This is a genomic window from Mycolicibacterium grossiae (genome assembly GCF_008329645.1).
Taxonomy (GTDB): Bacteria; Actinomycetota; Actinomycetes; order Mycobacteriales; family Mycobacteriaceae; genus Mycobacterium; species Mycobacterium grossiae.
Window position 1 is genome coordinate 2,461,595 of record NZ_CP043474.1, and the last position, 225,206, is coordinate 2,686,800.

Annotated in this window: 221 protein-coding genes, 4 pseudogenes and 1 riboswitch (2 of these 226 running past the window's edge); of the genes and pseudogenes, 134 read left to right on the forward strand and 91 right to left on the reverse strand. The window is 70.4% G+C overall.

The annotated features are described in order from the left end of the window. The 9 genes from FZ046_RS11745 to FZ046_RS11785 form a co-directional block, all read left to right on the forward strand. Positions 1-117, forward strand: partial view of a WXG100 family type VII secretion target gene (locus tag FZ046_RS11745; RefSeq protein WP_070355990.1) — the 3' end only. It extends 180 nt beyond the left edge of the window; the window shows 117 of its 297 coding nt (coding positions 181-297); the start codon falls outside the window, past its left edge; it ends in the stop codon at positions 115-117. Positions 118-296: 179 nt separating this feature from the next. After that, on the forward strand, positions 297-1,820 hold the full coding sequence (gene adh / locus FZ046_RS11750) for an aldehyde dehydrogenase (RefSeq protein WP_070355989.1): 1,524 nt from the start codon (positions 297-299) through the stop codon (positions 1,818-1,820). 170 nt (positions 1,821-1,990) lie between these two features. Further along, positions 1,991-3,406 carry an ethanolamine ammonia-lyase subunit EutB gene (locus FZ046_RS11755; protein ID WP_070355988.1) on the forward strand — a complete coding sequence of 472 codons (1,416 nt, stop codon included), beginning with the start codon at positions 1,991-1,993 and terminating at the stop codon, positions 3,404-3,406. Further along, positions 3,403-4,173 carry an ethanolamine ammonia-lyase subunit EutC gene (gene eutC / locus FZ046_RS11760; protein ID WP_070355987.1) on the forward strand — a complete coding sequence of 257 codons (771 nt, stop codon included), beginning with the start codon at positions 3,403-3,405 and terminating at the stop codon, positions 4,171-4,173. Before FZ046_RS11755 ends, eutC begins: the two co-directional genes overlap by 4 nt. A gap of 154 nt (positions 4,174-4,327) precedes the next feature. Then, the gene (rplM, locus tag FZ046_RS11765) at positions 4,328-4,771 is read left to right on the forward strand and encodes a 50S ribosomal protein L13 (protein WP_070355986.1); all 444 of its coding nucleotides are present in this window, start codon (positions 4,328-4,330) and stop codon (positions 4,769-4,771) included. Positions 4,772-4,806: 35 nt separating this feature from the next. Then, positions 4,807-5,268: a 30S ribosomal protein S9 gene (gene rpsI, locus FZ046_RS11770; protein ID WP_456093939.1), complete on the forward strand. Its 462-nt coding sequence runs from the start codon at positions 4,807-4,809 to the stop codon at positions 5,266-5,268. A gap of 84 nt (positions 5,269-5,352) precedes the next feature. Continuing rightward, on the forward strand, positions 5,353-6,684 hold the full coding sequence (gene glmM / locus FZ046_RS11775) for a phosphoglucosamine mutase (protein ID WP_070355993.1): 1,332 nt from the start codon (positions 5,353-5,355) through the stop codon (positions 6,682-6,684). Between the two features lie 43 nt (positions 6,685-6,727). Next, on the forward strand, positions 6,728-7,036 hold the full coding sequence (locus tag FZ046_RS11780; protein WP_070355984.1) for a type VII secretion target: 309 nt from the start codon (positions 6,728-6,730) through the stop codon (positions 7,034-7,036). A 3-nt stretch (positions 7,037-7,039) separates the two neighbouring features. Then, on the forward strand, positions 7,040-8,230 hold the full coding sequence (locus tag FZ046_RS11785) for a hypothetical protein (protein ID WP_070355983.1): 1,191 nt from the start codon (positions 7,040-7,042) through the stop codon (positions 8,228-8,230). A 1-nt stretch (position 8,231) separates the two neighbouring features. On the opposite strand, the gene FZ046_RS11790 is transcribed toward FZ046_RS11785, so the two are convergent. Then, on the reverse strand, positions 8,232-9,107 hold the full coding sequence (locus tag FZ046_RS11790; protein WP_070355982.1) for a LysR family transcriptional regulator: 876 nt from the start codon (positions 9,105-9,107) through the stop codon (positions 8,232-8,234). Positions 9,108-9,178: 71 nt separating this feature from the next. On the opposite strand from FZ046_RS11790, the gene FZ046_RS11795 reads away from it, so the two are divergent. Then, positions 9,179-9,895 carry an SDR family oxidoreductase gene (locus FZ046_RS11795; RefSeq protein WP_070355981.1) on the forward strand — a complete coding sequence of 239 codons (717 nt, stop codon included), beginning with the start codon at positions 9,179-9,181 and terminating at the stop codon, positions 9,893-9,895. Here the strand turns inward: FZ046_RS11795 and FZ046_RS11800 are convergent. From FZ046_RS11800 to FZ046_RS11810, 3 genes and pseudogenes are all read right to left on the reverse strand, one after another. Then, complete coding sequence (locus FZ046_RS11800; RefSeq protein ID WP_070355980.1) at positions 9,892-11,262, reverse strand: DEAD/DEAH box helicase; 1,371 nt, start codon at positions 11,260-11,262, stop codon at positions 9,892-9,894. The two genes, FZ046_RS11795 and FZ046_RS11800, sit on opposite strands and share 4 nt — an antisense overlap. 179 nt (positions 11,263-11,441) lie before the next feature. After that, positions 11,442-12,481, reverse strand: a pseudogene (locus FZ046_RS11805) (LLM class F420-dependent oxidoreductase). A gap of 53 nt (positions 12,482-12,534) precedes the next feature. Beyond that, positions 12,535-13,380 (reverse strand): dienelactone hydrolase family protein, encoded by an 846-nt coding sequence (locus FZ046_RS11810; RefSeq protein WP_070355979.1) that lies wholly within the window; start codon positions 13,378-13,380, stop codon positions 12,535-12,537. 96 nt (positions 13,381-13,476) lie between these two features. On the opposite strand from FZ046_RS11810, the gene glmS reads away from it, so the two are divergent. Beyond that, a complete protein-coding gene (gene glmS / locus FZ046_RS11815) occupies positions 13,477-15,345 on the forward strand; it encodes a glutamine--fructose-6-phosphate transaminase (isomerizing) (protein WP_149484249.1) in 1,869 nt (622 codons plus the stop codon). 4 nt (positions 15,346-15,349) lie between these two features. Here the strand turns inward: glmS and FZ046_RS11820 are convergent, their stop codons facing one another. Then, a complete protein-coding gene (locus tag FZ046_RS11820; protein WP_070356482.1) occupies positions 15,350-15,796 on the reverse strand; it encodes a MarR family transcriptional regulator in 447 nt (148 codons plus the stop codon). Positions 15,797-15,873: 77 nt separating this feature from the next. Between FZ046_RS11820 and FZ046_RS11825 the strand changes: the two genes are divergently transcribed. After that, positions 15,874-16,284 carry a VOC family protein gene (locus FZ046_RS11825; protein ID WP_070356481.1) on the forward strand — a complete coding sequence of 137 codons (411 nt, stop codon included), beginning with the start codon at positions 15,874-15,876 and terminating at the stop codon, positions 16,282-16,284. Between the two features lie 5 nt (positions 16,285-16,289). Here the strand turns inward: FZ046_RS11825 and FZ046_RS11830 are convergent, their stop codons facing one another. Further along, positions 16,290-17,156, reverse strand: a complete 867-nt coding sequence (locus FZ046_RS11830) for an alpha/beta fold hydrolase (RefSeq protein WP_070356480.1) — start codon at positions 17,154-17,156, stop codon at positions 16,290-16,292. Between the two features lie 85 nt (positions 17,157-17,241). Here FZ046_RS11830 and FZ046_RS11835 point away from each other — a divergent pair, with 85 nt between their 5' ends. The 11 genes from FZ046_RS11835 (at position 17,242) to FZ046_RS11885 (ending at position 26,353) form a co-directional block, all read left to right on the forward strand. Next, a complete protein-coding gene (locus FZ046_RS11835; protein WP_070356479.1) occupies positions 17,242-17,721 on the forward strand; it encodes a CGNR zinc finger domain-containing protein in 480 nt (159 codons plus the stop codon). A 67-nt stretch (positions 17,722-17,788) separates the two neighbouring features. Further along, the gene (locus tag FZ046_RS11840) at positions 17,789-18,112 is read left to right on the forward strand and encodes a DUF2795 domain-containing protein (RefSeq protein WP_070356478.1); all 324 of its coding nucleotides are present in this window, start codon (positions 17,789-17,791) and stop codon (positions 18,110-18,112) included. Between the two features lie 58 nt (positions 18,113-18,170). Beyond that, positions 18,171-19,592, forward strand: a complete 1,422-nt coding sequence (locus FZ046_RS11845; RefSeq protein ID WP_070356477.1) for an NAD(P)H-hydrate dehydratase — start codon at positions 18,171-18,173, stop codon at positions 19,590-19,592. Further along, the gene (locus FZ046_RS11850; RefSeq protein WP_070356476.1) at positions 19,593-20,999 is read left to right on the forward strand and encodes a glutamate decarboxylase; all 1,407 of its coding nucleotides are present in this window, start codon (positions 19,593-19,595) and stop codon (positions 20,997-20,999) included. It begins immediately after the preceding gene. Between the two features lie 45 nt (positions 21,000-21,044). Then, on the forward strand, positions 21,045-22,211 hold the full coding sequence (alr, locus tag FZ046_RS11855) for an alanine racemase (RefSeq protein ID WP_070356475.1): 1,167 nt from the start codon (positions 21,045-21,047) through the stop codon (positions 22,209-22,211). Further along, on the forward strand, positions 22,208-23,323 hold the full coding sequence (locus tag FZ046_RS11860; RefSeq protein ID WP_070356474.1) for an alpha/beta fold hydrolase: 1,116 nt from the start codon (positions 22,208-22,210) through the stop codon (positions 23,321-23,323). Before alr ends, FZ046_RS11860 begins: the two co-directional genes overlap by 4 nt. Beyond that, positions 23,316-23,792 (forward strand): tRNA (adenosine(37)-N6)-threonylcarbamoyltransferase complex ATPase subunit type 1 TsaE, encoded by a 477-nt coding sequence (gene tsaE, locus FZ046_RS11865; RefSeq protein ID WP_070356473.1) that lies wholly within the window; start codon positions 23,316-23,318, stop codon positions 23,790-23,792. The genes FZ046_RS11860 and tsaE overlap by 8 nt, the downstream gene beginning before the upstream one ends. Beyond that, entirely contained in the window at positions 23,792-24,415 is a 624-nt protein-coding gene (gene tsaB / locus FZ046_RS11870) for a tRNA (adenosine(37)-N6)-threonylcarbamoyltransferase complex dimerization subunit type 1 TsaB (protein WP_176749697.1), read from the forward strand. Before tsaE ends, tsaB begins: the two co-directional genes overlap by 1 nt. Next, positions 24,412-24,885: a ribosomal protein S18-alanine N-acetyltransferase gene (rimI, locus tag FZ046_RS11875; RefSeq protein ID WP_070356472.1), complete on the forward strand. Its 474-nt coding sequence runs from the start codon at positions 24,412-24,414 to the stop codon at positions 24,883-24,885. Before tsaB ends, rimI begins: the two co-directional genes overlap by 4 nt. Then, on the forward strand, positions 24,882-25,907 hold the full coding sequence (tsaD, locus tag FZ046_RS11880; protein WP_070356471.1) for a tRNA (adenosine(37)-N6)-threonylcarbamoyltransferase complex transferase subunit TsaD: 1,026 nt from the start codon (positions 24,882-24,884) through the stop codon (positions 25,905-25,907). The genes rimI and tsaD overlap by 4 nt, the downstream gene beginning before the upstream one ends. Then, positions 25,904-26,353: a nuclear transport factor 2 family protein gene (locus FZ046_RS11885; protein WP_070356470.1), complete on the forward strand. Its 450-nt coding sequence runs from the start codon at positions 25,904-25,906 to the stop codon at positions 26,351-26,353. The genes tsaD and FZ046_RS11885 overlap by 4 nt, the downstream gene beginning before the upstream one ends. 5 nt (positions 26,354-26,358) lie before the next feature. Here the strand turns inward: FZ046_RS11885 and FZ046_RS11890 are convergent, their stop codons facing one another. After that, positions 26,359-27,837: an HNH endonuclease signature motif containing protein gene (locus tag FZ046_RS11890; RefSeq protein ID WP_070356469.1), complete on the reverse strand. Its 1,479-nt coding sequence runs from the start codon at positions 27,835-27,837 to the stop codon at positions 26,359-26,361. Between the two features lie 234 nt (positions 27,838-28,071). Here FZ046_RS11890 and groES point away from each other — a divergent pair, with 234 nt between their 5' ends. From groES to FZ046_RS11905, 3 genes are all read left to right on the forward strand, one after another. After that, entirely contained in the window at positions 28,072-28,374 is a 303-nt protein-coding gene (gene groES, locus FZ046_RS11895; RefSeq protein ID WP_070356489.1) for a co-chaperone GroES, read from the forward strand. A gap of 85 nt (positions 28,375-28,459) precedes the next feature. Beyond that, positions 28,460-30,085: a chaperonin GroEL gene (groL, locus tag FZ046_RS11900; protein WP_070356468.1), complete on the forward strand. Its 1,626-nt coding sequence runs from the start codon at positions 28,460-28,462 to the stop codon at positions 30,083-30,085. Between the two features lie 258 nt (positions 30,086-30,343). After that, a complete protein-coding gene (locus FZ046_RS11905; RefSeq protein WP_070356467.1) occupies positions 30,344-31,408 on the forward strand; it encodes a 3-deoxy-7-phosphoheptulonate synthase in 1,065 nt (354 codons plus the stop codon). Here the strand turns inward: FZ046_RS11905 and FZ046_RS11910 are convergent. Both FZ046_RS11910 and FZ046_RS27400 read right to left on the reverse strand, forming a co-directional pair. Continuing rightward, entirely contained in the window at positions 31,389-31,799 is a 411-nt protein-coding gene (locus FZ046_RS11910; RefSeq protein WP_070356466.1) for a VOC family protein, read from the reverse strand. The two genes, FZ046_RS11905 and FZ046_RS11910, sit on opposite strands and share 20 nt — an antisense overlap. Before the next feature lie 140 nt (positions 31,800-31,939). Beyond that, complete coding sequence (locus FZ046_RS27400) at positions 31,940-32,113, reverse strand: hypothetical protein (RefSeq protein ID WP_170292429.1); 174 nt, start codon at positions 32,111-32,113, stop codon at positions 31,940-31,942. Between the two features lie 133 nt (positions 32,114-32,246). Between FZ046_RS27400 and FZ046_RS11915 the strand changes: the two genes are divergently transcribed. Beyond that, a complete protein-coding gene (locus FZ046_RS11915) occupies positions 32,247-33,164 on the forward strand; it encodes a DUF4349 domain-containing protein (protein ID WP_083298657.1) in 918 nt (305 codons plus the stop codon). Here FZ046_RS11915 and FZ046_RS11920 read toward each other — a convergent pair. Continuing rightward, on the reverse strand, positions 33,161-33,451 hold the full coding sequence (locus FZ046_RS11920; RefSeq protein ID WP_070356464.1) for a WhiB family transcriptional regulator: 291 nt from the start codon (positions 33,449-33,451) through the stop codon (positions 33,161-33,163). The two genes, FZ046_RS11915 and FZ046_RS11920, sit on opposite strands and share 4 nt — an antisense overlap. Before the next feature lie 410 nt (positions 33,452-33,861). Between FZ046_RS11920 and FZ046_RS11925 the strand changes: the two genes are divergently transcribed. The 3 genes from FZ046_RS11925 to FZ046_RS11935 all read left to right on the forward strand — a co-directional run bounded on the left by FZ046_RS11925 (position 33,862) and on the right by FZ046_RS11935 (position 36,534). Then, entirely contained in the window at positions 33,862-34,647 is a 786-nt protein-coding gene (locus FZ046_RS11925) for a hypothetical protein (RefSeq protein ID WP_070356463.1), read from the forward strand. Positions 34,648-34,727: 80 nt separating this feature from the next. Beyond that, the gene (locus FZ046_RS11930; protein WP_070356462.1) at positions 34,728-35,306 is read left to right on the forward strand and encodes a sigma-70 family RNA polymerase sigma factor; all 579 of its coding nucleotides are present in this window, start codon (positions 34,728-34,730) and stop codon (positions 35,304-35,306) included. Then, complete coding sequence (locus FZ046_RS11935; protein WP_070356461.1) at positions 35,299-36,534, forward strand: anti-sigma-D factor RsdA; 1,236 nt, start codon at positions 35,299-35,301, stop codon at positions 36,532-36,534. Before FZ046_RS11930 ends, FZ046_RS11935 begins: the two co-directional genes overlap by 8 nt. 18 nt (positions 36,535-36,552) lie before the next feature. On the opposite strand, the gene FZ046_RS11940 is transcribed toward FZ046_RS11935, so the two are convergent. Further along, positions 36,553-36,960, reverse strand: coding sequence for a DUF5319 domain-containing protein (locus FZ046_RS11940; RefSeq protein ID WP_070356487.1), 408 nt, complete (start codon positions 36,958-36,960; stop codon positions 36,553-36,555). 177 nt (positions 36,961-37,137) lie between these two features. On the opposite strand from FZ046_RS11940, the gene guaB reads away from it, so the two are divergent. From guaB to guaA, 4 genes are all read left to right on the forward strand, one after another. Further along, positions 37,138-38,679, forward strand: a complete 1,542-nt coding sequence (guaB, locus tag FZ046_RS11945) for an IMP dehydrogenase (protein WP_070356460.1) — start codon at positions 37,138-37,140, stop codon at positions 38,677-38,679. A 13-nt stretch (positions 38,680-38,692) separates the two neighbouring features. Beyond that, a complete protein-coding gene (locus FZ046_RS11950) occupies positions 38,693-39,838 on the forward strand; it encodes a GuaB3 family IMP dehydrogenase-related protein (RefSeq protein WP_070356459.1) in 1,146 nt (381 codons plus the stop codon). An 82-nt stretch (positions 39,839-39,920) separates the two neighbouring features. Further along, positions 39,921-41,654: a GMC oxidoreductase gene (locus tag FZ046_RS11955; RefSeq protein ID WP_070356486.1), complete on the forward strand. Its 1,734-nt coding sequence runs from the start codon at positions 39,921-39,923 to the stop codon at positions 41,652-41,654. A gap of 51 nt (positions 41,655-41,705) precedes the next feature. Further along, positions 41,706-43,298 (forward strand): glutamine-hydrolyzing GMP synthase, encoded by a 1,593-nt coding sequence (gene guaA, locus FZ046_RS11960; protein ID WP_070356458.1) that lies wholly within the window; start codon positions 41,706-41,708, stop codon positions 43,296-43,298. Between the two features lies 1 nt (position 43,299). Here the strand turns inward: guaA and FZ046_RS11965 are convergent, their stop codons facing one another. Continuing rightward, positions 43,300-44,220: a MerR family transcriptional regulator gene (locus tag FZ046_RS11965; protein WP_176749696.1), complete on the reverse strand. Its 921-nt coding sequence runs from the start codon at positions 44,218-44,220 to the stop codon at positions 43,300-43,302. Positions 44,221-44,319: 99 nt separating this feature from the next. Continuing rightward, positions 44,320-45,330 carry an alpha/beta hydrolase gene (locus tag FZ046_RS11970; protein WP_083298656.1) on the reverse strand — a complete coding sequence of 337 codons (1,011 nt, stop codon included), beginning with the start codon at positions 45,328-45,330 and terminating at the stop codon, positions 44,320-44,322. 187 nt (positions 45,331-45,517) lie between these two features. Between FZ046_RS11970 and FZ046_RS11975 the strand changes: the two genes are divergently transcribed. Further along, a complete protein-coding gene (locus FZ046_RS11975) occupies positions 45,518-46,279 on the forward strand; it encodes a superoxide dismutase family protein (protein ID WP_083298655.1) in 762 nt (253 codons plus the stop codon). A gap of 9 nt (positions 46,280-46,288) precedes the next feature. Here FZ046_RS11975 and FZ046_RS11980 read toward each other — a convergent pair whose 3' ends face one another. From FZ046_RS11980 to FZ046_RS11995, 4 genes are all read right to left on the reverse strand, one after another. Continuing rightward, the gene (locus FZ046_RS11980; protein WP_211372276.1) at positions 46,289-47,008 is read right to left on the reverse strand and encodes a hypothetical protein; all 720 of its coding nucleotides are present in this window, start codon (positions 47,006-47,008) and stop codon (positions 46,289-46,291) included. Continuing rightward, a complete protein-coding gene (locus FZ046_RS11985) occupies positions 47,005-48,210 on the reverse strand; it encodes a zinc ribbon domain-containing protein (RefSeq protein ID WP_070352475.1) in 1,206 nt (401 codons plus the stop codon). Before FZ046_RS11985 ends, FZ046_RS11980 begins: the two co-directional genes overlap by 4 nt. After that, positions 48,207-49,820, reverse strand: a complete 1,614-nt coding sequence (locus FZ046_RS11990; protein ID WP_070352474.1) for a S53 family peptidase — start codon at positions 49,818-49,820, stop codon at positions 48,207-48,209. Before FZ046_RS11990 ends, FZ046_RS11985 begins: the two co-directional genes overlap by 4 nt. A 62-nt stretch (positions 49,821-49,882) precedes the next feature. Beyond that, on the reverse strand, positions 49,883-50,131 hold the full coding sequence (locus FZ046_RS11995; protein WP_246182971.1) for a hypothetical protein: 249 nt from the start codon (positions 50,129-50,131) through the stop codon (positions 49,883-49,885). Between the two features lie 321 nt (positions 50,132-50,452). Here FZ046_RS11995 and FZ046_RS12000 point away from each other — a divergent pair, with 321 nt between their 5' ends. The 4 genes from FZ046_RS12000 to FZ046_RS12015 are packed head-to-tail and all read left to right on the forward strand — an operon-like array spanning position 50,453 to position 53,721. Next, complete coding sequence (locus tag FZ046_RS12000; protein ID WP_070352472.1) at positions 50,453-51,160, forward strand: DnaE2-dependent mutagenesis accessory factor ImuA'; 708 nt, start codon at positions 50,453-50,455, stop codon at positions 51,158-51,160. Then, positions 51,157-52,803, forward strand: coding sequence for a DNA polymerase Y family protein (locus FZ046_RS12005; RefSeq protein WP_083298132.1), 1,647 nt, complete (start codon positions 51,157-51,159; stop codon positions 52,801-52,803). The genes FZ046_RS12000 and FZ046_RS12005 overlap by 4 nt, the downstream gene beginning before the upstream one ends. A 52-nt stretch (positions 52,804-52,855) precedes the next feature. Further along, on the forward strand, positions 52,856-53,302 hold the full coding sequence (locus tag FZ046_RS12010) for a MarR family winged helix-turn-helix transcriptional regulator (protein ID WP_149484250.1): 447 nt from the start codon (positions 52,856-52,858) through the stop codon (positions 53,300-53,302). Next, positions 53,299-53,721, forward strand: a complete 423-nt coding sequence (locus tag FZ046_RS12015; protein WP_070352470.1) for an organic hydroperoxide resistance protein — start codon at positions 53,299-53,301, stop codon at positions 53,719-53,721. The genes FZ046_RS12010 and FZ046_RS12015 overlap by 4 nt, the downstream gene beginning before the upstream one ends. A 4-nt stretch (positions 53,722-53,725) precedes the next feature. Here the strand turns inward: FZ046_RS12015 and FZ046_RS12020 are convergent, their stop codons facing one another. After that, positions 53,726-54,715 (reverse strand): nucleoside hydrolase, encoded by a 990-nt coding sequence (locus tag FZ046_RS12020; protein ID WP_070352491.1) that lies wholly within the window; start codon positions 54,713-54,715, stop codon positions 53,726-53,728. 89 nt (positions 54,716-54,804) lie between these two features. After that, positions 54,805-56,820, reverse strand: coding sequence for an SDR family oxidoreductase (locus tag FZ046_RS12025; protein ID WP_070352489.1), 2,016 nt, complete (start codon positions 56,818-56,820; stop codon positions 54,805-54,807). Positions 56,821-56,902: 82 nt separating this feature from the next. Between FZ046_RS12025 and FZ046_RS12030 the strand changes: the two genes are divergently transcribed. After that, a complete protein-coding gene (locus tag FZ046_RS12030) occupies positions 56,903-57,772 on the forward strand; it encodes a MaoC family dehydratase (protein ID WP_070352469.1) in 870 nt (289 codons plus the stop codon). 3 nt (positions 57,773-57,775) lie between these two features. Here FZ046_RS12030 and FZ046_RS12035 read toward each other — a convergent pair whose 3' ends face one another. Both FZ046_RS12035 and FZ046_RS12040 read right to left on the reverse strand, forming a co-directional pair. After that, complete coding sequence (locus tag FZ046_RS12035) at positions 57,776-58,456, reverse strand: DUF899 domain-containing protein (protein WP_070352488.1); 681 nt, start codon at positions 58,454-58,456, stop codon at positions 57,776-57,778. Between the two features lie 144 nt (positions 58,457-58,600). After that, positions 58,601-58,897 carry a hypothetical protein gene (locus FZ046_RS12040; protein WP_125939692.1) on the reverse strand — a complete coding sequence of 99 codons (297 nt, stop codon included), beginning with the start codon at positions 58,895-58,897 and terminating at the stop codon, positions 58,601-58,603. A gap of 313 nt (positions 58,898-59,210) precedes the next feature. Here FZ046_RS12040 and FZ046_RS12045 point away from each other — a divergent pair, with 313 nt between their 5' ends. The 3 genes from FZ046_RS12045 to FZ046_RS12055 all read left to right on the forward strand — a co-directional run bounded on the left by FZ046_RS12045 (position 59,211) and on the right by FZ046_RS12055 (position 63,884). Continuing rightward, positions 59,211-62,504: an error-prone DNA polymerase gene (locus FZ046_RS12045; protein ID WP_070352467.1), complete on the forward strand. Its 3,294-nt coding sequence runs from the start codon at positions 59,211-59,213 to the stop codon at positions 62,502-62,504. A gap of 86 nt (positions 62,505-62,590) precedes the next feature. Next, a complete protein-coding gene (locus FZ046_RS12050; RefSeq protein WP_070352466.1) occupies positions 62,591-63,175 on the forward strand; it encodes a TetR/AcrR family transcriptional regulator in 585 nt (194 codons plus the stop codon). A gap of 55 nt (positions 63,176-63,230) precedes the next feature. Then, positions 63,231-63,884, forward strand: a complete 654-nt coding sequence (locus tag FZ046_RS12055) for a nitroreductase family protein (RefSeq protein ID WP_070352465.1) — start codon at positions 63,231-63,233, stop codon at positions 63,882-63,884. A 10-nt stretch (positions 63,885-63,894) separates the two neighbouring features. Here FZ046_RS12055 and FZ046_RS12060 read toward each other — a convergent pair whose 3' ends face one another. Then, complete coding sequence (locus FZ046_RS12060; protein ID WP_070352464.1) at positions 63,895-64,359, reverse strand: tRNA (cytidine(34)-2'-O)-methyltransferase; 465 nt, start codon at positions 64,357-64,359, stop codon at positions 63,895-63,897. A 189-nt stretch (positions 64,360-64,548) separates the two neighbouring features. Here FZ046_RS12060 and FZ046_RS12065 point away from each other — a divergent pair. The 6 genes and pseudogenes from FZ046_RS12065 (at position 64,549) to FZ046_RS12090 (ending at position 69,600) form a co-directional block, all read left to right on the forward strand. Further along, a pseudogene (locus tag FZ046_RS12065) lies at positions 64,549-67,278 on the forward strand (HAMP domain-containing sensor histidine kinase). Continuing rightward, positions 67,275-67,682 carry a roadblock/LC7 domain-containing protein gene (locus tag FZ046_RS12070; protein ID WP_070352463.1) on the forward strand — a complete coding sequence of 136 codons (408 nt, stop codon included), beginning with the start codon at positions 67,275-67,277 and terminating at the stop codon, positions 67,680-67,682. Before FZ046_RS12065 ends, FZ046_RS12070 begins: the two are co-directional and overlap by 4 nt. Before the next feature lie 16 nt (positions 67,683-67,698). After that, positions 67,699-68,076, forward strand: coding sequence for a DUF742 domain-containing protein (locus tag FZ046_RS12075; protein WP_070352487.1), 378 nt, complete (start codon positions 67,699-67,701; stop codon positions 68,074-68,076). Beyond that, complete coding sequence (locus tag FZ046_RS12080) at positions 68,057-68,632, forward strand: GTP-binding protein (RefSeq protein ID WP_070352462.1); 576 nt, start codon at positions 68,057-68,059, stop codon at positions 68,630-68,632. Before FZ046_RS12075 ends, FZ046_RS12080 begins: the two co-directional genes overlap by 20 nt. Continuing rightward, positions 68,629-69,189, forward strand: a complete 561-nt coding sequence (locus FZ046_RS12085; RefSeq protein WP_070352461.1) for a pentapeptide repeat-containing protein — start codon at positions 68,629-68,631, stop codon at positions 69,187-69,189. The genes FZ046_RS12080 and FZ046_RS12085 overlap by 4 nt, the downstream gene beginning before the upstream one ends. Before the next feature lie 54 nt (positions 69,190-69,243). Continuing rightward, positions 69,244-69,600 carry a nuclear transport factor 2 family protein gene (locus FZ046_RS12090; protein WP_070352460.1) on the forward strand — a complete coding sequence of 119 codons (357 nt, stop codon included), beginning with the start codon at positions 69,244-69,246 and terminating at the stop codon, positions 69,598-69,600. A gap of 7 nt (positions 69,601-69,607) precedes the next feature. Here the strand turns inward: FZ046_RS12090 and FZ046_RS12095 are convergent, their stop codons facing one another. Next, positions 69,608-72,277, reverse strand: coding sequence for an ATP-binding cassette domain-containing protein (locus FZ046_RS12095; protein ID WP_070352459.1), 2,670 nt, complete (start codon positions 72,275-72,277; stop codon positions 69,608-69,610). A 233-nt stretch (positions 72,278-72,510) separates the two neighbouring features. On the opposite strand from FZ046_RS12095, the gene FZ046_RS12100 reads away from it, so the two are divergent. Beyond that, positions 72,511-72,999 (forward strand): hypothetical protein, encoded by a 489-nt coding sequence (locus tag FZ046_RS12100; protein ID WP_070352458.1) that lies wholly within the window; start codon positions 72,511-72,513, stop codon positions 72,997-72,999. On the opposite strand, the gene FZ046_RS12105 is transcribed toward FZ046_RS12100, so the two are convergent. Further along, the gene (locus FZ046_RS12105; protein ID WP_070352486.1) at positions 72,996-74,207 is read right to left on the reverse strand and encodes an NADH:flavin oxidoreductase; all 1,212 of its coding nucleotides are present in this window, start codon (positions 74,205-74,207) and stop codon (positions 72,996-72,998) included. The two genes, FZ046_RS12100 and FZ046_RS12105, sit on opposite strands and share 4 nt — an antisense overlap. Before the next feature lie 39 nt (positions 74,208-74,246). Between FZ046_RS12105 and FZ046_RS12110 the strand changes: the two genes are divergently transcribed. From FZ046_RS12110 to FZ046_RS12125, 4 genes are read left to right on the forward strand one after another with little or no spacing between them, the layout of a single operon-like run. Beyond that, positions 74,247-75,101, forward strand: coding sequence for a bifunctional methylenetetrahydrofolate dehydrogenase/methenyltetrahydrofolate cyclohydrolase (locus tag FZ046_RS12110; RefSeq protein WP_170292430.1), 855 nt, complete (start codon positions 74,247-74,249; stop codon positions 75,099-75,101). Then, the gene (locus FZ046_RS12115) at positions 75,102-75,395 is read left to right on the forward strand and encodes a DUF3017 domain-containing protein (RefSeq protein ID WP_070352457.1); all 294 of its coding nucleotides are present in this window, start codon (positions 75,102-75,104) and stop codon (positions 75,393-75,395) included. A gap of 57 nt (positions 75,396-75,452) precedes the next feature. After that, positions 75,453-76,076: an acyl-CoA-like ligand-binding transcription factor gene (locus tag FZ046_RS12120; protein ID WP_070352484.1), complete on the forward strand. Its 624-nt coding sequence runs from the start codon at positions 75,453-75,455 to the stop codon at positions 76,074-76,076. Further along, positions 76,073-77,635, forward strand: coding sequence for an FAD-dependent monooxygenase (locus FZ046_RS12125; protein ID WP_070352456.1), 1,563 nt, complete (start codon positions 76,073-76,075; stop codon positions 77,633-77,635). The genes FZ046_RS12120 and FZ046_RS12125 overlap by 4 nt, the downstream gene beginning before the upstream one ends. Here the strand turns inward: FZ046_RS12125 and FZ046_RS12130 are convergent. Genes FZ046_RS12130 through FZ046_RS12140 form a run of 3 tightly spaced genes read right to left on the reverse strand, consistent with a single transcriptional unit; the run spans position 77,604 to position 80,814 of the window. Beyond that, positions 77,604-78,338: a class I SAM-dependent methyltransferase gene (locus FZ046_RS12130; protein WP_070352455.1), complete on the reverse strand. Its 735-nt coding sequence runs from the start codon at positions 78,336-78,338 to the stop codon at positions 77,604-77,606. The genes FZ046_RS12125 and FZ046_RS12130 overlap by 32 nt on opposite strands. Next, complete coding sequence (gene metX, locus FZ046_RS12135) at positions 78,335-79,456, reverse strand: homoserine O-acetyltransferase MetX (RefSeq protein WP_070352454.1); 1,122 nt, start codon at positions 79,454-79,456, stop codon at positions 78,335-78,337. Before metX ends, FZ046_RS12130 begins: the two co-directional genes overlap by 4 nt. Continuing rightward, positions 79,453-80,814 (reverse strand): bifunctional o-acetylhomoserine/o-acetylserine sulfhydrylase, encoded by a 1,362-nt coding sequence (locus FZ046_RS12140; protein ID WP_328514366.1) that lies wholly within the window; start codon positions 80,812-80,814, stop codon positions 79,453-79,455. Before FZ046_RS12140 ends, metX begins: the two co-directional genes overlap by 4 nt. A 41-nt stretch (positions 80,815-80,855) precedes the next feature. Then, positions 80,856-80,977, reverse strand: a riboswitch (SAM riboswitch). Between the two features lie 166 nt (positions 80,978-81,143). On the opposite strand from FZ046_RS12140, the gene FZ046_RS12145 reads away from it, so the two are divergent. After that, the gene (locus tag FZ046_RS12145) at positions 81,144-83,399 is read left to right on the forward strand and encodes an NADP-dependent isocitrate dehydrogenase (RefSeq protein WP_070352453.1); all 2,256 of its coding nucleotides are present in this window, start codon (positions 81,144-81,146) and stop codon (positions 83,397-83,399) included. Here the strand turns inward: FZ046_RS12145 and FZ046_RS12150 are convergent. Continuing rightward, positions 83,396-84,232, reverse strand: a complete 837-nt coding sequence (locus tag FZ046_RS12150; RefSeq protein WP_070352452.1) for an epoxide hydrolase EphH — start codon at positions 84,230-84,232, stop codon at positions 83,396-83,398. The genes FZ046_RS12145 and FZ046_RS12150 overlap by 4 nt on opposite strands. 289 nt (positions 84,233-84,521) lie before the next feature. Between FZ046_RS12150 and FZ046_RS27865 the strand changes: the two genes are divergently transcribed. The 4 genes from FZ046_RS27865 (at position 84,522) to yhjD (ending at position 87,803) form a co-directional block, all read left to right on the forward strand. Further along, on the forward strand, positions 84,522-84,851 hold the full coding sequence (locus tag FZ046_RS27865) for a hypothetical protein (protein WP_246182972.1): 330 nt from the start codon (positions 84,522-84,524) through the stop codon (positions 84,849-84,851). Positions 84,852-84,882: 31 nt separating this feature from the next. Then, positions 84,883-85,686 (forward strand): exodeoxyribonuclease III, encoded by an 804-nt coding sequence (locus FZ046_RS12160; protein ID WP_070352481.1) that lies wholly within the window; start codon positions 84,883-84,885, stop codon positions 85,684-85,686. 16 nt (positions 85,687-85,702) lie between these two features. Continuing rightward, positions 85,703-86,713: a tryptophan--tRNA ligase gene (gene trpS, locus FZ046_RS12165; protein WP_070352451.1), complete on the forward strand. Its 1,011-nt coding sequence runs from the start codon at positions 85,703-85,705 to the stop codon at positions 86,711-86,713. A 67-nt stretch (positions 86,714-86,780) separates the two neighbouring features. Further along, the gene (gene yhjD, locus FZ046_RS12170; protein ID WP_070352450.1) at positions 86,781-87,803 is read left to right on the forward strand and encodes an inner membrane protein YhjD; all 1,023 of its coding nucleotides are present in this window, start codon (positions 86,781-86,783) and stop codon (positions 87,801-87,803) included. On the opposite strand, the gene FZ046_RS12175 is transcribed toward yhjD, so the two are convergent. From FZ046_RS12175 to FZ046_RS12190, 4 genes are all read right to left on the reverse strand, one after another. Beyond that, entirely contained in the window at positions 87,800-89,005 is a 1,206-nt protein-coding gene (locus FZ046_RS12175) for a D-alanyl-D-alanine carboxypeptidase family protein (RefSeq protein WP_070352449.1), read from the reverse strand. The genes yhjD and FZ046_RS12175 overlap by 4 nt on opposite strands. Before the next feature lie 113 nt (positions 89,006-89,118). Beyond that, positions 89,119-90,102 (reverse strand): SMP-30/gluconolactonase/LRE family protein, encoded by a 984-nt coding sequence (locus FZ046_RS12180; protein WP_070352448.1) that lies wholly within the window; start codon positions 90,100-90,102, stop codon positions 89,119-89,121. A gap of 23 nt (positions 90,103-90,125) precedes the next feature. Continuing rightward, the gene (locus FZ046_RS12185; RefSeq protein WP_070352447.1) at positions 90,126-91,514 is read right to left on the reverse strand and encodes an aspartate aminotransferase family protein; all 1,389 of its coding nucleotides are present in this window, start codon (positions 91,512-91,514) and stop codon (positions 90,126-90,128) included. Continuing rightward, positions 91,511-92,032 (reverse strand): Lrp/AsnC family transcriptional regulator, encoded by a 522-nt coding sequence (locus tag FZ046_RS12190; protein WP_070352446.1) that lies wholly within the window; start codon positions 92,030-92,032, stop codon positions 91,511-91,513. Before FZ046_RS12190 ends, FZ046_RS12185 begins: the two co-directional genes overlap by 4 nt. 147 nt (positions 92,033-92,179) lie before the next feature. Between FZ046_RS12190 and FZ046_RS12200 the strand changes: the two genes are divergently transcribed. From FZ046_RS12200 to FZ046_RS12235, 8 genes are all read left to right on the forward strand, one after another. Then, positions 92,180-93,661: a gamma-aminobutyraldehyde dehydrogenase gene (locus tag FZ046_RS12200; RefSeq protein ID WP_070352480.1), complete on the forward strand. Its 1,482-nt coding sequence runs from the start codon at positions 92,180-92,182 to the stop codon at positions 93,659-93,661. A 2-nt stretch (positions 93,662-93,663) separates the two neighbouring features. Then, positions 93,664-94,821 carry an FAD-dependent oxidoreductase gene (locus tag FZ046_RS12205; protein ID WP_070352479.1) on the forward strand — a complete coding sequence of 386 codons (1,158 nt, stop codon included), beginning with the start codon at positions 93,664-93,666 and terminating at the stop codon, positions 94,819-94,821. 17 nt (positions 94,822-94,838) lie between these two features. Beyond that, positions 94,839-95,516, forward strand: a complete 678-nt coding sequence (locus FZ046_RS12210) for a TetR/AcrR family transcriptional regulator (RefSeq protein ID WP_070352445.1) — start codon at positions 94,839-94,841, stop codon at positions 95,514-95,516. 148 nt (positions 95,517-95,664) lie between these two features. Next, positions 95,665-96,537, forward strand: a complete 873-nt coding sequence (locus tag FZ046_RS12215) for an ABC transporter substrate-binding protein (RefSeq protein WP_070352478.1) — start codon at positions 95,665-95,667, stop codon at positions 96,535-96,537. 12 nt (positions 96,538-96,549) lie between these two features. Beyond that, positions 96,550-97,335: an amino acid ABC transporter permease gene (locus FZ046_RS12220; RefSeq protein WP_070352444.1), complete on the forward strand. Its 786-nt coding sequence runs from the start codon at positions 96,550-96,552 to the stop codon at positions 97,333-97,335. Next, positions 97,332-98,123, forward strand: coding sequence for an amino acid ABC transporter ATP-binding protein (locus FZ046_RS12225; RefSeq protein WP_070352443.1), 792 nt, complete (start codon positions 97,332-97,334; stop codon positions 98,121-98,123). Before FZ046_RS12220 ends, FZ046_RS12225 begins: the two co-directional genes overlap by 4 nt. 46 nt (positions 98,124-98,169) lie before the next feature. Further along, entirely contained in the window at positions 98,170-99,759 is a 1,590-nt protein-coding gene (locus tag FZ046_RS12230; protein WP_246182973.1) for a gamma-glutamyltransferase, read from the forward strand. A 35-nt stretch (positions 99,760-99,794) separates the two neighbouring features. Next, positions 99,795-100,430, forward strand: coding sequence for a YoaK family protein (locus FZ046_RS12235; protein ID WP_070352442.1), 636 nt, complete (start codon positions 99,795-99,797; stop codon positions 100,428-100,430). Positions 100,431-100,525: 95 nt separating this feature from the next. Here the strand turns inward: FZ046_RS12235 and FZ046_RS12240 are convergent, their stop codons facing one another. The 7 genes from FZ046_RS12240 to sdhC all read right to left on the reverse strand — a co-directional run bounded on the left by FZ046_RS12240 (position 100,526) and on the right by sdhC (position 108,014). Continuing rightward, positions 100,526-101,869 carry an NAD-dependent succinate-semialdehyde dehydrogenase gene (locus FZ046_RS12240; protein WP_070352441.1) on the reverse strand — a complete coding sequence of 448 codons (1,344 nt, stop codon included), beginning with the start codon at positions 101,867-101,869 and terminating at the stop codon, positions 100,526-100,528. A gap of 69 nt (positions 101,870-101,938) precedes the next feature. Further along, positions 101,939-102,799, reverse strand: a complete 861-nt coding sequence (locus FZ046_RS12245; RefSeq protein WP_070352440.1) for a universal stress protein — start codon at positions 102,797-102,799, stop codon at positions 101,939-101,941. Between the two features lie 14 nt (positions 102,800-102,813). After that, positions 102,814-104,325, reverse strand: a complete 1,512-nt coding sequence (locus FZ046_RS12250) for an APC family permease (protein WP_070352439.1) — start codon at positions 104,323-104,325, stop codon at positions 102,814-102,816. Between the two features lie 240 nt (positions 104,326-104,565). After that, entirely contained in the window at positions 104,566-105,342 is a 777-nt protein-coding gene (locus tag FZ046_RS12255; RefSeq protein ID WP_070352438.1) for a succinate dehydrogenase iron-sulfur subunit, read from the reverse strand. A 2-nt stretch (positions 105,343-105,344) separates the two neighbouring features. Continuing rightward, entirely contained in the window at positions 105,345-107,099 is a 1,755-nt protein-coding gene (gene sdhA / locus FZ046_RS12260; protein ID WP_070352437.1) for a succinate dehydrogenase flavoprotein subunit, read from the reverse strand. Positions 107,100-107,109: 10 nt separating this feature from the next. Further along, the gene (locus FZ046_RS12265; protein ID WP_083298133.1) at positions 107,110-107,526 is read right to left on the reverse strand and encodes a succinate dehydrogenase hydrophobic membrane anchor subunit; all 417 of its coding nucleotides are present in this window, start codon (positions 107,524-107,526) and stop codon (positions 107,110-107,112) included. A 59-nt stretch (positions 107,527-107,585) separates the two neighbouring features. Next, on the reverse strand, positions 107,586-108,014 hold the full coding sequence (sdhC, locus tag FZ046_RS12270) for a succinate dehydrogenase, cytochrome b556 subunit (RefSeq protein WP_246182974.1): 429 nt from the start codon (positions 108,012-108,014) through the stop codon (positions 107,586-107,588). A gap of 236 nt (positions 108,015-108,250) precedes the next feature. Here sdhC and FZ046_RS12275 point away from each other — a divergent pair, with 236 nt between their 5' ends. Genes FZ046_RS12275 through FZ046_RS12285 form a run of 3 tightly spaced genes read left to right on the forward strand, consistent with a single transcriptional unit; the run spans position 108,251 to position 111,104 of the window. Next, positions 108,251-108,676, forward strand: coding sequence for a cytidine deaminase (locus FZ046_RS12275; protein ID WP_070352476.1), 426 nt, complete (start codon positions 108,251-108,253; stop codon positions 108,674-108,676). Next, positions 108,673-109,971 (forward strand): thymidine phosphorylase, encoded by a 1,299-nt coding sequence (locus FZ046_RS12280; protein ID WP_070352434.1) that lies wholly within the window; start codon positions 108,673-108,675, stop codon positions 109,969-109,971. Before FZ046_RS12275 ends, FZ046_RS12280 begins: the two co-directional genes overlap by 4 nt. A 44-nt stretch (positions 109,972-110,015) precedes the next feature. Beyond that, a complete protein-coding gene (locus tag FZ046_RS12285; protein WP_070352433.1) occupies positions 110,016-111,104 on the forward strand; it encodes an adenosine deaminase in 1,089 nt (362 codons plus the stop codon). A gap of 19 nt (positions 111,105-111,123) precedes the next feature. Here the strand turns inward: FZ046_RS12285 and FZ046_RS12290 are convergent, their stop codons facing one another. After that, positions 111,124-112,623 (reverse strand): PucR family transcriptional regulator, encoded by a 1,500-nt coding sequence (locus FZ046_RS12290; RefSeq protein WP_070352432.1) that lies wholly within the window; start codon positions 112,621-112,623, stop codon positions 111,124-111,126. Between the two features lie 281 nt (positions 112,624-112,904). Here FZ046_RS12290 and FZ046_RS12295 point away from each other — a divergent pair, with 281 nt between their 5' ends. From FZ046_RS12295 to FZ046_RS12315, 5 genes are read left to right on the forward strand one after another with little or no spacing between them, the layout of a single operon-like run. Then, positions 112,905-114,380, forward strand: coding sequence for an APC family permease (locus tag FZ046_RS12295; protein ID WP_070352431.1), 1,476 nt, complete (start codon positions 112,905-112,907; stop codon positions 114,378-114,380). Beyond that, complete coding sequence (locus FZ046_RS12300) at positions 114,380-115,063, forward strand: SDR family NAD(P)-dependent oxidoreductase (RefSeq protein ID WP_070352430.1); 684 nt, start codon at positions 114,380-114,382, stop codon at positions 115,061-115,063. The genes FZ046_RS12295 and FZ046_RS12300 overlap by 1 nt, the downstream gene beginning before the upstream one ends. Continuing rightward, positions 115,063-115,821, forward strand: a complete 759-nt coding sequence (locus tag FZ046_RS12305) for an SDR family NAD(P)-dependent oxidoreductase (protein WP_070352429.1) — start codon at positions 115,063-115,065, stop codon at positions 115,819-115,821. Before FZ046_RS12300 ends, FZ046_RS12305 begins: the two co-directional genes overlap by 1 nt. Continuing rightward, complete coding sequence (gene speB / locus FZ046_RS12310; RefSeq protein WP_070352428.1) at positions 115,818-116,768, forward strand: agmatinase; 951 nt, start codon at positions 115,818-115,820, stop codon at positions 116,766-116,768. Before FZ046_RS12305 ends, speB begins: the two co-directional genes overlap by 4 nt. After that, complete coding sequence (locus tag FZ046_RS12315; protein ID WP_070352427.1) at positions 116,765-117,643, forward strand: polysaccharide deacetylase family protein; 879 nt, start codon at positions 116,765-116,767, stop codon at positions 117,641-117,643. The genes speB and FZ046_RS12315 overlap by 4 nt, the downstream gene beginning before the upstream one ends. A gap of 18 nt (positions 117,644-117,661) precedes the next feature. Here the strand turns inward: FZ046_RS12315 and satS are convergent, their stop codons facing one another. The 3 genes from satS to FZ046_RS12330 all read right to left on the reverse strand — a co-directional run bounded on the left by satS (position 117,662) and on the right by FZ046_RS12330 (position 120,717). After that, on the reverse strand, positions 117,662-118,924 hold the full coding sequence (gene satS, locus FZ046_RS12320; RefSeq protein WP_070352426.1) for a protein export chaperone SatS: 1,263 nt from the start codon (positions 118,922-118,924) through the stop codon (positions 117,662-117,664). 435 nt (positions 118,925-119,359) lie between these two features. Next, the gene (locus FZ046_RS12325) at positions 119,360-120,421 is read right to left on the reverse strand and encodes a C40 family peptidase (RefSeq protein ID WP_149484251.1); all 1,062 of its coding nucleotides are present in this window, start codon (positions 120,419-120,421) and stop codon (positions 119,360-119,362) included. Further along, a complete protein-coding gene (locus tag FZ046_RS12330; protein WP_149484252.1) occupies positions 120,421-120,717 on the reverse strand; it encodes a hypothetical protein in 297 nt (98 codons plus the stop codon). Before FZ046_RS12330 ends, FZ046_RS12325 begins: the two co-directional genes overlap by 1 nt. 64 nt (positions 120,718-120,781) lie before the next feature. Between FZ046_RS12330 and upp the strand changes: the two genes are divergently transcribed. After that, complete coding sequence (upp, locus tag FZ046_RS12335; RefSeq protein ID WP_070352029.1) at positions 120,782-121,405, forward strand: uracil phosphoribosyltransferase; 624 nt, start codon at positions 120,782-120,784, stop codon at positions 121,403-121,405. A gap of 4 nt (positions 121,406-121,409) precedes the next feature. On the opposite strand, the gene map is transcribed toward upp, so the two are convergent. Then, positions 121,410-122,195: a type I methionyl aminopeptidase gene (gene map / locus FZ046_RS12340; RefSeq protein ID WP_070352030.1), complete on the reverse strand. Its 786-nt coding sequence runs from the start codon at positions 122,193-122,195 to the stop codon at positions 121,410-121,412. Between the two features lie 91 nt (positions 122,196-122,286). Here map and FZ046_RS12345 point away from each other — a divergent pair, with 91 nt between their 5' ends. Continuing rightward, positions 122,287-122,553, forward strand: coding sequence for a helix-turn-helix domain-containing protein (locus FZ046_RS12345; protein WP_070352031.1), 267 nt, complete (start codon positions 122,287-122,289; stop codon positions 122,551-122,553). On the opposite strand, the gene FZ046_RS12350 is transcribed toward FZ046_RS12345, so the two are convergent. Together FZ046_RS12350 and FZ046_RS12355 are read right to left on the reverse strand one after the other, a co-directional pair. Further along, entirely contained in the window at positions 122,550-124,067 is a 1,518-nt protein-coding gene (locus FZ046_RS12350) for a phospho-sugar mutase (RefSeq protein WP_083298086.1), read from the reverse strand. The genes FZ046_RS12345 and FZ046_RS12350 overlap by 4 nt on opposite strands. Positions 124,068-124,096: 29 nt before the next feature. Beyond that, positions 124,097-124,495: a MarR family winged helix-turn-helix transcriptional regulator gene (locus FZ046_RS12355; protein ID WP_407664479.1), complete on the reverse strand. Its 399-nt coding sequence runs from the start codon at positions 124,493-124,495 to the stop codon at positions 124,097-124,099. Positions 124,496-124,624: 129 nt separating this feature from the next. On the opposite strand from FZ046_RS12355, the gene FZ046_RS12360 reads away from it, so the two are divergent. Further along, entirely contained in the window at positions 124,625-125,737 is a 1,113-nt protein-coding gene (locus FZ046_RS12360; RefSeq protein ID WP_407664462.1) for an AbrB family protein, read from the forward strand. Here the strand turns inward: FZ046_RS12360 and FZ046_RS12365 are convergent. Continuing rightward, positions 125,683-126,480 carry a purine-nucleoside phosphorylase gene (locus tag FZ046_RS12365; protein ID WP_070352035.1) on the reverse strand — a complete coding sequence of 266 codons (798 nt, stop codon included), beginning with the start codon at positions 126,478-126,480 and terminating at the stop codon, positions 125,683-125,685. The two genes, FZ046_RS12360 and FZ046_RS12365, sit on opposite strands and share 55 nt — an antisense overlap. Before the next feature lie 29 nt (positions 126,481-126,509). On the opposite strand from FZ046_RS12365, the gene FZ046_RS12370 reads away from it, so the two are divergent. Both FZ046_RS12370 and FZ046_RS12375 read left to right on the forward strand, forming a co-directional pair. After that, entirely contained in the window at positions 126,510-127,694 is a 1,185-nt protein-coding gene (locus FZ046_RS12370; RefSeq protein ID WP_070352036.1) for a M20 family metallopeptidase, read from the forward strand. After that, positions 127,691-128,863, forward strand: a complete 1,173-nt coding sequence (locus tag FZ046_RS12375) for a M20 family metallopeptidase (protein ID WP_070352037.1) — start codon at positions 127,691-127,693, stop codon at positions 128,861-128,863. Before FZ046_RS12370 ends, FZ046_RS12375 begins: the two co-directional genes overlap by 4 nt. 4 nt (positions 128,864-128,867) lie before the next feature. On the opposite strand, the gene FZ046_RS12380 is transcribed toward FZ046_RS12375, so the two are convergent. Beyond that, a complete protein-coding gene (locus FZ046_RS12380) occupies positions 128,868-129,347 on the reverse strand; it encodes a gamma-glutamylcyclotransferase family protein (protein ID WP_070352038.1) in 480 nt (159 codons plus the stop codon). Positions 129,348-129,458: 111 nt separating this feature from the next. Here FZ046_RS12380 and FZ046_RS12385 point away from each other — a divergent pair, with 111 nt between their 5' ends. The 5 genes from FZ046_RS12385 (at position 129,459) to FZ046_RS12405 (ending at position 134,746) form a co-directional block, all read left to right on the forward strand. Further along, positions 129,459-130,874 carry an NAD(P)H-quinone dehydrogenase gene (locus tag FZ046_RS12385; RefSeq protein ID WP_070352116.1) on the forward strand — a complete coding sequence of 472 codons (1,416 nt, stop codon included), beginning with the start codon at positions 129,459-129,461 and terminating at the stop codon, positions 130,872-130,874. A 105-nt stretch (positions 130,875-130,979) separates the two neighbouring features. Beyond that, positions 130,980-132,728: a glycerol-3-phosphate dehydrogenase/oxidase gene (locus FZ046_RS12390; RefSeq protein WP_070352039.1), complete on the forward strand. Its 1,749-nt coding sequence runs from the start codon at positions 130,980-130,982 to the stop codon at positions 132,726-132,728. Positions 132,729-132,735: 7 nt separating this feature from the next. Continuing rightward, positions 132,736-133,599 carry a pseudouridine synthase gene (locus FZ046_RS12395; RefSeq protein WP_070352040.1) on the forward strand — a complete coding sequence of 288 codons (864 nt, stop codon included), beginning with the start codon at positions 132,736-132,738 and terminating at the stop codon, positions 133,597-133,599. Between the two features lie 51 nt (positions 133,600-133,650). Next, positions 133,651-133,950, forward strand: a complete 300-nt coding sequence (locus FZ046_RS12400) for an RNA-binding protein (protein WP_407664463.1) — start codon at positions 133,651-133,653, stop codon at positions 133,948-133,950. A gap of 25 nt (positions 133,951-133,975) precedes the next feature. Further along, entirely contained in the window at positions 133,976-134,746 is a 771-nt protein-coding gene (locus tag FZ046_RS12405; protein ID WP_070352042.1) for an SDR family NAD(P)-dependent oxidoreductase, read from the forward strand. Here the strand turns inward: FZ046_RS12405 and FZ046_RS12410 are convergent. Continuing rightward, positions 134,743-135,345, reverse strand: a pseudogene (locus FZ046_RS12410) (enoyl-CoA hydratase/isomerase family protein); the annotation flags it as partial. The gene FZ046_RS12405 and the pseudogene FZ046_RS12410 sit on opposite strands and share 4 nt — an antisense overlap. Before the next feature lie 673 nt (positions 135,346-136,018). On the opposite strand from FZ046_RS12410, the gene FZ046_RS12420 reads away from it, so the two are divergent. From FZ046_RS12420 to FZ046_RS12435, 4 genes are all read left to right on the forward strand, one after another. Continuing rightward, entirely contained in the window at positions 136,019-136,849 is an 831-nt protein-coding gene (locus FZ046_RS12420; RefSeq protein WP_070352043.1) for an RNA polymerase sigma factor, read from the forward strand. Beyond that, on the forward strand, positions 136,846-137,280 hold the full coding sequence (locus FZ046_RS27665) for a hypothetical protein (protein WP_099045841.1): 435 nt from the start codon (positions 136,846-136,848) through the stop codon (positions 137,278-137,280). The genes FZ046_RS12420 and FZ046_RS27665 overlap by 4 nt, the downstream gene beginning before the upstream one ends. An 88-nt stretch (positions 137,281-137,368) precedes the next feature. Beyond that, positions 137,369-137,602: a hypothetical protein gene (locus FZ046_RS12430; protein ID WP_070352045.1), complete on the forward strand. Its 234-nt coding sequence runs from the start codon at positions 137,369-137,371 to the stop codon at positions 137,600-137,602. Between the two features lie 20 nt (positions 137,603-137,622). Then, positions 137,623-137,898 carry a hypothetical protein gene (locus tag FZ046_RS12435; RefSeq protein ID WP_246182975.1) on the forward strand — a complete coding sequence of 92 codons (276 nt, stop codon included), beginning with the start codon at positions 137,623-137,625 and terminating at the stop codon, positions 137,896-137,898. 177 nt (positions 137,899-138,075) lie between these two features. Here the strand turns inward: FZ046_RS12435 and FZ046_RS28160 are convergent, their stop codons facing one another. Together FZ046_RS28160 and FZ046_RS12445 are read right to left on the reverse strand one after the other, a co-directional pair. Next, on the reverse strand, positions 138,076-138,255 hold the full coding sequence (locus FZ046_RS28160) for a hypothetical protein (RefSeq protein WP_070352047.1): 180 nt from the start codon (positions 138,253-138,255) through the stop codon (positions 138,076-138,078). Between the two features lie 26 nt (positions 138,256-138,281). Continuing rightward, positions 138,282-138,842: a recombinase family protein gene (locus tag FZ046_RS12445; RefSeq protein ID WP_083298068.1), complete on the reverse strand. Its 561-nt coding sequence runs from the start codon at positions 138,840-138,842 to the stop codon at positions 138,282-138,284. A gap of 491 nt (positions 138,843-139,333) precedes the next feature. Here FZ046_RS12445 and FZ046_RS12455 point away from each other — a divergent pair, with 491 nt between their 5' ends. Further along, positions 139,334-139,681, forward strand: coding sequence for an ANTAR domain-containing protein (locus FZ046_RS12455; protein ID WP_246182976.1), 348 nt, complete (start codon positions 139,334-139,336; stop codon positions 139,679-139,681). 267 nt (positions 139,682-139,948) lie between these two features. Here the strand turns inward: FZ046_RS12455 and FZ046_RS12460 are convergent, their stop codons facing one another. The 5 genes from FZ046_RS12460 to FZ046_RS12480 form a co-directional block, all read right to left on the reverse strand. After that, positions 139,949-140,353 (reverse strand): pyridoxamine 5'-phosphate oxidase family protein, encoded by a 405-nt coding sequence (locus tag FZ046_RS12460; RefSeq protein ID WP_070352049.1) that lies wholly within the window; start codon positions 140,351-140,353, stop codon positions 139,949-139,951. Positions 140,354-140,433: 80 nt separating this feature from the next. Next, complete coding sequence (locus FZ046_RS12465; RefSeq protein WP_070352050.1) at positions 140,434-141,627, reverse strand: alcohol dehydrogenase catalytic domain-containing protein; 1,194 nt, start codon at positions 141,625-141,627, stop codon at positions 140,434-140,436. Positions 141,628-141,772: 145 nt separating this feature from the next. Then, positions 141,773-144,385 carry an excinuclease ABC subunit UvrA gene (locus FZ046_RS12470; RefSeq protein ID WP_070352051.1) on the reverse strand — a complete coding sequence of 871 codons (2,613 nt, stop codon included), beginning with the start codon at positions 144,383-144,385 and terminating at the stop codon, positions 141,773-141,775. Positions 144,386-144,586: 201 nt separating this feature from the next. After that, complete coding sequence (locus tag FZ046_RS12475; RefSeq protein WP_083298070.1) at positions 144,587-145,618, reverse strand: helix-turn-helix domain-containing protein; 1,032 nt, start codon at positions 145,616-145,618, stop codon at positions 144,587-144,589. A 270-nt stretch (positions 145,619-145,888) separates the two neighbouring features. Then, positions 145,889-146,920 carry a helix-turn-helix transcriptional regulator gene (locus FZ046_RS12480; RefSeq protein WP_083298071.1) on the reverse strand — a complete coding sequence of 344 codons (1,032 nt, stop codon included), beginning with the start codon at positions 146,918-146,920 and terminating at the stop codon, positions 145,889-145,891. A gap of 9 nt (positions 146,921-146,929) precedes the next feature. Here FZ046_RS12480 and FZ046_RS12485 point away from each other — a divergent pair, with 9 nt between their 5' ends. From FZ046_RS12485 to FZ046_RS12550, 14 genes are all read left to right on the forward strand, one after another. Then, positions 146,930-148,264 (forward strand): glutathione-independent formaldehyde dehydrogenase, encoded by a 1,335-nt coding sequence (locus tag FZ046_RS12485; RefSeq protein ID WP_246182977.1) that lies wholly within the window; start codon positions 146,930-146,932, stop codon positions 148,262-148,264. 89 nt (positions 148,265-148,353) lie between these two features. Then, entirely contained in the window at positions 148,354-148,923 is a 570-nt protein-coding gene (locus tag FZ046_RS12490; RefSeq protein WP_070352053.1) for a type 1 glutamine amidotransferase domain-containing protein, read from the forward strand. Between the two features lie 3 nt (positions 148,924-148,926). Beyond that, the gene (locus tag FZ046_RS27670) at positions 148,927-149,160 is read left to right on the forward strand and encodes a hypothetical protein (protein ID WP_176749514.1); all 234 of its coding nucleotides are present in this window, start codon (positions 148,927-148,929) and stop codon (positions 149,158-149,160) included. A 242-nt stretch (positions 149,161-149,402) separates the two neighbouring features. Continuing rightward, complete coding sequence (locus FZ046_RS12500; RefSeq protein ID WP_070352055.1) at positions 149,403-149,738, forward strand: zinc-binding dehydrogenase; 336 nt, start codon at positions 149,403-149,405, stop codon at positions 149,736-149,738. 6 nt (positions 149,739-149,744) lie between these two features. Beyond that, a complete protein-coding gene (locus FZ046_RS12505) occupies positions 149,745-150,053 on the forward strand; it encodes a putative quinol monooxygenase (RefSeq protein WP_070352056.1) in 309 nt (102 codons plus the stop codon). Between the two features lie 92 nt (positions 150,054-150,145). Then, a complete protein-coding gene (locus FZ046_RS12510; RefSeq protein WP_070352057.1) occupies positions 150,146-150,559 on the forward strand; it encodes a GlcG/HbpS family heme-binding protein in 414 nt (137 codons plus the stop codon). 52 nt (positions 150,560-150,611) lie between these two features. Further along, complete coding sequence (locus FZ046_RS12515) at positions 150,612-151,901, forward strand: low temperature requirement protein A (protein ID WP_246182978.1); 1,290 nt, start codon at positions 150,612-150,614, stop codon at positions 151,899-151,901. Between the two features lie 169 nt (positions 151,902-152,070). Continuing rightward, entirely contained in the window at positions 152,071-152,841 is a 771-nt protein-coding gene (locus FZ046_RS12520) for an aldo/keto reductase (protein ID WP_246182979.1), read from the forward strand. A 429-nt stretch (positions 152,842-153,270) separates the two neighbouring features. Then, the gene (locus tag FZ046_RS12525) at positions 153,271-153,786 is read left to right on the forward strand and encodes a 2Fe-2S iron-sulfur cluster-binding protein (RefSeq protein WP_070352060.1); all 516 of its coding nucleotides are present in this window, start codon (positions 153,271-153,273) and stop codon (positions 153,784-153,786) included. After that, the gene (locus FZ046_RS12530; RefSeq protein ID WP_070352061.1) at positions 153,783-154,775 is read left to right on the forward strand and encodes an FAD binding domain-containing protein; all 993 of its coding nucleotides are present in this window, start codon (positions 153,783-153,785) and stop codon (positions 154,773-154,775) included. Before FZ046_RS12525 ends, FZ046_RS12530 begins: the two co-directional genes overlap by 4 nt. Further along, positions 154,772-156,868, forward strand: a complete 2,097-nt coding sequence (locus FZ046_RS12535; protein ID WP_070352062.1) for a xanthine dehydrogenase family protein molybdopterin-binding subunit — start codon at positions 154,772-154,774, stop codon at positions 156,866-156,868. Before FZ046_RS12530 ends, FZ046_RS12535 begins: the two co-directional genes overlap by 4 nt. Positions 156,869-157,130: 262 nt before the next feature. Further along, on the forward strand, positions 157,131-158,528 hold the full coding sequence (locus FZ046_RS12540; protein ID WP_070352063.1) for an IS110 family RNA-guided transposase: 1,398 nt from the start codon (positions 157,131-157,133) through the stop codon (positions 158,526-158,528). A gap of 431 nt (positions 158,529-158,959) precedes the next feature. Beyond that, the gene (locus FZ046_RS12545) at positions 158,960-159,553 is read left to right on the forward strand and encodes a recombinase family protein (RefSeq protein WP_070352064.1); all 594 of its coding nucleotides are present in this window, start codon (positions 158,960-158,962) and stop codon (positions 159,551-159,553) included. Next, positions 159,550-160,380: an abortive infection family protein gene (locus FZ046_RS12550; protein ID WP_083298073.1), complete on the forward strand. Its 831-nt coding sequence runs from the start codon at positions 159,550-159,552 to the stop codon at positions 160,378-160,380. Before FZ046_RS12545 ends, FZ046_RS12550 begins: the two co-directional genes overlap by 4 nt. A gap of 173 nt (positions 160,381-160,553) precedes the next feature. Here FZ046_RS12550 and FZ046_RS27875 read toward each other — a convergent pair. After that, a pseudogene (locus FZ046_RS27875) lies at positions 160,554-160,658 on the reverse strand (enoyl-CoA hydratase/isomerase family protein); the annotation flags it as partial. A 20-nt stretch (positions 160,659-160,678) separates the two neighbouring features. Continuing rightward, positions 160,679-161,344, reverse strand: coding sequence for a TetR family transcriptional regulator (locus tag FZ046_RS12555; RefSeq protein ID WP_070352065.1), 666 nt, complete (start codon positions 161,342-161,344; stop codon positions 160,679-160,681). Positions 161,345-161,415: 71 nt separating this feature from the next. Between FZ046_RS12555 and FZ046_RS12560 the strand changes: the two genes are divergently transcribed. Beyond that, positions 161,416-162,492 (forward strand): ferredoxin reductase, encoded by a 1,077-nt coding sequence (locus FZ046_RS12560; protein ID WP_070352066.1) that lies wholly within the window; start codon positions 161,416-161,418, stop codon positions 162,490-162,492. A 35-nt stretch (positions 162,493-162,527) separates the two neighbouring features. Next, a complete protein-coding gene (locus FZ046_RS12565; RefSeq protein WP_083298087.1) occupies positions 162,528-163,718 on the forward strand; it encodes a fatty acid desaturase family protein in 1,191 nt (396 codons plus the stop codon). A gap of 6 nt (positions 163,719-163,724) precedes the next feature. On the opposite strand, the gene nei2 is transcribed toward FZ046_RS12565, so the two are convergent. Continuing rightward, positions 163,725-164,495 carry an endonuclease VIII Nei2 gene (nei2, locus tag FZ046_RS12570; protein WP_070352067.1) on the reverse strand — a complete coding sequence of 257 codons (771 nt, stop codon included), beginning with the start codon at positions 164,493-164,495 and terminating at the stop codon, positions 163,725-163,727. A 152-nt stretch (positions 164,496-164,647) separates the two neighbouring features. Between nei2 and FZ046_RS12575 the strand changes: the two genes are divergently transcribed. Genes FZ046_RS12575 through FZ046_RS12615 form a run of 9 tightly spaced genes read left to right on the forward strand, consistent with a single transcriptional unit; the run spans position 164,648 to position 172,312 of the window. Beyond that, the gene (locus tag FZ046_RS12575; protein ID WP_070352068.1) at positions 164,648-165,169 is read left to right on the forward strand and encodes an MSMEG_0572/Sll0783 family nitrogen starvation response protein; all 522 of its coding nucleotides are present in this window, start codon (positions 164,648-164,650) and stop codon (positions 165,167-165,169) included. A 2-nt stretch (positions 165,170-165,171) separates the two neighbouring features. Further along, positions 165,172-166,065 (forward strand): carbon-nitrogen hydrolase family protein, encoded by an 894-nt coding sequence (locus FZ046_RS12580; protein ID WP_070352069.1) that lies wholly within the window; start codon positions 165,172-165,174, stop codon positions 166,063-166,065. Beyond that, positions 166,058-166,348 (forward strand): MSMEG_0570 family nitrogen starvation response protein, encoded by a 291-nt coding sequence (locus tag FZ046_RS12585; RefSeq protein ID WP_070352070.1) that lies wholly within the window; start codon positions 166,058-166,060, stop codon positions 166,346-166,348. Before FZ046_RS12580 ends, FZ046_RS12585 begins: the two co-directional genes overlap by 8 nt. Beyond that, entirely contained in the window at positions 166,345-167,607 is a 1,263-nt protein-coding gene (locus tag FZ046_RS12590; protein WP_070352071.1) for an MSMEG_0569 family flavin-dependent oxidoreductase, read from the forward strand. The genes FZ046_RS12585 and FZ046_RS12590 overlap by 4 nt, the downstream gene beginning before the upstream one ends. Further along, positions 167,604-168,665: an MSMEG_0568 family radical SAM protein gene (locus FZ046_RS12595; protein ID WP_070352072.1), complete on the forward strand. Its 1,062-nt coding sequence runs from the start codon at positions 167,604-167,606 to the stop codon at positions 168,663-168,665. The genes FZ046_RS12590 and FZ046_RS12595 overlap by 4 nt, the downstream gene beginning before the upstream one ends. Further along, positions 168,665-170,077: an MSMEG_0567/sll0787 family protein gene (locus tag FZ046_RS12600; protein WP_070352073.1), complete on the forward strand. Its 1,413-nt coding sequence runs from the start codon at positions 168,665-168,667 to the stop codon at positions 170,075-170,077. Before FZ046_RS12595 ends, FZ046_RS12600 begins: the two co-directional genes overlap by 1 nt. Position 170,078: 1 nt before the next feature. Continuing rightward, positions 170,079-170,912 (forward strand): carbon-nitrogen hydrolase family protein, encoded by an 834-nt coding sequence (locus FZ046_RS12605; RefSeq protein WP_070352074.1) that lies wholly within the window; start codon positions 170,079-170,081, stop codon positions 170,910-170,912. 3 nt (positions 170,913-170,915) lie between these two features. Continuing rightward, entirely contained in the window at positions 170,916-172,019 is a 1,104-nt protein-coding gene (locus FZ046_RS12610) for an MSMEG_0565 family glycosyltransferase (RefSeq protein WP_070352075.1), read from the forward strand. 35 nt (positions 172,020-172,054) lie between these two features. Further along, positions 172,055-172,312, forward strand: a complete 258-nt coding sequence (locus FZ046_RS12615; protein WP_070352121.1) for a hypothetical protein — start codon at positions 172,055-172,057, stop codon at positions 172,310-172,312. Here FZ046_RS12615 and FZ046_RS12620 read toward each other — a convergent pair. The 5 genes from FZ046_RS12620 to FZ046_RS12640 all read right to left on the reverse strand — a co-directional run bounded on the left by FZ046_RS12620 (position 172,309) and on the right by FZ046_RS12640 (position 180,336). Next, positions 172,309-173,274 (reverse strand): NAD(P)H-dependent flavin oxidoreductase, encoded by a 966-nt coding sequence (locus FZ046_RS12620; protein ID WP_070352076.1) that lies wholly within the window; start codon positions 173,272-173,274, stop codon positions 172,309-172,311. The two genes, FZ046_RS12615 and FZ046_RS12620, sit on opposite strands and share 4 nt — an antisense overlap. Positions 173,275-173,300: 26 nt before the next feature. Beyond that, complete coding sequence (locus FZ046_RS12625) at positions 173,301-173,792, reverse strand: DUF2834 domain-containing protein (RefSeq protein WP_070352077.1); 492 nt, start codon at positions 173,790-173,792, stop codon at positions 173,301-173,303. A 55-nt stretch (positions 173,793-173,847) separates the two neighbouring features. Then, positions 173,848-178,395 (reverse strand): ATP-dependent helicase, encoded by a 4,548-nt coding sequence (locus FZ046_RS12630; protein WP_070352078.1) that lies wholly within the window; start codon positions 178,393-178,395, stop codon positions 173,848-173,850. 88 nt (positions 178,396-178,483) lie between these two features. Next, the gene (locus tag FZ046_RS12635; RefSeq protein ID WP_070352079.1) at positions 178,484-179,653 is read right to left on the reverse strand and encodes an NAD(P)/FAD-dependent oxidoreductase; all 1,170 of its coding nucleotides are present in this window, start codon (positions 179,651-179,653) and stop codon (positions 178,484-178,486) included. 29 nt (positions 179,654-179,682) lie between these two features. Then, complete coding sequence (locus FZ046_RS12640) at positions 179,683-180,336, reverse strand: TetR/AcrR family transcriptional regulator (RefSeq protein WP_070352080.1); 654 nt, start codon at positions 180,334-180,336, stop codon at positions 179,683-179,685. 220 nt (positions 180,337-180,556) lie between these two features. On the opposite strand from FZ046_RS12640, the gene FZ046_RS12645 reads away from it, so the two are divergent. Further along, positions 180,557-181,555: an NAD(P)H-binding protein gene (locus FZ046_RS12645; RefSeq protein WP_246183034.1), complete on the forward strand. Its 999-nt coding sequence runs from the start codon at positions 180,557-180,559 to the stop codon at positions 181,553-181,555. 9 nt (positions 181,556-181,564) lie between these two features. On the opposite strand, the gene FZ046_RS12650 is transcribed toward FZ046_RS12645, so the two are convergent. Both FZ046_RS12650 and FZ046_RS27410 read right to left on the reverse strand, forming a co-directional pair. Continuing rightward, the gene (locus tag FZ046_RS12650) at positions 181,565-182,188 is read right to left on the reverse strand and encodes a hypothetical protein (RefSeq protein WP_070352081.1); all 624 of its coding nucleotides are present in this window, start codon (positions 182,186-182,188) and stop codon (positions 181,565-181,567) included. 67 nt (positions 182,189-182,255) lie between these two features. Next, positions 182,256-182,429, reverse strand: coding sequence for a hypothetical protein (locus tag FZ046_RS27410; RefSeq protein ID WP_170292431.1), 174 nt, complete (start codon positions 182,427-182,429; stop codon positions 182,256-182,258). Between the two features lie 389 nt (positions 182,430-182,818). On the opposite strand from FZ046_RS27410, the gene FZ046_RS27880 reads away from it, so the two are divergent. Continuing rightward, positions 182,819-183,112 carry a hypothetical protein gene (locus tag FZ046_RS27880; RefSeq protein ID WP_246182981.1) on the forward strand — a complete coding sequence of 98 codons (294 nt, stop codon included), beginning with the start codon at positions 182,819-182,821 and terminating at the stop codon, positions 183,110-183,112. A gap of 25 nt (positions 183,113-183,137) precedes the next feature. Here the strand turns inward: FZ046_RS27880 and FZ046_RS12660 are convergent, their stop codons facing one another. The 7 genes from FZ046_RS12660 to FZ046_RS12690 all read right to left on the reverse strand — a co-directional run bounded on the left by FZ046_RS12660 (position 183,138) and on the right by FZ046_RS12690 (position 192,704). Beyond that, the gene (locus tag FZ046_RS12660) at positions 183,138-183,947 is read right to left on the reverse strand and encodes a TIGR04222 domain-containing membrane protein (protein WP_070352083.1); all 810 of its coding nucleotides are present in this window, start codon (positions 183,945-183,947) and stop codon (positions 183,138-183,140) included. 142 nt (positions 183,948-184,089) lie between these two features. Further along, on the reverse strand, positions 184,090-186,321 hold the full coding sequence (locus FZ046_RS12665) for a thiamine pyrophosphate-binding protein (protein ID WP_246183035.1): 2,232 nt from the start codon (positions 186,319-186,321) through the stop codon (positions 184,090-184,092). Between the two features lie 127 nt (positions 186,322-186,448). Continuing rightward, positions 186,449-188,248 carry an FAD-dependent monooxygenase gene (locus FZ046_RS12670; protein WP_070352084.1) on the reverse strand — a complete coding sequence of 600 codons (1,800 nt, stop codon included), beginning with the start codon at positions 188,246-188,248 and terminating at the stop codon, positions 186,449-186,451. 3 nt (positions 188,249-188,251) lie between these two features. Further along, positions 188,252-188,941, reverse strand: a complete 690-nt coding sequence (locus FZ046_RS12675; protein ID WP_083298077.1) for a VOC family protein — start codon at positions 188,939-188,941, stop codon at positions 188,252-188,254. An 11-nt stretch (positions 188,942-188,952) separates the two neighbouring features. Next, the gene (locus tag FZ046_RS12680) at positions 188,953-189,912 is read right to left on the reverse strand and encodes a fumarylacetoacetate hydrolase family protein (RefSeq protein ID WP_070352125.1); all 960 of its coding nucleotides are present in this window, start codon (positions 189,910-189,912) and stop codon (positions 188,953-188,955) included. Between the two features lie 109 nt (positions 189,913-190,021). Beyond that, positions 190,022-191,320 carry a PucR family transcriptional regulator gene (locus FZ046_RS12685; RefSeq protein WP_070352085.1) on the reverse strand — a complete coding sequence of 433 codons (1,299 nt, stop codon included), beginning with the start codon at positions 191,318-191,320 and terminating at the stop codon, positions 190,022-190,024. A gap of 55 nt (positions 191,321-191,375) precedes the next feature. Next, a complete protein-coding gene (locus tag FZ046_RS12690; RefSeq protein WP_070352086.1) occupies positions 191,376-192,704 on the reverse strand; it encodes a cytochrome P450 in 1,329 nt (442 codons plus the stop codon). A gap of 99 nt (positions 192,705-192,803) precedes the next feature. Between FZ046_RS12690 and FZ046_RS12695 the strand changes: the two genes are divergently transcribed. Further along, on the forward strand, positions 192,804-193,421 hold the full coding sequence (locus FZ046_RS12695; protein ID WP_246182982.1) for a TetR/AcrR family transcriptional regulator: 618 nt from the start codon (positions 192,804-192,806) through the stop codon (positions 193,419-193,421). On the opposite strand, the gene FZ046_RS12700 is transcribed toward FZ046_RS12695, so the two are convergent. Together FZ046_RS12700 and FZ046_RS12705 are read right to left on the reverse strand one after the other, a co-directional pair. Then, positions 193,418-194,611, reverse strand: a complete 1,194-nt coding sequence (locus tag FZ046_RS12700; protein WP_070352126.1) for a cytochrome P450 — start codon at positions 194,609-194,611, stop codon at positions 193,418-193,420. The genes FZ046_RS12695 and FZ046_RS12700 overlap by 4 nt on opposite strands. Before the next feature lie 224 nt (positions 194,612-194,835). Next, positions 194,836-195,498, reverse strand: a complete 663-nt coding sequence (locus FZ046_RS12705) for a TetR/AcrR family transcriptional regulator (protein WP_070352088.1) — start codon at positions 195,496-195,498, stop codon at positions 194,836-194,838. A gap of 134 nt (positions 195,499-195,632) precedes the next feature. On the opposite strand from FZ046_RS12705, the gene FZ046_RS12710 reads away from it, so the two are divergent. The 3 genes from FZ046_RS12710 to mhpA are packed head-to-tail and all read left to right on the forward strand — an operon-like array spanning position 195,633 to position 199,304. Next, on the forward strand, positions 195,633-196,763 hold the full coding sequence (locus tag FZ046_RS12710) for a VOC family protein (RefSeq protein WP_070352089.1): 1,131 nt from the start codon (positions 195,633-195,635) through the stop codon (positions 196,761-196,763). Continuing rightward, positions 196,760-197,704: a fumarylacetoacetate hydrolase family protein gene (locus tag FZ046_RS12715; protein ID WP_070352090.1), complete on the forward strand. Its 945-nt coding sequence runs from the start codon at positions 196,760-196,762 to the stop codon at positions 197,702-197,704. Before FZ046_RS12710 ends, FZ046_RS12715 begins: the two co-directional genes overlap by 4 nt. After that, on the forward strand, positions 197,652-199,304 hold the full coding sequence (gene mhpA, locus FZ046_RS12720; RefSeq protein WP_083298078.1) for a bifunctional 3-(3-hydroxy-phenyl)propionate/3-hydroxycinnamic acid hydroxylase MhpA: 1,653 nt from the start codon (positions 197,652-197,654) through the stop codon (positions 199,302-199,304). The genes FZ046_RS12715 and mhpA overlap by 53 nt, the downstream gene beginning before the upstream one ends. Here the strand turns inward: mhpA and FZ046_RS12725 are convergent. After that, entirely contained in the window at positions 199,274-200,017 is a 744-nt protein-coding gene (locus tag FZ046_RS12725) for an SDR family NAD(P)-dependent oxidoreductase (RefSeq protein ID WP_211372278.1), read from the reverse strand. The two genes, mhpA and FZ046_RS12725, sit on opposite strands and share 31 nt — an antisense overlap. 97 nt (positions 200,018-200,114) lie before the next feature. Between FZ046_RS12725 and FZ046_RS12730 the strand changes: the two genes are divergently transcribed. After that, positions 200,115-200,777 (forward strand): TetR/AcrR family transcriptional regulator, encoded by a 663-nt coding sequence (locus tag FZ046_RS12730; protein ID WP_070352092.1) that lies wholly within the window; start codon positions 200,115-200,117, stop codon positions 200,775-200,777. Here FZ046_RS12730 and FZ046_RS12735 read toward each other — a convergent pair whose 3' ends face one another. Then, entirely contained in the window at positions 200,778-201,551 is a 774-nt protein-coding gene (locus FZ046_RS12735; RefSeq protein ID WP_070352128.1) for a MerR family transcriptional regulator, read from the reverse strand. 64 nt (positions 201,552-201,615) lie between these two features. Between FZ046_RS12735 and FZ046_RS12740 the strand changes: the two genes are divergently transcribed. Together FZ046_RS12740 and FZ046_RS12745 are read left to right on the forward strand one after the other, a co-directional pair. Then, positions 201,616-202,323, forward strand: a complete 708-nt coding sequence (locus FZ046_RS12740; RefSeq protein WP_070352129.1) for a DUF3159 domain-containing protein — start codon at positions 201,616-201,618, stop codon at positions 202,321-202,323. 16 nt (positions 202,324-202,339) lie between these two features. Continuing rightward, positions 202,340-203,461 (forward strand): SGNH/GDSL hydrolase family protein, encoded by a 1,122-nt coding sequence (locus tag FZ046_RS12745; RefSeq protein WP_070352093.1) that lies wholly within the window; start codon positions 202,340-202,342, stop codon positions 203,459-203,461. A gap of 15 nt (positions 203,462-203,476) precedes the next feature. On the opposite strand, the gene FZ046_RS12750 is transcribed toward FZ046_RS12745, so the two are convergent. Next, positions 203,477-203,776 carry a DUF732 domain-containing protein gene (locus FZ046_RS12750; RefSeq protein ID WP_149484253.1) on the reverse strand — a complete coding sequence of 100 codons (300 nt, stop codon included), beginning with the start codon at positions 203,774-203,776 and terminating at the stop codon, positions 203,477-203,479. A 113-nt stretch (positions 203,777-203,889) separates the two neighbouring features. Here FZ046_RS12750 and FZ046_RS12755 point away from each other — a divergent pair, with 113 nt between their 5' ends. Continuing rightward, the gene (locus FZ046_RS12755; protein ID WP_070352130.1) at positions 203,890-204,312 is read left to right on the forward strand and encodes a type II toxin-antitoxin system VapC family toxin; all 423 of its coding nucleotides are present in this window, start codon (positions 203,890-203,892) and stop codon (positions 204,310-204,312) included. Here FZ046_RS12755 and arr read toward each other — a convergent pair. Continuing rightward, complete coding sequence (gene arr / locus FZ046_RS12760) at positions 204,303-204,731, reverse strand: NAD(+)--rifampin ADP-ribosyltransferase (RefSeq protein WP_070352131.1); 429 nt, start codon at positions 204,729-204,731, stop codon at positions 204,303-204,305. The two genes, FZ046_RS12755 and arr, sit on opposite strands and share 10 nt — an antisense overlap. A gap of 177 nt (positions 204,732-204,908) precedes the next feature. On the opposite strand from arr, the gene FZ046_RS12765 reads away from it, so the two are divergent. The 7 genes from FZ046_RS12765 to FZ046_RS12795 all read left to right on the forward strand — a co-directional run bounded on the left by FZ046_RS12765 (position 204,909) and on the right by FZ046_RS12795 (position 211,087). Next, positions 204,909-205,634, forward strand: coding sequence for a Type 1 glutamine amidotransferase-like domain-containing protein (locus FZ046_RS12765; RefSeq protein ID WP_070352095.1), 726 nt, complete (start codon positions 204,909-204,911; stop codon positions 205,632-205,634). A gap of 125 nt (positions 205,635-205,759) precedes the next feature. Then, positions 205,760-206,758: a substrate-binding domain-containing protein gene (locus tag FZ046_RS12770; RefSeq protein ID WP_070352096.1), complete on the forward strand. Its 999-nt coding sequence runs from the start codon at positions 205,760-205,762 to the stop codon at positions 206,756-206,758. 8 nt (positions 206,759-206,766) lie between these two features. Then, positions 206,767-207,762: an ABC transporter permease gene (locus tag FZ046_RS12775; protein WP_070352097.1), complete on the forward strand. Its 996-nt coding sequence runs from the start codon at positions 206,767-206,769 to the stop codon at positions 207,760-207,762. Continuing rightward, positions 207,759-208,541, forward strand: coding sequence for an ATP-binding cassette domain-containing protein (locus FZ046_RS12780; RefSeq protein WP_070352098.1), 783 nt, complete (start codon positions 207,759-207,761; stop codon positions 208,539-208,541). The genes FZ046_RS12775 and FZ046_RS12780 overlap by 4 nt, the downstream gene beginning before the upstream one ends. Further along, positions 208,519-209,433, forward strand: a complete 915-nt coding sequence (locus FZ046_RS12785; RefSeq protein ID WP_070352099.1) for a PfkB family carbohydrate kinase — start codon at positions 208,519-208,521, stop codon at positions 209,431-209,433. The genes FZ046_RS12780 and FZ046_RS12785 overlap by 23 nt, the downstream gene beginning before the upstream one ends. Continuing rightward, positions 209,430-210,080, forward strand: a complete 651-nt coding sequence (locus tag FZ046_RS12790; RefSeq protein ID WP_083298081.1) for a nucleoside/nucleotide kinase family protein — start codon at positions 209,430-209,432, stop codon at positions 210,078-210,080. Before FZ046_RS12785 ends, FZ046_RS12790 begins: the two co-directional genes overlap by 4 nt. Further along, a complete protein-coding gene (locus tag FZ046_RS12795) occupies positions 210,077-211,087 on the forward strand; it encodes a LacI family DNA-binding transcriptional regulator (protein WP_070352100.1) in 1,011 nt (336 codons plus the stop codon). The genes FZ046_RS12790 and FZ046_RS12795 overlap by 4 nt, the downstream gene beginning before the upstream one ends. Before the next feature lie 48 nt (positions 211,088-211,135). Here FZ046_RS12795 and FZ046_RS12800 read toward each other — a convergent pair whose 3' ends face one another. From FZ046_RS12800 to FZ046_RS12810, 3 genes are all read right to left on the reverse strand, one after another. Further along, on the reverse strand, positions 211,136-212,254 hold the full coding sequence (locus FZ046_RS12800) for an epoxide hydrolase family protein (RefSeq protein WP_070352101.1): 1,119 nt from the start codon (positions 212,252-212,254) through the stop codon (positions 211,136-211,138). Positions 212,255-212,311: 57 nt separating this feature from the next. Then, positions 212,312-212,971 (reverse strand): TetR/AcrR family transcriptional regulator, encoded by a 660-nt coding sequence (locus FZ046_RS12805; protein WP_083298082.1) that lies wholly within the window; start codon positions 212,969-212,971, stop codon positions 212,312-212,314. 240 nt (positions 212,972-213,211) lie between these two features. Further along, positions 213,212-214,129 (reverse strand): SDR family NAD(P)-dependent oxidoreductase, encoded by a 918-nt coding sequence (locus tag FZ046_RS12810; protein WP_070352103.1) that lies wholly within the window; start codon positions 214,127-214,129, stop codon positions 213,212-213,214. Between the two features lie 137 nt (positions 214,130-214,266). Between FZ046_RS12810 and FZ046_RS12815 the strand changes: the two genes are divergently transcribed. Then, positions 214,267-214,572 carry a hypothetical protein gene (locus tag FZ046_RS12815; protein WP_070352104.1) on the forward strand — a complete coding sequence of 102 codons (306 nt, stop codon included), beginning with the start codon at positions 214,267-214,269 and terminating at the stop codon, positions 214,570-214,572. Positions 214,573-214,589: 17 nt separating this feature from the next. Here FZ046_RS12815 and FZ046_RS12820 read toward each other — a convergent pair whose 3' ends face one another. From FZ046_RS12820 to FZ046_RS12860, 9 genes are all read right to left on the reverse strand, one after another. Beyond that, the gene (locus FZ046_RS12820) at positions 214,590-215,111 is read right to left on the reverse strand and encodes a cytochrome b (protein ID WP_070352105.1); all 522 of its coding nucleotides are present in this window, start codon (positions 215,109-215,111) and stop codon (positions 214,590-214,592) included. Then, the gene (locus FZ046_RS12825; RefSeq protein ID WP_246182984.1) at positions 215,108-216,199 is read right to left on the reverse strand and encodes a catalase family peroxidase; all 1,092 of its coding nucleotides are present in this window, start codon (positions 216,197-216,199) and stop codon (positions 215,108-215,110) included. Before FZ046_RS12825 ends, FZ046_RS12820 begins: the two co-directional genes overlap by 4 nt. Before the next feature lie 81 nt (positions 216,200-216,280). Then, on the reverse strand, positions 216,281-217,798 hold the full coding sequence (locus FZ046_RS12830; RefSeq protein WP_149484254.1) for an HNH endonuclease signature motif containing protein: 1,518 nt from the start codon (positions 217,796-217,798) through the stop codon (positions 216,281-216,283). Positions 217,799-217,891: 93 nt separating this feature from the next. Further along, complete coding sequence (locus FZ046_RS12835) at positions 217,892-218,710, reverse strand: SDR family oxidoreductase (RefSeq protein WP_407664464.1); 819 nt, start codon at positions 218,708-218,710, stop codon at positions 217,892-217,894. 10 nt (positions 218,711-218,720) lie between these two features. Next, positions 218,721-220,199, reverse strand: coding sequence for an AMP-binding protein (locus FZ046_RS12840; RefSeq protein WP_070354377.1), 1,479 nt, complete (start codon positions 220,197-220,199; stop codon positions 218,721-218,723). After that, positions 220,196-220,981 (reverse strand): SDR family NAD(P)-dependent oxidoreductase, encoded by a 786-nt coding sequence (locus tag FZ046_RS12845; protein WP_070354376.1) that lies wholly within the window; start codon positions 220,979-220,981, stop codon positions 220,196-220,198. The genes FZ046_RS12840 and FZ046_RS12845 overlap by 4 nt, the downstream gene beginning before the upstream one ends. 24 nt (positions 220,982-221,005) lie before the next feature. Beyond that, entirely contained in the window at positions 221,006-222,586 is a 1,581-nt protein-coding gene (locus FZ046_RS12850; RefSeq protein WP_070354389.1) for an AMP-binding protein, read from the reverse strand. Between the two features lie 32 nt (positions 222,587-222,618). After that, entirely contained in the window at positions 222,619-223,377 is a 759-nt protein-coding gene (locus FZ046_RS12855) for a GntR family transcriptional regulator (protein WP_070354375.1), read from the reverse strand. Beyond that, complete coding sequence (locus FZ046_RS12860) at positions 223,374-225,005, reverse strand: SMP-30/gluconolactonase/LRE family protein (RefSeq protein ID WP_070354374.1); 1,632 nt, start codon at positions 225,003-225,005, stop codon at positions 223,374-223,376. Before FZ046_RS12860 ends, FZ046_RS12855 begins: the two co-directional genes overlap by 4 nt. 182 nt (positions 225,006-225,187) lie before the next feature. Between FZ046_RS12860 and FZ046_RS12865 the strand changes: the two genes are divergently transcribed. Beyond that, positions 225,188-225,206, forward strand: the 5' portion of a protein-coding gene (locus FZ046_RS12865; RefSeq protein ID WP_070354373.1) for a thiamine pyrophosphate-binding protein. It continues 1,685 nt past the right edge of the window; 19 of the gene's 1,704 nt are visible here — the first part of the coding sequence; the start codon lies at positions 225,188-225,190; the stop codon falls past the right edge of the window.

A 225,206-nucleotide genomic window follows, 5' to 3' on the forward strand; every position in this document is an offset into this window, starting at 1 on the left:
GATCGGTCGGCGGCCGCGCTGAACGACATCCTGCTGCGGCTCGGCAACGCGGTCCGCGACGGCGCGGACGACGTCGCGGCCACCGACCGGCGCGCCGCCGCCGCGTGGGGCGCCTGACCCCACCACGAACGCGTGCGGCCCCGCGAGGAGGAGAGGACTCGCGGGGCCGCACGGTCACCGGCACGTCGGCAGGACACTTCGTCGGTTGCAACCGTGCTGCAACGCTTGGCTCCGTACGGTGAGTGACGACGGCCACATTCTCGGCCGACCCGCAGCACCGAGGTAGGAGACCACGCATGACCACGTTCGCCCGCCCGGGAGCCGAGGGCTCCCTGATGTCGTTCAAGCCGCGCTACGACAACTTCATCGGCGGCCAGTGGGTCGCCCCCACCAAGGGCCAATACTTCGAGAACCCCACGCCGATCACCGGACAGCCGTTCTGCGAGATCGCCCGCTCCGACGAGTCGGACATCGAGAAGGCCCTGGACGCCGCCCACGCCGCCGCACCCGCCTGGGGCAAGACGCCGGTCGCCGAGCGCGCCCTGATCCTCAACCGGATCGCCGACCGCATCGAGCAGAACCTCGAGTCGATCGCCCTGGCCGAGTCGTGGGACAACGGCAAGCCGATCCGCGAGACCCTCAACGCCGACATCCCGCTGGCCATCGACCACTTCCGCTACTTCGCCGGCGCCGTCCGCGCGCAGGAGGGGTCGCTGAGCGAGATCGACGACGACACCGTCGCCTACCACTTCCACGAGCCGCTCGGCGTCGTCGGCCAGATCATCCCGTGGAACTTCCCGATCCTCATGGCGGTGTGGAAGCTGGCACCCGCGCTGGCCGCCGGCAACGCCGTGGTGCTCAAGCCCGCCGAGCAGACCCCGGCGTCGATCCTCTACCTGATGGAGCTGATCGGCGACCTGTTGCCGGCCGGCGTCGTGAACGTCGTCAACGGCTTCGGCGTCGAGGCCGGCAAGCCGCTGGCGTCGAGCAACCGCATCGCGAAGATCGCGTTCACCGGTGAGACCACCACCGGCCGGCTGATCATGCAGTACGCCAGCCAGAACCTCATCCCGGTCACCCTGGAGCTGGGCGGCAAGAGCCCGAACATCTTCTTCAACGACGTCATGGCCGCCGCCGACGACTACCAGGACAAGGCGCTCGAGGGCTTCACGATGTTCGCGCTCAACCAGGGCGAGGTGTGCACCTGCCCGTCGCGCAGCCTCATCCAGGCCGACGTCTACGACGAGTTCCTCGCCCTCGCCGCGATCCGCACGAAGGCCGTGCGCCAGGGCGACCCGCTGGACACCGAGACGATGATCGGCGCGCAGGCCTCCAACGACCAGCTGGAGAAGATCCTGTCCTACATAGAGATCGGCAAGAGCGAGGGCGCGCAGGTGGTCACCGGCGGCGAGCGCGCCGAGCTGGGCGGTGACCTCAACGGCGGCTACTACGTCGCGCCGACGATCTTCACCGGCAACAACTCCATGCGGGTGTTCCAGGAGGAGATCTTCGGCCCGGTCGTCGCGGTGACGTCGTTCACCGACTACGACGACGCCATCCGCATCGCCAACGACACCCTCTACGGCCTGGGCGCCGGCGTGTGGAGTCGCGACGGCAACACCGCCTACCGCGCCGGCCGCGACATCAAGGCCGGCCGAGTGTGGACGAACTGCTACCACCAGTACCCCGCGCACGCGGCGTTCGGCGGCTACAAGCAGTCCGGCATCGGCCGGGAGAACCACAAGATGATGCTCGATCACTACCAGCAGACCAAGAACCTGCTGGTGAGCTACAGCAACAAGGCCCAGGGCTTCTTCTGATCCGCTGACGGTTCCCGAGACGACGGGCCCCGGTGCGCAGCGCTGCGCGCCGGGGCCTTCGCCGTTCCGCTCGGGAAGCGGTCGGCCGAATTCAATGGTCTAATCATCTACCTTTGGATTCACTTTCGACAGCCGCGACGAGGCGGGCGACCAGCGCCGAGAGGAGCGTCATGAAGTTTCGCCACCGCCGTGCCGGCGTCACCCACGAGTTCGACGGTCTGGTCGACCTGATGGCCAAGGCCACCCCGCTGCGATCGGGGGACCAGCTCGCCGGCTGCGCCGCGCACAGCGACGCCGAACGCGCCGCCGCCGCCTGGGCGCTGGCCGACGTGCCGCTGCGCACCTTCCTCGAGGAACTCGTCGTGCCGTACGAGACCGACGAGGTGACCCGGCTGATCATCGATGGCCACGATCGGGAGGCGTTTACGGCCGTCGGCCACCTGACCGTCGGCGGCCTGCGCGACTGGCTGCTCGACGCGGCCGCCCGTGACGACGGCGCCCGCCGCATCGCCGCCGTCGCACCCGGCCTCACCCCCGAGATGGCCGCGGCCGTCAGCAAGATCATGCGCAATCAGGACCTCATCGCCGTCGCCGCCGCCACGTCCGTGACGGCGGCATTCCGCACGACCGTCGGCGCACCGGGCACGCTGGCGACCCGGCTGCAGCCCAATCACCCGACCGACGACCCGCGCGGCATCGCCGCCGGGGTGCTCGACGGGCTGCTGCTGGGCTGTGGGGACGCCGTCATCGGCATCAACCCGGCGACCGACTCGCCGCACGCCACGGCCGAGTTGCTGCACCTCCTCGACTCCATCCGTGCGCGCTACGACATCCCCGTGCAGTCCTGCGTGCTCTCGCACGTCACGACGACGATCGGGCTCATCGAGCAGGGTGTCCCGGTCGACCTCGTCTTCCAGTCCATCGCCGGCACCCAGGGCGCCAACGCGGCCTTCGGGGTCGACCTCGCGGTGCTGCGCGAGGCCAATGCGGCCGCTCGGTCGCTGGGCCGCGGCACCGTCGGCGACGACGTCATGTACCTGGAGACGGGGCAGGGTTCGGCGCTGAGCTCGGGCACGCACCTGGGCACCGGCGGCCGGCCCGTCGACCAGCAGACCCTGGAGACGCGCGCCTACGCGGTGGCACGCGACCTGCAGCCGCTGCTGGTCAACACCGTCGTCGGGTTCATCGGCCCGGAGTACCTGTACGACGGCAGACAGATCATCCGCGCCGGGCTCGAGGACCACTTCTGCGGCAAGCTGCTCGGCCTGCCGATGGGCGTCGACGTCTGCTACACCAACCACGCCGAGGCCGACCAGAACGACATGGACACGCTGCTGACGCTGCTCGCCGCGGCCGGGGTGTCGTTCGTGATCACGGTGCCCGGCGCCGACGACGTCATGCTCGGCTACCAGAGCCTGAGCTTCCACGACGTGCTGACCACGCGCCGCACCCTGGGGCTGCGGCCCGCGCCAGAGTTCGAGGCGTGGCTGCGGTCGGTCGGCATGATGGACGACGCCGGCCAGGTGACGCCGCTCGACGTCACCCGCTCGCCGCTGCGCGCGCTGGCCGCGGCGGAGGCGTCGTGACGTCCCGCGACGTCGAGGCACAGGCGTTCTGGAACGAGCTGCGCGCCTCGACGCAGGCCCGCATCGGGCTCGGCCGCGCCGGCAACGGGTTGCCCAGCCGGGAGGTCCTCGAGCTGTCCGCCGCGCACGCCGCGGCCCGCGATGCCGTGCACGTGCCGCTCGACGTCGCGGCGCTCGCCGACGCCGTCGCCGCGGTCGGCCTCGGCGAACCCGCCGTGGTGCGCAGCCGGGCCACCTCGCGCGGGGAGTACCTGCGGCGTCCCGACCTGGGCCGGCTGCCCGCCGATCTGTCCACGGTGCCGCACACCGGAGCCGACGTCGGCATCGTGCTGGCCGACGGGCTGTCGCCGACCGCACTCGCCGCGCACGGGCCCGGCCTGCTCGCCGCGCTCGCCGAACACCTCGGCCCCCGGTACGGGCTGGCGCCGCCGGTGATCGCGACGCAGGCCCGGGTGGCGCTCGGTGACCACGTCGCCGAGGCGATGGGCGTGCGCACGGTGCTGGTCGTCATCGGCGAGCGGCCGGGGCTCAGCGTGGTCGACAGTCTCGGCATCTACCTGACCCATCTGCCGCGGGTCGGACGCACCGACGCCGACCGCAACTGCATCTCCAACATCCACCCGCCCGGCGGGCTCGGCTACGGCGAGGCCGCACGGATCGCGGCGGGCCTGCTGGGCGGGGCGCTGCGCCTGGGCCGGTCCGGGGTCGATCTCAAGGACACCTCGCGCCTCGAGATCCCCGGCGACGCGCGTTTTGACCTGCGCTGACGACCCCGGGTAAGCTGCCACGTTGGCGTGCGCAGGCCCTCGGGTCGACGGTCGCCTCGGGTCCACGCCGGTCGCCGAGGCACACCCGAAGCGCACGTCAGACCGGCCCCCGGCTCACCCCGGGACCCAACCCGAGAGAAAGACAGGTAGCGCTGTGCCTACGTACACGCCGAAGGCGGGTGACACCACGCGGTCGTGGTACGTCATCGACGCCACGGACGTGGTGCTCGGCCGGCTCGCCGTCGAAGCAGCCAAGCTGCTCCGCGGCAAGCACAAGCCGACGTTCACGCCCAATGTCGACGGTGGCGACTTCGTCATCATCGTCAACGCCGAGAAGGTCGCCATCGGTGGCGACAAGCTCACCAAGAAGTTCGCCTACCGCCACTCGGGTTACCCCGGTGGTCTGCGTCGGCGCACGATCGGCGAGCTGCTGCTCAAGCACCCGACCCGCGTCGTCGAGAACGCCATCGTCGGGATGCTGCCGCACACCAAGCTCAGCCGGCAGGTGCAGAAGAAGCTGAAGGTCTACGCGGGCCCGACGCATCCGCACGCCGCGCAGCAGCCGATTCCGTTCGAGATCAAGCAGGTGGCGCAGTGACCGAGATCGACGTGACCGATACCCCCGAGGCCGACGTGACCGAGGCTCCGGCCGAGGTGACCGAGACCTACGCCGACGACGAAGCCGCCGTCCGCGAGCCCGTCTACATCGACCGTCCCATCCAGACCGTCGGCCGCCGCAAGGAGGCCGTGGTGCGGGTGCGCCTGGTGCCCGGCACCGGCAAGTTCGAACTCGACGGCCGTTCGCTGGAGGACTACTTCCCGAACAAGGTGCACCAGCAGCTCATCAAGGCGCCGCTGGTGACCGTCGACCGCGTCGACACGGTGGACATCTACGCCCACCTCGACGGTGGCGGCCCCTCCGGGCAGGCCGGCGCGCTGCGCCTCGCCATCGCGCGTGCACTGATCGTGCTGCAGCCCGAGGACCGTCCGGCGCTGAAGAAGGCCGGCTTCCTCACGCGTGACCCGCGTGCCATCGAGCGCAAGAAGTACGGTCTGAAGAAGGCCCGCAAGGCGCCTCAGTACAGCAAGCGCTGATCTGCACATCGCTGTTCACTCCGAGCAGTGCGCTACCGAATCGTCGGTGGCGCACTGCTCGTGGTGTTTCTAGGAGAGGCACGCATGGCTCGACTGTTCGGCACCGACGGCGTCCGCGGCGTCGCCAACCGGGACCTCACCGCGGAACTCGCGCTGGCGCTGGGATCGGCCGCCGCGCGGCTCGGCACGTCGGGGCGCCCCCGCCGGGTGGCCGTCGTCGGACGGGACCCGCGAGCCAGCGGCGAGATGCTGGAGGCCGCCGTCATCGCCGGCCTCACCAGTGAGGGCGTCGACGCCTTGCGCGTCGGCGTGCTGCCCACCCCGGCCGTCGCGTTCCTGACCCAGGCCTACGACGCCGAGTTCGGCGTGATGATCTCCGCGTCGCACAATCCCATGCCGGACAACGGCATCAAGATCTTCGGCCACGGCGGGCACAAGCTCGACGATGCCACCGAGGACCGCATCGAAGACCTCGTCCGCACCGGTCCCGCGACCCGGCCGGTCGGCGCGGGGATCGGCCGCGTGCTCGACGCGCAGGACGCGCTGGACCGCTACCTGGTCCACGCCGCGAAGGCCGTCACCCACCGTGCCGACGGACTGACCGTCGTGGTCGACTGTGCGCACGGCGCCGCGTCGCATGCCGCGCCGTCGGCCTACCGCGCTGCCGGCGCCCACGTCATCGCGATCAACGCCGAACCCAACGGGCTCAACATCAACGACGGCTGCGGCTCGACGCACATGGAGGTGCTGCAGGAGGCGGTCCGCACCCACGGCGCGGACCTCGGCCTGGCGCACGACGGCGATGCCGACCGCTGCCTGGCGGTCGACGCGGACGGCAACGCCGTCGACGGCGACGCCATCATGGTCATCCTCGCGCTCGCGATGCACGAGGCCGGCGAACTCGTCTCGGACACGCTGGTCGCGACGGTGATGAGCAACCTGGGCCTGCACCTGGCGATGCGGGACGCCGGCATCGTGGTGCGCACGACCAGCGTCGGCGATCGCTACGTGCTCGAGGAGCTGCGGGCCGGCGGATACGCCCTCGGCGGCGAGCAGTCCGGGCATGTCGTGCTGCCCGAATTCGGGACCACCGGCGACGGCATCGTCACGGGTCTGCGGCTGCTGTCCCGGATGGCGCAGACCGGCCGGTCCCTCGCCGACCTCGCCGGGCCGATGCGGACACTGCCGCAGGTGCTCATCAACGTCGCAGTGGCCGACAAGGCGACCGTCGCCGAGGCGCCGTCGGTGCGCACGGCCGTCGCCGATGCGAAGGCCAAGCTCGGTGACAGCGGCCGAATCCTGTTGCGTCCTTCGGGAACCGAGGAAGTCGTGCGGGTCATGGTGGAGGCCGCCGATGAGGACACCGCGCGCCTGGTAGCCGCCCGCGTCGCCGAATCGGTGAGCGAACAAAGCTGACCGCAGGGGAACCGAACGGGGTCGGACTGCGTCCAACCTCTACATGGGACCCTCTGCTCCGCTGCCCGCGCGCGTCGACGTCGCGGTACTGCACGACGTCGCCCACGGGTTCGACGCCGTCGCCGCGTCGGTGACCGCCGCACGGCGGCATCTGGCCGGGCTCGCCTTCGACGGGACCACCGCCGGCCGCGCGCACGCGGCGCGCGGTGACCGCTTCCGCGCGGCGACGGGGATGCTCGACGACGCGCTGCGCCGCTGGTCCGACGATGCGGCGCAGGTGGCGTCCGCGCTGCGCACCTCGGCCGGCCGTTACGCCCGCGCCGACGCCGACGCGGCGCACCGGTTGGGCTGACGGGTGGCCGACGTGACCGGCCGGCTGGCGCAGGGCCAGCCCGGCATCGACAACACCGGCAGCTACCTCGCCGCGTGCCGGAACCTCGGGCACGGCTGCCCGAGCGACGCAGCGCTCCGCGAGTGGTACGACACCGAAGCCGGCATGAATCTGAATGCATTGCAGGCGGATTCGATGGCACTGTCATCGGCCGCCGTCGAGGTGGACGATGCGGTGCGCCGGCAGGGTGTGCTGGCCGATCGGCTGCAGTCCGCGTGGTCGGGTGACGGTGCGGTGGCCGCGCACGACGCGCTGGCCGGGCAGCAGATCGCCGCCACCGCGGTGCGCGACGCCCTGCAGCAGGCCGCCGACGCCGCTGCGACGCTGCGCGAGGAACTGTGGTCGGCCGTGGACGCCAAGGTGGATGCCGTCCTCGACGTCGACGACCGCCCGGCGGGGCGGCGGCAGGAGTGGCTCGACGCGGCGCGGACCGTGACGACCGGGGCCGGCGACCTGGCCGCGGCCAGCGAGCTGGTGGACCAGCAGGTCAAGCCGTTCGTCGACAGCGACGTCGGTGCCGATCTGCTCGCCGAGATGCAGGCGTCGTTCGCGCGGATCGAATCGGCCTTCGACGCGGCGATCGCGCGGCTGGAGTCCGGGCCCGTGGGCGCTCCCGCCGGCGGCGAGACGCCGGGCTTGGGCAGCGCGGCGGGTCTCGGCGGTGGATCCGGTCTCGGTGGTGGTTCCGGTCTCGGAAGCGGGTCGGGGATGGGCGGACTCGGTGGGTTGAGCGGCATCGGGCAGCAGGTCGCCGACGTCATCGGGAGTCTGCTCGGGGCCGGCGGGCAGCCCGGCGCGGGACTCGAGTCGCCCGACCTGGAGGACGTGGAGCCGCCGGACCTGGAGGAGCCGGACCTGGAGGCAACGGTCCACGACGAAGACGACGAGCCCAGCGACGAGGAAGACGAGGACGTGCCCGACGAGGGGGAGGACGCGCCCGACGAGGGGGAGGACGCCCCCGACGAGGGGGAGGACGCGCCCCATGAGCCACCGGCGCCCGACGCCGTCGCCGACCCGCCGCCCGCTCCCGACACCGCCGAAACCCTGCCGCCCACACCGCTTCCCGCGCCGCCGCAGGCTGCCGCGGACGGCGTGCCTGCGGCGCCGACGGCGTGCGAGATCGCGGCCGAGGAGCTACCGCGGGTGGGTCAGTGAGTCAGAGGCACTGATCGCCGCAGGCGAGCGCCACCGCGATGAACGCGTCGCGGTCCGCATCGGAGGTCATGGCGTCCCAGATCAGCATCACCCGGCTGGGCTCGACGTCGTCGATCGGGATCACCCGGACGTCGGGACGGTGATAGAACCGCGTCGTCGACCGCGGCAGCACCGCGAATCCCGCACCGGCAGCGGCCAGTTCGAGCTTCTCCTCGACGGTGGACACCGACGTCGTCGCCGAGGCCCGCCGCTGCGCCGGGGTCGCCACCGCGTACCACTCCGGCACCGTGGCGGGATCCTGCAGCAGACGCCGGTCGGCGAGGTCGGCGAGCCGCAGCGACGTCCGCCCGGCCAGCGGGTCTGCGCTCGAGAGCAGTGCGTCGCGGGGTTCCTCGAGCAGTGCGGAGGCGGCGAGCCCGCGGTGGTCGAACGGCTCGCGCGCATAGACGACGTCGACGTCACCGCGGTGCACGGCCTGCACCTGGTCGCCCCACCCGACCTGCACCACCCGGGCCCGCCGACCCGGCGCGCCGGCTTCGTAGGCGCGCACCGCGGGTGTCGCGAGCAGACCCGGGAGCACACCCACGGTGATCGTGCGCAGCGGCCCGGCCAGGCGGCCGAGTCGCTGCTGCACGCCGGTGGCCTCGGCCAGCAGGAACCGCCCGTCCGCGAGCAATTGCCGGCCCTCGGCGGTCAGCGTGGTGCCGCGCGAGCCGCGGTCGAACAGCGGCACACCGAGTTCCCGCTCGAACGTCCGGATCTGCCGGGACAGGACGGGTTGTGCGATGTGCAGCCGCGCGGCGGCGCGGCCGAAGTGCAGTTCCTCGGCAACCGCGACGAAGTAGCGCAGCTTGCGCAGGTCCAGATCGGCGGCCATACCCACAGGGTATCGCCGAGAGACGGAAAGGGTCTTGGACGGAGGGACGGCCACCGGGCGACGCTGGTGTCATGAGCCTGCAGAACTCCCGCGTCCTCGTCATCGGCGGCACATCCGGCATCGGGCTGGCCGTCGCCCAACTCGCCGCTGAGCGCGGTGCCGTGCCGATCGTCGCATCGCGCAGGCAGGCCAGTGTCGACCGCGCACTCGAGACACTGCCCTCGGGCGCCGTCGGCCTCACCGTCGACCTGCTCGACGACGCGGCGCTCGCGTCGGCCGCCGAGCGCATCGGCGACGTGGACCACGTCGTTTTCACCGCGGGGGATCCGTTGCAGTTCACGCGGCTGTCCGAGCTGTCGGGCGACCGGGTGGCGGCGTTCTTCGGGACCCGCTTCGTGGGGGCCCTGAACGCGGTCCGGACGTTCGCCCCGCACGTCTCTGCTGGCGGGTCGATCACGTTGACGTCCGGAACCGCAGCGCATACACCGGGTTTCGGCGTTCTTCCGGTCAGCGTCTGCGGCGCGATGAACGCCGCGACGACGGCACTGGCCTTCGAACTCGCCCCGATACGCGTCAACGCCGTCGCGCCGGGCGTGGTCCGCACACCGCTGTGGGACGCGCTCGACGCCGACGCACGGGACGAGATGTTCGCCCGAGCGGAGCGGGAGCTGCCGTTGCGCCGCGTCGGTGACGTCACCGACGCAGCGCTGGCCTACGTGTACTGCATGGAGCAGACGTTCGGTACCGGCACCGTTCTCGTGGTCGACGGCGGCACCCTGCTCGTCTAGCGGCCGGAGGTCTGCTGCCTGCCGCGGGACTGGCGCGAGCCACTGCCGCCGCGGCGGCCCTGCGAGCCGCCACCGGCGTTGCCGCCCGGCGCATGTCCGCGACCGGAGCCGTTGCGCGGCCGACCGGAACGACGGGGCCGGTTGCCGGACGGCTGCTGGGCCTTCGGCTCGGCGGGGGTCTCCAGCGCGATGGCGCCGCTGAAGACGCGCTCACCGGGGGCGATCTCCTGCAGCACGGGGTGCGAGGCGCCGCTGAACTTGGTGATGGTCGGCTTGACGCCGGCCTTGCGGGTCAGGGCGCGCACGTCGGAGACCTGGTCGTCGAGCATCAGGGTGACGACGGTGCCGTCCGAGCCGGCACGGGCGGTGCGGCCCGAGCGGTGCAGGTAGGCCTTGTGCTCCACCGGCGGATCGGCGTGCACGACGAGGTTGACGTCGTCGACGTGGATGCCGCGCGCGGCGATGTCGGTGGCCACCAGCACCGCGGCGGTGCCGTCGGAGAAGGCGCCGAGGTTGCGCGTCCGGGCGTTCTGCGACAGGTTGCCGTGCAGCTCGACGGCGGGCACGCCGCGCGAATTGAGCTTGCGTGCAAGGCCCTTGGCGCCGTACTTGGTGCGGGCGAACACGATGGTGCGGCCCGGCGACGCGGCGAGGTCGGCGAGGACGTCGAAGCGCGCGGCACCGTCGACGTGCAGCACGTGGTGCACCATGGCGGCGACCGGCGACTGCTCGGAGTCGACGCTGTGCACGATCGGGTCGTGCAGGTACCGCTTGACGAGGACGTCGACGCCGCCGTCGAGGGTGGCGGAGAACAGCAGTCGCTGGCAGTCGCGCGGGGTGCGGTCGAGCAGACGCTTGACCGGCGGCAGGAAGCCGAGGTCGGCCATGTGGTCGGCCTCGTCGAGCACGGTGATCTCGACGGCCGAGAGGTCGGCGTGGCCGGACTGCACGTGGTCCTCGAGCCGGCCGGGGCAGGCGATCACGACGTCGACGCCCCTGCGCAGCTTGTCGATCTGCGGCTGGGCGCCCACCCCGCCGAACACCGTGACCGACGACAGGCCGGTGGCCGCAGCCAGCGGGGCGAGCGACGCCTCGATCTGGGTGGCGAGTTCACGGGTGGGGGCGAGGATCAGTGCGCGCGGCTTGCGCGACACCGGCGTGCGGCGGTTGGCGGACAGCCGCGCGACGACCGGCAGCAGGAAGGCGTAGGTCTTGCCGGAGCCGGTACGGCCGCGGCCCAGCACGTCACGGCCGGCGAGCGAGTCGGGCAGCGTGGCGGCCTGGATGGGGAACGCTTGCTCGATGCCCTTGGCAGCGAGCGCGGAAGTGACGGCCTCGGGCAGCCCGAGGTCGGCGAATGAAGGCATGAAGTGATTCGACTTTCGAAGTTCGCGTGGTCGTTCTGCCCGGCGCGGGCTTCTCCCGCGGCGCTCGGTATGAACGAGAAAGAAGCGGCAAGAGGCAGAACAGACGTTGCCGCTGTGACCACTGTAACGGAGACCCTGGCCGCGCCCCAAAGCAAGGAGACCAGCGTCACCTTCGACCGCTAGTGGGCCAGCGCAACCAGTTCCTCGACGTAGCGCCGCTGTTCGTCGGCGTCGACGCCCATCGGATGCACCAGCATCGTCGTCACGCCCGCCGCGGCGAAGGCCGCGAGGCGTTCTGCGACGAAGCCGCGCGGTCCGACCAGCGAGACGCTACGCACCAGGTCGTCCGGCACGGCGTCGATCGCCTCGGCCTTCTTGCCGGCGAGGTAGAGATCCTGGATGCGGTCGGCGACCTCGCCGTAGCCGTACCGGGTGGCCAGGCTGTGGTAGAAGTTCTTGCCGCGCGCGCCCATGCCGCCGATGTACAGCGCCAGTTGGGGTTTGGCCCACGCCAGCCGGTCGTCGACGTCGTCGCCGATGGCCAGGGTCGCCGACACGAACACCTCGAGCGGGCCCAGGGCGGGGTCGCGCTTGGCGGAGCCGGCGCGCAGCGCGTCGCCCCACACCTCGTCGGCCTTCTCCGGCAGGAAGAACACCGGCTGCCAGCCCTCGGCGATCTCCGCGGTCAGTTGCACGTTCTTGGGCCCCAGCGCGGCGATGGTGATCGGAATGCGTTCGCGCACCGGATGATTGATGAGGTGCAGCGACTTGCCGAGCCCGGTGCCGCGGTCGGCGGGCAGCGGCACCTGGTAGTGCTTGCCTGCGAAGTCGAGGTTCTCCCGCCGCCACACCCGGCGGCAGATGTCGACGACCTCGCGGGTCCGGCCCAGCGGCGCGTCGAAGGGGACACCGTGGAAACCCTCCACCACCTGCGGCCCCGACGTCCCCAGCCCGAGACGGAACCGGCCGTCGGACACGTAGTCGAGCCCGGCGGCCGTCATCGCCATCAGGGCGGGGGTCCGGGTGTAGATCGGCACGACGCCGGAGGCGAGTTCGATCGTGGAGGTCTTGGCCGCCAGGTAGCCGAGCTGGCTGACGGCGTCGTAGGAGTAGGCCTCGGCGACCAGGGCGATGCGACGCCGGCCTTCTCGAACTCGACGACCTGGTCGGCGGCCTCACGGAAACCGCCCGCGTAGCTGAGGAAGATGCCGGTGCGCATGGAAGTGTTATAGCACGGCTGATCAACCAGTTGGTTGGGCGCTGGGGCGCCCGTCACGGCTTGAGGAGCGCGACCACCTTGTTCTCCAGCGCGACGGGATCGTCGGCGAAGGGGTCGAGGATCTCGGTCCTGGGCAGCACGGCGTCGGGGTCGGCGAAGTCGCGGTAGGTCTTGTCGCCGGCCAGCTCGTGCAGCAAGTACCCCGTGAGCAGCGCGCGGACGATCCTCTGCGTCCCGCGGTGCGCGCCGGGCAATCCGACGACGCGGCCCAGCCGGCGTCCCTCGATGAGCCCGCCGGCCTTGACCTTCGTCACCGCGCGCAGCGTGGCGGGCCGCCACACCCGGGCGAGTTCGACGGCGTTGGACCGCAGCGACGCCGGGTCGCCGGGGTCGGACAGGATGAGGCCGGGCACCTGCAGGCCGGCGGCGGGCCGGATGGCCGGGGGACTGCTCACCGACGGGAACAGTGCGGCGACGGCCCGGACCCGGTCGGGCATCCCGGCCGCGGCGAAGACGGCGGCCGATCCGCCGAAGCCGTGACCAGCGACGCCGAGTTTGGTGGGGTGCACGCTGATCTTGCCGGTGCCCAGGCGCACGCCGGAGGCGACGTCGAGCGCGCTTCCCAGGTCGAACGCCAGGTTGAGCACCGAGGGCGCGACGCCCTGTTCGGTGGTTGGCGCCGCCGCGACGATGCCCCAGGACGCCAGGTGCTCCAGCAGGCCGGAATACCGGCCGCCGTGCGCCAGCCAGTCGTGCCCGAACGCGACGGCGGGCAGGTTCATGCCGCTCTCCGGGGTGTACAGCACACCGGGCAGACCCGCGAAGGCCAGGTCACCGCGCAGGACGCGGTGCGGGCCGCGCTTGGTCAAGGAAGCGAACAGCTTCTTGGTCTTGGCCACGCGATGAACCTATCCCACGGCCGGGGTCGAGAGCTGCCGAGTGCGCTCACGTGCAGGAGTCGGGCGAGACGCGGTGCCTGCACTACCCTTGAGCGCGTGTGTGGAATCGTCGGCTACGTCGGGCAGCGCCCTGCCCGCGACATCGTCGTCGACGCGCTGCGCCGGATGGAGTACCGCGGCTACGACTCGTCGGGCGTCGCCCTGCTGGACGGCCATGGCGGACTGACCGTCGAGCGGCGCGCCGGACGACTGGCCAACCTGGAGGAGACCCTCGCCGCGGCGGACGCCGACGCGCTGGTCGGCAGCACCGGCGTAGGGCACACCCGCTGGGCCACCCACGGCAGGCCGACCGACCGCAATGCGCATCCGCACCGCGACGCGGCGGGCAAGATCGCGGTGGTTCACAACGGCATCATCGAGAACTTCGCGGCGCTGCGCGCCGAGCTGGAGGCCACCGGCGTCGAGTTCGCCAGTGACACCGACACCGAGGTGGCGGTGCACTTGGTGTCCTGGCAGTACCACCACGGCCCGTGCGCGGGTGATTTCGTCGGCTCGGTGATGGCGGTGCTGCCGCGGCTGGAGGGCCACTTCACGCTGGTGTTCGCCAACGCCGAGGATCCCGGCACGATCGTCGCCGCGCGGCGCTCCACGCCGCTGGTGGTCGGTGTCGGTGACGGTGAGATGTTCATCGGCTCGGACGTCGCGGCGTTCATCGAGCACACCCGCGAGGCGGTGGAACTCGGTCAGGATCAGGCCGTGGTGATCACCGCCGAGGGCTATCGGATCACCGACTTCGCCGGCAACGACGCCTCCGATCGTGCCCGCCCGTTCCACATCGACTGGGACCTCTCGGCCGCCGAGAAGGGCGGCTTCGAGTACTTCATGCTCAAGGAGATCGCCGAGCAGCCGACGGCGGTGGCCGACACCCTGCTGGGTCACTTCGCCGACGGGCGCATCGTGCTCGACGAGCAGCGCCTCTCCGATCAGGAGCTGCGCGAGATCGACAAGGTGTTCATCGTCGCGTGCGGCACGGCGTATCACTCCGGGTTGTTGGCCAAGTACGCCATCGAGCACTGGACGCGGCTGCCGGTGGAGGTCGAGCTGGCCAGCGAGTTCCGCTACCGCGACCCGGTGCTGGACCGCAGCACGCTGGTGATCGCCATCAGCCAGTCCGGCGAGACCGCCGACACCTTGGAGGCCGTGCGGCACGCCAAGGAGCAGAAGGCCAAGGTGTTGGCGATCTGCAACACCAACGGCAGCCAGATCCCGCGCGAGGCCGACGCGGTGCTCTACACCCGCGCCGGGCCGGAGATCGGCGTGGCGTCGACCAAGACGTTCCTCGCGCAGGTCGCGGCGAACTACCTGGTGGGTTTGGCGTTGGCGCAGGCGCGGGGCACCAAGTACCCCGACGAGGTGGCCCGCGAGTACCACGAGCTGGAGTCGATGTCGGGCCGCGTCGAGCAGGTGCTGGGGTGCATGGGCCCGGTGACCGACCTGGCGCACCGCTTCGCCTCGTCGTCGACGGTGCTGTTCCTGGGCCGTCACGTCGGCTACCCGGTGGCACTGGAGGGTGCGCTCAAGCTCAAGGAGTTGGCGTACATGCACGCCGAGGGCTTCGCGGCCGGTGAACTCAAGCACGGCCCGATCGCGCTCATCGAGGACGACCTGCCGGTGATCGTCGTGATGCCCTCGCCCAAGAACGCCGCGACGCTGCACTCCAAGCTGCTGAGCAACATCCGCGAGATCCAGGCCCGCGGCGCGGTCACGATCGTCATCGCCGAGGAGGGCGACGACACCGTCGCGCCCTACGCCGATCACCTCATCGAGATCCCCGCGGTCTCCACGCTGTTCCAGCCGCTGCTGTCGACGATCCCGCTGCAGGTGTTCGCCGCCGGCGTCGCCCAAGCCCGCGGCTACGACGTCGACAAACCCCGCAACCTCGCCAAATCCGTCACCGTCGAGTAGCGCCTCACAGCGCCTGGATGTGACGTTCGGTCGCGGCCTCGGCGGCCCGGGCGAAGCCGGCCAGCGCGGCCAGTGCGTCGTCGTCGAACTCTGAGAGCAGTGCTGCGAGTTCGGCATTGAGTGGCTCGTACAGCGAGCCGATCCGGTCGATGCCGTCGCCGGCCGGAGTGATGACCACCCGGCGGCGGTCGCGCGGGTCGGGGTTGCGGGTGATGTAACCCGCGGCGAGCAACCGGTCGAGCATTCGAGAGGTCGCGCCGCTGGTCAAATTGATGCGTCGGGCCAGTTCGCTCGGTGACGAGGGGCCGAACCGGCTCAGCACGTAGAGACAGTGCGTCTCGGTCGGCGTCACGCCGAGTGACCGCGCCACCAGATCGTTGAACTGCGCCACCAGCACCTGCCAACCCGCCAACGCCTCGATCGCATCGCGCCTCGCGTCCCGTCCGCCCACCGGCCACCCTTTGACTGCTTCAGTAAGTATCTGCATGATGCAGATACTTACTCGTGCACTGATGAAGGGGAGGCTACATGCCCGACTTCACCGGTTCCCGCATCGACCACCTGAACATCGCCGTGCCGGACCTCGACCGGTCGGTCGCCTTCTACGAACCCGTGCTGGCCACCCTCGGCATCGACAGGTTGCTCGAGGTACCGGCCGACCCCCACGCCGACCAGCTGCCCATGGTGGCCTTCGGCGTCCATCCCAAGCCGTTCTTCTGGCTCGTGGCCGACGGTCGGGTCGGGAGCGGCATGCACCTGGCGTTCACAGCGCCGGATCGGGCGACGGTCCAGACGTTCTACGACGCCGCGCTGCGGCACGGTGCCCGGGGAAAGCTGGCGCCTGCCGTACATCCCGAGTATCACGACGACTACTACGGCGCCTTCGTCCTCGATCCCGACGGCGTCGACCTGGAAGCGGTGTGCCACCGCGCGGTGTGAGGCGGTCAGGACAGGTGTGCCGCCAGGAATGGGCGCATCAGGGCCACCACGGCGTCGAGCTGGCTCTCCAGCAGGAAGTGTCCGCCGTCGAGCAGGTTGATCTGGGCGTTCGGGAGGTCGCGGGCGAACGCCAGCGCGCCGTCGGGCCCGAAGATCTCATCGCCGCGGCCCCACACCGCGAGCAGTGGCACGCCGGACGTGCGGAAGTACTCGTGCACGGTGGGGTAAAGGTCGACGTTGGAGGAGTAGTCGGCGAACAGTTCGAGCTGGGCGGCGACGCGCTCCGGCGTCGACGCGACCGCGGCGTTGGCGTTGACCCACGCGTCGGGGTCAACGACCGTCGGGTCCGAAACCCCGTGCGTAAACTGCCATTTGAGCCCCTCGGGGCTGATGAGGTCGCGCAGCGCCGCGGCGTTGGCCTCGGTGCGGTCGCGGCCGTAGGCGAACAGCGGTTCCATCGCGTCGCCGACGAAGCCCTCGACGTAGGCATTGCCGTTCTGCGTGACGATGGCGGCGATGCGCTCGGGATGGCGCAGCGCCAGTCGCCAGCCCACCGGTGCGCCGTAGTCCTGCACATAGAGCGCGTAACGGTCGGCGCCGAGCTGCTCGAGTAGCGCGTCGACGTGATCGGCCAGCGTGTCGAAGGTGTAGTCGAACTCGTCGGTACCCGGCACGTCGGAGTGACCGAAGCCCGGGTAGTCCGGCGCGATGACCCGGTAGCGGTCGGCGAGCGCCGGAACGAGGTGGCGGTACATGTGCGAGCTGGCCGGAGTGCCGTGCAGGAGGACGACCGTCGGCGCCGTCGGTGAGCCGGCCTCGCGGTAGAACATCCGGCGCCCCAGCACCTCGGCGTAGCGGTGGTGAACGGTCATCTCTAACTCCTTCGAGTGGGCGATGTGGTTAGTCCAGAGTCAACGCCCATGTGCCTAACCTGTCAAGTGGTCTATGGTGGTTAGCATGACCGCAGGCATCCCGGACGACGTCGACGTGCTGGTGGCCCTGCTGAACACCACGCCCGTGGTGGACGGCCGGGCGACGGAGACGCTCGACGGCGCGTGGCTACGCGCGCACGGTGGTGCCGAACTGGGCGTCGGCGCCGCGCGCCGGCTCCGCGACGCGCTGCAGCAGGTGGTGCGCGGCGAGGCGGTGCCCACCTCACTCGGCGACTACCTCGACGGCGTCGTGCAGCGCCCCGCACTGAGCAGTGACGGCGTGCAGTGGCGGTTGGACGCCGGCTGGGCGGCCCACATGGTGCTCGCGTGGGGCGAGCTGGCTGCCACCCAGCCCGGTCGGCTACGGCCGTGCGCCAACGACGAATGCCACCTCTTCCTGCTCGACCGCAGCCGCGCCGGCACCGCGCGATGGTGCTCCATGGAGGTCTGCGGCAATCGGATGAAGGCGCGCCGGCACTACGGCCGCACCGCCTCGCGCACCTGACCGACGGGGTTTCAGTCGTCGGCGACGGGGCATGCCACCCCGGTACCGCCGACCCGAGAGGAACCGCATGCCCGCCTCCACCAGCCGCAGCCGCGTCGAGGAGAGCCTGAACGACGTCGCCTTCCCCGCCGACAAGGACGCACTGCTCGCCGCGGCCGACCGCAACGGCGCCGACCAGGACACCCTGGGAGCGCTACGTGCCATCCCCGCCGAGGAGTACCAGAACGTCGACGAGGTGCTGGCCTCGGTAACCCACGACGACGGGCTCAGCGAGGCGGAGAAGGCGCAGGCGGGCACGCTCCCCGACAAGACCGGGCTGGCGCAGAGCGGCAAGGACCTGCCGCCGGTGAACCCGATCGTCGAGGAACTGGGCGAGAACCGCGGCAGCTGAGCTGTGAGTTTCCCCGTCGGCCACCGCCGGCGTGCCGCGGCATGGAATCCTGGGCGGGATGCGGCACTACTACGGCGCTGACGCCATCCGCGACGCCGAGGCGCCGCTGCTGGCCGCCCTACCCGACGGTGCCCTCATGCGGCGTGCCGCCTACGGCCTAGCCGTCGCGATCGCCCGGGAACTCGGGCGGATCGCCGGAGCGCACGTGTGCGCCGTGGTCGGCTCGGGTGACAACGGTGGCGACGCCCTGTGGGCCGCCACGTTCCTGCGTCGGCGCGGAGCGGCGGCCACCGCCGTCCTGCTGAATCCGGACCGCGTGCACGGCGCCGCCCTCGCCGCCTTCCGGCGGGCCGGTGGGCGCATCGTCGAGAACGTCCCCGCGGCAACGCAACTCGTCGTCGACGGCGTCGTGGGCATCTCCGCGAGCGGGCCGTTGCGGCCCGGCGCCGCCGAGCTGTTCGCCGACGTCGCCGAACGCGGCATCCCCGTCGTGGCCGTCGACCTGCCGAGCGGCCTGGACGTTCACACCGGCGTCGCGGACGGCCCGCACGTCGAAGCGACGTTGACGGTGACCTTCGGCGGCTACAAGCCGGTGCACGCGCTGGGCGAGTGCGGCCGCGTGGAACTCATCGACATCGGGCTCGACCTCCCGGATGCCGACGTGCGGTCGCTAGAGGCGCCGGACGCGGCGGCGCGGTGGCCCATCCCGGGTGCCCGTGACGACAAGTACAGCCAGGGCGTCACCGGCATCCTCGCGGGCTCGGCCACCTATCCCGGTGCGGCCATCCTCTGCACCGGTGCGGCGGTCGCCGCGACGTCCGGCATGGTCCGCTATGCCGGAACTGCAGCGGCGGAGGTGGTTTCGCACTGGCCCGAGGTGATCGCGACCCCGTCGGTGCAGGACGCGGGACGCGTGCAGGCCTGGGTGGTCGGCCCCGGCATCGGCACCGACGAGACCGGCGCGGCTGCCCTGTCATTCGTGCTGGGCACGGATCTGCCGGTCATCGTCGACGCCGACGCGCTCACCATCCTGTCCGCCCATCCCGTCCTCGTCGCGAACCGGTCAGCACCCACCGTGCTCACCCCGCACGCCGGCGAATTCGCCCGGCTCGCCGGACATCCGCCCGGCGACGACCGCGTCGGCGCGACCCGCTCACTGGCCGACGCGTTCGGCGCCACCGTGCTGCTGAAGGGCAACGTGACGGTCATCGCCGAGCCGGGCGGCGGCACGGTGTACGTCAACCGGGCCGGGCAGTCCTGGGCCGCCACGGCCGGATCCGGCGACGTGCTGTCCGGCATGATCGGCAGCCTGCTCGCGGCGGGTCTGCCGCCCGGTGAGGCCGCGGCGACGGCGGCGTTCGTGCACGCTCGCGCCGCCGGGCTGGCCGCCGCCGATCCCGGTCCGGCTGCGGCGCCCACGTCGGCGTCGCGCATCCTGCACCACATCCGATCCGCCGTCGCCCACCTCCAGGAGCCATAGATGCCGCACGTCAACCACCCGTCGCCGTCGATCAGCCCGGCCTACACCGGCAGGGTGTTCAACGCCCCGGTGCCGTCGCTGCGGCTGCCGGACGAACCGATGGAACCCGCGGCGGCCTACCGGTTCATCCACGACGAGCTGATGCTGGACGGCAGTTCGCGGCTCAACCTCGCCACCTTCGTCACCACGTGGATGGATCCCGAGGCCGAGAAGTTGATGGCCGAGACCTTCGACAAGAACATGATCGACAAGGACGAGTACCCGGCGACGGCGGCCATCGAGCAGCGCTGCGTCTGCATGGTGGCCGATCTCTTCCACGCCGAGAACCTGCGCGACGACGATCCATCGAGCGCCGTGGGCGTCTCCACCATCGGCTCCAGGGAGGCCGTCATGCTCGGCGGCCTCGCCCTGAAGTGGCGGTGGAAGGAACGCGTCGGCGGCACCGACGGCAACGGCTGGAAGTCCCGCACGCCGAACCTGGTGATGGGGTCCAACGTGCAGGTGGTGTGGGAGAAGTTCTGCCGGTACTTCGAGGTGGAACCGCGCTACCTGCCGATGGCCGAGGGCCGCTACACCATCACCCCGGAGCAGGTACTCGAGCACGTCGACGAGGACACCATCGGAGTCGTCGCGATCCTGGGCACCACCTACACCGGCGAACTCGAGCCGATCGCCGAGATCTGCGCGGCGCTCGACCGCCTCGCCGCCGACAAGGGCCTCGACGTGCCGGTGCACGTCGACGCGGCGAGTGGCGGCTTCGTGGTGCCGTTTTTGCACCCCGACGTCACCTGGGACTTCCGATTGCCGCGCGTGGCGTCGATCAACGTCAGCGGCCACAAGTACGGCCTGACCTACCCGGGCATCGGTTTCGTGGTGTGGCGCAACGCCGACTGCCTGCCCGAGGACCTGGTGTTCCGGGTCAACTACCTCGGCGGTGACATGCCGACGTTCACGCTGAACTTCTCCCGGCCCGGCAACCAGGTGGTGGGGCAGTACTACAACTTCCTGCGCATGGGCCGCGCCGGCTACGGGCAGGTCATGGGTTGTCTGTCGTCCACGGCGCGCTGGCTGGCCGACGAACTGGAGAAGAGCAGCCACTTCGAGGTGATCTCCGACGGCTCGGCCATTCCGGTGGTGGCGTTCCGGCTGAGCGGAGACAGGCCCGACGGCTGGGGCTACACCGAGTTCGACATCTCCGCCGGCCTGCGCACCTACGGCTGGCAGGTGCCCGCCTACACCATGCCCGAGGGCGCCGAGAACGTCTCGGTGCTGCGCGTGGTGGTGCGCGAGGGCTTCTCCGCCGACCTCGCGCGGTCGCTGCGCGACGACCTGATCGAGGTGCTCGGCCGGCTGGACAAGATCCAGCCGCAGGGCACGTTCGACGACGTGCAGCACTTCGCCCACTAGTCGCGCCCCGGCGCCGCCGCGCGGGGGTGGGATACTCGACTCGACATGCACACGACGACCGAGCACACCACCCGGGCCACCGGTACCCATGCCGCCACGGCGGTCGTGGACCTCGACGCCATCGCCCACAACGTGCGGCTGCTGCGCGAGCTGGCCGGCGGCGCCGCGGTCATGGCGGTGGTCAAGGCCGACGGCTACGGACACGGCGCGACCGCCGTCGCCCGCACGGCGCTGGCCGCCGGGGCGGCGGAGATCGGGGTGGCGACGGTCGCCGAGGCGCTCGCCCTGCGCGGTGACGGGTTCACCGGTCCGGTGCTGGCGTGGCTGCACGCCCCGGGCGTCGACTTCGCCCCGGCGCTGACGGCCGACGTCGGGATCGCGGTGTCCTCGCGCCGTCAGCTCGCCGACCTGCTGGACGCGGTCGAGCGCACCGGAGCCACGGCGGCGTTGACGGTCAAGGTCGACACCGGGCTGAGCCGCAACGGCGCGAGCCCACCGGAGTTCGCGACGATGCTCGACGACCTCGCCCGCGCCGCGGCGTCGGGAGCGGTGCGCCTGCGTGGCATCATGAGCCACCTCGCCTGCGGCGACGAACCCGACAACCCCACCAATGACCGTCAGGCGCAACGACTCTCGGCAATGCGCAGCGAGGCCGCTGCGGCCGGCGTCGAGTTCGAGATCGCCCACCTGGCCAATTCGCCCGCGACGATGACGCGGCCGGATCTGGCCTTCGACCTGGTGCGGCCCGGTATCGCGGTGTACGGGCAGACGCCGATCCCGGCGCGCGGCGACATGGGGCTCATCCCGGCGATGACGCTGACCTGTCCGGTCGCCATGGTGCGGCCCATCAGGGCCGGCGACGGGGTCTCCTACGGCCACACCTGGATCGCCGACCGCGACACCACCGTGGCGCTGATCCCCATCGGGTACGCCGACGGGGTGTTCCGCACGCTCAGCGGACGCTTCGAGGTGCTGATCAACGGTCGCCGCCGGCCCAGCGTGGGGCGGGTCTGCATGGACCAGTTCGTCGTCGACCTGGGTCCGGGCGCGGTCGACGTCACCGAGGGCGACGAGGCGGTGCTGTTCGGCTCCGGCGCGCGCGGCGAACCGACCGCACAGGACTGGGCCGACACCCTCGGCACGATCAACTACGAGGTGGTGACGAGCCCACGTGGCCGCGTCAATCGCGTGTACGTCGGGACCGGACGGTGACCGAGGCCGATCCCCGGCGCCGCGGTCGGCTGCGCAACGCCCGCTGGCTGGCGGGCGTCGCAGGTCTCGCCGCGGTGGGCGGGCTCGCGGGCAACACCGTGGCTCGCTCGCTGACCCGGCGGGTCACCGACGACGACCCGTACCGCGACGAGGACTTCGAACTCCTCGACGCCGATCGCAGCTCCGTGGTCACCACGACCGACGGCGTGCCGCTGGCGGTGCGCGAGGTGGGCCCGGAGAACGCGCCGCTGACCGTCGTGTTCGCCCACGGTTTCTGCCTGCGCATGGGCGCGTTCTACTTCCAGCGCGCCCGGCTCAGTGAGCAGTGGGGCGACCAGGTGCGCATGGTGTTCTACGACCAGCGTGGTCACGGCCAGTCCGGCGACGCGCCACCCGACACCTTCACCGTGCCGCAGCTCGGCCAGGACCTCGAGGCCGTGCTCGCGGTGGTGGCGCCGCGCGGCCCGGTGGTGCTCGTCGGGCATTCGATGGGCGGCATGACGGTGCTGTCGCACGCGCGCCAGTTCCCCAAGCAGTACAAGAGCCGCATCGTCGGCGTCGCGCTCATCTCGTCGGCCGCCGAGGGCGTCGCCCGGTCGCCGCTCGGAGAGATCCTGCGCAACCCGGCGCTGGAGGCGGCCCGCTTCGCGGTGCGGTACGCGCCGAGTGCCGTGCACCGCACCCGCGGCGCCGCGCGCTCGGTGATCGGCCCCATCCTGCGTGCCGCCTCCTACGGCGACGAGAAGATCAGCCCGAGCGTGGTGGCGTTCTCCGAGCGCATGATGCACGACACCCCGATCGCGACGCTCGTCGGTTTCCTGCACGCGCTCGAGGTGCACGACGAGACCGCGGCGCTCGCCACGCTGGCGCGCATTCCCACGCTGGTGCTGTGCGGCGACCGGGATCTGCTGACGCCCGACGAGTACTCCGCGTCTATGGCCGCCGCACTGCCCAAGTGCGAACTCGTGATCGTCCCGGGCGCAGGGCATCTGGTGCAGCTCGAACGCCCGGAGATCGTCGACGACGCGCTGGTGCGCCTCGTCGAGCGGGCGACGCCGTCGAAGCTCGTCGCCCTCACCCGGCGACTGCGGCAGCGGGTGCGGCATGGGTGAGGTTTTCTCCGGTGCCGCGGAGCTGCCGACCGCCGAGGACACCATCGCCCTCGGGGCACGCCTCGGGGCGGAGCTGCGCGCCGGTGACGTCGTCGTGCTGTCCGGGCCGCTCGGGGCGGGAAAGACGGTGCTGGCCAAAGGAATCGCACAGGCCATGGACGTCGAGGGGGCCGTGACGTCGCCGACGTTCGTGCTGGCGCGCGTGCACCCGGCCCGCGATGCCGGCCGGCCGGCGCTCGTCCACGTCGACGTGTACCGGCTGCTCGAGGGGCACGCCGGTGTCGACGCCGACCTGTTGGCCGAACTCGACTCACTGGACCTGGACACCGATCTCGACGACGCGGTGGTGGTCGTCGAGTGGGGCGAGGGCCTCGCCGAGCGCCTGTCCGACCGGCACCTCGACGTGCGGCTGGAACGCGGTGGCGAGACCGAGGTGCGCACGGCGATGTGGCGCTGGAGCACCCCCTGATGCTGATTCTCGCGATCGATACCGCCACCCCCGCCGTCACCGCGGGCGTGGTGCGTCGCACCGGGCCGGACGTCGAGGTGCTCGGGGAGGCCGTCACGCTCGACGCCCGCGCGCACGCCGAGCGGCTGACGCCCAACGTCCTCGACGCCGTGGCCGACGCGGGCGTTGCGATGGCCGACCTCGATGCGGTGGTGGTGGGGTGCGGTCCCGGGCCGTTCACCGGGCTGCGGGTCGGCATGGCGACCGCCGCCGCGTACGGCCACGCCCTCGACGTCCCGGTGTACGGCGTGTGCAGCCTGGACGCCATCGGCATCGACACCGTCGGGGACGTCCTGGTGGTGACCGACGCCCGACGGCGCGAGGTCTACTGGGCGCGTTACCGCGACGGCGTGCGGACCGGGGGACCCGACGTGGCCGCGCCCGCCGACGTCGTCGCCGACGCCGCGGCGGTGGCCGGGTCCCCGGACCACGCGGCGCTGTTCGACCTGCCGCGGCAGGCGGCCACGTACCCGACGGCCGCGGGCCTGGTGCGTGCCGTCGACTGGTCGGTCGCTCCCGAGCCGCTCGTCCCGCTCTACCTGCGGCGCCCCGACGCCAAGCCGCGTAGCGAGCAGTCCCGGTGAACGTCGTCTACGAGAAGTTGCGGCTCGGCGACGCCGACCGGTGCGCCGAGCTGGAATCCCAGCTGTTCCCGGGCGACGATCCCTGGCCGGCGGTCGCCTTCATCCGCGAGGTGGAGTCCGCGCACAACACCTACGTCGCGGCGCGCGTCGACGGCACCCTCGTCGGCTACGCGGGCATCACCCGGCTGGGACGCAAGCCGCCCTACGAGTACGAGGTGCACACCATCGGCGTCGACACCGCGTACCAGGGCGCCGGCATCGGGCGGCGGCTGCTGGAGCTGCTGCTCGAGGTGGCCGAGGGCGGAACGGTGTTCCTCGAGGTGCGCACCGACAACGCGGCCGCGATCGGTCTGTACGAGAGCGTGGGCTTCACCCGCGTGGGACTGCGCAAGCGGTACTACCGCGTCAGCGGGGCCGACGCGTACACCATGCGCCGCGATCCAAGCCGAGCAGCGAAGAGCACGTCATGACGATCATCCTGGCCATCGAGAGTTCCTGCGACGAGACCGGTGTCGGCATCTGCCGTCTTGACGACGACGGCACCGTCACCTTGCTGGCCGACGAGGTGGCCTCGAGCGTCGACGAACACGTGCGGTTCGGCGGCGTGGTGCCCGAGATCGCCTCGCGCGCCCACCTGGAGGCGCTGGGGCCGACGATGCGCCGCGCGCTGCAGGCCGCCGGGGTGCGGCGGCCCGACGTGGTGGCCGCGACCATCGGGCCCGGACTGGCGGGCGCGTTGCTCGTCGGCGTGGCCGCGGCGAAGGCGTACGCCGCGGCGTGGGAGGTGCCGTTCTACGCGGTGAACCACCTGGGCGGGCACCTGGCGGCGGACGTCTACGAACACGGGCCGCTGCCGGAGAGCATCGGGCTGCTGGTCAGCGGTGGGCACACCCACCTGTTGCACGTGCGCTCGCTCGGCGAGCCGATCGTCGAGCTGGGCAGCACCGTCGACGACGCGGCGGGGGAGGCCTACGACAAGGTGGCCCGGCTGCTGGGGCTCGGCTATCCCGGTGGCAGGCCGCTCGACGAGCTGGCGCGCACCGGGGATCGCGACGCGATCGCGTTCCCGCGCGGCATGACCGGGCCTCGGGACGCCCCGTACGCCTTCAGCTTCAGCGGGTTGAAGACGGCGGTCGCGCGGCACGTGGAGCGCAATCCGGACGCATCGACGGCCGACGTGGCAGCGGGCTTCCAGGAGGCGGTGGCCGACGTGCTGACGCGCAAGGCGCTGCGGGCCGCCGACGACCTCGGGGTGTCGACGCTGCTGATCGCGGGCGGGGTGGCGGCGAACTCCCGGCTGCGGGAGCTGGCCGAGGAACGGTGCGCGGCAGCAGGTGTCACGCTGCGGGTGCCGCGGCCACGGCTGTGCACGGACAACGGCGCGATGATCGCGTCGTTCGCTGCGCACCTGATCATGGCCGGTGCGGCGCCGTCCGCGCTCGACGTGCCGAGCGATCCGGGATTGCCGGTGCTCACGGGGCAGGTGGCATGAGTGTCGCCGATCAGCTCGCAGTCACGCGGCTGCTGTACCGCTATGCCGAGCTGATCGACGCCGGGGACTTCGACGGCGTGGGCACGCTGCTCGGCCGAGGGACCTTCATGGGCCTGACGGGCGCCTCGGCGATCGCGGGCTTGTTCGCGAAGACCACCCGCCGCTTCCCCGACCACGGAAATACGCCTCGCACACGGCATCTGGTGCTCAACCCGATCGTCGACGTGGACGGCGACACCGCGACGGCGCGGTCGACGTTCGTCGTCGTGCAGCGCACCGAAGCGGTGCCCCTGCAACCCATCGTCGTCGGCCGCTACGCCGACGCCTTCGCCCGCGACCATGCCCGCGGTGACGCCGGCTGGTACTTCACCGAGCGGGTCGTCGAGGTGGAGATGGTCGGCGACGTGTCGGATCACCTCACGATCGATCCGCGGGCCTACGGGTAGCGAGTTCAGAACGGCGGTGGCTTGTTCCGCTCGGCGACGTGGGCGTCGTTGAGTGCGCGTTCGGCGCGGATGCGATCGGCACGGGACTGGGTACGCGTGCGTTTCCGGGTCGGCATCATGACGTCGCGGTTCGGGCCGGGCGGGGCGGCCGTGCCCGGCGGGGCGGGCGTGACGACGTTCCACCCCGGGAAGTAGAGCGCGCTGTCAGGGCGGGTGCGGTAGCGGTGTCCGGTCGGGGTGGTGACCAGTACCGTGCCGTCGGCGTCCTGACTGTCGGACCAACCGTTCCAGAACGTCTTCAGCAAGTGATGCAACCGGCAGTAGCACTTCAGATTTCCGGCGTGCGTGGCGCCGCCGGGGTAGGCGACGGTGTGGTCGACGTCGCCGCGGACCGCCGGGCGGTTGCACCCCGGCGCCCGGCACGTCATGTCCCGGACGCGGACGAATTCGTCGAGTGCGGTACTCGGCCGGTACTTCGACTCGGCCCACTCGGCGGGGGGCTTGATGCGGCGAACGACCGCTCCGCGCGCCAGCAGAGAAGCGAGCAGCCCGGGCTGCAGTGGACCGCCGCCGAGAATGAGCGCGGGCTTGTCGTGCCGGGCACGGTCCGGCGGCTGGTGCGGCCCGTCCTCGGCGATGTCCTCGCCGTCGAACTCGGGGTCTACCTCCGCGTCGAGACTCGTCTCCTCGGCGACGACGTGGACGACGACGCTGCTGGCCCGGCCGTCCTCGGCCGAGGCGGGGCAGTCCGGCCGACCGCACTGGCAGGCCAGGTGGTCCCCGCCCGCCGCGAGTGCACCGAGGGCGTCGGCGCTGCGCTGCGCCACGGTGCGCGGGTCGTCGTCGCAGACCCCGCGGGCCAGCGCTGCCACCCGTTGCCGCACCAACGCGGCGTCGACGTTCAGCAGCCGACCCCACACGGGCGTAGTGCCCGCGTCGTCCGCCTCGCCGACGACGAAGTCACGGCTCTGCGTGCTGAGCTTGGTGCGTCGCAGCGCACCCGGGTCGATCGCATCGACCCATAGATCCACGGCCTTCGACAGCTTGTTCTCCGACAGCGGGCCCCAGCTGACGATGCGGTCGGCGATCTCGCGGTCGAGCTGGGCGAGCGGCTCCGGCTCGACCACCAGGCGGGTGCGGGAGGCGACCAGCCGCATCTGCCGGCCGGTGATCTCACCCGACAGGAAGAGCATGGCGACCCGGGGCAGCCGGTCGCGCATGGTCACCGCGAGGTCCATCTCGCTCGACGCGCGTCCGTGGCCCATGTTGAGCGCGGCCGCCACCTCGGCCGCTGCGGAGTCCCAGTCGTCGCACGCCCAACGCTCGTGCTCGCGGGTGTCGCGCCGACGGTGCAGCTCGGCGATGGCCGCGTACTTGCGCGCGTCGGCGGCGGCGCTGGCCGTCGCCCACCGCGACAGGGCGTCGATGAGCGCCGCGTCGTCGAGGTCGCGCATGGCGGCCGGACTGGGCAAATCATCGAACACATGTTCGATTATAACGGCGTACTCCGACACACCGCGGCGCCAGTTCCGACCATGATCGACCCAGCCCTTGAGTGCTAGCACTCGCGTGTATAGAGTGCTAGGCGGCAGGCGGTCAGCCCCTGCGCCGGCACCCGCGACGACGGCGCAACGGACTCGGGCGCATGCCGAGCACCTGGTAACTGACAGGGTCCGGGGTGTCCGGATCCACACCCGAACTAAGTGGAGGGCTCCATCGTGGCGAGCGTGAACATCAAGCCACTCGAGGACAAGATCCTCGTTCAGGCCAACGAGGCCGAGACCACGACCGCGTCCGGTCTGGTCATCCCCGACACGGCCAAGGAGAAGCCGCAGGAAGGCACCGTCGTCGCCGTCGGCCCGGGCCGCTGGGACGAGGATGGCGAGAAGCGCATCCCGCTGGACGTCGCCGAGGGCGACACCGTGATCTACAGCAAGTACGGCGGCACCGAGATCAAGTACGGCGGCGAGGAGTACCTGATCCTCTCGGCGCGTGACGTGCTGGCAGTCGTCAACAAGTAGCAATCGTGTTCCGCCCCGGAGATCCCCGTTGCGACGGGTGATGTCCGGGGCGGCATGCGTTCCACCCCCTGCGTAGGAAGACAACATGAGCAAGCAGATTGAGTTCAACGAGACTGCGCGCCGGGCGATGGAGGCGGGCGTCGACAAGCTCGCCGACGCGGTACGCGTGACGCTCGGCCCGCGTGGCCGCAACGTCGTGCTGGCCAAGGCGTGGGGCGGTCCGACCGTCACCAACGACGGCGTCACCATCGCCCGCGAGATCGACCTCGAGGACCCGTTCGAGAACCTCGGCGCCCAGCTGGTCAAGTCGGTCGCCACCAAGACCAACGACGTCGCCGGCGACGGCACCACCACCGCCACGGTCCTCGCCCAGGCCATCGTCCGGGCCGGGCTGCGCAACGTCGCCGCCGGGGCCAACCCGATCGCGGTCGGCGCAGGCATCTCGAAGGCGGCCGACGCCGTGTCCGAGGCGCTGCTCGCCGCGGCCACCCCGGTCAGCGACAAGACCGCCATCGCGCAGGTCGCCACCGTCAGCTCGCGCGACGAGCACATCGGCGAGCTGGTCGGCGAAGCCATGACCAAGGTCGGCACCGACGGCGTCGTCACCGTCGAGGAGTCCTCGACGCTGAACACCGAGCTGGAGATCACCGAGGGCGTCGGGTTCGACAAGGGCTTCCTGTCGGCCTACTTCGTCACCGACTTCGACTCGCAGGAAGCCGTCCTCGAGGACGCGCTGGTGCTGCTACACCGCGAGAAGATCAGCTCCCTGCCCGACCTGCTGCCGCTGCTGGAGAAGGTCGCCGAAGCCGGCAAGCCGCTGCTGATCGTCGCCGAGGACGTCGAGGGCGAGGCGCTGTCCACCCTCGTGGTCAACGCGATTCGCAAGACGCTGAAGGCCGTTGCCGTCAAGGCGCCGTTCTTCGGTGACCGCCGCAAGGCGTTCCTCGACGACCTCGCCGTCGTGACCGGCGGGCAGGTGGTCAACCCCGACGTCGGCCTGCTGCTGCGCGAGGCCGGCCTCGACGTGCTGGGCACCGCCCGCCGCGTCGTGGTCGACAAGGACAGCACCGTGATCGTCGACGGCGGTGGCACGCAGGACGCCATCGACGCGCGCAAGGCGCAGCTGCGCTCCGAGATCGAGGCGAGCGATTCCGACTGGGACCGCGAGAAGCTCGAGGAGCGGCTGGCGAAGCTCGCCGGCGGCGTTGCGGTGATCAAGGTCGGCGCGGCCACCGAGACCGACCTGAAGAAGCGCAAGGAAGCCGTCGAGGACGCGGTCGCCGCGGCCAAGGCGGCCGTCGAGGAGGGCATCGTCACCGGCGGTGGCGCAGCCCTCGTCCAGGCCCGTGCAGCGCTGTCGGACCTGCGGTCGTCGCTCAAGGGCGACGAGGCGCTCGGCGTCGACGTCTTCGCCACCGCACTCTCGGCGCCGCTGTACTGGATCGCCACCAACGCCGGCCTCGACGGCTCCGTCGTGGTCAACAAGGTGTCCGAACTGCCTGCGGGACAGGGCTTCAACGCTGCGACGCTGGAGTACGGCGACCTCGTCGGCGACGGCGTCGTCGACCCGGTGAAGGTCACCCGCTCGGCGGTGCTCAACGCCGCGTCGGTCGGCCGCATGGTCCTCACCACCGAGACCGCGGTCGTCGACAAGCCGGAGGAGCCGGCGGACGACGGCCACGGCCACGGTCATCACGGCCACGCGCACTAGGAAACACCCCGTGAAGCACCCCCGGTCCTGATGGGCCGGGGGTGTTTCGCGTTCGGGCGAGGACCCGGTGTAGCCTCATCGACGTGAACATCCGCGCGCTCGCCAGCTATTGGCGCTTTATGACGGCTCCGGGCGGAGCCTGACGAAGCGCAGCGTCGAGCACGCATCCCCCGGAGCCCAGGCAGTGACCATCAGGTCGCTGCCTTTCCTGTTTTCAAGGGCACCGGACGACCACTCGGGTGCCGAGAAAGGCATTCGATGAACCTGACGCAGACCGCGCCGTCCACCAGCGACCGGCGCATCCTCACCTTCGAAGAGATACCCAGCCCGCACGCCGTCGGGTCGGAGTTCCCGCTCGGCGCCCGCCGCGCGGAGCGGGTCGCCCGCGACCGTGACGAGATCGCCGACATCCTCGCGGGCCGCGACGACCGGCTCTTGGTGGTCGTCGGCCCCTGCTCGGTGCACGACCCGGTCGCGGCCGTCGACTACGCCCACCGGCTGGCCCGCACCGCCGCCGATCTGGACGACCGGCTCAAAATCGTCATGCGGGTCTACTTCGAGAAGCCGCGCACCACGATCGGCTGGAAGGGTCTGATCAACGACCCCGGCATGGACGGCACCTTCGACGTGTCACGTGGTCTGCGTACCGCGCGCCGCCTGCTGCTCGACGTCATCGACATCGGGCTCCCCGTGGGTTGCGAGTTCCTCGAGCCGATCAGCCCGCAGTACATCGCCGACGCCGTGGCGTGGGGCGCGATCGGAGCCCGCACCACCGAGTCGCAAGTGCACCGCCAGCTCGCCTCGGGACTGTGCATGCCGGTCGGCTTCAAGAACGGCACCGACGGCAACGTGCAGGTGGCCGTCGACGGCGTGAAGGCGGCTGCCGCCCAACACGTCTTCTTCGGCATGGACGACCTCGGTCGCGGCGCCCTGGTGCGCACCGCGGGCAATGCCGACTGCCACGTCATCCTGCGCGGCGGTACGACCGGCCCCAATTACGGCGCCGAGGCCGTGCGGTCGGTGGCCGACGTCCTGGACGGATCGGGACTGCCCGGCCGCGTCGTCGTCGACTGCAGCCACGCGAACTCGGGCAAGGACCACGTCCGACAGGCCGCCGTCGCCGCGGAGGTCGCGCAGTCGGTACGCGCCGGCCTGCCGATCAGCGGCGTCATGCTGGAGAGCTTCCTGGTGGCGGGCGCCCAGTCGCCCGACGCCCGGCCGCTGACCTACGGGCAGTCGGTCACCGACGCGTGCATGGATTGGCCGACGACGGATGCGGTCCTGCGCGACCTGGCTCGCGCGGTCACGCCGTCACGTCGATGATCCACGTGACGCCGAAGCGGTCGGTGAGCTTGCCGTAGAGCGGCGAGAAGACGGCCGGCCCGAGCGGATCCTCGATCGTCGCGCCGTCGGCGAGGGCGTTCCAGTAGCCGGTGATCTCGTCCGGGTCGCTCCCTCGCAGAGCGAGATAGAAGGGGTTCTCGCCGGGGTTCCACGCCTTCGCGTCCTGAACGTCGTAAGCCATGACGCGGAAGCCGCTCGGCGACTCGACCTGCCCCCAGGCCAGTTGGTCCGCCTGGCCGGGGCCCTGCCCGGCGGGGACGTCACCGTACGGCGCGACGACGAGGTCGCCGCCGAACACCGAGTGGTAGAACTCCAGCGCCTGGCGGGCGTTGCCGCGGAAGTTGACGTGCAGTGTGCTCGTGACGCTCATGGCTCTCCTCGTATCGATCCGTGCTCACGCATCACTCTCGCGGACATGGCGGACAGGTGGTGTCCTCCATCGAGTGGTTCTCTTCGCACGAAGACGCCCCCGTCCGATGTGGCCGGGGGCGTCTTCGAGGAAGAGGAAGGTCAGAACGGCGTGTCGATGAAGCCGTTCGTCGTGTTCACCTCGTCCTGGTTGTCGACGCTGTAGTGGGGCAGCGGCGGGTTGTATTCGATGCTCGCCTGAGCGGGACCGGCGAGGCCGAGCACCGCGGCGGTCAGGCCGGAGGCGATCATGGTGGCGATACCGAGCTTCTTCATCGAGATCATCTTCTTCTGTGTCGTCCGGGACCTTGTCGTTCCGGTATGCCCAGGTCAACCGGCACGAGCCCAAGATCATTTCGTGTGGCGGTAATTGGCCGACGGCTGGCAGCAATCGACTAGGTTGCCGTTCGTGAACCCGATCTCGCTCCGGTCGATCGCCACCGCCGTCACCGTCGCGGCGCTGCTGACGGCGTGTTCGGGCTCCCCGGGGCCGGCACCCGCCTCCGGAGGCGGCGGCATCGCCGACAGCGTTGCTCCCGCGGCGCCCGCTCCGCAGAAAGGGCCCGCAGAGGCGCCGGAACTGAAGCGCGACGTCGTCACCACGGCATCGATGACCGTGACGGTGGCCGACCCGTCCGCCGCTGCCGACCGGGCCGCAGTCATCGTCGAGGATGCCGGCGGACGCGTGGACAGCCGGTCCGAGGACGCGGGTACCGGCGCCGGCCGGGCCCAGACGTCGGTCGTCCTGCGGGTGCCGTCGGCCAAGCTCGACCCGGTGGTGCGCGACCTCAAGTCACTGGGTGAGGTTCAGACGGCGGAGACGACGGCCGAGGACGTCACCGCGCAACGGGTAGACCTCGACGCGCGGATCCGGGCGCTGCAGACGTCCGTCGATCGGCTGCTCGCCATCATGCGCGACGCACGCGACCCGGACGCCCTCATCACCGCAGAAGGGGCACTGTCGCAACGCCAGGCCGAACTCGACAGCCTGCGAGCCCAGCGCGACCAGCTCGGCGACCGCGTCGACTTCGCCACCGTGACCGTCACGCTGGTGGCCGAGCAGCCGGGTGGTCCCGGGCCGACGCAGTACCGAGGTTTCGGCGGTCAGGTGGAGCGCGGCTGGGACGCCCTGGTGACGGTGGCGACCCAGGGCGTCCTGCTGGTGGGACTGTTCCTCCCGTGGCTGGGCGCGCTGCTCGTCGTGGCCCTCGCGGGCTACCTCGTCACCAGGCTGGCGGGCTCACGCCGCAGGACACCGCCCGAAACGGCGACGATCCCCGGTGGAGACCGGGGATCGTCGGACGGTTCAGCGGGGGACGGCGATTAGGCGGAGCGGCGGATGCCGCGCTTGAGCAGGAGTTCGCGCTCGGACTCACTGAGCCCACCCCAGATGCCGTAGGGCTCGCCGACGGCGAGGGCGTGGGTACGGCACTGCGTGATGACGGGGCAGCTGCGGCACATCTCCTTGGCGCGCATCTCGCGCTGCGCCCGAGCGCGGCCGCGCTCGCCGTCGGGATGGAAGAACATCGAGGAGTCGACGCCCCGGCAGACGCCCTGCATCTGCCAGTCCCAGATGTCGGCGTTGGGTCCGGGAAGCTGTTGCGGCTGTGGCATTGGGAAATCCCCTCTCTACGCGGTACATCGCGGTAGAACCACCCGCGTGAGTCGTGAAACGTTCCGAGCCCTAGTCGCCGCTGACTGCTCGTGGACACAACGTAGAGACGCTTCCGAAATTGCGTCAATAGCCCGAACACCTGCTCAGGCCCCGAGCGGCAGCGTCGGAATTTACGTCTCGTTAATCCATGCGACGTGGCCGCAACGCAGCTCGTGGTTGCCGGGAGCGCCCAGTGACGGACCGCGGACCGTTTCCGCTGCTCGCGTCGAATGGCGCTGTGCCGCTTGCGACTACCGCTCACATGCCAGTTGATCTGGCTGTAACACGGGGTCCACGAACTGTTAACCGATGTTGGCTTGGCAACAATCTGGTCCGCCGACGCGCAGCGGGGCCTTGGTAGGTTCCGGGCGTGCTGCTGACCGACTGTGCCTTCGGCGCGCGGCCGGACGCGTGGCCGCTGCCGCCGGCGACCACGGCCGAGGAGCACTGGCACCGCGCGGTCGCGGCGGGCGGACAGGGGCACTACGGCGCCGCGCTCGCCGACCTCGAGACGCTGGCCCGGTTGCCGGCCAGCGGTGCGCTCAGGTCACTGGGCCTCAGCACGCGCGCGTCGTTCCTGCGCCAGTTGGGCCACCACGGCGCCGCCCGGGTATGGGACGGTCGAGCCTGGGGAGCCGTCGCGGCCGACCCCGACGCTGCGCCCGACGCCGCCGCCGATGCGTTGGTGGGGCTGGCGGCCGACGCGCTCGGCGTGGGCCGGTTCGCCCTCTCCGCGCGACTGCTGCACCGCGCAGCGCCGGTCGTCGAGCGTGCGCAGCCCCGGGCGGCGGTCCGGTGGGGCTGGGTGTCGGCCGAGCTGGCGATGGCCACCGGGCAGGGAGCCGCCGCCGTCGGGCACGCCGAGCGGGCCGTCGGCCGCGCCGGGGCCACCGGCTCCACGCGACACGCCGTGAAGTCCGAGGTCGTGCTCGCCGCCGCCCTGTGTTGCAGCGGCGAACTGGACGCCTCCCGCCGCGTCGCCGAGGCGGCACTCGGCATGGCGGAACGCCACGGTTTGGTGCCGCTGACCTGGGCTTTGGCGAGCCTGCTCGGTGACATCGGGGGAGTGACGCGCGAGGCGGAAGAACTGCGGGCGACGCGTGAGCGATCCGCAGCCGTCGTGCGACACCGCGGCGGCACGTGGGCGGTCCGCTGATTCGAAGCCCGCGGAGCGGATCATTAGTCTTTAGCTGACACCTCGCCGCCCCATCCGTAACGCTGGAGATATCGCACACGATGACAATTTCGGGAGACGGTCTCGATGCCATCGTTGCTCAAGCAGTCGGCGGCGATCGAGATGCCCTCCGGAAGGTGCTGGAGACCATCCGCCCGATCGTCGTCCGCTACGTGCGGGCGCGGATCGGAACCGCGGACCGCAGCGGTCTCTCAGCTGACGACGTGGCTCAGGAGGTGTGCTTGGCCGCCATCACGGCGCTGCCGCGCTACAGGGATCAGGGACGACCGTTCCTGGCCTTCGTCTACGGCATCGCCGCACACAAGGTTGCTGACGCCCACCGCGCCGCGGGGCGCAACAAGAGCGATGCCACCGACACCATGCCCGAGCGTGCCTCCACGGCCGCCGGGCCCGAGCAGCTCGCCATCGACGCCGATTCGGCCGCGAGGATGAACGCGCTGCTCGCCGTGCTGCCCGAGAAGCAGCGCGAGATCGTCATCCTGCGCGTCGTCGTCGGCATGAGTGCCGAGGAGACCGCCGAGGCGGTCGGCAGTACGCCGGGAGCGGTGCGCGTCGCCCAGCACCGCGCTCTGGCCCGACTCAAGAGCGAGATCGTGGCGACGGGACACGACCATGCCTGACTTCGGACGCTGGACCTCGAACGGGGGAGATCCCTCCCTCAACGACATCAACCGTGCCGACCGCTTCATCGAAGCGCTCAGCAGCAATCAGCCGGTCTACTCCACCGATCCCGGCGACGCCGAGCTGGCGTTCCTCCTCGCGGACTGGCGTGACGGCGTCCGCGAGACGCCGTCGTCGGTGACGGTCACCGAGGCCGACGCCGTGGCGGCCCTCGCTGCAGCGACCGCCCCGCACCGCGGTAACCGCCGCACGCTGGCCGTCGTCGGCTCCGCGGCTGCCGCCGTCCTGTGCGTGGGCGGCTTCGGCGCGGCCGTCTACGGCGCCGGACCGGGTGACGGTCTGTACGGATTGCGCACCATGTTCTTCGGCGAGCAGCAGGCCACGCGCGACGACCAGGTGGTCCTCGCTGCGCAGCAGGAACTTGCCCAGGTGCAGCAGCTCGTCGAGCAGGGCCAGTGGGATCAGGCCCAGGACAAGCTCGCCACGCTTTCGTCCACCGTGCAGAGCGTCGAGCAGGTCGAGCGCAAGCACGACCTGATCGAGCAGTGGAATGCGTTGACCTACAAGGTGGTCGAGCAGGATCCTGCAGCGACCCTGCCTCCGGTCGGCGAGCCGTTGCCACCGCTGCCGGACGCCCCGCTGACGCTCCTGCCGCTGCCGGCCCTGCCCGATCCCGGCGCCACGTCGACGTCGTCGTCCACGTCGTCCACGTCGCCGGGAGAGACCACCTCGTCGCCGGGTGAGACCACCACCTCGACGTCCGAGGTCACGCCGTCGCCGTCGGACGTGCCGAGTACGACGCTGCCGAGTACGACGCTGCCGAGTACGACGCTGCCGGGTACGACGCTGCCGAGTTCGACCGTGCCGAGTGCGACGCCGAGCACCCCGGTGACCACGCCGCCGCCGGCCAGCACGCCCGCGGCCACACCGCCGCCGTCGAGTGCGACCCGGCCGCCGGCCACGTCCACGACCACCGTGGTGTCGCCGACGACCACGACGACGGTGACTCAGGCACCGGCAGCCCAGCCGCCCGCGGCACCCGGTTCATTGGTCGCACCGCCGGTCCAGACGCCGACGTTGGTGCAGGAGCAGCAGCAGGCCCCGGAGCGGGAGCAGAAGCCCGCGCGCGAGGACGCACCCGTGACCACGGTGATCCTGCCGGGCGGCGGTCAGGGCAACGGCGGGGGCAATGGTGGCGGAAACGGCGGCGGCAACGGACGCGGGTGATCCGCTCGCGTTACGCCGTCAGCGATAGCCGTCGGAGTCCGACGACGTGGCCTCGTTGAGCGAGGCGTCCGCGTAACCGCGGCAGTAGTCCCAGGTGACGTAGGCGTCGGGCTCGGGGTCGTAGGCCGGCTCGTGCGGGCGCACCGTCCCGTCGACGAGCAGCTGCAGCAGGTTGGCGCGCAGCATGTCCCAGTCGTGGTAGTGGTCCTGCTGGCATTCGTCGCAGCACACCACCAGTCCGCGAATTCCCTTGTGCGCCAACAATGCTTCATAGACGGCGAGGTCCGCGAGATCGGCCTCCACCGCGACGCGCTCCTGCGGATCCAGCGGCTGGCCGGGCTCGATCGCATCGAGAGCCGCCGAGGGATCGCACGGGTCGTCGGCGAACGGATCGGGCGGCAAACCCGGTGGCAGGTGGTCTCGCACGGGTTCCACAGTACGCAGGCCCCGTGGGGTCGCGCTAGCGCTCCGTGGCCCCGCCGGGGCGTGTCCGGTGGGCGATCGGGCGCCGTCGGCGCAGCGTGAAGCCGATCACGCGGGCCCGTGCCGATAAGATGGTCGTTCACCGTCTCCACCTGCCGCGCCCCCCGGGAGGCCCACCCCATGTCGATCACCGAGAGCAGCCTTCCCATCGCCGTGCCGGTCCCCACCGGCGGTGACGATCCCACCAAGGTCGCCATGCTGGGCCTGACCTTCGACGACGTCCTGCTGCTGCCCGCCGCGTCCGACGTGGTGCCCGCCCACGCCGACACTTCAAGCCAGCTGACCAAGCGCATCCGGCTGCGGGTGCCCCTGGTCAGCTCGGCCATGGACACCGTCACCGAGTCCCGCATGGCGATCGCCATGGCCCGGGCCGGCGGCATGGGCGTGCTGCACCGCAATCTGCCGGTCGCCGAGCAGGCCGGACAGGTCGAGACCGTCAAACGGTCCGAGGCGGGCATGGTCACCAACCCCGTCACGTGCTCGCCCGACGACACGCTGGCCGAGGTCGACGCGATGTGTGCGCGCTTCCGCATCTCGGGCCTTCCGGTCGTGGACGGCCGGGGTGCGCTGGTCGGCATCATCACCAACCGCGACATGCGCTTCGAAGTCGACATGAACAAGCCCGTCGCCGAGGTCATGACCAAGGCGCCGCTCATCACCGCGCAGGAGGGCGTCTCCGCGGAGGCGGCGCTGGGCCTGTTGCGTCGCAACAAGATCGAGAAGCTGCCGATCGTCGACGGCAACGGCAAGCTGACCGGTCTCATCACCGTCAAGGACTTCGTCAAGACCGAGCAGTTCCCGCTCGCCACCAAGGACAGCGACGGCCGGCTGCTGGTGGGCGCCGCGGTCGGCGTGGGCGACGACGCCCGGGAACGCGCAATGACCCTCGTCGACGCCGGAGTGGACGTGCTCATCGTCGACACCGCGCACGCCCACAACCGCGGCGTGCTCGACATGGTGTCCTGGGTCAAGGCCATGGTCGGCGAGCGCGTCGAGGTGGTCGGCGGCAACGTCGCCACCCGCGCCGCCGCGGCAGCGCTGGTCGACGCCGGCGCCGACGCGGTCAAGGTGGGCGTCGGTCCCGGCTCGATCTGCACCACCCGCGTGGTCGCCGGTGTCGGCGCACCGCAGATCACCGCGATCCTCGAGGCCACCGCGGCCTGTGCGCCGCGCGGCGTGCCGGTCATCGCGGACGGCGGCCTGCAGTACTCCGGCGACATCGCCAAGGCCCTGGCGGCCGGCGCGTCCACGGCGATGCTCGGCTCGCTGCTGGCCGGCACGGCCGAGGCCCCCGGCGACCTGGTCTTCGTCAACGGCAAGCAGTTCAAGAGCTACCGCGGGATGGGCTCGCTGGGCGCCATGCAGAACCGCGGCTCGCAGAAGAGCTACTCCAAGGACCGCTACTTCCAGGACGACGTGCTGAGCGAGGACAAGCTGGTGCCGGAGGGCATCGAGGGCCGGGTACCCTTCCGCGGCCCGCTGTCCACCGTCGTGCACCAGCTCACCGGCGGTCTACGGGCGGCCATGGGCTACACCGGGTCCGCCACGATCGAACAGCTGCAGCAGGCGCAGTTCGTGCAGATCACCGCGGCGGGGCTGAAGGAGAGCCACCCGCACGACATCACGATGACGGTCGAAGCGCCCAACTACTACTCCCGCTAGGGGACCCCGACGCATGCGCGACATGGTTGAAATCGGCATGGGCCGGACCGCCCGCCGCACGTACGAACTCGACGACGTCAACATCGTTCCGTCGCGGCGGACGCGCTCCTCGCAGGACGTCTCGACGGCCTGGCAGCTCGACGCCTACCGCTTCGAGACACCGGTCATCGCCCACCCCACCGACGCGCTGGTGTCGGTGGAGTTCGCCATCGAGATGGGCCGTCGCGGCGGTCTCGGCGTGCTCAACGGCGAGGGCCTGATCGGCCGCCACGCCGACGTCGAGGCGAAGGTCGCGCAGGTGATCGAGGCCGCCGAGAAGGAGCCCGAGCCGTCGGCTGCCATCCGGCTGCTCCAGCAGCTGCACGCCGCGCCGCTCGACCCCGAACTGCTCGGCGCCGCGGTGGCCCGGATCCGCGAGGCCGGCGTCACCACCGCCGTGCGGGTCAGCCCGCAGAACGCCCAGGCACTGACCCCGGCTCTGGTGGCCGCAGGCATCGACCTGCTGGTCATCCAGGGCACCATCATCTCGGCGGAAAGGGTCGCCCAGGATCACGGGGTCGGTGAGCCGCTGAACCTCAAGACGTTCATCTCCGAACTCGACGTGCCGGTCGTGGCGGGCGGCGTGCTGGACCATCGCACGGCGCTGCACCTGATGCGCACGGGCGCCGCCGGCGTCATCGTCGGCTACGGCTCGACCTCCGGTGTCACCACCAGCGACGAGGTGCTCGGCATCAGCGTGCCGATGGCCACCGCGATCGCCGACGCCGCCGCCGCGCGGCGGGAGTACCTCGACGAGACCGGCGGCCGCTACGTGCACGTGCTGGCCGACGGCGACATCCACACCTCCGGCGACCTGGCCAAGGCCATCGCCTGCGGTGCCGACGCCGTGGTGCTGGGCACGCCGCTGGCGGTGGCGGCCGAGGCGTTGGGCGGCGGCTGGTACTGGCCATCGGCTGCGGCGCACCCCTCGTTGCCGCGCGGTGCCCTGCTGCAGGTGGCCGTCGGCGAGCGGCCGGCGCTGGAGCAGGTGCTCGGCGGGCCGTCCGACGACCCGTTCGGCTCCCTCAACCTGGTCGGCGGACTACGTCGCGCGATGGCCAAGGCCGGCTACTGCGACCTCAAGGAGTTCCAGAAGGTCGGGCTGACCGTCGGCTCCTGACCGGCGAGGATTCACAGCGTTCTTTACAAGTTAGGGTCGCCTGTCTAGCTCGTTACCCGGCAGTAAGTTCATAATGGCGGGCATGCCTGACTACGACGTCGTGATCATCGGTTCGGGTTTCGGAGGCAGCGTCAGCGCGCTGCGTCTCACCGAGAAGGGCTACCGCGTCGGGGTCCTCGAGGCCGGCCCCCGCTACGAGGACGCCGACATGGCGAAGACCTCGTGGAACCTGCGCAAGTTCCTCTGGGCGCCGCAGTTCGGCATGTACGGCATCCAGCGCATCCACCTGCTGCGCAACGTCATGATCCTCGCGGGCGCGGGAGTCGGCGGCGGCTCGCTGAACTACGCGAACACGCTGTACGTGCCCAAGGAGCCGTTCTTCAACGATCCGCAGTGGCGCGACATCACCGACTGGCGTGACGAGCTGATGCCGCACTACGACCAGGCGAAGCGGATGCTCGGCGTCGTCACCAACCCGACGTTCACCGACGCCGATCGCATCCTCAAGGAGGTGGCCGACGACATGGGCGTCGGCGACACCTTCGTGCCCACCCCGGTCGGCGTCTTCTTCGGCCCGGACGGGCAGAAGACGCCGGGCAAGCGCGTGCCGGATCCGTTCTTCGGCGGCGCCGGACCGGAGCGCACCGGCTGCATCGAGTGCGGGTCCTGCATGACCGGCTGCCGCTACGGTGCCAAGAACACGCTGCTGAAGAACTACCTCGGCCTGGCCGAACGCGCCGGCGCCGACATCATCCCGATGACCACGGTGAAGGACCTCGAGCCGCAACCCGACGGGTCGTGGAAGGTGTACACCGTGCGCACCGGCCGCAAGATCCGCCGCCAACGCACCACCTACACCGCCGCCCACGTCATCGTCGCCGGCGGCACCTGGGGCACGCAGAAGCTGCTGTTCAAGCTGCGCGACACCGGCCGGCTGCCGGAGCTGTCGGACAAGTTGGGCGTGCTCACACGCACCAATTCCGAGTCGATCGTGGGCGCGGGCCGGCTGCGGGTGAAGGACGACCTCGACCTCACCCACGGCGTCGCGATCACGTCGTCGATCCACCCGAGCGAGGACACCCACATCGAACCGTGCCGGTACGGCAAGGGTTCCAACGCGATGGGTCTGCTGCAGACGCTGATGACCGACGGCCTGCTGCCCGACGGCACCGGCGTCCCGCGCTGGCGGCAGCTCATCGGCGCGGCCCGCTCGGATCCGCGCGGCACGATGCGTCTGCTCAACCCGCGTCGCTGGAGCGAGCGCACGATGATCGCCCTCGTCATGCAGAACCTCGACAACTCGATCACCACCTACACCAAGAAGACGAAGCTGGGCTTCCGTCGCGTCGTCAGCAAGCAGGGCCACGGCGAACCGAACCCGTCCTGGATCCCCGTGGGCAACGAAGTCACCCGGCGCATCGCGAAGAAGATCGACGGCGTCGCGGGCGGCACCTGGGGTGAGCTGTTCAACATCCCGCTGACCGCGCACTACCTGGGCGGCGCCGTCATCGGCGACACCAAGGAGCACGGTGTGATCGACCCCTACCACCGGGTGCACGGCTACCCGACGATGTACGTCGTCGACGGCGCCGCGATCTCCGCCAACATGGGCGTCAACCCGTCGCTGTCGATCACCGCGCAGGCCGAGCGTGCCGCCGCGCTGTGGCCCAACAAGGGCGAGCAGGACGTCCGGCCCCCGCAGGGTGAGCCGTACAAGCGCCTCGACCCCATCGCGCCCAAGCACCCGGTGGTGCCGGCCGACGCGCCCGGCGCGCTGCGCCGGCTGCCGATCGAGCCGGTGTCCTCGGCGAGCTGAGCGCTGCCCCGCCGGCGGGGACGGCGACGTCCCCGCCACTAGACTGAGCCGGTGAATTCCCCCGCTGGATCCGAGGATCGACCCGACGCCGCCGCCGCTGTGCGCCCGGTCCTGGTGGTCGACTTCGGCGCGCAGTACGCACAGCTGATCGCCCGTCGCGTCCGCGAGGCGCGGGTGTTCTCCGAGGTGGTGCCGCACACCACCACGGTCGAGGAGATCGCCGCCCGCAACCCGCAGGCGGTCGTGCTGTCCGGTGGCCCGTCGAGCGTCTACGCCGAGGGCGCCCCGCAGCTGGACCCGGCGCTGTTCGACCTCGACGTCCCGGTCTTCGGCATCTGCTACGGCTTCCAGGCGATGGCGCAGTCGCTCGGCGGCACCGTGGCGCACACCGGCACCAGTGAGTACGGCCGCACCGAGCTGAGCGTCACCGGTGGTGAGCTGCACTCCGACCTGCCGCCGATGCAGCCGGTGTGGATGAGTCACGGCGACGCCGTCACCGCGGCTCCCGACGGGTTCGAGGTCGTGGCCGCGAGTTCCGGCGCGCCCGTCGCCGCGTTCGAGAACCGGGCCCGACGGCTGGCGGGCGTCCAGTACCACCCCGAGGTGATGCACTCCCCGCACGGCCAGCAGGTGCTCAGCCGCTTCCTGCACGACTTCGCCGGCATCGACGCGTCGTGGACCCCGGCGAACATCGCCGAGAGCCTCATCGAGCAGGTGCGTGCCCAAATCGGCGACGGGCGGGCCATCTGCGGGCTCAGCGGCGGCGTCGACTCCGCCGTCGCGGCCGCGCTGGTGCAGCGCGCCATCGGCGACCGACTGACGTGCGTCTTCGTCGACCACGGTCTGTTGCGTGCCGGCGAGCGCGGCCAGGTGCAGCGCGACTTCGTCGCCGCCACCGGAGCAAACCTCGTCACCGTCGACGCCGAAGCCCGCTTCCTGGAAGCACTCTCGGGCGTCACCAACCCCGAGGGCAAGCGCAAGATCATCGGCCGGGAGTTCATCCGGGCGTTCGAGGGGGCGGTACGCGATATCGTCACCGACGGCGCCGGCGAGGTCGACTTCCTGGTGCAGGGCACGCTCTACCCGGACGTCGTCGAGTCCGGCGGCGGCACCGGCACCGCGAACATCAAGAGCCACCACAACGTCGGCGGCCTGCCCGACGATTTGAAGTTCCGTCTCGTCGAACCGCTGCGACTGCTGTTCAAGGACGAAGTGCGCGCCGTCGGCCGCGAGTTGGGCCTGCCCGAGGACATCGTCGGACGCCAGCCGTTCCCCGGCCCGGGGCTCGGCATCCGCATCGTCGGCGAGGTCACCGCCGACCGCCTCGACACGCTGCGTCGTGCGGATTCCATTGCGCGCGAAGAACTCACGGCGGCGGGTCTGGACAAGCAGATCTGGCAGTGCCCGGTGGTGTTGCTGGCCGACGTGCGCTCGGTGGGCGTGCAGGGGGACGGCCGCACCTACGGTCACCCGATCGTGCTCCGTCCGGTGTCGAGCGAGGACGCGATGACCGCCGATTGGACGCGGGTGCCCTACGAGGTGCTCGAGCGGATCTCCACCCGCATCACCAACGAGGTGCCCGAGGTGAACCGCGTCGTGCTGGACGTGACGAGCAAGCCGCCGGGCACCATCGAGTGGGAGTGACTCACTCCGGCTCGGCGTCGGCCTCCTTGGCGATGAGGTCGCCGAGGATCTGACCGACGGCCGACTCGATCGTCGACTCGATGGAGAAGGCGAGCGTCGCCGAGACCGCGGCCACCGCCTGCGTGCGGAACCGGACCAGCATGGTGATGAGTTCGGCCACCTCGGTGTCCGGAGGCAGTGCGGAACCGGGGGCGATGCGGTCCACCACGTGCTCGACGCCCGCGGCCACCAGCAGCCCGCTGATCTGGTCGACCAGCGGTGCGATCTGCTCGTGCAGGTCGATCAGCCGATCGCCCGCCACGCCGTACTGCCGGATCTCGTTGAAGGCCTCGATCAACTTGGGTCGCACGACCACGGCTTCCGGTGTGCCCGAGTGATCCTCGAGCCGGATGACGCCGAGACCGACCATGCGGTCGAACCCCGTGTCGTCGTCGACGAGACGCCGTGCGTCGGCCACGCTCATCCGCTCCGGCTTCTCGGTGGCCCACGTCCCGGCGATCGCGTTCTCCAGGCCGAGCATGTCGCCGACGTTCTTGCCCTGCTCCCACGCCGAGAGCATCTCGTCGACGTGCGTGAGGTTGTAGCCGCGGTCGAGCAGCGACGTGATGAGCCGCAGCCGGGTCAGATGGGTGTCGTTGAACAGCGCGATCCGGCCCACCCGCAGCGGTGGGTGCAGCAGTCCGCGATCGCGGTACACCCGGATGTTGCGGGTGGTGGTGCCGGCGAGCCGGGCCAGCTCCTCGATGCGGTACTCGCCGGAGGCCTCGGTGCCGTGCGGCGACACCGCGGCGTCGAACAGTTGGGAGACGGCGTTCTCGATGACGTCGCGCGAGCCGCGGCGGATCTGGCGCGGCGCCCGGCGCAGCCCGGCGAGGACGCCCGCGATGGCGCCCGCCTGCTGCTTGGGTTGCCGTCCCGACACGTCAGGTGCCCGACACGTCCGCCGGTCGGAAACTGCGCATCCGTCGAAGATACTGCCTGGCGGAGCCGGAGTGCGCCGAGGCGGTGAATCCTTCGACGGTCAGCCGGCGACCCTCTCGGTGCGGGACATGGTGGTGCCGAGGGCGTCGGCGAGGAAGGCGGCGACCCGGCGCATGGCCGGAACGGCCTCCGGGGTGAGTCGGGGCAGCGCCTGGAAGACGTGCACCTGATCGGGCCACACCTGCAGCTCGCAGTCGCCGCCTGCTGCGGCGAGGTCGGCGGCGAGTTGCCGGGCGTCGCTGACCAGCATCTCGCCGCCGCCGGCCTGGACGAGCGTGGGCGGCAGCGTGCGACCGCCGGCCACGTCGAGCGTCAATCGCGGATCCGTGAGTTCGGTGCCGACGCAGTACATCTCGATGAGCTTCGCGGCGTCGGTGGCGCGGATGGCCGGGTCGCGGCGCAGGGCTTCGCGAGCGCGCGCCAGGCCGAAGCTGAGATCGATCAGCGGCGAGAACAGTGCCACCGCTGCCGGATGGGTGACGTCGCGTTGCAGCAACAGGTCCACGGTGAGGTGGCCGCCTGCCGAGTCGCCGAGGATCGCCAGCCGGTCGGGGCGGTAGCCCTGGTGGCCGGTCAGCCAGTCCCAGCCCGCGCGCACGTCGTCGGCCGCCGTGGGGAAGCGGTACCTCGGCGCCAGCCGGTACTCGACGCAGAACACCGGCAGTCCGGTGAGCCGGGACAACCACGCCACCAGCCGGCGGTGCGTGCGCGCCGAGCACAGCACGAAACCGCTGCCGTGCACGTAGTACAGCGCGCGGCCGGAGTCGTCGCGCGTGACGCCGCGTCCGCGCACCCACTCGCCCCTGACGCGCCGGCCGTCGGCCAGCCGGACGTCGACCGGCTCGACGTGCGTGCCGGCGAGCGACGGCCCGAAGGCGTCCATGATCCCGGCGATGATCCGCCGCGAGGCCCACAGGCCCCACGCGCGGTCGGGGGGAAGGACGGCGCTGATCTGACGCAACGTCAGACCGCTGATGGTCGCGGCGCCGCGGGAGCGCAGCGACCCGCGGGCCGGCACGTGGGTGCCGGGCGCAGCCGGGGTGGCGGACATTCGGACCTCCGTTGGTCGAACCGTCCGCCGAGTACACCACCAATGGTGACATTCGTCAATGTCACCATTCGGGCTAGCGCGGACGGCGGCGCGTTCCGTAACGGCGCATCCCGGCCGACCGATGAACCCCCTGAGTCAACGACGATGCGCCCGCGCGGCGCAGGACCAATGACGAAGGAGGACCACCATGACGTTCACGAGAATCGCCGCAGGTTGTGGCATCGCCGCGACGGTCATCGCCACCGCCGGATGCGCCAACGGCGCACAGAGCGGGGAAGCGACGACGACCACCACGGCCGCGGGCACCAGCGCGCGCGCCGAACTGAAGACCGTCGACGGAACGACGATCGGCACCGCGACCGTCGACTTCTCCGACGACGTCGCCACGGTCACCGTCGAGACCACGCCGCAGCAGGTGCTGGCACCCGGGTTCCACACCGTCGCCATTCACGCCGACGGCACGTGCAGCGGCGACTTCACGTCGGCCGGTGAGATTCTTCGGGGTTCCGGGCGGGACGCCACCCCGGCGACCGGCGAATTGCCGGACCTGCTGGTACGCCCGGACGGCGCAGCCAAACTGGTTACCACCTCCGCCGCCTTCACCGCCGAGGATCTCCACGGGACACGGGGCAGCGCCCTCATCGTCGGCGGCGACGCGCAGACGCGCGCGGCCTGCGGCGTCCTGGCGTCGCCCGCGTCCACCACCTCGAGTTCGACGTCCTCTTCGACGTCTTCCCCGGCGTCCACCTCCACCTCGACCTCGACGGTGACCCAAACCGTGGCGCCGCCCGCGACGTCCACCACGTCGGCCCCGAGCAGCACCGCCACTCCGTCGACGTCGACGTCCACCAGCAGCGGCAGCAGCACGGTGACCGTCACGGTCCCGTCGATCCCGTCGACGCTACCGACCTTGCCCGCCAACCCCTTCGACCCGAACGGCGCGGGCTAGGCACAGCGCTCAGCGCGCGGGGTCGCCCCGCCACATGAAGCTGTTGACGTACTTGCCCATGTCCAGGGCGATCTGCAGGTTGGCCGCCGACGGTTTGCCCGAGCCGAAGTCCGGCCCGAAGGCGTGGAACGGCCCGAGCGCCGCGGCCACCAGGGCCAGGTCGTCCTTGACCGCGACCATGACGATGACCCGCATCCGGGTGTAGTTCATCGCCATGCCCTGCGGCCAGCAGTCCACCGCCACCCCGAAGCCCGGGTGGTAGCCGACCATGGCGTTGGGGATCTCGTAGGCCGTCTTGGTGTCCGGGATGCTCTTGCGCACCAACGCGTAGGCGATGTCGTGCGGGGACCGGCCGCGGGCCGGCTCACTGAACAACTGCAGGGTGCCGCCGTCACCGGCCAGCAGGTCCGCGGTCACCCCGTTGTCCTTGCGCGTCACCCGGTAGGCGGAGCCCTCGGCGGGATAGCTCACCGAGAAGGCGCCGTCGGCCGAGGTGTAGCGCGGGTTGACCGTCACGGGCTCGCCCAGCGGCGGTGAGCCGCAGTCCGGCGGGCACACGTAGCGCGCGGCCGGCTGCTCGAGCGCGCCGGACAGGGTCACCAGACCGGCCGCCACGACGGCGATCGCCAGCACCCACACCACCACCAGGTGGCGGTGCGACGTGGTGCGCCGCTCGGCCACCCGGTAGGTGCCGCCGTAGGACGGCAGTCCCGGCGCGACCGTCGTCACGAGCCGTCCCCGCCGTCGGCACCGTCGTCGATGCGCACCGGCCGCTCGGTGCGCCGCAACTGACGCGACGACCGCGACGCCGCATGGGTGGCTGCGCCGCAGTGCGGGCAAAACGCCATGTCGGGGATGACGTGACCGCAGTGCGGGCACTGGATGAGTTCGTCGGACACCTCGTCGTGCTCCTCGTGCAGCAGGGCCAGGTGCAGACCGACCCGCAGGACGAGCACCGCGAGCAACGCGATGACGAGGTGGACGGCGAGCTGCACGAACTGCGGCACCCGGGCGACGTCGACGAGGCCGAGCCCGGCGTAGATCGCGATGACCGCGAACACCATGCCGAACAGGGCGAGCCGCACGAAGTTGCGATGCTGGTGCTTCTTGTTCGGTGGCCGGTGAAACCACAGGGCCGCTCCCATCAGCCCGCCGACGCACGCCGCGGTCAGCGGCACCGCGATCCCGCGGATGCCGGCCTCGACCATCAACCCGTCCATCGGGCGGCCGCGCGCCACCATGCCGGTGCTGAACTGCGGCGCCAGCCGCGTGAGCGTCGCCGCGGCGGTGAACATCAGTGCGCCCAGTGCGCCGAGTGCGAAGCCGTCCAGCGCCTCCCGGGTACCGGGGCGCACCAGCCGGACCAGTGCCGCGGGTGCGAGCATCAGCAGCATGCCGCCGATCGGGACGCCGAGACCGTCGCGGATGACGCGCGATGCGGCGACGCCTGCGCCGAGCGGGATGTCGTAGGCGTTGGCCACCATCTCACCGGTCAGCAACACCCAGCCGACGCCGATGCCGATGCCGAGTGTCGCGGTCACCACCAGTGTGGCCGAGGAGACGTCGCGGTAGACGTCGGCCTCCTGCAGGTAGATGAGGAACAGCAGCGGAAGGCCCAGTGCGGCAACGGTGATCAAGGCCGCGGGCAGGCGCAACAGCGTGGTGGCCAGCAGTGCGGCGACCAGCAGGCCGAGCCCGAGCAGGAAGGGCGTGCGCGACGTCGAGGGCAGGTGGGGAAAGAGCGAGCTGACGATGTTGGGCCGCAGCAGGTGTTCGCCGGGGGCGGCGCTGAAGGTCCGCAGCCGCAACCACTCCGGGCCCCGTCCGGGCTGCTCGTGGAGATGGCAGCCGCACAGCCCGCAGAACTCGCCTGCGGGGACGTCGGTCTGGCAGACCGCACACTCCATGGTGGGACGTTCGTCGTTGGTCATCGGGTAGCCCTTTGGAGCACGAGGATGTTGCGGACCAGGTTGTCGACGTCGGGGGTGCCCAGTCCGGTGACCAGGTCGTAGCCCGGTCCGGCGGTGTCGACGGCGTTGCCGCCGAGGGTGACGTCACGGAAGGCGGGAAGCGGTGCGCCCGCGGCGATCCGGTACAGCACGGGGTTCACCTCGCCGATCTGGCGGCCACCGTTGGCGAGCAGGTACTGGTTCATCACCGCGGCCATCGCCGCCCACAGTGGCGCTGACTGCGACGTGCCGCCGCCCACCACGAGATCGCCGTTCAGCACGATCTTCACCCCGGTGAACGGGTCGGCGACCGCGGCGATGTCCGGGGTCATGCGCTGCCCGGTCCGCCGGTCCGGGGCAACGGCGTCGGCGACGCCCTGCTGCCAGGGCGGCAGGTCGAACAGCGTGGAGACCCCGCCGCCGGTGCCCTGGCTGAGCGGCACGTCGAACCAGGCCTGCTCGGAGAGCCATCCGCCGGTGGCGTTGGTGGACAGCGTGGTGCCGCCGACGCTGGTCATCTCCGGCAGCGACGCCACCGAGTCGAGGCCGACGTCGGCGGGTCCGGGTGGCGAGTCCCAGTCGTCGCCGCCCTTGCACTCGAGGCCCGCGAGGTCGCCGCTGGCGTTGAACGCGCTGGTGCCGTTGGCGTAGGCGCGCAGCAGCGCCGACCGCACCGGCGTCAGATCTGCTGCGGTGAGCAGCTTGTCGCAGCCCCAGCCGATGGAGAAGCTCCACACCGCGCCGGGGAACCGGCGGTCGGTGTCCTCCAGCATCTGGCCGATCTTCACGTAACCGCCCTCGCCCTCGACGGTCGGCCGGGCGTTCACCACGACCTTCGTCGCGTCGGGCGCGATCGCGTGGGCCACTTCGAGATCCATCGTGAGTTCCCCACGGGGCCTGCCGGGTTGACCGCCCACCACGACGGGCGTGAAGCGCGGCAGTCCGAACGTCGTGGCGAAGGTGTCGAGGTCGGACTGGTCGAAGCCGTCGAAGGCGAAGATGACGATGGTCTGGTCCCGGCCGGTGAAACCCGCCCGATGCAGCGGCGTGACGTTGTAGGTGGTGCGCAGCGCGGCGGGATCCAGGCCCCGGTCGGGCACGTCGAGCGGCAGGTCGTGCGGGCGCGACGTCCGGTGTGGGGTGTAGCTCAGGATGCGACCGAATTCGGTGACCTCCGAACGCAATTCGCCCGGAACGCCGGGTTGTTGCGGTGAGGCGTAGAACTCCTGGCCGCGTTGGCCGCGGTAGTCGTGCACCTCGACGTCGAGGGCGGCCGAGACCGCGGCAGGAGCACCTTCGAGCACCGCCCACCGGTCGCCGGCCCGCCACGACACCGAGAGGTTTCGGGCGCGCGCCCACGAGGTCAGAGTGGCCGGCTGCTGGGCGGTGCTGAGCGCAGCGGTCAGCTGCACGTGGTCACCGCGTGCGGGACCGAGGTCGGTGGACGCCGCGAGGAGCAGCGCGAAGGGACCGTCGATGGTGTCGTCGGCCCGGGGGTTCGGAGGGATCCGGAGGTCCGAGGCGATCAGCAGGACTGCGGCAGCCACCGCGATCAAGAGCCAGCGTCCGGGTCGGATGCGCCGGTGCGTCATGCGAATCGGGCGTTCGCGAGACCCCGGGAGGGCGGTTCAGCCGATCCCGGGGCCGCGCGACGTCAGTTGTCGCCGGGGATGGCGGTCGGCGCAGGCGGGGCCTTGACCGACGGAGTGAACAGGTTGCCGCCCGTGGGGTTGATCGACTTCTCGGTCGGCGACACCGACGGTGCCGACGACGACGGAGCCGTGGTGGTCGTCGTGGTCGACGTCTCGGGCGCCTTCTCCTCGTCGGATCCACAGGCTGCGGTCAGGCCGACCATCGCCACGATCGCGGTACCGCCCACGGCCGCCGCGATGCGACGGGCCATACGACGATTCGACTTCATGATTTGTCCTTACTATCCCCGAGTAACGAACACATGGTCTTCGGCGGACCGCCAGGCGATCCAGCACGTCCCGTCGTGAACCATCGGGGTCGTACGCCAGCCCCATCCCGAAGCGGGTTCTGGTGATCGAAATGGTATCCCACCGCCCAATACGCCGCCACGGCATCGATGCGCAAGCCGCTGCGCGCAGTGTCTCCGAAGGCCGTCACACCGCTTGACGCTGTCAGAGGGTGAGTGTTTACTCGACGTATCGAACACATGTTCGATGCAACCACTGTTGCGGGTGATACGGGAGGTGCCGGCGTGACGGGTGTCGCGAGCCTCTCTCAACGTGCCCTCGACCGCTCTGAGCAGGTCGAACAGCTCCGTCGCAAGATGGCGGCGATGACCGCCCGCAAGGCTACCGGGGCGTCGCCGCCCCCGGCCGCCCCGGTGGCTCCCGCGGTCCTGCTGCCGGACGCCGAGACTTTGCTGCCGGTGCCCGATTCGCTGTCGGAACTGCTGCCGCGCGCCCTGCCCAAGGGTGCTGTGGCCGTGGTGTCCGGGGCCCGCTCGCTGGTCCTCACCATGGTCGCGACGGTGACGTCGGCGGGTGGGCACGTGGCCCTGGTGGGCATGCCGGACGCGGGTCTGCTGGCGGCGGTCGAGATGGGGGCGGACCTGAGCCGCATCGCGGTGGTCCCCGATCCGGGCGCCGACCCGGTCGAGGTCGCCGCGGTCCTCGTGGACGGGCTGGACCTCGTGGTGCTCGGCCTGGCCGGGCGGTCCGTGCCGCCGAGCCGCGCTCGGGCGGTGACGGCGCGGGCCCGGCAGAAGCAGTGCACGCTGCTGGTGGCCGACGGCGACTGGCCGGGAGCGGCGGCCCGGCTGGAGGCCAGGGTGTGCGGCTACGACCTCACGGGCGCGGGGTCGGGTCCGCCGGTGCCGGGCTGCGGGCGCATCGGCAAGGTGCGGTTGGCCATGCGCGGCCGCGGCCGGGCTGGGAGCCCGGTGCGGGCGGTGGGGGAATGACGACGGGGGCGACGCGGCGGTCACCGCGGGTGCTCGCCATCTGGTGCATGGACTGGCCCGCCGTCGCCGCCGCGGCGGCCGCGGACCTGGCGCCCACGGCGCCGGTGGCCGTGACGCTGGCCAACCGGGTGGTGGCGTGCTCCGCGTCGGCCCGGGCCACCGGGGTGCGGCGCGGGCTGCGGCGCCGGGAGGCGCAGGCGCGGTGTCCGCAGCTGCACGTCGTCACGGCCGACCCGGCGCGCGATGCCCGCCACTTCGAGGCCGTCACGGCGGCGGTCGACGAGGTGGTGCCCCGCGCGGAGGTGCTGCGGCCGGGGCTGCTGGTGCTGTCGGTCCGCGGCGCGGCGCGCTACTTCGGATCCGAGCAGGCCGCCGCGGAGCGCCTCGTCGATGCCGTGGCCACGGCCGGTGCCGAGTGTCAGGTGGGTGTCGCCGACCACCTGCCCACCGCGGTGTTCGCGGCCCGCGCCGGGAAGATCGTCGACCCCGCCGGCGACGCACGATTCCTGGCGCCACTGTCCATCCGGCAGCTCGCCGCCGAGCCCAGCCTGGCCGATCCCACCCGGGTCGACCTCGCGGACCTGCTGTGGCGCATGGGCATTCGCACCGTGGGGCAGTTCGCTGCCTTGTCGCGCACCGACGTGGCGTCCCGGTTCGGGGTGGACGCGGTGCTCGCCCACCGGTTCGCCCGCGGCGAGTCCTCGCGCGGGCCGTCCGGCCGCGAACCGCCGCCGGACCTCGACGCCGTACTCGAGTGCGATCCGCCGGTGGACCGGGTCGACGCGGCGGCCTTCGCGGGCCGGTCGCTGGCCGTCGAACTGCACCGCAGCCTGGAGGCCGCGGGCATCGGTTGCACCCGGTTGGCCATCCACGCCGTCACCGCCAACGGCGAGGAGCTGCAGCGGGTCTGGCGGTGCGCCGAGCCGCTCACCGAGGACGCCACCGCCGACCGGGTGCGGTGGCAGCTGGACGGCTGGCTCAACCGGCGTACGCGGGACCGGCCGACCGCGCCGATCACCGTGCTGCGGCTGCATCCGGTGGAGGTCGTGTCCGCGGCCGCGCTGCAGCTGCCGCTGTGGGGATCCTCCGGCGACGAGGACCGGTTGCGGGCGCGGCGGGCGCTGGTGCGGGTGCAGGGACTGCTCGGCCCCGACGCGGTGCGGGTGCCGGTGCTCAGCGGCGGGCGGGGTCCCGCCGAGCGCATCACCTTCACGCCGCTGGGCGACGAGCCGGTACCCCGCGCCGATCCGGCGCAGCCCTGGCCGGGACAGCTGCCGGAGCCGTCGCCCACGGTGTTGCTCGACGACCCGGTCGAGCTGCTCGACGCCGCCGACGGCCCGGTGCGGGTCACCGGGCGCGGGCTGCTGACCGCGGATCCGGTGAGCGTGCGGGTGGTCGAGTCCGCGACGCCGGCGGTGACGTCGCTGCTCTCGGCGGGATCGGGCGCGCTGGCCTGGTGGGCGGGACCGTGGCCGGTCGACGAGCGGTGGTGGGACGCCGAGGCGTCCGCGTCCCGGCAGGCGGGGAGCGGCCGCACGGCACGCATGCAGGTGCTGCTCGAGCCGTCCCGGTCGGACGCCGGTCGGGCGCTGCTGCTGTGTTACCGGCAGAGGAGGTGGTATCTCGAGGGCATCTACGAGTGACCGGCATCGCAGGATGATTGTGCGCAATTGAATTGCGGGCTAACGTCATGGCGTGCCCGCGCTGGAACTCGACCGTCAGCTGTGCTTCGCCCTCTACACGGCGTCGCGCGCGATGACGGCCGCGTACCGGCCGATCCTCGCCAAGCTCAACGTCACCTACCCGCAGTACCTGGTGCTCCTGGTGCTGTGGGAGGAGGACCGCGTCACCGTCGGGCACCTGGGCGAGCGGCTCCTGCTCGACTCCGGGACGCTCTCGCCGCTCCTCAAGAGGCTGGAGACCATCGGCCTCGTCATCCGCGAACGGTCGCGCCACGACGAGCGCCAGGTCGAGATCACCCTCACCGAGGAGGGCCGCCGGCTGGAACGGCGGGCCAAGTGCATCCCCGAGCAGATGCTCGCCAAGACCGGCATGACCACCCAGGACGCGCAGGATCTCCGCGAGACGGTGCACCGGCTCGCGCACGTGCTGCACGAATCGTCGCGAAAGGACCAATCGTGAAGACGCTCTACGTCGCCGAAGCCCTGGCCACCGGCGAGGGACGGGACGGCCACGGCCGCACCTCCGACGGACGCATCGACGTCGACCTCGCCTCGCCGCCCGAACTCGGTGGCAGCGGTGACGGCACCAACCCCGAGCAGCTCTTCGCCGTCGGGTACGCCGCGTGCTTCCACTCGGCGCTGCGCCTGGTGGCCCGTCAGGAGAAGGCCGACGTCACCGACTCCTCGGTCGGCGCGCGGGTCTCGCTGGGCCAGTTCGACGGCGGCGGCTTCGGTCTCGAAGTCGAACTGGAGATCACGCTGCCGAACCTGAACCACGACGAGGCGACCGCGCTGGCGGAGAAGGCCCACCAGGTGTGTCCCTACTCGAACGCGACCCGCGGCAACATCGACGTCACGCTGACCGTCACCGACGACTGACGCGTCAGCCCAGCGCGGCCGCGAACGGCCCGACGCGGGCGATGAAGCGGTCGAAGAACGCGTCCGGATCCACCTCGACGCCGACGTGCGCGTTCGGCTGGCGCCCCCAGTGGCCACGCCAGTCGGCCACGGTCATGCCGCGGGTCAGCGTGCCGGTCAGTTCGACGTCGATGGTCGCCGTGCGGTAGCGGACCAGATCCGGGTCCAGCGCCACCGCAGCGGCCAACGGATCGTGCAGGTGCGCGAGATAGCCCTCGCCCTGGTCGAAGTGGAACTCGAAGTAGAACCGCATGGCGTCCTCGAGGACGCGGATCAGGGGGTTGGCCGCCGCCGACCGGGTCCCGCGATCGTCCAGCACGCTCATCGGGGTGGTCGACGAATTGGCCGCCGCCGCCAGTCGGCTGAGGATCGACGGCGTCATCGCGGCGTGTTCGGTGAGGTTGAGCCCCAACACGATCGGCAGATGCGTCGGCTCCTCGAGACCCCACGCGGCGCCCCACACCGCGAAGACCTCGCCGGCCGCCTCCGGGTCGACGCTGACGTTCCACTCCGCGACCGGGGTGGTGTTGCCCTTGTAGTCGAACGCCCCGCCCATCACCACCAGCCGGCGCAGCAGCCGTGGCAGCGACGGCTCGATGCGCATCGCCAGCGCGAGGTTGGTCAGCGGTCCGGTCACCAGCCCGATCAGCTCGCCGGGATGCTCGCGCGCCGCACGGACCCACGCCTGCGCGGCGTCGTAGTCGGTGAGCGTGCCGGTGCCGGCGGGCAGCCGGGCGTAGCCGAGGCCTTCCGGACCGTGGGTGTCCTCGGCCGTCCGCAGCGGCGTGGCGAGCGGCCGCTCCGCGCCCCGGGAGACGGGGATGCCGGACACCCCGCACAGGTCGAGCAGTCCGAGATTGTTGACGCACACCTGGTCGACGTTCACGTTGCCCGCCGTCGCGGCGATGCCGACGAGATCCGCCTCCGCGCTGGCGAACAGATAGGCCAGCGCCATCGCGTCGTCCACGCCGGTGTCCACGTCGGCGAACACGGGCTGCGTCGGCTCGTCCGGCGTCACGGGTCGACCCTACCGGCGCCCATGCGCTACCAGTGCACGCCGGGCAGCAGCCGCACCGCGTGCTTGACCGCGCGCGGCGTACGCAACGCGGGCACCGGGGGCCGGGCGGGACGACGCGGCCGCCGCCTGCCGCCGTCGGGCCGATCGGCCGTGCTCACGCCCCGGGCCGCGGCCGAGTCCGGGAACCCGAGGTAAAGCTGGTGCAGGATCCGTCGGGACACCTTGGGCACGACGTAGGTGCCGAGGTCGGCGAGCGTCCCGACCGGGGTGTCGATGCGGGCCGGCTTGTCGATCAGCCCGCGCACCACCATGGCGGCCGCATGCTCGGCGGTGATCGGCGGCATCGGGTTCAGCCGGCGCGACGGCGCGATCATCGGCGTCTTCACCAGCGGCATGTGGATCGTGGTGAACGTGACGTGGTCGGACAGCGTCTCGGTGCCCACGACGTCGGCGAAGGCGTCGAGTGCTGCCTTGCTCGGCACGTAGGCGCTGTACTTCGGGCTGTTGGCCTGCACGCCGGCGCTGGAGACGTTGACGACGTGGCCGAAGCGGCGCTCCCGGAAGTGCGGCAGCAGGGCCAGCACCATCCGGACCGACCCGAAGTAGTTGACCGCCATCACGCGTTCGTAGTCGTGCAGCCGGTCGGTGGAGTTGGCGACCGACCGGCGGATGGACCGGCCGGCGTTGTTGACCAGGTAGTCGACGTGGTCGAAGCGCCCCAGGATGTCCTTGACGGTGGCCTCGACCGACGCCGAGTCGGTGACGTCGCACGTGAAGGCGTGGGCCGAGCCGCCGGCCGCCCGGATCTGCGCGACGAGGTCGTCGAGCGCCTCGGCGCTGCGCGCGAGCGCGAACACCGTGGCGCCGCGTTCGGCGATCGCGACGGCGGCTGCGCGCCCGATTCCGCTCGACGCGCCGGTGATCACCACGTGCCTGCCGACCAGCGGGCCCGCCGGATCGTCGCGGCGCGCGCGATCGGGGTCGAGGTGTTCGGCCCAGTACCGCCACAGCCGACCGGCGTAGGAACCGAACGCGGGCACCTCGATGCCGGTGCCGCGCAGCGCCGCGGTGGTGCGCTCGGCGGTGAACCGCGGCGCCAGCTCGACGACGTCGAGCACCTCGCCCGGGATGCCGAGCTGCGTGGCGGCCATGTTGCGCAGCACCTTCAGCCGGCCGGTGGCCGCGAGGACGGGCGCCGCAGTGGCACGTGGCAGGGCGGCGCGCACCGGCGGCAGACCCGCTTCCCGGGCGACCCCGCGGTAGATGCCGCGCAGGCCGATCGACGTCGGCGACACCAGGTGAAACGTCTCGCCGTCGCGGTCGGGCAGGTGCATCAGTTCGACCAGCGCCGCGGCCACGTAGTCGACCGGCACCAGATTGGTCCGGCCGACGTCGGGCAGCGCGATGGGAAACAGCGACGGCAGCACCGCGAGCCGCGCGAGGACGCCGAAGAAGTAGTAGGGGCCGTCGACCTTGTCCATCTCGCCGGTGCGCGAGTCGCCGACGACCACGGCCGGCCGGTAGATCCGGTGCCGTGGGCCGGCCATCGACCGCACCAGCGACTCCGCCTCGAACTTCGTCTGGTGGTACGGCGTGGGAAGGTCCTGGCCGACGTCGAAGTCGTCCTCGGTGTACTCGCCGTCGAACGTGCCGGCCACTGCGATCGACGAGACGTGGTGCAGCGTGGCGCCCACCCGCCGCGCGACGTCGATCACCGCGCGGGTGCCGTCGACGTTCGCGGCGCGCTGCGCGTCGTCGTCGGCGGTGATGTCGTAGACCGCGGCGCAGTGCACCACGTGGTCGACGTCGCCGAGGTCGTCGGTGTGGGCGAGGCCGAGGTCGGGCGCGGTGAGGTCCCCGACGAGCGGCGTCACCCGTCGGCCCCACTGCTCGGCGAGGCGCTCGAAGGTCGCCAGCGACCCGCGGCGGACCAGTACCCGCACGTCGGCGTCGTGGGCATCGGGACGGGACAGGATCTCGGTGACGACCCGGCGTCCGATGAACCCGGTACCGCCGGTAACGACATAGCGCACGAGAGCCATGGTCACCCGCGCGGCGTGCGGCGTCAACCACCCGGCTACTGTCCGAGACGACCGTCCGGCGCCCGTCCTGCGAGGAGACCCCATGCCGATCAACCCCGACGCCATCGGCGCCACGACCGATCCGCAGCGCTTCTCGTGGACCGACCGCGACACGCTGCTCTACGCGCTCGGCGTCGGCTGCGGCACGGCGGATCTCGCATTCACCACCGAGAACAGCCACGACGTCCCGCAGCAGGTGCTGCCCACCTACGCCGTCATTGCCTGCCCCGCCTGGGGTGCCGCCGCGCACGTCGGCGACTTCAACTGGGCGATGCTGCTGCACGGCAGTCAGCGCATCCGCCTGCACCGCCCGCTGTCCCCGGCCGGAGCGCTCGACGTCACCTCCGAGGTGGCCGACATCCAGGACAAGGGCGAGGGCAAGAACGCCATCCTGGTGCTCAAGGGCACCGGTACCGACCCGGACACCGGAGAGGTCGTGGCCGAGTCCTGGTCGACCGCGGTGATCCGCGGTGAGGGTGGTTTCGGTGGTCGGCCGGGTGAGCGCGCGGTCGCACCGGCGATCCCCGACCGGGCCCCGGACGCGTCGGTCGCCCTGCCCACCACCGAGGACCAGCCGCTGATCTACCGGCTCTCCGGGGACCGCAACCCGCTGCACTCCGATCCGTGGTTCGCGCAGAACCTCGCCGGCTTCCCGAAGCCGATCCTGCATGGCCTGTGCACCTACGGCGTCGCGGGCCGCGTGCTGGTGGCCGAACTCGGCGGTGGTGACGCGACCAGGATCCGCGCCGTCGGCGCCCGGTTCACCTCCCCGGTGTTCCCCGGCGAGACGTTGACGACGTCGGTGTGGCGCACCGAGCCCGGCCACGCCGTGTACCGCACCGAGGCCGCCGGCGCCGACGGGTCGAACTCGCGCGTCGTGCTCGAGGACGGCACCGCGGAGTACGTCGACTGAGACTCAGGCCGTCGGTCCGTAGAGGCCCGCGACGGCCGGCGAGTCCAGCCACTTCGAGTAGGTGGGACTCTGCGGCCAGCCGTCGGGGGAGTCCTGCCACTCCTCCTGCCGGCCGAACGGCAACAGGTCGATCAGCGCGAAGGTGTGGCTGAGCTGCTCGGTGCCGCGCCCGTTGGTGTGCCACGTGCGATACACGGTGTCGCCGTCGCGCAGGAACACGTTGACGGCGAAACCCTCGCCGGGCGCGGCGTCGACGTCGGCGCCGAACGTCGTCCCGGCGGCGGAGTACCAGTCCATCTGGTTGCCGACCTTCGCCTTGTACGCCAGCGCCTCGGTGATCGGGCCGTTGGTCACGATCACGAACCGGGCGTCGTAGGCGTCGAGGAAGTCGAGCCGGGTGAACTGCGAGGTGAACCCCGTGCAGCCGCCGCACTGCCACTCGGCGCCGTCGCTCCACATGTGGTGGTAGGTGATGAGCTGGCTGCGCCCGTCGAACAGGTCGGCGAGCCGGACCGGGCCGTCGGCGCCGGTGAGCGTGTAGTCGGGCAGTCGGACCATCGGCAGCCGGCGGCGCTGCGCGGCGATGGCGTCCAGTTCACGGGTGGCCGCCTTCTCGCGGCGGCGCAGCTCGTCCAGCGTGGTACGCCAGGTGGCGTGGTCGACGACCGGTGGGGCGGCGGTCATGGTGCCGGGGGTCTGTGTCTCGGGGGTCTGGGTCTCGGTGGTCGGTGTCTTCGGGGTCACGGTGCCTCCTGTGGGATGCGGGTCCTGCCCGACGGGCTCTTCCGACATGGTGACCCCGAAGACGGCGAGAAGTCATCGCAACGGTCAGGGCGTCTCGGTGGTGCAGTGGACGGTCACGTGGGCGGTGCCCCAGTCACCGTCCAGTTCCGGCGCGTGCACCCGGGTGGTCTGGCAGCCGTCCCACGACGTGCGGTGCGATCCGTTGACGTGGACCTGATAGCCCTGCGCCTCGAGTTCGGCGATGGCGCCCGCGGCGTCCTCGCCGCCGCTCGGTAGCGCCTGCGCCGTGGCGGCGGACCCGAGTGCCGCCGCGAACAGCGCCGCCGTGACCGCCACCGTGACGCCGAAGGGACTCCGTGTTCTCGTCTCGTTCATCCTCATGTCATCGACGGTATGGGCGTTCGATCGACCGCGTAAAGGACGACTGGGCGAATTCATAGAATGGCGTTTCGGTGCTCAGATGAATAAGAGACCCTCCCCGTTTCGGGGAGGGTATCGGGGTGTCGAGCATTGTGGCGCAACGTGATTCGGCCGGCTCGATGCGTCGTGTCCCCCACGATATTGCCGCCGCGAAGGTTTGGTAATCCGATTGTCGAACGATTCATCGGAATCTCATGGGAATGGCTTCGTCCTTCGAGAATTCGACGTGACCGTCCGATGCGCGCATCGAACGCACGTTCGATAGACTGGGCGCGTGGATTGGTTCAACGGCCCGCCGAGCTGGGGTGAGATGGAGCGCGTCCTCACCAGCAAGCCGCGTCGGGCCGGGATCCCCATGGCCGAGCCGCCCGGCGACGGCGGGGACAGTCCTGCCTGGTCGCGCAAGCGTGGCGCCTACGAGCCGGTCGGGGAGGTGCGCGGCCGCTCGGCGGTCCCGTACGCCGAACTGCACGCCCACTCGGCGTACAGCTTCCTCGACGGGGCGAGCACGCCGGAGGAACTGGTCGAGGAGGCGGCCCGGTTGGGCCTGCGCGCCATCGCCCTCACCGACCACGACGGGCTGTACGGCGTGGTGCGGTTCGCCGAGGCCGCGCAGGAACTCGGCGTGGCGACGGTGTTCGGCGCCGAGCTGTCGCTGAGCAACGTGCCCCGCACCGAGGATCCCGACCCGCCCGGCCCGCACCTGCTGGTGCTCGCCCGCGGCCCCGAGGGTTACCGGCGGCTGTCCCGTCAGATCTCGGCGGCCCACCTCGCAGGCGGCGAGAAGGGCAGGCCGCGATACGACTACGACGCGCTGACCGAGGCCGCCGGCGGGCACTGGCACGTCCTGACCGGATGCCGCAAGGGGCATGTGCGGCAGGCACTCTCGAGTGGCGGACCGGACGCCGCCGCGGCCGCACTCGCCGACCTGGTGGACCGGTTCGGGGCGGACCGGGTCAGCATCGAACTGAGTCGGCACGGCCATCCGCTCGACGACGAACGCAACGCCATCCTGGCCGATCTGGCGCCCCGCTTCGGCGTCGGCGTCGTCGCCACCACCGGAGCGCACTTCGCCGAGCCCTCGCGCGGGCGGCTCGCCATGGCGATGGGCGCCATCCGGGCGCGCCACTCGATGGACGAGGCGGCCGGCTACCTCGCTCCGCTGGGTGGGGCGCACCTGCGGTCCGGGGACGAGATGGCCCGGTTGTTCGCCCACCGCCCCGACGCGGTCACCGCCGCAGCGGATCTCGGTGAACAGTGCGCGTTCGGGCTGGCGCTGATCGCGCCCAAGTTGCCGCCGTTCGACGTCCCCGAGGGGCACACCGAGAACAGCTGGCTGCGCCACCTGACCATGGTCGGCGCGCACCGCCGGTACGGTCCGCCGCAGCGGGCGTCGCGCGCCTACGAGCAGATCGAGCACGAGCTGCGGGTGATCGCCCAACTCGACTTCCCGGGCTACTTCCTGGTGGTCGACGACATCACCCGGTTCTGCCGGGAGAACGGCATCCTCGCCCAGGGCCGGGGGTCGGCGGCCAACTCCGCGGTCTGCTACGCCCTGGGCGTCACCAACGTCGACCCGGTGGCCAACGACCTGCTCTTCGAACGGTTCCTGTCGCCGGCGCGCGACGGGCCCCCCGACATCGACATCGACATCGAGTCCGACCTGCGCGAGCAGGCGATCCAGTACGTCTACGAGCGCTACGGCCGCGACTACGCCGCCCAGGTGGCCAACGTCATCACCTACCGCGGGCGCAGCGCGGTGCGCGACATGGCCCGGGCGCTCGGCTTCTCCCAAGGGCAGCAGGACGCGTGGAGCAAGCACATCAGCCGGTGGAACGGCCTGCCCGACTCGCCCGACGTGGAGGACATCCCCGAGTCGGTGATCGACCTGGCGCTGCAGGTGAAGAACCTGCCGCGGCACATGGGCATCCACTCCGGCGGCATGGTGATCTGCGACCGGCCGATCGCCGACGTCTGCCCCGTGGAGTGGGCCCGCATGGAGAACCGCAGCGTGCTGCAGTGGGACAAGGACGATTGCGCCGCAATCGGTTTGGTGAAGTTCGACATGCTGGGCCTGGGCATGCTCTCGGCGCTGCACTACTGCATCGACCTCGTCGCCGAGCACAAGGGCCTCGACGTCGACCTGGCGCAGCTCGACCTCTCCGAGCCGGCGGTCTACGAGATGCTGCAGCGCGCCGACTCGGTGGGCGTGTTCCAGGTGGAGTCCCGCGCGCAGATGGCCACCCTGCCCCGGCTCAAGCCGCGGGTGTTCTACGACCTGGTGGTCGAAGTGGCGCTCATCCGGCCCGGACCCATCCAGGGCGGCTCGGTGCACCCGTACATCAAGCGGCGCAACGGCGAAGAGGAGGTGACCTACGACCACCCGTCGATGGAACCGGCGCTGCACAAGACGCTGGGGGTGCCGCTGTTCCAGGAGCAGCTGATGCAGCTGGCGGTCGACTGTGCCGGGTTCTCCGCAGCCGAGGCCGACCAGCTGCGCCGCGCGATGGGGTCCAAGCGTTCCACCGAACGGATGCACCGGCTGCGGGACCGCTTCTACGACGGCATGCGCACCCGGCACGGCATCACCGGTGCGGTGGCCGACCGGATCTACGAGAAGCTCGAGGCGTTCGCGAACTTCGGCTTTCCGGAGAGCCATTCGCTGAGCTTCGCGTCGCTGGTGTTCTACTCGTCGTGGTTCAAGCTGCACCACCCGGCGGTGTTCTGCGCAGCGCTGCTCCGGGCGCAGCCGATGGGGTTCTACTCGCCGCAGAGCCTGGTGGCCGACGCCCGACGGCACGGCGTGGTGGTTCGCGGCCCCGACGTCAACGCGAGCCTGGCGCACGCCACGCTCGAGGACGCCGGGATGTCGGTCCGGCTGGGACTGGCCGAGGTCCGGCACATCGGCGAGGACCTCGCCGAGCAGATCGTCGGCGAGCGTGGCGCCCACGGGCCGTTCACGTCGCTGGTCGACCTCACCGGACGCGTGCAGCTGTCCGTGCCGCAGACCGAGGCGCTCGCCACCGGCGGGGCGCTGGGCTGCTTCGGCATCTCCCGGCGCGAGGCGCTGTGGGCGGCCGGGGCGGCGGCCAGCCAGCGGCCCGACCGGCTGCCGGGAGTCGGATCCTCCTCGCACGTACCGGCTTTGCCCGGGATGACGCATCTGGAGCTGACGGCCGCCGACGTGTGGGCCACCGGGGTGTCCCCGGACAGCCACCCCGTGCAGTACCTGCGCGAGCGGCTCGACGAGATGGGCGTCGTGCCCGCCGACCGGTTGCTCTCGGTGCCCGACGGCAGCCGGGTGTTGATCGCGGGCGCCGTGACCCACCGACAGCGTCCCGCCACGGCGCAGGGAGTGACGTTCCTCAACCTCGAGGACGAGACCGGGATGATGAACGTGATGTGTTCGAAGGGCCTGTGGGCCAAGCAACGCCGGCTGGCGCAGACCGCGTCGGCGCTGGTGATTCGGGGCATCGTGCAGAACGCGACGGGTGCGGTCACCATCGCCGCCGACCAGCTGCGCCCGCTGGACCTGCGGGTGAAGACCAAGTCTCGCGACTTCCAGTAACACGCCAGGAAGTTCGTCACCGCCCCGAGTGTGGTCTGATCTAGATCGACGACCGGCGTCGTCGGCCCACCTCGGACGGGAGACAGATGGCGGGGCGCCCTCGGCAGTTCGATCGCAGCGTCGCGTTGAAGCAGGTTCAAGAGGTGTTCTGGGTGCACGGATACGACGGCACCGCCATGTCCGACCTCGTCGAGGCGACGGGTCTCGCGTCGGGCCGGCTGTACGCCGCGTTCGGCGACAAGGAGAACCTGTTCCTGCAGGCCGTCGACCTCTACCGGGCCGAGGAGGGCGCCTTCGTCGACCGGGCGCTCGCCGGGGAAGCCGTGCTGGCGCGGGCGCTGCGGCGCATGTTCCGCGACGCCATCGAGGTGTACACCCAGCCGACCCAGCGGGGCTGCATGCTGGTGAGCGCCGCCATGGCGTGCACCCCCGAGCACCAGAGCATGCGCGACCGGTTGGAAGCCCACCGGCGGACGCGACGGCGGACCATCACCGCGCGCGTGCGCGCCGCCGCCGAGGGCGGAGACCTGCCTGGGGACGCCGACGTGCAGCGGATGGGGGACTACCTCACCGCCGTCCTCGACGGGCTGTCGGTGCAGGCCCGCGACGGCGTCCCCCGTCGCCGCCTCGCCGCCCTCGCCGACATGACGCTGTCGGTCCTGCCCGGGTAGGGCGGTTCGGCCCGCGTCACGTTGGCCACCCAGGTGCCGTGGGTAGTCTCCGATCATGACCTCCACCCCTCCGCTGAACCTGACCGTCGACGAACTCCTGACCACCACCCGGTCGGTGCGCAAGCGCCTGGACCTGGAGCGACCGGTGCCGCGCGAGGTCATCCTGGAGTGTCTCGACCTGGCGCTGCAGGCGCCGACGGGGTCGAACTCGCAGGGCTGGCAGTTCGTGTTCGTCGACGACCCGGAGAAGAAGCAGGCGATCGCCGACATCTACCGCGTCGCCGCGACGCCCTACCTCGACGCGGAGAAGCCGACCTACGGCGACGCGCGCGACGAGCGCACCCCGAAGGTCATCGACTCGGCCAAGTACCTCAACGACCACCTGCACGAGGTGCCCGTCATGCTCATCCCGTGCCTGGAGGGCCGCCCCGACGGCGCGCCGGCCGGGACGAGCGCCGGCTTCTGGGGCTCGCTGCTGCCCGCGGCGTGGAGCTTCATGCTGGCGCTGCGGTCGCGTGGCCTCGGCTCGGCGTGGACCAGCCTGCACCTCGTGGGCGACGGCGAGAAGCGCGCCGCCGAGATCCTCGGCATCCCCTTCGAGAAGTACTCCCAGGGCGGCCTGTTCCCGATCGGCTACACCAAGGGCACCGACTTCAAGAAGGCCAAGCGCCTGCCCGCCGAGCAGCTGACGCACTGGAACACCTGGTGACCGCGGGGCGCTAGACCGCCCCGCCGAACCCCTGCTGCCGCCACGCCTCGTACACCGCGACGGCGGCGGCATTGGACAGGTTGAGCGACCGCCGGCCCGCCAGCATCGGGATCCGGAGCTGCGCGGTGACGTGCGGGTCGGCGAGCGTCTCCTCGTCCAGGCCGGTGGGTTCCGGCCCGAACAGCAGGACGTCGCCCGGACGGTAGTCGACCTCGGCGAACGACGTCTGCGCGTGCGCCGTGAACGCGAACACCCGCGCCGGCATGACGGTCGACCACGCGTGCGCCAGGTCGGGATGCACCGTCACCGACGCCAGATCGTGGTAGTCCAGTCCGGCGCGGCGCAGCTTCGGCTCGGACAGGTCGAAGCCGAGCGGCTCGACGAGATGCAGTTCGCACCCCGTCGCGGCCACCATCCGAATGGCGTTGCCGGTGTTGGGCGCAATGCGCGGCGAGTGGAACATCACGCGGAACATCCGACGATGATCTCAGGGCGGCAACGGGTGTCGCTCGCCCAGCACACGAACTGGCAACGCCGCGGTCACGAACCCCGTCCGTTCGGTGAGAATCGTGGAAACCGCTGCTCAGCGCTGTCATACTCGAACGACATTGCCGGGCGGATGACTGCTGCCCACCCCACGGGGCACGACGCTGCAGGAAGTCTCATGAATGACGCGCGATCACCGGAACCGCAGCCCGGCGCGAATCCGGCTGCGGTGACCCGACCGTCGCGGTGGGCGCTGAGCAACTGGCCGGTCCGCTGGAAGGTCGTCGCGATCGTCGTCGTGCCGCTCGCGCTGGCGGGCGTGTTCGGCGGCCTGCGCATCGCGTCGGGCTGGAACGAGGCGGGCGACCTCCGATTGGCCGCCGACCGCGCCGACATGGTGCCCGCCATCGAGGACTACACCAGCGCACTCGAAGCCGCGATGCTCGCGACGTCGACCGGCGGTGACGCCCAGGCCGCGCTCAGCGCGTACGACCAGAGCAAGCGCGCCCTCGCCGACCGGCTCGCCGACACCGACGTCGTTCCCGACGTCGCGACCGGCGTGCGGGGACTCTTGGACGGCGGGCAGGCGCTGCTCGACAAGGTCGTGTCCAACAGCATCGGTCTGCGCGACCGGATCACCACCTACGCACCGCTCCTGCTCACCGCCGAGGACGCCGTCAACGGTTCGGTGCGCGTCGACGACGAGCGGATCCGCGCGGAGACGCTCGGCCTGTCCCGCGCGATGGGCGCCCGCGGGCAGATGATGATGCAGCAGCTGCTGGTGAACCTCGGCGCGGAAGTGCCCGAGCCCGAGCTGCGGACGTCGATGATCACACTGGCGGGCACCGAGCCGTCGACGCTGTTCGGCATGACGCAGGTGCTCGGCGTCGGCTCCGAGGACGCGCGGACGTTGCAGTCCGAGATGGTCGGCCGCATGGCGTTGATGTCGGACCCCGCGGTGCCGCTCGTCGACAACCCGGAGCTGACCGCCTCGATTCGCGCCACCAATGACATTGCGCTGCAGGTGATCGAGCGCACCTCGGCCGACGTCACCGCCGGGGTCGAGGATCAGGCGGCCGCCACGCGCAGTGACGCGATCCGCGACTCGGTGGTCGTGGGCGTCGCGATGCTGCTGGCGCTGCTGCTGGTGCTGCTGGTGGCCGCGTCGCTGGTGCGGCCGCTGCGCCGACTGCGCGACGGCGCGCTGCGGGTCGCGCACCAGGACCTCGCCCGTGAACTCGAGCGGGTGCGCGCCGGCGAGGACGTCGGCCCGATTCAGCCGTTGCCGGTGTACACCACCGAAGAGGTCGGCCAGGTGGCGCACGCCGTCGACGAACTGCACGAGCAGGCGGTGCTGCTGGCCGGCGAGTAGGCCCGCCTGCAGGTGCAGCTCGGTGACATGTTCGAGACGCTGTCGCGGCGCAGCCGCTCGCTGGTCGACCAGCAGCTGTCGCTGATCGACGATCTGGAACGTCACGAGGAGGACCCCGACCGGCTTCGGCGTCTCTTCGCACTCGACCACCTGGCCGCGCGGATGCGGCGCAACGGCTCGAACCTGTTGGTGCTGGCGGGTTCCCGCGTCCCGCGCGAGCAGGCCGACCCCATGCCGGTGACCGCGCTCATCGACGCCGCCGCGTCCGAGGTCGAGGACTACGCCCGGGTGGTGACGGCGACGGCGCCGGACACCGAGGTGCTGGGCGCCGTCGCGGGTGACCTGGTGCACCTGCTGGCCGAACTCCTCGACAACGCGCTGCGCTATTCGCCGCCGGTCTCGGAGGTTCGGGTGTCGGCCGTGCACACCGGCAACGGCGGCCTGGTGCTCGAGGTCTCCGACGCCGGCATCGGCATGGCGGAGTCGGACCTGCGCGTCGCGAATGCCCGGCTGCAGTCCGGCGGCGAGGTGAATCCCTTCACCGCGCGCCACATGGGCCTGTTCGTGGTGGGCCGGCTGGCCCGCCAGCACGGCCTGGTGGTGCGGCTGCGCAGCACCGTCGCCGGCGACCCGTCCTCCGGCACGACCGCCGGGGTGTACGTGCCCGTCGAGTTGCTGCTGCGCGCGGGCGTCCCGCTCGCCCCACCCGCCGAGCCCGAGCCTGCCGAGCCCGAACCCCGCGTGCCCCAACCCGCCGCATCCGAACCCAAATCGACCGAACCCGTTGTGCCGCACTCTGTTTCGCATGAGCCCACCGGGTCCGACGAGTTCGCCGAGTTCGTGCCGGACACCGATGACGAAGACACCGGCGAGGTGGTCACCCACCGCGAGGCCGAGACCGTCGGGCAGGCCCGCAACGGCCACGCCGACGTGCCGGTGTCCTTCCTGCCGCAGCGCAGTCCGGGCGCCAGCGGAATCGCCGACATCCCCGCCGGGCCGCCGGCGTTCACCGAACTCGACGCGCAACCGCCGCGCACGCCTGCGCCCGCGGACCCCCAGCCGTACGCTCAGCCCGACCCGGCGCCCCGCAGACCCGCCCCGGCGGACACGTCGGACTTCTTCGCCTCCCGTGAGCGCGCCGCGACCGCACCCCCGCCCGAGCCGGCCCCGTCGCGCGGGGGCGACGGCAGCATCTTCGACTCGATGCTCTCCGAGTGGCTCATCGACGATCCGCACGAGCTGGCCAGCAGCACCGACCTCGACTGGCAGACGGTCTGGGACAAGGGGTGGACGGCCGCCGCGGCCGCCGAGCAGGCCCCGGTGGTGGAGCACACCGCCGAGGGACTTCCGATCCGTCAGCCCGGCGCCCGCCTGGTGCCGGGCGCCGCGGACGCACCCGAGGACCCGGAGCCGCCCGTCACCGCCCGGCACGGCCGTGATCCGGAGGCGGTGCGGGCCAGCATGAGCAGCCACTTCGGTGGTGTGAACGCCGGGCGCGAGCACGTCCGGGGGAGCAGGGAGACCGACCGCGAATGACCCGTCCCACGCAGCGTCAATCGCTCGACTGGCTGGTCGCGAAGTTCGCCGACGAGGTCGCCGGGGTGTCGCACGCCATCCTGGTGTCGGCCGACGGGTTGCTGATGGCCGCCAGCGCGCACATGCCGACCGAGCGCGCCGACCAACTGGCCGCCGTCGCGTCGGGACTGGCGAGCCTGTCGACGGGTGCGGCGCAGCTCTTCGACGGCGGCTACGTGCTGCAGTCGGTCGTGGAGATGGAGAACGGCTACCTGCTCCTGATGCGTGTGGGCGACGGGTCGCATCTGGCGGCGCTGGCGAGCCGGACGGGGGACATCGGTCAGATCGGCTACGAAATGGCGATCCTCGTCGAGCGCGTCGGCACGGTGGTGCAGTCCGGGCGCCGCTCGGCACACCGGACCTGACGCGACCGTGGACTCCGTGCGCACCGGGTGGGAGCCCGACGAACCGGTCGACGGGGTCAGCCTCGTCCGCCCGTTCGTCCTGACCGCCGGGCGCACCACCGCCCGCCTCGACCTGCCGCTCGAGGCGCCCGTGGAGACGGTCGACGACGGCCCGGTGCCGGGGTGGCCGGCGGGCGACGTGCGGGCCCGCATCCTCGCGTGCGGTCTTGCCCGCACGTCGGTGGCGGAGGTCGCGGCGCGGCTCGCACTACCGCTCGGCGTTGCGCGCGTGCTGATCTCCGATCTGGTCACGCAGGGGTATCTTCGGGTGCATGCCACGCTGTCGGATTCGGCGACCGTGGCCGAGCGACGCGAACTCATAGGGAGGACCCTGCGTGGCCTACGGGCACTCTGAGAGCCGTTCTGCCGCATCGACGAAGATCGTCGTCTCGGGCGGCTTCGGCGCCGGGAAGACCACCTTCGTCGGCGCCGTCTCGGAGATCATGCCGCTGCGCACCGAGGCCATCGTGACCAACGCGTCGTCGGGCCTCGACGGCCTGGAGGCGACGCCCGACAAGACCACGACGACCGTCGCGATGGACTTCGGTCGCATCACCCTGGCCGATGACCTGGTGCTGTACCTCTTCGGCACGCCCGGCCAGCGCCGGTTCTGGTTCATGTGGGACGACCTCGTCCGCGGCGCGATCGGCGCGGTGATCCTCGTCGACGTCCGCCGCCTGCAGGACAGCTTCGCCGCCGTCGACTTCTTCGAGGCGCGCAAGCTGCCGTTCATCATCGCGGTCAACGAGTTCGAGGGCTCGCCGCGCCACCCCGCGCAGGCGGTGCGGACGGCGCTGGCGCTGCCGGAGCACGTCCCGGTGGTCCTGGTGGACGCCCGGGACCGGCAGTCGGCCCGCGCCGCGCTCATCGCGGTCACCGAGTACGCACTGCTGAACCTCTCGACGGCGTGACTGACGACGCGGTCTGGGTCGACCGCGAGTTCGACGGCCACGACTTCCGCGAGGACGATCTGAGCAGGCTGCGCACCGAGCGAGTCGTCTTCACCGACTGCACGTTCAGCGGTGTCGACCTGACCGAGTCCGAGCACGTCGGCTCGGCGTTCCGCAACTGCGACTTCCGCCGCGCGTCGCTGCTGCACAGCACCTTCCGGCACTGCACGCTGCTGGGCTCGGTGTTCACCGAGGCGCGGCTGCGACCGGTCGTGCTGGAGGAGTGCGACTTCACGCTCACCGTGCTCGGCGGCTGCGACCTGCAGAAGGTGGACTTCTCCGACTGCCGGCTGCGCGAGGCCAGCCTGGTGGGCGCCGACCTGCGCGCGGCGGTGCTGCGCCGCGCCGACCTGACCGGCGCGCGCACGCAGGACGCGAAGTTCGGCGATGCCGACCTGCGCGGCGCCCGCGTCGACCCGACGTTCTGGACGACGGTGGCGCTGCGCGGGGCCAAGGTCGACGTCGACCAGGCCGTCGCCTACGCCGCCGCCCACGCCCTGCGGGTCGGCGGGGACTGAGAGCGCCCGAATCTCCGTTGCTCGGCCCCACGCGGGTGCGATAGACACGGGGCCATGTCGACCCGAGAGACGATCGAACGCTGGGTGGCCCTGTTCAATGCCGGGGACGTCGAGGGCCTCGTCGCGCTGTACGCCGAGGACGCCGTCAATCACCAGATCGCGCTGCAGCCCGTGCACGGCAGGGCTGCGCTCGCCGACTTCTTCCGCGAGACCTTCGCCGGCGGCCCGCTGACCTGCCAGCCGGTCGGCCTGCTGATCGACGGCGACCGGGGCGCCCTGGAGTGGACCGACCCGGACGGCTTCCGCGGCTGCGGGTTCTTCGACGTCGCCGACGGTCTGATCGTCGCGCAGCGCGGCTACTGGGACAGCGCCCAGCTGGCCGCGGTGCATCCCGACGTGCACGCCGGGTGAGCGGCTGTCAGCCGGCCTTGAGCCGAATCTTGAAGCGCACGAACGCCACGTAGAAGATCGACAGGGCCGCCAGCATGGCCATGTCGAACAGCCAGGCGTCCGACGTGTGCTTCCAGTGCGAGTCGTCCGGCATGATCGGCGGCTTCACCATGTCGGTCACGCCCACCGTCGACGCCGTGGCGCCGAAGCCCCAGCGAGCGGGCGTCACCCACGACAGCTGGTCGAGCCCGAGGCGGCCCGTGACCGGGATCAGACCGCCGGAGAACACCAGCTGCGACATCACCGCGACCACCAGCAGCGGCATGATCTGCTCGCTGGTCCTGGCCAGCGCGGACAGCGCGAGGCCCACCGTGGCCGCGCACACCGTGGTGGCGGCCATGCCGATGAACAGTTCGATCGAGGCGGCGACCTCACCGCCGCCCAGCACCACCGCGCCGTTCTGGGGCGTGCCGACGCCGACGAGCGTGATCCCGGTGACGATGGCGGACTGCACGATCGCGAACACCGAGTAGATGCAGACCTTCGCCAGCAGGTAGGCCGACGTCGACAGCCCCACCGCCTGTTCGCGCAGGAAGATCGCGCGTTCGCCGATCAGGTCGCGCACCGTCAGAGCGGTGCCCATGAAGATCGCGCCGACGTTGAGCAACACCAGCACCTGGCCCGGCTGGTTGGGCGCGTCGCCGACCGGGGAGGGCTGACCGAACCCGGTGGAGCCCGGCACCGACAGCGACAGCACACCCATGATGAACGGGAGAATGGCCAGGAAGAGGAAGTAGCCGCGGTCGGAGACGATGAGCCGCATCTGGCGCCGGGCGATCGTCGAGAATTGGTGCCGCACACTGGTGCTCGCAGGACTGCCGAGGTCGGCGGGTTCCTCGGCGGGCGGTGCCGGCGGGGGCGGGCCGTGCCGTTCCAGGAACCGGCGGCTCGCCGCGTCGGGGTCACCCGCGACGGTGCTGAAGATGTCGGCCCAGTTCGTCGTGCCGAGCTGCGGTCCGATCTGCGCGGGCGGCCCGTAGAACGCGGTCTTGCCGCCCGGCGCCAGCAGCAGCACCTGGTCGCAGACGTCGAGGTAGGTCAGCGAGTGCGTGACCACCAGCACCACGCGGCCCGCGTCGGCGAGCTGGCGGAGCATCGTCATGACCTGGCGGTCCAGCGCGGGGTCCAGGCCGGAGGTCGGCTCGTCGAGGATCAACAGCGACGGGCCGGTCAGCAGCTCGAGGGCCACCGACGCACGCTTGCGCTGACCGCCGGAGAGCTTGTCGACGCGGGTCTCCAGGTGCTTGGTCATCTCGAGTTCCTCGAGCACCTGCATGACGACGCGCTCGCGGTCCTCCTTGGTGGTGTCCGGCGGCAGCCGCAGCTCGGCGGCGTACATCAGCGCCTGCTTCACCGTCAGCTGGCCGTGCACCACGTCGTCCTGCGGGACCATGCCGATCCGGGAGCGCAGCGAGGCGTACTCGGCGTGGATGTCGTGGCCCTCGAAGGTCACCGTGCCCGAGGTGGGGTGCGTGTAGCCGGCCACCAACTTGGCGAACGTCGACTTGCCCGCGCCCGACGGGCCGATCACGGCGGTCAGGGTGCCGGGCCGCGCGGCGATCGAGATGTTGTCGAGCAGCGTCTTGTTGTTCTCGATGGTCCACGTGACGCCGTTGACCTCGAGGCCGCCGGTGCGCGTGGCCGCCTCGGTCTCGGTCCGGCGCGCCAGGGTGCCGCCGGTGAAGACGAGGTCGACGTTGCCGATCGTGACCACGTCGCCGTCGTGCAGCACCGCGGCGTCGACGCGCGCGCCGTTGACGAACGTGCCGTTGATGCTCTTGTTGTCGCGGATCTCCGTGCCGCCCGGCGTCGGAACCAGGGTGGCGTGGTGGCGACCGGCCAGGACGTCGGGGATGACGATGTCGTTGTCGGTGGCGCGACCGATCTTCACCGATCCCGGCGGGGCCTCGCTCGGCCGACCGGGCCGCAGGATCCGCAGCATGCTGGTCGCGAGGTTGCCGTCGTTCCCGCGCGGTGCGGCGCTCGGGCCGAGCATGGTGACCGGTTCGGCCTGCTGCGAGATCGGCTGCGATGGCGGGGGAGGGGCGTACCGCGGAGGCGGCGGCGGTGCGGTCGGGGGTGCCGTCGGATACGCGTTCTGCGGGGCATTCGGATAGCCGGTCTGCGGCCCGTTCCCGTACCCCGTCGGCGGCGGGTAGGGCGTGTGCCCGCCCGTGGGCGCCGACGGGTAGCGCGGCTGCTGCCCCGACGGGTAGGCCTGCGGGCGGTTCGGTGGGGCGGTGTGCGCGGCGCTCTGCGCACCGGACTGCCACGCGGGGCGCCCGACGACGGGCACCGCGGTGGTCGGCGGGGTGCCGGCCGAGCCCTGGTGCCTGCCCACCTCGAACGTCAGACGGGGACCGTCCGGGTTGCCGATGTTGACGGCCAGCCCGTCGGCGATGTCGGCGACGGGCACGCGGGCGCCGTTGACGTACATCCCGTTGAGGGAGCCGTTGTCGATGGCGAGCCATCGACCTTGGTCGAACCGGAGGATGAGGTGGGCCCGCGACGTGAGGGGGTGGGCGATGCGGACGTCGGCGCGCAGGTCGCGGCCGACGACGACGTCATTGCCTGCCGCGAAGGTGCGGGCCGACCCGTCGTACCGGACGGTCAGAGCGGGCGGTGCTGGTCGCGTCATCGCGTATGACTCTATCGGTATCGACCTCGGCCGACCGGCGTCCCGGCGGTCGCGTCGGCGCGGGTGTTGGCAGCGGTCCGACGCGTCGTGCACCGGCAGTCGATTGCGCGGCAAAGCCGCGCGCGGGCGCACCGCCCGGTGTGCGGCGGCGTTGATTTCGGCAGGGTGACGATTTGGCACTGGTACGGCCGAGATTCGCCGTCGAGGGCATTCGACGTGGTCTCTTGAACGGCATGACCACGAATCGCCCGCTGCGCGCCCGGATCCGCGTCGCCGTGGCCGCCCTCGCAGCGGGGCTGATGCTTCCCGGCGTCGTGGCTACGGTCGTCGGTTTGCCCGGTGCCGCCGCGGCGCCCGGCGACCTGCCGCTGGACGCCCGCGGCTTCGTCGGGACGCCCGCGCGCTGTGATGGGCCACTGCGGCCCGTGCTCGCCGGCCGCACTCCGGTGTCGGTGATCGCGATCTGCGCCACCCCGCGCGGCCAGTTCGAGTACCGCGGCATGCGGCTGCGGGACCGGGCGTCGCTGCTGCTGCCGGCCACCGCGATGGCCAACGACTGCTACCGGGTGCGCGGCGACGGCGTCGACTACACGGTGTCGCCGCACAAGCTGCTGCTCACGGCGGGCATGCGCATCGTCCGCGACGAGACGATGCTGCAGTACTCCGATCTCCGGCCGAAGGACGCGGAGACGGCGACGGTCACCAAGACCAGCGGCAGCTAGCCGGGCGAGCCCGTCACGACGCAGTGCGTGTGGCTGTAGATGGTGGCCATGCACTTGTTGCAGTGCGTGCAGGCCGAGCGGACGGAGCGCGCGTCGCCGTCGGCCTGGATGCGGTTGATCAGGTCCGGCTCGGCCAGCAGCGCGCGGCCCATCGCGACGAAGTCGAAGCCCTCGGCCATGGCGAGGTCCATGGTCTCGCGGTTGGTGATGCCGCCGAGCAGGATCAGCGGCATGGACAGTTCGGCGCGGAACTGCCGGGCCTTGTCGAGCAGGAAGGCCTCACGGTAGGGGTACTCGCGCAGGAACTTCGTGCCGGTCATCCGGATGCCCCAGCTCAGCGGCGGGGCGAACGCGCCGGCGAACTCCTTGACCGGGGCGTCGCCGTGGAACAGGTAGAGCGGGTTCACCAGTGAGCTGCCCGCGGTGAGTTCGATGGCGTCGAGCCCACCGTCCTCCTCGAGCCACTTGGCGGTCTGCAACGACTCCTCGAGCGGGATGCCGGCCCGGACGCCGTCGGTCATGTTCAGCTTCGCGGTGACGGCGATGCGGCCGGCCCCATACCCGTCGACGGCGTCGCGGACGGCCCGGACGACGCCGCGTGCGACCTTGGCCCGGTTCTCCAGCGATCCGCCGTACTCGTCGCGGCGCCGGTTGAGCAGCGGGCTGAGGAAGGAGCTGGCGAGGTAGTTGTGCCCGAGGTGCACCTCGACGGCGTCGAAGCCGGCGTCGATCGCCAGGCGCGCCGCGGTGGCGTGCGCTCGGGTCACCTCCGCGATGTCCTCGCGGGTCGCCTTGCGTGCGAAGCGCATCGACAGCGGGTTGAAGAACCGCACCGGTGCCAGTGCCGGCGCCTTGTTGGTGCGGGCGTTGGCGACCGGTCCGGCGTGGCCGATCTGCGCGCTGATCGCCGCGCCCTCGGCGTGGATGGCGTCGGTCAGCCGGCGCAGCCCCGGCACGGCCTCGGGGCGCATCCAGATCTGCCAGCCGTCGGTGCGGCCGCCGGGTGCCACCGCGCAGTACGCGACGGTCGTCATCCCGACACCGCCCGCGGCGGGCAGCCGGTGGTAGGTGATCAGGTCGTCGGTCACCAGGGCGTCGGGCGTGGACGCCTCGAAGGTCGCGGCCTTGATGATGCGGTTGCGCAGGGTCACCGGGCCGAGCCGCGCCGGGCTGAAGACGTCGGTGAACACTTTCGGGCTGGTGTTCATGGCACTGAAGCTTGCCACGCGGATGGAATGATGGGGACCGTGGGAGCGATAGTTCTGGACGGCAAGGCCACGCGCGACGAGATCTTCACCGACCTGCGCACGCGGGTGGAGAAGTTGACGGCCGCGGGGCGCACCCCGGGACTGGGAACGGTCCTCGTCGGCGACGACCCCGGCTCGCAGGCCTACGTGCGTGGCAAGCACGCCGACTGCGCGAAGGTCGGCATCACGTCGATCCGGCGGGATCTGCCCGCCGACATCAGCCAGGAGACGCTCAACGAGACCATCGACGAGCTGAACGCCAACCCCGACTGCACCGGGTACATCGTGCAGCTGCCGCTGCCCAAGCACCTCGACGAGAACGCGGCGCTGGAGCGCATCGACCCGGCCAAGGACGCCGACGGGCTGCACCCGACCAACCTCGGCCGGCTGGTGCTCAACGAGCCCGCGCCGCTGCCCTGCACCCCGCGCGGCATCGTGCACCTGCTGCGCCGCTTCGAGGTGGAGATCGCGGGTGCGCACGTCGTGGTCATCGGCCGCGGCGTGACCGTCGGCCGGCCGCTCGGACTGCTGCTGACGCGCCGCTCGGAGAACGCCACGGTGACGCTGTGCCACACCGCCACCCGGCACCTGCCGCAGCTGACGCTGGAGGCGGACATCGTCATCGCCGCCGCGGGCATGCCGCACATGGTGACCGCCGAGATGGTCAAGCCCGGTGCGGCCGTCGTCGACGTCGGCGTGAGCCGCGACGAGGCGGGCAAGCTGGTCGGCGACGTGGCGCCCGACGTGTGGGACGTCGCCGGGCACGTCTCGCCGAACCCCGGCGGCGTCGGCCCGCTGACGCGGGCGTTCCTGTTGACGAACGTCGTCGAGGCCGACGAGAAGAAGCTCGCCTAGATGGATGCCCGCGAGTTCGCCCGCAAGGTGTTCGCCGGGCAGTGGCCGATCCTCGCCGTGGGGCTGTTCTTCCTCGCGGCGTTCACGCTCGTCGTCGCCGGCTACTGGCGGCGCGGCGCGCTGGTGCTGGCGATCGGCGTCGGGGTGGCCGCGGCAATGCGGCTGGCGCTGTCCGAGGACCGCGCCGGCCTGCTGGTGGTGCGGTCCCGCGTGGTCGACGTCGCCACCACGGCCGCGGTGAGTGCCGCGATGCTCTACGTCGCCTGGACGATCGACCCGCTCGGTACCAGCTAGGAACATGCCCGACGGGCAATATTGCACACCGTGCAAGATCAGGCGTACGGTGGCGTCATGTCCGGACTCCGGGAACGCAAGAAGGCCGACACCCGGCGCGCGCTGAGCGACGCCGCGCTGCACCTGGCGCTGACCCAGGGCTTCGACTCCGTCACCCGCGAAGCCATCGCCTCCCTGGCCGGTGTCTCGCTGCGGACGTTCAACAACTACTTCGCCGGCAAGTACGAGGCGCTCGCCTACCGCATCACCCAGCGCATGCAGCGCAGCGTCGCCGCGTTCCGCGCCCGCCCCGCCCACGAACCGCTGTGGACGGCGATCACCGAGGCGCTGGTCGGCACCATCGAGGAGGACCTCGGTACTCCCGCCCATCCCGAGGCGCACGCCGACCGCGCCGAACTCGCCGAGATCCGCACCCTGCTGCTTACCCCCGAGGTGCGCCACGCCATCCCTCGAGACCTGACCGACGACTGGATCGTCGCCATCGCCGAACGCACCGGCACCGACCCCGAACGCGACCTCTACCCGCGCCTCGTCGCGGCCGTCCTGCGCGCGGTCGGCGATGCGGCCATGGAGACCTACGCCCGGGCCGACCCGCCGGTGCCCTACCCGACACTGCTGCGCGAGGCCCTGGCGGCCGTCGGTGACGGCTTCGCCCCACCCCACGAAGGGACCACACCATGACCGATTCCAGGACCGACTCCGAGACCGCCGCCGTGGTCATCTCCGGTGCCGGCCCCAACGGCCTGCTGCTCGCCTGCGAGCTCGCCCTCGCCGGCGTGCGGCCCGTCGTCCTGGAGCGCGCGCCCGGCCCCAGCGGCGAGCTGAAGGCCAATGGTCTGGTGGGGCAGATCATCCGGCAGCTCGACATGCGCGGGCTGTACGCCGCCTTCAGCGGCGCGTCCACCCCGCCGGAGCCGTCCGCCGGGTGGATCTTCGCCGGCATGGGGCTCGACTTCGCCGACCTGCCCGAAAACCCCATGCACGTGCTGCCGATCTCCCAGCCGGAGATCACCCGCCTGCTCGCCGCGCGCGCCGCCGACCTCGGCATCGACGTCCGCTGGGGCCACGAACTGCTCGACGTCGTCCCGCGCGCGGACGGCGTCGCGGTGCGAGTCGCCGCCCGCGGCGCCGAATACCACCTCGACGCCGACTGGCTTGTCGGCGCCGACGGCGGCCGCAGCCCGGTCCGCAAGGCGGCGGGCATCGGCTTCCCTGGCAGCACCACCAAGATGGTCGCGCGCATCGCCCACGTGTCGCTGCCGGACGGCATGCTGGGCGCCGACGGCAGCGTCGACGTTCCCGATTTCGGTCGGATCCCGTTCGGGCACAACCGGTTCGACACCGGCGGCGTCATGCTGTTCGCCCGCGAACCCGGGCGCTTGATGGTCGGCACCATGGAGTTCGGGCAGGCGCCCGACGGCACGCCCGACGAGATGTCGATCGGGGAGCTGCGGAGCAGCCTGCGGCGGGTGCTCGGCGTCGACGTGCCGATCGCCGCGCCGGACTACCCCGGGCCGCACGTCATGCGCCGCATCGCCGGGCAGAACACGCGGCAGGCCGAGCGCTACCGGGCCGGGCGCATCCTGCTCGTCGGCGACGCTGCCCACGTGCACTCCGCCATGGGTGGGCCGGGTCTGAACCTCGGCATGCAGGACGTGTTCAACCTCGGCTGGAAACTCGCCGCCGTCGTGGACGGCCGGATGCCCGCGGACCTGCTCGACAGCTACACCGCCGAACGCTTCCCGGTCGGCGAGCGGGTCATGATGCACTCTCGCGCGCAGCTCGCCCTGATGGCGCCCGGACCCGAAGTCCACTCCCTGCGAACGCTGTTCGGTGAGTTGATCGGGTCGGTCGACGCGCGCTCGCACCTGGCCGGCCTGCTCGCGGGCTCCGACGTCCGCTACGACATGGGCAGCGGGGATCACCCGCTGATCGGATACATGATCCCCGACCTGGTGCTCGACGACGGCCGCCGTGTGGTCGAGCTGCTGCGCGCCGGACGGCCGGTCCTGCTCGACCTGGCCGGTGAGTTCACGGCGCCCACCGACCGGGTGGACGTCGTGCGCGGCCGGCTGACGAAAACGGCACCGAGCCGAGAAAACCTGTCGGGCATGCTCATTCGTCCCGACGGTTACGTGGCGTGGGCCGCCGACGGTCGCGACGCACCCGGGCTCGACGCCGCGCTGCGCGGCTGGTGCGGCGTCGAGGTCAGCTCAGCGTCGCCCGCACGCACACCGTGACGTAGGGCAGTGCCAGCCCCGTGGAGTTGGCCAGCGCCGGATGGGTCGCCAGCAGCTCACGCACCCGGTCGAGGGTGCGGATGCGTACCTCGTCGGGCGAGGTGATGCAGTAGCTGCGGGAGGCGACCAGATCGATGAGGGCCTGCGGCGTCAGGTAACTCGTCCACTCGACCTGATGGCGCCGCAGGTCGGTGAACGCGCCGGGCAGCGACACCGTCTGACTGAACGGGTCGACCTCGTGGCCGATGATCCGGCCGAGGTCCTTCACCCAGCCGAGCCGCTCATCGCGGTTGTTCCACACCAGCCCCAGCGTCCCGCCGGGGCGCAGCACCCGCGCGACCTCCTTGACCGCCAGCTCGGGATCGAACCAGTGCCACGCCTGAGCCACCAGCACCGCGTCGACGCTGTCGTCGGGCAGCGGAATCTCCTCGGCGGTGCCGAGCAGCGCGGGCGTGTCCGGCAGCGACGCACTGAGCACCTCGAGCATGCCCTGGTCGGGGTCCACGGCGGTGACGTCGAGGCCGCGCTCGACGAGCCGCACGGTCAACTTGCCGGTGCCGGCGCCCAGGTCGAGCACGTGCCGGGCACCGTCGGGCAGCAGCCAGTCGATGGCTTCGGGCGGATAGGAGGGCCGGCCCCGCTCGTAGGCGGCCGCGGCCGCGCCGAACGACACCGACTGCTCGCGTCGATCCTCGGTCGTCACCGGGACGCCAGCTCCAGCGTTTGGCGGATCAGCGCGCCGACCGTGTCGGTCTCCACCAGGAAGCCGTCGTGGCCGAACTTCGAGTCGACCACGTGCAGCCCGTCGCAGCGGGGCAGCAGGTCGGCGATCTCCTGCTGCAGGCGCAGCGGATACAGCCGGTCGGTGGTGATGCCGCCGACGACGACGGGCACGTCGCAGTTGCCGAGTGCCGTGCGAAGCCCGCCGCGGCCACGACCGACGTCGTGACTGCTCAAGGCATCCGACAGCGCGACGTAGGTGCCGGGATCGAAGCGCGCGGCCAGCTTGCCGCCCTGGTGCTCGAGGTAGCTCTGCACCGCGTAGCGACCGCCCTCTCCCGGCCGCTCGGCACCCTGGGCGTCGTTGCCGAACCGCTCGTCGAGTTCCTCCTCGCCGCGGTAGGTGAGGTGCGCGAAGCGCCGCGCGATCTCCATGCCGGTGTGCGGCGCCCGGCCGGTGCCGTAGTAGTCCCCACCCTGCCAGTCCGGATCGGCCTTGATGGCCGAGACCTGGCTGGACTGGGTACCGATCTGATCGGCGGTGGCGCGTGCGCCGACCGCGAGAACCAATGCGGCGCCGACGGTCTCGGGATGGCCGACCACCCACTCCAACGCGCGGGCACCGCCCATCGAGCCGCCCACCACGGCGGCCACCCGTGTGATGCCGAGCGCGGCGAGCGCCGCGAGGTCCGCAGCCACCTGGTCGCGCACGGTGATGGCCGGGAAGCGCGAGCCGTACGGCTTGCCGTCCGGCGCCGGCGAACCCGGTCCGGTCGAGCCGCGGCAGCCGCCGAGCACGTTCGTGGCGATGGCGCACCACCGGTCGGTGTCGATCGGTGCGCCCGGGCCGGCGACGCCGTCCCACCAGCCCGGCGTCGGGTGATCGGGTCCGGCGGGTCCGGTGATGTGCGAGTCGCCGGTCAGGGCGTGCAGCACCACCACGACGTTGTCGCGGGCGGGGGACAGTTCACCCCAGCGCTGGAAGGCGATCGAGACGTCCTCGAGCACGGCGCCGCTCTCCAGGGTGAGCGGGCCGATGTCGACGACGCCGATCTCGCCGTGGGCGGGCAGCAGGTTGTTGGAGACGTCGACGACGGTCACACCGAGGCCACCGTCCGGCCGATGCCACCGAGCGCCTTCGCGGCGGCGAACCCGCGCTCCAGGTCGGCGAGGATGTCGTCGATGCCCTCGATGCCGACCGAGAGTCGCACCAGGCCCGGCGTCACGCCGGTGGTCAGCTGTTCGGCGGCGGTGAGCTGCTGGTGGGTGGTCGACGCCGGGTGGATCACCAGCGACCGCACGTCGCCGATGTTCGCGACGTGGCTGTGCAGGGTCAGCGCGTTGACGAACGCCTTGCCCGCCTCGGCGCCGCCCGCCAGCTCGAAGGCCAGCACCGCGCCGGTGCCGCGGGGCGCGAGTTCGCGGCCGCGCCGGTACCACGGCGAGGACGGCAGCCCCGCGTAGTTCACCGAGGTGACGCCGTCGTGCGCCTCGAGGTACTCGGCGACCCGCTGCGCGTTGGCGACGTGCCGCTCGAGGCGCAGGCTCAGCGTCTCCAGGCCCTGGGCGATGAGGAACGCGTTGAACGGCGCGGCCGCCGAACCCAGGTCGCGCAGCAGCTGTACGGGGGCCTTGAGCGCGTAGGCCGGCGGGCCGAGTTCGGCGAAGACCACGCCGTGGTAGCTCGGGTCCGGGATCGTGAACCCGGGGAAGTTGCCGTTGGTCCAGTCGAACCGTCCCGAGTCGACGAGCACGCCGGCGATCGCCGAGCCGTGGCCGCCGAGGTACTTGGTGGCCGAGTGCACCACGATGTCGGCGCCGTGCGCAATCGGCTGGATGAGGTACGGCGTCGCGATGGTGTTGTCGACGATCAGGGGCACGCCGCTGTCGTGCGCGACGCCGGCGACGCCGGGGATGTCGAGCACGTCGATCTGCGGGTTCGAGATCGTCTCACCGAAGAACGCCTTGGTGTTCGGCCGCACCGCCGCCCGCCACGACTCGAGGTCGTCGGCGTCGTCGACGAAGCTGACCTCGATGCCGAGCTTGGGCAGCGAGTAGTGGAAGAGGTTGTAGGTGCCGCCGTAGAGCCGGGGGGAGGACACGATGTGATCGCCGGCGGCGGCCAGGTTGAGGATCGCGAACGTCGCGGCCGCCTGCCCGGAGGCCAGGAACAGCGCCGCCACGCCGCCCTCGAGCGCGGCGATGCGCTGCTCGACGACGTCGTTGGTCGGGTTCATGATGCGGGTGTAGATGTTGCCGGTCTCGGCGAGCCCGAACAGCGCCGCGGCGTGATCGGTGTCCCGGAACGTGTACGACGTCGTCTGGTAGATCGGCAGGGCCCGGGCGTTGGTCGCCCCGTCGGGGGTCTGGCCGGCGTGGATCTGCTTGGTCTCGAACGCCCAGCCGGCGGTCGGGTCATCCACGTCGTTTTCGGACGGGGTGTTCTCGGGCGTGCTCACGGGGCACCGACCTCCATCTGTGTTGGGGGCCCGTCACCGCGGACCCGCGCTTGCCGGTGTCCGTTTCTCGGACACTCAACCTGGTCTCTTCACCCGGGGCACCCCACCGCGGTTGGAGGGTTGCCGGCCAGCGAGCCGGGGCTTGACGCTGGCACTCATGACCGCTTCGGATGCTAGCTCACCCCGGCCGTCCGGTGCCAGCGGGTTGAGCGCGGCGACGCGGTCGGGGGCGACCACTGACGGGGAGGTCAGGGGCGCGTAGGTTCGTAGTCGACTCATCTGATGGGTGACTTCATGACCAACCGACCGTGACGCCGGGAGATGCCACAGTGACCGAGGGTGCGACGCAGCCGACCATCATCTACACGCTGACCGACGAGGCGCCGCTGCTGGCGACCTACGGGTTCCTGCCGGTGATCCGCACGTTCGCCGACGCGGCCGGCATCGACGTCAAGACCAGTGACATCTCCGTCGCCGCGCGCATCCTCGCGGAGTTCGGCGACCGGCTGACCGACGAGCAGCGCGTGCCGGACAACCTCGCCGAACTCGGCGAGCTGACCCAGTCGCCGGACGCCAACATCATCAAGCTCCCCAACATCAGCGCCTCGGTGCCACAGCTGCTCGCCGCCATCAAGGAACTCAAGGCCAAGGGCTACGACCTGCCGGACTGGGTGGGCGAACCGAAGAACGACGAGGAGCGCGTCACCAAGGAGCGCTACGCCAAGGTGCTCGGCTCGGCGGTCAATCCCGTTCTGCGCGAAGGCAACTCAGACCGGCGCGCCCCCAAGGCGGTCAAGGAGTACGCCCGCAAGCACCCGCACAGCATGGGCGAGTGGTCCCAGGCGTCGCGCACCCACGTCGCGACCATGAAGGGCGGCGACTTCTACCACGGCGAGAAGTCGATGACCCTGGACAAGGCGCGCACCGTGAAGATGGTGCTGACCCCCTCCGGAAAGGACGGGGCAAGTGAGCCGATCGTGCTCAAGCCCGAGGTGAAGCTCGACGAGGGCGACGTCATCGACTCGATGTTCATGTCCAAGAAGGCGCTGTGCGACTTCTACGAGGAGCAGATCGAGGACGCGTACTCCACCGGCGTGATGTTCTCGCTGCACGTCAAGGCGACCATGATGAAGGTCAGCCACCCGATCGTCTTCGGTCACGCGGTGAAGGTGTTCTACAAGGAGGCCTTCGCCAAGCACCAGGAGCTGTTCGACGAGCTGGGCGTCAACGTGAACAACGGCCTCAGCGACCTCTACGACAAGATCGAGTCGCTGCCGGCGTCGCAGCGCGAGGAGATCGTCCGCGACCTGCACGCGGTGCACGAGCACCGGCCGGAGTTGGCGATGGTGGACTCGGCGCGCGGCATCACCAACTTCCACTCACCGAGCGACGTCATCGTCGACGCGTCGATGCCCGCCATGATCCGCCTCGGCGGCAAGATGTACGGCGCCGACGGCCGCACGAAGGACACCAAGGCGGTGAACCCCGAGTCGACGTTCAGCCGGATCTACCAGGAGATGATCAACTTCTGCAAGACCCACGGCCAGTTCGACCCGACCACCATGGGCACGGTGCCGAACGTCGGCCTTATGGCGCAGAAGGCCGAGGAGTACGGCAGCCACGACAAGACGTTCGAGATCCCGACCGACGGCGTCGCCGACATCGTCGACGTCGAGACCGGCGAGGTGCTGCTGACCCAGAACGTCGAGACCGGCGACATCTGGCGCATGCCGATCGTCAAGGACGCCGCGATCCGCGACTGGGTGAAGCTGGCCGTCAACCGGGCGCGCCTGTCCGGCATGACGACGGTGTTCTGGCTCGACGACGAGCGGCCGCACGAGAACGAGCTGCGCAAGAAGGTCAAGGAGTACCTCAAGGACGAGGACACCGAGGGCCTGGACATCACGATCCTGCCGCAGGTGTGGGCCATGCGGTACACCCTCGAGCGGGTGATCCGCGGTCAGGACACCATCGCCGCGACCGGCAACATCCTGCGCGACTACCTCACCGACCTCTTCCCGATCCTGGAGCTGGGCACCAGCGCCAAGATGCTGTCGATCGTGCCGTTGATGGCCGGTGGCGGCCTGTACGAGACCGGTGCCGGCGGCTCGGCGCCCAAGCACGTCAGCCAGCTGCTCGAGGAGAACCACCTGCGCTGGGACTCTCTCGGGGAGTTCCTCGCCATCGGCGCCAGCCTCGAGGACATGGGCAACAAGACCGACAACCCCAAGGCCAAGGTGCTCGGTCAGACGTTGGACACCGCCGTGGGCAAGCTGCTCGACGAGAACAAGAGCCCGTCGCGCAAGACCGGCGAGCTGGACAACCGCGGCAGCCAGTTCTACCTCGCCATGTACTGGGCGCAGGCGCTCGCCGACCAGACCGAGGACGCCGAACTCGCCGAGCACTTCGCGCCGCTGGCCAAGACGCTCGCCGAGAACGAGGACACCATCGTCGCCGAGCTGAACGAGGTGCAGGGCCGCAACGTCGACATCGGCGGCTACTACTACCCGGACCCGGAGAAGACCGCCGAGGTCATGCGGCCCAGCAAGACGTTCAACGCCGCGCTGGACTCCGCGACGAGCTAACCCGCGGGCGTCTCGCGCTGCGGCTCGGTGTGCGCGTCGATGAAGTCGGCGATCAGCTCCGTGACGCGGCCGGGCGCCTCCAGCATCGGGATGTGCCCGAGGCCCTCGAGACGGGTGACCGTCGCGTCGGTGGGCAGGTTCTCGACGAAGTACTTGGTGCCGCGCGGGCTGGGGAAGACGCGGTCCTTCTCGCACAGCACCAGGTGCGTCGGGACGCCGACGGTGGCGAGTTCGAGCAGGCCGGGCAGGCGCAGGGTCTTCACCAGCAGCTGCACGTAGGCCGTGCAGTGCGTCGCGTCCTCGACCAGCGCGACCAGGTCGGGCTGGCTGGGGCCGTCGGCGGGACCGCTGACCGGCAGCGTCGCCAGGCGGCGGACACCGGGGAAGTCGAGGATGCGCGGGCCGATCAGCCGCGCCGCGATCAGCGCGGGACCGCCGAGCAGGAACTTCAGCACCGTCTCGTACTTGGTGGCGGAGTGCTGGCCCCAGCCGCCTGCCGGGGCGATGCCGGTGAGGGTGCGGGCGCGCCCCCGCCGCTCGAGTTCGAAGGCGACCCAGCCGCCGAGCGAGTTGCCGACGATGTGCGCGGTGTCCCAGCCCAGCTCGTCCATGCGGCGCTCGACGTCGTCGACCAGCGCCGAGGTCTCCAGCAACCAGGTGCCGGACTTCCGGCCGCCGTTGTGGCCGGGCATGGTCGGGGCGAACACCTCGAAGCGGCCGGTGTCGGCGAGTTGGTCGGCGACCGTGCCCCACACGTTCTGCGAGCACAGGAACGGGTGCAGCAGCACCACCGGCTCGCCGGTGCCGACGTGGATGGGAGCGCGTTCAGGCATGCGGCGACAGTAAGGGTGATACCGCCGGTACCGCAAGGTCGCCGCGTGCCGCCGAGGAGGGTGGGCCGCTGGGGAAGGTGGCCGGGCGTCGCGTCGGCGTGTCGCTCCTCCGAACCGTCTCTCGTCCGGGAGGCGTCAATCGGAGTTGACATGTCAACCGGTGTTGACGACTGGCGGCGCAGGGATGGCTGGGGAGCGCGGGCGGTCTGTCGGTGGACGCCACCATGCTGAGTCGATGGCGAGCGGGGGAACGACCGGGTCCGGCGAAGCGACATCGGAACCGTGGTGGGTGAGCGATCCGGATGTCATTGCCATGCGGCAACGCGGCATGGAGGAACTCTTCGGTGCCGCCCCGCGCGAGGACGACACGCGGCCGTACGAGGACGATACGCGGCCGTGCGAGGACGTCGCGCGGCCGTGCGAGGTGCTCGGCGACGTCCTGACGGGGGCCTGCCGCCGCGGGCTCGCCACGGCGCGCGATCGCCTGGACGAGGCCAAGCGCGACTATGCGGAGGCGGTGCTCGCGGCGCGCCGGGCGGGCTTCTCCTGGGGCGAGATCGGCAGCGTCCTCGGCGTCTCCCGGCAGGCGCTGCACCGCCGGTTCGGCGTCGGCGACTAGCGCTGGATAGGGTCTGCGGCTGATGAATTCGATGACCGTCAGCACCATCAACGTCAACGGGATCCGCGCCGCGGTCAAGGAGCGCTCGCCGGAGAACCTCGGCCTGCTGCCGTGGTTGACGACCACCACCGCCGACGTCGTCTGCCTGCAGGAGACCCGCGCCGACGACGATCAGCTCACCGAGGCGCTGGCACCGGCACTGGCCGACGGGTGGCACCTGGCGTCGGCGGACCCGCACCTGAAGGGCCGCAACGGCGTCGCCGTGCTGAGCCGCCACCCGGTCACCCGCACCCGGATCGGCCCGGGCGCCGACGAGTTCGCCGCCCACGGCCGTTACCTCGAGGTCGACACCGGCGGCCTCACGGTCGCCAGCGTCTACATCCCGACCGGTGAGGCCGAGACCGACCGCCAGCTCGAGAAGGAACGCTTCATGGCCGCCGTCGCTGCGCGGATGGCGGAGTTGCGACGCGACCAACGCGACGCCGTGGTGTGCGGCGACTGGAACATCGGTCATACCGAGTTGGACATCAAGGCGTGGAAGGCCAACCGCAAGAAGTCCGGCTTCCTGCCGGAGGAACGCCAGTGGCTTACCACCCTGTTGGCGAGCGGCTGGGTCGACGTCGTGCGCGTACTGCACCCCGACGTGCCCGGGCCGTACAGCTGGTGGTCGTGGCGGGGCAAGGCGTTCGACAACGACGCCGGCTGGCGCATCGACTACCAGCTCGCCACCGAGGGGCTCGCCGGTCGCGTCCGCTCGGCGCGCGTCGAGCGGGCGGAGGCCTACGCGCTGCGCTGGTCGGATCACGCCCCGGTGACCGTCGAGTACGGCGAGTGAGAGGATCGGGTTCATCATGAGCACTCAGCCCGTCGTCTTCTCCGGCGTTCAGCCCACCTCCGATTCGATGCACCTCGGCAACGCGCTCGGGGCCGTCGAGCAGTGGGTGGGCCTGCAGGACGACTACGACGCCTACTTCTGCGTGGTCGATCTGCACGCCATCACCATCGCCCAGGACCCCGCGACGCTGCGGCGGCGCACGCTGCTGACCGCGGCGCAGTACCTGGCGCTGGGCATCGACCCCGCCCGGTCCACCGTGCTGGTGCAGAGCCACGTGCCTGCGCACGCCGAATTGTCTTGGGTGCTGGGCTGTTTCACCGGATTCGGGCAGGCGTCGCGGATGACGCAGTTCAAGGACAAGTCGCAGAAGGAGGGCACCGACGCCACCACCGTCGGCCTGTTCACCTACCCGGTGCTGATGGCCGCCGACGTCCTGCTCTACGACACCAACCAGGTACCCGTCGGCGAGGACCAGCGCCAGCACCTCGAGTTGGCGCGCGACGTCGCGCAGCGGTTCAACGCCCGCTTCCCGGACACGTTCGTCGTGCCCGAGGCGATGATTCCCAAGGCGACCGCCAAGATCTACGACCTGCAGGACCCCACGGCCAAGATGAGCAAGTCGGCGGCCACCGACGCAGGCCTCATCAGCCTGCTCGACGACCCGAAGAAGACCGCGAAGAAGATCCGCTCGGCGGTGACCGACAGTGAGCGCGAGATCCGCTTCGACCGCGACGCCAAGCCCGGCGTGTCGAACCTGCTGACCATCCAGTCGGCGGTGACGGGCACCGACGTCGACACCCTGGTCGCGGGCTACGCCGGTCGCGGCTACGGCGACCTGAAGACCGAGACCGCCGACGCCGTCGTCGAGTACGTCACCCCGATCAAGGCGAGGGTCGACGAGATGCTGGCCGACACCGCCGAACTCGAACGCATCCTGGCGGCCGGGGCCGACCGCGCCAACGAGGTGTCTGCCAGGACGCTGCAGCGGGTATATGACAGATTGGGTTTCCTCCAGCGGCGCGGGTGACCGGCGTGACCGGGCGGCGCGGCTGGGGCACCGACCATGGACCCATACCCGCGGCGCAGGAGGCCGGATGACCGAACCCGCGGAACCGGGCCTGCTGGACCGGTACCGGGCCAGGTACCGCTGGCTGGACCGCACGTTGGTGGCCCAGGAGCGCTACCAGAAGAGCAAGGGCGACTTCTTCGCCGCGGGCATCACGTACTTCACCGTGTTCGCGCTCTTCCCCCTGCTCATGGTCACGTTCGCCGGCGCGGGCTTCGTGCTCGCGAACGACGCCGCGCTGCTGGCGCAGGTGGAGAACCAGATCCGCTCGACGGTGTCCGGCGACATCAGCGACCAGCTGATCAAGCTGATGGACAGCGCCATCGAATCCCGCACTTCGGTGGGTGTCATCGGTCTGCTCACGGCCGCGTGGGCGGGACTCGGGTGGATGGCCAACCTGCGCGAGGCGCTGTCGGAGATGTGGTTGCAGCGCCGCGAGGCCGGGAACTTCCTGCGCACCAAGCTCAGCGACCTGCTGGCGCTGGTGTCGACGTTCGCGGCCCTCGTCGTCACGCTGGCGCTCACGGCGGTGGGCAGCTCCGGGCTGCTGCGCACCGTGCTCGAGTTCTTCGGACTGCAGGACGTGCCCGGCGCCGGAGTCGCGCTGTTCCTGGCGTCGCTGGCGTTGTCGCTGCTGGTGTCGTGGATGCTCTTCACCTGGATCATCGCCCGGCTCCCTCGGGAATCGGTGAGCTTCCGCAGCTCGGTGCGCGCCGGCCTGCTGGCCGCGGTCGGCTTCGAGATCTTCAAGCAGGTGGCGTCGATCTACCTGCAGTCGATCGTGACCGGCCCGGCCGGCGCGACGTTCGGCCCGGTGCTCGGTCTGATGGTGTTCGCGTACGTCACGTCGCGGCTCGTCCTGTTCGCGACCGCGTGGGCGGCGACGTCGAAGGAGAACCTCGCCGCGGCTCCGGTGGAGGCGCCCGGCCCGGTACGCGTCACCACGCGCGTGCAGACCCGCTCGGGCCTCGGTCCTGCCGGAGCCATCACCGCGGCGGCCGCCGGAGCGCTTGGCGCGCTGGGCTTCTCGCGGCTGATGCGGCGACGCTAGCCGGCCGACCGCCGGTTCAGCGACCTGGCGGCCATGATGAGCGCAAACACGATCAGCGAGCCGACCACGCCGACGCCGACGCGCACCGGGGTGGCGTCCTCGGGCGGCAGCGCCGCGGCGAGGTCCTTGGCGGCGTCCAGCGTCGACAGCTCCTCGGGGTCCTTCGGCAGCAGCGACGGATCCGGTTCGATCAGCGTGCCGACCTTGGTGCCGGGCGGAGACGCGAACCCGTAGTCGAGCAGCCGGGCGGCCTGCTCCCACGGCGCGATCGGCTGCCGGGTGCCCTTGAGCAGCACCGCCACCAGGCGGCGGCCGTCGCGGTTGGCGGCGCCGACGAACGTCTGGCCGGCGTCGTCGGTGTAGCCCGTCTTGCCGCCCATCGCGCCGTCGTAGTTGTCCAGCAGCTTGTTGTCGTTCTCGAGTTCGTACTCCGGCAGCTGGTACTTGCGCGTCGCGACGATGTCGGTGAAGACCTTGTTCTGCCAGGCGTACCGGTAGAACAGGCCGATGTCGTAGGCCGACGTGCTCATGCCCGGCCCGTCCAGGCCCGACGGCGTCGCCGCGCGGGTGTCGCGGCCGCCGAGCTTGCGGGCCAGATCGTTGATCTTGCCGAGCGCGGCGTCCATGCCGCCGAGTTGGCCGGCCAGCGCGTGCGCGGCGTCGTTGCCGGAGTGCATCAGCAGACCGTGCAGCAGGTCGTTGACGGTGTAGACGCTGCCGTCCTTCACGCCGATGCGGGTGCCCTCGGCCGACGCGTCGTCGGCCGTGCCGATCACCTGCTTGTTGAGCGGCAGGTCCTTGACCGACTGCATGGCGACGAGCACCTTGATGATGCTCGCCGGGCGGTGCCGGCCGTGCGGGTCGCGCGCGGCGATGATGTCGCCGGAGTCCAGGTCGGCCACCAGCCAGGCCTCGGCCGATACGTCCCCGGGCACCGGTGCCGCGCCCGGCGCCACCACGATGCCGCAGCCCCCGAGCGCGTCGCCGCCGAGTGGCTCGGCGGGCACCGGCAGCGGTTCGGGCGGCGGGCCGGCCTTGGGCACCTCGGAGTCGTCGACGGCCGGCGGGGTGGCCACCTTGTAGGGGCAGGGGTCCGGGTCCGCCGATGCGGTCGGCGTGCCGATCACGGCGGGGGCGACGGCGACGACGGCGGTCGCCGCCAGGCAGGCGAGGCGTCGCACGACCGATCCGGAGTGAGCCATGGTGTGAGCAGATTACGAGCCACCGGGTGGGAAACCGGGGAGGCACGCTGTGACCGCCGCGACGAATGTGGCCACTGGGACGGGACGCCGCGATGGCCGGCCGTCCCGGCTGCTTAGACGTCGACGTAGCCCAGCGCGGCGAACTCGATGGTCGACATCCACAGCCGCCCGCCGGATTCCACGACGCCGGTGACGCCGCCGAAGTCGGGCCGCGACGTGCGCACGCCGCCGACCACCGAGCCGTCCTCCGGGTCGAAGGCGACGACCCAGATCTCCGGCTGCACCTTGGGCTGCAAGCGCTTGGGCAGCCGCCAGATCACCTGCCGCAGCCACGGCGCGCGCGGCATCAGGCTCTCGGCGGCCGGGTTGGCCGGCGTCACCAGCGCCGTCCAGATGCGCCCGTCGGCGCCGGTGGAGATGTTGTCGGGCATGCCGGGCAGGTGGACGGCGAGCGGCGTGACGCTGCCCGCCCGCGGGCCGGTGAGCCAGTACTTCGACAGGCGGCGGCCGACGGTCTCGGCGACGACGAGCGCCGAGCCGTCGGCGGTGACGGTGACCCCGTTGGCGAAGTAGAGGCCGTCGAGGACGGTGGTGACGGTGCCGTCGGGGTCCAGCCGGTACAGCCCGCCGGTGCCGCGGGCCTCGAGCACGGCTCCGAGGAAGTGCTCGAAGTGGAAGTCGCTGGTCGACTCGGTGAACCAGATGGTGCCGTCGTCGGTCTCGGTCACGTTGGAGCAGAACCGCAGTGGCCGCCCGTCGATGGCGCTCACCAGCACCCGCAGGGCCTCGCTGTCGGGGTCGAGCGCCAGGAGCCCGCGGTGGCTGTCGCAGATCAGCACCCGGCCGTCGCGGGCGACGTGCAGGCCGAGCGGGCGGCCGCCGGTGGTGGCGACGACCGTCTGGTCGCTGCCGTCAGGTGCGCACCGCACGATCCGTCCGTCGACCAACCCCGTCCACAGGCGCCCGGCGGCGTCGACGACGACGTCCTCGGGTCCGTGACCGGCGACCGGCACCACCGTGACCGGTGGTGCCGGCTGCTCGGGCAGCGGGTCGATCGGTGGCGGCTGCCAGCGGACGGGGTGGATCGGCGGCTTCATCGCGTCGACGATATCGCCGCGACCTACAGCATGCTGCTGGCTCGGCCCAGGACGTCGCGCAGGATCTCGTAGATGGCGTCGAACTCCGGCTGGCCGCTGATCAGCGGCGGTGCCAGCTGCACGACTGGGTCGCCACGGTCGTCGGCGCGGCAGTACAGCCCGGCCTCGAACAGCGCCGGGGTGAGGAAGCCGCGCAGCAGCCGCTCGCACTCCTCGTCGTTGAACGTCTCCTTGGTGGCCTTGTCCTTGACGAGTTCGATGCCGTAGAAGTAGCCCTCGCCGCGGACGTCGCCGACGATCGGAAGCTCCAGCAGCTTCTCCAACGTGGCGCGGAACGCCGGGGCGTTCTCCTTGACGTGGTCGTTGAGGCCCTCGCGCTCGAAGATGTCGAGGTTGGCCAGCGCCACCGCCGACGACACCGGGTGCCCGCCGAAGGTGTAGCCGTGCCCGAACACCGTCTGCCCGTCGTTGAACGGTTCGAACAGCCGGTCGCTGGCGATCATCGCGCCGATCGGGGAGTAGCCCGACGTCAGGCCCTTGGCGCACGTGATGATGTCGGGCGTGTAGCCGAAGTCGTTGCACGCGAACATCGAACCGATGCGGCCGTAGGCGCAGATGACCTCGTCGGAGACCAGCAGCACGTCGTAGGCGTCGCAGATCTCGCGGACGCGCTCGAAGTATCCGGGCGGCGGCGGGAAGCAGCCGCCGGCGTTCTGCACCGGTTCGAGGAACACGGCGGCGACGGTGTCGGGCCCCTCGAACTCGATCGCCTCGGCGATCCGGTCGGCGCAGTACCGGCCGAACGCCTTGGGGTCGGAGCTGAACTGCTCGGGCGCCCGGTAGAAGTTGGTGTTGGGCACGCGGAAGCCGCCGGGGGTCGGCGGATCGAACGGTGCCTTGAACGTCGGGATGCCGGTGATGGCCAGCGCCCCCTGCGGCGTGCCGTGGTAGGCGATGGACCGCGACATGACCTTGTACTTGCCCGGCTTGCCGGTCAGCTTGAAGTACTGCTTGGCCAGCTTCCAGGCGCTCTCCACGGCCTCGCCGCCACCGGTGGTGAAGAAGACGCGGTTCAGATCACCCGGGGTGTATCCGGCGAGGCGCTCGGCCAATTCGATGGCAGGCGGCGTCGCGAAGGACCACAGCGGGAAGAAGGCCAGCGACTCGGCCTGCTTGGCTGCGGCTTCGGCCAACTCGGCGCGGCCATGGCCGGCCTGCACCACGAACAGCCCGGAGAGGCCGTCGATGTACTTGTTGCCCTTGCTGTCCCAGATGTGGACGCCCTCACCCCGGGTGATCACCGTCGGGGTGATGCCTTCGCCGTGGCGGGCGAAGTGGCCCCACAGGTGGCGGTTGGCCTTGGCGTCGAGGTCGGTGGTGGATGTTTCGGAAGTTTCAGAGACGATTGTCATCGCGTGCCCCAATTGTATTGCTGCTTGACGAGTTTGAGATAGACCAAGGTTTCGGTGGATATCACTCCCGGTACGGCGCGGATCTTGGTGTTGAGCAGGTCGAGCAGGTCGCCGTCGTCCTCGCAGACCACTTCGACGATGGCGTCGAAGGAGCCGGCGGTGAGGACGACGTAGTCGACGGATTCGATGGCGGAGAGCTTCTCGGCGACCTTGGTGGTGTCGCCGGTGCAGCGGATGCCGATCATGGCCTGGCGGGCGAAGCCGAGCTGCATGGGGTCGGTGACGGCGACGATCTGCATGACGCCGGCGTCCACCATGCGCTGCACGCGCTGGCGGACCGCGGCCTCGCTCAGCCCGACGGCCTTGCCGATACCGGCGTAGGACCGTCGGCCGTCCTGCTGCAGCTTCTCGATGATCGCCTTGGACAGTTCGTCGAGCTGGTACGCCGCGCCCGGGCGCGAGTGGCTGATGCGGAGCGAGACAGCCTGGGCCCCGGGCTGGGCGTCAGGGGTGACCATGCTCACGATTGTGCACGGAATCCGTCATCCAGGGCAACCACACCGACGAAATCGTTCGTTTGGCCACGCCCGGGATGCGGGATGCGTAGCTGCTTCCTCGGCCGTTCACCTAGCCGCGCCGGTGTCCGAGGCGCTAGCGTGACGCCCATGGCTCAGACGGTGGCAGGCAGCTATCTCGACGGCAGCCCGGTGCGGACCGGCGGCGAGACGTTCGGCGTCGTGGACCCGGCGACGGGCCAGGTGGTCGCCGAGTACGCGCTGGCCACCCCTGCCGACGTCGACACCGCGGTCACCGCCGCACGCGCCGCGCTCGGTGGCTGGTCGTCGGCGACGCCCGCCGAACGCTCCACGGTGCTGGCCAAGCTGGCCGCCCTGGCGGGCGCGGCCAGCAAGGAGTTGGTCGCCGAGGAGGTCAGCCAGACCGGCAAGCCGGTGCGGTTGGCGACCGAGTTCGACGTCCCGGGCAGCGTCGACAACATCGACTTCTTCGCCGGCGCCGCGCGGCACCTCGAGGGCAAGGCCACCGCCGAGTACTCCGGCGACCACACCTCGAGCATCCGGCGCGAGGCCATCGGCGTCGTCGCCACCATCACCCCCTGGAACTACCCGTTGCAGATGGCGGTGTGGAAGGTGTTGCCGGCGTTGGCGGCCGGGTGCTCGGTGGTGATCAAGCCCGCCGAGATCACCCCGCTGACCACGCTGACGCTGGCCAGGTTGGCCACCGAGGCCGGCCTGCCCGACGGCGTCCTCAACGTCGTCACCGGTGCGGGCCACGACGTCGGCACGGCGCTCGCCGGCCACGCCGGGGTCGACCTCGTCACCTTCACCGGCTCCACGCCGGTGGGCCGCAAGGTGATGGCGGCGGCCGCCGCGCACGGGCATCGCACGCAGCTGGAGCTGGGAGGCAAGGCGCCGTTCGTCGTCTTCGCCGACGCCGACCTCGACGCCGCGATCCACGGCGCGGTCGCCGCATCGCTCATCAACACCGGGCAGGACTGCACGGCCGCCACCCGCGCGATCGTCGCCCGCGAGGTGTACGACGACTTCGTCGCCGGGGTGGGGGAGCTGATGGCGAAGGTCGTCGTGGGCGACCCGCACGACCCCGACACCGACCTCGGGCCGCTCATCACGACCGCGCACCGGGACAAGGTCGCGGGCATCGTGGCCCGCGCGCCCGGCGAGGGCGGCCGCATCGTCACCGGTGGCAGTGCGCCCGACCTGCCCGGAGCGTTCTACCGGCCGACGCTGATCGCCGACGTCGCCGAGTCGTCGGAGGCCTACCGCAGCGAGATCTTCGGGCCGGTGCTGACCGCACGGCCCTTCACCGACGACGACGACGCGCTGCGCCAGGCCAATGACACCGATTACGGGCTGGCGGCCTCGGCGTGGACGCGCGACGTCTACCGGGCGCAGCGCGCGTCGCGCGAGATCAGCGCCGGCTGCGTGTGGATCAACGACCACATCCCGATCATCAGCGAGATGCCGCACGGCGGCGTCGGCGCGTCGGGCTTTGGCAAGGACATGAGCGACTACTCGTTCGAGGAGTACCTCACCATCAAGCACGTGATGAGCGACATCACGGCGGTGGCCGAGAAGGACTGGCACCGGATCATCTTCAGCAAGCGGTGAGCGTGAGCCCGCTGGACGTCGTCGTCGTCGGCGCCGGGGCGTGGGGCCTGCCCGCGGCCGCCGAACTGGCACGGCGCGGGCACCGCGTCACACTCGTCGACCGCTACGGCCCGGCCAACGACCTCTCGTCGTCGCGCGGCCCGACGCGGCTGTGGCGGCTGGCCGATCCCGATCCGGCGCGCGTGCGGCTGTCCATGCGCGGTCTCGACGCGATGCGCCGGCTCACCGAGCGGGCGGGCGAGCCGGTGTATCTCACCCGCGGCATGCTGTGGCGCGACGACGAGTCGCTGCCGCCGTTGCTGGCGACGCTCGACGCGCTCGGCGTGGAGCACACGGCGGTGTCCGCCGCCGACGTCGACCGGTTCTTCCCGGGCCTGCGCCCCGATGGTCGTGACGCGGTGTGGCAGCCCGTGGCGGGCGTCGTGCTGGCCGCGGTGTCGCTGCGCGCACAGCTGCGTCTCTTCCAGAACCGTCCTGATGCAATGCTTCTCACCGGTGACGTCGTCGGCGTCGAGGCCACGGCGAGCGGGGTGCGCGTCGACCTCGGTGACGGCAGGTCGGTGCAGGCGGACGCCGCCGTGCTGGCCCCCGGGCCGGGCGCGGCGCCGCTGCTCGCCGGCCTCGGGATCGACGTCGCGCTGCACCCGTACCTCGAGCAGGTGGTGCACTTCGGCGACCCCGCCGCGCCGCACGCCGGCGACGACCTGCCCGGTCTGTTCGACGGGCCGGTCGGCGACCGGCCGGGCATCTACGCCATGCCGACGCCCGGCGTTGGCTACAAGGTGGGACTCGACCGGCCGTTGCGCGACTATGCCCCCGGCGACGTCGACCGCACGCCCGACGCGGGCCGCACGGCCGTGATCCGCGAGCGCGTTGCGGCCGACCTGCGTGCAGTCACGCCCACCGTGCTCGACGAACAGGTGTGCTCGTGGACCGATTCGCCGGACGGCCGGTTCGTGATCGACCGTCTCGAGGGCCCAATCGTGCTGGCGTGCGGCGATTCCGGTGAGGGCTTCAAGTTCTCGGCGCTGATGGGGGAGGTGCTCGCCGACCTCGTCGAGGACCGCCCCGTCGACGCCGACGTCGGGGCGCTGTCGCGGGCGCGGTTCGCCGGAGGCGTCCCCGATCGCGCCGGGCCGCACGTACTCGGCCGCCACTGAGTGACACAATCGCCGGTGTGAAGTACGGGCAGGCGTGGCGGTCGCCGGAGGTGGACTGGTCCTCGACCCGCGGCCGCATCCTGCTCGCGGCGTCGACGCTGTTCGCTCAGCGCGGCTACTTCGGCACGTCGACGCGCGACATCGCCGACGCCGTGGCGATCCGCCAACCCTCGCTGTTCCATCACTTCGAGGCCAAGCACGCCATCTTCCGCACGCTGGTGGAACTCGACCTCGGGCCGTCGATCCAACGGATCACGCAGCGCCTCGCCGAGGATTCGTCGTGGGGGGAGAAGCTGCACCTGGTGATCGCGTGCGACGTCCGCGAGGTGCTGGTGCAGCCCTTCGACGCGCGCGGCCTGTACCAGGACGCCGTGCTGGGCCTCGACGAATTCGCCGACGAGCGCGCGGGCATCGCGCTGTTCCATCGGCTCATCGCACGGGTGGTCCGCGGCGGGCGTGCCGCGGGCGAATTCGTGGACTTCGAACCGACGTTCGTGCAGCGCGCGATGAACGGCGTGCTGTTCGAGACGTTGCGCGAGCAGGGCGGCCCCGGCGGTCGCCTCCGTGGACGCCGGCCGCTGCAGGCCGCGGACTTCGTGGTGCGCGGCCTGCTGGCCGACCCGGCCGATCTGGACCGGATCCACGCCGCGACGCTGCGACGGCTCGACGAGCTGCCGACCGCCGCGGTCGTCTGACTCCGGGCGACGACCCGTGTAACAGCGGCGTGAATTTCCGCTGAAAAGGTGCCTATCGTTCGATAGGGTCCTATCGTCTGATAGGTCAGCGGCCGGCAAGCGTCGACGAAGCGTCTACTCGGCCGCCTCCCGTCCGATGGAGGAACCCATGAGTCGCAGCACCATCCACCTCGTCCGCGCGGCCGTCTGCTCGGCCGCGGCCATCCTCGCGATGACGGGGTGCTCGTCGTCGGACGACGCCGCATCCGGCGCGGAGCCGACCAAGTCCGGGCCGCCCAAGGTGGCCCCGCCGGCCGTTCTGCAGGCCGACACCCTGAAGATCTGCGCGCCGAACGACGGCACGCCGCCGAACGTCTACCACGACGCGTCCGGTGAACTCGTCGGCAGCGAGGTGGATCTCGGCAAGGCCCTCGCCGCGCAGCTGGGGCTGAACGCGCAGTTCGTCGAATCCTCCTTCGCCACGGTCATTCCCACGCTGCAGGCCAAGCAGTGCGACGTCATCATGGCCCAGCTCTACATCAAGCCCGAGCGCGAGAAGGTCGTCGACTTCGTGCCGTACGTGATGTCGGGCACCGGCATCGCGGTGTCGAAGGAGCATCCGGCGGCAATCACCGGCCTGGACGACAGTCTGTGCGGCAAGAAGGTCATCCTCGCGGTGGCCACCACCGCCGAGGCGTTGGCGCAGGAGCAGTCCGAGAAGTGCACGGCCGCAGGCAAGGCGCCGGTCGACATCACCCGCAGCAACCAGGCCGACGTGTCCATCCAGCAGGTGCAGAACGGACAGGTCGACGCCTTCATGGACACCGCCGAGACGCTCGGCTACTACGCCACCAAGACCGGTGCCCGGATCCAGTCGGTCGGCGACCCCTTCGGCACCATCCAGATCGGCGCGGCGACCCTCAAGGGCAACACCGCCCTGCACGACGCCCTCGCCGGTGCGCTCAGCGAGGTCGAGTCCAACGGCACCTACGGCAAGATCCTCGACGAGTGGGGCATGTCCGACCTGTCCATCGAGAGCTGACCGGGAAACGGCATGCAGTTCGACTGGGACTTCTTCTGGAAGGCGCTGTTCACCCCGAGTGACGCGTTCCTCGACGGCCTCGTCCTCACGATCGTCATCTCCGTGGTCGCCATGGTGCTGGCGACGGTGCTCGGCCTGGTGGTCGCCCTGATGCGACGCTCGCGGTTCGCCGGCCTGCGCTGGTGCGCGAGCGTCTACATCTGGATCATCCGGGGCACCCCGCTGCTGGTACAGCTGGTCATCATCTACACCGGGCTGGCCGCCGTGGGCGTGTACCAGTTCCACGACGTCTCGCTGCTGGGCCTGTCGGTCAAGGCCGCCGTGCAGGCCGCAGTGATCGGACTGATGATGAACGAGAGCGCCTACATCGCCGAGATCATCCGCGCGGGAATGGATTCGGTGCCCAAGGGGCAGTTCGAGGCGGCCGCATCCCTCGGCATGACGACGACGCGGCTGATGCGCTGGATCGTGGTGCCGCAGTCGCTGCGGGTCATGGTGCCGCCCCTGGGCAACTCGTTCAACGGGATGATGAAGACGACGTCGGTGCTGTCGGTGATCGGCGTCAGCGAGATGTTCCTCGTCACCCAGTCGATCAGCTCGGCGACGTTCCACACCTTCGAGATCTTCATCGTCGTCGCCATCTACTACCTCGCCCTCACCACCATCTGGACGTTCATCCAGGCGTGGATCGAGAACCGGCTGGCCCGCCAGCTCGGCATCGAGCAGCGGGTGCCCATCACCGCGCGGCTGCTGGGGGCGCGCAAGGCCAATCCCGCACTCGAGGGGGTGCCCGCGTGATCGGCGAGGAGCAGACGACGGCCACCGCGTCCGCGCCCGTCGTCTCGGTCCGCAACGTGTCCTGCACGCTTGGCGGCCGCACGGTGCTCGACGACGTCTCGCTGGAGGTGATGCGCGGCGAGGTCGTCGTGCTGATCGGTCCGTCCGGCGCCGGCAAGACCACGCTGCTGCGCTCGCTGAACCACCTGGAGAAGGTGGACAGCGGCGACGTCGTGGTCGGTGGTGTCTCCATCGCGCACCGCAGCGGCGGCAGTGGGAAGAAGGTGGGCAACGCCGAACTCGCCCGCCGGCGGCGTGAGATCGGCTTCGTCTTCCAGCACTTCAACCTGTTCCCGCACATGACCGCGCTGGAGAACGTGTGGAACGGGCCGGTGCGCGTACTCGGCACGCCGAAGGACACCGCACGGCACGACGCCATGGCGCTGCTGGAGCGGGTCGGGCTGGCCGACAAGGCGCAGTCGCGGCCCAGCCAGCTCTCCGGCGGCCAGCAGCAGCGCGTCGCGATCGCGCGGGCGCTGGCGATGCGGCCCAAGGTCATGCTGTTCGACGAGCCCACCTCGGCGCTCGACGTGGAGATGGTCGGTGAAGTCCTCACCGTCATGCGCGAACTCGCGCGCGAGCACATGACCATGGTGGTGGTGACCCACGAGATGCGCTTCGCGCGCGACGTCGCCGACCGGATCGTCGTCATGGACGCCGGCCGCATCATCGAGGACGCCCCACCCGCCGAACTGTTCGCCGCCCCACGGCACGAGCGCACCAAGGCGTTCCTGTCGACGCTCGGCTGAGCCGGCACGCCGAACCCACCCCCATGAGCGAGGAGTCGAATCCACCGTGCCCACCTCATCGGCATCGCGTTCCTTCACCGGAGCGCTGGCGACACCGCACGCGCTGGCGACGGAAGCCGGCATGCGTGCCTACCGCGACGGTGGCACCGCCATCGACGCCGCCGTCGTGGCCGCGGCCGTCCTGACCGTCGTCTATCCGCACAACGTGGCGCTCGGCGGTGACCTGATCGCGCTGGTGCGCACGCCGGACGGCGACGTGCGCTGCGTCAACGCCTCGGGATGGTCCGGTCGCGGCGTCGACGTCGACGAGGTGCGCAGACGGTGTGGCGACTGGCTGCCCATCCGCGGTGCCGACACGGTGACGGTTCCCGGCGGCGTCCGCGGCTGGGAGACGTTGCGCACGTTCGGTTCCCGCCTCGGCTGGGCCGAGACGCTGGCGGCGGCCGAGGAGGTCGCACGGACCGGTGTGCCGGTGGCACCGTCGCTCGCCGGCCACCTCGCCGACCCGGAGAACGCCGACCTGTTCGGCCTCGCGGACTTCGACGGCGTCTTCCACCCGGGCGGCCGCCCGCTGGCGGTCGGCGACGTGCTGACCCAGCCCGCCCTCGCCGCGACGTTCGCGGCGCTGGGCGCCGCCGGTCCGGACGCGTTCTACGCCGGTGGGCTCGCCGCACGCAGCGTGGACTACCTGCGCGTAAACGGCTCGGTGCTCGACGCCGACGACTTCGCGGCGTTCCGGCCCGAGATCGTCGATCCGCTGTCGGCGACCTTCGGCGCGCTCACGGTGCTCACCAGCCCACCGAATACGCACGGGTTCCTGTTGCTGCGGGCGTTGCGGGCGCTCGACGAACTCGGCGTCGCCGACCCGCTCGGCCGCGGCCTGGGCCGGTTGATGCGAATCTTCCATCGCGGCAACGCCCTACGGCACGAGCGACTCGCCGACTCACGGTTCACCGACGTGGACGTCCCCACGCTGCTGAAGGACGGGCTCGCCGACGTCACCGCGGTCGGCGCCGCGGGGACCGGACACGCGCCGGTCGCGCGCGGGGATACCGTCGGGATCGCCGCGGCCGACGATCGGGGCTACGCGGTCTCCCTCATCCAGAGCGTCTACCACGCCTTCGGTTCCGGCCTGATCGACCCCGAGACCGGCATCCTGTTCCACAACCGGGGCACCAGCTTCTCCCTCGACGCGGCGTCGCCGAACGTGCTGGCGCCGCGCAAGCGGCCCGCGCATACCCTGATGCCCGTGCTGACCACCGAGGGCGGGGCAGTGCGGCACGTGCTCGCCACGATGGGTGGGCAGGCGCAGCCGCAGATCCTCGCCCAGGTGCTGCTGCGTGCGCTCGACGGCGCGGACGCGCAGGCCGCCGTCAGCGGTCCGCGGGCCGCGGTGGGCGTGCAGATCGACGGCGAGACCGCCGATTCGGTGACCGTCGAGGCCGACGTGCCCGCCGACGCGGTCGACGCGGTGGCCGCCGAGGGACTGCTGCCGTGGCCGGTGCCCGTGCACACCGAGGCACTCGGGCAGGCCAACGTGGTGTTCGCGGACCGGTCCGGGGCGCTGGTCGCGGCGTCGGACCCGCGCGCCGACGGCGCGGCGAGCGTCACGCAGTTCCCCCGCCGGGACCGCTAGTGCCGGTGCGGACTACGCACCTTCGGGTGTGGTTGATGATGGCGCTGACGTGCGTCACGGGCCTGCTCGACGCGGTCGGCTACCTCGGCCTGGACCGGGTGTTCACCGGCAACATGACCGGCAACATCGTCATCCTCGGCATGGGGCTGGCCGGCGCCGACGGCCTACCGGTCGCCGGTCCGCTGGTGGCGCTGGGCGGCTACGTGGCCGGCGCCGCACTCGGAGGTCGGCTGGTGCACCGGCGCAAGCCTGCCTGGACGGCGGTCGTGACGGCTCTGTTCGGCTGCAGCGCAGCGGTTCTCGCGGGTCTGGCGACGGTCCTGCTGACCGTCGACGTCACGGGGGCGTCGCCGGCGGGCATCGCGATCGCGGCGGGCATCGCAGCGCTGATGGGCATGCAGGCGGCGACGGCGCGCGCACTGGCCGTCACCGACATGACCACCGTGGTCGTCACGTCGACGATCACCGCCTATGCCGGGGAGACGCTGTTCGCCGGCGGCACGGCGTGGCTGACGCACCGCCGGCTGTGGGCCATCGTCGCGATCTTCGCCGGCGCCCTGGCCGGGGCGCTCCTGATGCGCGTGCACGTCTGCGTTCCGGTCTACCTCGCCGCCGCCACCACCGCGGTCGTCGCGGTGCTGGGGCACCGGGCGTGGGGAGACGCCGGCTGAGCTGAACCGGCCGCACGCAGCACGCCGAGACTGCAGTTGGTGACGGTTTCCGGGCGAATTCCGTCACCAACCGCAGTCTCGCGGAGCCGGCTTCGTCAGCCGGCGATGCGGATCAGCTTCTTGTTGACGAACTCCTCGATGCCGAAGCGACCGAGTTCGCGGCCGAAGCCGGACCGCTTGACCCCGCCGAACGGCAGCTCGGCGCCCTCGGCGCCGACGGCGTTGACGAACACCATGCCGGCCTCGATCTTGTCGGCGACGCGCTTGGCCTGCTCCGGGTCGGTGGTGAAGACGTAGGACCCGAGGCCGAACGGGGTGTCGTTGGCCAGCTCGACGGCCTCGTCTTCGTCGGCGACCTTGTACACCGAGGCGACGGGGCCGAACAGTTCCTCGCGGTAGTCAGCGGGCATGTTCGTCAGCACCCCGGGCGGGAAGAAGGCGCCGTTGCGCTGCCCCTGGCTGGTCAGGCTGGCGCCGTCGTCCACGGCACGCCTCACCTGGTCGTCGAGCCGCTCGGCGGCGGCCACCGACGACAGCGGTGCCAGGCCGTCGGCCTTCTCGAGCACCTTCGCGGTGAACTTGTCGAGGAACTCGTCGTAGACGGACTCGGCGACGATGATGCGCTTGGCCGCGTTGCACGCCTGCCCGGTGTTCTCGAAGCGCCCGTCGACCGCAGCCTCCACGGTGCCGTCGAGATCGTCGGTGGACAGCACGATGAACGGGTCGGAGCCGCCGAGTTCGAGCACGACCTTCTTGAGGTTGCGTCCGGCGATCTCGGCGACCGCCGCACCGGCGCGCTCCGAGCCGGTCAGCGAAACCCCTTGCACGCGTGGATCGGCGATGGCATCGGCAATCTGCTCGTTTGTGGCGTAGACGTTGACGTAGGCGCCTTCCGGGTAGCCGGCATCGCGGAAGATCTGCTGCAGCGCCTCGGCCGATTCCGGGCACTGCGGCGCGTGCTTCAGCACGATGGTGTTGCCGACGGTCAGGTTCGGGCCGGCGAAGCGGGCGACCTGGTAGTAGGGGTAGTTCCACGGCATGATGCCGAGCAGCACGCCGACGGAGCTGCGGCGCACCAGCGCCGAGCCCTCACCCTCGAGCAGGTCGATCGGCTCGTCGGCGAGGAACTTCTCGGCGTTGTCGGCGTAGTAGGTGTAGATGGCCGCGGAGAACTCGACCTCGCCGATCGACTGGTCGAGCGGCTTGCCCATCTCGCGCTGGATGATCTTCGCGAGGTCCTCCTTGCGCTCCTCGTGCAGTTCGGCGACCCGGCGGATCAGCGCCGCGCGGTCGGCGACGCTGGTGCTGCGCGACCATTCCCGGTGGGCCGCCGCGGCCGCGGCGATGGCCCCATCGACCTGCTCGTCGGTCGCGGTCGGGTACTCCTTGACCGTCTCACCCGTGGACGGGTCGACCACTGCGTACAGAGACGTGCTCACGTGAACTCACTCCTCATCTCGTGTGGACCGGCGCGCCGCTGCGCCCGTCCGTCCTGTCTACCGCGTCCGTCACTCGGCGCGCGGCACGACGATCACCGGCACGTCGACGCCCGCGAGGATGCGGGCGGCGGTCGAGCCGAGGAAGATCCGCCGCGGCGCGGCGAATCGGCTGGATCCCACCACCAGCAGCGCGCCGTCATCCCACGTGAGTTTCTTCAGTGCGGATTCCAGCGTCATGCCGTCGGCGACGAGGGACTCGATGTCGGGGGCGTCGGGCAGCGCCCGGGCGGCCACGGCGAGGTTCTCCTCGGCGGCGGTCACCTGCAGCCGGCGCACCTCCCGCGCGCTGCCGGCCTCGGCGAGGTTCTCCGCCGACACCAGCGACAGCATCCGGATCGGCAACCCGGCGGCGCTGGCGAGCGTCAGCGCGAACGGCAGCGGGTTGTCGTCACCGGCCTTGGTGGGCACCGCGGCGGTGACGGCGGTGACGGCGTCGTCGGGGTCCTCGGCGTAGCCGCGCGGCGCGAGCGCCACCGGGATCGGCGACGAGTGCAGCAGCGCCCCGGTCACCGGGCCGACGGTGTGGTGACCGAAGAAGCCGTCGCGCGCCCCGCCGACCACGATGAGGTCGGAGTCGTGCTGTTCGGCGAACCCGATCAGCGACTCGGCGAAGGAGTCGCCGACCACCACCTCGGCGTCGGCCGACACCCCGTCGGCGGACAGTGCGGCCAGCGCGGCGCCCACCCACTGCTCACCCCGTTCGACGAGCAGTCGCTGGTACTCGGCGCGCCCGGGGTGGCCGTCGGGGAGTTCCTCACGGACCACCAGCACCACGTGCACGGCGGCGTCGAACGTGCGGGCCAGCGCGCTCGCCAGCGCGACGCCGTCGTCCCCGGTGGGGGTGGCGAGGTAGCCAACGGTCAGATGCATGTCTCGTCGTCCGATCAGTAGGTGTCCGGGACCTTGACCTCGGTCGACGCCGTCAGCGTCTCGCCGCGGAAGAAGCGCTTGGTCCCGAAGGCGAAGCACGCGAGCATCAGCGGGACGCCGAGCACCAGCATGCCGACGCCGAGGACGAAGACGCCGCCGAACGGTCCGAAGGCGGTGAAGCCGTAGTCCGGCTTGATCATGTCGATGGCGCTCTGCACGAAGGCCCACGTCATCGCCAGCGCACCGAGGAGCGGGAAGATGCCGCGAAGGAACAGGTTTCGCGCGGAGGTGAGCAGCGTGCGCCGGAAGTACCAGACGCATGCGTACGCCGTGATGCCGTAGTAGAACGCCACCGCGAGGCCGAGCGAGGCCACCGAGTCGGCGAGGGCGTTCTCGCTGAGGAACGTCAGCAGCAGGTAGAAGAACAGCGCCGAGAGACCCATGACGATCGTCCCGAACGCCGGGGTCATGTAGCGCGGGTGCACGCTGGCGAACCGGCGGGGCAGCGCCTCGTACACCGCCATCGACAGCGTGCCGCGCGCGGTGGGCAGGATGGTGGTCTGCGTCGAGGACAGCGCCGACACCGACACCGTCAGCAGGAGCAGCGACGCGGCGATGGTGCCGGCGACCGGCTCGCCGAGGACGGTCAGCACGTCGTCGGTGTTGTTCGGGTTGTTCAGCCCGATGCCGACCTCGCCGAAGCCGGCGAAGGACTGCACCGCGTAGGCGACCAGCACGTAGGTGCACACCAGGATCAGCGTGGTGATGACCGCCGCGATGCCGGGCGTGCGGCCGGGATCCTTGGTCTCCTCGCCGACGGCCAGGCAGGCGTCCCAGCCCCAGTAGATGAAGATGCACAGAATGATCGCGGCCGCGATCGACGAGGCGTCGAGCCCGCTGGGCCACAGCCAGGAGAGCGACGGCGAGACGGCCTGAGCGCCGGCGTTCCCGGCGACGACGCGGACCAGCGCGATGACGCTGACGACGATCAGGACGCCGAACTGGATGGCGATCAGCACGTTCTGGATGCGCTCGGAGACCACGACGCCGCGGGCGCTCACCAGTGTCATCGCGACGATGAAGAACGAGCCGAGTGCCACCTTCGCCCACAGGTTCTCTGCGAGCCCGTCCTGGCCGAGGAACTGGAACAGGTAGATCGCGGCGACCTCGGCGACGTTGGCCAGCACGATGATCGCCGACACGGCCAGGCCCCACCCGCCGATCCAGCCGATCCACGGTCCGAACGCCTTGGTGCCCCAGGTGAAGGTGGTGCCGCAGTCCGGTGTGTCCTGGGACAGCTCCTTGTAGGCGAACGCCACCAGCAGCATGGGGATGAACGCGAGGACGAACATGGCGGGCGCCTTTTCGCCGACCGCGAGGACCACGTAGCCCAGTGTCGCGGCGAGGCTGTACGCCGGGGCGACGGCGGCCAGGCCGATGACGACGTTGCCGACGAGGCCGAGGGCCCCGGCCTGCAGGCCCTTGCCGTTGGTGGCTCCGGTCGTGGGCGGATCCGCGATGGCCATGGTCGTCGAATATACGGTTTGACCGGTTCTGGCGGGCCGATAGCACGGATTTGATCTTCTAGCGGCGGCGATACGACGGATTCCGTCGTGGTCGACCGCCACCTACGTCGTCGCCCGGTCGAGCACGCCCTCGCACACGGCGCCCGCCAGCAGCAGGCCGCGGTGGGGGCGGCGGGGGACAGGCTGCGATGCGTGGGGTCGTGTCCTCTCGGACGAGGTGGCCGAGAGGAACGTGACGCGTCAGCGCGCGAACATCAGTGCGCGCTTGACCTCCTGGATCGCCTTGGTGACCTGGATGCCGCGGGGGCACGCCTCGGTGCAGTTGAACGTGGTGCGGCACCGCCACACGCCGTCCACCTCGTTGAGGATGTCGAGGCGCTCGGCGGCGGCCTCGTCGCGGCTGTCGAAGATGAACCGGTGCGCGTTGACGATCGCCGCGGGCCCGAAGTAGGACCCCTCGTTCCAGTACACCGGGCAGCTGGTGGTGCAGCAGGCGCACAGGATGCACTTGGTGGTGTCGTCGTAGCGGGCGCGGTCGGTCTGACTCTGGATGCGCTCGCGAGTGGGCTGGTTGCCGCTCGTGATGAGGAACGGCTTCACGGCGCGGTAGGCGTCGAAGAAGGGCTCCATGTCGACGACGAGGTCCTTCTCCACCGGCAGGCCGCGGATCGGCTCGATCGTGATGGTGAGCTGCTTGCCCGGCTTCTTCGGCAACAGGTCGCGCATCAGCACCTTGCACGCCAGCCGGTTGACGCCGTTGATCCGCATGGCGTCGCTGCCGCAGACGCCATGGGCGCAGGAGCGCCGGAACGTCAGCGTGCCGTCGAGGTACCACTTGGCGTAGTGCAGCAGGTTGAGCAGCCGGTCGGTCGGCAGGCACGGCACGCGGAAGCTCTGGAAGCCCGCACCGTCGGGATCGTCGGGGTTGAAGCGGGCGATCTTCAACGTCACCATGACGGCGCCGTCGGGCACCGGCGGGGTGGTCGCTTCGTCCTTCTCGATCGCGGGCGCGCTCATCGTCAGTACTTCCGTTCCATCGGCTCGTAGCGGGTCTGCACCACCGGCTTGTAGTCCAGCCGGATGTCGCTCAGCAGGTCGGTGCCCTGCTTGTAGGCCATGGTGTGCCGCATGTAGTTGGTGTCGTCGCGGTTGGGGTAGTCCTCGCGCGCGTGTCCGCCGCGGGACTCCTTGCGGTTCAACGCGCCGACGACGGTGACCTCGGCCAGCTCGAGCAGGAAGCCCAGCTCGATGGCCTCGAGCAGGTCGCTGTTGTAGCGCTTGCCCTTGTCCTGCACCGTGATCCGGGCGTACCGCTCCTTGAGGGCGTGGATGTCGGTGAGCGCCTGCTTCAGCGTCTCCTCGGTGCGGAACACCGCGGCGTTGTTGTCCATCGACTGCTGCAGGGCGCCGCGGATGTCGGCGACGCGCTCGTTGCCGTGCTCGCTCAGCACGTCACCCACCCACTCGGTGACCATGCCCGCCGGGTTCTCCGGCATGTCGACGAAGTCGTGGCCCAGCGCGTACTCCGCGGCGGCGATGCCGGCGCGGCGGCCGAACACGTTGATGTCCAGCAGCGAGTTGGTGCCCAGGCGGTTGGAGCCGTGCACCGACACGCACGCGCACTCGCCGGCGGCGTAGAGGCCCGGCACCACGGAGTTGTTGTCGCGCAGCACCTGGCCGTGCACCGTGGTCGGGATGCCGCCCATGACGTAGTGGCACGTCGGGTACACCGGCACGAGTTCGGTGACGGGGTCGACGCCGAGGTAGGTGCGGGCGAACTCGGTGATGTCGGGGAGCTTCTGCTCGAGCACGTCCTCGCCGAGGTGGCGCACGTCGATGTAGACGTAGTCCTTGTTGGGACCGGCGCCGCGGCCCTCGAGCACCTCCAGCACCATCGAGCGGGCGACGATGTCGCGCGGCGCGAGGTCGACGATGGTGGGGGCGTAGCGCTCCATGAAGCGCTCGCCGTCGGCGTTGAGCAGCCGGCCGCCCTCGCCGCGGACGGCCTCGGAGATCAGGATGCCGAGACCGGCCAGGCCCGTCGGATGGAACTGGTGGAACTCCATGTCCTCCAACGGAAGTCCCTTGCGGAACACGATGCCCAGACCGTCGCCGGTGAGGGTGTGCGCGTTGGAGGTGGTCTTGTACATCCGGCCCGAGCCGCCGGTGGCGAACACGATCGCCTTGGCGTGGAAGACGTGGATGTCGCCGCTGGACAGCTCATAGGCCACGATGCCGGTGGCGACCGGGCCGCCGGGGGTGTCGGTGAGGACGAGGTCGAGCGCGTAGAACTCGTTGAAGAACTCGACGTCGTGCTTGACGCAGTTTTGGTAGAGCGTCTGCAGGATCATGTGGCCCGTGCGGTCCGCGGCGTAGCAGGCGCGGCGGACGGGCGCCTTGCCGTGATCACGGGTGTGACCGCCGAAGCGGCGCTGGTCGATCCGGCCCTCGGGGGTGCGGTTGAACGGCATCCCCATCTTCTCGAGGTCGTAGACCGCGTCGATGGCCTCGCGGCACATGATCTCCACGGCGTCCTGGTCGGCGAGGTAGTCGCCGCCCTTGACGGTGTCGAAGGTGTGCCACTCCCAGTTGTCTTCCTCGACGTTGGCCAGTGCGGCGCACATGCCGCCCTGCGCGGCGCCGGTGTGGCTGCGCGTCGGGTAGAGCTTGGTCAGCACGGCCGTGCGGGCGTGGGGACCGGCCTCGACGGCGGCGCGCATGCCCGCGCCTCCGGCGCCGACGATGACGACGTCGTAGCGGTGCTCGATGATCACGAAGAGCTCCTTAGATGTTGGCGTCGAAGGTCACGAGCACGTAGGTGCCGAGCACCAGCGTGAAGACCGTCGTCAGCGCGAGCAGCAGGTTCAGCCAGAACTTGGTCGAGTCCTTGCGCGTGTAGTCGGCGATGATCGTCCGCAGGCCGTTGGCGCCGTGCAACTGCGCGAGCCACAGCAGCAGCAGGTCCCAGGTCTGCCAGAACGGCGACGCCCAGCGCTGTGCTACGTAGTTGAAGTCGATGCGGTACACGCCGCCGTCCCACATCAGGCCGATGAAGAGGTGGCCCAGCGCGAGGAACACCAGCACCAGGCCGGAGAACCGCATGAACAGCCAGGCGTACTTCTCGAAGTTCGGCATCGCCGAGCGGCGCCGCGGCGCACGCGGATTGTCCAGGCCGGCGGGTCGGTCGAAGGTGCGCTGCATGACCGGGGCGGGACCGCCGCGCTCACTCAGGTGGTCGTAGGCATTCTCGACGCTGGGGCTCACAGGAAACGCTCCGCCATGTGCATGCCGATCACGCCGAGCGACGCGATCAGGACGACGATGAAGACTCCGGCGACGACCCAGAGCATCTGACGCTGATACCGCGGACCGTCCTTCCAGAAGTCGATGAGGATGATCCGGATGCCGTTGAGGGCGTGGTACAGGACCGCCGCGACCAACCCCATCTCCATGAGGCCGATCACCGGCGTCTTGTACGTGTCCATGATCGTGTTGAACGCCTCGGGGCTTACCCGCACCAGCGCGGTGTCGAGGACGTGCACGAACAGGAAGAAGAAGATCGTGGCGCCGGAGATGCGGTGCAGGACCCACGACCACATGGCGGGATCGCCGCGGTAGAGCGTGCGGCGGCGCGGTGGGGACGAGCGCGGGGCGGGGACGGCCGAATCCGCGGCTGTCGCTGTACTCACTGAAAGGACCTCCAACGCCATCGGTGGATGTTCACCGCGTCGCACGCGGCCGATGGCTGCTCACGGCTGCGAAACTGCTGCTGACGAACCTGAGAACGACTCTAATCCCAAAGGTCGCGCTCGAAGAACTAGCGTGGTAGCCCCGGTAGTCCCGAGCAGGCGAAAGTTAGGTATGCCTACGTTGCTGACGGCGCGTGTGGAGCAGTATTTCGGAATCCATTCAGACTGTGGCCGCGATGGCTGACGCGGCGGCCGCCATCGACTGGGAACTGTTGCGGCGCAAGGCAATCGAGGTAGCCAGGTACGCCTACGCCCCGTACTCCGGCTACCCGGTGGGTGCCGCGGCGTTCACCGATGGGGGGAACGTCGTCGCCGGATGCAATGTGGAGAATGTCTCATACGGTTTGGGTCTGTGCGCCGAGTGCGCGGTGGTCTCCGCGCTGCATTCCACCGGCGGCGGACGGCTGCTGGGCCTGGCGTGCGTGGCCGCCGACGGGGCCCCGCTGATGCCCTGCGGACGCTGCCGGCAACTGCTGCTCGAGCACGGCGGGCCGGACCTGCTAATCGACCATCCGGCAGGGCCGCGACCGCTGCGCGAGCTGCTGCCCGACGCGTTCGGTCCGGACGACCTCGCCCGCGCACCCGGGGCCGGAACGCAGTGACCCAGTTCACATTCGACGCTCCCTCGGTTATCCGCACGAAGCGCGACGGCGGGGTGCTGTCCGACGCGGCGATCGACTGGGTGATCGACGGCTACACCCACGGCCGCGTGCACGACGCACAGATGTCGGCGCTGCTGATGGCGATCTTCCTGCGCGGCATGACCGGCGCGGAGATCACCCGCTGGACCGCCGCGATGATCGGCTCCGGCGTGCGATTCGACTTCACCGACCTACGCCGCGACGGCAGACCGCTGCGGCTGGTCGACAAGCACTCCACCGGCGGGGTGGGCGACAAGATCACCATTCCGCTGGTGCCGGTCGTCATGGCGTGCGGGGCGGCGGTCCCGCAGGCGGCCGGACGCGGCCTCGGACACACCGGCGGCACGCTCGACAAGCTGGAGGCCATCCCGGGCTTCACCGCCGAGCTGTCGAAAGACCGCATCCGGCAACAGCTTCAGGACATCGGCGCGGCGGTGTTCGCCGCAGGTGACCTCGCGCCGGCCGACCGCAAGATCTACGCGCTGCGCGACGTCACCGGCACCACCGAGTCGCTGCCGCTGATCGCGAGTTCGGTGATGAGCAAGAAGCTCGCCGAGGGGGCGCGGGCCCTGGTGCTCGACACCAAGGTGGGTCGCGGCGCGTTCCTCCCGACCGAGGACGAGGCGCGTCGGCTGGCGCGCACGATGGTCGACCTCGGCAACGACTACGGCGTCCCGACCGTGGCGCTGCTGACCGACATGGACCGTCCGCTGGGCCGGGCGGTCGGCAACGCCGTGGAGGTCGCCGAGTCGCTCGACGTCCTCGCCGGCGGTGGGCCGGACGACGTCGTCGAGCTGACCCTCGCGCTGGCCCGCGCCATGCTCGAGGCCGCCGGCGTGGACGGGGTCGACCCGGCCGACACGCTGGCCGACGGGCGCGCCATGGACGCCTTCCGCAGCCTGGTCGCCGCCCAGGGCGGCGACCTCACCCGACCGCTGCCGACGGCAGCGCACGTCGAGACCATCACGGCGCCGCGCGGTGGCACGATGGGGGACATCGACGCGATGGCGGTGGGTCTGGCGGTCTGGCGGCTCGGGGCGGGCCGCTCGGCGCCGGGCGAACAGGTGCAGTTCGGGGCCGGGCTCACCATGCACCGCCGCCCGGGCGAACCGGTCGCGGCGGGCGAGCCGCTGTTCACCCTGGCCACCGACACCCCCGAGCGCATGGCCGGCGCGATCGCCGAACTGGACGGCGGCTGGTCGGTGGTCGACCGCGCACCCGACGTCGGACCACTGGTCCTCGACGAGATCCGCTGAGACGAGATTCGCTGAGACGCAGAACAGGTGAAAGGCAGGCATCCGTGACCACACCGTTGACCCTGGAGTCCATCCGCAAGGCGCCCAAGGCGCTGCTGCACGATCACCTCGACGGCGGCCTGCGCCCCGGCACCGTCCTCGACCTCGCGGCCGAGACCGGGTACGACGAGCTGCCCGCCACCGACGTCGAGGCGCTCGCGACCTGGTTCAAGACGCAGGCCCACAGCGGGTCGCTGGTCCGCTACCTGGAGCCCTTCGCGCACACCGTGGCGGTCATGCAGACCCCGGAGGCGCTGCACCGCGTGGCGCGCGAGTGCGCCGAGGACCTGGCCGCCGACTCGGTGGTGTACGCCGAGGTCCGCTTCGCGCCCGAACTGCACATCGACGGTGGGCTGTCGCTGGACGCCGTCGTCGACGCCGTGCTGGCCGGGTTCGCCGACGGGGAGGCTTCCGCGGCCGCCGACGGCAGGCCGATCGTGGTGCGCTGCCTGGTGACCGCGATGCGGCACGCCGCGCGCTCCCGTGAGATCGCCGAGCTGGCCGTCCGCTTCCGGGATCGGGGAGTCGTCGGCTTCGACATCGCCGGCGCCGAGGCGGGTTACCCGCCCACGCGGCACCTCGACGCCTTCGAGTACATGCGCGGCAACAACGCGCGCTTCACCATCCACGCCGGCGAGGCCTTCGGTCTGCCGTCGATCCACGAGGCGATCGCCTTCTGCGGCGCCGACCGGCTGGGCCACGGCGTGCGCATCGTCGACGACGTCCACCGCGCGCCGGACGGCTCGGTCGAACTGGGCCGGCTGGCATCGCTGTTGCGGGACAAGCGGATTCCGCTGGAGATGTGCCCGAGCAGCAACGTGCAGACCGGCGCGGCGCCCAGCATCGAGGGCCACCCCTTCGACCTTCTGGCCCGGCTGCGGTTCCGCGTCACGGTGAACACCGACAACCGCCTGATGAGCGACACCACGATGAGCCACGAGATGCTGCACCTGGTGAACGCCTTCGGCTACGGGTGGAGCGACCTGCAGCGGTTCACGATCAACGCGATGAAGTCGGCCTTCATCCCGTTCGACCAGCGGCTGTCGATCATCGACGACGTCATCAAGCCGCGCTACGCCGTGCTGGTCGGCTGAACCGACGCACCGCCCGCCGTCAGCGCGGCGCCAGCAGGTCGCGTGCCCGCAACGCGAGCCAGAACTCCGCGATGGCGGCGCTGTCGGTGATGCGGCGGCCGGTGATCTCCTCGATCCGCCCGATCCGGTAGACGACGGTCTGCCGGTGCACGCCGAGCGCCTCGGCCGTGCGCAGCCAGGACCGGTCACAGCGCAGGTAGGCATCCAGCGTGCGGACCATGTCGCTGGAGCGCGCGGCGTCGTAGGCCAGCAGCCGGCCCAGCACCCGGTCGACCACCACCTGCGCCTCGTCGGTGTCGCGGAGCATCGACAGCATCGTGACGTCGGCGTAGCGCGCGGTGCGGTCCGGGACGCTCTCGGCGGCGCGCATCGCCCAGCCCGCCTCGCGCGCGGCCGCGGGACCGCGGCGTGGATGGTCCAGGACGTCGCTGACCCCGATGGCGGCGGACGTCCCGAGTCGGTGGCGCAGCGCGGCCAGCGGCCCGTCGCCGCACGGGATGAGCGCGTACAGCACCGAGCCGCGGCGCAGCAGCAGATGCGCCACCTGCCGGCGGCCCAGGCTGACGTGCAGATGACGCTCCGCGGCGGGCGACGCGCCGGCCGCGGCCACCAGCACGCAGGACGCCGGTGGCAGGTCGCGGTCGGCGAGCGCCCGGCGCGCGTCGGGACCGGTGAGCCGGCCGTCGCACAGTGAGGCGAGCAGTTCGGCACCGATGCGGCGGTCGTGCTCGCGACGGACGTTCTGCTGCGCGAGCAGCACGGCGACCGCCGAGGCGAGGTGCTGCAGCTGCACGACGTCCGGCGGCGTTGCCCGAAAGTCGTACGCCAGCAACACCGTCGGCTCCTCGTCGGGAACCTCGACGGCGAGCGCGCGGGTGTCGTCGGCGGCGACGTGCAGGACGCCGGGCACCGCACCGCGCCGTCCCGCGATCTCGTCGGTCAACGCCGCGCGCAGCGCCCCGGGGATTTGCGCCGACGCTTCCAGCACGGACTCCCCGGTGGCGGCGTCGAGCACCGCGAGCCGGCAGTCGACGTCGCGGCCCAGCTGACCGAGCGCGTCGCCTGCGCCCGTGCCGCCGACCGACTGCCGGATCACCTGGTAGACGCGCTCGGTCACCGCGATGCGGCGGGTGTCGTCCGCCCCGGCGCCGGCGGCGACGGCACGGCCGATCGCCGCGAACCCCACCGAGTACGGCGCCGTCAGCACCGGGAAGGCGAGGCGTTCGGCGAGGGCGACGGCAGTGGCGGTCAGGTCGGGGGTCGCGGCGTCCAGCCCGATGACCACGCCGCAGATGCCCTTCTCGGCCAGCCCGCGGATCAGCGCGCTCTGCCCGCGCGCCGACTCCGGCAGCGTCTGCCCGTTCTTCATCAGCAGCTCACCGCCGGCCAGCCAGGACCACGGCTCCTCCAGGTCGGAGGTCTGCGCCCAGGACACGGGCCGGTCGAGTCCCGCGCCGCCCGCGCGCACCTCGAGTCGCAGATGCGGCGTATCGACCAGGTCGGCGAGACGGTAGACCACCGCGCACCTCCTCGTCGTCGGATCGTCACCTGGGCGCAACACGTGGCAGCGGTGCGGACGCCGTCGGCGAACGCCCAGTTCAGCAGCGGCAGCACCGGCGCCCGGCCCGGCGCGGACGTCATCCGGCGCGCGCTGTCACCGGAGAAATCTAGACGATCGTCCATACCGCGGCGCACAATTCGCACCATCGGCCAGTTCCCTTTCGGTCGGCGGGCGCTCAGAGTCCCTTCCATACGACGTCCCGGACGATGTCCCGTGCAGATGCAGCCGAAGGAGCAGCGATGACCGATCCCCCCGCCGCCGTACCGGATGCGCCGCCGCGCCTGTCCCGCGGCTTCACGTTCCGGTCGGCACTGTCGCTGGCGTTCGCCGACGTGTCACCCATCGCGGCGGTCTACGCGATCTTCACGCTCGGATTGTTCGCGGCCGGACCGAAGTTCTTCTGGGCCTTCCCGATCGTGCTGCTCGGCCAGCTGCTCGTCGCGGCGGTGTTCGGCGAGCTGGCGTCGCGCTGGCCGTACGCGGGCAGCGTGTACCAGTGGTCGCGTCACGTCCGCGGAACCACCGCGGGCTGGGTGGCCGCGTGGGCGTACATGTGGGGACTGACGATCGCGTTGGGCACGCTGTCCTACGCCGCGAGCGGGTTCCTGCTGCAGATCTTCGGCGTCGTCGAGCCGTCGCGGTGGCAGACCGCCAGCGTGGCCATCCTCATCATCGCGCTCGGCACCGTGGTCAACATGGTGGGCCGGCGCGTGCTAAAGATCATGGTCGTCGCCAGCATCACCTGCGAGATCATCGGTTCGGTCGGCCTGGGCATCGTGCTGCTGGCGTTCTACCGGGAGAACCCGTTCTCGGCGCTGTTCTCCAACGCCGGCATCCCCGACGCGGCGTCGTGGACGTCCGGCCCGATGCTGCTGGCCATCGCCTTCGTCGGGTGGTCGTTCCTCGGCTTCGAGGCCGCCGGATCGGTGGCCGAGGAGGTCGAGGACCCGGAGCGCAACGTCCCCAAGGCGATCATCCTCGGGCTGCTGCTCGTCGGGATCGTCGTGATGTTCTCCAGCGCGGCGCTGATCCTCGCCATCCCGAACCTCGACGAGGTGGTGGCCGCCCAGACCGGTGACGTCGTCGCCGAGACGCTCACGGTGCACCTCGGTGCCGGCATCACCAAGCCGCTGCTGGCGATGTTCGTCATCGGTTTCATCTCCAGCTTCCTGGCCGTGCAGGCCGCCGTCTCGCGGTGCATCTGGGGTGCGGCGCGCGACCGCAGCCTGCCGGGCTCCACGCTGCTCGGCGGCCTCGCCGGCCCGGAACGCCTGCCGGTCAACGCCATCGGCCTCACCGCCCTGGTCGCGATCGTCTTCATCCTGCTGGCGGGCAGCGAGTTCTACAACGTGCTGGTGAACTTCAACATCATCGGGTTCTACATCGCCTTCGGCGTCCCCGTGATCGGCGCGGCGATCGCGCGGCTCACCGGAAAATGGAAGCCTGGGCCGTTCACGCTCGGCCGCTGGGGCGCGCCCGTCACCTACGTGGCGTCGCTGTGGATCGTGTTCGAGACGGTCAACGTCGCCTGGCCGCGGACCCAGCCCGGACAGCCCTGGTACATCAACTGGGCGAGCGTGCTGACCACCGTGGTGCTCGCCGTCGTCGGGGCCGTCATCTACCTGACGGTGCGGCGCAACATCACCGCGCCCATCGGCGAGCGCCTCGCGGCCGAGGACGCGCACCCCGCCGACGTCGCGCTGCCGGAGCGTTGATGGCGGGCACCGTCGTGGTGACCGGCGCAGCCTCGGGCATCGGCAGCGCCGTCGCGGAGCTGCTGCGCGCCGAGGGCTGGACCGTCGCGGGCGTCGACCTCGCCGAGCAGGCCGACTACGTGGCCGACGTCTCCGACCCCGCTGCGGTGCGGGCGGCGTTCGACCGGATCGTCGCCGACGCCGGCCGCGTCGACGCGGTGGTCTCGGCGGCCGGGCACTACGACATGACGCCGGTGTCCGAGATCTCCGCCGAGGCCCTGCGCCGGATGGTCCGCGTCCACCTCGGCGGACTGCGCAACACCGCCCGGTGCGCGCTGCCGTCGATGCTGGAACGTGGCACCGGTGCCGTGGTCGCGGTGACGTCGGAACTCGCGATCGGTGGCGGCGACGGCGACGCGCACTACGCGGCGGCCAAGGGTGCGGTCATCGGGCTGGTCCGCAGCCTCGCCGCCGAGGTGGCCGGGCGCGGCGTACGCGTCAACGCCGTGGCGCCCGGCCCGACCGACACGCCGATGCTGGCGGCCGACTCGCCCTGGCGCGCACCGGAATACCTCGCGACCCTGCCGAACCGGCGCCTCACCCGGCCCGACGAGATCGCCCGCGTGGTGAGCTTCCTGCTCGACGCCGACGCCGCCTACTGCACCGGAGAAGTCATCTCGCCCAACGGCGGGGCGGTGATCTGATGGGTCCGCTGCACGGCAGGCGCGCGCTGGTCACCGGTGCCGCACAGGGCATCGGGGCGGCGATCGCCCGGCGGCTCGCCGCCGACGGCGCCGCGGTGGTCGTCAACGACGTCGCCGACGGCGAGGCGCTCGCCGAGGTGGCCGCCGCGGTCGGCGGCCGCGCGGTGGGTGGCGACCTGTGCGACCCCGCCGTGGTCGCGGCACTCGCCGACGAGGAGCGCACCGGTGGGCCCGTCGACGTGCTGGTCTGCAACGCGGCCTACATGACGATGGCGCCGATGGTGGCCGACGACGAGGACGACTGGTGGCGCGTGGTCGACACCAACCTCGTCGCGACGTTCCTGCTGATCCAGGCCCTGCTGCCGGGCATGCGCCGCGTCGGAGGCGGCAACGTCGTCGTGATCGCCTCGGAGTGGGGCGTCACCGGCTGGCCCGGTGCGACGGCGTACGCGGCGTCGAAGGCCGGCCTGATCGCGCTGACGAAGACCCTCGGGCGCGAACTGGCGCGCGAGCACGTCACCGTCAACGCGATCGCCCCCGGTGTCGTCGACACCCCGCAGCTTCGGGTCGATGCCGATGCCGCCGGAACCACGCTGGAGGAGATCCGGCGCCGCTACGCGCGAGACATCCCGGCCGGCCGCATCGGTCGCCCGGAGGAGGTCGCCGCCGCCGCAGCGCTTCTCGCGCGCAACGACGTCGGCGCACTGGTGGGTCAGACACTGCAGATCAACGGAGGTTCGACACGGTGCCGGGTATGAGTGACGCGATCGTCGGGCAGGTCGACGGCCAGGAGGTGCCGCGCTATGCGGGGCTCACCACCTTCGCCCGGCTGCCGCGGCGCGAGGACGTGCCGCGCTGCGACGTCGCGGTCGTCGGCATCCCCTTCGACACCGGGGTCACCTACCGGCCGGGGGCGCGGTTCGGGCCGTCGCACATCCGGCAGGCGTCGCGGCTGCTGCGCCCGTACAACCCGGAACTGCGGGTGTCACCGTTCGCGCATCAGCAGGTCGTGGACGCGGGCGACATGGTGGCCAACCCGTTCGACATCGGCGTGGCCGTCGACCAAATCGACGCGCAGGCAACCGAACTCATCGACGCCGGGGCGAAGCTGGTGACGATGGGCGGCGACCACACCATCGCCTACCCGCTGCTGCGGGCGCACCGGCGCCGCTACGGTCCGGTGGCACTGCTGCACTTCGACGCCCACCTCGACACCTGGGACACGTACTTCGACACCCCCGTCACGCACGGCACCCCGTTCCGGCGCGCGGCGGAGGAGGGGCTGTTCGTCCCGGGTCACAGTGCGCACGTCGGCATCCGCGGATCGCTGTACTCGCCCGCCGATCTCGACGACGATGCGGGCATGGGCTTCACGGTCGTGCACTGCGCCGAGTTCGAGCGCACCAGCACCGACGCGGTCATCGAACGGCTGCGCGCACAGGTGGGGGACCGGCCGCTGTACGTGTCGGTCGACATCGACGTCCTCGATCCCGCGCACGCGCCCGCGACCGGAACCCCGGAAGCCGGCGGGATGACGAGCCGGGAGCTGCTCGCGATCCTCCGCGGGCTGGATGGGACCAACCTGGTCGGCGCGGACGTCGTCGAGGTGTCACCGGCCTACGACCACGCCGAGATCACCGGCGTCGCCGCAGCCAACCTCGTCTACGAGTTCGTGTCCCTGCTGGCGCGGGGGGCCGCCCGATGACCGCGCCCGCGACGCCCGTCGCGTGGCCGGCAGGCAAGCGCTGCGCGGCGTCGTTCAGTTTCGACGTCGATGCGGAGTCGGCGATGCTCGCCGTCGACCACGCCCACGCCGACCGCATGTCGGCGATCAGCCACCAGGCCTACGGCCCCCTGGTGGGCGTGCCGCGCATCCTCGACATCCTGGCCCGGCACGCGATCACCGCGACGTTCTTCGTGCCGGGCTACACGGCGCTGCGCTACCCCGACGTCATCCGCCGCATCGCCGGCGAAGGCCACGAGATCGCCCACCACGGCTACCTGCACGAGGCGATGGCCGGGTTGTCGGCGACGCAGGAGGCCGCGATCCTCGACCGCGGGCTGGAGGTCCTCGAACGGGTCACCGGCGTGCGCCCGGTCGGGTACCGGGCCCCGATGTGGGAGCTGAACTGGCATTCGCCGATGCTGCTGCACGAGCGCGGGTTCACCTACGACAGCTCGCTCATGGACGCCGACCACCCCTACGAGCTGGCGGTCGGGCCGGCGGGCGACGCGTCGCTCGTCGAGATCCCCATCCAGTGGGCGCTCGACGACTGGGAGCAGTACTGCTTCGTGCCGGACTTCAGCGGGACGGGGTTGATCGAGAGTCCGGTCAAGGTCGCCGAGATGTGGCGGCTCGAGTTCGACGGGCTGCGCTCGGTCGGCGGCTGCTTCGTGCTGACCAACCACCCGTTCCTGTCCGGGCGCCCGTCGCGGGCGACGGCGCTCGAAGGGCTCATCGAGTATGCGTGCTCGCTCGACGACACCTGGGTGACGCACCTCGGCGCGATCGCCGAGCACGTCCGCGGCCTCGGTCTGCCGCCACGGTCGGTGGTGCGGCCGGACCCGGGCGACTTCTAGCCCGGGTGCTCCGCGGCGTTACTCGGTGCGCAGTCGCGACTCGACGAACGCCTCGAGCTTCTCCCACTGCGCGACGGCCTTGGCGTGCGGGCCCGACGGCTCCGCGCCGCTGGGCTCTAGCACGTACCCGACGAGCCGGCCGAGCGGCTGGTCGCCGTCGAGCGCCGCATCCACCGAGGTGTCCTCGGCATAGTCGCTGACGTCGCGCAGCAGTTCGACCACCAGCTCGAGCTGTTCGCGGTCGACCGCGTCCGGTCCGTCGGCGAGGTCGTCGGCGAGACCGCTCAGGACGTACACGTTGTCCTCGGTGACGTCGATGCGCAACGAGCCGTCGATGGCCGCGGTGCGGATGTCGTCGTAGGTGTCGAAGCTCGACAGGTCGCTCTCGTGCTCGTCGGCGAGGTAGCGGGCCAGGGCGCGCTCCGAGCCGAACACGCTGATGCGGCCGTTGCGGCCGAGGAAGCGCGGCTCGTCGCCGACGTAGCAGCGCAGCGTGTAGTAGGTGCCGCTGCTGGTCATGATGCGGATCGGGTCGATGCCGACGCGGGTCCAGAAGTCCTCGTCGTCGCCGAGCAGCTGATGCTCGGCGTGCGCGGCGAGGGCGTCCTCCTCGTCGGTGTCCTCGCCGTCGGTTCCGGCGACGTCGTCGATCACCGGCTCGTCGGTCTCCTCGGGCTTGGGTGCCGGCTCGGCCATTTCGGCCTCGGCCTTCTCCACGGCCGCCGCGTCGACGTCCGGAACGGTGACGATCTCGTCGATGGAGTCCAGGACGCCGTCCCAGTTGCGGCCGATGACGGTTTCGATCTCGCTCCACCGCTTGCGCCCGGGCCGGCCGGCGAAGGCCTCCAGCCCGCCGCCGAGGGAACCGAGGACCGGGTTGCCGTTGAAGAACTTCGCGACGGGCGTCAGGTCGCAGACCGAGCCGAGCGACTGGACGATCGACAGGGCCCGCAGCAGGGTCGTGACCGACTCCTCGGTGGGCTTGGCGGCCACCACTTCGGGGACGTCGACGAGGTCGTACACGTGGTCGTCATGGGGGTCGCAGCGGTGCGCGGTGGCCTCGGTCAGAGCGGGCCACGCCGGGTGGTCGGTGAGGTCGTTGTCGGTGCTGGTCTTGACGAAGGCGGCCAGTTCGGCGACTGAGGAGAAGGCGTACAGGTCCTCGTCCTTGCCGAGGAAGCCCTGCCATTCGTCATCGGCGTCCCGCCACGACGGAGCCCACAGTGTGTACAGGTCGCCCTTGGTCAGCCCGAGCCGAACCGGCACGATTTCCGCAGCCATGGCGCACAGCGTAGCGACGTCACTCGTGGACGTGTCACGGTCCTCGTCGCCGCGTGCGGGCGGGGGATCGCGCGGGTGGGTCAGCGCTCCCGCGCGTCACCCGGCCGCGGGCGATTGACCGACGACATCCAGCCGGCCACGCTCAGCAGCATCAGGTAGGCGCCAGCGCCGAAACGGTAATTCGTGCCCAGGACCATGACGACGCTCCAATGCATTCGGTGTACGGCCAGGTTCCCCACTGATCGTCCGCAGCAAACCTGAGATTCGTGCGAGTCGACCCTGAGAGGAACCCAAGCGTTCGCTGGAACCAGCGTGACATCGGTCACCGCGACCTCGGCGCGGATCGCGCGAACCGTGACGGCGGCGTCGATTCGGACGGGTCGGCGCGGGCCGTTACCCGATCGTGATGGCTACTACGGAGCGTCATCGACGGACTCATCCCGTCGGCCGCCAGAAGCCCTGGAAACCCTGCCCGGCATTGGTGGTCCGGACGGGGGAGAGCTGCACCGGGTCGCCCGCCTCGATCATCATTCCGTCGCCGACGATCATCGCGACGTGGCCGTCCCACACGGCGAGGTCGCCGGGCCGCAGCGATGCCCGATCGACGGACGCCCCGACGTCCTGCTCCTGGGCCAGCCGCGGCAGGTCGAGGCCCGCCTCGCGATAGGCCCACTGCGTGAGGCCACTGCAGTCCAGGCCTACGCCGGGGGTGGTGCCGCCCCAGTCGTAGGGCACGCCGAGCTGGGTCAGGGCGTGCCGCACCGCATCGGCCGCGACGGCGTTCGGCGCCGCGCCCGTCGCGCCGCCGGCCAGGCGCACCGCGAGGTCGCTGCCGAACGCGTCGGATCGCGGCGTGACCCGGGGCGGCCCGCCGCGCGGACCGCCTGGCGCCCCACCGCCGCGCGAGCCCGCAGCGGCGGCGAGCGGCGCAGCGGTACCGGTGAGGGCGCCCGCCCCGCCGCCGAACGGCATGCCACCGCCGGCCGGAGGCGTGGCGGCGTGGCCGCCCGGCCCGGGTGCGGCCGGTGGGGACGTCCGGACCGCGTCGGTCTCGGCGTCGAGTTCGGCGGCGAGATCGTCGACGACGGCCAGCGCCTCGTCGAGGGCCCGCTGCGCCTCGTGCGCCAGCGCCTCCGCGGCGGCGGGCGACGAGGCGTCCAGCGTCGCGGCGCGACCCTCGAAGTCCGCGATGATCGCGTCGAGCCGTTGCCGCGCCCGGTCGACCGCGTCGGCCGCGACCGAGGCGCTCGCGGCGAGTTTGTCCGTGCGGCCCGCGAGCGCGTGCAGGGCGTCCACCGTGTCGCGGGCGAAACCGTCGGCCGCGGCGGCGGCAGCGCCGCTCCAGGTGTCACCGGCCGACCGGGTGAGCGCCGCCCCGACGTCACGCAACTGCGCCGGCAGCCCGTGCAGCGCGGAGGCCACGCCGGCCCGTCCGGTGCCGATCCGCTCGCGGATCTCGTAGAGCGGTGCGGCGAGGCCCGCCACGTCTGCGGGCATCAGGCGCCCGCCGACCCGATGGCACCCGTGACCCGCAGCTCGGCGGCGTCGAGGGCGACGGCGGCACCGGACGTCGCGGCCGAGGAGTCGGCCACCCGCCGGCCGAGCCCGGCGGCGTCGCGGGCACGCGCGGTGACGGCGTCGGCCAGCGCGGTGAGGAAGCGTGCGCCGACCGGGCCGTAGGCGTCCGCCGGCGGCCGGGCGTCATCGAGCCGGCGGGCCAGGGCGGCGAGGTCGGCGGCGTGGGCGGACTGCGCGGCGGCGAGACCGAGGAGCGCGGGAATGTCGGCGTGCACGTGGGATAGGACGCAGCGGCCGGCTGATCGGTTCCCTCGCCCTCGGTCGATTAGGGTCTCGCGCATGGACGTCCGGGTCGTCGATCATCCGCTCGCCGCAGCACGGCTGAGCACCCTGCGCGACGAGCGCACCGACAACGCCGGCTTCCGGTCGGCACTGCGCGATCTCACCCTGATGCTGGTGTACGAGGCGACCCGTGACGCCCCGGCCGAGCCGATCCAGGTGCGCACGCCGCTGGCGACGGCCACCGGGTCGCGGCTGGCCACCCCGCCGCTGCTGGTCCCGGTGCTGCGCGCCGGCCTCGGCATGGTCGATCAGGCCCACGCGCTGATCCCGGAGGCCCGGGTCGGCTTCGTCGGCGTGGCCCGCGACGAGACGACCGCCCAGCCGACGCCCTACCTGGAGTCGCTGCCCGACGACCTGAGCGCGCAGCCGGTCATGGTGCTCGACCCGATGCTCGCGACGGGCGGGTCGATGGCGTACACGCTGGGACTGCTGAAGGCGCGCCGCGCGGTCGACATCACCGCCGTCTGCGTGGTGTGCGCGCCCGAGGGCATCGCCGCGCTCGAACGCGTCGTCCCGGACCTCAGGTTGTTCACGGCCGCCGTCGACGACGGACTCAACGACGTCGCGTACATCGTGCCGGGCCTCGGGGACGCCGGCGATCGCCAGTTCGGTCCGCGCTGAGCCGTCAGGACCCCACGGGCGCGTGCTCGCGGGCGGTGAGCACCCGGGGCGCACCGTCGGTGATGGCGATCGTGTGCTCGCTGTGCGCGGTGCGCGACCCGTCCGCGGAGCGGATGGTCCACCCGTCCGGGTCGTACACGATGCGATCGGTGCCCGCGGCGAACCACGGCTCCAGCGCGAGCGTCAGCCCGGGCCGCAGGGTCAGCCCGCGACCGGGACGCCCGGTGTTCGGGACGTGCGGGTCCTCGTGCATGGTGCGGCCGAGTCCGTGGCCGCCGAACTCGGTGTTGACGCGGTAGCCGTACTCGGCCGCCACCGCACCGATCGCGGCGGAGACGTCACCGAGTTTGTGGCCTGGCAGTGCTGCGGCGATGCCCGCGTCGAGCGCCCGCTCGGTGGCCTCGATCAGCCGCACGTCCTCCGGACGCGGGGTGCCGACGACGATACTGCGCGCCGAGTCGGCCACCCACCCGTCGATCGACACCGCGATGTCCATGGTCAGCAGGTCACCATCGGCCAGCACGTAGTCGTGCGGAAGTCCGTGCAGCACGGCATCGTTCACCGACAGGCAGATGACGTTCCGGAACGGTCCGCGGCCGAAGGACGGTGCGTAGTCCCAGTAACAGGACTGCGCGCCGCGCTCCGCGATCAGGGTCCGTGCGCGCTGCTCGAGGTCGAGCAGGTTCACCCCGGGCCGCGCGCGCGACGCGACGTCGTCCAGCAGCGCGGCGATGAAGGCGCCGGTGACCGCCATCGCCTCGATCTCCTGCGATGTCTTCAGTTCCAGCACCCGCGGTACCTCCCTCGTCGAACCGGTATGAAAATACCAACCTAGCGCGGTGAGTGGGTATTTTCATACCGGGCCCGGGTAGGCTCGCCGCGTGGTCCGTCTCCCGCTCACCCCCGAACAGCTCGCCGCCGGCAAGCGGCTCGGCGAACGCCTGCGTCGGGCGCGCGGCGAGCGCACCCTGGCCGACGTCGCTCAGGCCGCGGGGATCTCGCCGGAGACACTGCGCAAGATCGAGACCGGCCGGCTCGCGACGCCCGCCTTCAGCACCATTGCCGCGCTGGCCCGGGTCCTGCCGCTGACGCTCGACGAACTCGCCGAGGCCTGCGCGCCGGCCACGGATCTGCAGCAGACCGGCTAACTCGGCGTCGGATCCGCCGTCCACGTTCGCACCTCGTCGGCCATGTCCTCGAGCAACTGCGCCGCCCTCGCTCGCTCGGTGGCGACGTCCGCGGCCGGCGCCCGCCGAATCTCCAAGTAGCACTTGAGCTTCGGTTCGGTGCCCGACGGGCGGATGACCACGCGGTGGTCGCCGTCGGCGGCCGTGACGACCAACGCGTCGGTGCGGTCCCGGCCGCGTCGGATGAGGAGGTCCGCCACCGTCGCGGGTGCGCCGCACAGCCGGTCCGGTGGTGCTGAGCGCAGCCGCGCCATCGTCGCCGTGGCACCGTCGGCGTCGGCGTAGCGCTGCGACACCGCGCCCGTCGCGTGCACGCCGTGCCGGCGGAAGAGGTCGTCGAGCGCCTCGAGGACCGTGCGGCCCTCGGCCCGCAGGGCCGCCACCAGATCGCACGCCAGCACCGCCGCGCTGATCCCGTCCTTGTCGCGCACCGCGTCCGGGTCGACGCAGTGCCCGATGGCCTCCTCGTAGGCGTAGACCAGCGCACCGGATCCGCCGTCCGCGCGCGCCAGCCACTTGAAGCCGGTCAGCGTCTCGACGTGCGTCGCGCCGTGCGCGCTGGCGATCGCTGCGAGCAGTCGGGACGACACCAGCGTGCTGGCCACCGTCCGCTCCCGGCGCGCGTCGGCGTGGTCGAGCACGTAGTCGCCCAGGAGCCAACCGGTTTCATCGCCGGACAGCATCTGCCAGCCACCCGGTGTCGGGATGCCGACGGCGCAGCGGTCGGCGTCCGGATCGAGCGCGATCGCGATGTCGGCACCCACCTCCGCGGCCAGCCCCAGCAGCAGGTCCGTCGCGCCGGGCTCCTCCGGGTTGGGGAACGCGACCGTGGGGAAGTCCGGGTCCGGGGCGAACTGCTCGGCGACCACGTGCACGTCGGTCACCCCCGCGGCCCGCAGCACCTGCAATGCCATCTCGCCGCCAACGCCGTGCATCGCCGTCAGCGCGACCCGCACCTCACCCGTGCCGCGGCGCACCGCCGCCGCACGGGCGACGTAGTCGTGCACCAGCGCGGCGCCGGCCGGATCGACCGCGACGCGGTCCGGCGCGTTGGGTGCCACCGCCATCGCCGCCTCCACCTCGCGGTCGGTGGGGCTGACGATTTGCATCCCGCCCTCGGCGAACACCTTGTAGCCGTTGTCCATCGGCGGGTTGTGCGAGGCGGTGATCTGCACCCCCGCCACCGCCTGCAGCGCGCGGACGGCGTAGGCCACCACCGGAGTGGGCACCGGGTCGGGCAGCAGCACCACCGCGAAGCCCGCCGCCGCCAGCACCTCCGCGGTCGCCGCCGCGAACTCGTCGGAGTGGTGCCGCGCGTCGCGGCCGACCACCACCGTCGACCCGCCCAGGCAACGGTCGCGCAGGACCGCCGCCAATGCCCACGACGCGCGCGACACGGCCGCGACGTTCATGCCCCCCGGCCCCTCCCGCATCGGGCCGCGCAGTCCGGCCGTGCCGAATACCAGATCGGTCATGCGCTCATTGTCCGTGTGCGTCGTCGGGATCACGGCTCCTCGCGCCAGCGCTCGTCGGCTACTTTCCGCAGGATCGGCGCCACCAGCATCAACAGCTCTGCCTCCAGATCGGTCAACGTGCGGGCCATCGCGTCGCGCAGCCAGGCGTCGCGCTCGGCCCGGTCGGCCGTCAGCAGCGCCCGGCCCTCGTCGGTGAACTCGATGAGCTGCCGCCTGCGGTCCGCCTCGTCCGGGCGCCGGGCGATCAAGCTGCGGGCCTCCAGTTCGTTCAGTCCGTCGGTGAGGGACTGCACCCGCACGCCCATCCGGCTCGCCAGGTCGGCGGGAGAGGTGACGCCGAGGCGGCTCACTTCGCCGAGGATCTGCTGCTGGCTGAGGGTCAGGCCGTTGTCGCTGCGGTGGCGCCGCAACTGACGGGTCAGGGCCATGATCGCCTCGCGCAACTCGGTCGCCGATTCCGTCTTCACGGATACCAAGATAAACCTTGCCATTACGCCATGAACAGCGTTGTCGTCTCTCAGTTGAAGATCGTCGGAGCCAAGCGCATACTTGGTTTCGTGATCCGTTGGGCTCTCCTGGTCGTCGTCACCGTCGCGGTGACGGTGCCCCTGACGCTGCTCGGCGTCCCGTCGGCGGCGCTGTTCGCCGCGCTGCTGGTCGGCATCGTGCTGGCGCTGCTCGGCCGCGCCCCGTCCGGGGTGCCCCGCCGCGCGGGACTCGCCGCGCAGGGCGTGCTCGGCGTCTACATCGGCACCATGGTGCATCGCGACGCGCTCGACGCCCTCGGCGGCGACTGGGCCATCGTGCTCGCCGTCGCCGTGGCCACCCTCGCGCTCAGCATCCTCGCGGGCGCGCTGCTCGGCCTGCACCGCGACGTCACGCCGCTCACCGGGGCGCTCGCCCTCGTCGCCGGCGGCGCCTCCGGTCTGGTGGCGATCGCCCGGGAACTCGGCGGTGACGACCGCGTGGTCGCCGTCGTGCAGTACCTGCGCGTCGCGCTGATCACGGCGTCGATGCCCGTCGTCGTCACGCTCGTCTACCACGCCGCCAAGACCGAGCACGCCGCCGCGCCCACCCAGGGCGGAGCGCTGCCCTGGTACGTCAGCGTCGGCCTGCTCGCGGTCATCGTGCTGCTCGGCACCGCCGCCGGCCGCCTGGTCCGGTTGCCGGGTGCCGGCCTGCTCGGACCGATGGCCGTCACGATCGTGCTCGAACTCACCGGCACCTCGTTCGGTCTCGCCGTGCCGGTGGCGCTGGTGCAGGTGGGCTACGCCGTCATCGGCTGGCAGGCCGGCGTCTCGTTCACCCGCGACTCCATCCGGGCCATCGGCCGTGCGCTGCCTGCCGCGCTGGGCCTCATCGTCTTCCTCAACGTCGCCTGCGCCGGTCTCGGCGTCCTGCTGGCCCACGTCGCCGGGATCAGCCCGCTGGAGGGCTACCTGTCCACCAGCCCCGGCGGCATCTACGCCGTCCTCGCCACGGCCGTCGAGACCGGGTCCAACGTCACCTTCATCGTCGCCGCCCAGGTGGTGCGGGTGCTGCTGATGCTGTTCGCCGCGCCGCTGCTGGCCCGCGGCTTCGCCTCGCTCAGCGCGCGCCTCGGCCGGCGCCGCGCCTACAGGCGGGAGAGCACCTCGGCCAGCAGGGAACCCATCCGCGTGGCGGACTGACGCCCGGCCTCGAGCACCTCGGCGTGCGACAGCGGGGCGCCGGTCATGCCGGCGGCCAGGTTCGTCACCATCGACACCCCGAGCACCTCGGCGCCGGCGGCACGCGCCGCGATCGTCTCGTGCACCGTCGACATGCCGACCAGGTCGGCGCCCAGCGTCCGGAGCATGCGGATCTCCGCGGGCGTCTCGTAGTGCGGGCCGGGCAGCCCGGCGTAGACACCCTCGGCGAGCGTCGGCTCTACGTCGCGCGCCAGCCCACGCAGCCGCGGGGAGTAGGCGTCCACCAGGTCGACGAACTGCGCGCCGACCAGCGGCGAGCGGGCGGTCAGGTTGAGGTGGTCGGCGATCAGCACCGGTTGGCCGACCTCGAACTCGGGGCGCAGCCCGCCCGCCGCGTTGGTCAGGACGACGGTCGACACCCCGGCCGCGCACGCCGTCCGGACCGGATGCACGACGTGGCGCAGGTCGTGGCCCTCGTAGGCGTGAGTCCGGCCCAGCAGGATCAGCGCGCGCCGGCCCCCGACGGTCAGCACGCGGACCTCGCCGCCGTGCCCGGCGGCCGTGGGCGGCGTGAACCCGGACAGCTCGGCCATCGGGATCACGGCCTCCGGCTCGCCCAGCCGGGCGGCGGCCGGTGCCCACCCGGAGCCGAGCACCACGGCGACGTCGACGCGGTCGACCCCGGCCCGGGCCAGCACCTCGGAGGCGGCCTGCTCGGCGAGCGACTGCGGGTCACCTGTCACAGTCAGGCAGCGTACGAGATACTTCGACGATGCCCAGTGCCAGCGCCGCGACCGTCGTCGAGGAGGCCGTCGTGCGGCGGGGCAACGACCTGATCGAGCTGTCCCACGCCATCCACGCCGAACCGGAACTCGCCTTCGAGGAATTCCGCAGCTGCGCCAAGACCCAGACGCTCGTCGCCGAGCGCGGCTTCGAGGTGACCCACGCCGCCGGTGGCCTGGACACCGCCTTCCGCGCCGAGTTCGGCAACGGCGACCTCGTGATCGGGGTGTGCGCCGAATACGACGCGCTGCCCGAGATCGGTCATGCCTGTGGACACAACGTGATCGCCGCCTCGGCCGTGGGCACCGCCCTCGCGCTCGCCGAGGTCGCCGACGACCTCGGGCTCACCGTGGTGCTCATGGGCACGCCCGCCGAGGAGGCCGGTGGCGGCAAGGTGCTGATGCTCGAGGCCGGCGTCTTCGACGACGTCGCCGCCACGGTCATGCTGCACCCGGGTCCACTCGACATCGCCCGCGCCCGGTCACTGGCGTTGTCGCAGGTCGCGGTGACCTACACCGGGCGGGAGTCGCACGCCGCGGTGGCGCCGTTCCTGGGGCTCAACGCGGCGGACGCCATCACGGTGGCGCAGGTGGCGATCGGGCTGCTGCGCCAGCAGATGGCGCCCGGCCACATGGCGCATGGCATCGTGACCAACGGTGGACAGGCCACCAACGTCATCCCCGGCCACGCCGCGATGGCGTACACCATGCGCGCCAACGACGCCGCCTCACTCCACGAATTGGAGGCCCGTATGTCGGACTGCTTCCTCGCGGGAGCGATCGCGACGGGATGCGAGTACCGCGTCGAACCGACCGAACCCGCCTACCTGGAACTCACCCCGGACCGCTGGCTCGCCGAGGTGTTCCGCGACGAGATGGTGCGCGTCGGGCGCAGCCCCGTCGGCGCCGACGTCGAGGCCGCGTTCCCGCTCGGCAGCACCGACATGGGCAACGTCACCCACGTCATGCCCGGCATCCACCCGATCGTCGGCATCGACGCCGGCGGTGCGTCGGTGCACCAGCCCGGCTTCACCGCGGCGGCGGCGGGCCCCAGCGCCGACGACGCCGTCGTCCGGGGCGCGGTGATGCTGGCACGCACGGTCGTGCGGCTGGCCGAGACCGGCGCCGAACGGGACCGGGTGCTCGCGGCCGCCGAGCGGCGGAGCGCCTCGTGAGCAGCCTGCGCGACCACACCGAGGCCTGGCTGGCCGCCCACGGTGACGAGCTGATCGCCTGGCGCCGGCACATCCACGCGCATCCCGAGCTGGGCCGTCAGGAGTTCGCGACCACGCAGTTCGTCGCCGCTCACCTCGCCGAGGCCGGCCTCAACCCCAAGGTGCTGCCCGGCGGCACCGGGCTCACCTGCGACCTCGGCCCGGATCACGGGCCGCGCGTCGCGCTGCGCGCCGACATGGACGCGCTGCCGATGACCGAGCGCACCGGCGCGCCGTACGCGTCGCTGGTGCCGGGCGCCGCCCACGCCTGCGGCCACGACGGCCACACGTCGGTCCTGCTCGGCACGGCGCTGGCCCTGGCGTCGGTGCCGGAGCTGCCGATCGGCGTGCGGCTGATCTTCCAGCCGGCCGAGGAGCTGATGCCGGGCGGCGCGATCGACGCCATCGCGGCCGGGGCCCTGCAGGGGGTGTCCCGCATCTTCGCGCTGCACTGCGATCCGCGGCTCGCGGTCGGCAAGGTGGCGACGATCGCCGGGCCGATCACCTCGGCCGCCGATCAGATGGAGATCACGCTGCAGTCGCCGGGCGGGCACACGTCCCGCCCGCACCTCACCGGCGACCTGGTGTACGCGCTCGGCACGCTAATCACCGGGGTGCCCGGCGTGCTGTCCCGGCGGGTCGATCCGCGGCACGACACCGTGATGGTGTGGGGCGCAGTGAACGCGGGGTCGGCGGCCAACGCGATCCCGCAGGCCGGCTCGGTGGCCGGCACTATCCGCACCGCCAGCCGCGAGGCGTGGGTGGTGATGGAGGACCTGATCAACGAGATCGTCGCGTCGCTGTTGGCGCCGCTTCGGGTCGGCTACGCGGTGAACTACCGGCGCGGCGTGCCGCCGGTGGTCAACGAGGAGGTCTCCACCCGGCTGCTCACCCACGCGATCGAGACGGTGGGCGCCGACGTCCTGGCCGACACCCATCAGTCCGGTGGCGGTGAGGACTTCTCCTGGTACCTCGAGGACGTGCCGGGCGCGATGGCGCGGCTCGGCGTGTGGTCGGGCCGCGGTCCGCAGCTCGACCTGCATCAACCGACGTTCGACCTCGACGAGCGGGCGCTCGCGGTCGGCGTGCGGGTGATGACCAACGTCGTCGAGCAGAGCGCGCTGATCTGACCGGTCAGCCCGGGGTGCCCGGCCCGACGTTGCTCGAGGGTCGGGTCCGCAGATCGTGCACGTACTCGGCGGGCGCACCGGCGATCTCGGCCGCCTCGGCCATCACCCCGAGGTAGCGCGCGGACGGGATGCCGCCCTCCCAGGCGTCGACGACGTAGAGCCAGGCCAGCACCGGGTCGGTGTCGGTGTCCGACGACAGCCGGTGCACACGGCACCGGATCTTCTTGTGGAAGCCGAGTTCGGACCCCTCCCAGCGGTCGAGGTTCTCCTCGTCCTCCTTGGTCATGTCGTACAGGACGACGAAGACCCGGCTCGCGGGGTCCTCGACGAGGGTCGCCAGAGCGCCCTCCCAGCCGATGTCGGCGCCGCCGAAGGTGAGCCGCCAGCCGTGCAGCCACCCGGTCCCGGCCATCGGCGAGTGCGGGGCACGCTGCAACATCTGCTCCGGATGCATGTTCGACCCGTAAGCGGCATAGAGCGGCACGGGGCAATGCTAAGGGGTCTGCAGCGACGCGCGGCGCGCAACCGCAGGGTTGTGTCGGTCACCCGTGTCACCGTGCGACGGCCGGGCACCGCGGCGGCTAAGTTGGTCGACGTGGCTACCCGCATCGTGATCATCGGCGGCGGCCCCGCGGGCTACGAGGCAGCGCTCGTCGCGGCGGGCCGGGGACCCGACGTCGCGCAGGTGACGATCGTGGACGCCGACGGCATCGGCGGCGCCTGCGTGCTGTGGGACTGCGTCCCGTCCAAGACGTTCATCGCCTCCACCGGCGTGCGCACCGAACTCCGCCGCGCCAACGGCCTCGGCTTCGACATCGCCATCGAGGACGCGAAGATCTCGCTCGAACAGATCCACAACCGGGTCAAGACGCTGGCGCGGTCGCAGTCCGCCGACATCGGGTCGAACCTGCTGCGCGAGGGCGTCACCGTCGTGCAGGGCCGCGGCGAACTGGTCGACGACGTGCCCGGCATGGCGCACCACCGGGTGAAGGTCACGACGCGCGACGGCAAGGTCGGCGTGCTCAAGGCCGACGTGGTGCTCATCGCCACCGGCGCGAGCCCACGGGTGCTCCCGCAGGCCAAGCCCGACGGCGAACGCATCCTGAACTGGCGGCAGCTCTACGACCTGACCGAGCTGCCCGAGCACCTCGTCATCGTCGGTTCCGGCGTGACGGGCGCGGAGTTCTGCAATGCCTACACCGAACTCGGCGTGCCGGTGACGGTCGTGGCGAGCCGCGACCAGATCCTGCCGCACGAGGACTCCGACGCCGCCGCGGTGCTGGAGGAGGCGTTCGCCGAACGTGGCGTCAAGCTGGTCAAGAACGCGCGCGCGGACTCGGTGACCCGCACGGCGGACGGCGTCCGGGTGGCCATGGCCGACGGCCGCACCGTCGAGGGCAGCCACGCGCTGATTACGGTCGGGTCGGTGCCGAACACCGGCGGGCTCGGCCTCGACCGCGTCGGCGTCGACCTCGGCCCCGGCAATTACATTCCGGTGGACCGGGTTTCGCGCACGTCGGCGTCGGGGATCTACGCCGCCGGCGACTGCACCGGCCTGCTGCCGCTGGCGTCGGTGGCCGCCATGCAGGGCCGCATCGCGATGTACCACGCGCTCGGCGAGGGCGTGTCGCCGATCCGGTTGCGCACGGTCGCCGCGGCGGTGTTCACCCGGCCGGAGATCGCGGCGGTCGGGGTGCCGCAGACCAAGATCGACGACGGCACCGTGCCGGCGCGCACGCTGATGCTGCCGCTGACCACCAACGCGCGGGCCAAGATGTCGCTGCTGCGCCGCGGCTTCGTCAAGATCTTCTGCCGGCCGGCGACGGGGGTCGTCATCGGCGGCGTGGTGGTCGCGCCGATCGCCTCGGAACTCATCCTGCCGATCGCGCTGGCCGTGCAGAACCGCATCTCGGTGACCGATCTCGCGCAGACGCTGTCGGTGTACCCGTCGCTGTCGGGCTCCATCGTGGAGACGGCGCGGCGGCTGATGGCCCACGACGACCTCGACTAGACGACCTCGACTAGACGACCTCGACGGGCTTGCGCGCACGCGGCTCGGCGGCGGGCGACCAAGTAGCCTGGTGTCGTACCGGCGAGTAACAAGGAGCTGCGGGCAGTGAGCGAAGACTCGATCCCCGGTCCGGGCAACGGGCAGACCCTGCTCGACGCCGACCAGCGACGCGCCGCATGGGACCGGCTGGGCAGCGAGCAGTTCGACGTCGTCGTCATCGGCGGCGGGGTCGTCGGGGCGGGTGCCGCCCTCGACGCCGCCACCCGCGGGCTGAAGGTCGCGCTGGTGGAGGCCCGCGACTTCGCGTCGGGCACGTCGAGCCGCAGCAGCAAGATGTTCCACGGCGGCCTGCGCTATCTCGAGCAGCTGGAGTTCGGACTCGTCCGCGAGGCGCTGCATGAGCGCGAGCTGTCGCTGACGACGCTCGCGCCGCATTTGGTGAAGCCGCTGCCGTTCCTCTTCCCGCTGACCCACCGGCTGTGGGAGCGGCCCTACGTCGCCGCGGGCATCTTCCTCTACGACCAGCTCGGCGGCGCGAAATCCGTCCCCGCGCAGAAGCACCTGCTCAAAGCAGGGGCGCTGCGGCTGGCCCCGGGACTCAAGCGCAACTCGCTCATCGGCGGGATCCGCTACTACGACACCGTCGTGGACGACGCTCGGCACACCATGGTGGTGGCGCGGACGGCCGCCCACTACGGCGCGGTGGTGCGGACCTCCAGCCAGGTGGTGGCGCTGCTGCGGGAGGGTGACCGCGTGACGGGTGTACGCATCCGCGACACCGAGAACGGCGCGGTGACCGAGGTGCGCGGGCACGTGGTGGTCAATGCCACCGGCGTCTGGACCGACGAGATCCAGGCGCTGTCGAAGCAGCGCGGGCGCTTCCGGGTGCGGGCGTCCAAGGGCGTGCACATCGTGGTGCCGCGGGACCGCATCGTCAGCGAGGTCGCGATCATCCTGCGCACCGAGAAGTCGGTGCTATTCGTCATCCCGTGGGGGACGCACTGGATCATCGGCACCACCGACACCGACTGGAACCTCGACCTGGCGCATCCGGCGGCGACGAAGGCCGACATCGACTACATCCTCGGCCACGTCAACTCCGTGCTCGCCACCCCGCTGACGCACGACGACATCGACGGCGTCTACGCCGGGCTGCGGCCGCTGCTGGCCGGCGAGAGCGAGTCGACGTCCAAGCTCTCGCGCGAGCACGCCGTGGCGACGCCGTCGCCCGGGCTGGTGGCGATCGCGGGCGGCAAGTACACGACCTACCGCGTGATGGCCGAGGACGCGATCGACGCCGCCGCGGAATTCGTGCCGACCCGTGTGGCGCCGTCGATCACCGAGAAGGTGCCGCTGTTGGGGGCCGACGGCTACTTCGCGCTGGTGAACCAGGCCGAACACGTCGGCAAGCACTACGGACTGCACCCGTATCGGGTGCGTCATCTGCTGGACCGGTACGGGTCGCTCATCGGCGAGGTACTGGCGATGGCCGAGGGGCGCCCCGACCTGCTCACGCCCATCACCGAGGCTCCGGTGTACCTCAAGGTCGAGGCCTGGTACGCAGCGGCGGCGGAGGGGGCACTGCACCTCGAGGACATCCTCGCGCGGCGCATGCGAATCTCGATCGAGTACCCGCACCGCGGCGTCGACTGCGCCCGCGAGGTCGCCGACGTCGTCGCGCCCGTGCTGGGGTGGAGTGCCGCGGACGTCGACCGGGAAGTGGCGACGTACGAGGCCCGGGTGGATGCCGAGGTGTCGTCGCAGACGCAGCCCGACGACGCATCCGCTGATGCCCTGCGCGCCTCGGCGCCGGAGGCCCGCGCCGAGATCCTGGAACCGGTGCCGCTCAATTGAGTTCGCCGTGAGCCGCCGCCGGGACGCACCGTTGCCGGTGCGGAACGGGCTCGGTCCGGCCCGGGTGCGGTTGCGCGGCGGCGCGGTGCTGGTGGAGTTGGCCTCCCGGTTTGGTGAGGCGGCAGCCGCCAAGGTCCTCGGCGGGGAGGTGGTCACCGCCGACGGCACGGTGGTCACCGCGGGCACCGTCCTGCCGCCGAACGCGTGCGTCTACCTGTATCGCGACCTGCCCGACGAGATCCCGGTGCCGTTCGACGTGCCGGTGCTGCACCGCGACGAGGCCCTCGTCGTGGTGGACAAGCCGCACTTCCTGGCGACGATGCCCCGCGGCGCGCACGTCGCCGAGACGGTGCTGGTGCGCATGCGTCGCACGCTGGACCTGCCGGAGCTGTCGCCGGCGCACCGGCTGGACCGGCTGACCGCAGGCGTCCTGCTGCTGACCACCCGTGCCGAGGTGCGCGGCGCGTACCAGACGATGTTCGCCCGTGGCGAGGTCGAGAAGACCTACCTGGCACGCGCGGACGTCGACGCCGCGCTGGCGTTCCCGTTGACGGTGCGAAGCCGAATCCTCAAGGAGCGCAGCCGTTTGCAGGCCTACGAAGCTCCGGGTGAGCCGAATGCGGAGACCGAGGTCGAGCACCTCGGCGACGGGCTCTACCGCCTGACCCCGCGCACCGGGCGCACACACCAATTGCGCGTGCACATGGCGTCACTCGGTCTGCCGATCCACGGGGACTCGCTCTACCCCGAGGTCCTCGACGTGCCGCCGGGGGACTTCTCGACGCCGCTGCGGCTGCTTGCGCAGCGGGTGGCGTTCGATGATCCGCTCACCGGGGTGCGCCGCGAGTTCGTCTCGCGCCGCACGGTGTAGCTTCGCCGATTCCGCCGTGTCGGGGTCGGTCTCGGGCGCACCATGTCAGGCATGTACGCGAGACTGGGAATGATCGCCGCGGCGGCGCTGGTCGCCGGCGGCGTGACCGTGCTGCAGGCGCCCCCGGCGGGCGCGGTGTGCGGGTCCATCGGTGGCCGCCACGTCGACGTCAGCGGGTGCTCGGATCCGCTGTCCGAACTGAACGAGGCGCTCGCTCCGCCGCCCCCGCCGCCGCCGTCGAGCGATGCACCTCCGCCGCCCCCACCGCCGCCGGTGTACGTGCCACCGGCGCCGAACGTCAGCGTGTGCGCCAACGTGGGTCGGCGCGTCAGTGTCAGCGGCTGCGTGTGACGGTCGGCGTGCTCTACTGACGGGCATGGATCGCCGCGGGTTCGACCGCCTCTTCGACATGACCGACCGCACCGTCATCGTGACGGGCGGCACCCGCGGGATCGGCCTGGCGCTGGCCGAGGGCTTCGTGCTCGCCGGTGCCCGAGTGGTCGTCGCGAGCCGCAAGGCCGACGCGTGCGAGCGGGCTGCCGAGCACCTGCGGGGGCTGGGCGGTCAGGCGATCGGCGTGCCGACGCACGCCGGCGACGTCGACGACCTCGGGGCGCTGGTCGACCGCGCAGTCGCCGAGTTCGGCGGCCTCGACGTGCTGGTGAACAACGCCGCCAACGCCCTGGCGCAGCCGCTCGGCGAGATGACGGTCGAGGCGTGGGCGAAGTCGAACGACGTCAACGTCCGCGGGCCGGTGTTCCTCACCCAGCATGCGCTGCCGCACCTTCGGCGCAGCGAGCATGCGGCGGTGCTCAACGTGGTGTCGGTGGGCGCGTTCAACTTCGCGCCGAGCCTGTCGATCTACGCGGCGGGCAAGGCGGCGATGATGTCGTTCACCCGGTCGATGGCGGCCGAGTTCGCCGGCCACGGCATCCGGGTCAACGCCATCGCGCCGGGGCCGGTGGACACCGACATGATGCGCAACAACCCGCAGGAGGCCATCGACCACATGGTCGGCGGGACGTTGCTCAAGCGGCTCGCATCGGCTGACGAGATGGTAGGCGCCGCGCTGCTGTTGTGTTCCGACGCAGGCAGTTACATGACGGGCACGGTGATCATCGTCGACGGCGGCGGGACACCGCGCTAGTCCCGCGTGCGGGTGGCGAACGCCGCTGCCGCCTCGCGGAGTTCGCCGCTCGTGGAGGCGAGGATCTGGCTGCGGTTCTCCACCTGCAGCGCGGCCTCGAGACTCGGCGCCTCCAGGTTGGCCCACAGCACCTGCTTGGTGGATTCGACGCCGAATCCGCCGTAGCCGCATAGGGTCTCGGCGACGGCGAGCGCGTCGTCGAGCACCGGGCCGGTCGACAGCCGCGACACCAGCCCGAGCCGGAGCGCCTCGTCGGCGTGCACGGTGCGGGCGGTGAGGATGAGGTCGAAGGCCTGTCCGGCGCCGACGATGCGGGGAAGCGTGTAGCTGACGCCGATGTCGCAGCCCCCGAGGCCCAGTTTGATGAACTGCGTACAGAACCGGGCGTCGGGTCCGGCGATGCGGATGTCCGACGCCAGGGCCAGTGCGAAGCCGCCGCCGTAGGCGGGACCGTTGACCGCGGCGATCACGGGCTGGCGCAGGTGGCTCAGCTTGGTGGTCAGTTCGGCGATGCGCTCCTGCCACCGCATGCTGGCGCGCGGGAACTCCAGGCCGCCCTTGGCCTCCTCGGGAAAGGGCTCGGTGAGGTCCAGTCCGGACAGAGGTTAGGTCGGCGTGGGTACGGGTGTCGTTGCCCGGTACCGCCGGGAATAGCGCGGTGAACGAAGTTGGGTCGGTCCAGTGGGCTTCGCCTGGCTGGACGGCCTTCATGAGTGCCCGGTCGTAGAAGTTGCGAAGGCCAACTTCGAGGTGTGCAAAATCGTGCAGCAGTGCGGCGTTGAGCTGGGTGTTCCATTCGTGCAGGTCGAGAGCACGGGTGCGGTCCCCACCGGCCAGGAGCATGTACGTGTGGAATCGCTGGGGGCTCAACCATTGTTCAACCCAGGGGCCCGGTGCCGTCACCGTTGAGTTCTATCAGGGCTCCACGTACGATTGAGTGCATACAGGCCGGTGTGACGTGTAGCGCGTGCCCGGTTAAAGCCAGGAAGAGCCCGGTATTCGGTCCTTGCGACCGACCCGGGCTCTTTGCTTTGAACAGCGCTGTCTGCGGCTGAAAGGCCATCTTTCGGTCTCGTGGTCCAGGGCCTAGAGCCTTCCGCTATGCCGAAGCATGTCGGTTCGACCTGAGACAATGGCGAGCGCACGGGCCGCGACCGCTCGCCTGGAAAAAACTTTCTCCAGGTTTCAGGGATTTGCGGTACGCGCGGACTTAAGAGGAAGCGACAACCGTAGGGATCGGTTGTCTCTTTCTCGCCTCCTGGAGATGTAGCCATGGATCGACCGGCACGCCGCCCCGGCCCGCCCGTTGATGCCGCGCGCTTACAACCGGACAACCAGGGCGACATCCAGAGCGTCGACGAGGGTTTGGTCGGTGCCTGGCTCGACGACCCTGATCTGGCCGCCGAACTGGCCGACGAGCTGGAACAGTTGGAACGACTGCGGCGTCTTCAAGCCGATGAGGAGCTGGTGCTGGCGCTGCAGTTGGAGCAGTTCACCGGCCGGCTGTGGGAGCGGTTCTCCCGCGAGCTGACCCGCTACGGCCTCGGCGTGCTGCGCGCCTGGATCCGCCACGGCACCATCTACGCGAAGGCCAAGACGCTGACCGGTTACGGTCTGGGCCGCATCGAGGGCTGGCCCGACGACCAGACCATCGACGACATCGCTACCGACACCGTGGTCGCCGCGCTGAACTACTTCCGCGACAAGGTGCTCAAGACCCACCGCTGGCAGTCCTCGGGTGGGGCGTCGCTGGGCACCTTCTTCATCGGCCAGTGCCTCTATCAGTTCGCCAACATCTACCGCAGCGCACTGCGTGCCGAGCTTGAACGGATTGAGCAGGCCACCACTCCGATGGACGAACTCCCCGAAGACGAGTTCGACGTCATCAAGGGCATCGAGGAGACCATCGTCGCCAACGACACCGTGGCCGAAGCGATGGCCCTGCTGACCACCGACCGGGCGCGCCAAGCACTGTTCCTGCAGGAACACGGCTTCACCCAGCGCGAGATCGCCAACAAGCTGGGGCTGCGCGACGCGAAGAGCGTGGAAAACCTCCTCGGCCACCAACTCCGCCAACTCCGAAACCGAAAGAGGACGTCGTGACCACCATCAAGCACCTCACCGCACTGATCAACGCCAGCTCGTTGGGTACCCGCACCGCCCGAGTGGCACGCAGGTCGGTGACCGCCGCCGAAGGCGACGCCCTGGCCCGCCGCGCCGCCGAGGCCGGCCGAAACGATTCCGGGGAATTCAGGGATCGAGCCGACGGGCGCACTTATAGACCGGTATCCGGCTCAACACCGGGCCGGACAAACCGAAAGGACAAGACAATGGCCAAGGGCCATCACCGCAGCGCGACCACCGGTCGCTACGTCAAGGCGTCCACCGCGGCGCGCAACCCCAAGACCACGGTCACCGAACGGGGCGCCAACCGCAGCAGCGGAACTCATCACCGCAGTGCCATCACCGGCAAGTTCGTGAAGGGCTCTACGGCGGCAAATCACCCCAACACCACGGTCACCGAACGCGGTTGAGCAGCAACCGGATTCGGCGGAGTTCCCTCGGCTCGACAGACGGGCCGAGGGGGCACCAGACCGACCCACTTCCGAAAGGCGAAATCCCATGATCCGTACCACCGTTGAGGCCCTCGGCGGCGCGCAAGCCGTTCCCAGTGAGCTGATCCCGGTCCGCGAACTGCATCAGCGCCTGATTGATCAGGTGGCCACCAGCGGCGGCAACGTCGTCCTGGCCGACACCGCCGGCAAGCCCGCCGCGGTTGTCATGTCCCTGCAGCTCTATCAGCAGCTGGTTGACGAGCTGACCATGCTGCGCCGCAGAACCGCCGACAACGCCTGATGGCGGGGGAGGGGCATCACGTGCTGACCGACGACGACGTGCAAGCTCTCGACCGACGCGCACGCGAGGTGGGAGACGTCATCGGCTGGGATCTGCAGTTCGTCGTCGCCCCCAACGCGGAGTTCGTCGGTCTGGCGGCCGGCGGCGGCGCTGATCACGCTGACCAGATCATCGTCCTGGGCCCCAGCCGGATCACCGATCTCGCCGTCCACGAGATAGACCTCGCACTCGACGCACTCCAGCACGGCGACCGGCACATCATCCTCGACGAAGACGGCGACCCCCGGCTGTTCTGAACACGCGCGGCCAGGCGAGTTCTTCTCTACGCCTCTCCAGTCCGGCCCGCATAGCGGTCCCGCGCAGCCCGACGTTCAACATCGGCGGTCTCGCTGTTGAACTCCGCTGCTAGCTGCGAGTAGCCGACCTCGAGGTCATCCGGGTGGGGCTCGGCTTCCACGTGAATCACTTCGACCTCATTTCCGGAGAACGCCGTAGCGGGCGCGGATCTCGTCTTCGCCGAACGTGCGGCCGGCGGCGATGTCGGCTTCGGATTCTCGTAGCGATTCGCGAACGTCCGCCACGTCGATCGGCCAGTCGTCGAGTTCCCCAGGTGCACTGCTGCAGCCCTGGGTATCGCCGTTCTCTTCCGTCACCTTCGAAGGATAGGTCTCTGCCTGCCTCAGGCTGACGGCCGCGGTTCGTCGAGGCAGCGGTAGACGCTGGAGCGGGATATGTCGAGGGTCCGCGCGATCTGGGCGCGAGGGGTCCCGGCCTCGTCGAGGGCTTGGACCGCGGCGATGGTGTCAGCGGTGAGGCCGGGGCGGCCGGGGTGTCGACCGGCCGCGCGGGCTGCCGCGACTCCGACGGCGGTGCGTTCGGCGGCGACGGCACGCTCGAACTCGGCGACGGCCCCGAAGACGTGGAAGATCAGCCGGCCGCCGGCAGTGCTGGTGTCGATGGCTTCGGTGAGGGAGCGCAGTTCGATGCCGCGGGCCTGGAGGTCGCTGGCCACGGTGAGCAGGTGGGGGAGTGAGCGGCCGAGACGGTCGAGCCGCCAGACCATGAGCACGTCCCCGCGGCGGGCGTAGTCGAGCAGCGCGGCCAGCTCGGGGCGATCATCGCTAGCGCCGGACATGCGCTCGGTCCAGATCCGTTCGGCCGCGGCCTCCGTCAACGCCTTTGTCTGCATGTCGGGGGACTGGTGCACCGTCGAGACTCGCGCGTATCCCAGCAGCGTCACCGGCAGGTCCTCACTCGTTCAGGGGAGCACGGGCTTCTCAGGCCCAACCAGGGCCGCTTGCGGACCTGGGCGGGAGCCGTCTGTGTCTTTAAGGGTGTCCCCGTTCTCGCCGGTCTGGGACAGTGTTCTGGGAGACCGCACCGTCGCATCGGCGCTGGTCGCAACGACCGCGCTCATTATGTAGCTTTTTCGGTCGTTCGGATTTAGGGTGACCGGCAACGGTCTCGGGTATGGCAGCGACGCTCATAATCGCTTGTCATGCAGCGTTTTTATGGTCCCAACCGGGGTATCCGCGGTCTGCGAGGGCGAACAGACCTGGTTGCCTCAGTGGCCTTCGCAAGGTAGCCGTTCGGACGCAACTCATTGTGTTCAGCAGCGTGCACCTTGCCGAGCGGCTGCCCCTGTGTGGTTGTTACCGATTTGTGAGGAGGTTCGGCCGTATCTTCACTTGACGTTGGCGTCAGCAGTTTCGTGTTCATATTATGCACTCCGTGCCGCCTAACAGCGCCGCCAACGGCGACCCACCGCTCGATTTGGACGTGGAGGGTCTCATCGCTGAGCGGCTCACCGGGATTACCGAGCAGCGGGCAGTGATTGAACAGGCCAAAGGGATGCTCATGCTGATTCACGACATCGATGCAGACCAAGCTTTCGAGCTACTGAAGTGGCGTTCCCAAGACACGAACACCAAGCTGCGCCCACTCGCCGAGCAACTAGTCGCCGAATTTCGTCAACTCAGCGGCAACGCCTTGCTGCCCTCGAAGGAAGTATTCGAACGACGCCTCATGACCATTCACCAACGAGTAGATAAGTCGAAGGATCTGGCCACGGAAGGGTGAGAGAGGCTCAACACGACAGACGCCTCGAAGGCGGCGTAATCTACGTCTCGTTTCTAAAGATTCTGGACGGCTCAGATCCTGTCTCGTTCGTCGGCGGCATCCTTGTTTTAGACGAGGGGTGTGAACGCCGAACCGCATCAACGAGCACTACCTCAGCGCAGATGTCCCTTGCGATAACTCATGCGCGAAGATGCGCGTTATGACGCATTATCTTGTGTTGCCCGGGCTGTCCAGTGGTTCCCGCTGTTTGATTACTTCAAGGGCGGCTTACCAAGCGCGGATCGTGTCGAAGCCGATCTTTATCGCAGCGGAGAAGTTCGCTGCGTATCGTTCTGGGGTCGACTCCAGACCCTCACGAATTTGGTGTTCGTATTTGGACAGGTAATGCGCCAGCCGCTGCGGGTCGTCCGACCCGGTCGACAGCGCGGCTACACCGTCGATGGTCAGGACCCCGTTTCCGAGTGTTCCGTCTCCGTCGAGGTGGAACGAAACCCGTTTGTTTCCAGCAATATTTCGGACTTTGCCCGAGGTGGGCTCACTGATCACAAACACGTCGTCGCCGTCAAAATGGAACCACACGTAGGAGCTTTGCGGTTGCCCATCGCGACGGACGGTGGTAATCCAGCCGAAGTCCGCGTTCTCCAAGCGAGCGGCCGACGACGAGTCGATCATGCGTGCCTCCTACCGGTGGGCGGAGTGCTTACCGGGTGCCACCTCAACCCTGAGGAAGCGGTGGCACCCGGCACGCTCGCCTACGCCGGGATCATTCCGTGCGGGTCGATGATGAACTTGTTGGACGAGCCCTGGTCGAAGATCGCGTAGGCGTCCGGCGCCTCGTCGAGGCTGATGACCTTGCTGTTGAGCATGGGGCTCAGGTAGGGCATGCGGTCCCACAGGATCGCCATCATCAGTTCGCGGTGATAGTGCATGATCGGCGCCTGCCCCGCCGACACGCGCGGCGACTTGATCCACGCCTTGCCGAAGTCGAGCGGGAAAGTGCCTTCTTGCCCGGCCTCTGTCGGCGCCAGGGGGTCAGGTCCGTAGACGCCGATGACGCCCGTGGCGCCGCCGGCGCGAGTGGCCTCCAGCACCTGGTTGATGGCAGCCTGCGGCTGAAGGTCCTCCGCCTCCTTACCGATGCCGTGCGCTTCGGAACCGACATAGTCCACGGCACAATCGACTTCACGCTCGCCCAGGATGGCCTCGATCTGGTCGGGCAACGGAACGTCCTTATTCAGATCGATCGTCTCGCACCCGTTGTTCTTCACCAGATCAAGCCTGTCCTGGTAGTAGTCGCCGACGATGATGCAGGACGCACCCAGCAGCCGCGCCGCCGCCGCACCACAGCGGCCGACCGGACCGGCACCGGCGATATACACCGTCGAGCCAGGCTTGGCGCCCGCCTCCATCAGGCCATGAAAGGCCGTGGGCAAAATGTCCGAAAGCAGGGCGAGATCAAGGATCTTCTCCATGGCCTGGTCTTTGTCCGGGAACCGCAACAATTGGAAGTCGGCGTACGGGACGAACAGGTACTCGGCCTGACCACCCTGCCAGTCGCCGAGGTTGAACCCGTACGCGCCGCACGCGACGTCGGCATTCGTGGTCTCGCAGACATCGGTACGGCGCGCCTTACAGTTGCGACACCGCCCGCAGGCAACGTTGAACGGGACCGAGACGAGATCACCCTCGGTGAGGAACTCGACGTCGGGGCCCACTTCGACGACCTCACCGGTCATCTCGTGGCCCATGACCATCCCCTCGGGCACAGAAAAAGAGCCTCGAAAGATGTGCAGGTCGCTGCCGCAGATGTTGGTGGCGACCATTTTCAGGATCGCGCCATGGGGAGCCTTCTTGCCGTTGGGCATGACCAGTTTCGGATACTCCAGCGAATCGACCCGCATGTCCCCCGGATTGTGGAAGACGACTGCGCGATTACCTTCAGCCATGGTTGTAAACCTCCTTGCAGCACAAGTGATGTGCTGATGTGACGATCAGTCGGCCTGGTGGCGAACTGTCCTGTCAGCGTATGCAGGACCATGCATCGTGTCGGTGACCGCGCGCGCCACCGTTATGACAATCCGTGCCAAGGCGTCAGTCGGCGAGTTCAGCGGCAAGATACGCGGCGGTGGCACTGTCCCGGTATGCCGCGACCTCCCGCGGGGTACCGGCGACGACGATGCGGCCACCGGCGCCCCCTGCGCCGGGTCCCATGTCGATGACGTGATCAGCCTGGGCGACCACCCGCATATCCAGTTCGGCGGCGACCACGGTGTTGCCGGCGTCGACGAGCCGGTGCAGGTGTGCCAGCAGCCGGTCGGTGTCGGCGGGATGCAGTCCGGCGGTGGGCTCGTCGAGCAGGTAGAGCGTGTCACCGCGGTGGGCACGCTGCAGTTCACCGGCGAGCTTGACGCGCTGCGCCTCGCCGCCGGACAGTTCAGTGGCCGGCTGCCCGAGCCGCAGGTAGCTTAGCCCGACATCGCACAGCGCCTCCAGAGCTTGCAGCACGGCGGGTTCGCCGTCAAAAAACTCCCGGGCCGCCGACACACTGAGTTCGAGTACCTCAGCGATGTTCTTGTGCCGCCAGCGGATCGCGAGAGTCGCGGGGTTGTAACGGGTTCCGTGGCAGTCGGGGCACGGGCTATAGACGCTGGGCAGGAACAGCAACTCCACCATCACCCAACCCTCCCCTTCGCAGGTCGGGCATCGTCCGCCGCTGACGTTGAACGAGAACCGTCCGGGTTTGTAGCCGCGCTTCTTGGCCCCGGGGGTGTCAGCGAAGAGCCGGCGAACGTGGTCGAACAGCCCGGTGTAGGTGGCGATGTTGGATCGCGGTGTGCGGCCGATCGGCTTCTGATCGATGCACACCACCCGCCGCACACCGTGGGGGTCGCCGAGCACCTCGCCCGAGGCGGTGACCTGCGTGGCCTCAGCGAGTAGGTCGTCGTCGCGGGCGTCGTCCAACCGCACCGGACGGCCGAGGTGCTCACCGACGATCTCGGGTAGGGCCTGGGCGACGAGGCTCGACTTGCCCGACCCGGACACCCCGGTGACCGCGGTGAGGCAGCGCAACGGCACCGATACCGACAGATCATGCAAATTGTTGCGTTGCACACCAGCGAGTTGCAGCCAGTCACTGCGCTCCCGCGGTGTGCGCGAGGCGACGCGGGTCTCGTCGCCGAACAGATAGCGGCGGGTGACCGAGTCGGTGACATCGGCCAGCCCGGCCGGGGGACCGCTGTAGAGGATCTGGCCGCCGTCCAGCCCGGCGCCGGGCCCGATATCAACCAGCCAGTCCGCCGCGGCGATGACATCCAGCGAGTGCTCGACGACGAAGACGCTGTTGCCGCTGCGTTTGAGGCCGGCCAAGATGTCAAGCAAGGCGTCCCGGTCGCGGGGGTGCAGACCGGCCGACGGCTCGTCGAGGACGTAGACGACGCCGAACAGTTGTGACGAGAGTTGCGTCGCGAGCCGCACGCGCTGCAGTTCCCCGCCCGATAGCGTCGGCGTGCTGCGGGCCAGGGAGAGGTATCCCAGTCCCAGATCGATGAGCGGTTGCAGCCGCTCCTGCAGCTCTGCGACCAATCGCTGTGCAGCGGCGCGCTTTTCGTCTGACATGTTGGGTGTTTGCCGGACATCTGGTGCCGCGGCATGCGCGGAACCCCCGGCCACGACCCGCGCGTTGACCGCCGACTTTCGTGTCTTCTGGTTCAGGGCCGCACCGGAGGTGGCCGGCTTCCACCGCGGGCTGAGCACCCTGGCGCACAGCGCGGCGAGCTGGTCGAGGGTGAGCCGCGACAGCTCGGCGATGTCCAGACCTTCGAATGTCACCGACAGCGCTTCGGGTTTGAGCCGCTTTCCGTGGCACGCTGGGCACTGGCCGCTTCCAACGAACTGGGAGACCCGTTTCTTGACCCCGGCGCTCTTGGTGTTGGCGAACGTGTCGAGAACGTAGCGGCGCGCACCGATGAAGGTGCCCTGATAGCTGGGCTCCATCTCGGCCTTGACCGCGCGGCGGGTTTCGGCCGGGGTGAAACCGGCGTAGACCGGTACCGTCGGGCGGTCCTCGGTGAACAGAATCCAGTCGCGGTCCCTGCGCGACAGCGTCTTCCACGGAGCGTCGACGTCGTAGCCGAGCGTCACGAGGATGTCGCGCAGATTCTGCCCGTACCACGCCGGTGGCCACGACGCGATGGCACGCTCGCGGATCGACAACGACGGGTCGGGCACCATCAGTGCTTCGGTCACCTCGTACACCCGGCCCATCCCGTGGCACGTCGGGCAGGCACCCTGCGGGGTGTTGGGCGAGAAATCCTCCGCGTAGAGCATCGGCTGCTTCGACGGGTAGTTGCCCACCCGCGAATACAGCATGCGGATCAGGCTCGACAACGTGGTCACGCTGCCCACCGACGACCGGGCGCTGGTACCACCGCGCTGCTGCCGCAACGCGACCGCGGGTGGCATCCCTTCAATCGAATCGACATCAGGCACGCCCGCCTGATCGATCAGACGCCGCGCATACGGCGCCACCGACTCCAGGTACCGCCGCTGAGACTCGGCGAAGAGCGTGCCGAAGGCCAGCGATGACTTGCCCGAACCCGACACCCCGGTGAACGCGACGAGGGCATCACGCGGCACCTCCACGTCGACGCCGCGCAGATTGTGCTCGCGGGCACCGCGCACCCGAACTCTATTATCTGGCTCCACTACTCATCTCCTCGTCCGACGAGGCTAGCCATGGCGGCGGGACATCCCACTGTCGATGCGTGCCACAACCCTGACGTCCCGTGCCAGCTTGGCCCGCAGAGGACGGCCGGGCTGCGCATTCCTTTTGAAGGATGCTGCGGGCCCCTCCACAAGATGCACGCCCGGCGAGGTGCTGCGCTCGGTGGTGCTGATCTGACGAAGTTACGGCGACGGATCGAGCCGGTCCTGCAGGTTCGCGGTGTCCTGCCGGGCCAGGTGCCGGTAGTCTCCGGGAGTGATCCCGGTGATCGCCCGAAACGAGCGGTAGAAGTTGGTGTCGTTGGAAAACCCCACCTCTCGGGCGATCGCCTCAATGGGCAGGTCGGTCCGGTTTGTCAGTAGCCGCTGAGCGGCGGCGACCCGCATGGTGCGCAGATGCGCGGTCACGGTTTGTCCGGTGCCCTCGAACAATCGGTGCAGAGTGCGGCGGGACACGTGGCAGCCGACGGCGATCCGGTCCACATCGAGGTCTGGGTCGCCGAGGTGGTGGCGCAGGTAAGCAAGGGCCCGCTCGCGCTGCAGCAGCAGCGGAAGGTCTTGTACACCTCGAGTTCTCGCTGCGTAGGCGAGCAAGGAACTGGCCAGGTTCGCCCCGTACGGGGCCAGCAGGCCGGCTCCCTCCGGGTCGGTGGTTTGCGTAGCAGCCAAACTTTGGAAGAACGCGGACACCGACGAGAGCGCCCCGTCCACGGGGATCTCCACCGCGAGCAGATCAGTACTAGGCCGCAAGCCGGCGTCAGCGAATGCACGCTCGGCCGGTAGATGAACCACGACCTGCTCGTACGGATCGCGGTAGTCCAACGAAAACGGCCGCGCGCTGGCATAGATCACCACCCGGCCAGGTCGGACTTCCGCGCTGTGGCCAGCCTGCGTGACGACTCCCGTGCCACGGCTCTGAAACAACGCGTATAGGTACTCCGCTTCGGCCCCCCGGGATATCAGAGTGCTGCTTCGACTGACCTTCTCGCCGCTGGCCCGCTTGACGGACAGCGCAAAGTCACCGTAGTCGGCATAGCTAATCTCGCCGGAGAAACTCCGATCATAGGGGCTCGGCGCAACATCGACGTAAGCCTGGCGTCGCACCGAGCGCCAATAGTCGACGGCGGCGTCAGCGTCGACCGCGTGGGTGGACCACGTCGCAGTTTCTGGAGACGTGGCCGCATCGCGCTCAGACAGTTCGTCGCCTCCCTCCATCGCTGAATCTACGCGATAGCGCCGCCAGACGCGTTCAGGATTGCGCCCACATTGTGTGGGAGTGCCCCGCCGGATCCGCGCATAACCTCTGTTCAAAGGTGCGGGGCCGTAGCTGCTGCGCCCCCACCACGAAGAAGATCGAGGTTTCCCCGGGTGCAGTTCCAGCGCGTCTCGCTTCTAGGCATTCGAGAGTGATCAATTCGTGTCTCACGCTCGGCGGTCAGGTCGGGGTGCGGGTGGTCCGGTGAATTCGTGGAGAGGTTGGGTTTTCTAGCGGGACGGTGCGCCGATGTGCGGTAGGAGTGCAGGCGGGATGTAGAGCCCGCGCCGCTGGGCGCGCACGGCGGCGAGCGCTCGGGTGTTGGCGTCGAGTTTGGTGAGGATGTGTTCGATGTGGGTGGCGATGGTGCGGACGGTGACGCCGAGGCGGTGCGCGGCTTCGGCGTTGTGTTGGCCGGCGATGAGCAGGCCAAGCACCTCGAGCTCGCGGCGGGTCAGGCCATGGAGGTCTAAGCATGGTGAGAGCACGACGACCGTGATCGCGTCGCGTGGTGCGAGATCGGGCAGAGCCAGGGCCGTCACGGTCAGGTAGTCGTCGGGTTCTCCGGACGGCGCGGGGAACAGGAAGCAGGCCCGAGGCCCATCGAGCATGGTGCTGACCGCGATCAGTGCCGGTGAACCGGGACGCAACGCCGGGTGGTCGGGTAGGCCGGGGACGGGGAGGACATCGCGTGACTGGGTGAGGATCACCCCGGCGGTCGCCGAGTGAATCAGCTGAGCCGCCGCGGTCGCCGAGCGTTGGGGGTCGACTGCGTGGGCCAGTGTCGGTGCGAGCGCGGCAAGCAGGTCGCGCGCGGTCTCCGATGGCACGGTGGCGCTGCTGGTGAACAGGGCCAGAAAGCCCAGGTGCCGCCCGTCGGTGGCAAACAGGCACACGCCGAGGCCTTCGCGGAGGCCGGCGGGCAGTAGGCACTCCCACCACAACCGCAACTCGCTGGCGGGTACGGGGAAGTCTGCGACGCGCAGCGGGGTGTGGGAGCGGGTCATCCCCAGTTGTTCGATCTCCGCGACGTGAACGGGTCCTTCCAGGTAGGCGAGGGTGCGACGGTCCCACCCGGTGCTGAGCAGTGGGCGGTGTTCGCGGCGCTGCTCGTCGCAGAGTGCTAGCCACGCCGCGTCGAAGGGCAGCAGCCGGTGCAGCGGCTCGAACAGCGCCGCTGCGCGGTCGGACGGCTCGCCGGGCATGGCCGCAATCCGTGCCACCTCGTTGGCGATCTGCCCCGGGTCCGTTGGTCGATGCATGTCGTCCTCTTGTCCGCTGCGACCATTCCTATATCGGTCGTTCTGCCGATGCGCCACAGCACGGAGTTGGTGTTGGCTTGCGTTGGTGAGGGTCCACGGCTTCGAGACCAGGGTGGTGGCGAATTCCCCCTCTTGCCGGCAGGTAACCATCAGACGGGAGCGGACATGAAGGCAGTGGTGTACGACGGGGCACGTCAGGTCACCGTAAAGGACGTGCCGGACGCCCGCATCGAGCGGCCCACCGACGTGCTGGTGCGCATCACCGCCACCAACATTTGCGGCTCGGATCTGCACATGTACGAAGGCCGCACCGATTTCGAGACCGGCCGGTGGTTCGGCCACGAGAACCTCGGCGAGGTCATCGAAGTCGGCGGCGGAGTGGATCAGGTCCAGGTCGGTGACCGCGTCGTGCTCCCGTTCAACGTCGCCTGCGGGCATTGCAAGAACTGCGAGCGCGGGCTGACGAACTACTGCCTGACCGCGCAACCGGTGGATGGGTGGGCCGGCGCCGCCTACGGGTTCGCCAACATGGGGCCATGGGCCGGCGGCCAGGCCGAGCTACTACGCGTCCCGTGGGGCGACTTCAACTGCCTGCGGCTGGGCGAGGACTCCGAGGAGAAGGAGAACGACTACGTGATGCTCTCCGATGTCTTCCCGACCGGATACCACGCCACCGAGATGGCCGGCGTCAAGCCAGGCGACCAGACCGTCATCTTCGGCGCGGGACCCGTCGGGCTGATGGCCGCCCTGTCGGCCACCATCCGCGGGGCCAGCAAGGTGATGGTCGTCGATCGCCACCCCGACCGGTTGCGCCTGGCCGAGTCGATCGGCGCGATCGCGATCGACGACTCGAAGGTCGACCCAATCGAGGCGGTGCTCGAACAGACCAAGGGGCTGGGCGCAGACAACGGCTGCGAGTGCGTCGGGTATCAGGCCCACGACCCCCAGGGCAACGAGCACCCGAACGACACGCTGAACAAGCTGGTGCAGGCGGTGCGGTTCACCGGCCGAATCGGCACGGTCGGAGTCTTCGTGCCGCAGGACCCCGGCGGCCCTGACGAGCTGGCCAAGAACGGCCAAGTGGCCTTCGACTTCGGCATGTTCTGGTTCAAGGGCCAAACAATGGGCAGCGGCCAGGCGCCGATCAAGAAGTACAACCGGCAGTTGCGCGACCTGATCGCCGCCGGCAAGGCCGAGCCGTCGTTCATCGTCAGCCACGAACTGCCGCTGGACCAAGCCCCCGACGCCTACTCCCACTTCGACGCACGCGACGACGGCTGGACCAAGGTCGTGCTCAAGCCCGGCGCCTCCGGCCACCAGAAGGCCGAAGCGGGAACCCGCTGACCCCCTCGTTTCGAGACTGAACCTCTTACGACACCAGCGGCCTGCCCGCACGGGCACGCCAACACCCCCCAGAGAAACGGAGCAGAACGATGGCAGACGAATTGCGCGGAACGCGGGTCGCAATCCTGGCCGCAGACGGGGTCGAGCGCGTCGAACTGGAACAGCCCCGACAGGCGTTGCACGATGCCGGGGGCACCACCGAGCTGCTGTCCCTGCTTGACGGCGAGATTCAAGCCCGCAACAACGACCTGGACGCAGCCGGAACGTTCTCAGTCGACGCCCTGGTGAAGTCCGCCGCGGTCGACGACTACGACGCGCTGCTGCTGCCCGGCGGCACGGTGAACCCGGACAAGCTGCGCATCGACGATGCCGCGGTCACGTTCGTGCGCGACTTCGTGACCTCGGGCAAGCCGGTCGCCGCGATCTGCCACGGACCCTGGACGCTGATCGAGGCCGGTGTCGCGGAGGGCCGAACGTTGACGTCCTATCCGAGCATCCGCACCGACCTGCGCAACGCCGGTGCCAACGTCGTGGACGAGGAGGTCGCCCACGACGGGAACCTGATCACCAGCCGCTCACCCGAGGACCTGCCGGCCTTCTGCGCGGCGATCGTGAAACTGTTCAGCCAGGCCGCACGGCCAGCCGGTGCGGGGGAGTGACTTGTGAGTAGCCCGGTGAGCAAGGTGGCGCACGCGGGCCGCAGTGTCGCCGGTCAGCTGATCCACCAGGTGCAACGCACATTGGGCAGCCAACCCACCCGCGCCGCCGACTCGGAACCGCGTTCGCGGTGGCGCAGCGTGACGATCAACAAGAGCCCGCCGGAGGTCATGCCGGACGGCCGGGTGCCCGAACCGCTCGCCGCGCTGGGCGACCTTCGTCGAAGTCCAGGTCCGTGAAGCGCCGGGGGGCAAGGGCACCGAACTCGCCGCGCGCCTTCGACAGCCAGAACCCGGCGGCCTTTAATCGGTCGGAGCGCGAATGTCAGGCGATGACCCCCGCCAGCAGGTCCGGGTGGCGCTGCGCCAAGCCAAACAACTCATCGAGGTCGGTGAGCTGCTGCGAGTCGACCCTGCCCCACACGGCACCCGCACCGCCGGGGCGACGTCGTCGCGGTGTGGGGGCAGGCGGAGTCGGGCAGATGGCCGCCCGAGCGGCGATGCTGAAGGGCGCCGAGCAGGTCATCGTCATCGACCGGCTTGCCGAACGCCTGACCCAGGTGCGTCAATACATCGGGGCCGAAATCCTCGACTACACAAAGGAGAGCGTCATCGCCGAGTTGAAGGAACGCACCGGCGGCCGCGGTCCCGACGTGTGCATCGAGGCCGTCGGCATGGAAGCTCACGGCACCGGCGCCCTCGACACCGAGCACCTCGCCACCCACGTCATGCCCCTCGACGACGGTCCGCGGGGGTATCGAATGTTCAAGGAGAAGCAGGACGGCTGCGTCCGCGCCGTCTTCCAGCCGACCAAGTGAGGGAACATGATTCACGTTGCATTGTCAGTCACGCTGCACGCCAAGGCCGGCAAGGAAGAGGACGTCGCGCAGTTTCTCCGCGACGCGCGCCCAATCGTCGAGCAGGAGCCGGGGACGCGCGCTTGGTTCGCCCTTCGATTCGACGAGTCGACTTTCGGCATCTTCGACGTGTTTCCCGACGACGCCGCCCGTCAAAGCCACCTGTCGGGGGGTGTCGGCCAGGCCCTTGCCGCGAAGGGCGGCGAGCTGTTCAGCGCAGAACCAAGCATCCAGAACGTCGACGTGCTCGCCTACAAGCTGCCCGGCGCAGAGTGATGAGGCCGGTCCATGACCCCGACGGAGGACACCGCGGCTAGGAGCAGCGGTGCAGTCGTCGAGCATTCCACGAAGATCGGAGCACATCCATCATGACTTTCACTCAAAGCTCGGTGTCCCTCGATGATGCGCAGCGCATGATCGCCGCCGGGCGGGCCAAAGCCGAGGAGATCTCCTCGCCCTCCAACATCGCCGTCGTGGACGCGGGGGGCAACTTAGTCGCCCACGCGCGGATGGACGGCGCGTGGATCGGCAGTGTCGACATCGCGATCAATAAGGCGTTCACCGCACGTGCGCTCGACGTCTCAACCGAAGAGCTAGCCGCGGATGCCGCCCCCGGTAATCAGTTCTACGGAGTACATGCGTCCAACCACGGACGGATCATGATCTTTGCCGGCGGGATACCGGTGCAACAAGGCGGCCAGATCGTAGGCGCGGTCGGCGTCAGTGGCGGCACCGGAGAACAAGACAAGTCCGTTGCGCAGGCGGCCGCTGAGGCGCTGTAGCGACGACCGACGTCGACAAGCCGCGTATAGGAGAAAAATATGGCGGACTCTTGTGAAAGCGTCGTGCTCTTTAGCCGAATGGAAGCACGGCGGCCGACAGGTCGTCGTCGCTGTTCATGGTGATCTGCACCGCCCGGCAATTCGGCGCTTGGGAGACGCTGGGCTCCGTGGCGTCCACGGTGAAGCGCCGCCCGAGAAAGCGATGACCGACGATGACCACGGGTCGAAGTCGGAGGGCAACCTCGAACTCTTCTTCGACCTGGTGTTCATCTTCGCGATGTCGCAGGTCACACGGCTCGTGCTGCAAGATCTGTCACCGGCCGGGTTCGGCCGGGCGGCACTCGCCCTGCTCGCGGTGTGGTGGGCCTGGGTCGGCTACACCTGGCTCATCAACACCTTCGACACCCAGGGCGTGCGGCATCAGGCGGCCGTGATCGCGGCGATGGCCGCGATGCTCGTCGCCGCGGCGGCGTTGCCCATGGCGTTCTCCTCGGGGGCGCTCGTCTTCGCGATCGCTCTGCTGGTGGTGAGATTGATCCACGTCGTGAAGTTCGTTGTCTCCTCCTCGGGCGAGGATGACGACATGCGGCGCAGCATCCGATGGCTGGCGCCGGCCTTCGTCGCCGCTCCCGCCTGCATCGTGGCGGCCGCCTTCGTGGACACTCCGGGCCGGGAACTGCTGTGGGTAGCTGCCGCGGTGATCGACTACGGCGCCCCTGCTGTGTTCGGCCTCGGCGGGTTCCGCGTCTCACCGTCATACTTCGTGTCCCGCCACGGCTCGATCATCATCATCGCGCTCGGTCTGGCGATCACCGAACTCGGTGCAGGCGCAACGGATTTGCACCGCTTCGAGGTCGTCACCGCCCTGGTGCTGGGCGTGGCGATCATGGCGACGTTCTGGTGGACCTACTTCGGTCTCACGGGCGGGGCGCAGCAGCGGCTCGAACGAGCCACCGGGACGCAACGGGCCCAGCTTGCGCGTGACGCCTACAGCTATCTGCACCTGCCGCTGGTGGCTGGCATCACGCTATTCGCCGTCGGCGCCCACGCCGCCGTCGAACACGCCACCTCGCCGCTTCCCCTGATGCCTGCCATCGCACTCGCCGGTGGCATGGCGCTGTTCTATCTCGGCGACGGGGCCTACCGGTGGCGCGACCACCGACAGATTCCCATCAACCGCGCCGCGACCGGGATCGCCGCCGCTGCCACCCTGCCGGTGCTCCTACACGTCTCCGCGATCGCGGCCCTAGGACTGCTGACCGTCATTGGAGGCCTGCGGCTGGCATGGGAACTACGGCGTCGCCCCCATGTCGGCCCAGGCGTGGCGGGGCAAGCCCGGTGACCAGCACGTACCAACTGAACAGCAGCTGCCTGCCGGTCGGGTCGCGATGCCGCGATCTGGTCAGCGATGAGGATGACTCGCAGAGAGGTCGTACATCGTGACAACTGCCCGCCAGGTAGTCCTGCCCTCCGGCGAGCCCATTGCGGCACTGGGCCAAGGCACGTGGCACTTGGCCGAACATCCCGCGCGACGGGCCGACGAGATCGCCGCCATCCGGCTCGGGCTCGATCTGGGCATGACAGTGATCGACACCGCCGAAATGTACGGCAACGGCGCAGCGGAGACCCTGGTGGGCGAAGCGATCGCCGGGCGCCGCGACGAGGTGTTCCTGGTGGACAAGGTGCTGCCGAACCACGTGAGCCGAGCCGGTACCGTGCGGGCCTGCAAGGCCAGCCTCGCGCGGCTCAACACCGACCACATCGATCTGTACCTGCTGCACTGGCGAGGCAACGTCCCGCTCGCCGAGACGCTCGAGGGCTTCGCCGACCTGGCGGCCGCCGGGCTAATCCGCCACTGGGGGGTGAGCAACCTCGACCACGACGACATGGTCGAGTTGACCGGTGTACCAGGCGGCGACCAGACACAGGCCAACCAGATCCTTTACAACCTGACGCGCCGCGGACCGGAATACGATCTCTTCCCCTGGCTATCCGAACGCAACATCCCGGTCATGGCCTACTCCCCAATCGAGCAGGGCCGCCTCCTGGGAAACAAGGCCCTGGACCTGGTCGCCCGGCGCCACGCTGCCACGGCGGCCCAAATCGCGTTGGCCTGGGTGCTACGCCACGACGACATCTGCACCATCCCACGCGCGAGCACGCCTGAACATGTTCGAGAAAATGCCGGCTCCGCTGACATCAGCCTCAGCCCCGACGATCTCGCCGTGCTCGACAGTGCCTTCCCGCCGCCCACAAGGCCCGGCCCACTCGAGATGCTCTGACAGCCACATCCGAATTACTAGGCTTCGCCTTGGTCACCCACGTCAAGGACACCCTGAGGCGGGATCGGGTTTGACCCAGCGCGGTCTCACGACCAGAAATTCGAGACTAATCAGATCCTGGCGGGTGGCGAGCGCTGCCTCGGGCCGCCCTGGCGGTTCACCGCCGGACCGGCGGTTGGGGGGTATCAGAATGACCGCTGAGGGGTGACTATCTCGTCTGGTCGTGACCACCGGGCGTCCCGTGACCTACGTCGCTGCGGACATTGGTTCTCGGTGGAACAGGAAAATCTTGCGCGAGTCCGCCCACAAAAATCTTTCGTAGGACCGCCGTGGGGGTCACGTCCGCTCATCCGCGACTGGCGAACGCAGTTTGGCTGCGCGGTCTAGCTGTCTGGTTTTCACCACTCCCACCCCGGGTAGCCCCCGCCCATGAAGTCAGCCCACTTCACAGACGTATCCCTGCGCGTCGACGGCACGGACCACACCGTGCACGTCGACAACCGCATCACCCTCCTCGACCTGCTGCGCGAGCACCTCGGCGTCACCGCGCCGAAGAAGGGATGCGACCACGGCCAGTGCGGATCGTGCACCGTCCTACTCGACGGCCGGCGGGCCACCACCTGCCTAGCTTTCGCCGTGGCCCACGACGGCGCCGAGGTTCAGACCGCGGCCGGCCTCGGCGAAGGGGACCAGCTGCACCCCGTCGCCCAGGCCTTCCTCGAGCACGACGGCTTCCAGTGCGGCTACTGCACGCCCGGCCAGATCTGCTCCGCGGTCGGCATGCTCGAGGAGATCAAGTCCGGCTCCCCCAGCCACGTCACCGACGACCTCGAAAACACCGCCGAACTCACCGACGCCGAGATCCGAGAACGCATGAGCGGCAACCTCTGTCGCTGCGCCGCCTACGGAAACATCCTCGACGCCATCCAGAAGGCCGCCCGATGATCCCCTTCGAGTACCACCGCGCCAGCAGCGTCGCCGACGCCGTCACCGCCGTCGCCGACCGCCCCGACGCCGTCTTCCTCGCCGGCGGCACCAACCTCGTCGACCACATGAAACTCGGCATCGCCGAACCCGGCCTCGTCGTCGACGTCGGCCACCTACCGCTCACCGATGTCGAACGCCTCCCCGACGGCACCCTGCGCATCGGCGCCGACGTCCGCAACAGCGACCTCGCCGCCCACCCGATCGTCCGCAGCCACTACCCCGTCCTCGCCCGCGCCCTGCTCGCCGGCGCGTCCGGCCAGCTGCGCAACGTCGCCACCACCGCAGGAAACCTGCTACAGCGCACCCGGTGCGTCTACTTCCAGGATGTCACCACCCCCTGCAACAAGCGCACCCCCGGCACCGGCTGCTCCGCCGTCGGCGGCTACACCCGTTACCACGCCATCCTCGGTGCGTCCGAGCACTGCATCGCCACCCACCCGTCCGACATGGCCGTCGCCATGGCCGCCCTCGACGCCAGCGTCGTCTACCTTGACACCGACGGTGAACACCGCATCAAGCTCAACGACTTTCACCGTTTGCCGGGCGACCGTCCGGACCTCGACACCACTGTCCCCCGCGGAGCGCTCATCACCGCGGTCGAGATCCCACCCGCGCCCGACGGCGCCCGCTCCACCTACCGCAAGGTCCGCGACCGCGCCTCCTACGCCTTCGCGGTCACCTCCGTCGCCGCCGAACTCGTCATCGACGACGGCACCATCATTTCGGCCCGCATCGCCCTCGGCGGCGTCGCGCACAAACCCTGGCGCGCCACCCGAGCCGAACAGGCGCTCGTCGGCCAACCCGCCACCGAGGAGACGTTCCGGCAGGCCGCCGACGCCGAACTCGTCCACGCCGAACCGCAGCAGGGCAACGAGTTCAAGGTCGAACTGACCGCCCGCACCATCGTCGCCACCCTGACCACCCTCGCGGAAGGACGGCAGCGATGACCCTCGTCGAACCCCACGCCATCGGCAGCCGACTCACCCGCCTCGACGGGCCCGCGAAGGTCACCGGCACCGCTACTTACGCGTTCGAGTATCCGGTCGACGCCCCGCTGTACCTGCACCCCGTGCAGGCCACCATCGCCAAGGGCACCATCACCGCGATGGACACCTCCGCCGCCGAGGCGCTCGACGGCGTGCATGCCGTCCTCACCGTCTTCAACGCCCCCACCCTGGCCGACACCGATGACGGCGACTTAGTGATCCTGCAGGACGACCAGGTGCACTACCGCGGTCAGCTCATCGGCGGTGTCATCGCCGACAGCGCCGAAACCGCCCGCCAGGCAGCCGCTCTCGTCACCGTGACCTACGACGAGGCCGAGCACGATACCGAGATCCGCGCCGACCATCCCGGACTGTACGCTCCCGAGGAAGTCAACTCCGGCCACAAGACCGACACCTCCGACGGCGACGTCGAGGCCGCGCTTGAGCAGGCCGAGATCACCGTCGACCAGACGTACACCACCCCGCACGAGCACAACAACCCAATGGAACCGCACGCCACCATCGCCACCTGGGACCCCGACGGCACGCTGCTGACGCTGTACGACTCGACCCAGGGCGTGCACGTCGTCCGCAAGACGCTGGCGCAGACTTTCGGCCTCGAACCCGAGCAGATTCGCGTCGTCGCCAAGAACGTCGGCGGCGGCTTCGGGTCCAAGGGGTCACCACACTCGCACAACGTGCTCGCCGCCATGGCAGCCATGCACGTTCCTGGCCGACCGGTGAAGCTGGCAGTGACCCGGCAGCAGATGTTCGCGTTCGTCGGCTACCGCACACCGACCATCCAGCACGTGCGCCTCGGCGCCGACCGCGACGGGAAGCTCGCCGCCATCAGCCACGACGTCATCGAGCAGACCGCCACCGTCAAGGAGTACGCCGAGCAGACCGCGACACCGTCGCGCATGATGTACGCCGCCGACGCCCGCAAGACCAGCCATCGGCTCGCGAAACTCGATGTCCCCGTGCCGTTTTGGATGCGCGCTCCCGGCGAGTGCCCCGGCATGTTCGCCCTCGAGGTCGCGATGGACGAGCTGGCGATCGCCTGCGATCTCGACCCGATCGAGTTGCGCGTGCGCAACGAGCCCGACGTCGACCCCGAGACCGGCAACCCGTGGTCCAACCGGCGCCTGCTCGAGTGCCTGCGCACCGGCGCCACCCGCTTCGGCTGGGACCGGCGGAACCCCGAACCGCGGAGCACGCGCGACGGCGAATGGCTGATCGGCACCGGCGTCGCGTCAGCTGAATACCCCGCGATGGTCATGCCCGGCAACGCCTGCCGCATCGAGCACGTCGCCGCCGGCCGCTACTCGGTGCAGCTCGGCGCCACCGACATCGGCACCGGCACGTGGACGACGCTCACACAGATCGCCGCCGACATGCTCGGCATCGAGACGTCGGCGGTCGACCTGCAGATCGGCGATACCGACCTGCCGCCAGCATCGGTGTCGGGTGGCTCGTCGGGCATCAGCTCCTGGGGCGCCACCATTTACGCTGCGGCGCAGGCATTTCGGAAGGAACACGGCGACAACCCCGCCGTCGGCGCGGCCACCACCGCCGAGCCGCCGGAGAATGAGGACGCCGAGAACTATGGCATGTACTCGTTCGGTGCGCACTTCGTCGAGGTACGGGTCAGCCGCTACACCGGCGAGGTCCGCGTCTCCCGCATGCTCGGGGTGTTCTCCATCGGCCAAGCGATCAACCCGACGACGCTGCACTCGCAGCTGATCGGCGGCATGACCATGGGCCTGTCGATGGCGCTGCACGAGGAAAGCGTGCGCGACCACCGCTTCGGGCACGTCGTCACCCAGGATCTGGCGAGCTATCACTTCGCCAGCCACGCCGATATCCCCGACATGGACGCGATCTGGCTGGACGACGACGCCGACGAACACGCCAGCCCGATGGGGTCGCGCGGGGCCGGCGAGATCGGAATCGTTGGTTCCGCCGCCGCAGTGCTCAACGCAATCCACCACGCCACCGGCATCCGTATCCGCGACCTACCCGTGCACGGCGACGCACTGCTGGGCCAACTCTAGCGCGAACGGCACCGGATGATCCCCGTGGCCCCGGTGCGCAGCCCGGCGACCACGATGATCAGCCCCAGGGAGAACGCGAGCTTGACCGCGGTGGTAGTGCTGACCCCCGCAGGGGTGTCTCATTTCTGATACCACCTTGATGTGTGGTTGAAGATGCCAATGGCCTGATCACCGGGTGGATCCCGCCACGCCGGTCTATCTTCCCGCCGGTTGCGATGGGGTCCCGCAGTGTCGGTGTACATCCGACAAAGGGAGCTTGGTGATGACGTTCGTCAACGGCGAGATGCAAGCACAGTTCATGACCCGGATTCGCGGGCTGGATCCGCAACGCTGTCTGGTCATCCCGGTCGATGTCGGCAAGGCCGTCGCGATGGCGTTGGTGGCTGATCACTACGGCGAGATCCTCATCGCGCCGTTCGAGTTCGCGCTGACCGAGACGGGCTTCGAAAGGCTGTCCGCGGCGATTCGTCGCGCGCAGGTCGAGCGGGACGCTCTGGTGATTCGGGTCGGGGTCGAGGCGGCCGGCCACTATCACCGCACCCTGGTTGCGCGGCTGCGGGCAGCTGGTTTGGAGGTCGTCGAACTTAACCCGCGCGCGGTCAAAGATGCACGCGGACAACAGCTACTGCGGACGTTGAAGAACGATGCCCGCGACTGCGGGGCGATGGCCGAGCTACTGATCCGGGGCTCCGGTCGCCCACCACAGTGCCGCGACGAGGCTTTGGCGGCCCAAGCCGCGTGGGTCGCCCACCGGCGCCGCAAGGTCGCCGCTCAGGCCATGTTGGCTAACCAGATCCACGGCCAACTCGATCTGATCTTCCCGGGTTTGACCGGCTGCTACAGCCACGGTCTGGACGCCGCGTCATTGCGGGTGCTCATCCGCGATTTACCCGACCCCGACCGCGTCCGACGACTCGGTGTGGACGGGGTGGTGCGCTACGTGCGTCGCCGTGGCGTGCAGATGACCCGACCCAAGGCCGAGCAGGTCGTGGCGGCAGCTCAGGTGGCGCTGCGGCTGCCCACCACCGAACGCCATGCACCACTGGTGGTGCTGGCGGCGGACTGGGCACTGTTCGAAGCCCTCGACCGCCAGATCCACGACGCCACCACCGCCCTGACGGAGTTGCTGCCCAAGACCCCCGCCGGCATCCTGCTTGGTGTTCCCGGTGTCGGCGTGCTCACCGCCAGCGCGTATGGCGCGGCGATCGGTGACCCCCACCGCTACCGGGACGCCGCAGCCGCCTACCGCGCCTCCGGACTGGTCCCGATCAGCTACGAATCAGCCGGCAGAGCCCGAACCCGCACCGGGATCAGCCGAGAAGGATCCGTCGAATTACGGAGAGCCATCGTCGATCTAGGACGCGGCGTGGGTCTACACCACCCCGACTTCATCGCCTACCGTCACCAGCTGATCGCCCGCGGCAAGCCGCCCCTAGTGGCCCTGATCGCGGTCGGACACCGCGCGCACCGGCTCGCTTTCGCCATGCTACGCAGCCAACGGCCCTTTGACGTCGACCGCTGGGAGCGTGCCGTCACCAGGCACCGCCACCGTGTGGACGAGCAGGCCCGTCATGGTGATACCGCTGTGAGCGGACCACCAGGGCGACGTGACCTGCCCGCCGAATCCACCCTCACCCATGGGGAGGCATCAAGCAACTAACGCACTCCCAGCCCGCTGCCGGGGTGCGGCACGGTGGCGGGAGCCCGGACTGACGTCGACGTTTCTATGAGGCACGACCTCGATCTCTAGTACAGACGCCGGGCTCCCCCCACTGCGCGAGCGCGACAGTCATTACCTGAGGCCGAGCCGACTCGGCTCGAGCACGCGTAGGTCAGAGTGCGCCGCCGGGAACCACCAACCCCACCCCACAACGGTCTCAACACCTTGCGCCACGCGTGCCCCACGGGGGCACGCGTCACTCGACGACGCCATCGCACCGCTTGACAACTATTCCCATTACTAGAGAATCGAGACAGCCCTTCGCGGCCTACGCTGTGGTCGCATCGCGCCAGGTCGCGGTGTCTCATTTCTTGTCTCACACGGCGTGTCTCAGATCCTCGATGTCGGAGGGCAATGAGACGGTAGGAGGCGTGTCAACGCTTCTGGGATACGCCCGCGTGAGCACCGCGGGCCAGGACCTCGCTGTGCAGCTGGCCGCACTCGCTGCCCAGGGCGTGGAATCCGACCGGGTTTTCACCGACAAGCTCGCGGGTGCCGTGAACACCGACCGGCCCGGCCTGGCGGGGCTGCTCCACTACGCCCGCGAGGGCGACACAGTGGTCGTCACCGCCATCGACCGCCTCGGTCGTTCCGTCGCCGAAGTAACCCGCACCATTGCCGAACTCGGTCAACGCCGAATTCTGTTGCGCGCCCTACGTGAAGGCATAGATACCGGCACGCCAACAGGCCGCGCAGTGGCCGCCATCATGGCCACCCTGGCCGAGCTCGAACTCGAGCTCGGTCGCGAGCGCCGCGCCGCTTCCCGCGCCTCTAGGCGCGCGCGCCGCCTACCGGCCACCAAGCCCGCCAAACTCACCCTGGAACGACAGCAACAGCTCCGCCGTCTCGCTGCAACCGGAGAACCCGTCCACGAACTCGCCAAAGCGTTCGGCATCAGCCGAGCGACGGCATACCGATACCTCTCCACACCCATCGACAAGTCAGTACTGGAGTCGACGCCGTGAATCTGACAGAGCTGGGCGCAGCCCTTGCGCCCTTCTTCGATGTTGTAGGGAGCCCCTCGCACAGTGAACTGCGCGACGCCATCACACGCCACGGCCTCAGCCGTCTTGATCCGGCGCCTTACGGAAAGACACCGGAAGGAAACAGCTTTGGTAAAACCAGGCGAGTCCGACATGTCTTCGCCTCACCGGCAGCGCACAACGCGACCGCAGGCTTGCCCCTGGCCCGAGAACTTGTGGCGCTGTGTCGTGCCCGCGGAGGCTTCAACCCCGACAGCGAGGGCTATGCCGGCAGCAGCAAGGTAACCCAGCTGAGCCAGGCCTTCGATCCACTTGGGTTCACTCTCGACCCCGACGGGTTGGTGCGGCAGAAGGTTATCGACAACCTCAGCGGTACGGAACTCACTGCGGCGCTGCGCAGCTATGTCGACAGGATCAACCTCAACCCCGACGATGCACCTTTGCAAGTGGGCGTTGGCAAGGAACTCGACGAAGCCACCGCACGGCACGTCCTGACTGAACTTCGGGGCGGCTATTCAGAGTCGCAGAACTTCCCAATGACATTGGCAGCCGCATTCGATGCGGTCGGCTTGGCCATACCAACCGTCACTCTCGCAAACTTTGATCAAGATCCGCACCGCGCAGTTCATCAGTGCCTGATGCTTCTGGCCACAGCAGTCAATCGACTCCGAAACGACGCTGGTACTGGCCACGGACGACCCGGACCACCGCGCAAAACCGCTGCGTTGAGCCCGGCTGAAGCCCGCCTGGTCGCTCGCGCAACGGCACTCGTCGCAGGGGCGCTGCTCGACAAACTCGACGACGTCTGAGACCCCGCTTGGGCTTGATGTTGGTTGACCGACCGCCGTGATAGAGGTTCGGAGTGCTTCTCGAACTCGTCGATCTGCGCCCCAGCCCTTCCGATGACCGATGGTGGGTGCCCCCGTTCGCCCAGAACGTCACCTACGAACACCCCCACTGGTGGAATCGACAGCTTGGCGAGGAGGTCCTCGACGAGCCCGTAGCTGAGGGCGTTGAGCTTCTCCGGCCGGTCCAGGGTGATCAGCGTGACGTCCGGGCGGGGCCGGGTGATCTGGAGGTTCGCCATGGGGTGACCCTAGGCACGCGTCAGGGCGTGCTGCTGCGCCACCCCGTGATGCCGATGACGATCAGGCGCAGCTGCTTGACGGCGGTGCGGCGGATGTCCTCGAGTGCGGCCGCGTCGTTGGCGTCCTCGATGGCCTCGGCGATCGAGATCATGGCGTTGACGAACAGCGTGGCGAGGATGTTCAGGTCCTCGCTGCTCCAGGTGTTGAGCCCGGGAAAACGGGCCAGGTCGATCGCCAGCTCGCTGGTGATGAGCCGGATCTCGGTGCGGATGGCGTACCGCAGGACGGTGACGCCGCTGCTGCGTTCGCGCCCGATGAAGATCCAGTGTTCGCGGCGTTCGTTGACCCCGGCGATGAGGATGTCGACGCTCGACTCGATGACGCGGTTGGGGTCGAGCTTGCCGGCGCGGGCGCCGCGCAGCATGTCGCGAAGCGCGCGGAACGACTCGTCGATGAGGACCAGCCCGAGGGCCTCCATCGACTCGAAGTGACGGTAGAACGCGGCCGGGACGATGCCCGCCTCACGGGTCACCTCGCGCAGGCTCAGCCCGCTGAAGCTGCGGTCCTCGAGGAGTCGCAGCGCAGCCGACACGATGGCCCGCCGGGTCGCCTCCTTGCGCTCCTCGCGCGACAGTCCGTCCCGCGACGAGCGGGAGGAGTGTGACTTGGGAGTACGACTGTTCACTGTGTGTGAACTCTACCACGATCAGGGCAAACCCCCTTGCCATCAGCGCCGACAACCCGCACGGTATACACATGTTCACCGAACTTTCGAAGCCGCGCCTCCGCGACCGAGTGCTGCGCTCGCCCCTGGTCGGGCTCCTGACCGGTCCCCATGGCGTCGACCGCTACACCGAGCTGGTCGCACCGACCTGGACCCTGAATGACGCGCGAGCCAAGGTCGTCGCGGTCCGCCGCGACACTCCGCGCAGCGTCACGCTGACCCTCGAACCGAATCACGTGTTCACTGCCGGACAGCCGCTGCGGGCGGGCCAGCACGTCAACCTGACCGTCGAGGTCGACGGCCGCCGCCACACCCGCTGCTACTCGCCGGCCAACGCCGAGGGCGCCCGTCGGCTCGAGCTGACGATCGGCGTCCACGACGGCGGCGTCGTGTCGGAGCATCTGTTCCGCAACGCCCGTCCGGGCATGGTCGTCGGGCTCGACGGCGTCGGCGGCGACTTCGTCCTGCCCGCCGAGCGGCCCCGCCGGATCCTGCTGGTGTCCGGCGGCAGCGGCATCACCCCGGTGCTGTCCATGCTGCGCACACTCCTCGCCGAGGAGCACCAGGGCGAGATCGCCTTCGTGCACTACGCCCGCTCGGCTGCCGACGCCGCGTACCGCGACGAGCTGGCAGGCCTCACGGGCGTCCGCGTGCTGCACGGGTACACCCGTAGCGACGACGCGGGCGACCTGGCCGGCCGCTTCGACGCCGAGCAACTAGCGGCGGCGATGCCGGATCCGGACGCGGTGTTCGTCTGCGGACCGCCGGCGCTCGTCGAGGCCGTGCGGGCGCACTGCCCGCAGGCCCGCTCGGAGAGCTTCGTCCCGCCGGTGTTCAGCGTGCCGACCGAGGCCTCCGGCGGCACGGTGACGTTCGTCGAAAGCGGCGTCGACGTCACCGACGACGGTCGTTCGCTGCTCGAGCAGGCCGAGGCCGCCGGCCTGCGGCCGGAGAACGGCTGCCGCATGGGCATCTGCCACACCTGCACGCGCCGCAAGACCAGCGGTGCCGTCAAGAACCTCGTCTCCGGCGCCATCTCCGCCGCTGATGCCGAAGACGTCCAGATCTGCGTCACCGCCCCCATCGGCGACGTCCAGATCGCCCTCTGACCCACCCGCACGAGAGGAGAACCGACATGACCGCCATGCTCGACCGCACCGACACCGACCTGACCGATACCGACCTGACCGACACCGACCTGACCGACACCGACGTGACCGCCCCCGAGGCGTCCCCGGCCCCGGCCACCGGCGGCGTCAGCAAGACCGTCAACGGCACGGTCATCAGCCTCACCCCCGAACAGGTGGAGGCGTTCGGCCGCGATCTGGACGCGATCCGGGAGCGCGTCATCGCCGATCTCGGCGAGCGCGACCTCACCTACATCCGTCGTGTCATAAAGGCGCAGCGCGGCTTCGAGGCCGGCGGCCGCGCGCTGCTGTGGGCCGGCGTGCTGCCGCCCGCATGGATTGCCGGCACCGCGATGCTCGCGGTGTCGAAGATCCTCGACAACATGGAGATCGGCCACAACGTCATGCACGGCCAGTACGACTGGACCGGCGACCCGGCGCTGGCCAGCCGTGACTTCGAGTGGGACTCGGCGTGCCCGAGTGACCAGTGGCGGCACTCGCACAACTACATGCACCACACCTACACCAACATCGTCGGCATGGACCGCGACGTGGGCTACGGCATCCTGCGCATGAGCGAGGACCAGAAGTGGGTGCCCTACTACCGCGGCAACGCCGTCTACGCCTTCCTGCTGATGGTGCTGTTCCAGTACGGCGTCGCCCTGCACGAGCTGGAGACCGAGCGCATCCGCGCCGGGGAGATCTCGATCGCCGACAAGCGCGAGATCCTCGCCGGCATCTGGAAGAAGGTGGGCCGTCAGACACTCAAGGACTACGTCGCCTTCCCGCTGCTGTCCGGCCCGTTCGCGCCGTTCACGTTCGCCGGCAACATGACCGCCAACCTCATCCGCAACGTGTGGTCCTACGCCATCATCTTCTGCGGGCACTTCCCCGAGGGGGTGCAGGAGTTCTCCATCGAGGAGACGCAGAACGAGTCGCGCGGGCAGTGGTACTTCCGCCAGCTGCTGGGCTCGGCGAATCTGACCGGCGGCAAGCTCTTCCACGTGATGAGCGGCAACCTGTCGTTCCAGATCGAGCACCACCTGTTCCCCGACATCCCCGCTCACCGGCACGCCGAACTGGCGCCGCAGGTGCAGGAGATCTGCGAGCGCTACGGGCTGCCCTACAACAAGGGACCGCTGCCCAAGCAGTTCGCCACCGTGGTGCGCAAGATCGTCAAGCTGGCCCGCAAGCCGCTGCCGGCCTGACGCCCGTCAGCTCTGACAGACCGGACACCAGAAGGAGATCCGTTCCGTGCCGGTGACGTCGGCACGGTCGGACTCGACCGTGGTGCCGCACCGCCGACACGGACGCCCGACCCGGCCGTAGATCCACAGATCGCGGCCGGGTCGGGTGTCTCCGGTCGTCGTGCGATTGACGCGAGACCGGTTCAGCCACAGCATGTCCCGCGCCCGCTGCACCACGCGCAGCGGATCCTTGAGGTCCGCCACGGGCGCCTGTGGGCGGTGGCCCATCACGAAGCAGAGTTCGTTGGCGTAGACGTTGCCGACGCCGGCCATCACCCGTTGATCCAGCAGCGCCTCGGCCAGGGGCCGCTCGGGCTCGGCCGCCAGGTTGGTGGCCGCCACCCGCGGTTCCCAGTCCGGTCCCAGCAGGTCGGGCCCGAGGTGGGCCACCGACTCCATGTCGGTCGCGCGCGGCAGGATCTCCAACACGCCGAGGTCGACGCCCGCTGCCCGGGTCTCGGCGGTCTCGAGCAGGATCCGGATCTTGTACTGCGGGACCCGGCGGATCTGGCCGCCGATAAGCCAGGAGCCGTCCATCTTGAGGTGCGAGTGGATGCTCGCGTCCCCGACGCGGATGAACAGGTGCTTGCCGCGGCTGAGTACCTCGTCGACGACGCAGCCGGTGAGGTCGACGGTCGCGAACTTCGGCACCCGTACGTCGCAGCGGGTGAGCGTGCGGCCCTCGAGTGCGTCGCGCAACTTCGTCGCGGTGCGGTAGACGGTGTCGCCTTCGGGCATGCGGCCAACGTACCCCGGCCGCCGCTGCGTTACGCCGGCGTTTCGACCGTGAGCACTCGATAACCGAAACGTCTTCCCACGATGACCAGCCGGAAACACACGGGCCGTGTAATCGACGCATCCCAATGGACTACCAAAGCTGGAGATGCGCAATGCCGTTTGACGATTCGATCGCCGAGAACATCAAGACCTCGCTTGCGGAGATTCCGCACCCGTCGCTGCCGAAGGGTTCCAACATCTACGGCGGCACGAAGATCTTCCCCGATCTGCAAGCCGAGAACGGGGAGTCCTACTTCACGCTGGTGCACGGCATCGCGCACGAGTCGTCGGTCAGCTTCGTCGCCGTCCTGCAGGCCACCCGTGCGCTGCGCAAGGGCTTCGAGTCGGCGCTGTACTTCTACGGCCCGGGGTCCATCAACTGCCTCGCCACCCGCGGCTTTCCGAAGACCGGTGACTCCGGCTTCCCGGGAGAGCAGAACATCAACGACGCGCTCGCGACGTTCATCGCCGAGGGTGGCACGGTGTTCTGCTGCCGCTTCGGCCTCGCGCTGCACGGCGGCCGCGAGGAGGACCTCATCGAGGGCGTCGTCCCCGCGCATCCGCTCGACGTCCAGGACGCGCTGATCTACTACGCCCGCAAGGGCGCCATCATCAACTCGACGTACATGGTGTGACGATGACCAAACTCGCTGCAGTAGCTGCGAATTTCACCCGAGACCTCGACCAGAACTACGCCCTCATCACGGCGCTCGCCGAGGAGGCCCGCGAGCGCGGGGTCGACTTCCTCGTCCTGCCCGAGGCCGCGATCGGCGGCTACCTCTCGTCGCTGGGCAACCACGGTGACACCGTCAAGACCACGACGAAGTCGCTTCCGCCCGCCATCCGCCTCGACGGACCCGAACTCACTCGCGTCCGCGAGATCGTCGGCGATCTGCTGATCGCCATCGGCTTCTGCGAGCTGGCCGACGACGGCGAGACCCGGTACAACGCGGCCGCGATCCTGGACGGCGGTCAGATCTACGGCAGCTACCGCAAGGTGCACCAGCCGCTCGGTGAGGGCATGTCGTACTCCGCCGGATCTGGCTACGGCGTGTTCGACACCCCCGTCGGACGCGTCGGGCTGCAGATCTGTTACGACAAGGCCTTTCCCGAGGCCGCGCGCATCATGGCCCTGCAGGGAGCGCAGATCATCGCGAGTCTCTCCGCGTGGCCCGCGGCGCGCACCGCCACCGCCGAGAACCTGCAGGACGATCGCTGGACCTACCGTTTCAACCTGTTCGACGCGGCCCGGGCCTTGGACAACCAGGTGTTCTGGATCGCCTCCAATCAGAGCGGCACGTTCGGCTCACTGCGCTACGTCGGCAACGCGAAGGTCGTCGACCCCGGCGGCAACACGCTGGCCACCACGCTGCTCGGCAGTGGCATGGCGGTGGCCGACGTCGACCTCGACGCGACGTTCCGCACCATGCGCGCCGGCATGTTCCATCTGCGCGACCGCAGACCCGACGTCTACGGCCCGGTGACCGACACCGCCGCTGCGCAACTCTGGCAGGACCTCGCCCATGCCTGAGATGACCTTCGATGTCCGGTGGCCCGACGGCCACCTGCAACGCTGCTACTCGCCCAGCCTCGTCGTGTACGACTACCTCACGGTCGGTGCGCACTACACCGTGGCCGACTTCGTCGACCGGTCCGGCACCGCGCTCGACGAGGCCAGTGCCCGGGTGCGCGCCAAGTTCGGCTTCGCGTGCACCTCCGCCGCGGCGACCACCGAGCAGATCGTCTCGGCCGCTGCCGCATTCCCCGACTCCGCGACGGTCCGCGTCGTCGCCATGGATCCGGTGGCGCCATGACCAAGCCGCACGTACCCGTCGCGATCATCGGCGGTGGGCAGGCCGGCCTGTCGGTGAGCTGGTACCTGGGGCGCGCCGGCGTCGAGCACGTGGTGCTCGAGGCCGACACCCCGGTGCACGCCTGGGCCGACACCCGGTGGGACAACTTCACCCTCGTCACGCCCAACTGGCACTGCCGGCTGCCGGGCTACGCCTACGCCGGCGACGACCCCGACGGCTTCATGACCCGCGACGAGGTCGTGCGCTGGCTCGCCGGCTGGCTGGCGACCTTCAGCCCGCCGGTGCGCACGAACACCCGCGTGACCCGACTGAAACCGCTTCCCGCGGGTGGCTTCGAGTTGACGCTTCGGACTGCCACCGGCACGGAGGCGCTGACGTGCGACCACGCCGTCGTCGCGACGGGCGGCTACCCGATCCCGGTGGTGCCGCCGTTCGCGACCGCGCTCGACCCCGGCGTCACCCAGCTGCACTCGGAGCAGTACCGCAACGCCGACGCCCTGTCCGACGGGGCGGTGCTCGTGGTGGGGACGGGGCAGTCCGGCGCCCAGATCGCCGAGGACCTCCACCTCGCAGGCCGTACCGTGCACCTCGCCGTCGGTGGCGCACCCCGCGTCGCGCGCCGTTACCGCGGCCGGGACTGCATGACCTGGTTGGCCGACATGGGCCTGTACGACAAGGCCGCGCCGCAGTACCCGGGTGGCAAGACCGCGATCGAGAAGACGAACCACTACGTGACCGGTCGCGACGGTGGCCGCGACGTCGACCTGCGCCGCTTCGCGCTCGAGGGCATGCGCCTGTACGGCACGCTCGCGGACGGCAAGGACACCACCGTGCGCTTCGAGCCGTCGCTGCGCGCCGCCCTCGATCACGCCGACTCGGTCTACAACTCCATCTGCGCCGACATCGACGCCTACGTCGAACGCGAGGGCATCGCCGCGCCCGCCCCGACGCGGTACGTGCCGGTCTGGGAACCCGGCACCGAGACCACCACGCTCGACCTCGCCGACGCGGGCGTCACGAGCATCGTGTGGGCCATCGGCTACCGGCCGGACTACCGCTGGATCGAGGCCAGCGCCTTCGACGGGGCCGGCCGACCCATGCAGAACCGCGGCATCACCGGCGTGCCCGGACTGGCGTTCATCGGACTGCCGTGGATGCACACCTGGGGCAGCGGGCGGTTCCTCGGCATCGACGCCGACGCCCGGCACGTCGCCGAGAACGTGATCGCCGACCACCGAGCACGACGGAGCGCCGCATGACCGCACACACCTCCACCCGCGTCGACCTGGCACTGCTCGGCTTCCGGGGCCGACCACCCGTCAGCCGGACGGCCGGTGCCGGGCCCAGCGCCGACGGCCACCTGGTCATCGACGGGCTCAACGCCGCGATCCCGCGAAACGAGTCCAGCCCGTTCGTGTTCGACGGCGCACGCGTGCTCCGCGACGGGGTCGACACCGGCCTGGACGTCGAGGTGGTCGAACGCCCCAGGTTCTACGACCTGCGGACCGCCGACGGCGTCCCGTACGAGAAGCTGGCCCGGTTGCACGGCAGCAACGTGTTGGCGACCACGGTCGTGCAGACGTGCATCCGCTACGCCGAGGACCAGCGGTGCCGGTTCTGCTCGATCGAGGAGTCGCTGCGCGCCGGTGCCACCACCGCCGTCAAGCGCCCGGCCGAACTGGCCGAGGTCGCCGCGGCCGCGGTCCGGCTGGACGGGGTGACCCAGATGGTGATGACGACCGGTACGTCCGCCGGAACCGACCGCGGCGCACGGCATCTCGCGCGCTGCGTGCGTGCGGTCAAGGCCGTCGTCCCGGACCTGCCGATCCAGGTGCAGTGCGAACCGCCCGCCGATCTCGCGGTCCTCGCCGAACTGCGGGAGGCGGGAGCCGACGCCATCGGCATCCACGTCGAATCCCTCGACGACGACGTGCGGCGCCGGTGGATGCCCGGCAAGGCGACGGTGCCGCTGGAGCGCTACCGGGAGGCATGGCGCGAGGCCGTCCGCGTGTTCGGGCGCAACCAGGTGTCCACCTACCTGCTCGTCGGCCTCGGCGAGGACCCGGACGAACTGATCTCGGGGGCAACGGATCTCATCGAGATGGGGGTGTACCCCTTCGTCGTCCCGTTCCGGCCCCAGGCCGGCACGCTCGCGGTGGACGTCGACGGGGCGGGCGCGCCCGACGCGGCGATCGTCGAGAAGGTGTCCCGCGAGGTGGCCGCGGCGCTGCGGCTGGCGGGCATGGCGGGAGCCGACCAGAAGGCGGGCTGCGCGGCCTGTGGGGCCTGCGGCGTGCTGCAGAACGTGGGCGGGTGATGGCAGTGGTCTCCGAGTTGTCGATCCTGGCCGGGGTCCGGCCACCCCGCACCGGTTCCCAGTTCCTCGTCCACGTCTGCGACGACTCCGCCGAGCTGGTGGCCTACCGCCGGCTGCGGGCCGAGGCGTTCGTCGCCGAGCAGGGGCTGTTCGCGGGCACCGACGCCGACGACGTCGACGACGATCCCCGCACCGTCGTCCTGGTCGCGGTGGCTCCCGACGGCACCGTGCTCGGCGGCGTCCGGCTGGCACCGGTGTGCGATCCGGACATCGGCTGGTGGACCGGCAGCCGCCTCGTCACCGCCCCGCGGGCACGGGCGGCCGGCGTCGGCCCGGCACTGATCCGGGCCGCCTGTGCACACGTGGAGGGCGCCGGGGTGCTGCGCTTCGAGGCCGCCGTGCAGACCCGCTACGCCGCGATGTTCGCCGCGCTCGGCTGGGAGGCGCACGGGCCCTGCGAAGCCGCGGGCGTGCCGCACGCCCGCATGCGGTGGCCGCTGCACGGCATGCAACGACTCGCCGACGCCACCAAGTCCTTCCTCGGCGACGCCCTCGCGCCGCTGCGCGTGGTGCCCGGTGGGCTGGGCCCGGACGGGTTCGTCGGCGACGACGGCGTGCCGGTGCCGGGCAGCGACGTGGTCGCCGCATGTGATGCGATCATCCCGTCCATGGTGGAACGCGATCCGGAGTGGGCGGGGTGGTGTTCGGTGCTCGTCAACGTCAACGACCTGACGGCGATGGGTGCCGCCCCGACCGGCCTGCTCGATGCGGTCGGCGCTCCCACCCGATCCCTGCTGACCCGCATCCTGCGCGGCGTCTCCCGCGCGTCGGCGGCCTGGGGCGTACCCGTGCTCGGCGGCCACACCCAGCTGGGAGTGCCTGCCTCGCTTGCGGTTACGGCCCTCGGTCGGACGCCGTCGCCGATTCCCGCAGGCGGCGGCCAGGTCGGTCACACGCTGCGCCTCACCGTCGACCTCGCGGGGTCCTGGCGATCCGGCTACCACGGCAGGCAGTGGGACTCCACGACGCATCGCGACCCCGCCGACCTCGCCCGGCTGGCCGGACTGGTCGGGCACCTGCGGCCCCGGGCCGCCAAGGACGTCAGCATGGCGGGCATCGTCGGCACCTCGGGCATGCTCGCCGAAGCCTCGGGCACCGGGGTGGAACTCGACGTCGCCGCCGTACCCCGCCCCGCCAGCGCGGACCCGGGATCGTGGCTGACGTGCTTTCCCGGTTACGCGATGCTGACCGCCGACGAGCGCGGCGCGCCGGCGCCCGCCGATCTGCCGCGCGGCGTCGCCAGCGCGGAGTGCGGCCGGCTGACGTCCAGGCCCGGGGTGCGCCTGGCCTGGCCCGACGGCGTCACCACCACCGCCGTCGCGGCCGCCGTGACCGGGCTGGGTACGGCCTGAGTTGGGGCTCGTCACGCTGGGAGCCGTCGCCGCGAACTTCGGTCGCGACCTGGAACGTGGTCTGGCCAAGGTGCTCGGCATCATCGACGGCGCACGCCGTGACGGCGTGGACCTCTTGGTCCTCCCCGACGCCTGCCTGGGCGGGTACATCGGGGACCTGCGCGCGCCCGATCCGCAGGATCCGCCGCCGGCGCTCGACCCCGAGGGTCCGGAGATCGCCGCCGTCAGCGCTGCGGCGGGACCGATGACGGTGTGCATCGGATACGCGGAAGAGGCGCCCCGCGGGCGCTACAACGCCGCGATCTGCGTGTGCGGCGATGGCATCCTCGGCACGCACCGCAAGGTGCATCAACCCGCCGGGGAGGGCCTCGCCTACCTCGCCGGTGACGAGTTCACCACGTTCGACACGCCCGTCGGTCGGGTCGGGATGCTCATCGACTACGACAAGACGTTCCCCGAGGCGGCGCGCACGCTGGCCCTCGGCGGCGCCCAGGTGATCGCTGCACTGTCGGCGTGGCCGGCCAGTGTCACCGACCGCGCGTCGCGGCTGCCCGCCGACCGGCAGTCCCGATTGTTCGACCTGTACGACTGCGCCCGGGCGGCCGAGAACCAGGTCGTGCTGGTGTCGTCGAACCAGACCGGGGTCATGGGCGCCCTGCGGTTCCTCGGGCAGGCCAAGGTGGTCGGGCCCGGCGGTGACGTGCTGGCGAGCACCGGCGCCAAGGGCGGCCTGGCCAAGGTCACGATCGACGTCGAAGCCGAGATCGGCCGGGCACGACGGGTCTTGGATCACCTGGCCGAGCGGCGTACCGACGCCTACGGCGCGGGGGCGTGATCCGTGCGCGTCGCCCTGCTCACCTATTCGACCAAGCCGCGCGGCGGCGTGGTGCACACCCTGAACCTGGCCGAGGCGCTCACCGCGCTCGGTGCGGACGTCACGGTGTGGTCCCTGGCGCGTCGGGGCGACCGCGGGTTCTTCCGCGACTTGGAGCCGGGCGTGCGCGTGCGCCTGGTCGACTTCCCCGAGCGCGACGAGACGGTGACCGAGCGCATCGTCCGTTCCATCGCGTCGTTGCGTGACGCCTTCGGTGGCGCAGCCGGCGATGGCGACTACGACGTGGTGCACGCGCAGGACTGCATCAGTGCCAACGCCGTCGGGACGTGCATCCGCACCATCCACCACCTCGACGAGTTCACGACGCCGGTGCTCGCCGAATGTCACGAGAAGGCCGTCGTCGAGCCGTACGCCCGGATCTGCGTGTCGGCAGCGGTGGCCGGCGAGGTCGCCCACGGATGGGCACTGCACCCCACCGTCATCCCGAACGGTGTGCGGGCGGACCGGTTCGCCGCCGCGGCCGGCCCCTCCGGTGTGAGTGCGCGGCAGCGATGGCAACATCGGCTGGGCCGCTACGTGCTCGCCGTCGGAGGCATCGAGCCGCGCAAGGGAACCATCGACCTCGTGGAGGCGTACCACATTCTGCGACAACGGGTTCCGGACGTCACCCTGGTGATCGCGGGCGGTGAGACGCTGTTCGACTACCGCGCGTACCGCACCGCGTTCGACGATCGGTGCGCCGATCTCGGCGTCGTGCCGACCATCCTCGGCTCCGTCGCGGACGCCGAGCTGCCCAGCCTGGTGGCGGCGTCGGCGGCGTTCGCATTCCCGTCGACCAAGGAGGGTTTTGGGCTCGCCGCGCTGGAGGCGCTGGCCGCCGGCCGGCCCGTCGTCACCAGGGACCTGCCGGTGCTGCGCGAGGTGTTCGGCGACACGGTGGCCTACGCGTCCACGGCGGACGGGTTCGCCGGGGCGCTGGCCGCCGCCGTCGAGGGCGGACCCGGTCCGGCCGGCGGGCGCGCGCTCGCCGAGTCGCTGACGTGGGAGGCGTGCGCGCGCCGGCACCTCGAGTTCTATTGCGCGCACCCGCGGCCGTCGCAGGGCTGAGTTTCGAGTCGGAGGTTTTCGGCTATCGAGTCACCATGTCCGAACAGACCAGCAACGATCACATCGAGGACGTCAGCCCCGGTGACGTGGTGCTGCTCGACCGCGGTGACGGCGCGGAGCGGTCCTACCGCGTCGTGCACAAGACGCCGAGCGAGACGGGCCAGCTGATCACGCTGGAGACCGACGACGGCGAGACGTTCGACGTCGACATGGCGGCCGGCACCGTCGTGGTGCGCACGCTCGAATCGAAGTGGGAATCGGCCCAGAGCCCGACCCCGCACACCGGCGTCTAGTCCGGGTCGGTCGTCAGCCGCCGGGTGTCCGCGAGGACCCGGGCGGCGTCGGCGGCGATGCGTCCGACGAGGTCGGCAGCGGGCTCGAGGCGGTCGATGAGGTCGACGGCCTCACCCGCCCACACCGGCAGGTAGTCGGGGTCGCCGCGGTCGACGCCGGCGAGGAACTCCGCCTTGGCGTTGGCGTCGAAGCGCAGCGCGTCCTCGTGCTCGTGCCAGGCGTCGGTGAACCGGTTGCGCAGCGTCCGGGCGGTGAAGCGGTGCGGCCACGGGGAGTCGCGGACGACGTCCATCACCCGGTCGCGGGTGGTGTCGGCGGCCGACGCGGCGGTGATGGCGTCGGCTTCGGTGGCGTCGACGAGGGCTTCGTGGGTCGCCTCGAACCGGGTGCCGATCACGGCGCCCGCGGCGCCGAGGACCAGGGCGGCGGCCAGCCCGCGGCCATCGGCGATGCCACCGGCGGCGAGTACCGGAGTGCTGCCGGCGGCGTCCACGACGGCCGGAACGAACGGCAACGTGCCGCGACCTTCGCCATGGCCGCCGGCCTCGCCGCCCTGGGCCACGACCAAGTCAGCGCCGACGTCGACGGCGCGGCGGGCGTCGTCGAGCGTGGTCACCTGTACCGCCAACGGGATGCCGCCGTCGCGGATCGCCGCGGCGAACGGCGTCGGATCGCCGAACGACAGCATGATGAGTGCCGGCCGCTGGTCGATCACCCAGCCGAGCGTCTGCGCGTCGATCGCCCACGCCAGCAGGCCGACGCCCCACGGCCGTTCGGTGCCCGTCCGGGCCAGCGCGCATTCCCGCCGCAGCCAGTCGGCATCGCCACTGCCGACCATGCCGAGCCCACCACCGGAGGACACGGCTGCGGCCAGCGCGCCGCCGGCGACGTCACCCATGGGTGCGCTCACGATGGGGTGCTCGATGCCGAGCAGCGCGGTCAGTGCCGTACGCAACGCCATGCCCAAACCATAGGCAGGCGGGCGTGTCAGGCGGGGATCGGGGACAGCCCGGCGGCCGCCTTCTGGTGCCGGTGCTGGCGTTCGACGACGGCGAAGTAGAACGCGTAGGCGAAGGCGCAACTGGTGAACAGGCTCGAGACGAAGAACAGCCACGGTCGACGGATGCCGCGCCGGTGGCCGTCCCAGATCGTGAAGAGCGGGAGCAGGATGACGTTGATGATCGTGTAGTCCTGGCTCGCCGACGCCGCCGCGGGGTTCGCGTAGCCGAGTGCGATGAATTCCTGCCAGCTGCCCGGACCCCAGATCGGGTTGCCGCCGTCGACGGCGTACTGGTCGACGAACTGGTGGTTGAAGTAGTAGCCCAGCGCGATGGAGGCAATGCCGACGGCGTACAGCACGATCTCCATCGCCGAGAGCGCCGGTCCGCCGGCGGGGCGGGCGAAGATCCGCGGATTGGCCCGGACGATCCAGGCGATGACGGCGATGCCGAGAATCAGGTGGACGATGAGCGAGACCATGCGGCCAGTATGGGCACATCCCGCCGGTGTTTCGTCAATTTTGACGAAGCCGGCGCTAGCGGAGCCGCAGGCCCCGTGGCGTGCGGGAGAAGCCCGCGGCGACCAAGGCGTCCGCGACCGAGGTCAGGTCGACGGCAGCGGACGGGTCCAGAACCGCCGTCCCATTGACCTTCTCGACGAGCAGCGCCTGCAGACGACCGCTGCCGACGAGGTCGACCAGGGCCACCGCGGCGGCGTGGTGCGCCTCGGCGTCGTCCGAATACGACAGCAGCGTGCGGCCGCCGCGCTCGAGGAACCACACCAGCTCGCCGTCGACGAGGACCACCAGCGCGCCCGCCTTGCGTCCCGGTCGGTGAGTGCCCTGCGCGGGCCACGGCAGTGCGGCGCCGTAGGGATTCGCGGGGTCCGCCGCCGCGAGCACGACGGCGTCGAAGGCGCGCTTCTCGGGATCGACGTCGTCGAGGTAGCCGCGCAGCCGGTCGACGGTCGACGCCACCGCGAACTGCGCGCCGCCCAACGACTCGACGAAGTAGCCGCGCTGGCAGCGGCCCGCCTCCTCGAAGGCGCTGAGTACCTTGTACAGCATCGCGAAGCCGCCGGGCGTGTCCTCGGCGGACCCCTTGGTGAGCACGCCGTAGCGGCTCAGCAGCAGGTCGGCCTGGAAGTGCGTGCGGATCGTCGAGTCCGGTTCCGGGCTGGGCAGCGCCGACCAGCGGCCGGCGACCGTCGGATCCGACGTCCGGGTCTGTGCGTGCGCGACGCTGTAGCGGCTCAACCGGGGCGGGCGCTGGCGTTGCCGGTGGGCGCCGCCCCGGCTGCGCGTCCCGGTCAGCACCGCCCGCACCGGGGCGAAGGTGTCACCGGTGACCCACCCCGCCCAGATCAGTTCCCACAGCGCCTGTTTCACGGCGTCGTCGCCGGCCGTCAGGCCGGCGCTCAGCTGGCGGAAGAAGTACGCCCCGCCGCCGTGCAGCGTCGCCATGATCTCGCGGTGGGTGTCGGTGAACTCGATCTCCGCCGGGGCGCCGAGCGTCAGCGGTGCCGAATCCGCGGTGTGGAAGGCGATCCAGCCGTCGGAGCCGGCGATCGGCCCGGCGCCGGCCCACGTCACCTCGCCGGAGGCCAGCAGTTCGTCGAGCATCGCCGGCTGGTAGTCCCGGACGCGCTGACCGAAGACCAGCGGCTCGACCGCGGAGGCGGGGATCGCGACACCGGACAGCTGGTCGATGACGCCCGCCAGACCGTCCACCCCGGCGTTGCGGGTCGAGCCGACGTTCTGCCACGCCGGAAGGAAGCGGGCGTACGCGGCGGTGCTGACCGGCTCCACCTGCGCGCGCAGAGCGGCCAACGACCGGCGGCGCAGGATCTTCAGAACGTCGGCGTCGCACCACTGTTCGCCCGAGACCACGGCTGTGCCGGGTTCGGGTGCGGGCGGATCGACGAATTCGCCGCGCACCAGCTTGCCGTCCACCGACATGCGGCCCAGGACGTCCGCGGCGACCCGCAGACCGAGACCGAAGCGCGCTGCGGCCTCGGCGGTGGTGAACGGCCCTCGCGTACGGGCGTAGCGGCCCAGGAGTTCGCCGAGCGGATCGTTGACGGTCCCGGTGAAGGTCGCCGGCACGCCGACCGGCACCGCGATGCCGATGCCGTCGCGCAGCAGGCCCATGTCCTCGATGGCGACCCACCACGTCTCGCCGGCGAAGTTGACCGTGAGCGCGCGGCGGGCGGCCCGCAGCCCCTCGAGCCAGCCGCCGACGTCGGTGGCCGTGGAGCGTTGTGCGACTTCGGTTTCGGTGAGTGGTCCGAGGAGTCGCAGCAGGTCGGCGACCCCCTCGGCGTCGCGGGCGGCGCGGTCGGGAGCGAGGTGCTGCAGCTGTGTGATCGTCGACTCGATGACCTGCGGGTCCAGCAGCTCGCGTAGCTCCACGCGGCCGAGCAGTTCCGACAGCAGGACGCTGTCGAGCGACAGGGCGGCGGCGCGTCGTTCGGCCAGTGGGCTGTCGCCCTCGTACATGAACGCGCCGACGTAGCCGAACAGCAGCGATGCGGCGAACGGCGACGGCGTCGACGTCTCGACCTCGAGGATGCGGATGCGCCGGTTGGCGACGCGCGTCATCAGGTCGATGAGCGTGGGAACGTCGTAGACGTCCTGCAAGCACTCCCGCACCGTTTCGAGCACGATCGGGAAGTCGGGGTACTTGCGGGCGACGTCGAGCAGTTGCGCCGCACGCTGACGCTGGTGCCACAGCGGCGAGCGCTTGCCGGGGTGGCGGCGTGGCAGCAGCAGGGCGCGCGCCGCGCATTCGCGGAAGCGCGACGCGAAGAGCGCCGAGCCGCCGACCTCCGCGGTGACGATCGGCTCGATCTCGTCGGCGTCGAAGACGAACAGGTCGGCGCCGGGTGGCGCGTCCTCGGTGTCGGGCAGCCGGACGATGATGCCGTCGTCGGATGCGGTGGGCTTCTCGTCGATGCCGTAGCGCTCGCGCAGGCGGCGGCCGATCGCCAGCGCCAGCGGACCGTGCACGCGCAGGCCGTAGGGCGAGTGCAGGATGACCCGCCAGTCGCCGAGTTCGTCGCGGAAGCGTTCGACGAGGAACGTCGCGTCGGTGGGGACGGTGCCGGTGGCCTCGCGCTGCTCGGAGAGGAGCTGGAAGAGGTTGTCGGTGGCGAAGTCGTTGAAGCCCATGGTCGCGCAGCGCGCCTCGAACTCGGCGCGCGCCAGACCGGCGAGCTGACCGGTGAACGCGCCGATCGCCGCCCCGAGTTCGGCGGGCCGGCCGACGCCGTCACCGCGCCAGAACGGCAACCGCGCGGGCTCACCGGGGGCGGGGATGACGAGCACCCGGTCATGGGTGATCTCGGTGATGCGCCAGCTGGTGGCGCCCAGGGAGATGACGTCGCCGGGCCGCGACTCGTACACCATCTCCTCGTCGAGTTCGCCCACGCGCGAGGGCTTCTCGGAATCGGCGTTGGTGGCGAGGTAGACGGTGAACAGTCCGCGGTCGGGGATCGCGCCGCCGGAGGTGACCGCCAGGCGTTGCGCGCCGGGACGCGAGGTCAGCGTGCCGGCGTCGCGGTCGTAGACCATGCGCGGCCGCAACTCGGCGAACTCGGTGGACGGGTACTTGCCGGACAGCAGGTCGAGCGTGGCCTCGAATGCGCTGCGCGGCAACGTCGCGAACGGTGCGGCGCGGCGGACCACCTCGAACCAGCGGTCGGCGTCGATGGGTTCGAGCGCGGCGGCGGCCACCGTGTGCTGGGCCAGCACGTCGAGGGGGTTGGCGGGGACCTTCATGGTCTCGATCTCGCCGGTGAGCATGCGCTGCACCGTCACGGCGCAGTCGATGAGATCGGTGCGGTGCTTGGGGAACAGCACGCCGCGGGACACCTCGCCGACCTGGTGTCCGGCGCGACCGACGCGTTGCAGGCCGCTCGCCACCGAGGGCGGCGACTCGACCTGGATGACGAGGTCCACCGACCCCATGTCGATGCCGAGTTCGAGGCTGGACGTCGCGACGACGGCCTTGAGGCGGCCGGTCTTCAGGTCCTCCTCGACGATGGCGCGCTGCTCCTTGCTGACCGAGCCGTGGTGCGCCTTGGCCAGCAGCGGCTCGGCGCCCCAGGACTGTCCGCTGCCCATCACCTGGGCCGGAGCACCGCCGCCGACCTTCGGGTTGCGGCCGTCGGGGATCTCGACGCCGGTGCGTTCGGCGTGGATCTCGTTGAGCCGGGACGTGAGCCGCTCGGCGAGGCGGCGGGAGTTGGCGAAGACGATCGAGCTGTTGTGCGACTCGATGAGGTCGACGATCTGCTCTTCGACGTCGGGCCAGATCGTGTTGTTCTCGAGATTGGCCATGTCGGGCACCGGCACCTGGACGGCCAGGTCCCACGTCTTGCCGGCGGGTGGCGCCACGATGGTCGTGGGTGCGGCCCCGGACAGGAACCGCGCCACCTCCTCGGGTGGACGGACGGTCGCGGACAGGCCGACGCGTTGCGCCGGCTTGTCGAGGAGCTGATCGAGCCGTTCGAGCGACACGGCGAGGTGGGCGCCGCGCTTGGTGTTGGCCACGGCGTGCACCTCGTCGACGATGACGGTGGTGACGTCGGTGAGCGACTCCCGGGCCGCCGAGGTGAGCATGAGGAACAGCGACTCGGGCGTCGTGATGAGGATGTCCGGTGGCTTGCTGATCAGCTCCCGGCGACGGGCCGGGGTGGTGTCGCCGGAGCGGACCCCGACGGTGATGTCGGGGATGGGCGAGCCGAGGCGCTCCGCGACGCGGGTGATGCCGATCAGCGGCGTGGACAGGTTGCGCTCGACGTCGACGGCGAGCGCCTTGAGCGGGGACACGTAGAGCACGCGGGTGCCCGGCTTCGGCGTCTCGGGTGGCGTGGCGGCCAGCCGGTCGATGGCCCACAGGAACGCCGCGAGGGTCTTGCCGGAGCCCGTCGGTGCGATGACCAGCGTGTTGTCCCCGCCGGCGATGGCCGCCCAGGCCTGCGCCTGGGCGGCCGTCGGTTCGGGGAACGTGCCCGCGAACCACTCCCGGGTGAGCGCGCTGAACGGCGTCAGGGGGTCGGTCTTCGCGGCTTTCGTGGCCATCAGTCCATGGTGCCTCGCCCCACCGACAGGTCTCCCGCGATTCACGAGCGCTTTCGTTCGCTCAGCGATCGAGAGCGCTCGTGAATCGCTAGCGGGAGGCGGGGAGCGGCAGGCCCTTGGCGACGAGTTCCTCGCCGCGGTCGTAGTCGTCGTCGGCCTCGTGGGTCAGCACCGCCACCACCGAGCCGTCGCGTTCGTACCAGACCGTGAAGCCGTCGCCGTGGTCGACGAAGTGCTCGTCGTCGTAGCCGTCGCCCCAGGCGTGGTACTTGAGGGTGGCGTCGCCGATCGTCGTCCAGAACCCCGGCACCGACGTCCATTCCTCGCGGGCGCCGGCGGCGTTGGCACCGGCGACCGCGCCGTGGTCGTCGGCGTCCTGCCAGTGCTCCACGGCGATGCGGCGGCCGGCTGCGGGGTTGTGCGCCCAGGCGACGTCACCGGCGGCGAAGACGCCGTCGACCGACGTGCGCATGCCCGCGTCCACCAGGATGCGTCCGTCCTCGACGGCGATGCCGGCCGCCTCGGCGAGTGCCGACCGCGGCTGGACACCGGTGGCCGCGAGGATGAGGTCCGCCTCGAGGGTGCTGCCGTCGTCGAGGCGGACGACGCCGTCCTCGATCGCCTCCACCGACACCCCGCCCCGGTACTCGGCACCTGCAGCGCGCAGCATGTCGACGATGCGCCCGCCGGCCCGCTCGCCCAGCCGCTTGGCCTGCGGCACCGCCGACGGCGCGACGAGTGTGGCGGTGACGCCGCGCCGTGCGAGCGATGCGGCGGCCTCGCAGCCGATGAACCCGGCGCCGATCACGACCGCCGACGTCGCACCCTCGGCACGGGTCCGCAGGCGGCGCGCGTCCGCCAGCGAGCGTAGTTGCAAGGCCGTGTCCCCGCCGGGGAACGGGGGCGCGACGGGCCCGGCGCCGCACGCCAGGACCAGCGAGCGGTAGGGATGCGACGTTCCGTCGACGCGCACGGTGCGTCCGGCGACGTCGATCGCCTCGACGGCGCTGCCCCGCAGGACGCGGACGTCGTGTTCGGTGAACCAGTCGGCGGGATGCAACTGGGCATCGTCGGCCTCGGCCTCACCCTGGAGGAACTCCTTGCTCAGCGGGGGCCGCTCGTAGGGCAGTTCCTCGTCGTCGGTCAGGATCGTGACCGGGGTGGACGAATCACGTTGGCGGAACGCGTCGGCCGCGCTGAGGCCGGCCGGTCCGCTGCCGATGACGACGAGGCCCGGCTCGTCCGATGCGTGAGTCATGGCGTCCGGCTACCCCGTCGCCGCGGCGTTCACTCCGGTCGACTGGTGACGGCGTCCGTCAGACCTGGCGGGATGCCCGGCACCCGGGCGATCGCGTCGAGCAGCGCGTGCGCGCAGGAGTCCGCGACGTACGCCGCGTCGAGCGTCGGATCCTTCACTCGCTGGCGGCACAGTTCGAAGGTGAAGGCCAGCCAGCCGTAGACGATGACCCGCAGGTTGCGTTCGAGCGCGTCGTCGAGGACGTCGCCGACCGCCTCGGCGATGCGGATGGCGATCCGGTCGGCCTGGCGGTCGTTGTCGACGTCGTCGATGCCGCGCAGCACCGGATCGGAGCGACCCATGCCCATGTACGCCGCCCAGGCGCCGTGCGGGTGCTCCTCGTCGTAGTGCACGTAGGCCAGCACGCCGGCGCGCAGCTGGTCGAAGAGGCTCTGTCCCGGCTGGGCGGGGGTGTTGGTGGCTTCGAAGAGCTTCTCGCCTTCGGCACGGACGACCGCGGCGAAGAACGCGCGCTTGTCCGGAAAGTAGTGGTACATCAGGGCTCGTGAGACACCGGCCCGCTCGGCGATCTCGTCGATGCGGACTTCGTCGTAGGGCCGTTGGCCGAACACCTCGGCGCCCAGCGCGAGCAGCTCGTTGCGGCGGTCGCCGGGGGAGAGCCGTCTACGGGCCGGGTCAGCCATGCCGACGATGCTATTACTCGACATGTGTGGAGCAGGTCGGGGTGGGGCGGGCCTCGCACGCTTCGGGGCAGCGGTTCAGCGTGGCGGCACGGCATGGTTCGTTGCGCAGGGGGTACGTCTGAGGTCGGCGGTCGTCACGACGCTCTATAAGGCGGTGGCCGCTCAACGCCGGCGACTGTGCCCATCACGACGAAGGACGAGGAACGCCGTGCGAAGTCTCGTGACCGGCTCGACGGGCTATGTCGGGGGCCGGCTGATTCCACGACTTCTCGCCGCGGGACACCAGGTGCGTGCGATGGCCCGCGACCCGAGGCATCTGCAGGAGGTGCCGTGGGTCGACGACGTCGACGTCGTCGCGGCCGACCTCTCCGACCCGGACTCGCTCGCCCCGGCCTTCGCGGACGTCGACGTCGTCTACTACCTGGTGCACTCCATGGGCAGCGCAACCGATTTCAGCGACGCCGAAGCCGACGCGGCGCAGCACGCGGTGACCGCCGCTCGCGCGGCCGGCGTCGAGAGGTTGATCTATCTCGGGGGACTGCATCCCCGTACCGGGGAACTGTCGGAGCACCTTCGCTCACGTACCGTCGTCGGCGACACGTTGCTCGAATCGGGGATCGACACGGTGGCGCTGCAGGCCGGCGTCGTGATCGGCGCGGGATCGGCGTCCTTCGAGATGATTCGGTTGCTCGCCACCGCCCTTCCGATCCTTCCGGTCCCGACGTATGCGCGGCATCTGGTACAGCCCATCGCCATCGACGACGTCCTGTACTACCTCGTCGAAGCGGCTACGGCTTCCGTTCCCGAGTCGCGCAATTGGGACATCGGTGGCCCCAACGTCCTTCGCTACCGCGACATGCTGGGTGACTTCGCCGAGACGGCCGGGCTCCCTCGTCGGCGGTTCGTCTCGGTGCCGTTCGTCACCCCCGCGCTGAGTAGCCGCGGCATCGCCTTCCTCACCCCCATGCCCGTTGATCTGGTGCGGCCGTTGGTGGAGTCACTGCGCCACGACGCGGTCATGAAGGACCGCGACATCGACACCGTGATCAGCCCCCCGCCCGACGGGCTCACCACCTACCGCGAGTCGGTCCGCAAGGCCCTGCGGGTGCCGTCCGATGCCGACGCCTCGGTCGTCTCCGCTGACGCAGCCCAACTGCTCGACACCGACCCCTCCTGGGCGCACCACGGCCGCAACCCGGACAGTGGTCGGGCGAGCTGAGAACCGACGTCAGGCGCACACGCCGCGACGCCGAACGTCGTCCGCTGCCGCGTTCGTCCGTCCGACGGCGATCTCGTTGACGAACGCTGGGTTGTGGTTGACGAACCCGTCGCGAATGCGCTGCTGCTGTTCCACCACCTCCCGGAGGTATTCGCCACCCGGGACGTTCGTTCCGTGATCGCACACGTAGAGGGTGTTGCTGTAGGTGCAGGTCCGGCTCTCGCCGAGCGCGTCGGCCCTCGGGGTGAGGTAGGCGTTCGACTGGTCGATGTTGGCGGTCACTGCGTCGACTCGCTGCTGCACCCCGGATGCGGAGTAGTCGTCGTGGTGTGCGACCAAGGTGGTTTGGACCGCGGCGATCTGGCCCAGCAACGTGTCGAATTGGGCGTCGAACCACTGACACATCTCCCGCACGGCAGCGATGTCCGCCTCGGTGATCGGGTCGGCGAACCGCCCGCCGACCGCAGGTGTCCACGCGGTGGAGGTTGCCGTGAAGACCGGCAGCGGTGGAGCCGGTACGTCCGGGTCAGCCTCGGCGCCGGTGGTATTCGCGATCGTCGCCGCGGCGACCAGCGCGACGCACGAGACGGCGACGCCGTATCGCCGCATCGTCCGGTGCGCGACGCTCGGCATCGTCGGCTCCTTCGTTCGGTGTCGCCGCACGGGAGCGACATCACGTATCCGCCGCATCAGCAAGGGATTACTCGGTGCCGAAGACCGTAAGTTCGTCCGCCGTGAAGTAGTTCTGGGTGACGTCGGTGATCCTGACGAGGTATCTGGCCGCTGCGGTGTCGATCGAGACGACCGTGCCGACGTTGCCCGTCATCACGGGACCCGTGACCTGGACGGTGGAACCGATGGCGAATTCGGGCATGGCAGCCTCCCAGTCAGTAGTACGGCGTACTAGCCGCTCACATTAGTACGCCGTACTAGTCTGGGCAACGTGGTGGACGACGGTCGTGCTCAGAGGTCCGATACGCGGGGGAGGATCCTCGATGCGGCATGCGACATCGCCAAGGCCGGCGACGGCACGCGCGTGAGTGTGCGCGCCGTGGCGGCCCGGGCGGGCGTGGGCCTCGGGACGCTCCGTCACCACTTCCCCACCCAAGGCGAACTCCTGAACGCGGTGCTGGCGTCGATCTACCAGGAGGCGCTACCGGATGAGCGGATCCGCGACTCGTCCGCTCCGCCCAAGGACCGCCTGCTAGAATGCCTGCGCCACATCCTCGCTCCCGTGGGGGGGTCGAGGGCCGGGCTCGCGAGGTGTGGGCAGGCCTGTTCCGCGCCTTCATCGACCCCGCGGCGGCCGACGGCCGCGACGTGGGCTACCTCGCACTCGAACGGCAGACGCTCGGGCGGATCGAGTCGTGGCTGTCGATCCTCGTCGACGAAGGCTCGCTCGCCCGCGGCGACAACGCCTTTCGGGCGCGCTTCCTCGTGACCGTCCTCAACGGACTCGCCGTCCAGCGCGCGTTGCCGTCGGTGACCGCGCCGCTCGACGACGTGGAGAACGCGGTGCTGCTCACGGCGGTCGGTGCTCTGGGCGATTTCCGCTGACGGTCGCGTCGCCCGGCCCCGCCCGTCAGCCCCCGGAACTGCCATCGACGGTGACCGTGCGGCGGCGCCGAGGAACTCCAATGCTCGCGGCGAACGTCGGATCGAGCGCATACATCGAGTCCGCGCCGAAGACGCCGATGGCCATGGCGGCGTCGCGAGCGCCGCGGGTGACGGAAGGCGACGTCTGCGACGGTGCCAGGTCGGGATGTCGGAGCCGTAGGCCGACGAGGACGTGCGTGCCTGCGCGCGTGCGCGTCGGTGTGGGCGCCATGATCAGCAGGAACAGGGCAACGAGGACGAACGCGCCCGGCAGCGTTCCCAGCGGCGCACCGTCGATGAGGTTCGTCACGATGCGAAGCGCGCCGACGGCGACGATCACCAGTTGTGCGTAGACGAACCACCGCACCCGCCGAAGCCGTGATGGAGTGGCAAGGAGATCGGTCCGCACGAGGTCCTCGCGGATGCGTTCGAGTGCGGCGCCGACGACGGGGAGGCCGGGCACGTCCCGCGCGCGATGGCGGTCGACCGCCGCCTCGTACACCGCCTCCTCGAGTCGGGTTGCGCGGCTCGGTGCCGGGCCGGTCCGCACGAGCGCTCCGCCGCTGTCGGCATCTACTGCCTCCGTCGTGCGCAGCGCCCCCAGTGCGGAGTAGACCGCCCATTGCGGGCCACCTCTGAGGAAGGCGACGGTCTCGCCGTCGAGATCGTCCTCCCGGGCGGGGCGTCCACGGAACGCGACGAAGCGGTAGCACATGGCAGCGACCATCACGATCGTCGCCGCGATGACGAACCACCTTGTGAAGTCGGCATCGGAGATTCCCCACGAGTGGTGCATCCCCACATCATCGTCGGCGTGCCCGCAACGTCAACGCCGCCGTCGGCAGGCTGGGCCCGATCATCTACTCGTTCCACGGCCCGACGCCGACCACACCCTCGACCCGCACGACGGTGCGGACCCACGAGGTCACCCCACCGCGTCAGCCCAGGACGTCCAACGCTGCGCGCACGATGCTGTCGGTGTCGATGCCGTGATACCGGTACACCGCGTCGAGATCGCCGACCTGACCGAAAGCTCTGACGCCCAAGCCCTTGCAACGCACCCGGTTGATGGTGGCCAGGAAGGCCAGGGTGTGCGGGTGGCCGTCGAGGACGGTAACCATCGGCGCGGCACGCTCGGCCGGAAAGACCTGATCGAGAAGCCAGGAGGGACCGTCGTTGAACCCGTCACGGTCCCCGATGGCGCGGTACAGCAGGTCCGGACTCGTCACGCAGATGACCTCGACCTCCAGGCCCATCGCGCCGAGCCGATCGGCGGCCTCCGTCGCCTCGGTGACCAGGGCTCCCATCGCGACGATGCAGATCGCCGGGGCGGCGCTCGCGCGCAACGTGTACGCGCCGGCGAGCACTTGGCGACGTCGGCGTTCCCGGGCGGCCGGATCGTCGGGGAGATTCGCCAGTTCCTGGCGGACCGGTCGGGTGGACAGCCGAAGGTACGACGACGTCCCGTCGGGTCGTCCCAGTTGGCTGATGCAGTGCAGCAGGACCCATTCGACTTCGGTGGCGAAGGCGGGCTCGTAACTGACGCAGCCGGGTTGCTCGAGGCCGATCGACGGTGTCGTGATCGACTGGTGCGCTCCACCTTCTGCCGCAAGGGTGACGCCCGACGGCGTGCCGACCAGGATGGACTGTCCGCCGGCGTAGATGCCGAACGACCACGGCTCGAGGGCGCGTCCGACGAATGGGTCGTAGAGCACTCCGATCGGGAAGAGGGGTTGGCCCCATCGGCTCCAGGTGGCCCCGAGTTCGCCGAGCAGACCGACCAGGTTGACCTCCGCGATGCCCAATTCGATGTGCTGGCCGGTCGGGCGTTCCCGCCAGTGCAGGAGGGTGTCGCCGTCGTCGGCGAACCAGTCGGGCCGCTCGGAGGGGGACCAGACGCCCACCTTGTTGAGCCACCCTGCGAGGTTCGTGCTGGAGCTGACGTCCGGGCTGACGGTGACGACGCGTCGTGCGACGTCGGGCGCTTCACGTGTCAGGTCGAGCAGTGTGCGCCCGAGCGCACTCTGAGTGTTCGACACTGCCGGAGGGGTGCGTCCGATGTCGGTCGGCACCTGCGGCGGTGCGACGGTCCGGGGTTCGTCCCGGCGCAGCCGCTCGGCGGTGCGCCGGCAGAGCCGTCCCGCCGATGACTGCGGATCGAACCGCGTGAAGGGCTGGTGGGGATCTTCGCCCAGCGCATCCGCCAACTGGGCGAATTGCTCATCGGTCAGCAAGGCTGAATGGTTCTGCGGATGTCCCTGCGTGGGGAGTCCGTATCCCTTGATGGTGTAGGCGAGGATGACCGTCGGACGTGAATCGTCGATGTGGTCGTAGGCGTGTTGCATGGCGGCGATGTCGTGGCCGCCGAGATTCGAGATGGCGCGCAGCAGGGTTGCGTCGTCGAGCTGTCGGATCAGGGCGGCGATCGCCGAGCCCTCGGCGCCGTCACCGGGCAACCTGGAGCGCAGCTCCTCGGCGGAACACCGCAGCAGCCGTTGATATTCGGGGTTGGCCATCGTCAGGATGCGGTTGCGCAGCGCGTCGCCGCCGGGGCGGCCGAACAGCTCGTCGAGCAACGTGCCGAACTTGACGGTCAGCACCTGCCAGCCGGCGGCGGTGAACACGTCCTGCAACCGCCCGGACGCGATGTGGGGCACGACGCGGTCGAGGGACTGACGATTCATGTCGACGATCCAGACGATCTCGCCCAGCTCTCGAACGGTGGGATCCATCACCGCTTCCCAGACCGCGCCCTCGTCGAGTTCGGCGTCGCCGACGAGGGAGTACTGGCGTCCCGACCCGACGTCGCCGCCCAGGGTGTCGACGTAGCGCCGGGCGAACGTCGCCCAGATCGGTGCGGTGGCGCCGATTCCTACCGATCCGGTGGAGTAGTCGACCGGGTCCGGGTCCTTCGTGCGGCTGGGATAGCTCTGCAGGCCGCCGAACTCACGCAGCGTCGTCATGTAGTGCTCGTCGAGCCACCCCAGCAGGTAGTTGATGCTGTGCAATACCGGGGATGCGTGCGGCTTCACCGAAACCCGGTCGTGGTCGCGCAGTGGCCCGAAGTACAGCGAGGTCATGATCCCCACCATCGAGGCCGACGATGCCTGATGTCCCCCCACCTTGAGGCCACCCGGGTTGGGTCGGATGCGGTTGGCGTGATGCACCATGGCCGTCGACAACCACAGCACGCGGGAGGCGATCAGGTCGAGGTCCGACGTCGGCGAGGCAGTATCGGGGCGCGCGCCGGCGTCCGGCGACGGGGAAATCGTCACGATGATTCGGTCGTCCTTCGGCTCAGGCGGACTGCTGGGTGTCATCGTCGCGCAGCCTCGGATGGACGCGACTCCACGCCCGGTGTACGAAGTCGCGGAATCGGTCTGCTGCGGAGCTGTCGTCGCACGTGCGCCAGACGACGTGACCGTCGGGCCGCACGACGACGGCGCCGCATTCACCGACCTCGAACAGGTCGATGACGTCGACTCGGTCTTGCTGCCCCGTGGCCGTCAGTGCGACGACGTCGATCGGCACCGTGATTGGCTCGAGGGCGAGTGCCTCGGCCCATTGTGTCGGCGCACCGGTGAACATGGTGAGGCCTCGGCGCGCAACCGCATCGTGTGTCGAGCGCTCGGTCCCGTCCTCGCCGAGGATCACCGCGTGCGGAAGTCGTGCACCGGGGTGCGTCGTCGGTCGATAGAAGGCGACGTCCCCGTCCGGGCACGGCCCCTCGGCGGTGTCGATCAACCAGCTGCCGTAGGCGTAGCCGAACTCCAGACCGCTGGCGACGAAGTGCTCCTCCTGACCCGGAATGACGGCGGCCATGCGCTGGCGTAGGCGTGCGCTGCGGGCGCTCTGCTTCGACAATCTCCGCGTCCGGGACATCTGCGCGGCGGTCAGTGCGTCCGCGACCCGGGCGATCAGGCGGTCGGGCACCGAGTTCAGGGGAAGTCTCCCCATGAGTTGGGTCGCTCTGTGGAGTGACCGGTTGGTGATTCCCAGCGGCTCGGTGACGTCGTCGAGTTTGAAGTGGTTGTGCGTACTCTGCTCGGCGAACCTCGTGACGACGGGCCGCCGTTCGGTGTCGTAGGTGGCGAGCAGCGACTCCGATGCGCCGTCCTGCAGGACCGCCGCAAGCTTCCAGGCGATGTTGTGGGCGTCCTGCACACCACTGTTGAGGCCGAAGCCGCCGGTGTGGGGAAACCGGTGGGCGGCGTCGCCGATGAGCAACAGCCGGCCGTGGTGGAAGCGATCGGCGATCTGCTTGGTCATGGTCCACGTTCCCGTCGACCGGATCCGGTAGTCGGTGGCGCCGATGACCTCCGGCAGGACCCGGCCCCAGAATCGCTCGGAATCACTGGCAATTTGTTGGGCGGCGTGCAGGTACGGAGTCATCAGCACGTAGTCGTCGTCGGCGTGCGCGATCATCACCCCGCTGAACCGCGGGTGATAGATCCAGCTGAGTAGTGGTCGGTCCGTGCCGTCGGGGTACAGCCCTGGCGCGTGGAAGAAGACGCTGCCCATGTTGGCCAGGACGGGGCCTTCCATGGTGATGCCGGCGGCGTCGCGCAAGGTGCTGTTGGCGCCGTCGGCGGCGATCACGTAGTGCGGTGACACGGGATCGATCTCACCGTTCGGTGACCTGAGGGACAAGACGTCACCGTGCAGCGCGGCTCGCCATCCGAGCCGGAGGTCGACGAGGGGTTCGTCGGCGAGGGTCTTCCACAAGACCGGCATGAGCAGGTGCTGTCCGATGTGGGAGATGAGACGGGGACTGTGCGAGCGGACGTCGGCGAGCCGATCGGGCTGAGAGAGCAGGTCTATTTCGCCGATCGGAGCGGACCGTACGTCGGTGCACCAGCGGATGACGTTGACGGTGTCGATGGGCGGGGTGATGGCGTCCACGGCGCTACCCAGAGTGGGGGAGGCCTGATCCCAGATCTCCAACGTGCGGGCGTTGATGACGTGTGCGGCAGGGTGTAGGCGGGGAGTGCGGCGTTGCTCGACGACGGTACTGGGGATGCCGTTGCGCGCCAGGAGGAGGGCGAGAGTGCATCCGGCGGCACCGGCACCGACGATGACGATCGGGTCGGTGGTCATGTCCTACAGGGTCTTCCACGTGATCGCGCGCTTGTTGCTCTTCGGTCTCGTGCCCGGACGCGTTCCGGCGCCGGGTGTGAGCAAGTCCTGTCGATCGACGCCCGCGCGCAGTCGTTCGAGCAGATAAGCCGGGTCGATGTTGGTGCCGATCGGGTTGGCGGCGAACTCGTCACTGTTGAAGTACTCGGCGGTCTTCTGCGCCGTGGGGAAGTTCTCCGTCTGAAACTCCAGCCGAATACCCTCGGGGTCCTCGTAGTACAGGCTGGTGGTCGGCCCGTGGTTGATCGACCAGACGGGCGTGATGCCCACCCCGCGGAGCCGTTCGTAGGTCAGCAGCAGCCTCTCCACGGAGGTGAAGGTGAATGCCAGATGGTCGATGCCGTAGGTCTTGCGCCGCCATCGCGACAACGGAAAGGCGAAGCGCACCGGCGGCGGGAGCTTGACGAGCGCCAGCCGGTGGCTTTCGTGATCCCATGTCAGGAAGGCGATCTGGTGATCCTCGTGGACCACGCGAGCGCCGAAGACGTGTCCGTACCAGTCGATCATCTCGGCGCTGCGCGCAGTCTTGACCACCCAGTGGGCGATGAAGTCGGGAACGAGGCGGTCGGGGAGTTCCGTGAGGTCCGGGGCGGAGGTGGTGTTGGCGGGATCGTTGGGATCGGAGGGTTGCAAGGGCACGGGTGTGGCGCTCATGGCGGTCCTTCCTACGCGGTGGGGGCGACGATGGTGGTGCGCTGGGTGCCCAGGTCGAGCGTCCCGGCGGCATTGCGTATCGAGGCGGTGACGACGTCGCCGGGTTTCAAATAGGGCCTACGCTGTTGACGTTTCACGAACGCCGCCCACAGCTTCTGCTCGGGGAGCAGTGCGGTGGCCAGTCGGCGGATGATTGGGGGCGGCGAGCCCGCGACGATCCCGTGAGGTGTGCCGGTGAGCAGTACATCGCCAGGGCTGATGTTGCAGAATTCCGTCAGTTCGGTCAGGGTTTCGGCCGGCCGGTAGAGCATGTTCGCGGTGTTGTCGATCTGCCTCGGCGATCCGTTGACTTCCAGTCGGAGTTCGAGGTCGTCGAGCAGTCCGACGTCGTCGGGCTCCAGCACCGCCAATACCGGCCCCAGGGGACAGAATCCGCGGTAGCTCTTGCCCTTGAGGAACTGCCCTTGAGGTAGTTGCACGTCGCGAGCGGACAGATCATTGGCGACCGTGACGCCGAAGACGTAGTCGTGGAGGTTCTCGTCGGTGATCGTGGTCGGCGCGTCGACCGTGCGGCGCAACACCAGCGCCAGCTCGATCTCGTAATCGAGAAGGGTCACGTGCGCCGGCCTGATGACCGGGGTGCACGGGCCCGTGACGGCGGCGTCGGTCTTGTCGAAGAACAGGTTGAAGTCGCGAGCGTCGGGATCCATGCCGGACTCGATGGCATGTTGACGGTAGTTCGCGCCCTGGCACATCACCCGGCACGGCGTGGTGACCGGTGACAGCGGCGCGACGTCGGCGATCGAGACGTCGCCCGGCTGCCTGGCCGCGGCGAGCCAGTCGGGTTCACCGTGTTCGATGAGGTCGGCGGTCCGCGGATAGTCGCCGGACAGCGGCGAGATGGTGTCACCGGTGAGCACGCCCCACGATGCCCGGTCGTGATCCTGGTAGCGGAGGAGATGGACGACCACGAACGCTTCCCGTCTGCCCGTCACCCGACGGGCTCGACGCCCAGTCAACTGCGCGATGATCGATGCGCGCCTGGTTCGCGGTCCAGAATGGGTGGGCCCCGGTCGTACTTCAGGCCAATGGTGTCGTCGGGGGTCGCAGCATCGCGTCACCGAGTTCCTCGGCGAGGGTGAGCGCCGCGTGCAGGTGCAGGCGCCGCTCGGCGATGGGCCGACCACGAAGGTGCTCGGCCCGCTGGACCCGGTACGCCACGGTGTTGCGCGCCACGTGGAGATCGGCGGCGGTCCGGACGAGGCTGCGGTCGCGGTCGAGGTAGGCCTTGAGCGTCTGCCGCATCGTGACGACGTTTCCGTCGCCTCCGGCCAAGTCGCCGAGTTCGCGCCCGACGAATTCGCGGGCGGCGGTCGGGTCGGCGCTGAGCATCGCCACGATGTCGTGGTCCTGATAGCGGAACACGCGCTCGGGACGCGTCGACATCGCGGCGACTCGGGCAGCGTCGGTTGCCTGACGATGGCTGTCGCGGAAGCCCTCGATGCCGGCACCGGGCATCCCGGTGGCGAGGTGCACGCCCTCGGGTGGCGGCGCCTTCGAGGTGAACGGCTCGGGCGGGTGCGCCGTGCGTGAGCCCCATGCCCACACGCGGTGCGCTCCCACGGGGAGGACGAGCGTCGACGTGCAGCCCGTAGCGAGAAGCGACTGCTGGGCAACGGCTCTCAGCTGCGGGGCCTCGGCGGGTGCGGAGGCGTCGGTCCACGCGATCACGGCCAGGTGCCAACGACTCAGGTCGTAGTTGAGGATGCGGGTGGCTCGCTCGATCGAGACGGCCGTCCCGTTCAGCAGTTCTTCCACGACCTCCATGCGCAGGGCGATCGAACTGGTCATCCATTCCTGTTGAGCACGGGAGTATTCCGCGGCCATCCGTTCGGTCACCACGTCGACCACGTCGAACAGGATCTGGTTGATGCGCCGCATCTCGGTGAAACGCTGTGGCTCGGGCACCACTCGCTCGGCGGCGTCGAGCAGCGCGCCGGCGGCGGTGGCGTGGGCGACGTGAATGCTGCGCAACATGTGCTCGATGCCGATGCCGCGCGCAACGACCTCCGTCGGCCCGGCGAGGACTTCCGACATCGCCGCGAAGGTGACGTCGTCGTCGTGGGCGAGTGCGGCGAGCGCGCCCAGCGCTACGGCCTCGCACCCCTTGTGGACCTCGGCGGCAACGGCGTCGACCGCCAGCTGGGGAATGTCAGCGGTGATGGCCGCCGCCATGCGTGCCCCCATGTCGACTGCCCAGCCTGCCGGCCCGGCGCCCAGCCGCTCGGCCAGTGCGTTCGCGCGGTCCGGAAGCGCCGAGTCACTGAGGTGCGCGCCGTGTCCCGGCGGTTCCAGCGCCGTGAACCATGGACGTGCCATCGACTCAGTTTCCCATCGACTCAGTCTCCCATCGACGTCGTCACCCCGATGCGCGTCAGCAAGCAGTGTGCTCCGTCGTGCTGCGCCGGTGCACCACCACGATGCCGCCGTCCCCGGGCGCATTGGCGATTCCCCTCGACTTGCGACGTTCGTCGGGCGCCGAGGTCGTCTCCACGCTGTAGGTCCGCAGAATCTCTCGCAAGGTGATGAGCATCTCGGTGTTGGCGAAGGCGGCGCCGACGCACCGACGCAGTCCTCCGCCGTAGGGGATCCAGGCACTGGTGTCGGGTTTGGCGTCCAGGAAGCGGGTCGGATCGAATCGCTCCGGATCGCGGTAGTTCTCCGAGGAGGCGTGCGACAGGGCGATGCTGGCGATGACGGTGTGTCCCTCGGGCAGCACCCATTCGCCGAGTCGGGTGCGGCCCTTGGTCACCCGCAGGACCCCGGGAATCACCGGACGGCTACGTTGCACCTCCCAGATCACCGCTTGCAAGACATCCGACCCGCCCGCGTCGACTTCGGCGACCAGATCGGACAACACCTCGGGGTGGCGACGTAGCCGTTCCATTGCCCACGCCAGAGTCGTCGCCGTGGTCTCGTGCCCGGCGGCCAGCAGGGTCTGCAACTCGTCGATGATGTGGTCGTCGGGGATGGGCTGCCCGGCCTCGTCCCGCGCGGCGACCAGCATCGACAACACGTCGGTACGGTCGTCGAGATCAGACGCGGCACGGGCACGCCGAATGAGTGTGCCGATCACGTCGTCACATTCGCGCCGCATCCGCTCCAAGCGTCCCCCCGGGCTCCACCGTCCGAAGTCGCGCCGCAGTCCGGCGGGCAGCACGGTCAGCCTGGAGGCCAGCAGCACCGCGGGCGGCAGCAGTTCGCGTAGCGCGTCGAGTTCGGGACCGTCGGCGCCGAACACCGCGCGCAGGATCGCGTTGAGGGTCATGCGCATCATCGACGGCAGGGTGGCGAACTCGGTCCCGACCGGCCAGGTGGCGAGCTCGCGGGTCACTTCCTCGGTGATGATCTGCTCGTACACGTGCATCCGCTTGCCGTGCAGCGGTGGCATCAGAAGCTTGCGGCGGGCCAGATGCGGCGGACCGTTCAGGCTGAACGACGAGCCGGGTCCGATGACGTCGCCGAGATTGGTCACCGTCTCCACCAGGTCCCCGGCGGTGAACAACTCCTTGATCAGAGCGGGGTCACCCACGACGACGCTGTCGCCGAACAGCGGCACCGACACGCTGAAGACCGGGCCGTACCGGTGACGAGCGAAACCGAACGCGCGCGGTTGATCGATCACCATGGCCGCGCCCTGAACGATGCGCGGAAGCGCGACGCCCGGCGGCAGTCGCACCGGGTCAGTGGTGAGTTCGGCCATGTGGTCCTCCGTTGGTACGTTGATGTACTAGCACACAGTACACGCGTGTACCAGTAGCTGTGGTGGCCGCCTAGAATCGCCACGTCAGGAAGGATCGGCGTGGAAGCAACGAGCGAACGCGCACGAGCGCAGTCGCGGACGAAGGATGCCGAGCCGTACCGTCGACGCATCCTGAACGCGATGGCGGAGTGCATCGCCGACGTCGGCTACGCCAACACGATGGTGGCCGACGTCGTCCGTCGGGCCAAGACCTCGAAGTCGAAGTTCTACGCGGAGTTCGGCGATCGCGAAGCGTGCCTCGTCGCGCTGCTGTCGGAGACCAATGACGCCAATCTCGCCGCGGTGGCTGCCGCGGTCGACCCGACCGCAGCGTGGCAGACCCAGGTGGGCCAGGCGGTGGAGACGTGGTTCGACTGGGCCGAGCGTCGCCGTCACCTCACGCTCACCTGGATTCGCGACGTCCCCGCCCTGGGTCCGACGGCGCGTTCCCTGCAGCGCATCGCAATGGAACGCTTCGTCGAGCTGGTTCGCACGCTCAGCGACACCGACGAATTAAAGAGCATCGGCATCGAGCCCGTGCCGCACGCGCGCGCGGTCCTGCTGATCGGTGGGCTCCGCGAACTCGCGGCGCACACCGTCGAGCACGACCGGCCCCTCGCAGGCGTCACCGAGGAGGCGGTGCGCAGCGCCATCGCGCTGATCAACCCGTCCGCCTAGGACGCGGCGGTGACCAGCCGGATCGGCAACCGCTCGAGACGGCGAATGACGTTGTTGACCCCCCAGATCGGCTCACCGACCAGATCGATGCGTTCGACCCGTTCGAGCAAGGCGGTCAGCAGTGCCGTCGTCTCCATCCTCGCCAAACCCTGGCCGGCGCAGGCGTGGGCGCCGTTGCCGAAGCCGAGCTGACGCCCCGCGTCCCGGCGGATGTCGAACGACTCCGGGTCGTCCCATTCGTGCTCGTCGCGGTTGGCCGAGGCATACATGACGAGGACGCGCGCGCCGGCGGGGATGTGGTACCCGGCGACCGTGGTGTCGCGGGCCGTCCTGCGGGTGAATGCCCGCAGGGGCGACTCGAACCGGACCACTTCGTTGATCGCATTGGGCAGCATGCTCGGGTCCGCGCGAAGCAGCTGCCACTGATCGGGATGAGTCGCGAAGAGGTGGACGGCGCTGGAGATCGCGCTGATGGTGGTGTCGAGCGAGGGCGCGATGTAGTCGATCATCAACGGCGGTACGTCCTCGAGGGAGAGGTCGCCGTCGTCCACGGCGGTCAGCAATTCATCGGCCATGCTGCCCGGCAACACGTTTCGGTTCCGGACGACGGCGCGTGTGAAGCGCAGCATCTCGAGGCTGCGCGGGATGGCGCGCAGTGCATGCCGGTTCATCGGGCCGAGCATGTCGAACGTGGCTGCAGCCCAGGGCAGGAGATGGCGGCGCTCGTCCTGCGGCCACCCCACCAGATCGGGGACGACGGCCAGCGGTAGCGCGGTGGCGAGGTCGGCGACGGCGTCGATGCGGTTCCTGCCCACGGCCTCGTCGACGATGGTGCGGGCGGTGCCCTCTACGGCCTCGTTGAGGCCGCGCAGCGCCCGGGGCAGCAGTCGGTGGGCGACGAGCTTGCGCCGACGGTCGTGGTCGGCGCCGTCGCTGTTGAGCGTCGTGCCGCGGGACAGGCGATTGGCCAGGGCGTTGGCCGCCACCCCGTGGCCGGAGAGGAAGACATCGTCTGCGCGCAGCGTCGCCTTGCATTCGCCGAAGCGTGGCAGGGCGAACAGGCGACGGCGAGGCAACCGCACGACCGGCCCGAGTTCGCGCAGCGCTCGATAGTGCGGATGGGGGTCGAGGATGGCCGACGTACTGAAGATATCTGGCCGGTACGACGGAAAGTCGTTGTCACGGAACAGCGTGCATGGTGAGCCAACGCTGCGGCCGGTGTATGGCACGGGGGAATCGGTCACGTCGTCTCCGTCCTGTTGACGAAATCGTCACACGCGACTGAATCATCAGTCAAGCGTGCTAGCGCGGCCATGCCACGTAGGGGACACGGCGAAACGACGGCGAGCGCCGTCAAGGCGCTTGCCGCGCTACGTGTTCGAGCACGGGACCACGGTCGTCGACCGTGGTGGTGTCAGGCGGGTGAGGCGGGCCCGAAGACGGTATCCAGGTCGGGTAGGGCCCGTCGGCAGATGTCCGCGGCCTCGTCGGCGGTCATTCCGAAGAGTCGCAGCAGTTCCTCCGTCGCACGGTCCGCGGTGGCGGCGTCGTCACGGTCGGGCCGGTCGCGGATGAGAGCGCCGGTGCCCACGAGGACGCCGCCGGCGAGCGACAGCGCCAGTTCCAGGTCGTCGATGGTGAAGCGTCCGGCATCGATCGCGGCGGCGATGTCGCGCCGGGCGCGCGGCGCGACGCCGCGGTCGAGGTTGATCAACGACAGGCCGTTGCTCAGCAGGATCGACGATTCGCGAGGGCGTCGGCGGAACATTCGGCCGGTCAGGCGGAAGCTGCACGCGAAGGTCTCGGCTGGGTCGTCGATCGACGCGGTCAGCTCGTCGAGCAGCGCGCCGTGCGCGTCGAGGACGTCGACGACCGCGGCGTCGAACAGTTCCTCCTTGCTGCTGAAGTGGTTGTAGAACGACCCCATCCCCACGTCGGCAGCCTGGGTGATCTCGAGGACCGGAACGTTGGTCTTGCCCTGCGCGATGAAGGTCTGCGCCGCAGCGATCAGCGCCGCGCGGGTGCGCTGCTTGCGTCGCTCGACGCGGTTCACCGGCGGTGCGTCGTCAACGGTCATGGTGCTGCTCCTCGGCGGTGTTCGGAGGCTCATCGTACCTTCTGCCATCAGAAGTGAGGATTTCGTCAGAACCCGTTGACTGACCGTTGCGTCGTATGTGAGGATTTCGTCAACTAGAGCGAGAGGAGGGCGCCGTGAGTCACGCAGTCGACGTGCACCACGACATCCACAGCGAGGACGGAGCGCGCCGCGGCGAGCATCCCGGGCGCTCCCGCAACCCCCTCATCAAGGTCCGGGACATCGCCTGGCTCGAGTTCGAGAAGCCCGATCTCCTGCGTGCCGAGGCCTTTGCCCGGGCGTTCGGGTTCCAGGTCGCGATCAGCACACCGGACGAATTGCACCTGCGCGGGACCGATGCCGGGGCCGCCTGCGTCATCGTCCGGCGGGGTGAGCGCAGTCGTTTCACCGGCGTCGCCTTCGCCGCGCACGACGAGGTCGACGTCCTCACGGTCGCCGACGCCGCCGGCGTGCCGACCCGGCCGCTTCCCGAGGCCACGGGTGGTCTGGCGGCCGATCTCACCGACCCCAGCGGCATCCCCGTCCGCGTCGTGGCCGGGATGCGCGATCTGCCGGCGCTGCCCGCGCAGCGACCGTTGGCAGTCAACGCCGGCCACGAGGTCGTACGGACCAACGCCACGCAGCGCCCGCTGCGGGTACCGGCGCGCGTGCAGCGGCTCGGGCACGTGGTGCTGCAGTCCACCCGGTATCGGCAGGCCCTGGACTGGTACCTCGACAACCTCGGGATGATCGTCAGCGACTTCCTGTACTTCCCCGGTCAGCGTGAGCGCGGCCCCACCATGGGCTTCATCCGCTGCGACCGCGGCGCGACGCCGACCGATCACCACTCGCTGGCGATGGCGCTCGGCCCGCAGAACCGTTACGTGCACTCCGCCTATCAGGTCGCCGACCTCGACGCCCTTGCCGCCGGTGGCGAATACCTCGCGGAACGAGGTTATTTTCGCTCCTGGGGGATCGGCCGGCACATCCAGGGCAGCCAGCTCTTCGACTACTGGCGCGACCCGGACGGATTCCTGGTCGAGCACTTCGCCGACGGCGACGTCTTCGACGACTCCCTCGAACCCGGTTGGGCCCCGTTCACCGCCTCCGGCCTCGCCCAGTGGGGCCCGCCGGTGTCCAGGGACTTCCTGGGCACCAGCCCCCGATCCGCCCGCGACGAAGCGCTGTCGATGATCACCGCTCTTCGCCGGGACAACGAATTCGACGTCCACCGCCTCCTCGGCCTGCTGAAAGTAGCCACCTCGTGACCATCTCCATCCTGCGCACCACCGATGCCTGGTTCGTCCGGAACGGCAACCTCGCGCACCGGATCCGCACCGCCGCGACCTCCACCGGCGAACTGCTCGCCGATCGCGCGGCCATCGAGGCTGCGGCGGGTTCCGGCGACTCCGAGGCGGTCGACGTCGCCGACCTGCGGCTGACGTCTCCGGTCACCCGCCCGTGCCGGGTCATCGCCCAGATGACGAATTTCGAGTCACACGTGCGGGATTCAGGCATGGATCCCAAGACCACCCCGTTGACGTTCTTCCGCAAGTCCTCGGCGTCCATCACCGGCCCGTTCGACGACATCGTCAAACCCAGCCACGTCCGCTTCCTCGACTACGAGGTCGAGATCGGCCTCGTCATCGGCCGCGACGTCGCTGCGGGGTCGTCGATCACCGAGGCGAACCTCGCCGAGGTGATCGCAGGATTGGTCGTCACCAACGACGTCTCCGCCCGCGACATCCAGCTGCCCCAGACGCAGTTCTACGAGGCCAAGTCCTACCCCACCTTCACGCCGGTGGGACCAGCGCTGGTTCTGCTGAGCGCCGAGGAACTCGCACGTTTCGGCGATCTGCGGCTGCGGCTGTCCGTCAACGGCGAGGAGCGTCAGAACGCGCTCGTCGAGGGGGACATGCTCTACCGCCCGCTGCGTGCCCTGCAGGCCCTGATCCGCTTCCAGGACCTCTCCGCGGGGGATCTCGTCCTGACCGGCACGCCCGCCGGGACGGCGTTGAGCGCTCCGCCCAAGCCGATCGAGATCATCGGCGCGCTGCTGCCCCCGGCGGTGAAGTGGAAGGCGTTCTTCAAGCGCCAAGCGGGAAACCCGAAGTACCTCCGCCACGGCGACGTCGTGGAGGCGCGGGTGGCCACCGATGACGGTGCCATCGATCTCGGTGCTCAGCGGACGACGGTCGGCGACGCATGAGCGAGTCGGCGTGACCGGCGACCGCCCCGGCTACGTGCCGGTCGTGGTGATCGGCGCCGGGCCGAGCGGCATCGCGGTGGCCACGCTGCTCGCGCAGTACGGGATCGACGTCCTCATCCTCGATCGATGGGAGGGCGTCTACCCGCAGCCCCGCGCCGTGCACATGGACGACGAAGTCATGCGCATCGTCGACCGGCTCGGCATCGCCGAACGGTTCGCGGCCGTCTCCCGTCCCGCGCTCGGCCTGCGCCTCCTCGACGCGTCCCACCGTGTGCTCGCCGAGTTCGGCCGAACCACCGACGTTGGCGCGCACGGACATCCGCAAGCGAACATGTACGACCAACCCGACCTCGAGCGACTGCTGCGAGAGAACCTCGCGAACTACCCGCACGCCGTTCTGCGGGGCAATGCCGAGGTGATCGACGTCGTCGACGACCACCGAGGACGCGTGCGCGTCACCTACGCCGACCGCGGCAGCGGTGCCGAGCACGTCGTCGAGGCCGCCTACGTTCTGGGTTGCGACGGTGCCAACAGCACGGTCCGACAACGGATCGGCGTCACCATGAAGGACCTACGGTTCGATCAGCGGTGGCTCGTCGTCGACGTCGCGACTGCCGCCGATCTTCGGCAGTGGGAGGGCGTGCATCAGGTCTGCGATCCAATCCGTGCCGCCACCTACATGCGGATCGGTGCGACGCGGTACCGCTGGGAGTTTCGTCTGCTCGACGGCGAGGCCGCCGAGGACTTCGCGGACCTCGCCGCGCTGGCGCCACTCATCGGACCGTGGACGGCGGACGTCGACCCGCACGACCTCGACGTCATCCGGGTAGCCGAGTACACGTTCCGCGCGCAGATCGCCGACGAGTGGCGCCGCGGACCGATCTTCCTGCTCGGCGACGCCGCCCACCTCACCCCGCCCTTCATTGGCCAGGGGTTGTGTGCCGGACTGCGCGACGCGTCGAACTTGGCCTGGAAACTCGCCGGGGTCCTGCGTGGTGAGCTGCCGGTGGCGGTGCTCGACTCCTACGAGCAGGAGCGCAAACCGCACGCGCGCTACATGATCACCACGGCGCTGAGCGTCGGGTGGGCGATGACGGCCGGCGGTCGCATGGGCGACGCGCTGCGCAGGACCATCGTGCCGCGGCTCCACCTGGTGCCCGGGGTGAGCGACAAGCTCGTGGACAGCACGAGCCCTGCACTGCACCGGTCGGCGCTGGTGCGGCCGCAGCACCGCCTGCGACGGGGACTGAGCGGTCGACTGTGCCCGAACGCCCTGCTGCAGGACGATTCCCGCCTCGATACCCGGCGCGGCGACGGCTTCGCGGTGGTCACGACGGTCGTCCCCACCGCTGCTCAACGCGCACGCGCGACGGACCGGGGCGCACGCGTCGTCGTCGCCGAAGGTGACCTGGCCGCGTGGTTGTCCCGTGGCCATGCCTCGGCGGCGATCGTGCGGCCGGACGGCACCGTCATGGCGGCAGGCCGGGAACTCGACGCGTTGCTGCGTCGGCTTCCGGGATATGGCGCCGTCCGCGTGCGACCGCCGGGGATGAAGGCCACGGCGTCCGGTCAGAACTGGCTGGCCCCACCGTCGACGTAGATCTCCGAACCCGTCATGAACGAGCTGCTCTCCGACGCCAGGAAGGTCACCACGCTGCCGATCTCCTCCGGGCGTGCCCGGCGCTGCATGGGCACCGTGGCGGTCAGGTCAGCCAAGGCATCGTCGGCGCCGGTGAACAGGTCGGCCAGGCCCGGTGTCTGCGTGAGTCCTGGTGCGACGACGTTCACCCGGATCTTGCGGTCGACGAGTTCTGCGGCCCAACTCCTGGCCAGTGATCGGATGGCGGCCTTGGATGCGGCATAGACACTGTTTCCGGGTGCTGCCTTCACGTCGCCACTCGAACCGCACAGGATGATCGACGCGCCGTCGTTGAGCAACGGAAGTGCAGCTTGCACGGCGAAGGTGATTCCACCGACGTTCGTGTCGAAGATGCTGCGGTAGTGCTCCCACGTGAGATCGCCCAAGACGGCGACTTCGCTGATGCCGGCATTGGCGAAGACGACGTCGAGTCGGCGTCCCGAGCCCTCGATGACGGCGGCGACGTGGTCGAGATCGGCCTGCTCGGTCACGTCGGCGCGGATGGCGCTCGCGCGGTCGGGGCCGATGCCGCGAACGGCCTCGTCGAGGGCTTCCTGACGGCGGCCCACCAGGAAGACGTAGGCCCCCTGCTGCGCCAGTGCGCGTGCGCCGGCAAGGCCGATTCCCGACGTGGCCCCCGTAACCAGTGCGACCTTGCCCGTCAGATCCGACATGCGTTCCTCCAGTTTTGTACCGATCGGTTGTCAACGCGACTGTAGCAGTTTTGTACCGATCGGTATCGCACGGCGAGGGCCGACTACCATCGACGAGATGGGCGAAGGGCAGCATCACGCGGGAGGCCGGCCGCGGGCCTTCGACGAAGGTCGAGCGCTCGACGGTGCCATCGACGTGTTCTGGCGCCTCGGCTTCGAAGGTGCCTCACTCGCCGAACTCACGCAGGCCATGGGCATCAACAGGCCGAGCCTGTACGCCGTGTTCGGCAGCAAGGAGGAACTCTTCGTCCGCGCGTTGGAGCGCTACGGCACGACCTATCACGAACGACTCGGCGGACTGTTGGTGCGCCCCACGGCATACGAGGTCATCGAGTCCTATCTGCGCGACACCGCGGCCCACGTGCGCGCGGGAAGCGTGCCGGGGTGCCTCTCCATCCAGGGCGGTCTGTCCTGCGCCCCGAGCAACTCCCACATACCGCAACTCCTCGCCGACTACCGGCACGGCATCGAGGCCGCGGTGGCGAAGGCCCTCGCGGGCACCAAGGACGCGGCGCGCATCGACCCGGCGGCGTTGGCGGGATACGCCGTCACGGTCGGGCAGGGTCTCGCCGTGGACGCTGCGGGAGGTGTCTCGCAGGCGAGGCTGGACACCGTCGTCGACCTGGCGCTCGCCGGCCTCGAAGCCTTGATGGGGCCGAAAGCGGACAGCGGTCGACGCAACGCCAGTCGACGCGTAGCGGTTCCTCGCGGTCGTCGTTGACTACGTCCGTTGCGTGCGGTCCTCGGCGCCGCCGTCCTCCGACTCGGCGTTCCGGCTGCGCAGGATGACACCGATCCGCCGCAGCACGTCGAGCTGCGCCGGGTTGTACAGATCTCTCAACGCAGCACCGATCACGCTGTCCGCGAACCGCTTACCGCGCGGAGCATCCGCACGGGAATCGTTCAGCCCGGGATGTGCCCGTTGCACGGCCAGGATGTGAGGAGCGAGGCGCTCGGCCAATTGCGCACGCGTCGCCGCGTCGGCGTCGGGAGGCAGCCGGTCGAGTTCCGCGGACGCCGGATCCTCGGGACTGTCGCGCAGCATCTCCGCGTAGACGCGTCTGCCACGTGGTCCCAGGACGCGGCTCATCACGACGACCAGCTTGCGGTCGGCGTCGCTCAGCCGAGCCACGGTGTCGGGAGCGACGAAGTCGGGCGGCAGGTCGGTCGACGCGGCGCGGTCGAGCAGCAGTCCAATCTCCTCCCGCACCCGCCGTAGACGCTCGATCGTTGCGCCGAGTTCGGCGTCGAGATCCCGCAGTGCCTGCTCGGGGTGCTCGTCGGATTCGCCCATCGCGGCGACCTGGGGAAGCGAGAAGCCGAGATCCACCAGGCGCTTGATGCGCACCAGCCGTACCAGGTGTTCGACGCCGTACTGCTTGTAACCGTTGGAACGTCGCTCCGGCTCCGCGAGGAGGCCAACCTGATGATAGTGCCGTACGGCACGCAGGCTGGTCCCTGCCAGATCGGCGAGTTCCCGGGTGCTCCACGCCACGAAACCATTGTGGTGCACCGTCTCGATTTGACCATGCCGCTACGTCCGAGTGTGCGATGACGACGTGACCACATCTGAACCTCGAGCCGAACACCCGGCTGAGCAGCGCGCGCAACGCGGGGCGGGCGAAACGCCGCTCGAGAAAGTGGGCGGTGTATCGGGTTTGGTGCTCGCCGCCATCCCGACCTTCGCCTACGTCGTCGTCAACGCGGTCGCCGGACTCGATGCCGCCGTCATCGTGGCGGTCGGGGCCAATGCCGGCCTCATCGTGCTTCGACTGCTGCGCGGACAGCCGATCCAGCCGGCCGTCTCCGGACTGCTCGGCGTCGTCGTCGCCGCCCTGATCGCCTTCTACACGGGATCGGCGCAAGATTACTTCCTGCCCGGAATCTGGTTCAGCCTCGTCATGACTACCGTGCTCGCGGTGTCCCTGCTGGTCCGGCGACCGCTCGTCGGCGTGATCTGGAACGCGTTGCGCGGTGCGGGTCCGCATCCGGCGTGGCGGAGCGACCGGGTGGTCCTGCATGCGTTCGACGTGGCGACGCTGGCGTTCGCCCTCGTCTTCGCCGCACGCTTCATCGTCCAGCACTGGCTTTACGACGAGGGATCCACCGGGTGGCTGGCCGTCGCACGCATCGCCATGGGTTATCCGCTGCTCGGTCTCGGACTGCTGGTGGTGTACTGGGCGGTGCGCGTGGCGAAGCGGCGCGGCGCCGACGAGGCGAACGAGCGGATGCTGGAGGTGCCCACTGATCGAGCATCGCGTCGATGACGGCTTGCTGCGAGGCATGGCCGATCTCGAGCGCACCGAAATAGGTTGGCTCCCGCACCGTTTGACGCAGGACGCCCGGGATCGGTGCGACGATCCGCAGCTGCTGGGTGCCGAGACGCAACCCTCGGGGGTGCGCGTCGTCCTCCGGACGGCCGCCACGGCGATCGAGCTGGACCTGCACCGCACGCGCGTCGTGCTGACGGGGGTTCCGGAGCGGTCGGCCGGCACCGTCGACCTGGTCGTCGACGGGAGGCTCACCGCACAGGCGGCGACGCACGGGGGAGACGTGGTGCGCGTCGACCCGTCCTCGGGGAGCCGCGGCGTGGAACCGGGACCGGTCGCCACGATCCGCTTCGACGGCCTGACACCACGGGAGAAGCTCGTCGAGCTGTGGCTGCCGCACTACGAACGCATCGAGGTGGTCGCCCTGCGCACCGACGCACCGGCGAGCATTCCCGTCACCACGCGGAAGCGGTGGGTCCACTACGGGAGTTCCATCAGTCAGGGTTCCAATGCGGCGAGTCCCAGCACGACGTGGCCGGCCATCGCCGCCGCGCTCGCCGGCGTCGACCTCGTCAACCTGGGGTTCTCCGGCAGCGCACTCCTCGATCCGTTCGTCGCACGCGCCATCCGGGATCAACCCGCGGACGTCGTCACCGTCAAGGTGGGAATCAACCTCGTCAACGCAGATCTGTTCCGCCAGCGTGCCTTCGGGCCCGCCGTGCATGGCTTCCTCGATGCGATCCGCGACGGGCACCCGGACGTTCCGCTGGTGGTCGTCGGCCCGTTGTACTGCCCCATCCACGAAACGACGCCGGGCCCGGGGGCCTTCGACGTGGACGCCCTCGGCAGGGGCGTCGTCCGCTTCGTGGCGACGGGCAACCCGGCCGACGTGGACGCACCCGGCGGCCTCGGGCGTCTGAGCCTGGTATGGATCCGCGAGCAGCTGTCGGAGATCGTGACGCGGCGTAGGGTCGCCGACCCACGGATCTCCTACCTCGACGGACTGTCGCTCTACGGGCCGGACGACGCGCAGACCCACCCGCTACCGGATGAACTGCATCCGGATGCGGCGACGCACCGCATCATCGGCGAACGCTTCGCGTCATCGACGTTGCGGACGCTGGTCACCGACTGACGAGCTGCACCGGGCTCAGCAGCCGAGGTGTAGGACCGCGTTCTTGACGATGTCGAAGGCCACCGGCGCCTCGAGTCCCGCCTCGCGTTCGAGCGCGATGGCAGCGACGGCGCCAGACTGCCCGCTTCCCACGATGGCGCATGCGCGGTGCCCCAGGTTCATCAACTGCTGCGAACTCAAGTAGACGTACTTCGGTTGTAGGTTGGGCAGGTAGTCCTCGACCTCGGCGGCCGCCGGTGCGGCGAGTGCGACCGCCGACATCGCCGACGTCGCGCCAACTGCGCAGAGCAGAGCCGTATCCCGTGAAAGCCGCATGGCCGGATCATCCCGCGTCGAGCGTCGATTCGGTAAGCCCGGGACCCCGATTGTGCATGATGTCGGCCGCGTCGGAGTGTGACGCGCGCCTCGTCCCGTGCGATGGTCTCGGTATGTCGACGTTCGTCATCGATGCACCGCTCGCGATCAACCTCGTCACGACGAGCGCCGTCATCCCGCCCGAGCACAGCCTGACTGCTCCCACCCTGCTGCGTTCGCAGGCTCTGGCTCTGGTGTACGACGCGGTGCGCCGCGGTCGGATCGACGAACGCGCCGGACGGGAGGTCCTCGACGGCATCCGCCGCCTGCGGATCCGTCTCCTCGGGGACCGATCACTGCAGCAGCACGCGTGGCGGATCGCCGCCGAGTTGGACTGGCCGGATACCTACCGCGCCGAGTACATCGCCCTCACCCGGCTGCAGGCGGACGCGTTCGTGACGGCGGACGCCGAATTCGCCTCGAATGCCGCGCGTTTCGTTGAAACCGCGACGCCCGACGACCTGCTGAGTCCGTGGACGCCGAGTCGTCAGTCGTAGAGGACCGCGGTGCCCGTACGCCGGATCGCGTCCAATCCCGCGCGGAACGCGGCGAGGTACTCCGGCGAGTGCCCCACCCAGTCGGTGACCTCGCCGACGATCTTCACCGGAAGCCGGCTGCGGTAGCTGTGGGTCGGGTTGCCCGGGAACTTCTTGTCGGTGACGTTGGGGTCGTCCTCGAGGTCATCGCCGGGCTCGACCACGTAGACGCGGCAGCGGCCCTCACCGACCGCCATCTCGGCCGCGAGGACCGCACCGTCCAACACCTTCGTCATGTACACGTGGTTCGCGACGTGTCCGGGCCGGTAGTTGGATGCGTGCCCCGGCTCGAGGTAGTCCCCGATCCGTAGGTCGGCCTTCGTGCCGTGGAAGTACGCCCCCGACTCGTGCACCTGAAACCGCTCCGGCGTATCGGCCATCTCTGCCATCGAAACCCTCCCCGTCTTGCTGGTGCGCCGGACGATCCTGCGCCACACCCGGGGTCTTGCCGCAAGCCCCCACCCCGGCGTTATGGTGAGAGTGGGAGGCCGAGGAGTCGGCCGCCGTTCCCCGGAACCCCGTTGTCACGCCCGCACGCTCGCTCTACCGTCGCAGGCATGCCTGCCGACGAGCCCACGATCCTGGCCACCAGCGGCGGAATCGGCGACGGTGTCCGCACCCGCCTCGCCTTCACCGCATTGACGGATCATGCGGTCGAGCTGTCCGGGGCCACCGGGCGGCGTCCGCGAATGTGCCTGCTGGCCACGGCGATGGGCGACGACTCGGCCGTCCTGCACTACCTCGCCGAGGCGGCGTGGACACGCGGCTTCGCTCCGTCACACGTGTCGCTCTTCCCGATGCCCAACGTGGCGGACGTCGCCGCGCACCTGCTCGAGCAGGACGTGGTCTGGGTGTTCGGCGGCAGCGTCGCGGGCCTGCTCGCGATGTGGCGGCTGCACGGACTCGATGACGCCCTCCGCGCGGCGTGGCAGGCCGGAGTCGTGCTGACCGGGATCTCCGCCGGGTCGATCTGCTGGCACGCCGGCGGTACCACCGACTCCTTCGGGCCCGACCTCCGGCCCGTCACCGACGGGCTCGGCTTCGTGCCGTACGGCAACGGGGTGCACTACGACTCGGAAGCCCGGCGCCGTCCCCTGCTGCACCGACTCGTCGGCGACGGGGTGCTGCCCACCGCGTACGCGACGGACGACGGAGCCGGGGTGCTCTACCGCGGCACCGACTTCGTGGAGGCGGTCGCCGAGCACCCAACCGCGGGCGCATACCGCGTCGAGCGGCGCGGCGGCGCGGCGGTCGAGACGGCCCTCGACGTTCGGCGCCTGTGACCTGATCGCGACCGCGCCGGCTTGAGACCAATTTCGCGAAAGCGCATGCGCAAGCGCTTGCCTAGAGCCTATCGTCCGACGGAGCCGCGACGCGGTCCGCGTCGCACCGGGACGAGGGAGTCCACATGGTCATGCAGCGTGCGTCGAGAACCCGCGCAGTGGGGGCGGCGCTGGTCGCCGGATCGCTGGTCCTCGGCCTGACCGCCTGCGGCGGATCCGGGTCGGACAGCGTCAAGGTCGGACTCATCACCAAGACCGACTCGAATCCCTACTTCGTGAAGCTCCGCGAGGCGGCGCAGGCTCAAGCCGACAAGGACGGAGCGCAACTCGTCGCGCTCGCAGGCGCATTCGACGGCGACAACGAAGGGCAGGTCTCGGCGATCGAAAACATGGTCGGCCAAGGCGTCAAGGGCATCCTCATCACGCCGAACTCCTCGACGGGTGTGCTCGACGCGATCAAGAAGGCGCGCGATGCCGGCGTCGTCGTCATCGCCCTCGACACCGCCACCGATCCCGAGGACGCCGTGGACGCGACGTTCGCCACCGACAACAAGGCTGCGGGCGTCAGCCAGGGCAAGTGGGTGCGGGCCGCCATCGGCAACGCCGCACCGCAGGTCGTGATGCTCGACGGGACGCCCGGCGGCACGGTCGACACCTTCCGTCACGACGGCTTCCTCGAGGGCTTCGGCATCACCAACGACTCGCCGGAGATCGTCGGACAGGAGAACACCAACGGCGATCAGACCAAGGCGCAGACCGCGATGGAGAACATCCTGCAGCGCGCCCCGCGGATCAATGCGCTGTACACGATCAACGAGCCCGCGGCCGCCGGTGCCTACCAGGCGATCCAGTCCGCGAACCGCACCGGGCAGATCACCATCGGTTCGATCGATGGCAGCTGCACCGGGATCGCGGACGTCAAGTCCGGCAAGATCGGTGCGACGGTGCTGCAATTCCCCGCCGAGATGGCGGAACTGGGCGTCCAGGCGGTCGTGACGTTCGCCAAGGACGGCACGAAGCCGAGCGGATTCAACGACACCGGTTCGCAGCTCGTCACCGACAAGCCGATGCCGGGCGTCGAGTCCAAGGACACCGCCTGGGGCGAACAGAACTGCTGGGGCTGAGCCACGACATGACCACTGGCGCCCCCGAGACGGCGACTCCGCCGGTGTCGAGCCGGTTCACCGTGGGCAATCTGCTCCGTGAACCGCTGCTCGGCCCGCTGGTCGCCCTCGTCATCGCGATCATCGTCTTCGGTGCGGTCTCGGATTCCTTCCTCGAGCCGCAGAACGTGTCGCTGATCCTGCAGCAATCGGTCGTCATCGGCATCCTCGCCGTGGGGCAGACGCTGATCATCCTCACCTCCGGCATCGATCTCTCGATCGGTGCGGTGGCCGTGCTCGGCACGATCGTGTTGGCGCAGACGGCGGGAGCGACCGGGCCGGTCGTGGCGCTCGGGTCGACGCTGCTGGTGTGCGTGGTCCTCGGAGCCGTCAACGGCGGCCTCGTCACCGGCCTGCGCCTGCCGCCGTTCATCGTGACGCTCGGGACGTTCACCGCCATCCAGGCGGCCACCCGCCTATTGGCCGGCTCCGAGACCTACCGCGTGGAACCGGGACCCCTCACCCTGCTGGGCACGTCCTTCCGCATCGGCTCGTTCTCCACCACCTTCGGCGTCGTCGTGATGCTGCTCGTCTACGTCGTCATGTGGTTCGCCCTGTCCCAGACGTCCTGGGGGCGACACGTCTACGCCGTCGGCGGCAACCCGCAGGCGTCGGACCTGTCGGGCATCAAGTCCGGCCGGGTGCTGCTGTCGGTGTACGTCACCACCGGCGTGATCGCCGCCATCGCGGCGTGGGCCGCCCTCGGACGCATCCCCAACGCGGATCCGAACGCCTACCAGAACGCCAACCTCGAGACCATCACCGCGGTCGTCATCGGCGGCACCAGCCTGTTCGGCGGCCGCGGCGGCGTCGGCGGAACCCTCGTCGGCACGCTGATCGTCGGCGTCCTCCGCAACGGACTGACCCAGGCCGGGGTCGACAACCTCTACCAGAACATCGCCACCGGCGTCCTCGTCATCGTCGCGGTGGCGGTGGACCAGTTCACCCGCAGGAGGTCCCGATGACCGGCGCTCCCGTCCTCGAAGCGCGCGGCCTGGTCAAGAAGTACGGCAACGTGACGGCGATCAACGGTGCCGACTTCGAGTTGCGCGCCGGCGAGGTGCTCGCGGTCATCGGCGACAACGGAGCCGGCAAGACCAGCCTCATCAAGGCGCTGGCCGGTGCCGTCATCCCCGACGCCGGACAGATCCTCGTCAACGGCGAAGCCGTGTCGTTCAAGAACACGCGCGACGCCCGGGCCGCCGGAATCGAGACGGTGTACCAGGACCTCGCCGTCGTGCCCGCGCTCGACATCGCGTCGAACCTCTACCTCGGGCGCGAGCTGCGGCGTAAAGGACTCGCCGGCACCGTGTTCCGTCTCCTGGACATGCCCAGGATGCGCGCGGAGGCGGCCCGGCACCTTGCGGAGCTGAAGATCGGCATCAAGAACGTCAACCAGGCCGTCGAGACGTTGTCCGGTGGGCAGCGGCAGGGCGTGGCAGTCGCGCGGGCGGCCGCATTCGGCCGCGGCGTGATCATCATGGACGAGCCCACGGCCGCGCTCGGCGTCCGCGAGTCCGGACAGGTCATCGACCTCATCCGGTCCATCCGCGAACGCGGCATCCCGGTGGTGTTGATCAGCCACGACATGCCGCATGTCTTCGAGGTCGCCGACCGCATCCACATCCACCGGCTCGGGCAGCGTGCCGGGGTGGTCGACCCCCGCCGCCGCACGATGTCCGAGGTGGTGGCACTCATGACCGGGGCGGAGGAGCCGACCGATGAGGAACGCGCCGGACTCTGAGCGAGCCCCCGCCGGACTGTTCGTCGGATTGGCGACCCTCGACGTCGTGCACCGCATCACCGAGGCGCCGGCGGTGAACGAGAAGGTCACCGCAACGGCGCAATTCGTGGCAGCCGGCGGGCCCGCGGCCAACGCCGCGGTCACCTTCGCCGCGCTGGGTGGTCGCGCCACCCTGCTGACGGCCCTCGGCGACGGGGACGTCGCAGACCTGATCCGCGCCGACCTCTCCCGCCACCACGTCGACGTCGTCGATGCGGCCGCGGGAGCGGAGCGGGCGGTGCCGGTTTCCGCGGTCTCGGTGCTCGAGTCGACGGGCGAGCGGTCGGTGGTGTCGCTGGACGCCGTGCACTCCGATGCCGAGCCGCCGGCGGGCCTCGCCGACCTCGTCGCGGCCGCCGACGTCATGCTCGTCGACGGGCACCACCCGATGCTGGCCCGTGCCGCCGTCCGTACGACTGAAGCGCGGTCCGTTCCCGTCGTCGTGGACGCGGGCCGATGGAAGCCGGTGCTGGCCGACGTCCTGCCGCACGCGACCGACGTGGTGTGCTCCGACGACTTTCGCGTACCGAACGCCGAGACGTCGGCCTCGACCGCGACGGCGCTCGTCGACGGCGGGGTGGCGACCGTGGTGATCACCCACGGCGGAGACCCGGTCGAATGGTGGTCGGGCGGTCGGTGCGGCACCGTGCCGGTGCCGGCCGTCGACGCCGTCGACACTCTCGGCGCCGGAGATGCGTTCCACGGTGCGTACTGCTTCCACGCCGCCGAGCCCGGCGGCGACGTAGCGGACCGCATCGATCGCGCGGCGCGCGTGGCGGCACTACGGTGTTCCCGAGTCGGTCCGCGTGCCTGGCTCGACGAACTGCCCAATCCTCGAAGGCGTGCACGGTGAGCATCGATCGGGACGTCCAGGACGCCACACTGGCGGACCTCGTCACGTGGGCCGGGGCGCTCGTCGTCCCCGGTGCGCGTCGCATCCTCGGGCTCACCGGCGCGCCGGGCGCCGGAAAGTCCACCGTCGCCGAGCAATTGGTGACCGCGCTCGGGCCCGACGTCGCCGTGCTGGTCCCGATGGACGGGTTCCACCTGGCGAACGAGGTCTTGCTGGCCCTGGGCCGCCGGGACCGCAAGGGCGCTTACGACACGTTCGACGACGGCGGCTATGCGCGACTGCTCGCCGCCCTGCGCGCGCAGGACGCCGGCGACGCCGTGATCTACGCGCCCCGGTTCCGCCGCGAGATCGAAGAACCCATCGGCTCGTCCATCCCCGTCCCGTCGAGCACGCCCCTGGTCGTCACCGAGGGAAACTACCTCCTGCTCGATACCGGCGCGTGGCCTGCGGCGCGCGCCTGCGTGGACGACGTGTGGTTCCTGGCTCCCGACACCGACGTCCGGCACGAGCGTCTGGTGCGCCGCCACGAGGCCTACGGCAAGACGCCGGAGGAGGCGCAGTTCTGGGCGCTCGGGTCCGACGAGCGCAATGCACAGCTCATCGAATCGACCGCGGCACGCGCCGACCGCATCGTGCGCCTGCCATGACCACGATGGGTGACGTCGCCCGCCTCGCCGGCGTCTCCGCCTCCACGGTCTCCCACGTCCTCAACGGCACCCGGAAGGTGGACGCGGCGACGCGCCAACGCGTCGAGGCGGCCATCGTCGAGACCGGCTACCGACGCAACGTCGCCGCGCGGGCGCTCGCCGGTGGTCGCACCCACACCGTGGGGCTGTCGATCTCGGCGCTGACCAACCCGTACTTCGGAAACCTGGTGCACGCCGTGGAGCGTGCGCTGTCCGACGCCGGATACGTGCTCATCGTGGGGGATTCGCACGACGAGGTGGAATCGGAGCGGCGCGTCACCGATTCGCTGCTCGATCGACAGGTCGACGGGATGATCGTGGCGCCTGCCCCCGGCTCCGAGGCCGTCAACCTGCCGGCGATCGCACGCTCGCGCACGCCGCTGGTGCTGATCGACCGGAGCGCGGACCTCGATTGCGACCAGGTCGGCCCGGAGAACGTCGCCTCGGCGCGCATGCTGACCGGGCATCTGCTCGACCTGGGGCACCGCCGCATCGCCGTCGTGCGGGGGATCGCCGGAATCTCGTCCACCCGTGAGCGTTTCGACGGCTACGTGGCGGCGCTGGCCGACCGCGGTCTGGCCGTGGACCGGGCGCTGATCGTCGACGGTGAGTCGAACACCGACGTGGCCGAGCGCGAGGTGCGTGCGCTGCTGGCGCGGGACGACCGCCTGACCGCGCTGGTGTCGATGAACAACGCCATGACGATCGGCGCGCTCAAGGCCGTCACGGGGTTGGGTCTCTCGATACCCGGTGACGTGGCCTTCGCGTGCTACGACGACTTCGAATGGGCGGACTCCTTCGAACCCAAGCTCACCGCGGCCGCGCAGGACGTGACGACGATCGGCGCCACCGCTGCCGCGCTGCTGTTGCGCCGCATCGCCGGTCACGACGATCCGCTGCAGCGCATCCACGTGCCGACGGCTTTCCATCACCGCAATTCGTGCGGCTGCACCGTTGCCCGGTCCTGATCGCGTCGGGTTAGACGCGCTCATCCCCTTGGCGGCCCAGCGCGCGAATCACGGCGCAGGCCGATCGGACGTCAGGCCGATCGCGGTCCGCACGCCGTCTGCGTACTCGGCAGGACATTCCCAGGCCGCGAAGTGCCCGCCGCGAGAATGTTCGACCCACGACCGGACGTCGAAGAACCGCTCGGCGAATTCGCGCGGCGCGTTGACGAGGTCCTTGGGGAAGATCGTGAAAGCCGTCGGGATCTGGACGCCGCGGTCGGGTTTCGCGCCGCTCTCGACGTAGGGCGTGAAGGACGTGCCGATCGCTCCGCTGACCCAGTAGGCGGTGATCCACGTCAGCAACTCATCCCGGGTGAAGGCGCTCTCGACGTCGCCGCCGCAGTCGGTCCAGGAGCGCAGCTTCTCGAGGATCCAGGCGGCGAGCCCCGCCGGGGAGTCGCCGAGGGCGACGGCCACGGTGTGCGGCTTGGTCTTCTGCAGGTGCATGTACCCGCCCTCGGCGTCCTGCCAGCGATGGCCGTGAGCCATGTACGCGCGTTCGGATTCGGTGACGTCGGTCGGCGGGTTCACCAGGTAGCGGTACTGCGAGACGTCGGTGAGGTGCAGAGCGGCGACGTGGCGGGCGTGGCGGTCGGCGAGCACCTCGGCGACGTCGCAGCCGACGTCACCCGCCGAGACGACGTAACGGTCGTAGCCGAGTTCGGCCATCGCGTCGGCGATGGCGTCCGCCGCGGCCGCAGCGGAGTGTCCCCGGCGCGCCGTCTCGGCAGCGAACGGGTAGCCGGGCAGCGCCGGGACGACGACGTCGACGTCCGACAGCAGGGGGAGCACTCGTTCGAATCGCAGGATGGAGTCCGGCCATCCGTGCAATAGGAGCACGGCGGCGCCGCCGGCCCGGTCGGCGCGCTGGTGGACGGCCCGGACCGGTGTGTCGGTGTCCGCGCCGGTGAGCGTCCACGGCAGCGCCCGGATGCGGTCCTCGTGCCGGCGCCAGTCGTAAGCGGTCGCCCAATGGTCGAGCAGGTCGGCGAGATAGTCGCCGTCCACTCCGCGTTCCCAGCCGAAACCCGTCGGCAGGGCGACGCGCCGGTACGCCTCGAGCCGCTGGCGGAGGTCGTCGAGATCCGCCTGCGCGACCGCGCGCGGAGCATGCTCGTCCCGGCTCATCCTGCGGCGTCCCTCGGTCGCGGTGCGTGCATCACTGGCACGCTACTGCGGGACTCCTCAGCTCGCGCGGCCCGCGACGGCCGGGCCCGTGAGCAATCGTCCGAGACGGTCGGCGACGAGGTGGTGATCGGCCGCGTCGTCGAACAGGACGTCGCCGAAGAGGCCGCAGTAGGCGCACATGCCCCACACCATCGCGGTGCACGCCGACGTCCAGGCGCCGGCATCGACGTCGGCGGGCATCTCGCCCCGCTCGATGGCACGCGCCAGCAAGGCGGCGACGTGACCGTTCATCGCATCGATGATGCGGTCGAGGACGGCCCGGTGCCTGCGGTGGGTGGGACGGCGTGAGTTCGAGATGAGGGACACGACGAGGGCAGCCGTGGAGTGGTCGTCGTCGATCGCGGTGATCGCGAGCACGCAGTCGGAGAGTTCGGCCAGCAGCGTGTCCCCGGGCGTCTCGGCGAGCGCGCTCACGGCCGCGAGGACATCGGCCTCGGCCTGCTCGACCACGTCGAGGAACAGCGCTTGCTTGTTCGGAAAGTGGTAGTGCACGGAGCCGCGAGTGAGCCCGGCGCGGGTGCCGATGAGGTCGAACGTGGCGCCCGCGTAGCCGCGGTCGACGATCTCTACGCGCGCCGCGTCCACGATCCGCCGCCGGGTGATTGCCGACTCGTCCGACGGTGGGCGGCCCATCTTCGCGGCAGCGCTCTTCGACATGGACCGAGCATGACAGCTATGCCGCGGATTTGCTCGTCTATGACTGAATGGTCACATGCGTAGATTTTCTGCCAGTGCGTGAGCGGGTGTAGTGAACGGATGAAACACGAGGTGAAGACCACCTAGGCGGACTCGCGGCTGAGAAGTCACTGTTCGCCATGCTGACACGACGGATGGTACGAAAACCCGGTGATGCAGACACAGCGAAGCCGCGGGTAGCGGCGGGATCCCTCGCGGAGGCTAGCGCTGGGCCGGCTCGAAGACGGTCCCGGCGTTCGCCGATCCGCCCGACCGCGCGAAGCTGCCCATCCGGACGAGGGGATCGGCGACGAGGTCGAAGAAGCGGGGCGCGATCCGGTAGGTGGAGAGCATCGGCCGGTTCGGCCATCCGATCTGCCGCTCACTCGAGCGGCGCCGACGCGACGCCCGCACCACGGCCCGGGCCACCCGCGCGGCGGACACCTCGGCGGGGATGACGAACGGGTGGCGTGACTCCGACCGTGCGGCGCTGACACGCGCCAGCAGTCCCCGACCACCGCGGGAACGCTCGGCGGGCGGCGCCGGGAAGTAGTTGGCGCTGCGGTCGTACACCGGGGTGTCCACGGCACCCGGGTAGATGCCGTGGACCGTGACGCCGGGAAGCCGGCGAGCTTCTTGCCGCAACGTCCGGACCAGTCCCGCCACGGCGAACTTGCTGACGACGTACGGGCTCATGTAGGGCACGGCGGCGTGACCGAGGAGGGACCCGATGACGATCAGCCGGCCGTGTCCCTGACGGCGGAACTGTCGCATGGCCTCGCGGGCCACGTTGGCCGCACCGACGACGTTGGTCTCGACGATGCGGTCGAAGACGTCGGCGGGGATGTCGAGGAACGGCCCGAACGCCGCGACCGCGGCGTTCTGCACCACCGTGTCGACACCGCCGAACCGGGTGCACGATGCTTCGACGAGCGCCTCGACGTCCTGGGTGGACGTGATGTCGGTCCGGTGCACCAGCACGTCCGTGGCGCCGGCCCGGCGACATTCCTCGGCGACGGTGTGCAAGGCATCCTCGCCGCGTGCGGCGAGGACGAGGCGGTTGCCCAGCGTGGCGAAGTGCAGCGCGACCTCTCGGCCGATTCCGCTCGACGCGCCGGTGACGACGATCCGGTCTGACATGGAGCGCGACTACCCGGGATGCGCCCCTGGAGTCGCAAGTGAACGAGTTGTTCAGGAAGGCGTCACATTGGCGTGTGCGTGCGGACCATCACATGCGCTGGGAGACCGCAATTGCCCGCCGGGACCGTCCAATCACCATGACCGAGAAGAAGATGACACCACGCGTTCTGCCCACCCAGTCACCGGTCGCCGGCGAGGCGATCAAGGATTCGCTGCGGTGGCCCGGTTACGTCATGCTCGCGTTGGCCCTGTTCGCCTTCGCCGGTGCTTTGACGGGTTTCGCCACGGGTGACCGCGGCGCGGCGCTGACCGCGGTGGGCCTCGCGGTCCTCCTGGTGGTGGCCGGCCTGGCGTGGCACCTCGTCGAGCGGCGCAAGGTGCGTCGCGGCCGACTCTCGCGGGGCACGCCGGAGCGTCCCGAGGACATCGCACCGTTGGGGTAGACGACCCGCCGTCGGGGTCACACCATTCGTCGGAGCATCCGGTCGCGCAACGTCAGCGTGTGCAGCAGGACCGCGCTGACGTGCGCGGCGATGACGAGCACCAGCAGGTAGGCCAACACCGAATGCGTCTGCCGCAGCACGAAGTACACGTCGGCGTCGAACGGTGCGATGCGCGGCAGTGGCCAGCCGCCGAACACCGTGACCGGCCTGCCGGCCGCCGACACCATGGCCCACCCGACCAGCGGCTGGGCGAGCAGGAGCCCGTACAGCGTGATCTCCGACCCCCACACCATCCGGCGTTCGAGAGGGCCCACGGTGTCGGGGAGCGGGGGCACGCGGTGCGTGAACCGGTTGGCGATGCGCGCGACCACGATCGCGAGGATCAGCACCCCCAGAGTCATGTGCACGCCCACCAGCGCCGCATACGACCCCAGCGCGTTCACCATCGCGAAGCCGATCAACAGGGCGGCGAAGACGAGTATCGCGGTCAGCCAGTGCAGGATCCGCGTCCGCACCGGATGGCGAGCCGGCGCGGTCACCGGGCTACCTGCGCGACTTGCACCGCGGACGGGGACTTCGGCTCGCCCGTGCGTGCCCGGTAGGACGCCGCGTAGACCGCGGAGCGCGCGCTGAGCAGCGGATCGTCGGACGGTTCGATGCCGTCGGGTAGCACGAGCGGGTCGAAGTTCACGTCGCGTGCGTTGCCCGGCGCCTCGGTCTCCGCGGCCGTCAGCGTCAGGGTGCCGGCGTCGACGGCGCGCCGCCCGGGAGGCCAGGGCAGGGTCGCGTCGTTCACCGGGTCGCCCGGCTCGCCGACGGTGAGCAGCATCCGCCACCGCAGGGGGCCGGCGCCGAGTTGACGGACGAGTGCGTCGAAGAGTCCGTCGTCACCGGTCGCGGTCCCCGCGGACTGCAGTGGCGTCAGCGACCACCGCACCGGAGTGCGCGTGCCGCGGTCGTCGACGAAGAAGAACGTGTTGAGGCTCGAGTAGGTGCTGTCGGCGAAGCCGGCCGTGGGCGGGTGCTTCTTGTTGACGGCGGTGGCGGCGACCGTCTCCGGATGCGCCGCAAGGAAGCGCTTCATGGCGTCCGGGTCGGGCTTGCCAGTGCCCTGCACCAGCTTGCCGGCCACCAGTCGGTCGTAGAAGCCTTGGGGCGAGTTGTCGGGGAAGACCGCCAGATTCAGCATGGCGGTGCGCCACTGCCGAGGACCGGGGAAGCCGAAGGCGAGGGCCAACCCGCGGGCCGTCGCCGGGTCGTCGGCGCCGAAGGGGTTGCCGCCGGCCAGCGAGAACCGCCCCGTGACGGGGGTACGGCCCGCCTCGAAGACGGCGGCCCTGGAGAGTTCCGCTCCGTTGCCGTTGCCGTCGAAGTAGCCGGTGACGGCGACGCCCTTGGCGTGATTCCTGCGGAAGCCCGGATGACTGCCGTACACGGCGTGGAAGGCGTCGATGAAGGTCCGCCGGGTCTTCGAGGCGCCCGCGGCGATCCAGTCGTTGGCGTAGGCGACGGCTCCGAAGTCGACGGCAAGGAAGGCGCCGACCGCGCCGAGGCCCGCCAGCAGTGAGCGGCGCGTGATGGGAGTGCCCCGCCAGGTGAGGACGGGGTCGCGTGGGCTGTGCGACACACCGCCGACTCTCGTCGCAGGACCCGTCGGCGTCATTGCGGCTGACGCCAGCAGTCACTACCTGCTACCCGGTATTCGGGGTCAGGCCAGCCAGGCGAGGGCGGCATCGGGTGGTTCGGGTCCGCCCGGTGGGTCGTCGGCTGCGTCCGGCGTGGGCGGCGGTGCGGTGCCGTCGGTGTCGGCTTCGTCCCGCGCGGGCGGCGGCGGTGCGGCGCCGTCGGCGGTGTCGAACAGCGTTGCCGGGTCCTCGTCTGGGGGGCGGAGGAGGTGTTCGGGGTGGTGGTAGGTGTTGGTGCGGGTTTGGCCGGTGTCGAGTGCTGGGGGTGGGGTCCAGTGGGGTTGGCCGTTGATCATGGTGGTGGTCCAGCGGTGGGGTGCGACCATGCGGTTGTCGGGGCCGCAGGCCAGGGCGAGGTCGTCGACGTTGGTGTTGCCGCCGTGGAACCAGTCGGCGGTGGCGTGGTGGGCTTGGCAGTCGTAGGCGGGGGCGGTGCAGCCGGGTTTGGTGCAGCCGCCGTCGCGGGCGATGAGCATCAGTCGTTGGGCGGGTGAGGCGGTGCGGCGGCTGCGGAACAGGTTGAGTGCGGCGCCGGTGGTGTGGTCGAAGACTGCGAGGTAGTGGTGGGCGTGGCTGGCCAGGCGCAGGACGTCGGCGGTGGGCAGGGTGGATCCGCCGGCGGTGACGGCGATCCCGGCGGCGTGGCGCAGGTCTTGCAGGGTGGTGCGCACGATGATGGTGGCGGGTAGCCCGTTGTGCTGTCCGAGTCGTCCGCTGGTCAGGACGGCGCGGCCGATGGCGTGCAGGGCGTCGTGGCGGCGTTGGGAGACGGTGCGGGTGTCGGTGTCGAGGTGGGCGTGGCTGGGGGTGCCGCTGGTTTGGGGGTCGGGGTGATCGGGGTGGCACATGCCTGGGGCGGCCCAGCGGGCGAAGACGGCTTCCAGGGTGGCCCAGGCGGTGGGGGTGAGGCAGGCGGTGAGGTCGACCATGCCGTCGGGGCGTTGGCGGTAGGACAGGCGGCGTTGGCGGTGGCGGTCGGTGTCGTCGGGGGCGGCGCCGTCGGGGTCGAGCAGAGCGAGTAGGCGGGCGGCGACGTGGTCGAGTTCGTCGGGGGCGATGCCGGCGGCGATGCGGACCAGGTCGGTTTCGGCGGCGGTGCGGGTGGGGGCGTCGACGGCGGCGGGTAGGCGGGTCATGGTCTTGCGGATGACCTCGACGTGCTCGGGGTTGAGCACACCGTCGGCTTGGGCGGCGGCGGTGCGGGCTAGGACGGGTTCGAGGGGGTCGCCGGTGAGGGTGCGTCGCGGGCCGAGCAGGGCGGCGTCGCGTAGGCGTCGGCCGGCCTCGGGGCGGCTGATCCGCAGCCGGGTGGCCAGCACGTCGCGCCAGGACTTCGCGCCCAGGTCGGCCGGGGCGCCGTGGGATTGCAGGGCGGTCAGCAGGCGGTGCTGCTGGGCGGGCAGCCGGCGGGTCAGGTCCTCGAGGTCGTCGAGGACGGTGAGCACTTCGGTCGCGGTCAGCTCGGATGGGTCGCACGCGGCCAGCGCGGCGTGCGCGGTGCGCAACGCCGTGAGCGCGTCGGTGACGTCCCCCATCCCCATGCATCGAACATACGTTCGCACCTTAAGGGTTTGGCGACACCGATCATGAGAGCACCCTGAGAAGTCGAGCGACAATCACCGTGCGGGACAGGGCTATTCGCCGAGCGTCGCCTGATACCGCCGCATGCCGGCGAGCCAGCGCTCGTAGTCCGCACCCTTGCGCCGGTACATGTCGAGCACCTCTGGATGGGGCAGCACCAGGAACGTCCCGGTGCGCACCGCCTCGACCACGAGGTCGGCGACGTCGGCCGGCCCGACCACGGCGCCGGCGTTGCGGACCGCTGCGGCCGCCATCCGGGCGGCGGGGTCGACCGAGTCCGTGATGTCGGTCAGCAGGGGAGTGTCGACCCCCATTGGGCACACGCAGGAGACGCCGACGCCCTGCTCGCCGTACGTGATCGACAGCCACTCGGCGAAGCCGACCGCGGCGTGCTTGGTCACCGAGTACCCGGCGGCGCCGATCTGGGTCAGCAACCCTGCCGCCGACGCCACCCCGACGAAGTGGCCGCGTCCCCGCGACACCCAGTGCGGCACCAGCCGCTGCGCGGCGCGGACGTGGGCCCGGAGGTTGACGTCGAGGATGCGGTCCCAGTCGTCGTCGTCCCCGATGCCCGAAGCTCCGATGATCCCGGCATTGGCGACGTAGACGTCGACCGGTCCGAACGCGTCACCCGCCGCGGCGAGCAGTTGGTCGATTCCGGCGCCCGTCGCGGCGTCGGCGGTGACACCGACGGCGGCGCCCCCGGACGTGGTGATCGCGTCCGCCGTGGCCTCGGCCTCGCGCAGGTCGCCGGCGACCACCGACGCACCCGCCGCGGCGAACCGCTCTGCCAGTGCCCGGCCGATCCCCGACCCGGCGCCCGTCACGACCACCACACTGCCTGCGACGTCCACGCCGCCTTCGATACCCATCAGGGCATTCTCACCGATGGGCGAGCCGATCCCGCAACGCCCGCTTGAGCACCTTGCCGTAGCTGTTCTTCGGCAGCTCGTCGACGAACTCGTAGCGCTTGGGCCGCTTGAACCGGGCGATGCGCGAGAGCAGGTGCTCGTCGAGCGCGGCGGGATCGACGTCGCCGACGACGAACGCGACGACCACCTCGCCCCATTCCTCGTCGGGTTCACCCACCACGCAGGCCTCCTCGACGCCGGGATGCGTGATGAGCACCTCCTCGACCTCGCGGGGATAGACGTTGCTGCCGCCGCTGATCACCACGTCCTTCGACCGATCGCGCAGCGTGAGATAGCCGTTCGCGTCGAATGACCCCATGTCACCGGTCCGAAGCCAACCGTCCCGCAGCGTCGCCGCGGTGGCCTCCGGGTTGCGCCAGTAGCCCGACATGACGACGTCGCCGCGACAGACGATCTCGCCGATCTCGCCGACCGGCAGGGGCTGCCCGTCGTCGCCGACGACCGCCACGTCGACACCGGAGCGGGCGTAGCCGACCGAACCCAGCACGGTGTCGTCGACGTCCTCGTGGTCGGCGCGCCGCAGCCCGGTGATCGTCATCGGCGCCTCGCCCTGCCCGTACAGCTGGACGAAGACCGGACCGAATGCGGCCAGCGCCTTGCGCATTCCATCGACGTACATCGGTCCGCCGCCGTAGACGACGGTGCGGAGGTTCGCCGGACATGCCCGCCCGGTGCGGACCAGGCGCGCCACCATCGTCGGCGCCAGGAAGCATGCCGTGCCCGGGTGCTGCTCGCACAGGTCCAGGAACTCGTCGGGGTCGAACGCCGCCGACTCCGGGATCACCTGCCGGGCGCCACGCAGGACGTACGGCGCGATGTACAACCCGGACCCGTGCGACATCGGGGCGCCGTGCACCAGGGTGCAGTGTTCGTCCGGATCGTCGAAGTCCGCCAGGTGCGCCACCGTCATCGCCATCAGGTTGCGGTGCGACAGCATGGCGCCCTTGGACCGGCCGGTGGTCCCGCTGGTGTAGAACAGCCACGCCAGCGCCGCGGGATCGGTGGTGCGCGGGGGGTCGAGGGGCGCCGCGGCGGTGCGCGCCCGGTAGCCGGCGGAATCGAGCACCTCGACGGGCACCGCCGTCTCCGACGTGAGCCGCTCCGCGATCACCGGCGACGCGAACACCACCGCGGCATCGGCGTCGTCGAGGATCTGTGCCATCTCCCGGGCGTGCAGCTTGTAGTTGATGGGCACCACCACGCATTCGGTGGCCCAGGCCGCGAACATCAGCTCGACGATCTCGGGCCGGTTCTCGCTGGCGATCGCGATACGCGTGCCGACCGGGTGCTCGGCTCGGAGCGACGCCGCGAGCGACAGTGCACGACAACGCAACTCGGACCACGTGTGCACACGACGCGTGCCGAGGTACACCGCGCCACGATCGCCGAGGCGGGCCGCGGTCTGCTCGAGGACGCCGAAGAGGTTCACCGCGCAACCCATTCGGCGGACAGCGCGAAGTCCGACAGGTACTTGGTGGAACTCCAGCCGCCGTCGACCACGATGGTCTGTCCATTGATGAACGCCGCCCCCGGTGAGCACAGGAACGCGATGGTGCTCGCGACGTCCTCGACGCGCCCGAGTCGCGGGTAGGGCGTCATCTCGGTGTTGATCTTGCGGAAGCGCTCGTCGGTCAACCGGGTCTCTACCATGGGGGTGACGGTGACGCCCGGAGCGACGTTGTTGCAGCGGATGCCCAGCGGGCCGTACTGGCAGGCGATGTGCGACGTGAGCGACGACAGCCCGCCCTTGGCCGCCGAGTACGCCCCGCCGCGCAAGCCGCCGACGACCGCGAACGTCGACGTGACGTTGACGATGCCGGACCCCTCGCTCAGGTGCGGGATCACGTCGCGGGCCAAGCGGAACGGCGCCCGCAGCATGAGGCCGAGGAAGTAGTCCAGCGCGTCGTCGTCGGTCTCGTGCAGGGGCTTGGGGCTTCCCACCCCGGCGTTGTTCACCAGGAAGTCGATGCGCTGCCAACGTTCCAGCGCGGCCGCCACCACCCGAGCGGGACCGTCGTCGGCGGTCAGGTCGACCGCCACCGTCGCGATGCGGTCGGCGTCCGCACCGGCCTCGCGCGCCGCCGCGGCCCACTGCTGAAGGCGGTCCTCGTCGCGGCCGGTGCCCAGCACCGCCATGCCCGCCTCGGCCAGCTTGACCGCGGTACCGAAGCCGATGCCACTGCTGGCACCCGTCACGATCGCTACCTGCATACTCCGCTTTCCTCGCTGACGTGATTAGTCGAGACCGGCGAGCGCCGATCGGATCCGATGCTTCAGCACCTTGCCGGCGTCGTTCTTGGGCAACGCATCCCACAGCGCCACCTGCTCGGGCACCTTGAACTTCGCCACCCCGCTCGAGGTCAGCAGTTCCGCCAGGTCGGTGACGGCGGGCGCCTGCCCACTGCGTGGCACGATCACCGCACACGCCCGTTCTCCGGTGCGGGGATCGGGGATGCCGACCACCGCGACCTCCGCGATGCCCGGGTGACCGACGAGGATGTCCTCGACCTCCTTGGGCGAGATGTTCTCGCCGTTGCGGATGATGACGTCCTTGGCGCGGCCGGTCACCACGAGCGCATCGTCCTGCCACCGGCCAATGTCCCCGGTCCGGAAGTAGCCGTCGCAGTCGAACGCGTCCGCCTCGTCGGCGACGTCGGCGTATCCGACGAGCATCTGCGCGCCCTTCGCCCGGATCTCCCCGGTCTGTCCGCCCATGCCGCCGGGGTCGCGGGTCACCAACCACACGTCGGCGATGCCCGGAAAGCCGTCGGTGTCCGCGGCGGCCTGGGGATGGTGCAGGGCGCCGACGGTGGTGACGGGCACCTCCGTCGAGCCGTACACCCGCGACACCCGGGCGTGCGCGAAGGCAGCCGTGGCCCGGCGGATCAGCGACGGCGGCACCGACGCGCCCCCGCAGATGAACACCTTCAGGTCCGGCAGCGAGGTCCCGGCGCGGCCGGCGGCCGCGACGAGTCGTTCCAGGAACGGCGTCGCCCCGGCCATGTGGGTGCAGCGCTCCCGCTGCAGCAGCGCGACGGCGGCGTCGGCGTCCCACTGCTCCATCAGGACGGCCGTCGTACCGAGCAGCAGCGGCGCCTCGAAGGCGTAGATCGAGCCGCCGATGTGCGCGATCGGCGACGGCACCAGGAAACGGTCGCCGGGCACCACCAGCCAGTGCTCGCCGATCTGGCGCAGCAGCGCATGGATCGAATTGTGGCTGTGCAGCACGCCCTTCGGCCGTCCGGTGGTCCCTGAGGTGTACATCACCATGCGGACGCCGTCGGGGTCGGCGGGCGCCGCGGGCGGGGCGGGGGCATCGCGCAGCAGCGCCGGGAACGGCGTGTGCTGCCCGGCGTCGCCGCGCACCACGACGACCTCGGGACCGTCGGGCCGCGCCGCGACGAGCCGATCGGCGAGCGCGACGTAGTCGTAGCCGCGAAAGGTGTTCGGCACGAACAGCATGCGCACGTTCGCGTCGTCGACGATCGTGCGCAGCTCGTGGTCGCGCAGCGACGGCAGGATGGGATTGACGACCATCCGGGCCAGGGTGGCGCCGAGATAGACCACCGCGGCCTCGTGCCAGTTGGGCAGCATGAACGACACGACCCCGCCCGGCGGCACGCGTTCGGCGAGCGCGGCGGCGAGATCGCCGGCTCGGCGCAGCAGGTCCCGGCAGGTCAACTGCACGTCGCCGTCGACGACGAGCACCCGGTCGGGGGTGTCGCGCGCGGCGTCGCGCAGCGCGTCGGCGAGGGTGCCCGAGGTCCAGAGGCCGGCGGCGTACGCCGCGTCGGCGCGGCGCTGGTCCCACCGGATCGACCAGCCGTCGATGGTCCTGCGGGTCGCGGTCACGCTCCCGCCTCGCCCTTCACCCGGCGCATCGTCATCGCGTACCGGAACCGCGACGCCGGATGCGTGTTGACCGTGACCTGGGCAATCTCGCCGTCGGACGTGGTGTACGTGCGCCGCATCTCGAGCGCCGCGGTGCCCGGCTCGACCATGAGCGTCTCGGCCAGCGCGTCGGTGGCGACGAGCGCGGCGATCTCCTGGTGCACCGCGACGATGCTCACGCCGAACAGGTCCTCGATGAGCGGGAAGATCGGCCCGGTGTGACGCTGCAGCAGCCGGCCCACCGCGGCGAACGAGCGGTTGAGGTAGTACTCGGTGCGGCATACCGGCACCTCGGCGTCGTCGCTGCGCCGGATGCCGCACACCGCCAGCCACTGCGTTCCGGCGGGCAGCCCGGTGTGGGCGGCGAGTCGGTCGTCGACCGTGACCATCGCATTCGACTCGATGGCGAAGCGCGCCCCGGCTGCGAAGGCGAGCAAGTCGTCGATCGACATGACCTCCTGCGCATAGGAATTCGACGCATCGCGGGCGACCACCATCGTGCCCGCCCGCGGGCGGGAGGACACCAGGTTGTCGTCGCGCAGCCGCCGCAGCGCCTCCCGGACGGTGTAGCGGCTGACGCCGAACCGGTCGCACAGCTCGTGCTCGGTGGGCAGCTGCGCGCCCACCGGGTACACGCCGTCGACGATCTCCTTGCGCAGCGTCCGCGCCACCTGCAGGTAGCGGTGATCCGCGGGGGTGCCGACCTCGGTGCTCACCGGCCCGGGCCGTCCCGGCGAAGGCTCACGACGCTGCCGTCACCGTCGGCCGACACGTACAGCGTGCCGTCCGCGGCGGCCGCGATGCCGGCGAACGGTCCCTGCGGGCCGGAGAACGGCGGCATGCCGCGCAGCGGCTTGGGCACGACGCCCGGGGGTGGCCCGACCGGCAGCCCGGCGGCGATCGTGCTGCGCGCGCCGGAGGCGAGATCGACGGCCAGCAACGCCTTCTGGCCGGCGTCGACGACGTACAAGGTGGACCCGACCGTGACGATGCCCTGCGGCCGCACCAGGCCGTCGACCACGGTCTCGACGCCGGACCCCGCGATGCGGACGACGCGGCCGAGGTCGGACACCAGCACCTCGCCGTCCGCGCTCACGGTGACGTCGACCGGCTCGGCCAGACCCGTGGCCAGCACGCCGACGCCGCCGGAGGCGTCGACCGACACCACGCGTCCGGTACCCTGCTCGACGGCGACGACGTCCGAGCCGGCGAGCGCGACGCCGTACAGCTGGTCGAAACCGTCTGCCAGATAGTGCGTCTCGCTGGGCCCGGGCTGGTAGCGGCCGATCTGACCGCCCGAGGTGGTCACCACGAACTCGCCCGGCCCGGACGGCGTCAGCCCGCGCAGGAATCCGGGGTAGCCGGGGAAGAACAGCATGCCGACCGTCTCCAGGCCGCCTTCGGGGGTGAGCGCGTAGAAGTAGGTGCCGTCGGCGACGTACACCCGGCCGTCGTGGCCGACCGTCAGGTCGAGCGGCCAGTTCAGCGCACCGGGCAGCGTGGTGCGGGTGGCGCCGCCGGCGAGCACTTCGGTGATCTCGCCAGTGAAGTTCGAGACGAACAACCGGCCGTCGAGCAGCGCGCAGTTGTCAAGGCCCGGGCTGAGCTGCGCGAGCACGGTGCGGTCGCCGGTGCGGGGATCGATGCGCAGCACCTGCCCGCTGGCCACCTGGGTGGAGACGATGAACCCCTCGGCGTCGAACTTCACCGAGTCCGGGACGCCGAGATCGGCGGCGACGACGGTGGGTTCGGCCGGCCCGGTGGCGAACGGGTCGATGCGCCAGATGGCGTTGGTGCTCATCACCGGGAAGTACAGCAGGCCGTCGGGGCCGACCTCCATGGCGTTGGGTGACGGCACGTCGGTGAGCAGGACGCGTGGCGGTCCGCCGGCGAGGTCGAATTCCAGCAACCGCCCGCCGTCGCGGCACTCGCCGATGAACAGCCGGTCGCGGTGAAACGTGACGCCGTTGGCCGACGGCACGTCGTCGCGCAGGACGCGGGTCACCCCGGCGGTGTCGCGCAGGCTCACCCGCCCGTCCATCACCTCGGTGGCGACCATGTTGCCGCGGCTGTCGAACGCCACGTCGTCCGGGGCGACGATGTCGCCGCCCTTCGCGCTGATCGTCTCCAGGGTGCCGGTGTCGACGTCGAGGGCGCTGATCTGACTGCCCGTGACCTGCGCGACGTAGAGGCGCCCGTCGGGACCGGTGCGCAGGCCGTTCGCGCCGAACAGCCTGCTGGGAGCGGTGCGACGGTCGAGAACCCAGCCGGGCGCGACGTCGGGATCGGTGGCCACCGGGTAGCGACTCTGGCTCGCCGACGTCGGGGCTCCGGTGGTCGTCATCGCTCGGACGATAGCAACACTGGCTAGTCCAGACAATAACGTTCTCCAAAACGGAGAAGCCCCTTGACGCGCTGCTCGCAGAAGGAGAATCATGCTCTCCATACGGTGCACACGACTATCTTGTCCAGACAATTGGCACCCGGCCGCATGACCGCGGCCGTCCCGGAACCAGGAGAGAGTCCATAGTGGTGAAGGTCTACG

Excerpts from the sequence above, each read along its gene's own strand:
- adh (WP_070355989.1), top strand. The coding sequence starts at position 297 with ATGACCACGTTCGCCCGCCCGGGAGCCGAGGGCTCCCTGATGTCGTTC.
- FZ046_RS11755 (WP_070355988.1), top strand. The coding sequence starts at position 1,991 with ATGAAGTTTCGCCACCGCCGTGCCGGCGTCACCCACGAGTTCGACGGT.
- glmM (WP_070355993.1), top strand. The coding sequence starts at position 5,353 with ATGGCTCGACTGTTCGGCACCGACGGCGTCCGCGGCGTCGCCAACCGG.
- FZ046_RS11780 (WP_070355984.1), top strand. The coding sequence starts at position 6,728 with ATGGGACCCTCTGCTCCGCTGCCCGCGCGCGTCGACGTCGCGGTACTG.
- FZ046_RS11790 (WP_070355982.1), bottom strand. The coding sequence starts at position 9,107 with ATGGCCGCCGATCTGGACCTGCGCAAGCTGCGCTACTTCGTCGCGGTT.
- FZ046_RS11795 (WP_070355981.1), top strand. The coding sequence starts at position 9,179 with ATGAGCCTGCAGAACTCCCGCGTCCTCGTCATCGGCGGCACATCCGGC.
- FZ046_RS11800 (WP_070355980.1), bottom strand. The coding sequence starts at position 11,262 with ATGCCTTCATTCGCCGACCTCGGGCTGCCCGAGGCCGTCACTTCCGCG.
- FZ046_RS11825 (WP_070356481.1), top strand. The coding sequence starts at position 15,874 with ATGCCCGACTTCACCGGTTCCCGCATCGACCACCTGAACATCGCCGTG.
- FZ046_RS11830 (WP_070356480.1), bottom strand. The coding sequence starts at position 17,156 with ATGACCGTTCACCACCGCTACGCCGAGGTGCTGGGGCGCCGGATGTTC.
- FZ046_RS11835 (WP_070356479.1), top strand. The coding sequence starts at position 17,242 with ATGACCGCAGGCATCCCGGACGACGTCGACGTGCTGGTGGCCCTGCTG.
- FZ046_RS11840 (WP_070356478.1), top strand. The coding sequence starts at position 17,789 with ATGCCCGCCTCCACCAGCCGCAGCCGCGTCGAGGAGAGCCTGAACGAC.
- FZ046_RS11845 (WP_070356477.1), top strand. The coding sequence starts at position 18,171 with ATGCGGCACTACTACGGCGCTGACGCCATCCGCGACGCCGAGGCGCCG.
- FZ046_RS11850 (WP_070356476.1), top strand. The coding sequence starts at position 19,593 with ATGCCGCACGTCAACCACCCGTCGCCGTCGATCAGCCCGGCCTACACC.
- alr (WP_070356475.1), top strand. The coding sequence starts at position 21,045 with ATGCACACGACGACCGAGCACACCACCCGGGCCACCGGTACCCATGCC.
- tsaE (WP_070356473.1), top strand. The coding sequence starts at position 23,316 with ATGGGTGAGGTTTTCTCCGGTGCCGCGGAGCTGCCGACCGCCGAGGAC.
- tsaB (WP_176749697.1), top strand. The coding sequence starts at position 23,792 with ATGCTGATTCTCGCGATCGATACCGCCACCCCCGCCGTCACCGCGGGC.
- tsaD (WP_070356471.1), top strand. The coding sequence starts at position 24,882 with ATGACGATCATCCTGGCCATCGAGAGTTCCTGCGACGAGACCGGTGTC.
- FZ046_RS11885 (WP_070356470.1), top strand. The coding sequence starts at position 25,904 with ATGAGTGTCGCCGATCAGCTCGCAGTCACGCGGCTGCTGTACCGCTAT.
- groL (WP_070356468.1), top strand. The coding sequence starts at position 28,460 with ATGAGCAAGCAGATTGAGTTCAACGAGACTGCGCGCCGGGCGATGGAG.
- FZ046_RS11905 (WP_070356467.1), top strand. The coding sequence starts at position 30,344 with ATGAACCTGACGCAGACCGCGCCGTCCACCAGCGACCGGCGCATCCTC.
- FZ046_RS11910 (WP_070356466.1), bottom strand. The coding sequence starts at position 31,799 with ATGAGCGTCACGAGCACACTGCACGTCAACTTCCGCGGCAACGCCCGC.
- FZ046_RS27400 (WP_170292429.1), bottom strand. The coding sequence starts at position 32,113 with ATGAAGAAGCTCGGTATCGCCACCATGATCGCCTCCGGCCTGACCGCC.
- FZ046_RS11920 (WP_070356464.1), bottom strand. The coding sequence starts at position 33,451 with ATGCCACAGCCGCAACAGCTTCCCGGACCCAACGCCGACATCTGGGAC.
- FZ046_RS11930 (WP_070356462.1), top strand. The coding sequence starts at position 34,728 with ATGACAATTTCGGGAGACGGTCTCGATGCCATCGTTGCTCAAGCAGTC.
- FZ046_RS11935 (WP_070356461.1), top strand. The coding sequence starts at position 35,299 with ATGCCTGACTTCGGACGCTGGACCTCGAACGGGGGAGATCCCTCCCTC.
- guaB (WP_070356460.1), top strand. The coding sequence starts at position 37,138 with ATGTCGATCACCGAGAGCAGCCTTCCCATCGCCGTGCCGGTCCCCACC.
- FZ046_RS11950 (WP_070356459.1), top strand. The coding sequence starts at position 38,693 with ATGCGCGACATGGTTGAAATCGGCATGGGCCGGACCGCCCGCCGCACG.
- FZ046_RS11955 (WP_070356486.1), top strand. The coding sequence starts at position 39,921 with ATGCCTGACTACGACGTCGTGATCATCGGTTCGGGTTTCGGAGGCAGC.
- FZ046_RS11970 (WP_083298656.1), bottom strand. The coding sequence starts at position 45,330 with ATGTCCGCCACCCCGGCTGCGCCCGGCACCCACGTGCCGGCCCGCGGG.
- FZ046_RS11975 (WP_083298655.1), top strand. The coding sequence starts at position 45,518 with ATGACGTTCACGAGAATCGCCGCAGGTTGTGGCATCGCCGCGACGGTC.
- FZ046_RS11985 (WP_070352475.1), bottom strand. The coding sequence starts at position 48,210 with ATGACCAACGACGAACGTCCCACCATGGAGTGTGCGGTCTGCCAGACC.
- FZ046_RS11990 (WP_070352474.1), bottom strand. The coding sequence starts at position 49,820 with ATGACGCACCGGCGCATCCGACCCGGACGCTGGCTCTTGATCGCGGTG.
- FZ046_RS11995 (WP_246182971.1), bottom strand. The coding sequence starts at position 50,131 with ATGGCCCGTCGCATCGCGGCGGCCGTGGGCGGTACCGCGATCGTGGCG.
- FZ046_RS12005 (WP_083298132.1), top strand. The coding sequence starts at position 51,157 with ATGACGACGGGGGCGACGCGGCGGTCACCGCGGGTGCTCGCCATCTGG.
- FZ046_RS12020 (WP_070352491.1), bottom strand. The coding sequence starts at position 54,715 with ATGGCGCTGGCCTATCTGTTCGCCAGCGCGGAGGCGGATCTCGTCGGC.
- FZ046_RS12025 (WP_070352489.1), bottom strand. The coding sequence starts at position 56,820 with ATGGCTCTCGTGCGCTATGTCGTTACCGGCGGTACCGGGTTCATCGGA.
- FZ046_RS12030 (WP_070352469.1), top strand. The coding sequence starts at position 56,903 with ATGCCGATCAACCCCGACGCCATCGGCGCCACGACCGATCCGCAGCGC.
- FZ046_RS12035 (WP_070352488.1), bottom strand. The coding sequence starts at position 58,456 with ATGACCGCCGCCCCACCGGTCGTCGACCACGCCACCTGGCGTACCACG.
- FZ046_RS12040 (WP_125939692.1), bottom strand. The coding sequence starts at position 58,897 with ATGAGGATGAACGAGACGAGAACACGGAGTCCCTTCGGCGTCACGGTG.
- FZ046_RS12050 (WP_070352466.1), top strand. The coding sequence starts at position 62,591 with ATGGCGGGGCGCCCTCGGCAGTTCGATCGCAGCGTCGCGTTGAAGCAG.
- FZ046_RS12055 (WP_070352465.1), top strand. The coding sequence starts at position 63,231 with ATGACCTCCACCCCTCCGCTGAACCTGACCGTCGACGAACTCCTGACC.
- FZ046_RS12060 (WP_070352464.1), bottom strand. The coding sequence starts at position 64,359 with ATGTTCCGCGTGATGTTCCACTCGCCGCGCATTGCGCCCAACACCGGC.
- FZ046_RS12070 (WP_070352463.1), top strand. The coding sequence starts at position 67,275 with ATGACCCGTCCCACGCAGCGTCAATCGCTCGACTGGCTGGTCGCGAAG.
- FZ046_RS12090 (WP_070352460.1), top strand. The coding sequence starts at position 69,244 with ATGTCGACCCGAGAGACGATCGAACGCTGGGTGGCCCTGTTCAATGCC.
- FZ046_RS12095 (WP_070352459.1), bottom strand. The coding sequence starts at position 72,277 with ATGACGCGACCAGCACCGCCCGCTCTGACCGTCCGGTACGACGGGTCG.
- FZ046_RS12100 (WP_070352458.1), top strand. The coding sequence starts at position 72,511 with ATGACCACGAATCGCCCGCTGCGCGCCCGGATCCGCGTCGCCGTGGCC.
- FZ046_RS12105 (WP_070352486.1), bottom strand. The coding sequence starts at position 74,207 with ATGAACACCAGCCCGAAAGTGTTCACCGACGTCTTCAGCCCGGCGCGG.
- FZ046_RS12115 (WP_070352457.1), top strand. The coding sequence starts at position 75,102 with ATGGATGCCCGCGAGTTCGCCCGCAAGGTGTTCGCCGGGCAGTGGCCG.
- FZ046_RS12120 (WP_070352484.1), top strand. The coding sequence starts at position 75,453 with ATGTCCGGACTCCGGGAACGCAAGAAGGCCGACACCCGGCGCGCGCTG.
- FZ046_RS12125 (WP_070352456.1), top strand. The coding sequence starts at position 76,073 with ATGACCGATTCCAGGACCGACTCCGAGACCGCCGCCGTGGTCATCTCC.
- FZ046_RS12150 (WP_070352452.1), bottom strand. The coding sequence starts at position 84,232 with ATGCCTGAACGCGCTCCCATCCACGTCGGCACCGGCGAGCCGGTGGTG.
- FZ046_RS12160 (WP_070352481.1), top strand. The coding sequence starts at position 84,883 with ATGACCGTCAGCACCATCAACGTCAACGGGATCCGCGCCGCGGTCAAG.
- trpS (WP_070352451.1), top strand. The coding sequence starts at position 85,703 with ATGAGCACTCAGCCCGTCGTCTTCTCCGGCGTTCAGCCCACCTCCGAT.
- yhjD (WP_070352450.1), top strand. The coding sequence starts at position 86,781 with ATGACCGAACCCGCGGAACCGGGCCTGCTGGACCGGTACCGGGCCAGG.
- FZ046_RS12175 (WP_070352449.1), bottom strand. The coding sequence starts at position 89,005 with ATGGCTCACTCCGGATCGGTCGTGCGACGCCTCGCCTGCCTGGCGGCG.
- FZ046_RS12180 (WP_070352448.1), bottom strand. The coding sequence starts at position 90,102 with ATGAAGCCGCCGATCCACCCCGTCCGCTGGCAGCCGCCACCGATCGAC.
- FZ046_RS12185 (WP_070352447.1), bottom strand. The coding sequence starts at position 91,514 with ATGACAATCGTCTCTGAAACTTCCGAAACATCCACCACCGACCTCGAC.
- FZ046_RS12190 (WP_070352446.1), bottom strand. The coding sequence starts at position 92,032 with ATGGTCACCCCTGACGCCCAGCCCGGGGCCCAGGCTGTCTCGCTCCGC.
- FZ046_RS12200 (WP_070352480.1), top strand. The coding sequence starts at position 92,180 with ATGGCTCAGACGGTGGCAGGCAGCTATCTCGACGGCAGCCCGGTGCGG.
- FZ046_RS12215 (WP_070352478.1), top strand. The coding sequence starts at position 95,665 with ATGAGTCGCAGCACCATCCACCTCGTCCGCGCGGCCGTCTGCTCGGCC.
- FZ046_RS12220 (WP_070352444.1), top strand. The coding sequence starts at position 96,550 with ATGCAGTTCGACTGGGACTTCTTCTGGAAGGCGCTGTTCACCCCGAGT.
- FZ046_RS12235 (WP_070352442.1), top strand. The coding sequence starts at position 99,795 with ATGATGGCGCTGACGTGCGTCACGGGCCTGCTCGACGCGGTCGGCTAC.
- FZ046_RS12245 (WP_070352440.1), bottom strand. The coding sequence starts at position 102,799 with ATGCATCTGACCGTTGGCTACCTCGCCACCCCCACCGGGGACGACGGC.
- FZ046_RS12250 (WP_070352439.1), bottom strand. The coding sequence starts at position 104,325 with ATGGCCATCGCGGATCCGCCCACGACCGGAGCCACCAACGGCAAGGGC.
- FZ046_RS12255 (WP_070352438.1), bottom strand. The coding sequence starts at position 105,342 with ATGAGCGCGCCCGCGATCGAGAAGGACGAAGCGACCACCCCGCCGGTG.
- FZ046_RS12265 (WP_083298133.1), bottom strand. The coding sequence starts at position 107,526 with ATGCAGCGCACCTTCGACCGACCCGCCGGCCTGGACAATCCGCGTGCG.
- FZ046_RS12275 (WP_070352476.1), top strand. The coding sequence starts at position 108,251 with ATGGCTGACGCGGCGGCCGCCATCGACTGGGAACTGTTGCGGCGCAAG.
- FZ046_RS12295 (WP_070352431.1), top strand. The coding sequence starts at position 112,905 with ATGACCGATCCCCCCGCCGCCGTACCGGATGCGCCGCCGCGCCTGTCC.
- FZ046_RS12300 (WP_070352430.1), top strand. The coding sequence starts at position 114,380 with ATGGCGGGCACCGTCGTGGTGACCGGCGCAGCCTCGGGCATCGGCAGC.
- FZ046_RS12305 (WP_070352429.1), top strand. The coding sequence starts at position 115,063 with ATGGGTCCGCTGCACGGCAGGCGCGCGCTGGTCACCGGTGCCGCACAG.
- speB (WP_070352428.1), top strand. The coding sequence starts at position 115,818 with ATGAGTGACGCGATCGTCGGGCAGGTCGACGGCCAGGAGGTGCCGCGC.
- FZ046_RS12315 (WP_070352427.1), top strand. The coding sequence starts at position 116,765 with ATGACCGCGCCCGCGACGCCCGTCGCGTGGCCGGCAGGCAAGCGCTGC.
- satS (WP_070352426.1), bottom strand. The coding sequence starts at position 118,924 with ATGGCTGCGGAAATCGTGCCGGTTCGGCTCGGGCTGACCAAGGGCGAC.
- FZ046_RS12325 (WP_149484251.1), bottom strand. The coding sequence starts at position 120,421 with ATGCCCGCAGACGTGGCGGGCCTCGCCGCACCGCTCTACGAGATCCGC.
- upp (WP_070352029.1), top strand. The coding sequence starts at position 120,782 with ATGGACGTCCGGGTCGTCGATCATCCGCTCGCCGCAGCACGGCTGAGC.
- FZ046_RS12350 (WP_083298086.1), bottom strand. The coding sequence starts at position 124,067 with ATGACCGATCTGGTATTCGGCACGGCCGGACTGCGCGGCCCGATGCGG.
- FZ046_RS12355 (WP_407664479.1), bottom strand. The coding sequence starts at position 124,495 with ATGGCCCTGACCCGTCAGTTGCGGCGCCACCGCAGCGACAACGGCCTG.
- FZ046_RS12370 (WP_070352036.1), top strand. The coding sequence starts at position 126,510 with ATGCCCAGTGCCAGCGCCGCGACCGTCGTCGAGGAGGCCGTCGTGCGG.
- FZ046_RS12400 (WP_407664463.1), top strand. The coding sequence starts at position 133,651 with ATGTACGCGAGACTGGGAATGATCGCCGCGGCGGCGCTGGTCGCCGGC.
- FZ046_RS12405 (WP_070352042.1), top strand. The coding sequence starts at position 133,976 with ATGGATCGCCGCGGGTTCGACCGCCTCTTCGACATGACCGACCGCACC.
- FZ046_RS12420 (WP_070352043.1), top strand. The coding sequence starts at position 136,019 with ATGGATCGACCGGCACGCCGCCCCGGCCCGCCCGTTGATGCCGCGCGC.
- FZ046_RS12430 (WP_070352045.1), top strand. The coding sequence starts at position 137,369 with ATGATCCGTACCACCGTTGAGGCCCTCGGCGGCGCGCAAGCCGTTCCC.
- FZ046_RS12460 (WP_070352049.1), bottom strand. The coding sequence starts at position 140,353 with ATGATCGACTCGTCGTCGGCCGCTCGCTTGGAGAACGCGGACTTCGGC.
- FZ046_RS12465 (WP_070352050.1), bottom strand. The coding sequence starts at position 141,627 with ATGGCTGAAGGTAATCGCGCAGTCGTCTTCCACAATCCGGGGGACATG.
- FZ046_RS12475 (WP_083298070.1), bottom strand. The coding sequence starts at position 145,618 with ATGGAGGGAGGCGACGAACTGTCTGAGCGCGATGCGGCCACGTCTCCA.
- FZ046_RS12480 (WP_083298071.1), bottom strand. The coding sequence starts at position 146,920 with ATGCATCGACCAACGGACCCGGGGCAGATCGCCAACGAGGTGGCACGG.
- FZ046_RS12490 (WP_070352053.1), top strand. The coding sequence starts at position 148,354 with ATGGCAGACGAATTGCGCGGAACGCGGGTCGCAATCCTGGCCGCAGAC.
- FZ046_RS12500 (WP_070352055.1), top strand. The coding sequence starts at position 149,403 with ATGGCCGCCCGAGCGGCGATGCTGAAGGGCGCCGAGCAGGTCATCGTC.
- FZ046_RS12505 (WP_070352056.1), top strand. The coding sequence starts at position 149,745 with ATGATTCACGTTGCATTGTCAGTCACGCTGCACGCCAAGGCCGGCAAG.
- FZ046_RS12510 (WP_070352057.1), top strand. The coding sequence starts at position 150,146 with ATGACTTTCACTCAAAGCTCGGTGTCCCTCGATGATGCGCAGCGCATG.
- FZ046_RS12525 (WP_070352060.1), top strand. The coding sequence starts at position 153,271 with ATGAAGTCAGCCCACTTCACAGACGTATCCCTGCGCGTCGACGGCACG.
- FZ046_RS12530 (WP_070352061.1), top strand. The coding sequence starts at position 153,783 with ATGATCCCCTTCGAGTACCACCGCGCCAGCAGCGTCGCCGACGCCGTC.
- FZ046_RS12535 (WP_070352062.1), top strand. The coding sequence starts at position 154,772 with ATGACCCTCGTCGAACCCCACGCCATCGGCAGCCGACTCACCCGCCTC.
- FZ046_RS12540 (WP_070352063.1), top strand. The coding sequence starts at position 157,131 with ATGACGTTCGTCAACGGCGAGATGCAAGCACAGTTCATGACCCGGATT.
- FZ046_RS12560 (WP_070352066.1), top strand. The coding sequence starts at position 161,416 with ATGTTCACCGAACTTTCGAAGCCGCGCCTCCGCGACCGAGTGCTGCGC.
- FZ046_RS12565 (WP_083298087.1), top strand. The coding sequence starts at position 162,528 with ATGCTCGACCGCACCGACACCGACCTGACCGATACCGACCTGACCGAC.
- nei2 (WP_070352067.1), bottom strand. The coding sequence starts at position 164,495 with ATGCCCGAAGGCGACACCGTCTACCGCACCGCGACGAAGTTGCGCGAC.
- FZ046_RS12575 (WP_070352068.1), top strand. The coding sequence starts at position 164,648 with ATGCCGTTTGACGATTCGATCGCCGAGAACATCAAGACCTCGCTTGCG.
- FZ046_RS12580 (WP_070352069.1), top strand. The coding sequence starts at position 165,172 with ATGACCAAACTCGCTGCAGTAGCTGCGAATTTCACCCGAGACCTCGAC.
- FZ046_RS12585 (WP_070352070.1), top strand. The coding sequence starts at position 166,058 with ATGCCTGAGATGACCTTCGATGTCCGGTGGCCCGACGGCCACCTGCAA.
- FZ046_RS12590 (WP_070352071.1), top strand. The coding sequence starts at position 166,345 with ATGACCAAGCCGCACGTACCCGTCGCGATCATCGGCGGTGGGCAGGCC.
- FZ046_RS12595 (WP_070352072.1), top strand. The coding sequence starts at position 167,604 with ATGACCGCACACACCTCCACCCGCGTCGACCTGGCACTGCTCGGCTTC.
- FZ046_RS12600 (WP_070352073.1), top strand. The coding sequence starts at position 168,665 with ATGGCAGTGGTCTCCGAGTTGTCGATCCTGGCCGGGGTCCGGCCACCC.
- FZ046_RS12615 (WP_070352121.1), top strand. The coding sequence starts at position 172,055 with ATGTCCGAACAGACCAGCAACGATCACATCGAGGACGTCAGCCCCGGT.
- FZ046_RS12620 (WP_070352076.1), bottom strand. The coding sequence starts at position 173,274 with ATGGCGTTGCGTACGGCACTGACCGCGCTGCTCGGCATCGAGCACCCC.
- FZ046_RS12625 (WP_070352077.1), bottom strand. The coding sequence starts at position 173,792 with ATGGTCTCGCTCATCGTCCACCTGATTCTCGGCATCGCCGTCATCGCC.
- FZ046_RS12630 (WP_070352078.1), bottom strand. The coding sequence starts at position 178,395 with ATGGCCACGAAAGCCGCGAAGACCGACCCCCTGACGCCGTTCAGCGCG.
- FZ046_RS12635 (WP_070352079.1), bottom strand. The coding sequence starts at position 179,653 with ATGACTCACGCATCGGACGAGCCGGGCCTCGTCGTCATCGGCAGCGGA.
- FZ046_RS12640 (WP_070352080.1), bottom strand. The coding sequence starts at position 180,336 with ATGGCTGACCCGGCCCGTAGACGGCTCTCCCCCGGCGACCGCCGCAAC.
- FZ046_RS12650 (WP_070352081.1), bottom strand. The coding sequence starts at position 182,188 with ATGCCGAGCGTCGCGCACCGGACGATGCGGCGATACGGCGTCGCCGTC.
- FZ046_RS27410 (WP_170292431.1), bottom strand. The coding sequence starts at position 182,429 with ATGCCCGAATTCGCCATCGGTTCCACCGTCCAGGTCACGGGTCCCGTG.
- FZ046_RS12660 (WP_070352083.1), bottom strand. The coding sequence starts at position 183,947 with ATGCACCACTCGTGGGGAATCTCCGATGCCGACTTCACAAGGTGGTTC.
- FZ046_RS12665 (WP_246183035.1), bottom strand. The coding sequence starts at position 186,321 with ATGGTGCATCACGCCAACCGCATCCGACCCAACCCGGGTGGCCTCAAG.
- FZ046_RS12670 (WP_070352084.1), bottom strand. The coding sequence starts at position 188,248 with ATGACCACCGACCCGATCGTCATCGTCGGTGCCGGTGCCGCCGGATGC.
- FZ046_RS12675 (WP_083298077.1), bottom strand. The coding sequence starts at position 188,941 with ATGAGCGCCACACCCGTGCCCTTGCAACCCTCCGATCCCAACGATCCC.
- FZ046_RS12685 (WP_070352085.1), bottom strand. The coding sequence starts at position 191,320 with ATGGCACGTCCATGGTTCACGGCGCTGGAACCGCCGGGACACGGCGCG.
- FZ046_RS12690 (WP_070352086.1), bottom strand. The coding sequence starts at position 192,704 with ATGGCCGAACTCACCACTGACCCGGTGCGACTGCCGCCGGGCGTCGCG.
- FZ046_RS12705 (WP_070352088.1), bottom strand. The coding sequence starts at position 195,498 with ATGACCGTTGACGACGCACCGCCGGTGAACCGCGTCGAGCGACGCAAG.
- mhpA (WP_083298078.1), top strand. The coding sequence starts at position 197,652 with ATGACGGTGCCATCGATCTCGGTGCTCAGCGGACGACGGTCGGCGACG.
- FZ046_RS12725 (WP_211372278.1), bottom strand. The coding sequence starts at position 200,017 with ATGTCGGATCTGACGGGCAAGGTCGCACTGGTTACGGGGGCCACGTCG.
- FZ046_RS12730 (WP_070352092.1), top strand. The coding sequence starts at position 200,115 with ATGGGCGAAGGGCAGCATCACGCGGGAGGCCGGCCGCGGGCCTTCGAC.
- FZ046_RS12745 (WP_070352093.1), top strand. The coding sequence starts at position 202,340 with ATGGCCGATCTCGAGCGCACCGAAATAGGTTGGCTCCCGCACCGTTTG.
- FZ046_RS12750 (WP_149484253.1), bottom strand. The coding sequence starts at position 203,776 with ATGCGGCTTTCACGGGATACGGCTCTGCTCTGCGCAGTTGGCGCGACG.
- FZ046_RS12755 (WP_070352130.1), top strand. The coding sequence starts at position 203,890 with ATGTCGACGTTCGTCATCGATGCACCGCTCGCGATCAACCTCGTCACG.
- arr (WP_070352131.1), bottom strand. The coding sequence starts at position 204,731 with ATGGCCGATACGCCGGAGCGGTTTCAGGTGCACGAGTCGGGGGCGTAC.
- FZ046_RS12765 (WP_070352095.1), top strand. The coding sequence starts at position 204,909 with ATGCCTGCCGACGAGCCCACGATCCTGGCCACCAGCGGCGGAATCGGC.
- FZ046_RS12770 (WP_070352096.1), top strand. The coding sequence starts at position 205,760 with ATGGTCATGCAGCGTGCGTCGAGAACCCGCGCAGTGGGGGCGGCGCTG.
- FZ046_RS12775 (WP_070352097.1), top strand. The coding sequence starts at position 206,767 with ATGACCACTGGCGCCCCCGAGACGGCGACTCCGCCGGTGTCGAGCCGG.
- FZ046_RS12780 (WP_070352098.1), top strand. The coding sequence starts at position 207,759 with ATGACCGGCGCTCCCGTCCTCGAAGCGCGCGGCCTGGTCAAGAAGTAC.
- FZ046_RS12785 (WP_070352099.1), top strand. The coding sequence starts at position 208,519 with ATGAGGAACGCGCCGGACTCTGAGCGAGCCCCCGCCGGACTGTTCGTC.
- FZ046_RS12795 (WP_070352100.1), top strand. The coding sequence starts at position 210,077 with ATGACCACGATGGGTGACGTCGCCCGCCTCGCCGGCGTCTCCGCCTCC.
- FZ046_RS12800 (WP_070352101.1), bottom strand. The coding sequence starts at position 212,254 with ATGAGCCGGGACGAGCATGCTCCGCGCGCGGTCGCGCAGGCGGATCTC.
- FZ046_RS12805 (WP_083298082.1), bottom strand. The coding sequence starts at position 212,971 with ATGTCGAAGAGCGCTGCCGCGAAGATGGGCCGCCCACCGTCGGACGAG.
- FZ046_RS12810 (WP_070352103.1), bottom strand. The coding sequence starts at position 214,129 with ATGTCAGACCGGATCGTCGTCACCGGCGCGTCGAGCGGAATCGGCCGA.
- FZ046_RS12815 (WP_070352104.1), top strand. The coding sequence starts at position 214,267 with ATGACCGAGAAGAAGATGACACCACGCGTTCTGCCCACCCAGTCACCG.
- FZ046_RS12830 (WP_149484254.1), bottom strand. The coding sequence starts at position 217,798 with ATGGGGATGGGGGACGTCACCGACGCGCTCACGGCGTTGCGCACCGCG.
- FZ046_RS12835 (WP_407664464.1), bottom strand. The coding sequence starts at position 218,710 with ATGGGTATCGAAGGCGGCGTGGACGTCGCAGGCAGTGTGGTGGTCGTG.
- FZ046_RS12845 (WP_070354376.1), bottom strand. The coding sequence starts at position 220,981 with ATGCAGGTAGCGATCGTGACGGGTGCCAGCAGTGGCATCGGCTTCGGT.
- FZ046_RS12860 (WP_070354374.1), bottom strand. The coding sequence starts at position 225,005 with ATGACGACCACCGGAGCCCCGACGTCGGCGAGCCAGAGTCGCTACCCG.